Raw genomic sequence first — 222,075 nt, forward strand, 5'->3', positions numbered from 1 at the left:
ACCATGCAGTTCGACCACTACGAGCAGGTGCCGTCGAACGTCGCTCAGGAGGTCCAGGCCAAATACGCTTGAGCGTAGAGGCCTGAACCCCACCTCACCCTTTCGGATCCCGCCAGCGAGACCCAACGGAGAGTCCCATGGCCAAAGAGAAGTTCAACCGCTCGAAGCCGCACTGCAACATCGGCACGATCGGTCACGTTGATCACGGCAAGACGTCGCTGACGGCAGCGATCACGAAGATCCTTGCGGAGTCTGGCGGCGCGACGTTCACGGCGTACGACCAGATCGACAAGGCGCCGGAAGAGAAGGCGCGCGGCATCACGATCTCGACCGCTCACGTTGAGTACGAGACCAACAACCGCCACTACGCGCACGTCGACTGCCCCGGGCACGCCGACTATGTGAAGAACATGATCACCGGCGCGGCGCAGATGGACGGCGCGATCCTGGTGGTTTCGGCCGCCGACGGCCCGATGCCGCAGACCCGCGAGCACATTCTGCTCGCCCGTCAGGTCGGCGTTCCGGCGCTGGTGGTGTTCCTGAACAAGTGCGACATGGTCGACGATCCGGAGCTCCTGGAGCTCGTGGAGATGGAGGTGCGCGAGCTCCTCTCGAAGTACGACTTCCCCGGCGATGATATCCCGATCATCCGCGGCTCGGCGCTGGTTGCGCTGGAGAACGGCGATCCGGAGCTGGGCAAGAACGCGGTGCTGAAGCTGATGGAGGCGGTCGACGCCTACATCCCGCAGCCCGAGCGTCCCATCGACCTGCCGTTCCTGATGCCCATCGAGGACGTGTTCTCGATCTCCGGCCGCGGCACCGTGGTGACCGGCCGTGTCGAGCGCGGCATCATCAAGGTCGGCGAGGAAGTCGAGATCGTCGGCATCCGCCCGACCGTGAAGACGACCGTGACCGGCGTCGAGATGTTCCGCAAGCTGCTCGACCAGGGCCAGGCTGGCGACAACGTCGGCATCCTGCTGCGCGGCACCAAGCGCGAGGACGTGGAGCGTGGCCAGGTCGTGTGCAAGCCGGGTTCGGTGAAGCCGCACACCAAGTTCAAGGCCGAGGCCTACATCCTGACGAAGGAAGAGGGTGGTCGTCACACCCCTTTCTTCACCAACTACCGCCCGCAGTTCTACTTCCGCACGACGGACGTGACCGGCGTGTGCACGCTGCCCGAAGGCACCGAGATGGTGATGCCGGGCGACAACGTGTCGATGGACGTGCACCTGATCGTTCCGATCGCCATGGAGGAGAAGCTGCGCTTCGCCATCCGTGAAGGCGGCCGCACCGTCGGCGCCGGCGTCGTCGCTGCCATCATCGAGTGATCAACAAGAACGAAACGCGCTGCGCACCGGCGTGCGCGTTTCCTCTTCCTGGAGCCAATTGAGCCATGAACGGCCAGAACATTCGAATTCGCCTGAAGGCGTTCGATCACCGCATCCTCGATGCGTCGACGCGCGAGATCGTCGCCACGGCCAAGCGCACGGGCGCGCAGGTGCGCGGCCCGATCCCGCTGCCCACGCGGATCGAGAAGTTCACCGTCAACCGTTCGCCTCACATCGACAAGAAGTCGCGTGAGCAGTTCGAGATGCGCACCCACAAGCGCCTGCTCGATATCGTCGATCCGACGCCCCAGACGGTGGACGCGCTGATGAAGCTCGACCTCGCCGCCGGCGTTGACGTCGAAATCAAGCTCTGACGTGGTGCGAGGAGACACGACCATGCGGTCAGGCGTCATCGCACAGAAGGTCGGCATGACCCGCATCTTCACCGATGCTGGCGAGCACGTGCCGGTCACTGTGCTGAAGGTTGAGAGCTGCCAGGTGGTTGCCCACCGCACGCTCGACAAGAATGGCTACGTTGCGGTCCAGCTTGGTGCTGGCCGTCGCAAGCCTAAGAACGTGACCCGCGCCGAGCGCGGCCACTTCGCCGTGGCTCAGGTCGAGCCCAAGCGGAAGATGGCCGAGTTCCGCGTGCCGGAAGACGGGCTCATCCCCGTCGGTGCCGAGATCACCGCTGACCACTTCGTCGTGGGCCAGTATGTGGACGTCACCGGCACCACCATCGGCAAGGGTTTCGCCGGCGGCATGAAGCGCCACAACTTCGGTGGTCTTCGCGCGACGCACGGCGTCTCCATCTCGCATCGTTCGATCGGTTCGACCGGCGGCCGTCAGGACCCCGGCAAGACCTTCAAGAACAAGAAGATGCCCGGCCACATGGGTGACGTCACCGTCACCACCCAGAACCTGAAGGTCGTGATGACCGACGTCGAGCGCGGCCTCATCGCCGTCGAAGGCGCCGTTCCCGGCCACGCGGGTGGCTGGATCACCGTTCGCGACGCCGTGAAGAAGAGGTTGCCCGCCGAGGCCCCCAAGCCCGGCGCGTTCAAGCTCGGCAACGGTTCGGACGCGGCCCCCGCCGCCGAAGCCGCCAATGAGGAGGGCGCGTGATGGAACTCACCGTCAAGACGCTCGACGGCTCCGAAGCCGGCTCCGTGACCCTGTCGGACGCGATCTTCGGCCTCGAGCCGCGCGCCGACATCCTGCACCGTTGCGTCACCTGGCAGCTCTCGCGCCGCCAGGCCGGCACGCACCGCACCAAGGGTCGTTCGGAAATCAACCGCACGTCCAAGAAGCTGTACAAGCAGAAGGGCACCGGCAACGCCCGTCACGGCGCCGCGTCCGCTCCGCAGTTCCGCGGCGGCGGTCGTGCCTTCGGCCCGGTGGTGCGTTCGCACGCCATCGACCTGCCGAAGAAGGTCCGTGCCCTCGCGCTGAAGCATGCGCTCTCGTCGAAGGCGAAGGCCGAGCAGATCATCGTGCTCGACACCGCCAACCTCGCCGATCCCAAGACCAAGGCGCTCAAGGAGCGGCTTGAGAAGCTCGGCATCTCGTCCGTGCTGTTCGTGGACGGCGCCCAGGTGGAGCAGAACATCGCGCTCGCGGCGCGCAACCTGCCCTACGTGGACGTGCTGCCCATCCAGGGCATCAACGTCTATGACATCCTGCGCCGCGACACCCTGGTCCTGACCAAGGCCGCCGTGGATGCGCTGGAGGCGCGCTTCAAATGAGCTCGCGCAATATCGAACCGCGTCATTACGACGTGATCGTCTCGCCCGTCATCACCGAGAAGGCGACGACCGCGAGCGAGCAGAACAAGGTTGTCTTCAACGTCGCGAAGACTGCCACCAAGCCTTCCATCAAGGAGGCCGTGGAGAAGCTTTTCGACGTGAAGGTGAAGAGCGTGAATACGCTGGTCCGCAAGGGCAAGACGAAGATCTTCAAGGGCCGCAAGGGCGTCCAGAGCGACGTCAAGAAGGCGGTCGTGACCCTCGAAGAGGGCCAGAAGATCGACATCACCACGGGCCTCTGAGAGCCGAGGGGAACGGAATAAGACCATGGCGCTGAAGCATTTCAAGCCGGTCACGCCGAGCCTTCGCCAGCTCGTGATCGTGGACCGCTCCGGCCTCTACAAGGGCAAGCCGGTCAAGACCCTGACCGAGGGCAAGAGCTCCTCGGGCGGACGCAACAACAATGGCCGCATCACCGTCCGCTTCCGCGGCGGCGGCCACAAGCAGACCTACCGTCTGGTCGACTTCAAGCGCCTCAAGCGCGGGATGCCGGCGACGGTGGAGCGGCTGGAATACGATCCGAACCGCACCTCGTTCATCGCCCTCCTCAAGTACGAGGACGGTGAGCTGGCCTACATCCTGGCGCCGCAGCGCCTGGCCGTGGGCGATCAGGTGATCGCCGGCGACAGCGTGGACGTGAAGCCCGGCAATGCCGGCCCGCTGTCCTCGCTCCCGGTGGGCACGATCGTGCACAACGTCGAGCTGAAGATCGGCAAGGGTGGCCAGATCGCCCGCTCCGCCGGCACCTACGCGCAGATCGTGGGTCGCGACGAGGGCTACGTGATCGTGCGCCTGAACTCCGGCGAGCAGCGCCTCGTGCACGGTGCGTGCTACGCCACCGTGGGCGCGGTCTCCAACCCGGACCACATGAACATCTCGCTGGGCAAGGCGGGTCGCAGCCGCTGGCTCGGGCGGATGCCGCATAACCGCGGTGTCGTCATGAACCCGGTCGATCACCCGCACGGCGGCGGCGAAGGCCGTACCTCGGGCGGCCGTCATCCGGTCACGCCCTGGGGTATCCCGACCAAGGGCAAGAAGACCCGCAGCAACAAGGCGACGGACAAGTTCATCGTGTCCAGCCGCCACAAGCGCAAGAAGTGAGGGCCTGAGCTATGTCTCGCTCTGTCTGGAAGGGCCCGTTCGTCGACGGCTACATGCTGAAGAAGGCGGAAGCTGCCGCGGGCTCGGGCCGCCGCGATGTGATCAAGATCTGGAGCCGGCGCTCCACCATTCTGCCCCAGTTCGTGGGCTTAACCTTCGGCGTCTACAACGGTCACAAGCACGTGCCCGTGAATGTCACCGAGGACATGATCGGCCAGAAGTTCGGCGAGTTCGCTCCGACGCGGACTTACTACGGGCACGCGGCCGACAAGAAGTCGAAGCGGCGGTGATCGGTCATGGGTAAGCAGGCAAAGCCCCGCGCGCTCGCGGACAACGAAGCCAAGGCGGTGGCGCGCAACCTGCGCGTCTCGCCCCAGAAGCTCAACCTGGTCGCGGGCCTGATCCGCGGCAAGAAGGTGGCGACGGCGCTCGCCGATCTCGAGTTCTCTCACAAGCGGATCGCCCGCGACGTGAAGAAGTGCCTCGAGAGCGCGATCGCCAACGCCGAGAACAACCACGAGCTGGATGTCGACGATCTCATCGTCGCCGAGGCCCACGTGGGCAAGGGACTGGTCATGAAGCGGTTCTCGCCGCGGGCGCGCGGTCGCGCCTCGCGCATCGAGAAGCCCTTTGCCCACATCACCATCGTGGTGCGGGAAGTCGAGGAGCGGGCCTGATGGGTCAAAAGGTCAATCCGGTCGGGCTCCGGCTCGGCATCAACCGCACGTGGGACAGCCGCTGGTTCGCCAACAAGGGCGAATACGGCAAGCTGCTCCACGAGGACATCAAGATCCGCGAGATGCTGATGAAGCAGCTCAAGCAGGCGGCGGTGTCCAAGGTGGTGATCGAGCGCCCGCACAAGAAGTGCCGCGTGACCATCTACTCGGGTCGTCCGGGCGTGGTCATCGGCAAGAAGGGCGCGGACATCGACAAGCTGCGCAAGAAGGTCTCCGAGATGACCAACTCGGAAGTCTTCATCAACATCGTCGAGATCCGGAAGCCGGAAATCGACGCGCGCCTTGTCGCCGAGTCCATCGCCCAGCAGCTGGAGCGCCGCGTGGCCTTCCGGCGCGCCATGAAGCGCGCCGTGCAGTCCGCCATGCGCCTCGGCGCGGAGGGCATCCGCATCAATTGCTCGGGCCGTCTCGGCGGCGCTGAGATCGCGCGCCTCGAATGGTACCGCGAAGGCCGCGTTCCGCTGCACACCCTGCGTGCGGACGTGGACTACGGCACCGCCACCGCCTTCACCACCTACGGCACCTGCGGTGTCAAGGTGTGGGTGTTCAAGGGCGAGATCCTCGAGCACGACCCCATGGCGCAGGACAAGCGCCAGGCCGAACAGGAAGCTGGTCCGTCGTCGCGTCCCCAGCGTCGCGAGCGCGGTGACCGCGATCGTGGCGACCGCGGCGACCGCGGCTCCCGGGCTTGACGGCCGGCTAGAGAGAAGGCGATCAAGCCATGCTGCAACCCAAGCGCACCAAGTTCCGCAAGCAGTTCAAGGGACGCATTCACGGCGTTGCCAAGGGCGGCACGGAATTGAACTTCGGCGAGTTCGGCCTCAAGGCCGTCGAGCCGGAGCGCGTGACTGCCCGCCAGATCGAGGCGGCCCGCCGCGCGCTCACCCGCCACATGAAGCGCGCCGGACGCGTCTGGATCCGGGTGTTCCCCGACGTCCCGGTGTCGGCCAAGCCCACGGAAGTCCGTATGGGCAAGGGCAAGGGCGCGCCCGAGTATTGGGCGGCCCGCGTCAAGCCGGGCCGTATCATGTTCGAGATCGATGGGGTAAGCGTCGAGCTCGCTCGCGAGGCGCTGACCCTCGCGGCGGCCAAGCTGCCCATCAAGACGCGCTTCATCCAGCGCATCGCCGAGTGAGGAGAGGCTCATGAAAGCCGAGGACGTTCGGGCCCTCAGCCCCGATCAGCTCGCTGATGAGCTGCTGAAGCTGAAGAAGGAGCAGTTCAACCTGCGCTTCCAGAAGGCGACAGGCCAGCTCGAGAATACCGCGCGGTCCAAGCAGATCCGCCGCGACATCGCGCGGATCAAGACCGTGCAGACCGACAAGCGCACCGGTTCGCCGGTGCAGAAGGCGAAGTGAGGAAGCGATGCCGAAGCGCGTGCTCCAGGGCGTCGTGGTGAGCGACAAGACTGACAAGACCGTGGTGGTCCGGGTGGAGCGGCGCTTCACCCACCCGCTGCTCAAGAAGACCGTGCGGCGGTCCAAGAAGTATCATGCCCACGATGAGGCCAATAACTGGCACGTGGGCGATACGGTGTGGATCGAGGAGCACCGTCCGATCTCGAAGCTGAAGAACTGGATCGTGATCCAGGGCGAAAAGCGCGCCGAGGTCTGATAAGAGAGTTTCCCGTCCGGATGGATCGTCCGGCCGGGAGGGCTCCGGTGCCGGGTCCGTCGATCGTCCCAAGGGGGGATCGAGTGGAGACCGCACCGCGGCAACACCGTGTTCCGATGAGCGGGCACGGCGAACAAGGGTTGAGGCAATGCCGGTGCGCCGGCGGCGCTGGATGACGAGAACAGGTGCGTCATGATCCAGATGCAGACCAATCTCGACGTGGCGGACAATTCCGGCGCCCGTCGCGTCATGTGCATCAAGGTACTTGGCGGCTCGAAGCGGAAGTATGCCCACGTCGGCGACATCATCGTGGTGTCCGTCAAGGAGGCGATCCCGCGCGGCCGCGTGAAGAAGGGCGACGTGATGAAGGCCGTGGTGGTTCGCACCGCCAAGGACATCCGTCGCGTGGACGGCTCGGTCATCCGCTTCGACAAGAACGCGGCCGTGCTGATCAACAACAACAAGGAGCCGGTGGGCACCCGCATCTTCGGACCGGTTCCGCGCGAGCTGCGCTCCAAGAACCACATGAAGATCATCTCGCTGGCGCCGGAGGTGCTGTGATGGCCGCGAAGATCAAGAAGGGCGACAAGGTCGTCGTCCTCGCCGGCCGCGACAAGGGCCGCACCGGCGAGGTCATTCAGGTGATGCCGAAGGACGAGAAGGCTCTCGTGCGCGGCGTGAATATCGTGAAGCGTCACCAGCGCCAGTCGGCGAACCAGGAAGGCGGGATCATCTCCAAGGAGGCTCCCATCCACCTGTCGAACGTCGCCATTGCCGACCCCAAGGACGGCAAGCCGACCCGCGTCGGCTTCGAGGTGCTGGATGACGGACGCAAGGTCCGCGTGGCCAAGCGTTCCGGGGAGAGGATCGATGGCTGAGGCGACCTACAACGCGCGGCTGCGCACCTTCTATGAAGAGGTGGTGCGGCCGAAGATGATCGAGCAGTTCGGCTACAAGAACCCCATGGAAGTGCCGGTCATCGACAAGATCGTCATCAACATGGGCGTGGGCGAAGCCACCGCCGACACCAAGAAGGTGACGACCGCCGCTGCGGACCTCGCCCAGATCGCCGGCCAGAAGCCGGTCATCACCCGGGCCCGCAAGGCGATCTCGAACTTCAAGCTGCGCGAGAACCAGCCGGTCGGCGCGAAGGTCACCCTTCGCAAGACCCGCATGTACGAGTTCATGGACCGCCTCGTGACCGTGGCTCTGCCCCGCGTCCGCGACTTCCGCGGCCTGAACCCGAAGAGCTTCGACGGCCGCGGCAACTATGCCATGGGCGTGAAGGAGCACATCGTGTTCCCCGAGATCAACTACGACCGCGTCGAGCAGATCTGGGGCATGGACATCATCGTGTGCACCACGGCGAAGACCGATGAGGAAGCCCGCGCGCTTCTGAAGGCCTTCAACTTCCCCTTCCGCCAGTGAGCGGGTATGAGAGGCGCTTCGCTCGAAGCGCCTCTTCGGTTCCGGCTCATGGCCGGGGCCGGACGACGAGACGAGTGAGGATGTGATTTTCCGGCCGTGAGGGGCTCAGGTCGAGCTGCTCAGACGCGGAGAACAGGAGCTTAAGATGGCGAAGAAAAGCGCGATCGAGACGAACGAGCGCCGCCGCAAGCTGGCCACTGGCCAGGCGGCGAAGCGCGCGCGTCTGAAGGCGATCGTGAATGACAAGACCCTGCCGATCGAGGAGCGCTTCCAGGCGACCCTCAAGCTGGCGGAAATGCCGCGCAACGGCGCGAAGATCCGGATCCGCAACCGCTGCGAGGTGACTGGCCGTCCGCGTGCCTTCTACCGCAAGCTCAAGATGAGCCGTATCGCGCTGCGCGAGCTGGGTAACCAGGGCATGGTTCCTGGCCTCGTGAAGTCGAGCTGGTGAGGAGGGAACGATGGCTGTAACTGATCCCATCGGCGATCTGATCACCCGCATCCGCAACGCCCAGATGCGCCGCAAGGACAAGACCTCGACCCCCGGCTCGCGTCTGCGCGCCTCGGTCCTCGATGTCCTGCGCGACGAGGGCTACATCCGCGGCTACACCTCGACCGATCACGGCAATGGCCGGACCGAGTTCGAGATCGAGCTGAAGTATTTCGACGGAACGCCGGTGATCCGCGAGATCTCCCGCGTGTCGAAGCCCGGCCGTCGCGTCTATGCGGCGGTCAAGAACCTTCCCCGCGTCGCCAACGGTCTCGGCATCGCCGTCGTCTCCACGCCCCAGGGCGTGATGGCCGACCACGAAGCCCGCGACAAGAACGTCGGCGGCGAAGTGCTCTTCACCGTGTTCTGACGACGGAGGACAAGATGTCGAAGATCGGCAAGCTGCCCGTCGCCATTCCGGCCGGCGTCACCGCCAGCCTGGACGGACAGACGGTGAAGGTAAAGGGCCCCAAGGGCGCCCTGGAAGTGATCCTGGTGGAAGAGATCGCCGCCAAGATCGAGGGCTCGGAAATCAAGCTCTCGATGAACGGCGAGACCTCCCGTCACAAGGCCATGTGGGGCATGTCCCGCACGCTGGTCTCCAACCTGGTCGAAGGCGTGACCAAGGGCTTCGAGAAGAAGCTCGAGATCACCGGCGTCGGCTACAAGGCGGCGGTGCAGGGCAAGAACCTGAACCTCTCGCTCGGCTACAGCCACGACGTGATCTACGCGATCCCCGAGGGCATCCAGATCGTCACCCCCAAGCCCACCGAAGTGGTGGTCACGGGCATCGACCGCCAGAAGGTCGGCCAGGTGGCGGCGGAGATCCGCGAGTTCCGTGGCCCCGAGCCCTACAAGGGCAAGGGCGTCAAGTATGCCGGCGAATTCATCTTCCGCAAGGAAGGCAAGAAGAAGTGACGGAGGCGAACCATGGCTAAGGATTTGGAGGCGCAGGCGCGCCGCAAGGCCAAGGTGCGCCGTGCGATCCGCGTTGCTGCGAACGGGCGTCCGCGCCTGTCGGTGCACCGGACCTCGCAGCACATCTATGCGCAGGTCATCGACGATGCGAAAGGCGAGACTCTCGCCGCCGCGTCGAGCCTTGAGAAGGACCTGCGCGGGTCGCTGAAGACCGGTGCGGACACCGAGGCCGCCAAGACGATCGGCAAGCTTGTTGCCGAGCGGGCGATGGCCAAGGGCGTGACTGCGGTCGTCTTCGATCGTGGCGCATACATCTATCATGGGCGCGTCAAGGCGCTCGCTGAGGGCGCCCGCGAAGGCGGCCTTCAGTTCTGACGCAAGGACGAGCGAACATGGCCCGTGAACGGGAACAGCGCCACGAGCGCGAGGACCGCGACAATACGTTCGTGGACAAGCTGGTCCACATCAACCGCGTCGCCAAGGTGGTGAAGGGCGGCCGTCGTTTCGGCTTCGCTGCCCTGGTGGTGGTGGGTGACCAGAAGGGCCGCGTCGGCTTCGGCCACGGCAAGGCCCGTGAGGTGCCGGAGGCGATCCGCAAGGCCACCGAGAGCGCCAAGCGCGCTCTCATCCGCGTGCCGCTGCGCGAAGGCCGGACCCTGCATCACGACGTGCATGGTCACCACGGCGCCGGCAAGGTGGTGCTTCGCGCCGCCCCGGCGGGTACCGGCATCATCGCCGGCGGCCCGATGCGCGCGGTGTTCGAAACCCTCGGCATGCACGATGTGGTGGCGAAGTCCTTCGGGTCTTCCAACCCCTACAACATGGTGCGCGCCACCTTCGACGCCCTGAAGAACCAGGACTCGCCGCGCTCCGTCGCTGCGCGTCGCGGCATCAAGGTCTCCCAGCTCCAGTCCCGCCGCCGCGTCGAAGACGCGGAAGCGACCGACTGAGCGGCGCAGGCCGAAGGATAGGATTGCGCCATGAGCGACAAGACCATCACCGTGGAGCAGATCGGCTCGCCGATCCGCCGCCCGTTCGACCAGGAGGCCACTCTCGTCGGTCTCGGGCTGAACAAGCGGCACCGCCGCTCCACTCTCAAGGATACCCCGGCCGTCCGCGGCATGATCGCCAAGGTCGCCCACCTCGTCCGTGTGGTCGAGTGAGGAGCGGGACATGAAGCTCGACGAAATCAGGGACAATCCCGGCGCCCGCAAGAAGCGGATGCGCGTGGGCCGGGGCATCGGCTCCGGCAAGGGCAAGACCGCAGGTCGCGGCGTGAAGGGCCAGAAGGCCCGGACCGGCGTCGCCATCAAGGGCTTCGAGGGCGGCCAGATGCCGCTGCATCGTCGCCTGCCGAAGCGCGGCTTCCACAACATCTTCCGTCTGGACTACAACGAGGTCTCCCTCGCCAAGATCCAGGCTGCGGTCGATGCCGGCCGTCTCGACGCGGGCCAGCCCGTGACCGAGGCCGCCCTCGTCACCGCCGGCGTGCTGCGCCGGGTGAAGGATGGTGTGCGCGTGCTCGGCACCGGTGAGCTCTCCGCCAAGGTGACGCTGGAGGTGGCCTACGCCACCAAGTCCGCCGTCGCCGCCGTGGAGAAGGCCGGTGGCTCGGTGAGCATGCTCGCGGCGGCCGTCGAGGCCGAGTGAGCCGAGGCTGATCCGGAACAGGGGACGGCGCGGGGCTTCATGCCGCCGCGCCGAACCCATGTTCGGACCAACCTCTTGCGGATGCCCGGCACAAGGCCGGGTCTTCGCGTCTCGGGCGTCCGTTCTGGCGCTCGGGTTCAGGTGACGCTCCGGTGCCGCCGAAGGTGTGACGGGCGCGATGGCCCTCTTGGCCTCAAGCGCCCGAGTCGGGATCGCTCCCGCGCGCCCGGGTGGCGCGCCACCGGGCGGAACCGGCTTTCCTGCCGGCCTGCGGCCTTCCGTCGCGCCGGCCCCAGTTTGCCCCAACGCTCCGTTCCGGACCTTCCGTCCAGGACGCGCCCGGGCAGCGGCCCATGGCACTCCCGCCAAGGGTCCAGCGCCTCGGCAAGGGAGCCTGGTACCGGACCGTCGGCGGGGAGCCCTTGTCCCTCCGCCTGGCCCCTCTGCCTTGGCACCCGAGCGTTGCGCCCTCATATAAGGGCCGCCCACCAGGGTGGCGTCCATCGGAGCAAGGCATGGTCTCGGCGGCGGAACAACTCGCGGCGAACCTCAATTTCGGTGCCCTCGGCAAGGCCGAGGAGCTGAAGAAGCGCATCTGGTTCACCCTCGGCGCGCTTCTCGTCTATCGGCTCGGCACCTACATCCCCATGCCCGGCATCAATCCGGACGCGCTGGCGGACGTCTTCAAGAACGCCCAGCAGGGAATCATCGGCCTCTTCAACATGTTCTCGGGCGGCGCCGTGCAGCGCATGGCCATCTTCGCCCTGAACATCATGCCGTACATCTCCGCCTCCATCATCATCCAGCTCCTCACCAGCGTCTCGCCGACGCTGGAGGCGCTGAAGAAGGAAGGCGAGGCGGGCCGCAAGCAGCTTAACCAGTACACCCGCTACCTCACCGTCGTGCTGGCCCTGTTCCAGGCCTACGGCATCGCCGTCGGCCTCGAGGGTTCGGGCAGCGTGGTGGCGGAGCCCGGCTGGTTCTTCCGCATCTCCACGGTCCTGACGCTCACCGGCGGCACCATGTTCCTGATGTGGCTGGGTGAGCAGATCACCTCGCGCGGCATCGGCAACGGCACCTCGCTCATCATCTTCGCCGGCATCGTCGCCGAGCTGCCAGGCGCGTTCGTGCGCACGCTGGAACTCGGCCGCGAGGGCGCCATCTCCACGGTGGTGATTCTCGGCATGCTGGTGATGGCCGTGGTCGTCATCGCCTTCATCGTGTTCATGGAGCGCGCCCAGCGCCGGCTGCTGATCCAGTATCCCAAGCGCCAGGTGGGCAACCGCATCTACGAGGGCCAGTCCTCGCATCTGCCGCTGAAGCTGAACACGTCGGGCGTCATCCCGCCGATCTTCGCCTCCTCGCTGCTGCTCATTCCCACCACCATCGCCAGCTTCATGCAGGGCTCGGGGCCGGAGTGGCTGCAGACCGTCACGACCTACATCGGCCACGGGCGCCCGCTCTACATGGTGCTGTATGTGGCGCTGATCGTGTTCTTCTGCTTCTTCTACACCGCGATCGTGTTCAATCCGGTGGAGACGGCGGACAATCTGAAGAAGCACGGCGGCTTCATTCCGGGCATCCGTCCGGGCGAGCGCACGGCCGAATACATCGACTATGTGCTCACCCGCATCACCGTCGTGGGCGCCGCCTACATTGCGGCGGTTTGCCTCTTCCCCGAACTGCTGATTTCCTACGCCTCTCTTCCGTTCTATTTCGGAGGAACGTCGCTTCTGATCGTGGTCAGCGTGACCATGGACACCGTGTCCCAGATCCAGGGACATCTGTTGGCCCACCAGTACGAAGGACTGGTCAAGAAGGCCAAGCTGCGCGGGGGGAGGAGGAAGTAATATGAGGCTGGTGCTGTTGGGCCCGCCCGGGGCAGGCAAGGGAACTCAGGCACAGCGGCTGGTGGCCCGTCACGGCATCGTCCAGCTTTCCACCGGAGACATGCTGCGCGCGGCGGTTGCCGCGGGTACGCCGGTGGGGCTGAAGGCGAAGGCGGTGATGGATGCCGGCGGGCTGGTCTCCGACGAGATCGTCATCGGCATCATCGCCGAGCGCATCGGCGAGGCGGACGCGAAGAATGGTTTCATCCTCGACGGCTTCCCGCGCACGGTGGCGCAGGCCGAGGCGCTGGACCATCTGCTCACCGAGAAGGGCCTCAAGCTCGACGCGGTGATCGAGCTGGTGGTGGACCAGGAAAAGCTGGTCAACCGCATCCTCAACCGTGCCGCAGAGGCCGCCGCCAAGGGCGAGCCGGTGCGCAAGGATGATGATCCGGTGGTCTTCAAGACCCGCCTGGAAGCCTACAATCGCGACACCGCTGTCGTGGCGCCCTACTACAAGGCGCGCGGCCAGCTGAAGCAGATCGACGGCATGGCGCCCATCGATCAGGTCACCGCCGCCATCGACGGGGTGCTCGCCGAGGCGGTGTGAGGGCAGGGGGGTCCTGCCCTCGTGTCATGGATCAAGCTGTCATGGATCAGGGCCCCTTCCGCCGGACGGCGGGAGGGGCCTTTCCGTTTGGCGGGCTTGTCGGGGCAAGGGCGAAGGGGCACCTTGCCTGCCGGCGCGAGGGTATGGTTATGGACGGCGTGAAAGCCGTGATGGGCTCGATCCGGCAGATCCTGATCGAAGTTTGGGACCCGATCGGCGTGCGAGGCATCCCGCAGGCGCGCGACGAATACGACGGCTATGTCGGCGTGGTCGCCCGGGCGTGGACGGAAGGGGCGGACGTGGCCGCCCTGCGGGCGCTGCTCGAGGGCATCACCGAACGCGAGATCGGGCTTCCGGCCGGTTCCGGCGATGCGCAAGGGGCGGCCGAGCAAATCGCGGCTCTCTGACTCGGCAGGTCCTCACGGACTTGGCAGGGCTGGAGCGGGGCCGAAGCGCCTTACGCCCTTGACCCATCGTGGAATCTCCGCTATGGGCACTCCCTCGCTTCGGAACAGGTGCCGTTCGGTCCACCCGGAAGGGTCGGACAGGGCGGTAGCTTTGTCGTATCCGGGGCAGCTTTCGTCAATATCCCGCATGGGCCGGCCTCCACCGGACGCGGGGACAACAACCGGCCGGCGGTCTTCGGGCTCCGGCGCACATGGAGAGCGCAGTGGCTCGTATTGCAGGCGTCAACATCCCGACCAACAAGCGCGTCGTCATCGCGCTCCAGTACATCCACGGCATCGGCCCCAAGAAGGCTGAAGAGATCGTCGAGAAGGTGGGCATTCCCGCCGAGCGTCGCGTGAACCAGCTGACCGACCAGGAAGTGCTGCAGATCCGCGAGACCATCGACCGCGACTACATCGTGGAAGGCGACCTGCGCCGCGAAGTGGCGATGAACATCAAGCGCCTCATGGACCTCGGCTGCTACCGCGGCCTGCGTCATCGCCGCGGCCTGCCCGTGCGCGGCCAGCGCACCCACACCAACGCCCGCACCCGCAAGGGTCCGGCGAAGCCGATCGCCGGCAAGAAGAAGTGATCGGCCGCAAGGCTTGAGAATTGGGGAGGCCGGCCAAGCCGGCCTTTCCCCGTTGACCGGCCCGTCAAGGGCCATCCCGAGCGCCTGGAGTTACGGGCGCGCCTGAAGGATCTGAGAGACAGATGGCTAAAGAAGCAACACGCGTGAAGCGCCGCGAGCGCAAGAACATCGCCTCCGGCGTGGCGCATGTGAACGCCTCGTTCAACAACACCATGATCACCATCACCGACGCCCAGGGCAACACCATCTCCTGGTCCTCGGCCGGCGCCATGGGCTTCAAGGGCTCGCGCAAGTCCACCCCGTACGCCGCGCAGGTCGCGGCCGAGGATGCGGCCCGCAAGGCGGCCGAGCACGGCATGCGCACCCTGGAAGTGGAAGTCTGCGGTCCGGGTTCCGGCCGTGAGTCCGCTCTTCGCGCGCTGCAGGCGGCAGGCTTCCTCGTCACCTCCATCCGCGACGTGACGCCGATCCCGCACAACGGCTGCCGTCCGCGCAAGCGCCGTCGCGTCTGATCCGCTCTTCGTTCCTCCGCGGACCCCGGTCCGCGGGGATCAAGCCCGGTTTCTCCTCCCCCGAGCGGGACGGGCCAGGCTTCTGGTGGACGGCCTCCGGTTGAGGCTCACCACCCCGGCAGCTGCCGTGGCCCGGCGAGAAAGCAAGGTGAAGCAAGTGATTCAGAAGAACTGGCAAGAGCTGATCAAGCCCGAGAAGCTGCAGGTCAATCCGGGCCACGATCCCAAGCGCCTGGCGACCGTCGTCGCCGAGCCGCTGGAGCGTGGCTTCGGCATGACCCTCGGCAACGCCCTGCGCCGCATCCTCCTGTCGTCGCTGCAGGGCGCGGCGGTGACCTCGATCCACATCGACGGCGTGCTGCACGAGTTCTCGTCGATCCCCGGCGTGCGTGAGGACGTGACGGACATCATCCTCAACGTGAAGGATGTGGCCATCAAGATGCAGGGCGATGGCCCGAAGCGCATGGTGGCCAAGAAGACCGGCCCCGGCGTGCTGGTGGCCGGCGACATCCAGACCGTCGGCGACGTGCAGATCCTGAACCCGCATCTGCCCATCTGCACCCTCGACGAGGGCGCGGAGCTGCGCATCGAGTTCACGGTCGATACCGGCAAGGGCTACGTGGCCGCCGACCGCAACCGTCCCGAGGACGCTCCGATCGGCCTGATCCCGATCGACAGCCTCTACTCGCCAGTGCGCAAAGTCTCCTACAAGGTCGAGAACACCCGTGAGGGCCAGATTCTCGACTATGACAAGCTGACGCTCCAGATCGAAACCAACGGCTCGATCACGGCCGAGGACGCGCTGGCCTATGCCGCCCGCATCCTGCAGGACCAGCTGGAGATCTTCGTCAACTTCGAGGAGCCCAAGCGCGAGAGCGAGGCGACCGCGATCCAGACGCTGCCGTTCTCTCCGGCGCTGCTGAAGAAGGTGGACGAGCTCGAGCTCTCCGTCCGTTCGGCCAACTGCCTGAAGAACGACAACATCGTCTACATCGGCGACCTGATCCAGAAGAGCGAGACGGAGATGCTCCGCACGCCGAATTTCGGCCGGAAGTCGCTCAACGAGATCAAGGAGGTGCTCGCCTCCCTCGGCCTGCACCTCGGCATGGAAGTGCCCGGCTGGCCGCCCGAGAACATCGAAGAGCTGGCCAAGCGCTTCGAGGAGCACTACTGATCCGCAATCCGGGGCGGCCCGCTGCCCCGACCCCTTTCGAGCGGCCCGAGCCGCGCAACCCATCGACCGGCTCGTCCGTCGCCATCTTCAGGAGTTCGCCGTCATGCGTCACGGCAAGGTACACCGCAAGTTCAACCGCACCTGGGAGCACCGCAAGGCGATGTTCTCCAACCTCGCGGGCGCCCTCATCACCCACGAGCAGATCGTGACCACCCTGCCCAAGGCGAAGGACCTTCGCCCGGTGGTGGAGAAGCTCGTGACCCTCGCCCGTCGCGGCGACCTGCACGCCCGCCGTCAGGCCATCGCCGAGCTGAAGGACCAGGCCGTGGTCAAGAAGCTGTTCGACGTGCTGGCGCCCCGCTATGCGGCCCGCCCGGGTGGCTACACCCGCATCGTCAAGGCCGGCTTCCGCTATGGCGACAACACCGCCGTCGCGGTGATCGAGTTCGTGGATCGTGACGTGGACGCCAAGGGCGCCGCCGACCACGCCCGCACCGCCGCTGCCGCGGAAGCTGCGTGAGCTTCAGCTGATTTGAGGCTATGAAAAAGGGCGGTCCTCGGACCGCCCTTTTTTCGTTCGAAGCACCCTACCCGAGGGAGAGCCGCACACCTATCGGCCAGTGGGGCTGGACGTGCTCGTGGCCCACAATTCAGAGGCCTTTGCGCGACAGCCGGTGTTCTGGTGGCCGGACCTTCCGCGCCTTGGGGCGTGGAGGATAAATTTTGCGCGGGGTCGGATTGGAAGAGGCATTGGGCAGGGCCCAGGCCTGCGATCGCGTAGCTTTCGGCGGGACGCTCGACTTGGTGTCGAGATAGAGGTGGGCAACGTCGATGTGGCCCGCTAGTGCCGCTGGTCTGTAGGGCTCGATCCGATCGTAAATTGGAACGCCAGCGGCGTCGAAGCGGTCGTATACCGAGGGATGGAGGATGGCAGCGGGGGGTGGATCGCGTCGTCCGAGTGGGTATGTGAAGCCAAGCTTGCGCGTGACCCACGGAAACCCGTCCTTGCGAGCGTCGTGTTGATAGCCGTGCGGGTCGGGATAGGTGCGGAGGAGGCCTGGGTCGCACTTCAATCCATTCGGAATGTCCGTGGCACAATCCACCATCCACTTCAGTGCGATGTCGGAGAGGCGGGATTCTTGCTCCTCATAGCTGCCACCGATGTCGGAATGGACGCCGCTGAACCAAATCTGCTCGAATCGGATCCGGCCCTGATCGTCTCTTTCGCCGTGGACGGGCTGCTCGCTCGGATCCCACTTGACCCGGGCGAAGGGCTTGCGATTCTCGTCAATTGAAAGGGCGTGCTTGGCATAGGCGACATGGGAATCGAGCGACTTGTCGTCGAAGGTAAGGAAGAGGTCGGTGAAGTGGATGGTCCTGAGACTGTCCTTGCAATCGTACCCCGGGACCCGGAAGTCGAACTTCAAATGGGTGTACACGAGAGCGATGAAGGCGATCGCGGTACCGATGAGGCTCGCTACCAGCAGAGCAAGTGTCCATGACAGGGCGAACAACCAGACGCCGGCTCCTGCGGCAGCCACTATGGCGATTATGACGGCCGGTATGAACAGTGCGAACTTGGCTGGATCGATCAGCGAGGCCACGGTGTCGAAGACGCCGATGAAGTAGGGCGCGACGTTGGGGCGGTCGGGCAACTCCAGATGTTGCGAACCGTGCTCCGCACGGAAGCGAGCTGCGATGGCCGAGCGTGTATCCAGCAGGAACTTCTGGCGCTCGTCCGCTCGCTCCTTAGTCCTCGATGTGGTGAACTGGTAGACGTGCTTGACGGCATAAGTGGCCAGTTCGCGGGTGGAATAACCGTCGAGCGGGACGGGTGAGCCGTCCGGCATGCGGGTTGGGATTCCGCACTGTCGGATGACGCCAGACAGGCAGCGAACGGTGTACGCGCCGCGGCTGAAGCCAAAGAGGAAGATGCGATCACCCGGGCGCCAGAGGCGGATGAGTGCTGCGTAGCAATCGATGATATTGGCGGTGATGCCGAAGCCGGTCGCTTGGCTCACAAATTTGTAGAGCCATCTCATCGGGCCGCCATAATGGCTCGCACCATCCAGTTCGGAGCCAAGCCCCGGATCGTAGAACGCAGCCTGATCGTTCGGATCGACCGAAGTGTCGGGCCCGCAGCGCATGGCTCGGTACATCTTGTAGATATTGGATCGGCGCTCGTCGAAATGGACGCCGCTACCTTGGCCAGTGCCGTCGGAAAAAATGATGATGTTCCGGCCCATCGCCCGCCCCCGACGTGATCCCGCGCCCAATGCGCAGGTTCAGTTTACAGGGGATAGTTTTGAGTTCAATTCAGGGTTGTCGATTTTGAATTTCAAAGCTCCTGCGAGCCTGTCGCTTGGTCATGCTGGCCATCACGTGAGCTATGACTATGTAGGTAAGGCGCCAGATTGTCGCCCGGTTCGGAATGCCATCTATTCACGGTGCAAACGGATGATCGCTTCTTCCCACTTCCGCGTCTGGACAATCGCGCTCAAGGGCACGATGCGCAGGGGTGTTCCGGTAGTCGGCCTCGTAAGCCTCGTCCTCCTCACCCCCCCCGCCTTCGCCCAGCCGGCGGCGCAACAGCCGCGTGTTCCGGCGTCGCAGGCGGAGGTGACGCTCACCTTCGCGCCTGTGGTGGCGAAGACGGCGCCGGCGGTGGTGAACGTCTATGCGCTGAAGACGGCGCAGCAGCGCGTGAACCCGATCTTCGACGATCCCTTCTTCCGCCGCTTCTTCGGCATGCCCGGCCCCGGGGGGCCCGGTGGCCCCGGCGAAGGGCCGGGGCTGCGCGCGCCGGAGCGGGTGCAGCGCTCGCTCGGATCGGGAGTCATCGTTGATCCCTCGGGGCTGGTGCTCACCAACTACCATGTCATCGAGGGGGCGGACGAAATCCGCATCGCTCTCAACGACCGGCGCGAATACGAGGCGGAGGTGCTGCTGCGCGACCAGCGCACGGACCTCGCCGTGCTGCGCATCAAGACCGAGGCGAAGGAGCGCTTCCCCTTCCTGGAGCTGGGCGATTCGGACAGCCTCGCCGTGGGCGACCTCGTGCTCGCCATCGGCGATCCCTTCGGCGTCGGCCAGACGGTGACGCAGGGCATCGTCTCGGCGCTGGCCCGCACGCAGGTGGGCGTCTCCGACTATCAGTTCTTCATCCAGACCGATGCGGCCATCAATCCCGGCAATTCGGGCGGGCCGCTGGTGGATATGGCTGGGCGCGTGGTGGGCATCAATTCCGCCATCTATTCGCGCTCGGGCGGCTCCCACGGCATCGGCTTCGCCATTCCCGCCAACATGGGCCGGGTAGTGGTGGAGCAGGCCAAGAGCGGGTCCAAGTCCGTGCGCCGGCCCTGGCTCGGCGCCCGGCTGCAACGGGTGACGCCGGACATCGCCGAAAGCCTCGGCCTGCCGCGTCCCACCGGCGTTCTGGTGCAGAGCGTCACCGCCGGGAGCCCCGCCGCCAAGGCCGGGCTCAAGACCGGCGACCTCGTGGTGTCGGTGGAAGGGCAGGGGATCGATGATCCCGAATCCCTCAACTACCGCCTCGCCACCCGCCCCATCGGCGGCAAGGCGGCGCTGCTGGTGAACCGCTCCGGCAAGGAGCAGACCCTCGTGGTGGTGCTGGAAGTGGCACCGGAGACGGTGCCGCGCGAGGAACTGCTGCTGCGCGGCCGCTCGCCCTTCGCCGGGGCGACCATCGTGAATCTCTCTCCCGCCGTGGCGGAGGAGCTGAAGGTGGACGCCAACGCCACCGGCGTCGTGGTCTATGACGTTCAGGACAATTCCCCCGCCGCTGCGGCGGGCTTCCGCCCCGGCGACGTGATCGTCGAGGTGAACAACGAGAAGGTGGGACGCACCGGCGATCTCGGCCAGCTTTCCGCCGTGCCCCAGCGCGGCTGGCGGGTGACGGTCCTGCGCGGCGGGCGCAGCATCACCGCTGTCCTGCGCGGCTGAGGGCTCCGATGGGCGATCTGTTCGAGGTAGCGGGACTGGGAGAGGGAGTGGCACGGCCGCTCGCCGACCGGCTGCGCCCGTCGCGCCTCTCCGAGGTGGTGGGGCAGGACCATCTGGTGGGGCCGGATGGCGTTCTCTCGCGCATGCTGGAGACGCGCTCCCTCGGCTCGCTGATCCTGTGGGGGCCGCCCGGCACCGGCAAGACCACCGTGGCACGCCTGCTGGCCTCGGCGACCGACCTGCATTTCGAGCAGATCTCCGCCATCTTCTCCGGCGTCGCGGACCTCAAGAAGGTGTTCGAGCAGGCCCGCGGCCGCCGCCTCTCGGGCACCGCGACGCTCCTGTTCGTGGACGAGATCCACCGCTTCAACCGCGCCCAGCAGGATAGCTTCCTGCCCGTCATGGAGGACGGCACGGTGACGCTGGTGGGCGCCACCACGGAAAACCCCTCCTTCGAGCTGAATGCGGCGCTTCTCTCCCGCGCGCGGGTGCTGGTGTTCCGCTCCCTCGACGCCGAGGCTGTCGCCAAGCTGCTCGCCCGCGCCGAGGAGGTGGAGGGCCGGGAGCTGCCGCTCACCGAGGACGCGCGCGTGGCGCTGGTGAACATGGCGGACGGCGACGGCCGCGCCTCCCTCACGCTCGCGGAAGAGGTGTGGCGCGCAGCGCGGCCGGGCGAGGTGTTCGACGTCGCCGGCCTGAGCGAGGTGGTGCAGCGCCGCGCGCCCATCTACGACAAGAGCGAGGACGGCCACTACAATCTCATCTCCGCGCTGCACAAGGCGGTGCGCGGCTCCGACCCGGACGCCGCGCTCTATTATCTCGCGCGCATGCTGGACGCCGGGGAAAGCCCGCTGTTCCTCGCCCGGCGCATCGTGCGCATGGCCATCGAGGACATCGGCAATGCCGATCCGCAGGCCCTCGTCGTGGCGAATGCGGCGAAGGAGGCCTACGACTTCCTCGGCTCACCCGAGGGCGAGCTGGCGCTGGCGCAGGCGGTCGTCTATGTGGCCACCGCCCCGAAATCGAATGCCGTCTACACCGCCTTCAAGGCCGCCATGCGCGTCGCCAAGGAGGGCGGCTCGCTGGTGCCGCCCAAGGTCATCCTCAACGCGCCGACCAAGCTGATGAAGGCCGAGGGCTACGGCACCGGCTATCGCTACGACCATGACGAGCCGGACGCCTTCTCCGGCCAGAACTATTTCCCCGAGGCGCTGGGCCGCCAGAGCTTCTACCATCCGGTGGAGCGGGGCTTCGAGCGCGAGATCAGGAAGCGCCTGGATTACTGGGCGCGCCTGCGGGCCGAGCGGGGCGGGAAATAGCGGGCCCAAATAGCGAGGGCTTGGGCCATCGTGTATGATTGGCCAACAGGCTGGCACCGACGAAGACCACCATGACCCGGCTGATGCGCGAACTCATCGAGAAGCTCGAAGCCCTGCCCGAGGCGGAGCAGGACGCGCTCGCCCGCGAATTTCTCCACGTGATCGAGGCGGGCGCAGCGGACGGCGACCTCTACGTCCTCACCCCCGAGCAGGAGGAAGAGGTCCGCCGGGCGCTGGAGGATGGGGAGCCGAACGCTTCTCCCGAGGAAGTCGAAGCCTTTTTTGCCCGCTATCGGTGATGAAGGTCACCTTCCGTGCCCGGGCCCTCGGGCATCTGCGGCAGATCGAGCGCTACGTTGCCGCCGACAGCCCTGCGGCTGCCGGCCGCCTTATTGCTCGCATCGAGCGCGCGATCCTTAATCTCGTGGACCACCCGCTATCCGCTCCGGTGGGCGTCGTGCCGGGCACGCGGCAACTCGCCATCGCTGATACGCCCTACCTTGTCATCTATCGTGTGGATGGAGATGGCATCACCATCCTCGCCCTTCTCCACGCCGCGAGGCGCTTGCGCTCCTGATCCCGTTCCGGAACCTGCCCAATGACCCTGCCCCCCGCCCTCATCGTCTTCCTCGGCGCCGGTCTCGGCGGCACCATCCGGCATTTCGTGAATCTGGCCGTGCCGCGGCTCTTGGGCACGGGCTTTCCCTTCGCCACCTTCCTCATCAACATTTCCGGCAGCCTCATCATGGGGCTCATGGCGGGCTATCTCGCCTTCAAGGATGGTGAGGGGTGGACGCAGCCGGTGCGGCTGTTCCTCACCACCGGGGTGCTCGGCGGCTACACCACCTTCTCCACCTTCTCGCTGGATTTCCTCTATCTCGCCGAGCGGGGTGAGCTGGGGATGGCGCTGGCCTATGCCCTCGGCTCGGTGCTGCTCGGCTTCGGCGGCGTCTGGGCCGGCATCATGCTGGTGCGCAGCCTGACGTGATCCGTGCGCCTTAGCTGGCCGAGCCTTCCAGCGCCTCGCGCGTCGCGGCATCGGCTTCACCCGTGAGGGGCAGGCCCTTGCGGCGCTGAAACTCCAGCACGGCGGCGCGGGTCTGCGCGCCGAATATGCCGTCGGTATCGAGATCGAACGCGAGCGCGAGGTTCAGCGCCACCTGCAACTCCTCGATCGCCTTCCCCCGGTCGCCGAAGGTCAGGGTGGCACCGAGCGAGGGGATGCGGCCCGCCGCCTTGCCGAAGGCGCCATCCTTGGCCCATTGGCGCATCAGCTCGTCGGACGCCTCGAAATGCATGGAGTCCTCGGTGGGGAAAGCGGCGCCCCAGAAGAAGCCATGGGCATTGAAGATGGAGTAGATCTCCAGCAGCCCTGCCTGGGTCTTTCCATCGCCGCGCGTGTCCAACTTGCCCTCAAGTGTGAGGTCGATGGCCGTGCCCCATGAGTGATTGCTGATGGCGCTCCGGCTGCCGCGCACGAACCGCGCGCACAGCATGCCCTCGTGGCCGAGCACCGCATGGATCTGGGGAACCGACGACTTGATCTCGTTGAGGATCTTCTCCAGCGCGTCGACCGCTGGCCGAAGACCGGTGACGTTTTCGAGCGGCCCGAGGGTCGTGCGCCGGACGAGCAACTCCGTGATGCGCGGGTTGTTGGGCCATTGGCATTCGTCGCTGTAACTCCCGCGCGGATTGCCGAGCAGGGACAGCATGGTGGCGTTGCGCGCGCCGGACAGGTTCGGTCCGTTGATCGCGTAGCGGCTGGTGGGGAAGGGGACGGGAGTGGAGAGCCTGGACATGCATCGCCTCCAATGGCCACAGCTTGGCCTTGTAGAAAGCAATCACATGAACCTAAAGTTGTAAATGGTCATCGACGCTCTTTAAGGTCGTGCGCGGGTGACGTTGCCTTCAGCTTCCATTATGTGTCTGGCCTCAACGCGAAACCCGAGAGGCTCTGCGACCATGGCTGTCGTGACCAGAACCGTGGCCGAGGACGAGGCGGGCATGCGCCTCGACCGCTGGTTCAAGGTGCATTATCCGGACCTCTCCTTCGGGCACCTGCAGAAGCTGGTGCGCACCGGGCAGGTGCGGGTGGACGGCGGCCGGGTGAAGACCTCTTCCCGCGTCGAGCCCGGCCAGAGCGTGCGCATTCCTCCGCTCGGCATGGAAGAGCCCGAGGCGGCGCACGCCCCCGCGAAGGGGGCGCGCGGCGAGGCCGGCAAGGAGGGCGCCCGCACGGCCTCCGTCGAGCCAGGCGCCAATCCGTCGGCCAGTCCGCCGGCAAAGCCCCGCGCGTCGAAAGACCCTGCGGTACGCAAGCTGGAGGAGGACCGGGCCTTCATCAAATCCATCACCCTGTTCGAGGACAAGGACGTGATGGTGCTGAACAAGCCCTTCGGCCTTGCTGTGCAGGGCGGCTCCGGCACCTATCGCCATGTGGACGGGCTCCTGGAGGCACTGAAGGACAGGGACGGGCAGAAGCCGCGCCTCGTCCACCGCATCGACAAGGACACCTCCGGCTGCCTGCTCATCGCCAAGTCGCGGCTTGCCGCCTCGGTGCTGGCCAAGAGCTTCCGCTCGCGCGAGGCGCGCAAGGTCTATTGGGCCGTGGTGCCCGGCGTGCCGAAGCCCCGGCAGGGGCGCATCTCCACCTATCTCGCCCGCGACGAGGACGAGGAGAAGATGCGCGTCGCCCGCCATGGCGAGGACGAGGCGAGCCACGCCATCACCTATTATGCGGTGGTGGACCAGGCCGCGCAGAAGATGAGCTGGCTGTCGCTGAAGCCGGTCACGGGCCGCACCCACCAGCTGCGCGCCCATCTCGCCCACATCCACCACCCCATCCTCGGCGACCCCAAGTATTTCGACATCGAGAACTGGGAACTGCCCGGCGGCCTGCAGAATCGCCTGCACCTGCTGGCGCGGCGGCTCGTCATTCCACATCCGCGCGGGCAGGGGGTGATCGACGTGTCCGCGCCGCTGCCGCAGCACATGGCGCAGACTTTCGCCGTGCTCGGCTTCGACGCCTCCCAGTACGATCCGATCCTGGAAGCGCCCGAGGGATGAGGCGCACCGCCCTGCTGTGGCTTGTTGCGGCGGCATTGGCCGTCGCGCCGGCGGCGGCGGGCGGTACAGGGGCCGGGCGGGACGGCGTGCTCTACTGGTTCCGTGATCTCCAGATCGCCCAGGCGACCGGCTTTCCCGACTATGAGATCAGCGGGGAGGGCGTCGGCGCCACGGCCTCGGGCGGCCGCCTTTACGGGCCGCGGGCGCGGGTGACGCTCACCCTTGATGTTCCGCACGGATATCTGCGCATCGACGACCGGGGCGATGGCGACGGGGCGGCGCACTTCGTCACCGAAGTCGCCGTGTGGTTCGACCGGGAGGGGTTTCCGCTGCTCGGCCTCAGCGAGCGCGCGCTGCGTGGCGGCGTGCCGTTCGGCGGGCGGGTGCGCTTCTATTCCCATGCGTCCGGGCGGTGGAATCTGGTCACGGACGCGGTGATGCCGTCGCAGGACCAAAGCCTCTGCCGCACTGAGCCGCAGGAGGTGGAGGAGAGCACGGCCGCGTTCGAGGGCCTCGGCCGCGCCATCACCCTGCTGCCACGCCAGGGCACCGACCTTGCGGTGTGGTGCGTGGCGCCCAGCCCCGTCGCGGGAACCGGCCGGGTGCTGGAATGGGATCAGGCCACGGCCCGCTTCACGCAAGGGCAGCTTTTGCCCGGTCCGCCGCCCTGGCCGGATGCGCCCACGCCGCGCTGAAGCCGGCGTCTTCGACTTTGGTCTGAGCCTTGCCGCATTCGGCAGTCTGGTAACCGCCTCCGGCTTGAAGTCACGTCATCTTCCCCTATGGTGCGCGCCAAGGCCTGAAGGCCAAAGAAGAAGCAATCCGGAGCCATCTCCGGCCGCGCCCGAGGGAATTGATCTCGATGACAGCCCTTCTCGCCCTCTCGCGGGGGATCGATGCCGTCAACACCCGCATCGGCAAGGCCGCCGCGTGGCTGATCCTCCTGTCCATCCTTGTGTCGGCGCTCAATGCGATCATCCGCAAGCTGTTCGACATGAGCTCCAATTCGTGGCTGGAGCTGCAATGGGTGCTGTTCGCCGCGGTGTTCCTGCTGTGCGCGTCCTGGACGCTCATCGACAACGAGCACATCCGCATCGACATCGTGAATTCCCGGCTGCCCAAGCGTACCCGCGACGGCATCGACATCTTCGGCCACATCTTCTTCCTGCTGCCGTTCTCGATCCTGTTGCTGTGGACCTCGTGGCCCTTCTTCCTCGCCTCCTTCGAGATCAACGAGCAGTCGCTGAACGCCGGCGGCCTGCCCCAGTGGCCGGCGAAGCTGCTGGTGCCGGTGGGCTTCTTCTTCCTGACGCTCCAGGGCATCTCGGAGCTCATCAAGCGCGTCGCCATCTTCACCGGAAAGATGGAGGACCCCCACGAGGGCGCGGGCGGCAGCCACGCGGCGCTGGCGGCCGAGGCCGAGCGCCTGCTGGCCGAGGCCGAACTTCCCGATGGGGCGCCCGGCGTCTCCGCGGTCAAGAAGTAGGAGCGCGTTCATGTCCTTCGTCCGCACGCTCCTGAAGCGCCGCCCCCTCGCCGCGCTCGCCGTCGCGCTCCTTGCCGTCCTGCTCATCGCCCTGCCCGACGTGGCGATGGCGGCGGAGCCCGGCTTCCGCGGCTGGTTCATCCACAACATGGCGCCGATCATGTTCGGCGCGCTGGTGCTGTTCCTGCTGCTCGGCTACCCGGTGGCCTTCTCGCTGGCGGCCAACGGCCTGATCTTCGGCCTCATCGGCATCTGGCTCGGCCTGTTCGAGCCCAAGTTCCTGCAGGCGCTGCCCGAGCGCGTGTACGGCACCATGAATAACGAAGTGCTCCTCGCGGTGCCCTTCTTCACCTTCATGGGCCTCATCCTCGAGCGCTCCGGAATGGCCGAGGACCTGCTCGACACCATCGGCCAGGTGTTCGGCTCTATCCGCGGCGGCCTCGCCTATGCGGTGATCTTCGTGGGCGCGCTGCTCGCGGCGACCACCGGCGTGGTGGCGGCCTCGGTGATCTCCATGGGTCTCATCTCGCTGCCCATCATGCTGCGCTACGGCTACGACCGGCGGGTCGCCTCCGGCGTCATCGCGGCGTCGGGCACGCTGGCTCAGATCATCCCGCCGTCCCTCGTGCTCATCGTCATGGCCGACCAGCTGAACCGCTCGGTGGGCGACATGTACGAGGGCGCATTCGTGCCCGGCCTGCTGCTCGCCGGCCTCTACGCGGTCTACATCTTCATCGTCTCGTCGATCTTCCCGAGCGCCGCGCCCGGCCTGCCGCTGGAGGCGCAGACCCTGCGCGACCCCGAGCAGAAGATGATGCCCTCGCGCATTCTCGGCGCGGTGGCGGCGGCGGGCTTCGCCTATCTCATCGCCACCGGCTCCCTGCCGGGCCTCACGGCCGGAGCCATTCCCGGCGTCGCCAACGTGGCGGTGTGGGGCATCGTGGCGTTCGTGCTGCTCTATTTCGTCATGTCGGGCACGGCGAAGCTGCTGACGCCGTCCCTCTTCATCGCGCTCGCCTTCTCCATCGCCGGCGGCATCGTGCTGATGGAGCGCAGCCATGTGAAGTTCGGCGCGGACTATGTGGTGCTCACCATGTCGGCCACGGTGGGCATTGCCTTCGTGGTGGCGGTCATCAACCGCCTGTTCCGGCTGAAGCTGATGTCCAAGCTCGCCGAGCAGGTGGTGTTCGTGATGGTGCCGCCGCTGGCGCTTATCTTCCTCGTGCTCGGCACCATCTTCATCGGCGTCGCGACGCCGACCGAGGGCGGCGCCATGGGCTCGCTGGGCGCGGTCATCCTCGCCTTCGCCCGCGGCCGGCTGAAGTTCGACCTGCTGCGGCAGGCGACCTATTCCACCGCCAAGCTTTCCGCCTTCGTGCTGTTCATCCTGCTCGGCGCCCGCGTGTTCTCGCTCACCTTCTACGGTGTGGACGGGCACAAGTGGGTGGAGGAGCTGCTGGTGTCGCTGCCCGGCGGGCAGACCGGCTTCCTCATCGCGGTGAACGCGCTGGTGTTCGTGCTGGCCTTCTTCCTCGATTATTTCGAGCTGGCCTTCATCATCATCCCGCTGCTGGGGCCTGCGGCGGACAAGATGGGCATCGACCTCATCTGGTTCGGCGTGATGCTGGCGGTGAACATGCAGACCTCGTTCATGCATCCGCCGTTCGGCTTCGCCCTGTTCTTCCTGCGCTCGGTGGCGGCCAAGGTGCCCTATGTGGACCGGGTGACGGGCAAGATGATGCAGCCCGTGACCACGGGCCAGATCTACTGGGGCGCGGTGCCGTTCGTGTTCATCCAGCTCATCATGGTGGCGCTCATCCTGATCTTCCCGGGCATGGTGACCCACTACAAGAGCGGCGGCATCCAGCTGGACCAGAAGCAGATCCAGCAGCAGTTCGAGAACCTTTCGCCGGGCCTCGATGCCGCGCCGCCGCCGCCCCTCGACCTCGGCTTCGGGAAATAGCGGACGCCGCCGGGCTGGCCTTGCCCTCCTAAGGGCGCATTCGGAATGGAGATGACGGGGTGGAGGGCTTCAGTTCCTCCGCCCCGTCGTGCATTCGTGGTGACGGGGGAGGCCTTGCGATTCGCGGCGCGCCGCGGGACCCAGGGCCCATCGATCGATCAAGGTGCTGGACCGGCCGGGGCGACCGCCAGCGTGGCGCAGCCAGGCGACCGAAACGGACTCGGCCGAGCGTGCGGAGGTGATTGCGATGAACCCGAGGCCCGACTTCTGTCCCGGCTGCGGGGCGCAGGTCTATCCCGAGGAGGCCCATTGCCCCTTCTGCGGCCGCAAGCTCCATTCGAGCTATGTGATGCCCTTCCTCGTGGGTCTGGGCGGCACCGTGGTGGCGCTGATCTCGGGCGGCCTCGTCTGGTGGGTCATGTCGGCCGAGCCGGGCGAGACGCCCGATGCCCAGCCGCAGGTTCAGGCCACGGCTCCCGCCCCCGCGACCCCCGCCCCGCAACAGCCCGCGCCCGCGCAGCCAGCCCCCGCCCAGCCTCCGGCGCAGGCCGCTGCACCGAGCCCGACCGAGCCGCCCGCGGCCGCGCCGGGACAGGAAGCTTCCCTGCCGCTGCCCACGGTGAACGCCCCCGTCGCGGCTCCGGCGGCGGATGCCGCCGCGCGCCGGGCCTTCGCCAAGAGCAAGCAGGACAGCTTCGCCCAGAACGGCCTCGATCTCACGGTGACGGCCGGCGGCAACGACGCGACGCTCCTCACCATCAAGTTCAACTTCCCGGCAAAGGAGGCGGCCGAGCTGATCGTCGGCGGCCCCTTCCCCAAGCAGTGCGAGCAGCGCGGTTTCCGGCAGGTGTTTTTCGTCGATCCGTCCGGCACCACATGGGTTTATGATATCGCCACCCAGCAGATGACGCAGAAATGAGCGCAGCAGGCGACACCGATCCTTCCCCCGCCGCCGGCCTGAAGCTGGTGCTGTTCGATTGCGACGGCACGCTGGTGGACAGCCAGCACCTGATCGTCTCGGCCATGAACGATGTTCACGCCGCCTACGGCGTGCCGGTGCCCGACCGGGAGAAGCTGCTCTCGGTGGTGGGGCTCTCGCTGCCGCAGGCGTTCGCCGTGCTGTCGCAGGGGGATGCGTCCTATCCCATTCAGGCGATGGTCGATGCCTACAAGGTCGCCTTCAACCGCATGCTGAATGCCGATGCCCCCGAGCCCATGTTCGACGGCGCCCGCGAGGTGCTGGAGGGGCTGCGCCAGCGCGAGGACGTGGTGCTCGGCATCGTCACCGGCAAGTCGCGGCGGGGGGTGAACCGCATCCTCGCCGTGCAGGGCATGGAGAGCTGGTTCTCCACCATCCAGACTGCGGACGATGCGCCGTCCAAGCCCCATCCGGCCATGGTGTTCCAGGCCATGGGCGAGGTTGGTGCGCGGCCGGAGGACACGGTGGTGATCGGCGATACCACCTACGACATCTCCATGGCCCTGAAGGCCGGGGCCTCGGCGCTCGGCGTCGCCTGGGGCTATCATGAGACGCCGGCACTGGAGCGGGCCGGCGCGGACCGCATCGTCCAGCATTTCCGCGAGGTGCCCGACGCCATCGCCGAGCTTCTGGCCCGCCGCCGCGTCGTGATCTGAGGACAGCTCGAGATGCGTGAGTTCCTGGAAGATGTGGAGAGCGGCGATCCGGGCGATCCCGTCGCCCGCGCCCGCGCCGCCCAGAAGGCGCCTCTGCCCAAGCGCTTCTACAAGGAAGTCAGCGTGGGCGAGGGGGAGGGCGGTTTCACCATCCTCCTCGACGGCCGCCCGGTGCGCACCCCGGCCCGTGGCCTGCTGAAGGCGCCGACCCGCGCGCTGGCGGAAGCCATGGCGGCCGAATGGGCGGCTCAGCAGACCGAGATCGACCCCTTCAGCATGCCGCTCACCCGGCTCGTCAACGTCGCCCTCGACCGGGTGACGCCGGAGGCGCAGGCGGTGGCGGACGAGGTGGTGAACTACGCCGGCACCGACATGTTGTTCTATCGCGCCGACGGCCCGCAGAAGCTGCTGGACCGGCAGGCGAAGCACTGGGATGCCGTGCTGGACTGGATGGGCGCCACCCACGGCGCGCGCTTCTTCCTCGCCGAGGGCATCACCCATGTGAAGCAGCCGGAGGAGGCGCTGGCGAAGGTGCGGGCGCTGGTGCCGGCCGATCCGCTGCGCCTCGCGGCCGTGCATTCCATCACCACGCTCACCGGCTCGGCCCTCCTCGCCCTTGCGGTGGCCGAGGGCGCGCTCTCCGCCGACGCGGCGTGGACGGCGGCCCATGTGGACGAGGATTTCAACCGCGAGCAATGGGGCGAGGACGAACTCGCCACCGCCCGCCGCGCCGCCCGCCGCACCGAGATGGACGCGGCGGCACAGGTGCTGGCGCTGGGCTGAGCCGCCCTTCAAGCCCGCGCGGCGTTTGAGCGAAGCAACGCGGGACTCCCGCGCGGCGTCTGAGCGGAGCGACGGGCAAAGCCCGCGCGGCGCCTGAGCGAAGCAACGCGGGAGTCCCGCGCGGCGTTTGAGCGGAGCAACGGGGAGGGGGAATGGACGAGGACGCGATTGCCGATCTCTTCGCTGCCTTCGGCCCGGTGGCCGTCAGGCGCATGTTCGGCGGGGCCGGGCTCTATGCGGACGGGCTGATGTTCGCCTTGTGGGCGGGTGAGGCCTTCTACCTCAAGGCCGATGCGGCGCTCGCCGAGGATCTGAAGGGGCGGGGCTCGGTCCCCTTCAGCTACGAGGCCAAGGGCGTCGTGCGCACCATGGGCGGCTACTGGTCGGTGCCCGAGGCGGCACTCGACGATGCCGACGACCTCGCGGCCCTCGCCCGCCGTGCCCTCTTCGTGGCGCACGCGGCCAGCGAGGCCAAAGCCAAAGCCCGGCCGGCAGGCCGGGCGTCTGCGAAAAATTCGAAGCCGGCAGGCCGGGCGTCTGCGAACAAAGCGAAGCCGACAGGCGGAGCGCCTGCGAAAATGCCGAAGCCGGCAGGCGGAGCGGCCGGGAAGACGCCCGCCGCCAAAAAGAAAAGCGCGCCGGCCCAAGATTGAGCGGCGCGCTGATCCATCAGAACATTTGACAGGATGCGCCGGCCCGGAGGTCGGCGCAGACTTCAGCCTGCCATCACGCGCCGGCCTTCACACGCACGGGGCGCAGAAGGAAGGCGGGGAGGTGGGACATGTCCGCCGGCTCGTTGGCGGGCGCCCGCTCGCGGCGCGGGGGACGCGCCTCGGCAGCATCCTCGCGGGCGGGACGGCGGTTGCGCTCGGGGCGGTCGCCACGCTCGGCACTCCGTTCCGGACGCGCGGCGCGTTCCCGCTCCTGACGCTCGGGACGTTCGGTGCGCTCGGGACGCTCCGTGCGCTCGGGACGATCGGCGCGTTCGGGACGCTCCGCCCGTTCAGCCCGCGGCTGACGCTCGGCACGCTCCGCGCCTTCGGCCCGGGGCTCGCGCTCACGGCGCGGCTCGCGCTCGCCGCGATTTTCGCGATCACCACGGCCCTCGCGGGGCTCCTTGTCCATGCGGCGCTTGCCGCGCAGACGGCCATCCTCGCGCCCACGGCGCTCAGAGGCCGGCGGGGCGTCGCCCAGGGGCGCGCCATGCCAGGGGATCGGATTGCCGATCAGCTTCTCGATGGCCGAGAGGGACTTGGCATCGAGGTGCGTGACCATGGTGTAGGCCGTGCCGGCGCGGCCGGCGCGGCCGGTGCGGCCGATGCGGTGGACGTAATCCTCGGCGTGGTGGGGCACGTCATAGTTGAAGACGTGGCTCACCGCCGGAATGTCGAGGCCGCGTGCGGCCACGTCGGAGGCAACCAGCAGTGTCGCCTCGCCGTTGCGGAACTCGTCCAGCGCCTTGATGCGGGCGTGCTGGTCCATATCGCCGTGCAGGGCGACGGCATTGAAGCCGTGCTTCTGCAGCGAGCGGTGGAGCACCGCCACGTCGCGCTTGCGGTTGCAGAAGATGATGCCGTTCTGCAAATTCTCGCAGCCTCGGATCAGCTCCCGCAGGACGTCGCGCTTCTCGTAGTCCTCGCGGCCGGAGGCGACCAGTTCCTGCGTCACCGTTGTGGCGGTGGACGCGGGCTTGGAGACCTCCACCCGAACCGGGTTGGAGAGAAACTGCGAGACGAGGCGCTGGATCTCCGGCGGCATGGTGGCCGAGAAGAACAGCGTCTGGCGGGTGAAGGGCACGAGCTTGCAGATGCGCTCGATGTCCGGGATGAAGCCCATGTCCAGCATACGGTCGGCTTCGTCGATGACGAGCACTTCGATGCCGGAGAGGAGCAGGCGGCCGCGCTCCACATGGTCGAGCAGGCGGCCGGGGGTGGCGATCAGCACGTCCACGCCGCGAACGAGCTTGGTGTCCTGGTCGCCGAAGGAAACGCCGCCAATGAGCAGGGCGACGTTGAGCTTGCTGTACTTGCCGTAGCGCGTGAAATTCTCTTCCACCTGGGCCGCGAGCTCGCGGGTGGGTTCCAGGATGAGAGTGCGCGGCATGCGGGCACGGGCGCGGCCCTGCTCCAGCAGCGTCAGCATGGGGAGCGTGAAGGCGGCGGTCTTGCCGGTACCTGTCTGCGCGAGGCCGAGAACATCCCGGCGCGCGAGAACATGGGGGATGGCCTGGGCCTGGATGGGGGTCGGGGTCGTGTAGCCAGTATCGGCGACAGCCGCGAGAACCTTATCGCTCAGGCCGAGCTCGGAAAATGACATTGCATCTTTTGGATGCGGCGGCGCGCCGCTGATCGAACGTCCCGTGCCGTACGGGGTCAGACGAGTGGTCGTCGGTCGGCGCGCTTGGATTCGACATATCTCGGACGACGCATAGCAACATAAGAAAATGATGCGCCGTGTCAATGTTTTCCGCCCGGTCTCGCCGATTCGGCGGGCATAAAGCGCCGATCTTCCGGCGTTGGCGCGGAAATGCACGCTTTGCGGGCAGTCGCCATGCGCGCGGCGAATGAGTGTGCGCTGCACCCATGCGGTCTCGTCGGGTTGACCCGATCCGGCCGACGCCGCACGGATGGCGTTCCTGTCGCCGTTCCGGATCCCATGCCTTTCCTTCTCGTCCTCGGCCTCGCGGCGTTCGCGAGCGCGTTTTCCATGCGCGTCGTCGATCCCATGCTGAACATCCTGGCGAGCGAGCTTCAGGTGACGTTGCAGCAGGTGGCGATGCTCGCCAGCGCCTTCACCTTTCCCTATGCGCTGATGCAGCTGGTGTTCGGCCCCATCGGCGATGCGGTGGGCAAGGTGCGGCTCATCCGCGTGAACCTCGCCATGCTCTCCATCGGCCTCGTGGTCTCGGCGACCGCCACCAGCCACGAGATGCTGCTCGCCTCCCGCGTCTTCTGCGGCGCCTTCGCCGGCGGCATCATTCCGGTGGTGCTGGCGACGGTGGGCGACCGGGTGCCGTTCGAGCGCCGGCCGCTGGCCCTCAGCCGGGTGCTGCTCGCTTTGGTGCTGGGCCAGCTCTCCGGTTCGGCGCTGGCCGGCTTCATCGCCGAGCTGGTGGGGTGGCGCGAGGTGTTCTGGTGCGCCCTCGCCGTCGCGGCGCTGGCGGCGCTCGCCACCACCTTCGGCCTGACGGAGGAGGGCGAGCGCAAGCCGTTGTCCTTCGCCGCCTCCATCGCCCGCTATGGGCTGGTGCTGCGCAACCCGCTGTCCATCAAGGTCTACGGCGTGGTCGCGATCGAGGGAGCGCTGAGCTTCGGCGTGTTTCCGCTGGTGGCGCCGCTGATGGTCCATCAGGGCATCGGCAATGCCAAGGAGGCCGGCATCGCGCTCGCGGCCTTCGCCATCGGCGGCGCCGTCTATACCTTCGCCGTGCCGCTGCTGGTGCGCTATCTCGGCCTCAGCGGCATGGTGCGCTGGGGCGCGGCGGGGGTGGGCGTGCTGCTCATTCTCGCCACCCGCGCCCATGGGCTGGTGCTCATGGCGGCGATCTTCGCCGGGGCGGGCTTCGCCTTCTACATGATCCACAACGTGCTGCAGATCCTCGCCACGGAACTGGCTCCCGAGGCGCGCGGATCGGCGCTGGCGCTGTTCGCCTCCTCCTTCTTCATCGGCCAGGCGTTGGGCGCGCTGGGGCTGACGCAGGCGGCGGGTTTTGCCGGGGTGGTGGCCATGTTCATCGCCGCCGGCATCGGCATGCTGCTGCTCGCCGGCCCCGCCGGGCTGCTCCAGCCGAGGCGGGGCCAGATCTCACCCCCCGAGACGCTTTGAGATGCGGACTTCGTGAGGGCGGCGGCTCCCGTCAGATGTTGATCTTCACCGACGCGCCCTGCTTGGCGCAGCGGGCGGTGACGCCGTTGCGGTGGACCTGCGGCGCCCTGGACATGGATTGCGCCGACTGGCCCATGCACCATTTGGTGTGGCGCATGGGGTCGATCAATTCGTTGGCGCGCCTCCAGTCGCAGCCCTGGCTCGCCGCCAGATAGATGACGGAGACCGCCCAGTAGCCGTAATAGACGCAGGACTGCTCGTCATTGCCGAACGACTGCGCCCGCGACGCCCCCGGCAGCAGGGTTGCAAGCGCAAGGCCAGTAGCCAGAGTCATCCGCACGCCGTGCCCCGCGCGCGGTACTGTCTTCCCGTCCCCCATGATCTTCCCCCTCCGGTACCGCGATGGCGGCGTTAATCGCCCGGCGCCCCCGCGCCGGCTCAGATGTCCAGCATCTCCTCGCCGGCGAAGGCGGCGCGCTCGGAGATGAAGGCGAAGCGGGCTTCGGGCTTGTTGCCCATGAGGCGTTCCACGAGATCCACGGTGGCGGCGCGCTCGGCGTCCTCCACGGAGACGCGCTGCAGGGTGCGCGTCCTCGGGTCCATGGTGGTTTCCTTGAGCTGCGCCGGCATCATCTCGCCGAGGCCCTTGAAGCGGCCCACGTCCACTTTGCCCTTGCCGTTGAATTCCTTCTTCAGCAGCCGCTCGCGGTGGGCGTCGTCGCGCGCATAGAGGGTCTTGGCGCCCTGCGTGATGCGGTAGAGCGGCGGCACGGCGAGGAAGAGGTGGCCCTCCTCGATCAGCTTCGGCATCTGGCGGAAGAAATAGGTGACGAGGAGGGAAGCGATGTGCGCCCCGTCCACGTCGGCGTCCGTCATGATGATGACCTTCTCGTAGCGAAGGTCGGTCTCGCGGTAGTGGGTGAGCGTGCCGCAGCCCAGCGCCTGGCCGAGGTCGGCGAGCTGCTGGTTGGCGGCGAGCTTGTCGCGGGTGGCGTTGGCGACGTTGAGGATCTTGCCGCGGAGCGGCAGCACCGCCTGCGTCTTGCGATCCCGCGCCTGCTTGGCCGAGCCGCCGGCCGAGTCGCCCTCGACGATGAAGATCTCCGAGCCGGCCGCCTCGGTGTTGGAGCAGTCGGCGAGCTTGCCGGGCAGGCGCAGCTTGCGCACGGCGGTCTTGCGGGAGACCTCCTTCTCCTGCTTGCGGCGCAGCCGCTCCTCGGCGCGGTCGATCACATGGTCGAGCAGGCGGCTCGCCTGCACCGGATTGGCCGCGAGCCAGTGGTCGAACGGGTCGCGCAGCGCCTGCTCGACGATGCGGGCGGCCTCGGCGGTGGCGAGGCGGTCCTTGGTCTGGCCCTGGAATTCCGGCTCGCGCACGAACACGGAGAGCATGGCGGCGCAGCCGGTGATCACGTCGTCGCCGGTGATGACGGAGCCGCGCTTGCCCTGTCCGGCGCGCTCCGAATAGTCCTTCAGGCCCTTGAGCAGAACCGCCTTGAGGCCGTTCTCATGGGTGCCGCCATCGGGGGTGGGGATGGTGTTGCAGTAAGAGGAGATGCTGCCGTCGGCATCCGCCACCCACGCCACCGCCCATTCCACCGAGCCGTGCCCGCCGGTCTTCTGGATGCGGCCGGCGAAGATGTCGGGATGGACCAGCGTGTTGCCTTCGAGGTCCGCCGCCAGATAGTCCTTCAGGCCGCCGGGGAAGCGGAAGACCGTCTTCTCCGGGATGTTCTCGCCGGCCTTCAGCAGCTCGGGGTCGCACGACCAGCGGATTTCCACGCCGCCGAACAGGTACGCCTTGGAGCGGGCCATGCGGAACACGCGGGCCGGCTCAAAATGCGCGCCGGCGCCGAAGATTTCCGGATCGGGATGGAAGCGCACGCGGGTGCCGCGCCGGTTGGTGATGCGGCCGATTTCCTTGAGCGGCCCCTGCGGCACGCCCTTGGAGAAGCTCTGGCGATAGAGGGTCTGGTTGCGCGCGATCTCCACCTCCAGATCGTCGGAGAGCGCGTTGACCACCGAGACGCCGACGCCGTGCAGGCCGCCGGAGGTCTCGTAGACCTTGCTGTCGAACTTACCGCCGGCGTGCAGCGTGGTCATGATGACCTCCAGCGCCGACTTGCCGGGAAACTTGGGGTGCTCCTCCACCGGGATGCCGCGGCCATTGTCCGAGACGGTGAGGTAGCCGTCGGCACCGAGCTGCACCTCGATGAAGGTGGCGTGGCCGGCCACGGCCTCGTCCATCGAATTGTCCACCACCTCGGCGAAGAGGTGGTGCAGCGCCTTGGAATCGGTGCCGCCGATATACATGCCCGGGCGGCGCCGCACCGGCTCCAGCCCTTCCAGCACCTCGATATGGGCGGCGGTATAATCGCCCGCCATGGCGGGCACGACGGCGGCCTTGCCGCGCGCGCTCTCCCTGCCGGTCGATTCCCGCGCAGGCGACTTGCTGGCACCGCGCGGGCGGGCGGCGAAGAGATCGTCGGAATTATCGCTGTCGGACATGGGTCTCTGAGGTCGGAGGTTTGGGCGCCAGATAGCAGAACGGCAGGGCCGGCGCGAATCGGGACGGCGCCGCGGCCCCTGATTTCCCCATAGTGACAGAGCCGGAGGGCGAGGGGAACAGAATGGCAACAATTGAGCCATGCCCGGCCCGTGCTCGACGCCGCGCCTCTCCTCTGGCTTCATGCGCGCGTGAACATCGCCGTGCCGAATCGCCTCTTCCTCGACGTCGCCCGCTCCGCCACCGGCCGCACCTGGCGGGAACGGCTGGACGTGCGCGGGGGGCAGACGGCGCTCGCCATGGCCCAGCGCTTCGGCATCAGCGAGCTTCTGGCCCGCGTACTCGCCGCCCGCAACGTGCAGCTGGACGAGGTGGAGCGCTATCTCGACCCCTCCATCCGCACCCTTCTGCCCGATCCCGACACGCTCACCGACATGCCCGCCGCCGTGGCGCGCCTCGCCCGCGCGGTGACGACCGGCGAGCAGGTGGCGGTGTTCGGCGACTATGACGTGGACGGCGCCTGCTCCACCGCCCTCATGGTGGGTGTGCTCCAGGCCGGCGGGCTCGATCCCTTCTTCCACATTCCCGACCGCATCTTCGAGGGCTATGGGCCGAACGTGCCGGCCATCGAGCAGCTCGCCGCGCGCGGCGTGACCCTGCTGGTGACGGTGGATTGCGGCACGACCTCCCTCGAACCGCTGGAGGCCGCGAAAAGGCTCGGCATGGATGTGGTGGTCATCGACCACCATCAGGCGGGGGAGACCCTGCCGCCTGCCACCGCCATCGTGAACCCGAACCGGGAGGACGACCTCTCCGGCCTCGGCCATGTCTGCGCGGCCGGGCTCGCCTTCGTGGTGGCGGTGGGCCTCGTGCGGGCGCTGCGCCAGAGCGGGCATTTCAATGCCGAGCGGCCGGCGCCGGACCTGCTGGAAGCCCTCGACATCGTGGCGCTGGCGACGGTGGCGGATGTGGTGCCGCTCATCGGCCTCAACCGCGCCTTCGTGGCGAAGGGGCTCCTCGCCATGCGCCGGCGCACCCGCATCGGCCTCACGGCGCTGATGGACGCGGCGCGGCTCGACGGGCCGCCGCGGCCGTTCCATCTCGGCTTTCTCATCGGCCCGCGCATCAATGCCGGCGGGCGCATCGGCGAGGCGACGTTGGGCGCGCGCCTGCTGCTGACGCAGGATCCCGCCGAGGCGCGCGGCATCGCCGCCGAGCTGGACCGTCTCAACGCCGAGCGGCAGGAGGTGGAACGCGCCATCCTCGCCGCCGCCGAGGCCGAGGCGCAGGCGGCGCTCGGCATCTCGGAGGAGGGCGCCGTGGTGGTGGTGAGCGGCGAGGGCTGGCACCCCGGCGTCGTCGGCCTGGTCGCGGCGCGGCTGAAGGAGCGCTTTCAGCGCCCGGCCTTCGCCATCGCCTTCAATGGTGAGACCGGCACCGGCTCCGGCCGCTCCATTCCCGGCGTGGACATCGGCCGCGCGGTGCGCGGGGCGGTGGAGAGCGGGCTCCTTGTGAAGGGCGGCGGCCATGCCATGGCGGCCGGCCTCACGGTGGAGCGCCGCCAGCTCGGGGCGCTACGCGCGGAACTGGAGCAGCGCCTCGCGCCGGACGTGGAGCGCGCCCGCGCCGAGGGCACCCTTTCCATCGACGGAGCGATGACCGCGCGCGGGGCAACGGTGGACATGGTGGAGACCGTTTCCCGCGCCGGCCCGTTCGGCGCCGGCAATCCCGAGCCGGTGTTCGCCTTTCCCGGCCACCGCATCAGCTATGTCGAGAGCTTCGGCGCCGGCCATGTGCGCGCCCGCATCTCCTCGCCGGACGGCACGACATTGAAGGCCACCGCCTTCCGCTGCGCCGAGGAGCCGCTGGGCCGGGCGCTCTTGGCCGGGCGCGGGCGCAATCTGCATGTGGCCGGGTGCCTCGACATCGACACCTGGCAGGGCGAGACGCGCGTCGCGCTGCGCATCCGCGACGTGGCCGAGGCTGGATGAGGTCGCCGCTGTGAAGGTCCTGCTCGCTGTCCTCCTCTGCTTCAACGCTGGCTTCGTGGATGCGGCGGGCTTCGTCGCGCTCGGTGGGCTGTTCGCGGCCCATGTCACCGGCAATTTCGTCACCATCGCCGCCTCGCTGGCCCATGGCGACACGCCCTCGCTGACGAAGGTCCTGGCGCTGCCGGTGTTCGCCATCGTGGTGCTGTGCGCGCGGGAGCTGAGCCTGTTTCTCGCCCGGCGGGGGCGGGACGATTTCCGCATCCTGATGGCGGCGAAGCTGGTGCTGCTCGCCCATGCGGCGCTGGTGGCTGTGCAGAACGGGCCGTTCTACGACCACGACTCTCCTGCCGCCGTGATGATGGGCATGACCTTGGTGGCGGCCATGGCGCTGCAGAACGCGCTCCACCGCACCCACCTCACTGACTCGCCGCCCTCCACCGTGATGACCGGCACCTTCACGCAGGTGCTGGTGGACATCGCCAATCTCTTGCGACCGCTGAAAGGCACCAACATTCCCGCCACCCGCGCCCGTCTCGGCCGGATGAGCGCGTACCTCGCCGCCTTCCTCTTCGGCTGCCTTGCGGCCGCGCTGCTCTATCGCGCGGTGGGCATGTGGTGCCTGTTCGTGCCCACCTTCGTGGCGGTGGCGGAGATCTTCACGCTGGGGCCGGACCCGACGCCGCAGAAGGACAAGGCGTAAACCTGCGCCTCAGCGCTCTTCCGATACCCGCAGCGCCGTCCGCCCGGTGATCTTGCGCTTGCGCGGCGCGGGTTTCCCATCGGCCGGCGCGGTCTCTACGGGGGTGGCGGGCGCCGGAGCCGGCGCCTTGCGCGAAGACGCCTTCTTCGCCGGCTTGGCGGCTGGCGCGCGGCTGCCGTCGGCCAAGGCAAGGAGCGCCTTCACCCGGTCGCCGGGCTGGGCGAGGGCAGGGGCGTGCGGATCGACGCGGGTGAGCAGCGCCTTGGTCTTGGGCGCCGGCACACCATCCAGCGCCTCGGCGAAGGCGTCGGGACCGAGCAAGGCGCGGATGGCGCGCAGGGCCTCAAGGTCCGTCCCCTCCGCCCCCAGCTGGGCGCGGACGATCTCGTTCACCGCCTTGCGCGCGAGATTGCCGCCGGCCGGGAACAGGCCGGCCTTGCCGCCGATGGCCGCGAGCAGAGCGAAGAAATCCGAAGCCTCAGCCATGGAGCCGCCTCCGCGTCTCGTTCACCAGATCGCGCACAGCATCCACCGCGTTGTACCATTTCTGCTCGAAGGAGGGCGCGTAGGGAAAGTTTTCCGGGTCCATGGCCCGCTCGATGGCGGCCTGATTGCGGACTTCGGTGTCGAACATCTCATAGACCGCATCGGCGTCCTCCGCCTCGTCCCGGAGGCTGATGAGCGTATCGCGGTGCTGGATCTTCTGCGCATGCACCCGGCTCGCCAGCACCAGCGGCCGGCGCTTCGGCTGGGGCAAGGCGGAGCGCGTGACGTGGGCGTTCTCCCACACCGAGGCGCGGAAGGCGTCGAAGCCGAGGGTGGAGAGATAGTCCGGGATGGTCGGCACGATCACCATGTCGGCGAGGCGGATGGCCACCTCGGTGAAGGCGGAGATGCCCGGCGCGCAGTCGAACAGCACCACGTCATAATGCGCGCGCAGGTAGCCGAGCGCCTCGTCGAGCACCTTCAGGGACTGGCCCTCCAGCGAGCGCAGCCCGTAATTCTTCTCTGCCAGCCGCAGGACGATCTCGCGCTCCAGCAGGCGCAGGCGGGGGCTCGCCACCACCATGTCGATGGCCAGTTCCTCGCCCGCCTTCATCACATGGCAGATGCTCGGCGAGATGTACTGGGCGATGGAAGTGCGGTCGCCATAGAGCAGCCGGTCGGCGAGGAAGGACGTCACCGACTGGCGGCGGTCGAGGATCGCGCGCAGCTCGTCGTCATGGGCGAAGCAGTAGGAGGCGTTGGCCTGGGCGTCGAGATCGACCACCACCACCCGCGCGCCCTGCTCCGCAAAGCCTTCCGCCAGCATCACCACGGTGGTGGTCTTGCCCACGCCGCCCTTCATGTTGGCGACAGCGATCACCCGCCCCCCGGCGTCGGCCTCCCCCACTTCGGCCATGTCCGCACCACCCCTCGCAGCCCATGTTGCGCCGCAACCTAAAGGCGATGCTGCACCTGCTCAATAGAGGCCGGTCAAATAATAGAAGCCGATCACGACGAAGGCGGCGGTGGTCTTGATGATGGTGACGGCGAAAATGTCGCCGTAGGACTGACGATGCGTCAGCCCCGTCACGGTGAGGAGGGTGATGACCGCGCCGTTGTGCGGCAGCGTGTCCATGCCACCGGCGGCCATGGAGGCGACGCGGTGCATCACCTCCAGCGGGATGCCATAGGCCTGCGCCTCGGCGATGAATTGCTGCGCCATGGCCCCGAGCGCGATGGAGAGGCCGCCCGAGGCCGAGCCGGTGATGCCGGCCAAGGTCGTCACCGTGATCGCCTCGTTGATGAGGGGATTGGGGATGGAGGTCAGCGCCGCCTTGATGACGAGGAAGCCCGGCAGCGCCGCGATCACCGCGCCGAAGCCGTATTCCGTCGCGGTGTTCAGCCCGGCGAGCAGCGCGCCGCCCACCGCTTCCTTCGAGCCGCCGGCGAAATGGCCGGCGATGGCCCGGTAGCCGAACGCCACCACCGTAAGGATGCCGAGCAGCAGGGCGGCCTCTACCGCCCAGATGCCGGCCCAGACGTGGGTCTCAACGCTCACCGCCGTGCCGCCCTCCACAAGCGTCGCGCTCGCCTGCGGTCCGAACCAGCCGGGGATGTGCCAGGCGAAGAACAGATTGGCGAGGCCCACCACAACCAGCGGCAGCACCGCGAGCAGCGGCGGCACGGGCGGGACGCTGTCGTCGGGCAGGCTCTCATTGAGGTGGCCGGTGCCGTAGCCCTCGCCGGCGCGGTGGGCCTGCATCCGGCGGAATTCCAGATAGGAGATGCCCACCACGAAGATGAAGATGGAGCCGACGATGCCGAGGATGGGCGCCGCATAGGCTGTGGTGCCGAAGAAGGCGGTGGGGATGATGTTCTGCAGCTGCGGCGTGCCGGGCAGCGTATCCGCCGTGAAGGAGAAGGCGCCGAGCGCAATCACCGCCGGCAGCAGGCGCTTGGGGATGCCCACCTGCCGGAACATCTCCGCGCCGAAGGGATAGAGCGCGAACACCACCACGAACAGCGAGACGCCGCCATAGGTGAGCACCGCGCCCACCAGCACGATGGAGACGATGGCCCGCCGCGGCCCCAGCAGGTTCACCACCGCCGAGACGATGGAGCGCGAGAAGCCGGCCAGTTCGATGAGCTTGCCGAAGATGGCGCCCAGCAGGAACACCGGGAAGTAGAGCTTGATGAAGCCCACCATCTTTTCCATGAACAGGCCGGAAAAGATCACCGGCACCGCCGCCGGATCGGTCAGCAGCACCGCGCCGATGGCGGCGACGGGGGCGAACAGGATGACGCTGAAGCCGCGATAGGCCACGAGCATCAGGAAGAAGAGCGCGGCGAGGCAGACGACGAAGCTCATGGCTGTCAATCCGGCGCAGGTAGGGGGAGTCCTCAAGCGGGACAGTAATGCGCCCTACGGCCGAGCACCAGCTTCGGAATTCATAAGAATTGTTGCACTGCAATGGCTTGACGCCGCTCCGGCATCCGCCGGGTCGGCGTCATTCCCTGCCAGCCCCCGTAGCGCCGCGATCTGTGCGCGACGCTGCACCCGCTCAATAGAGTCCGGTGAGATAGTAAAATCCGATCACGAAGAACACCGCGGCGGTCTTCACCAGCGTGATGGCGAAGATGTCGCCATAGGCCTGCCGGTGGCTCAGGCCGGTCACGGCGAGCAGGGTGATGACGGCGCCGTTGTGGGGCAGCGTGTCCATGCCGCCGGAGGCCATGGAGGCGACGCGGTGCAGCACCTCCATGGGGATGCCGGCGGCATTGGCCTGGGCGATGAACTGCTCCGACATGGCCGCGAGCGCGATGGACAGGCCGCCCGAGGCCGAGCCGGTGATGCCGGCCAGCGTGGTCACGGTGATGGCCTCGTTGACCAGCGGATTGGGGATGGCCGACAGCGCCGACTTGATCAGAAGGAAGCCGGGCAGCGCCGCGATGACCGCGCCGAAGCCGTACTCGGTGGCGGTGTTGAGCCCCGCGAGCAGCGCGCCCGACACGGCATCCTTGGAGCCGGTGGAGAACTTGCCGGCGATGGATTTGAAGCCGAACACCGCGACCGTGAAAATGCCGAGAAGCAGCGCGGCTTCGACGGCCCAGATCGCTGCCCAGGTGCTGGTCGGCACGCTGACGGGGGCCGCGCCCGGAACCAGCGTGGCGGTCGCGGTGGCGCCGAACCACTGCGGGATGAGGCGGGCGAAGATCAGGTTGGCGATGCCCACCACGACCAGCGGCAGCAAGGCGAGAATCGGGGAGACGAGCGGCACGGTCTCGTCCACCACCACCTCGTTGAGGTGGCCGGTGCCGTAGCCCTCGCCGGCCTTCGCCGCCTGGCGGCGGCGGAACTCGAGGTAGGACAGCCCCACCGCGAGGATGAAGGCGGTTCCCACCAGGCCCAGGATGGGCGCGGCGTAGGCTGTGGTGTGGAAGAAGGTGGTGGGAATGATGTTCTGGATCTGCGGCGTGCCGGGCAGCGTGTCCATAGTGAAGGAGAACGCCCCGAGCGCCACGACCGCCGGCAGGAGCCGCTTGGGAATGCCCACCTGACGGAACATTTCCGCGCCGAAGGGGTAGACGGCGAACACCACCACGAACAGCGAGACGCCGCCATAGGTCAGCAGGGCGCCCACCAGGACGATGGAGAGGATGGCGCGGCCCGGCCCCAGAAGCTTAACCACCGAAGCGACGATGGAGCGGGAAAAGCCCGACAGCTCGATGAGCTTGCCGAAGACGGCGCCCAGCAGGAACACCGGGAAGTAGAGCTTGATGAAGCCCACCATCTTTTCCATGAAAAGTCCGGAAAAGACGACCGGCACCGCGGCCGGATCGGTCAGCAGCACCGCGCCGATGGCGGCGACGGGGGCGAACAGGATGACGCTGAAGCCCCGATAGGCCACGAGCATCAGGAAGAAGAGTGCCGCAAGGCAGACGACAAAGCTCATGGGACGAATCCGGTGGAGGTAAGAATGCGATCGGGCCGGACACTAGTGCGGCCCGCGACCGGACACAGCTTGTCCATTGGTATGGGGGACCTGACGGACCTTGCGGTAACCGGCAGAAGGCGCACGATGAAGCACGGGCCGAGTCGAAAAGGCCCTGGGTACCTCTTGACTTTAACACTTCAACGATTGATAGAGTGTTCACATGAGTTTCGACGCGCAGCGTTCGCTCACGGGCCGGCAGGTGGATGAGGCGGCGGGGATGTTCTCCGCGTTGGCCGACCCCCAGCGCCTGCGGCTGCTGATCCTGCTGGCCGGTCGCGAGGCTTCGGTGACGGAGCTGGCGGAGGCCCAGGGGGAGAAGCTATCGACGGTGTCGGTGCGGCTGAAGGTGCTTCACGCCGCGCGCCTCGTCGGGCGGCGGCGCGAGGGCAAGTCGATCCTCTATCACCTGGCGGACGACCATGTGCTCGCCCTCGTGGCGAGCGCGGTGGAGCACGCCTGCGAGAATCATTGAAGCCGAGAACCGTTGAAGCGAGGAGCAAGCCATGTCCGGGACCTGCAAGATCCACCCGAACCACGACCACCAGCACGGCCCCGGCTGCGGCCACACCGCCATCCGCCACGACGGGCACGTGGACTATCTCCACGACGGCCACCTGCACCACATGCACGGCGACCATGTGGATGAGCACGTGATCGCGGTGAGCGAGACCAATCCCGACCGCTGCACCCCCAACCACACCTGCGCGGGCCACGAGCCCGGCCATGTCCACGGCCCCGGCTGCGGCCATGAGGCGGTGCCCCACGGCGACCATGTCGACTATCTGGTGGACGGCCACCTGCACCACCCGCACGGCGGCCATTGCGACGACCATGGCCCGGTCGAGGTGGTCCGCGGCTGATCCGCGAGATCAGGATCGCAGATACAAAAAGGCCGCGCCTGATGAGGGCGCGGCCTTTTCGCGTCAGGTCGGGATCACGGCATCAGCGCGATCTGCTCCAGGCCCTCGGTCTCGGGGAAGCCCATGACGAGGTTCATGTTCTGCACCGCCGAGCCGGACGCGCCCTTCACGAGGTTGTCCAGCGTGGAGATGATGACGGCCCGGCCGGGCACGCGGTCGGCCACCACGCCCAGGAACACCATGTTGGACCCGCGCACATGGCGCGACTGCGGCACCTGGCCGAACGGCAGGACGTGGACGAAGGCCGCGCCCTTGTAGAAGTCGGTCAGGATGCGGTGCAGGTCCTCGGCGGTGGCGCCGGTGGTGCGCACGTAGATGGTGGCGTAGATGCCCCGGTTCATGGGCGAGAGCACCGGCACGAACATGGGCTTCACCGGCCGGCCGGCGGCCTTGGAGAATTCCTGGTCCAGCTCGCCCATGTGGCGATGGCCGGAAACGGCATAGGCGTGGATGCCCTCCGACACCTCGGAGAACAGCATCGCCTCCTTGGCCGAGCGCCCGGCGCCGGACATGCCGGTCTTGGAATCCACGACGATGCTCTCCGGCTCCAGCGCGCCGGCTTCCAGCAGCGGCACGATGGGCAGGATGGCGGTGGAAGAATGGCAGCCGGGATTGGCGACGAGGCGCGCCTTGCGGATCTCGTCGCGATAGATCTCGGCGATGCCGTAGGCCGCCTCCTTCTGGAGGTCGAGCGCCTGGTGGGGATGGCCGTACCATTCCTCGTAGGCGCCGGGATCGGACAGGCGGAAGTCGGCGGAGAGGTCCACCACCTTCACGTTGGGCGCCGTATCGAACACCTTCTTGATGACCAATTGGGTGGTGGCGTGCGGCAGCGCGCAGAACACCACGTCCACGGCGGTGAAATCCACCTCGTCGATGGTCACGAGCTTGGGCAGCGGGAAGGGCGCGAACTGGGGGAACACGTCGGCCATGGACTGGCCGGCCTTGCGGTCCGCGGTGAGCGCGACGATCTCGACGCGCGGATGGCGCAGCAGCAGGCGCACCAGCTCGGAGCCGGTGTAGCCCGAGGCGCCCAATACCGCGATCCTTGCCTTTGCGTCAGACATCTTGCTCTCCCGAAGGGTCTCCCGCCGCCCGGCCGCAGCCGGCGAACGGGGCCAAGGTGCTTACACCCAATCACACGTCAGGGAAAAGACAGGGGCGCGGTTTCCCTCTCCCCTTGCGGGAGTGGGTGGACCGCGGCGGCGCCGCGAGACGGGTGAGGGGGCTGGTTCCGCGAATGCAGGGGCCGGGGGTTCGCGCCCGGAATACCCCTCACCCCCGGCCCCTCCGCCGCACGGGAGAGGGGAGGGAGGATAGGGAAACCCCTCTCCCCTTGCGGGAGAGGGTGGATCGCGGCGACGCCGCGAGACGGGTGAGGGGGCTGGTGCGACCGTAACGGCGGTCAAGACGGCGGAGAAAGCACCCCTCACCCCCAGCCCCTCTCCCGCAAGGGGAGAGGGGAGGAAGAAGCTCCCCCCTCACGCCAGCCGGAACTTGGAGAAGTCGCGGTGCTCGGTGGCGATGCGGCGCACGGTGCCGGTGGCGGCGCGCATCACGATGGTGTCGGTGAGGATCACGTCCCGGCCGAAGCGCACGCCCTTCAGCAGCGCGCCGTCCGTGACGCCGGTGGCGGCGAACAGGCAGTCGCCGCGCACCATCTCGTCCAGCTTGTAGACCTTGGAGAAGTCGGTGATGCCCAGCGCCTTGGCCTGGGCGCGCTTCTTCTCGGTGTCGAGCACGAGCCGGCCTTCCATCTGTCCGCCGATGCAGCGCAGCGCGGCGGCGGCCAGCACGCCCTCGGCTGCGCCGCCGAGGCCGAGATAGATGTCAATGCCGCTCTCATGCGGGTTGGCGGTGTGCACCACGCCCGCCACGTCGCCGTCGGTGATGAGCTTGATGGCGGCGCCGGTCTTGCGCACGGCGTCGATCAGCGGGCCATGGCGGGGCCGGTCGAGGATGAGCGCGGTGACGTCGGAGGGCGGCACGCCCTTGGCCTCGGCCAAAGCGCGGATGTTGTCCTGCGGGCTCTGGGACAGGGAGACGATGCCTTCCGGATAGCCCGGCCCGATGGCGATCTTCTCCATGTAGCAGGGCGGCATCTTCAGCAGCGTGTCATGCTCGGCGAGCACGAGCACGCAGAGCGAGCCTTCCATGTTCTTGGCGCAGAGCGTGGTGCCTTCCAGCGCGTCCACCGCGAGGTCCACCTCGGCCCCGCCTCGCCCCAGCTTCTCGCCGACGAACAGCTGGTCGCAATCGCCCTCGATGCCTTCGCCGATCACCAGGGTGCCGGAGACCGGAATCTCGTTCACCTCGCGGTGGCAGACGGTCATGGCGGCGATGTCGGCGGCCTGCTCGTCGCCGTGGCCGCGCAGGCGGGCGGCGGCGACGGCGCAGCGTTCCATGGCCTGGGCCATGTCGAGGGCAAGGCGGCGGTCGAGCACCTGCTCGGCTCGCTGGGCAGACTTCTCAGGCGTCCTCTGGGTCCGGGCACCGCTCATGACGTCGGTCCTTCTGGTTCTGTTGCCGCGCTCCGGATCAGTCCTTCTCGATCCGGATGACCTGGGGCAGGGAGGCGACCACGCCGTCCGCCTCGATGGCGGCGATGGCGCGGCGCACGGCGGCCTCGGTCGTGGCATAGGTGATGAGAATCACATGCGCCGTATCGGACGGCATCGCGCCGCCCGGCTGCCGCTGGACGATGGATTCCAGCGAGATCTGCTCGTCCGCCATGCGGCGGGTGATGGTGGCGGCGGTGCCCGGCTTGTTCACCACGGCGAGGCGGATGTAGTAGCCGCCCTCGTGGCGCTGCATGGCGGCGCGCTCCGCCTTGGCGAGGCGGTCCACGGGCAGGCCGAAGGCATAGCCCCTGGCGCCGCGGGCCACGTCGAACAGGTCGCCCACCACTGCCGAGGCGGTGGCATCGCCGCCGGCGCCGGGGCCGACCAGCGTCAGCGTCACCGCATCGCCGTCCACCGCCACCGCATTGGTGACGCCGGAGACCTGGGCGATGGGCCAGTGCTTCGGCACCATGGTGGGATGCACGCGCTGCTCGATGCCGGTGTCGGTCTTCACCGCCACGCCGAGCAGCTTCACCCGGTAGCCGAGATCATCCGCCGCCTCGAGGTCGGCGAGGGTGAGCTGGCGGATGCCCTCCACATAGATGGCGTCCGCATCCACCTGCGTGCCGAAGGCCAGCGAGGTGAGGATGGCGAGCTTGTGGGCGGTGTCGAAGCCGTCGATGTCGAAGGTCGGGTCCGCCTCCGCATAGCCGAGCCGCTGCGCCTCGGTGAGGCAGACGTGGAAGGAGAGCTTCTCGTCCGCCATGCGGGTGAGGATGTAGTTGCAGGTGCCGTTGAGGATGCCCGACACGCGCTCGATGGCGTTGCCGGCGAGCGCCTCGCGCAGCGTCTTCACGATGGGGATGCCGCCCGCCACCGCCGCCTCGAAATGCAGGCCCGCGCCGGAGGCCTCGGCCCGGCGGGCGAGCTCCACGCCGCACTTGGCGAGCAGCGCCTTGTTGGCGGTGACGACGGGAATTCCACGGTCCAGCGCGGCAGCCACGGCCGCCTTGGCCGGGTCGCCGTCGCCGCCCATCAGCTCCACGAACACGTCGATGTCGCCGTCGCGGGCGAGCGCCACCGGATCCTCGAACCAGGCCACGCTTGAGAGATCGAGGCCGCGGTCGCGGCTGCGGTCGCGGGCGGCCACCGCCGTCACCTTCACGGTACGGCCGGTGCGCGCCTCAAGCTCGCCGGCGCGGCGCTCGAGCATGCGGAAGACCGCGGCCCCGACGGTGCCGAGGCCGGCGAGGCCCACTTTCAAATCGCTCATCTGTCAGTCCGGTTCCTGTCCTCGGCTGGCGTCATACCACAGCCCGCCCGGCGCGAGGTTCCGGCTGTCGCCGGAACCGGTCAATGCTCGATCGCCAACCCGTTCGGCCCCGGTGTCAGAGGGGCGGGGGCGTCGGCTCAGCGCGCGGCGCTGAGCGGCACCACGTTGTGCAGCGTGGTGCCGGCCTGCTCGAAGAAGCGGCGCACGTTGCGCGCCGCCTGTCGGATGCGCTGCTCGTTCTCCACCACGGCGATGCGGACGTATTCGTCGCCATGCTCGCCGAAGCCGACGCCCGGCGACACCGCCACTTCCGCCTTCTCGATGAGGAGCTTGGCGAATTCCACCGAGCCCATGGCCCGGAAGGGCTCCGGGATGGGCGACCACGCGAACATGGTGGCGCGGGGCACGGGGATGTTCCAGCCGGCGCGGCCGAAGCTCTCCACGAGGGCGTCGCGGCGCTTCTTGTAGGTCTCGCGCATCTCCGCGATGCACTCCTGCGGGCCGTTGAGCGCCGCGGTGGCCGCCACCTGGATGGGGGTGTAGGCGCCGTAGTCGAGATACGACTTCACCCGCGAGAGCGCGGCGATGAGCCGCTCGTTGCCCACGGCGAAGCCCATGCGCCAGCCGGCCATGGAATAGGTCTTGGACATGGAGGTGAATTCCACCGCCACGTCCATGGCGCCCGGCACCTGCAGCACCGAGGGGGGCGGGTTGCCGTCGAAATAAAGCTCGGCATAAGCGAGGTCGGAGAGAACGATCAGGTCGTTCTTCTTCGCGAAGGCCACCACGTCCTTGTAGAACTCGAGATCCGCCACGCAGGCCGTGGGGTTCGAGGGATAGCACAGCACCACCGCGATGGGCTTGGGGATGGAGTGCTGGACCGCCCGCTCCATGGCGTGGAAGAACTCCGGCCCCGGCTCGGCCGGAACCGAGCGGATGACGCCGCCGGCCATCAGGAAGCCGAAGGCGTGGATGGGGTAGGAGGGATTGGGGGTCAGGATCACGTCGCCGGGGGCGGTGATGGCCTGCGCCATGTTGGCGAAGCCTTCCTTGGAGCCCAGCGTGGCGACGACCTGCCGGTCGGGGTCCAGCTTCACGCCGAATCGCCGCTCGTAATAGGCCGCCTGCGCCTTGCGCAGGCCGGGGATGCCCTTGGAGGCGGAATAGCGGTCGGTGCGCGGCTTGCCGATGGTCTCTTTCAGCTTCTCATAGACATGCGCCGGCGCGTCGAGGTCCGGGTTGCCCATGCCGAGGTCGACGATGTCCACCCCGGCATTGCGGGCGGCGGCCTTCACACGGTTCACTTGCTCGAACACGTAGGGCGGCAGCCGGCGAATGCGGTGGAAATCGGTCGTCATCTCAATGGCTCCAGAGGCCGCGCATGTTGTCTCCCGGCGCGGCAGTCGGGCTTTGTAGCACTGTTCGGTGAATGAAAAAGCCTTGATTGCGGTGGCGATGGGGCGGTGGCCGCCATATCGCACCGCACAATGACGCGAAACGCCCGCAGGCGCCGCGCGCGGCTCACTGCGCCTGCGGCACCTGCTTGGCCTGCTGCTGGCGGGCGAGGCGCTCAAGGTCGCGCTGCAGCTTCTGCTGCTGCTCGGTGGTGAGCGGGTCTCGGCGCTCGGCGGGTGGGGCGCCCAGCGTGGGGAAGTGGGTGGCGTCCACCTCGGGCACCGAGGTCTGCGGCGGCGCGAGGCCCGGAATGCCCGAGCCGGCGCAGGCGGAGAGGCTCGCGGCGAGCGCGAGGAGAAGCGCGGCGCGCAGCGTCGGGACGGCACGGCCTCGCGCCGTCGGGGAGAAAAGGTCCATTGTCCGTTCCGGATGGCTCCCGGTCCCGGCGGTGACGATACCGGGGCGAGATACCTCCTGAGGGGCCGGTGCCGTGCGGGCGTACCGCAGACTCGACCAAGGAGGTGTGTCTAAGGGCGCCTGCGGCGTGGCCGCGAGGCTCGATCCTGTCACTTTCACACTCTAGAGTATGAAGGAAGCGCAGGCAGCGATAAAGATGGGCTACGTTTCGTAACGGCCCGCGAGCAAGACCCGCGAGAGGAAACGCGCATGTCCCGTGTTGAGGAAACGCCGAACGTATCCGCCGCCCCCATGATGTCGGTGGAATCGCCGGTTGCGGCGGGTGGCCCCGCGCATCTCAGCGTCGTCCCCCCCGCGGCCCAGACCCCCCCGAATCCCGCGCCCGAATCGGCGCCCCCCGCGGCCAAGGCGGACGCGCCGAAGGCCGGCGCCGGGCCCAGGGCTGACGGCAAGAGCGATAGCAAAGGTGACGGCAAGGACGACGGCGCCCGCCCCGGCCTCAACATCGAGGCCTTCTCCCAGAATCTCGCGCAGATGGTGGACGAGGGCGGCAAGGCGCTCGCCGCCTATCTCGGCCCGCGCACCCAGGCCAAGACCGACGATCTCGCCGACGAGATCGCCGACGCCCTCAAGACCGTGGGGCAGGTCGCCGAATACTGGATGACCGATCCCCAGCGCACGCTGGAGGCGCAGACCCGCCTCATGGCCGGCTATCTCTCGGTGTGGACCAACACCCTGAAGCGCCTCGGCGGCGAACAGGTGGAGCCGGTGACGGCGCCGGACGCGCGCGACGCCCGCTTCAAGGATGAGGGCTGGCGCGAAAGCCCTATCTTCGATGCGCTCAAGCAGGCCTATCTCGTCACCACCCGCTGGGCCGAGGACATGGTGGAGGAGGCCGAGGGCCTCGACGCCCACACCAAGCACAAGGCCGGCTTCCTGGTGAAGCAGGTGACGAACGCCATCTCGCCTTCCAACTTCGTGATGACCAATCCGGAGCTGATCCGCGAGACCTTCTCCTCGTCCGGCGAGAATCTCGTGAAGGGGATGAAGAACCTCACGGAGGATCTCGTCGCCGGCAAGGGCTCCCTCAAGATCCGCCAGTCGGACCTGAGCGCGTTCGAGGTGGGGCGCAACCTCGCCACCACGCCGGGCAAGGTGATCTACGAAAACGATCTGATGCAGCTCATCCAGTACGAGGCCACGACCGGCAGCGTGAAGAAGATGCCGCTGCTCGTCGTGCCGCCGTGGATCAACAAGTTCTACATTCTCGACCTGACGGCGGAGAAGTCCTTCATCAAGTGGCTGGTGGACCAGGGCATCAGCGTCTTTGTCATCTCCTGGGTCAATCCCGATGCCCGGCTCGCCGAGAAGGGCTTCGACGATTACATGCGCGAGGGCATCATGACCGCCCTCGACAAGGTGGCCGTCGCCACCGGCGAGCGGCAGGCCCACGCCATGGGCTATTGCGTCGGCGGCACCCTGCTCGCCACCACGCTCGCCTACATGGCCGCGACGGGGGATGACCGCATCGCCTCCGCCACCTTCCTCACCACGCAGATCGACTTCACCCACGCGGGCGATCTTAAGGTGTTCGTGGACGAGGACCAGCTTGCCGCCATCGAGCGCAAGATGAAGCAGACGGGGTATCTGGAAGGCAGCAAGATGGCCTCGGCCTTCAACATGCTGCGCTCGAACGACCTGATCTGGCCCTATGTGGTGAACAACTACATGAAGGGCAAGGCGCCGTTCCCGTTCGACCTGCTGTTCTGGAACGCCGATTCCACCCGCATGCCAGCGGCGAACCACTCCTATTACCTGCGCAACTGCTACCTCACCAACAACATCGCCCGCGGCCTCGCCGAGCTGTCCGGCGTGCGCATCGACATGACCAAGGTGAACGTGCCGGTCTATTCGCTGGCGACGCGGGAAGACCACATCGCCCCGCCCAACTCGGTGTTCATCGGCGCCAACATGCTCTCCGGCCCGGTGCGCTACGTGCTCGCCGGCTCCGGCCACATCGCCGGCGTGGTCAATCCGCCGGCCAAGATGAAGTACCAGTACTGGGCGGACGGCCCCACCGGACCGAGCTACGACCTCTGGCTCCAGGGCGCGCAGGAGCACAAGGGCTCCTGGTGGCCGGACTGGCTGAACTGGTTCTCCGGCTACTACCCCGAGGACGTGCCCGCCCGCCCCATCGGCGGCGGCCACTTCACCCCCATCGAGGACGCCCCCGGCCGCTACGTGCGCGAAAAGAGCTGAGGGGAGGGGGCGCGCGCCCCGCTTCCTCACCACCGTCATGCCCGGCCTCGTGCCGGGCATCCACGTCGTGCCGACCGGACGATGGCCGACACGTATTCCCGGCCGATCCACGTGGATGGCCGCAACCCGCATTTTTGCGGGTTGCGTTCTCAAAGCCGGAAGTCGGCAACAGCCGACTTCCGGGACAAGCCCGGCCATGACGGCCTGTGGGTTCAGCCCGTGAGCTGCGTGGCCCCAATAGCAGAGGGCTCCTGACAGCCGTCACCCCGCCATCACGCCGCCATCGGCCCGCTTCCGCACACCCCTCTCCCGTCCGCCTTTCCCGCGAGCGCGCTTGCGGTTAGTTTGGCGGGAGGCCCGCTTTGGGCCTCTCAAGACCTGTCGAGGGCCCGTGCGTTACGTTTCCACCCGGGGCGAAGCTCCTGTCCTGTCGTTTTCCGATGCGCTGCTGGCCGGTCTGGCGCGCGACGGCGGCCTCTATGTGCCGGAGGCGTTCCCCACCCTGAGCGCGGACGAGATCGCCGCGCTGGCGGGAAAACCCTATCCGGCGGTGGCCAAGGCGGTGATTTCCCCCTTCGTCGGCGATGCGCTGCCCGAGCGCGTGCTCGACCTGATGATCGCCGACGCCTACGCCTCCTTCCGCCATCCGGCGGTGACGCCGCTGACGCAGATCGGCCCCAACCGCTTCCTGCTGGAGCTGTTCCACGGTCCGACCTTGGCCTTCAAGGACGTGGCGATGCAGTTGCTCGCCCGCATGATGGACCATGTGCTCGCCGCCCGCGGCGCCCGCGCCACCATCGTCGGCGCCACCTCGGGCGACACCGGCAGCGCGGCCATCGAGGCGTTCCGCCATTCGGACGCGGTGGACGTGTTCATCCTCTACCCGCACAAGCGGGTGTCCGAGGTGCAGCGCCGTCAGATGACCACCGTGAACGCGCACAACGTCCACGCCATCGCGGTGGAAGGCACGTTCGACGATTGCCAGGCCCATGTGAAGGCCATGTTCAATCACCACGCCTTCCGCGATTCCCTCGCGCTGGCCGGGGTGAACTCCATCAACTGGGCGCGCATCGTCGCGCAGGTGGTCTATTATTTCTATGCCGCCACCGCGCTCGGCGCGCCGCACCGCGAGGTGTCGTTCGTGGTGCCCACCGGCAATTTCGGCGACATCTTTGCCGGCTATGTGGCCAAGCGCATGGGCCTGCCCATCCGCGACCTCTCCATCGCCACCAACGTCAACGACATCCTGGCCCGCACGCTGGAGACGGGGCGCTATGAGGTGAAGGGGGTGTATCCCTCCTCCTCGCCGTCCATGGACATCCAGGTGTCGTCGAACTTCGAGCGCCTGCTGTTCGAGGCGGTGGACCGGGACAGCGGTGCGGTGCGCCAGCTCATGGCCTCGCTCGGCCAGTCCGGCGCCTTCACCGTGCCGCGCGAGGCGCTGGCCGCCATCTGCAGCGATTTCTCCGCCGGCCGCGCCGACGAGCCGGAGACGGCGCAGACCATCGCGCGCCTCTACCAGTCCGCCGGCTATCTGGCCGATCCGCACACCGCCGTGGCGCTGGCGGTGGCGGACAAGGTGGAGCACGCGGCCAAGGTGCCGCAGGTGGTGCTCTCCACCGCCCATCCCGCCAAATTCCCCGATGCGGTGGAAGCCGCCACCGGCCACCGGCCCGGCCTGCCGCCGCACATGGCGGACCTTCTGACCCGCAAGGAAAGCGTGAGCGTGCTGCCCAACGACCTCGTGGCCATCGAAACCTTCATCCGCACCCATGCGCGGGTCGGACGGGGCGCCGCGGCATGAGCGTGAAGATCTCGACCCTCGACAACGGCATCACCGTCATCTCCGACGAGATGAGCCACCTCGGCACCGCCTCGCTCGGCATCTGGGTGGGCGCCGGCGCGCGGCACGAGAAGGGCGACGAGCACGGCATCTCGCACCTTCTGGAGCACATGGCCTTCAAGGGCACCCGCCGCCGCTCCGCCCGCCGCATCGCCGAGGAGATCGAGCAGGTGGGCGGCGACATCAACGCCGCGACCTCGGTGGAGCAGACCACCTACAACGTCCGCGTGCTGGGCGAGGACGTGGGCCTCGGCATCGACATCCTCGCCGACATCCTCACCGAGCCGGCCTTCGCCCCCGACGAGCTGGAGCGGGAGAAGAACGTGATCGTGCAGGAGATCGGCGCGGTGATGGACACGCCCGACGACCTGGTGTTCGACCTGTTCCAGGAGCAGGCCTTCCCCGGCCAGAGCGTCGGCCGCTCCATCCTCGGCACGCCGGAGACGGTGCGCGGCTTCAGCCGCGACCAGCTCGGCGCCTATCTCGGCCGCACCTATCGCGGCCCGCGCATGGTGGTCTCCGCCGCCGGCGCGGTGGAGCACGACCGCCTCGTGGACGAGGCCGCCGCCCGCCTCTCCGGCGTCGGCAACGGCGCGGCACCGGAGCTGTCGCCCGCAACTTACGCCGGCGGCACGCGGCTGACCGCGCGCGACCTCGAGCAGGTGCACGTGCTGATGGGGCTGGAGGGCTGCTCCTACAAGGATACGGACTACCACGCCCTTCAGGTGCTCTCGAACGTGCTGGGCGGTGGCATGTCCTCCCGCCTGTTCCAGGATGTGCGGGAGGAGCGGGGGCTCTGCTACTCCATCTACGCCTTCCACTGGAGCTATCAGGACACCGGCCTGTTCGGCATCTATGCCGGCACCGACACCGGCGACGTGGAGGAGCTCTCCAACGCGGTGGTGGACCAGATCTTCGACACGGCCGAGACCGTGACCGAACTGGAGGTGGCCCGCGCCAAGGCGCAGATGAAGGTGGGGCTGCTCGCCGCGCTGGAAAGCTCCGGCGCCCGCGCCGACCAGCTCGCCCGGCAGATCCTCGGCTTCGGCCGGGTGATCCCGGTGGAGGAGATCGTCGCCCGGGTGGAGGCGGTGGATGTCGCCGCCGTGCGCGCCGCCGCGTCCCGCCTCATCGGCCGCGGCCGGCCGACGCTCAGCGTCATCGGGCCGAAGGGCGGGCTTGAACCGGCTGCACGGGTGGTGCAGCGTCTTGGGGGTCACTAACCGGCTGCGCCGGCAACGGAGTTTGGCTCGGGCGCAACGTGATGTGGCTGTCCGCACTTTTTCCCTTCCCCGCCGAGCCCCTCCCCACCATCGAGGGCAAGGGCGTCTATCTGCGCGTGCCGCAGATGAAGGACTTCGTGGCGTGGCGGACCCTGCGCGACATCAGCCGCGGCTTCCTCACGCCCTGGGAGCCCCTGTGGCCGGCCGATGACCTCACCCGCGGCGCCTTCCGCCGGCGGCTGCGGCGCTACGCCCGCGACATGGTGACGGACGAGGCCTATCCGCTGTTCATCTTCCGCCGCGCGGACGATGAACTCGTCGGCGGTCTCACCCTGTCCAACGTGCGGCGCGGCGTGTGCCAGGCGGCGAGCCTCGGCTACTGGATGGGCGCGCCCTATGCCGGGCAGGGCTACATGCGGGCGGCGGTGACGGCGCTGCTGCCGGTGGCCCACGACGTGCTCCATTTGCGCCGGGTGGAGGCGGCCTGCATGCCCCACAACCAGGCCTCCATCCGCCTGCTTGAAAGCTGCGGCTTCACCCGCGAGGGCTATTCCCGGGAATATCTGTGCATCAACGGCACGTGGGAGGACCACATCCTCTTCGCCCGCCTGAAGAGCGACCCCATCGCCCGGCTCGTGCCGCGCGGGGACACCCTGGCCACCCGCCTGAGCCGCGTGCCGCCGGCGGCACAGTAGGGGGCACGCGCGCTTCTTCGCGACGGGGACGCGATGAACCACCCTCGCGCCCCGGACGCATGCAGCGCCAGCGGAATGCGAGCCGGGGCCCAGCGCAAGAGTTCGCCGCTGGCGCTTCCTGACCCCACCGCCCTCGCATTTTGCCCCGCTGCGCGGGGACTCTTGCGCTGGACCCCGGATCCGCGCTCCGGCTGCACCGTCGCTTGTCCGGGGAACGGGGCGCTTCGCGCCCCCCCTCACTCCCCCTTGGGCAGGGCGAACACCGTGAGCTGCCCGCCCAGCGCCGTATACTGGTTCAGCGCCGCATAGGCCTCGTTGGCGCCCGAGCCGTCGCCGGGGTCGCTGAGGCCGGCGGCGAGGCCGATGCCGGCCCAGCCGCCGACGCCGGAGAGCACGGCCACATATTGCCGGCCGCCCTGCATGAAGGTGGTGACGTTGCCGACGATGCCGGAGGGCGTCTTGAAGCGGTACAGCTCCTGGCCCGTCTTCGCGTCCACCGCCTTCAGCCAACCTTCCAGCGTGCCGTAGAAGACGATGCCGCCCGCCGTCGCCAGCGCCCCCGACCAGACGGAGAACTGCTCCGGCTTCGACCACACGGCCTCGCCCTTCAGCGCATCCCAGGCGAGGAAGGCGCCGGTGCTGCCCGCGGTGCCGGGGGCGGGATGCATGGAGAGGGTGGCGCCCACATAGGGCTGGCCGGGCACGTAATCCACGTGGAACGGCTCGTAATCCATGCACATGCGGGTGACGGGCACGTAGAACAGCCGCGTCTGCGGCGAGAACGCCGCCGGCTGCTGGTTCTTGGCGCCCAGCGACGAGGGGCAGATGCCGGTGTAGGTGACATCCTCGCCCTCCCGCTCGGTGGAAAAGGCGGGGTCGCGCTTCGGGCGGCCGTAGGCGGGGCTTTTGGGGTCGAGATCGAAGCCGCTCGCCCAGTTTGCCGTGGTCTCGTATTTCCCCGCGCGGAGCAGGGCGCCGGTCTCGCGGTTCAGCGTGTAGGCGAAGCCGTTGCGGTCGAAATGGGTGAGGAGCGGGGTGGGTTTCCCGTCCACCTCCTGCTCGGTGAGGATCATCTCGTTGACGCCGTCATAGTCCCACTCGTCGTGGGGGGTCATCTGGTAGACCCAGCGGGCGACGCCGGTGTCCGCGTCGCGGGCGATGATGGTGTCGGACCAGCGGTTGTCCCCCGGCCGCTGGCTGGGGTTCCAGGTGGCCGGGTTGGCGGTGCCGTAATAGACGAGGTTGAGCTTGGGATCGTAGGCGAACCAGCCCCAGGTGGCGCCGCCGCCGATCTTCCACTGGTCGCCGGACCAGCTCTTGAGGGACGAATCCTTGCCCACGGGCTTGCCCAGCTCGGTGGTCTTCTCCGGATCGAACAGCATCTCCGCATCCGGCCCGGTGCTGTAGGCGCGCCAGACGAGGTGGCCGTCCTTGAGGTCATAGGCGGAGAGGTGCCCGCGCACGCCCGCCTCGGCGCCGGAAATGCCGACGATGAGCTTGTCCTTCACCGGCATGACCGTGGCGGTGTTGGAGGCGCCCAGCGCCGGATCGCCGTTGGCCACCGACCAGCGCTTCGCTCCCGTCTTCGCGTCGAGCGCGACGATGGTGGTGTCCGCCTGATGCAGGAAGACGAGGCCGTCCGCATAGGCGAGGCCGCGATTGACGAGATCACAGCACATCACCGCCGCCACGTCCTTCTTCTGCCGCGGCTCGTATTTCCAGAGGATGCGACCCTCGTTCTTGAGATCGAGGGCATAGACCACATTGGGGAAAGGGGTGTGGACATACATCACGTCCCCCACCACCAGCGGCGCGCCCTCGTGCCCGCGCAGCACGCCGGTGGAGAAGGTCCACGCCACCTGGAGGCGCCCCACGTTGCCGGCATCGATCTGCTTCAGCGGGGAATAGCGCGTGTTGGCGTAGTCCACCGTCTGCAACACCTGCTCCGCGCCGGTGGCGGTGCGCGCCAACACGTCGTCATTGGCGAGGGCTACGGCCGGGAGGAACGCGAGGAGGAGGGCGGGGAGGAGGCGTGTCATCGTCGAAGGCAGTCCGGGTGTCGTGACGCAAACAGGCGCGAAGGTCTCCCCCGCGCCCGCAGCATCCTCGCCGCACGCCAGCGACGCAACCGCGCCGCAGGGGCAGGCGTGGTGCGGCCTATCTCCCCTCTCCCCTTGCGGGAGAGGGGCCGGGGGTGAGGGGGGCGGGCCTGACCGCTAGTCCCAGAAGCCGGTTCTGCCGAGGGCATACCCCTCACCCCAGCCCTCTCCCGCAAGGGGAGAGGGGGCGTGCCGGCGCATTTCGAAACAACCGCGCCTCCGCCCCTCAGGGCGTCATCGCCCGGCGTGTCCGGGCGATGACGGTGGTCGGCCTCCCCTCTCCCCTTGCGGGAGAGGGGTTGGGGGTGAGGGGTGTTTCCCCATCCGTTGCGCACTGTGACGGCCGTGCCGGACCCCTCACCCGTCTCGCGGCTGCGCCGCGGTCCACCCTCTCCCGCAAGGGGAGAGGGGGCACCGCTGGTTTCGGGGAGGCTCAGCCCGGAACGACCGGGCCGATGGAGGCGTCGATCAGGCTCATGCGCCGCTCCCGCGCATTCACGAAGCGGAAGTAGATGACCTTCACGAGGTCCATCACCAGCGTCCACACCAGGCAATAGGCCCAGACCACGCCGATGAGCAGCCACGGCAGAGCCGGCATGAACCAGCCGAAGGCGCACATGAAGATGGCGAAGATCTGCGTGCCCATCACCGCCGCCAGCACGGGCAGGCTGGGATAGGGCGGGCGGAACAGCGTGCCCTGCACCCGCGAGACGAAGAACAGCAGGTGCCCGCCGGCGCACAATTGCAGGAACAGCATGGTCTGGATGTGCGACAGGTCCATGGGCAGCCGCGCCATGAGTTCCGGGCTCTTCATCCAGAACATGCCGAGCATGACGATGCCGAAGCTCTGCACCAGCGCCATGATGCCCATGATGGTCGAGAAGGAGAGGATGCGCTGCATGTTCCAGCGCACCGGTGAGTCCTGAACCTTCACATTGTCATAGGCGATGGTCATGATCGGGATGTCGTCAAGCAACGCCATGACGACGATCATGATCGCGGTGAGCGGCATGAAGTCGTAGACCAGATAAACCAGAACCACCACCAGCATGATATTCAGTGTCATGGCGATGCGGTAGTAGATGTAGCTGGTGATCCGCTCGAAGATCGCCCGCGCCTCCATGATGGCGTTGATGATGGTGGAGAGCCCCGGCGCGGTGAGGATGAGCGCCGCGGCGCTGCGGGCCGCGTCCGTGGCGCCGGAGACGGCGACGCCGCAATCGGCCTGCTTCAGGGCGGGGGCGTCGTTCACGCCGTCGCCGGTCATGGCGACGATGTGGCCGCGCTCCTGCAAGGCCTTCACGATCTGGAACTTGTGCTCGGGGAAGACGCGGCCGAAGCCGTCCGCCACCTCCACCGCGCGGGCGGCGTCGATGGCGATGTGCTCGGGGCCGGAATCCTGGCCGAACACGTCGCTCGCGACCAGCAGATGATCGCCGAGGCCGAGCTGGCGGGAAATCTCGCCGCCGATGGCCACGTCGTCGCCCGTCACCATCTTCACCGAGACGCCGAGCGCCTTGGCCCTGGCGATGGTCTCCGCCGCGTCCGGCCGGGGCGGGTCGAGCATGGGCAGGAGGCCGAGCAGCGTCCAGGTCTTGCCGTCGTCCGAGCGGGCGACGCCGAGCGCGCGGGTGCCGCTGCGGGCGAGGGTTTCCACCGCGTCGAAATAGCCCTTCGCATCGGCCTCCGAGAGGCCGCACTGGGCGGCGATGGCCTGCGGCGCGCCCTTGGCGAAATGCACGGTCTTGCCGTCCGGGCCGGTGACGCTCGCCACCGTCTTCTTGCTGACGGGATCGAAGGGCGTGAAGTCCACGCTCTTGTAGCCGTCCAGCACCTTCGGGTCCTTCACCGCGGCGATCACCGCCTTGTCGATGGCGTCGTCGCTCTGGCGCTGGGAGGCGAGTGCGGCGCCGAGGATGAGGTCGTCCGGCGCGGCCTTGCCCCACGGGATGGGCGCCTGGAGGGTGAGCTGGTTCAGTGTCAGAGTGCCGGTCTTGTCGGAGCACAGCACGTCCACGCCCGCCAGCTCCTCGATGGCCGAGAGGCGGGAGACGATGGCCTGCTGCTTGGAGAGCGCCAGCGCGCCCAGCGCCATGGTCACGGACATGACGGCCGGCGTCGCCACCGGCACCGAGGCCACCAGCAGCACCAGCACGATCTGCACGATGGCGCCGGCGTGCTGCCACTCCCAATGCCCGTCGGCGATGATGTCGCGGTGGACCTGCGCCACCACCAGCACCAGCGCCAGCGCGGCAGAGAGGATGATGAGGAAGTCACCCATCTGGATGACCGCCTTCTCCGCGTGCGACTTGGCGCCGGCCGAGGCGACGAGCTTCGCGGTGCGGCCGAAGAAGGTGGCGTTGCCGGTGGCGGTCACGAGGGCCGTCATGGTGCCCTGCCGCACGATGGAGCCGGAATAGCCGCTGTCGCCCACCGCCTTGGAGACGGGAAGCGACTCGCCGGTCAGCGCCGCCTGATCGACGGAGAGATACTTGCCCTCGATGAGGAGCAGATCGGCGGGCAGGGTCTCGCCGCCGGCGACGCTCACCACGTCGCCGGGCACGAGGGCGGCGGTGTCCACCGTCATCCACTTGTTGTCGCGCAGCACGCGGGCCTTGAGCGCGAGACCCTTCTTCAGCGCGGCCAGCGCGCTCGCGGCCTTGCTGTCCTGCCAGAAGCCGACGATGGCGTTGTAGATGAGCAGGCCCATGACCACGATGAAATCGGGCCAGTCCTGCCGGATGAGGGAGAGCAGCGCCGCCGCCTCGATCATCCAGGGGATCGGCCCCCAGAAATAGCCGACCAGCTTCTCCCACCGGCTGTCCTCATGGGCGACGATGGCGTTGGGGCCGTATTTCGCCTGCCGTTCGGCCGCCTCGGCGGCGGTGAGGCCCTTGGGCGAGGCGCCGAGTTCGGTGAACTTGGCGGCGATGGCCGCCGCATCCAGCCGGACGGCGCCGGAGGACGATCCCGCCGCCGGCTTCGCGGCGGGGGCCTCGGTGGGAGCTGCGGCGGCGAGGGCTGCGCTCTGTGCCATTGGACTTCTCCCGGTCAGGCGGAACGGGTGAGCGCCAGCGTGTGCTGGGCGATCATCAGTTCTTCGTTGGTGGGGATCACGAAGGCCGCGACGGCGCTGTCCGCCGTGGTGATGCGCGGCCCGTTGGCGGCATTGGCCGCCGGATCGAGGATGAGGCCGAAGGTGGCGAGGCGCTCCAGCACGGCGGCGCGCACCTTGGCCGAGTTCTCGCCGATGCCGGCGGTGAAGACGAGCGCATCGAGCCCGCCCAGCACCGCCGCATAGGCGCCGATGAACTTCACGAGGCTGTAGACGAAATAGTCCACGGCCAGCCTGTCGTCGGCCGCCGCGCTGTCCTGAAGCACCCGCATGTCGGCGCTGTCGCCGGAGAGGCCGAGGAGGCCGGACTGGCCGTAGAGCAGCTTTTCCAGCGCCTCGGGCGTGTAGCCGGCCGAGCGCAGCAGATAGAAGATCACGTCCGCCGGCACGTCGCCGGAGCGGGTCGCCATGGGCAGGCCGGTGAGGCCGGCGAAGGCCATGGAGGTCTCGACGCTCCTGCCGTCCAGCATGGCGCAGACCGAGGCGCCGCCGCCGAGATGGGCGGCGATGACCCGCCGCGCGCCGGGGGCGACCTTGGGCACCTGCCGGCTGATATAGTCGTAGGAGATGCCGTGATAGCCCCAGTGCCGCACGCCGGTGTCGCGCACGGCCTTGGGCAAGGCGTAGATCTGCGCCACCTCCGGCATGGTGCGGTGGAAGGAGGTGTCGAACACCGCCACCTGCGGCAGGCCGGGGAAGGCCTCGGCAATGGCCCGCGCGCCGCGCACGTTGAACGGCTGGTGCGAGGGTTCCATGGCGGACAGGCCGTCGAGATAGTCCAGCACCTCGGGCGTGATCTTCGCCGGGCCCTCAAACCGCGTGCCGCCGAGCACCACGCGGTGGCCGGCCGCCACCACCTTGATGTTGGCCTCGTGCTGCTCCAGCCACTGGACGATGTAGCCCAGCGCCTCCTTGTGGCTCAGGGCATGGCCGGAGCCCCATTCGTGGGCATCGATGGGCTTGCCGTCCGGCTCCTTGGCGATGAAGTGGGGATCGCCCGCCATGCTGTCGATGCCGCCCCGGCAGAGCAAAGGCGGGTCTTCCGCGTTCGACGTCCCATAGGCGCCGAACTTGAGGCTGGTGGAGCCGGAATTGACGACGAGAACGGCGTCGGTCATGGCAGCCTCGCTCAGTCGGCGGTGTGGGGAAGGATGGCGTCGGGCGTGCGCTTGAGCGCATCGGCGTAGATCACCGCCGCGGCGGCGGAGAAGCGCCGGGCCTCGGCGCTGTCGGCGCGGCTCGTCAGCATCACCGGCACGCGGGCGCCGACCACGAGGCCGGCGCTCTGGGCGTCGGCCATGAAGCCGAGGTTCTTGTAGACCATGTTGCCGGCCTCGATGTTGGGCACCAGCAGCACGTCCGCCGTGCCGGCGACGGGCGAGACGATGTGCTTCACCTGCGCCGCCGCGGCATCCACCGCCGCGTCCAGGTCGAGCGGGCCGTCCACGATGCCGCCGACGATCTGGCCCCGGTCGGCCATCTTGGAGAGGATGGCACCGTCGAGGGTGGCGGGCATCTTGGTGTGCACCATCTCCACCGCCGCCAGCACCGCCACCTTGGGCGTCTCGATGCCCAGCGCCTTCGCGAGGCCGATGGCGTTCTGGCAGATGTCGCGCTTCTGATCGGTGTCGGGGGCGATGTTGAGCGCCACATCCGTCACCAGCACGCGGCGGGCATAGGTGGGCACGGACATGATGGCGCAATGGCTGAGCAGCCGGCCGGTGCGCAGCCCCGCCTCCTTCGCCATCACCGCATGAAGCAGCACGTCGGTGTGAAGGCTGCCCTTCATGAGCGCCCCGACCTCGCCCGCGCCGGCCGCGGCGGCGGCCTTGGCGGCCGAGTCTTCCTCGCTCGTGGTGGAGACGATGCGGGCGCCGGAAAGATCGAGGCCGCCGGATGCGGCGATGCGGCGGATGTCCGCCTCCGGCCCGAACAGCACCGGCATGATGAGCCCGGCGGCGGCGGCATCGAGCGCGCCGGACAGGGCATCAAGGCTCAGGGGGTGGACCACGCCGGTGGGCAGGGGATCGAGCCCCTTGCAGCGCTCCAGCAGCGCCTCCAGCCGGTGCTCGGGCACGCTGACGCTGATGGCCTTCTCGGGCGCGGCCACGGTGATCTGAGCGGTGGCGACGATGGCGCCGGAGGGCGCCGTGATCGCGCCGTCGAGGCCGAGCGTGCGGTCTGCGGCGTTGGTGTCGCGCACGATGAGGGAGACGGTAAGCGGCACGTCGGCCGGCAGCGGCGCGGCGATGCGCACGCTGGAGGCGCGGATGGCCGCGCCGGGGCCGGGCAGGGCCGTGCCCACCAGGGCGGCGAACAGGGAGGCGGCAAGGCCGGCATCCGCCTGACCCGACCCGGCGCCGGCGAGCATGCCGGCATCGCCGAAGGCGGCGCCCCAGGCCCGCAGGTCCGGTGTGCGGATGATGCGGGTGGCGGACGCACTGTCGCCCGCTTTGATGTCCTCGAACAGATGATTGGCGATGGTGGGCACGAACATGCCTCCTCGGGCGCGTCACTGGGAGGGAAGGCGAGGAACAGGCGGGCCGGGGAATGGAGAAGTCCGGGCGCGGCGCGGGGGATGCGCCGCGCCCGTCTTCCCGGCTCAGACGGCTGCGGGGAGGTTCTGGCCGGGCACGGGGGCCGGCGCGGTCTTCACCGCTGCCAGCGCCACGGTCTTCGGCGCCGAGACGCCGAGGATTTCGGCCAGGCGTTCCACCAGGGCCCGCTCGCCGGAGGTGTAGGTGCCATCCGCCGTGGCGACGCCGACCACCTTGTTCACCAGATCCTGCCGCTGGCCCGGATCTGTGACCAGACGGGCGATGGCCTCCACCGCCTTCTCCCGTTCCAGGAGCAGGATGTAGAACTGGTCACGCACCAGCGTCTTGAACTCGGGCAGCGAGAGCTGCATCAGCTTCTGCCGCGTCTCATTGAGCGAGCTGGCGGCCGCCTCGTCCAGCGCGCGTGTCACCGAGAGCACGTAGAGCGAGGCGCGCACCAGCGCCTCGTTGAAGCCGCCTTCGGCCACGCGGTCGCGGAACTCGGCGATCTTGCGGTCGCGGAAGGCTTCCTTCTGCGGGCTGTTGGCCGGCAGCTCGCGGACCTTCCCGTCGAGGTTGAGCCCCAGCAGGCCGTGCAGCACCGGCGAGCCGTAGACGGCGAAGAAGGACTGCTCCACCGCCCGGTCGCGCATATCCCGCCAGCCGTCGAGGGCGGCGTTGATCTGGTCGGACCAGAAGTTCTGCGCCGTGACGAAGGGATTGGAGGCGTCCGCCGGCTTGCGGGCCGTGGTGACGTCGGCGGCGAGCTTCTCCACCCCCTTCATGAGCGGGTTGGTATCCGCGAACAGGGAGTAGGAGAGCCGCAACGGATTGAAGCGGAACAGCGCATCCGCGAGCTGCGGCGTCGCCATCGCCTTCACGACGGGCTGGAGGAAGGTGCGATAGAGCGAGTGGTTGATCTCCGACACCCGCCGCGCGGCGGCGAAGGCGCGATCGTCCTCCACGCTGTTGCGGCCATAGGCGCGGATGTCGTCCAGCGAGCGCAGCTCGAAGCGCGAATGCCAGGCGGGACCACCGGCCTTCACCTGCTCCTCGGAGGCCGGCTCGATGACCAGCTCGTAGAGGCCGGGGGGCAGGCAGTCGATGAGGTCCATGAGGCGCACCAGCTCCTCGTCCTCCTTCGCTCCCACCTTGGCGGAAACGAAGATGGCGAGGTGGCCCACCTTCTGGTTCATGCAGTAGACGATGGTGCGACCCTCGGCGCGGATGTCGTCCACGTCCCTGTAGAGGTCGACGATCCAGCCCAGCGTCTGCGGCGGCGGGGAGATGTTGTCGCCCTGCGAGGTGAAGACGATGACCGGCGAGGAGATGTTGCGCAGGTCGAACACCTTGCCGTCGGTGGAGCGCACCTCGTTGCGGGTGAGCTTGTCGCCGATGAAGAATTCATCGACCAGGAACTGGATCTCGTCGCCGTTCAGCTTGATGAAGTCGCCCCACCACTTCTCGAACTCGAGATAGCGCGGGCCTTCCGTATCCACCTTCGACCAGACGTCATACTGCTTGCCCCACAGCCAGTTGGCCGGGTTCAGATTGTCGAAGTTCAGGATCAGCCAGGTGCCGTCGAACTTGCCGCCGCTGAGGTCGCTGATGAGGTTGGTCAGCCACGAGCCGCCGAGCAGGCCGCCGGAATAGCGCATGGGGTTCTTGCCGTGCACGCCCTGCCAGTAGGACATGGGCGAGCCCGCCACCATGCAGGGGCCGAACAGGTCCGGCCGCAGCATCGCCACCATCAGCGTCTGGTAGCCGGCCTGGCAATTGCCGATGGCGAAGGTGGGCGGCGCCTCCGGATGCATCTGCCGGATCCGCTCGAAGAAGGAGACCTGACCTTCCACCACGTCGAGGAAGGTCTGCCCCGGCTCCGGCTCGGCGGCGAAGCCGATGAAGTAGACCGGATGCCCGGTGCCCAGCGCCTCGCCGATCTCGCTCTCGGTCTTGAACCCGCCGATGCCCGGCCCCTGCCCGGCGCGCGGGTCCACCACCACCACCGGCCGCTTCCGCGGGTCCACCACCACTCCGGCGGGGGGGACGATGCGGGACAGGGAGTAGTTGATCGGCCGCGGCAGCGCCCGCCCGCTCACCAGCACCTCATGGTCGAAGGAGAGCACCGTCGCCATGGGTCGTGAGGTCATATCGTGCTGCTCGTTCCCCCTCCGGCGGAGGAGGTCGAGGAAGAGGACCTGGCGCTGGGCGGCGTCCACGAGGTAGGCGCCGAGAGGTCCGCCCTGACTCGCACCTGAACCCATGCCGAACTGTGGGTTGAATGCCGGTGAAAGTCCCTTCTGGAATGCCGACATCGCGGCATTCGGGTCGAACCGCAGCAGGTTCTGGAAGGGGGAAAGGACAGGGGAGGGGGCAGGCGTATCGGCGGCCATGACGGGCTCCCGTCTCTCGCCGGCCCAACGATTGCGACAGGCCGGACGTTGCTTTCGCACGTGCGAATGGCCGCAGCTAAGGTCCCGTCTCTCCCTCGGGTCAATTCCGTTGATCTACGGGTGCGGGAGCATCCGTATCTATCCGGAACGCCAGCGAAATTTGATGTGGCGCAAGAATGGCGTGCATTCTGCTGCACTGCAGCCAGAATTGAGGTTGGCCGCTACCGAAAGCCGGCGTGCACCCTTGCCATTGCTGGATTGTCGAAATGGCGCCGAGAGCAAAGTTTGCCCTGCAGCGGTAGGGCGCCCCGGCGCCCTACTGGTCCTTGGGCTTCAGGAAGGACAGGAGGAAGTTCTCTTCCTTCTTGGGACCATGCTTCAGCTCGGCCACCACCACCATCTTCTTCACTTCACCGCGTTTGAAGGCGGCAAGGAACTTGTCGTAGTCCTTGACCGACACGCAGCCGTTGGAATCTCCACGCGGACCAAGGAGATAGGGGTGGGCGAGGATGCCGGCGCGGCCGTACATCCGGCCGGTTCCGATGGGATTGAGGCGCACCGCCTCGATGCCGTGGAACAGGGATTCGCGCATGGTCAGCTGGTAGGTGTTGGGCGGGGTCGGGCCCACCATGCGCTTGTTGACGGCACGCACGTCGTCGAAGGTATCGCCGTAGCCAGAATGGGCTTCCAGCCGATCCCCGTTCGGCATGTAGACGACCTTGGCCTTGATGTCGTAGATGGCATAGCCGCTGCCGGGCGTGGGCAGCGCCGGCTCATCCTCTGAGAGCGTCGGCGTCTCTGGAGCCGGGGCCTGGCTGCCGGGGACGGCAGAGGGCGTGTCCGTCAGGGAGGCGTCGGGCAGGGACGCGTAGGCGAGGCGCTGGTTCGGCATGGCCGGCTTGCGCAGGGGCAGAGGCACCGCGCCCTGGTCAAACTGTTCCAGCGCCTTGATTCCGTCCGCGGCAGCCACCTGGTTCCGGTTCAGCGGATTGGCCATGGGCAGCGGCACGACGCGGCCGGTGAGGCGCGCGGAATTGTCCGACGGTCCAGGCCCGGCGGCAAAGGACCGGCCATCAATGGCCACGTTGGTCAGGTAGATGCTGCCCGGATCGACGCCCAGCGCGCCGGAGCCGACGACGAGCGAAATCTCGGTCACGGTCGTTCCCGCGGCCGCCATGCTGAGCTCGCGGACGAGGGGGCGGTTGACGATCTGGGGCGGCGGTGCGGAGACGCCGAACGCGAACGAGCCTTGCGTGTACCAGACGGCCCCTGCGGCAACCATCAGGCCGGCAACGACGCCCGTGCCGATGCCGACGAGGGTGCCGCGGCGGGACGTGCTGCGCGGCCGGGGATCCGAGGCGTGGGGGTCGTAGTCGGAGGCATCGACCTCCTCCTCGTGGACATGCGGCGTCCAGTGCCAGTCGGCCCGGTCATGCCAGTCGGCATGGGGATCAGCGTCGTCGCGGTCCCATTCACCGTGGTCGCGCAAGCCTGCGTCATGGCCCGCGCGCGCGTCATGCTCGCTCGCGTCGTCCTGCCAAGCCGCGTATTCCTGCCGGTCCGAGTGCCTCATGGTCCCCGCTATCAGCGCTGCCGGTCGGTACCGGCTCCGTTCGTCCATCGCAGGGTCCCTCGGTCTAACGCATCGCACAAACCTTGCCCGGTTCGGATCTTCTCCGACCGACCACCGGCTCTGAACGCTGCGCCCGCGCGGCCCCGCCGCACATTCCCGCCAGCCCTGCAACCTTGCCGAAATTCGGTTTCTTTTCCCTTTACGCCCCACGCTAGACCAGATCACGACGGCGAGAACAAGGCCGTTCGCACGGAAACTTTACCAAGGGAAGGCCGTCTTGGCGAGGGGCGAACATGACGTAACGTCATATGGGCAACCCCCTCCCGAGGCCCTTCATTCTTCAGGCTCCGGCTTGCGCCAGGATGTCCTTCAGCACGGGTGCGACACCGGCGCGGAAGGCGCGAACTGCGTCGCGGACGATGGGGTCGAGATCCTCCGGCGTCGTGGTGCCGTACACGTAGCGGCGGATCGCAAGGTAGAAAATGCGCCCGTGCAGACCCCAGAACAGCTCGGCCTCGCGTTCGCTGACCGGAATTTCGCCGGGGGCCGGCAGCTTCAGCTCTGCCCTGAGCTCGGCGCAGGCGGGCAGGATGATCTGGTCGCGGACGATCATGAGGTAGCGGCTGGTGATGTCGAACGACTTGAGGCCGGAAAAGGCGAAGATTCGCACCCAGTGGTAGTCGAAAACCTGTTCGACATATTCGAGATAGAATTGCGTGAGCCGCGCCTCCAACGGCTTGGATCGGTCGGTCACGAGAGGCGCCCAGTCTGCCTTCCAGCGGCTGAGATAGACGTGCTCGTAGACCCGCTCGATGAGCGCTTCCTTGGAAGGGATGTAGCGGTAAATGGCGGAATGGGTGATTCCCATCCGCTTCGCCAGCTCGCGCGTCTGTCCCTCGAATCCGTGCTCGGCGAAGAAGCGCACGGCTTCCTCGATGATCGCCTGTTCGCGATCCGCCGCGCGCATGTGCTGGCGACGGGGGCGGGTGGGCGGCGTCGGCTTCTGGTCGGGAGTGGGCTTCAAGGCGAGTCCGTTCGGCGCATGGGCCGGGCGCCCACCGTCCTGCGATAGCGCAACCTTCCCGCGCCACCAAGGGTCTCCGAGCGCGGCGACGCCCGCTCCCACGTCGCGGCGGCAGCTCCTGTGGCGAGTGAAGTCGAGGAAAAGATGAAGGAAGGCAATAATCATATATCCGGACGGGAATAGCGTCGCGCTGCACTGCAATGATTTGCCTGCCAGCGCTTTTCCCAAGCTCTTCGCCAATGGTCGCGCAGCACTATTGACAGGCACACCGGCCTGAGATCATGTTGTGACCAAGTGGTCACTAAAATGAAGCCACGCTCGACCGGGAGGAGCCTGCCCTTGAAAGCCCGCGCTTTCGCCTATGCGCGTCCGTCGAGCCTTGCCGAGGCGCATGCCGCCTTTGCCGGGGCCGATGGGGATGCGAGCTACATCTCCGGCGGGCAGAGCCTCGTGCCGGCGCTGGCGATGCGGCTGCAGGCGCCGCAGGTGCTGATCGACCTCTGCGCGATTCCCGAGATGCGCGGCGTCCGGCTGGACGGGGAAACCCTGCGCATCGGCGCGCTCACCCGCCATGCCGAAACGCTGACCGAGCCGCTGATCCGGACCCATGCGCCGTTGCTCACGGCCGCCGCGCCTTTCGTCGCCCATCCCGCCATCCGCAATCGCGGCACGGTCGGCGGCAGCGTGGCGCTGGCCGATCCGGCGTCCGAATTCCCAGCCATGATGCTGGCGATGGGCGCCGAGATGGACATCTCCGGGGTCGACGGCATGCGCCGCGTTGCCGCCGATGACTTCTTTCAGGACCTCTACCAGACCGCCATCGAGCCCGGAGAAATCCTCGTGGCGCTGCATGTGCCCGCCGCCGGGCCGCGCCATGTCTGTGCCTTCGACGAGATGGCGCGGCGTCGCGGCGACTACGCCATGGTCGGCGGCGGCATCCTCGCGGAGCGAGACGGGGCCATTATCGACAACCCGCGCATCGCCCTCTTTTCTGTCGGCCCGACGGCGGTGCGCGCCCGCAACGCCGAGGCCGAGATCGCCGGCAAGGCGCTCGATGCCGACACCATCGCCGCCGCCCAGCGCGCGCTGGATACGGACATCGATCCGCTGGACGACGTCGAGATTCCCGCCGCCATGCGCCGCCACCTCGCGCGCGTCCTGCTCGGGCGTCTGCTGCGCAAGCTGGAGACCTGCTCATGAATATGATGGCGGGCGCAGTCCCCCTCTCCCTCACCGTCAATGGTGAACAGATCGCCCGCATGGTCGCGCCGCGGACCACGCTGGCGGATTTCCTGCGCACGGACCTCGAGCTCACCGCCACCCATGTGGGCTGCGAGATGGGGGCATGCGGCGCCTGCATCGTGCTGCTGGATGGGGTGCCAGTGCATTCCTGCCTCGTCTTCGCTGTGCAGGCGCAGGGGCAGCGCGTCGAGACGGTGGAGGGACTTGTCGCCAGCGGCGCGCTGGCGCCGCTCCAGCACGCGTTCCATGAGCGCAACGCGCTGCAATGCGGCTTCTGCACGCCGGGCATGCTGGTGAACGCCCACGCCCTGATCGCGAACGGTGGCGTGCCGGATCGCGAGGAGATTCGCGACGCCATCTCCGGCAATTACTGCCGCTGCACCGGCTACGAGGCCATCGTGGACGCCATCGAGGCCGCCGCCCGCAAGGCGAACGGGGAGGGTGCAGAATGAACGCCCCGTTCGACCGTCCGCTCGGCGCGGCGCCCCATCTTGAGCCGGGCGTTCATGTGGGCCGCCCGCTGCCGCGCCCCAATGCCAAGCGGCTGGTGGCGGGGCGGGGCAACTATGTCACCGACATGAAGCTGCCGCGCATGCTGCATGCGGCCTTCGTGCGCTCGCCCTTCGCCCATGCCCGCATCGTCAGCATCGACGTGGAGGCCGCCCGCGCGGCGCCCGGCGTTGCTCTGGTGGCGACGGGGGAGGACCTTGCGAAGCTGTGTACGCCGTGGGTGGGCACGCTCGACCATTTCAAGGGCATGAAGTCCGAGCCCCAGCTTCCGCTGCCCCTCGACCGCGTGACATGGAGCGGGCAGGCGGTGGTGGCCGTGGTGGCGGAAAGCCGTGCCGCCGCCGAGGATGCCTGCGAGCTGGTGGAGATCGAGTATGAGGACCTGCCCGTCCTCGCCGATCTCGACACGGCGCTGGCGCCCGATGCGCCCCGCCTCGTGGAGGGCTTCGCCGACAATCTGTGCTTCCGCTCGGCGCTGGAGAGCGGCGCGGTGGATGATCTGTTCGCGTCTGCCGCGCATGTGGTGGAAGCGGACCTCGCCTTCGGCCGCCACACCGGCGTGACGCTGGAGCCGCGCGCGCTCATCGCCGATTACGACGCGAGCGAACATGCGCTGACCGTCCATCACGGCACCCAGACACCGTTCCAGTTCCAGGACCTCTATTCCCGCCACTACGGCATTCCCGAAGCCCGCGTGCGGGTGGCGGCGCCGGATGTGGGCGGCTCCTTCGGCGTGAAGCTGCACGTCTATCACGAGGACATGGCGGTCATCGGCCTGTCCATGCTCGCCGGCCGGCCAGTGAAATATGTGGTCGATCGGCTGGAGGCCTTCGTCTCCGACATCCATGCCCGCGACCATCGCGTGAAGGCGAAGGCGGCAGTGGGCGCGGACGGCCGCATCCTCGCCATGGCGGTGGAGGACGAGACCGCCATCGGCGCCTTCTCCACCTATCCCCGCACCAGCGCGGTGGAGGGCAACCAGGTCATCCGCCTCATCGGCGCGCCCTACCTGCTAGAGGCCTACCGCGCCGATCTGAAGGTGGTGTTCCAGAACAAGACGCAGACGAGCCAGTATCGTGCCGTGGGCCATCCCATCGCCTGCGCCGTGACCGAGCATCTGATGGAGAAGGCCGCTGCCGCGACCGGGCTCGACCCGTTCGAGGTGCGCGCGCGTAACCTCATTCCGGACGACGCCTATCCCTGCCAGTCGCTCACCGGCTTCAAGTTCGAGCAGCTCTCCCACGAAGCCTGTCTCGCGAAGCTCAAGACGCTGATGGACTATGACCGCCTGCGCGCCGAGCAGGCGGAGCTGCGTGCCCGCGGCATCCATCGCGGCATCGGCATCGCGGCCTTCGTCGAGATCACCAATCCCACGCCCGCCTTCTACGGCATCGGCGGGGCGCGCATCTCTGCGCAGGATGGGGCGGTCATCAAGATCACCCCGTCCGGCGAGGTGCGCTGCCTGATTTCGGTGACGGAGCAGGGGCAGGGGACCGAGGCCATCATCGGCCAGATCGTCGCTGACTATCTCGGTGTCTCCCGGGACATCGTGCGCGTCATCACCGGTGACACCGAGGTGACGCCCCACGGCGGTGCCACATGGGCCTGCCGCGGTGCCGGGATCGGCGGCGAGACGGCCCTTCAGGCGGCGAAGAAGCTCAAGGCCAACGTGCTGAACGTAGCCGCCGCCATCCTCCAGGCGCAGCCGGGCGACCTTGATCTCGTCGATGCCGAGGTGGTGGACAAGGCGGGGGGCGCCGCGCGCCTTAGCCTCGCCGAGGTCGCGCGCATCGCCTATTTCCGCTCCGACACGCTGCCGCCGGGCACCGACGCGCAGCTCACGGTGGCGCACCATTATGCGCCGTCCGGCTACCCCTTCGCCTTCACCAACGGCATCCACGGCTGCCATGTGGAGGTGGATGCGGAGACGGGACTCGTCAAAATCCTCAAGCACTTCGTGGTGGAGGATTGCGGCCGCATCATCAACCCGCTCCTCGTGGAGGAGCAGGTGCGCGGCGGCGTGGTGCAGGGGCTCGGCGCCGCCTTCTTCGAAGAATGCCGCTACGACGAGGCCGGCCAGCTCGTGAACGGCTCGCTCGCCGATTATCTCGTGCCCATGTCCTGCGAGATGCCGGACATCGTGATCGCCCACATGGAAACGCCGACCCGCGATACAGAGCTTGGTGCCAAGGGCTGCGGCGAGGCGGGCACCGCAGCGTCCTCGGCCGCCGCGCTCAACGCGGTCAACGACGCCCTCGCGCCGCTGGGCGCCGAGCTGACCCAGATTCCCATGACCCCCGCGCGCATCCTGAAAGCGCTCGGCGCCTACTGACGACCGCCCACAGCCAAAAAACAAGACACACCGGGAGGATTTCATGACCAAGCGGACCGACCATCCCCTCTCCAGCGTATCCCGCCGCACCGTGCTCGCCGGCCTCGGCGCCGCGGGCGTCGGCCTCATCGCGTCGCCGGCCATTGTGCGGGCGCAGGCGGAGACCATCCGCATCGGCTTCCCCACCCCGCTCACCGGCCCCTTCGGCGCCGAGGCAAAGGACCAAGTGAAGAGCGCGGAACTCGCCGTGAAGCTCGTCAACGACAAGGGCGGCATCGCCGGCCGCAAGGTCGAGCTGCTGGTCCGCGACGACAAGCTGAATGCCGGCGAGGCAGCGACCCGCACCCTTGAGCTGATCGAGAAGGACAAGGTCCACGCGGTGGTCGGCGCGCTCTCCAGCGCCGTTCAGCTCGCGGTGAACGAAGTGACGCGCGCCCGTGGCGTCATCTACGTCTCCATCAGCCAGTCCGACACCATCAACGAGGTCAAAGACTTCTCGAAGTACACCTTCCACGAGGCGCTCAATCCGCACATGACTACGGCCGCCGTGGCGCGGGCGACCTTCAAGAAGGGCTCGAAGGTGGCGCTGCTCGGCGCCGACTACGCCTACGGCCACGAAATGATGCGCGGCTTCAAGCGCGCCGCCGGCGAACTCGGCGCCGAGATCGTCGGCGAGATCCTCCACCCCTTCGGCGCGGCGGACTATTCCACGCTGATGCCGCGCATCCGTGCCCTGAAGCCGGACATCCTCGCCATCTGCAACTTCGGTCGTGACCAGGCCAACTCCATCAAGCAGGCCAACGACTTCGGCATGAAGAAGCAGATGCAGATCGTGGTGCCGGTTCTGCTGCACAACCAGCGCATCGCCGTGGCGCCCGACGTGTTCGAGGGCATCATCGGCGGCGCCAACTATTACTGGGCGCTGGAGAGCACCATCCCCTCCGCCAAGACCTTCAACGACGCCTACAAGGCGGCGTACGGCTCGCTTCCGACCGATTACGGCGCGTACGGGTTCACCGGTGTCTCTGCGCTGCTCCTGGCCATGGCGAAGGCCGGCGGGACGGACACGGACAAGGTGATCGAGGCCCTGGAAAACCTGAAGTATGACGTGGCCAAGGGGCCGCAATACTTCCGCAAGTGCGACCACCAGTCGGTGCAATCGGTGCTGGTGCTGAAGTCCAAGGCCAAGGCCGACATGAAGAGCGAGCAGGACCTGTTCGACATCGTCGAGAACGTCCCCGGCTCCGAGCAGATGCTGCGCTCCTGCGGCGAACTGGGCTTCCCGACCTGAGACCTGATCCCTTCTCCCCTTGCGGGAGAAGGTGGATCGCGGCGCAGCCGCGAGACGGATGAGGGGAAGGCAGCAACAGCGCGATCCAACCCCTCACCCCCGGCCCCTCTCCCGCAAGGGGAGAGGGGATAAGCGCTCCGCAAGTCCGCCCCGAGAGACGCCCGATGGACCTTGAACTCATCCTCATGCAGCTGTTCTCCGGGCTTGCGCTCGGGGCGATCCTGGTGATGGTCGCCCTCGGGCTCACCATCGTGTTCGGCATGCTGGGCATCGTGAATTTCGCCCATGGCGCCCTGTTCATGGTGGGCGCCTATGCGGGGCTGTGGGTCGCCGCGCAGACCGGCAGCTTCTGGTGGGCGCTCATCGTCGCGCCCCTTGCGGTCGGCGTGCTGGGCATGCTCATCGAGCGCTTCCTGATCCGGCCGCTCTATGGCCGCACGCCGGATGATCCGCTGCTGCTCACCTTCGGCCTTGGCTATGTGCTGGTGGAGGCCGTGCGCATCACCTTCGGCACGGACGGCATTCCCTTCTCGGCGCCCGACGCGCTTCAGGGCGTGGTGGACCTCGGGGTCGGCTATTTCCCCATCTATCGCCTGTTCGTCATGGGCGTGGTGGCGGTCATCCTGCTGCTGCTCTGGGTGGCGCTGGAGAAAACCCGCTTCGGCCTCATCGTGCGGGCTGGCGCGCGCGATCCGCTCATCATGAAAGTGCTGGGGGTGGACGTGAGCCGGCTGTGGCTGCTGGTGTTCGGCCTCGGCGTCGGCCTCACCGCGCTGGGTGGCGTACTGGCCGCGCCCATGCGCAACGTGAGCCCGGAGATGGGCACGCTGGTGCTGGCGGAGGCCTTCGTCGTCACCGTCATCGGCGGCATGGGCTCGCTGCTCGGGGCCGTGGTGGCGGGGCTGCTCGTGGGCGTCGCCGTGAGCATGACCGCGCTGTTCGCTCCCGAGATGGCGACCATCGTCATGTTCGGCCTGATGGCCCTCATCCTCCTCGTCCGACCGCAGGGCCTGTTTGGCCGGCCGGCCGGCGCCTGACGGAACCCGGCGCGTGAACGGAGACGATACCATGACCACAACCGACCTCGCCGCCGGGCAGGGCGTGGCGCCGCGCACCCTGCCGAAGGCCGGCGCCGCGCTGGATCGCTGGCGCGTGCCGCTCACCATCGCCGTGCTCGCGGTGCTGCCCTTCGTGCTGCCGTCGCAAGCGCTGGCGGTGAACGTGCTGATCTACGGCCTGTTCACCGTGGGCTTCAACCTGCTGTTCGGCTACACGGGCCTTCTCTCCTTCGGCCATGCCGCCTTCTTCGGCACGGGGGCGTACCTGACAGGAATGGCCATCGCGCTTCTCGGCTTCGGCTGGTTTCCGGCCATGCTCACGGGCATCGTCGGCGCGAGCCTGCTCTCGGTGGTGATCGGCGCGCTCTCCATCCGCACGCGCGGCATCTATTTCTGCATGGTCACTTTGGCGCTCGCGCAGCTCGTCTATTACGTCGCGCTCCAGGCGTCCGGCTGGACCGGCGGCGAGAATGGCCTGCGCGGTTTCACCGTGGCGAAGGCCGACCTGATCGGCGGCTTCTCGGTGAACCTGCTGAACCCGCTGGCGAAATACTACTTCATCATGTTCTTCGCCGCGCTGGCGCTGTGGTTCGTCTCGCGGGTGCTGAACTCCCCCTTCGGCGCGGCCATCGAGGCGGTGCGCGAGAACGAAACCCGCGCCCGCGCCTGCGGCTTCGACGTGGAGCGCACCAAGCTCCTGTCTTTCGTTCTCTCCGGCGCCCTGTGCGGCCTCGCCGGCACGCTTTCCGCGCTGCATCTGTCCATCGTGCCGCTCGATGCGCTGGGCGTTCACACCTCCTCCATCGTGGTGATGATGACCATGCTGGGCGGTGCCGGCTCCTTCTTCGGGCCGTTCGTGGGAGCGCTGGTGTTCCTGCTGATCGAGGATGTCGCCTCGCTGTGGACCACCCATTGGCAGCTCATCGTCGGCATCGTCTTCATCTTGTTCGTGCTGTTCCTGCCCAAGGGCATCTGGGGCAGCCTGATCCAGATCGTGCGCCGCAGGAGGGCGTCATGAGCGCGCTGATGGAAGTGACGGACGTGGGCCGCTCCTTCGGTGGCTTCGTCGCCCTCGCGGGCATCTCGGCCAGCTTCGAGCGCAACAAGGTGACGGCAGTGATCGGCCCGAACGGCGCCGGCAAGAGCACCTTCTTCAACGTGCTTTCCGGCGTGCTCCAGCCCTCGACTGGCTCCATCCGGTTCAAGGGGCGGGAGTTGAAGGGACTGAAGCAGCACCGCTTCGCCCATCTCGGCATTGCCCGCTCCTACCAGATCACCAACCTCTTTCCCGAGCTGTCGGTGGAGGAGAACGTGCGTGTGGCGGCGCAGGCGCTGAAGACGCGCTACGACGTCTTCAGCCATCGCGATCGCTATCCCGAGCTGACGCAGAAAGCAGAGGCGGCGCTGGCCGAGGTGGGCCTCACCCATCGTCGCGCCCGCCGCGCCCGAGACCTCGCCCATGGCGAGCAGCGGGCGCTGGAGATCGCCATCGCGCTGGTGGCGAACCCCGAGCTTCTGCTGCTCGACGAGCCCACGGCCGGCATGGGGCCGGAAGAGACCAAGGAGATGGTGGCGCTCATCGAGCGCCTCGCGGCGGACCGCACCATTCTCCTGGTCGAGCACAAGATGAAGATGATCCTCGGCCTGTCGGACCGCATCCTGGTGCTGCATCACGGCCGCCTCATCGCCGACGGCGCGCCGGCGGCGGTGCAGGCCGATCCGGAAGTCCGCCGCGTCTATCTGGGGCAGAACGATGGCTATGCTTGAGGTCGAAAAGCTCAATGCCTGGTACGGGCCGAGCCACGTCGTCCACGATCTGACGTTCAGGATCGAACAGGGCGAAATCGTCGCCCTCGTCGGTCGCAACGGCGCCGGCAAGACGTCCACCCTGCGCGCCATCATGGGGCTCATGCCGCGGGCGGAAGGCCGGGTGACGTTCGACGGCAAGGACTTGCTGCCGCTCGGCGCGCACGCCCGCTTCCGCCTCGGTCTCGGCTACGTGCCGGAGGAGCGGCGCATCGTCTCCGGCCTTACGGTGCGGGAAAACCTGCAGCTCGGCCTCGTCGCCGCCGCGCGCACGGACGAGCGCGCGGCCATCGACGAGATCGCCAAGAGCTTCCCGCGCCTGAAAGAGCGGCTGGAGCAGCAGGGGACCACCATGTCCGGCGGCGAGCAGCAGATGCTCGCCATCGCCCGCGCCATCATCTCCAAGCCGAAGATGGTGCTGCTGGACGAGCCCTCCGAAGGCATCATGCCGGTGCTGGTGGAGGAGATGGGCGTGCTCTTCCGGCGGCTGCGCGACCAGGGCACGACGCTGCTTCTGGTGGAGCAGAACGTGGAATGGGCGCTCAATCTCGCGAGCCGCGCCATCATCATCGATCAGGGCGAGCTGGTGCATCAATCGAGCGCTGCTGCACTGCTCGCCGACAAGGACATCCAGGATCGCTATTGTGCGGTCTGAGCGCCATCGCCGAAGAGCGGCACGCGCGAACGAGAACAAGGGGAGGACCATCCCGTGGAACTGACCGGCGAATATCGCATCAGCGCCCCGCGCGAGACCGTGTGGAAGGCGATCCTTGATCCTGAGATGCTCAAGCGCTGCATTCCCGGCTGCAAGGAGCTGGAGCAGACGGGCGACAACGCCTATGCCGCCAAGGTGCAGGTGAAGGTGGGGCCGGTCTCGGCCACCTTCTCCGGCTCGGTGGAACTCACCGACATGGAGGCCCCTGCCGGTTGCCGCATCGTCGGGCAGGGCAATGGGGGCATCGCCGGCTTCGCCAAGGGCGAGGCCAAGGTGTCGCTGGCCGAGGATGGCGCCGACACCATCCTGACCTACGTGGCGGACGCCCAGATCGGCGGCAAGCTCGCCTCTCTTGGCGGACGCCTCGTGCAGGCGACCGCCAAGAAGCTCTCCGACCAGTTCTTCACCAGCTTTGCCGAAGCGCTGAACGCGCCGGCCGAGGTGCCTCCGGCGGCCGAGGCATCCTGACCATCACACTGGTCCCGAGGCCGGCGCAGGTCTGCTGTAGCTTACGTCGGCCTCACTTCACCCGGGTTCACTTTATCCGCGCCGCATAATCCTCCGGCTTGAAGCCGACGATCAGATCGCGCCCGTGCTCCAGCACAGGGCGCTTGATCATGGAGGGGTGCGCCAGCATCAGCGCCAGAGCCTTTGCCTCGTCGATGTCGGCCTTGTCGGCGTCAGGGAGCTTCCTGAAGGTGGTGCCGGCCCTGTTAAGCAGCTTTTCCCAGCCGACCTTCTTCGCCCAGCCCTGAAGCGTCTTCGCGTCTATGCCGGCCGACTTGTAGTCGTGAAAGGCATAGGCGACACCCTTCTCATCGAGCCAAGCGCGCGCCTTCTTCATGGTGTCGCAGGCCTTGATGCCGTAGATCGTCGTCGTCATCGCAATCCCCCGTCTGAAAGCACCGACCTTACCCAAGGGCGCGCCGCCGCGCGCGCGGCTTTCGCGTCGCAGGGCCGTTGAACGGCGCCTGCTGCTCATGTAACATATCAGTGCAATCCCAATTGGACGGGCAATAAAAGGCAGGGCAGGACGCATGAAGACCTATCGGGGAGACCGCACCATCGACGGCATCGCGGTGACGGTGGACGGCAAGCCGCTGCCGCAGCGCACCGACATCGCCAAACTGAGCAGCGACGGCTTCGAGTGGAGCTATGAGGGGCAGGCCCCCGCCCAACTCGCCCTCGCCTTGCTCGCCGACCACCTCGGCGACGACCGGCGCGCCTATTCGCTGCACGACCAGTTCATGCGCGACGTGGTCGCCAATTTCGCCAACGAGTGGGAGATGACCTCCGACGATATCGACGCCGCGCTCCACCGCGTCGCAGCCTGATCGGCATCCGCCCGAGGCTTGACGGCAGGAGACGAATCCGTCGTCTCAGAGACAAGGCAGGGGGAGCAAGCGGCATGGCGAAGGCGGGGTCCAAGGCAGGGGCCATTGCGGGCTCCGTGGCGCCGGTGCGGCGCCAGAAGCGGCAATCCGCGCTGGCCGGAGGCGAAGGCGCGCTTGATCTCCTGTTGGAGCCGCTCCGCGAAACCCGCAAGGAGCCTCGCACCCCCGCCCGTCGCGCCCGCAAGGATGAGCCGGTGACGGAAGATGCGAGCCTCACCGATCGCGCCTACCGCATCCTTGAGGAACTGATCGCGACCCTGCAACTGCCACCGGGCGCGGTGCTTTCCGAACTCACGCTTTCCGACCGGCTGAAGATCGGCCGCACGCCCATCCGCGAGGCACTGCAACGCCTTGCCCGCGACGGGCTAGTCGTGGTGCTGCCGCGGCGCGGCGTGCTGGTGTCGGATATCAACCTGCGCACCCAGCTTCGCCTGCTGGAGGTGCGGCGCGTGCTGGAGGTGCTGATGGCCGGCCTCGCCGCCGAGCGCGCCACGTCTGAGGAGCGGGACGCTTTCGCCGAGATCGCCGGCTCCATGCGGCAGGCGGCCGAGGTGGAGGACGACCTCGCTTTCATGCGCCTCGACAGGCGCTTCAACCTTTTGATGGCGCAGGCGTCGCGCAACGAGTTCGCGGTGCGCTCCATGGGCCTCATGAACGCCCTGTCGCGTCGCTTCTGGTACCAGCATTACCGGGAGGTCGCCGACCTGCCGCTCGCCGCCCGGCTCCACGCCGAGGTGGCCGAGGCGGTGGCCCGCCGCGACCGCAAAGGGGCCGAGACCGCGGCCGCCAACCTCGTGGATTATATCGAGGATTTCGCCCGCAAGACGCTGGATGCGTGAGGGGTGATGCTCCCCTCTCCCACAAGAGGAGAGGGAGCCTTGAACCCTCAGAAGATCACGACGCTGCGAATGGTCTCGCCGGCCTTCAGCGCGGCAAACCCGTCGTTAATTTCCTCCAGCGCGATCCGTCGGGAGATGAGGCCCTTGAGGTCCAGCCGTCCGGCAAGCGCGGCTCGGGCGAGGAAGGGGAAGTCGCGCGCGGGGCGGGCACCGCCATAGGAGACGCGGCGGATGCGCTTTTCCGCCATCAGCGAGCCCCAGCGGAAGGACACGTCCTTCGTCACATCGATCTTGCCGAGCCAGATCACCTCGCCGCCCGGCCGCACCGCCTCCACCGTCGCGCGGAAGGCAATCGGGCTGCCGGCCGATTCCAGCACCACGTCAGCGCCGCGGCCCTGGGTGAGCGCGCGGGCCGCCGCCACCACGTTGCCGGTGCGGGCATTCACCGTGTGGGTGGCCCCCATGGCGCGGGCGAGGGCGAGCTTGGCATCATCGAGATCGGCGGCAAGGATGGTCTCTGCGCCTGCCAGCCTCGCCCCCTGTACCGCGGCGAGGCCCACGGCGCCGCAGCCGATGACGAGGGCCGTATCGCCGGGTCTGATGTGTGCGACGTTCAGCGCGGCGCCGACGCCGGTCATGATCCCGCAGCCGATGAGGCAGGCCTCGTCGAACGGAAGTTCTTTGGGCACCGGCACAGCCTGTTGGTCCGTGACGATGCAGTATTCGCTGAAGGCGCCGAGGAACATGAGGTTCCCCAGCTCCCGCCCGTCCGCGAGCCGCGCCTTGGCGGCGCCGTCGAAGGCACGGGCCTTCGGACCTTCCGCGAGATAGCCCTCGCACAGGATGGGCAGCGCGCGGTCGCAATAGAAGCAGTGGCCGCAATGGGGGTTCCAGGAGAGCACCACATGGTCGCCCTTGCGGACGCCCTTGGCCTCCCGCCCCACGTCTTCGACGACGCCCGCCGCCTCGTGGCCGAGCACGATGGGCATGGGATAGACGAGCCCGCCCTCGATCACCTCAAGATCGGTGTGGCAAAGGCCGGCGGCCTTGATGCGGACCAGCACGTCTGAGGGGCCGAGCGGGGCCGCCTCCACCGTCTCGATGGCGAGCGGCGTCTGCGGCGCGTGGAGCACCGCGGCACGATAGGTGAGGGGCATGGGTCAGGCGTGCTCCAGCTCCACCTCGCCGGCGATGACGCGCATGACCGCCTTGTCGCGGTACGCCTCCGCCAGCGTGCCGGAGAAGATCATCTCGCCGCGCTCCAGCACGTAGAGGCGATCCACATAATCCGGGAGGTGGTGGACGTTGGATTCCGCCATCAGCACGGCCTGCCCCATGGCGCGGATGGAGGCGATGCCCTCCGAGATCACCGGGATGATGGCCGGCGACAGCCCCTCGAACGGCTCGTCAAGCAGTAGAAGGCTCGGGTCGAGGGCGAGGGCGCGGGCGACCGACACCATCTTGCGCTCGCCGCCGGAGAGCTGTGCTCCGCCCCGGTGCAGATACTGCCGGAGCTTCGGGAAGACATTCAGGGAGCGCTCTACGCGGTCCTTCTCCGACATCTTCGAGCGGCGCGTCCAGGTCGGCAGCTCCAGATTCTCGGCGACGGTAAGGTCGGCATAGACCTCCGATTCCTCCGGCGAGAAGCCCACGCCCATCTGCGCGATCTCATGCGGCGCGCGGCCGATCAGCTCCTTGCCGGCGAAGCGGATGGAGCCGGCGACAGGCTTCCGATAGCCCATGATGGAGCGGAACGTGGTGGTCTTGCCCGCGCCGTTGCGGCCGATGAGGCAGACGAGTTCGCCCGGCTCCACGGCGAGGTCGATACCGGACAGGATGCGGCTGCCGGCGATATCCACCTTGAGGCCCGAAATGCTCAGCATGGGCGGCTCTCCTGAACGGCGGCTTTCGGGGCCATTTCTCTGGGGGGCACCTTGGGCGGGCGCGTGCCCACCACGGCGGCGATGAGGGCGGGATCCTTGAAGAAGGTTTCCGGCTTCTCATCGGCGAGAACGGTACCCGCCTGGAGCGCGACGATGCGGTCCGAGTAGCGGGCCACGAGGTCCATGTCGTGCTCCACCTGGATGATGCCGCGCACGCCGGCCTTGCGGGACGCGGCCACCAGCAGCTCCATGATGGCGTGCTTGTCGCCGGTGGAAACGCCGGAGGTCGGCTCGTCGATGAGGATCAGTTCCGGCTTGAGGGCGAAGGCGCTCGCCACGTCCAGCAGTTTCTTCTCGCCCTGGGAGAGGGCGCTCGCCTGCTGGTCCAGGCGGTGGCGCAGGTTGAAGATGTCGGCCACCTCCTCCACGGCATCGCGAATCTCGCGATCCCCGCCGAGGCTGCGGAAGGGATTGCCGATGCGCCTGAGGCGTGACGCCGCGGCGACACCCAGCGTCTCCCGTACCGTGAGCTCGGGGAAGATGTTCACCAGCTGGAACCCCCGCGCCATGCCACGGCGGGAGAGTTCCACCGGCCCGATGCCGGCGATGTCCTGCCCGCGGAAATGGACGTGGCCAGACGTTGGCTTCAGCAGCCCCGTCAGCACGTTGACGAGGGTGGACTTGCCGGCGCCGTTGGGGCCGACGATGGAGATGAATTCACCATCGTCCACATGCACCGAGACGTTCCGGAGCGCATGGAAATCGCCATAGCTCTTGGAGACCTGATGGGCGGAGAGAAGGGCGCGTGAGGCCATGGGTCAGCTCCCGCGCTTGAGGCGGGCGAAGGCGTCGCCGAACAGGCCGGCGATCCCCCGCGGGAAGAAGATGACGATGAGCACCAGCACCGCGCCCATCACGAACCGCCAGTACTGGGTGGCGGACATCACCGTGTCCTGCAGCAGCACGAAGGCGAGGCCGCCCACGACGGGGCCGGCGAAGGCGCCGGAGCCGCCCAGCACTGCCATAAAGACGAGGTTGCCGGATTGCGTCCAGTAGACGATCTCCGGGTCCGCAAGGCCGATGGTGACGGCCAGGATCACCCCGCCGATGGCGCCGTAGACGCCGGAGATGACGTAGGCCGCCAGCCGCATCCGCGAGACGGTGACGCCGAGATAGGCTGCCTTCTGCGCGTTCTCCCGAATGGCCGTGAGGTGCAGCCCGAAGGGCGAGCGCACGATCCGCCACATGGCGCAGCCAAGCACGGTGAGGAGGCCGAGAGCGTAGTAGTAGAACGGCCCGGTGATGAAGGCCGTCTTGCCGCCCTCGAACGCCATGCCGAACAGCAGCGGGCGCATCACCCGCATGCCCTGGTCGCCGCCGGTGAGGCCGTAGAACTTGAAGAGGATGGAGTGGAACAGCATGCCGAAGGCCAGCGTCAGCATGCCGAAGAAGATGCGTGTGTAGCGCACGCACAGGAAGCCCACCGGCACCGCGATGACCACCGCCGCCGCCACCGCGACGAGCAGGATCAACTCCAGCGACTGGACGCCGAGCTTCGAGGTCATCACCGCCGCCGCATAGGCGCCGATGCCGAGGAACATGGCGTGGCCGAAGGAGAGCAGGCCGGTGTAGCCGAACAGCAGGTTGAAGCCGAGAAGAGCGATGGCAAAGCCGAAGAACGGCACCATCAGGGTGAGCATGTAGGTGGAGGCGACGAGCGGCAGCCCTGCCATGGCGGCGATGATGACCAGGAAGGATATGAGGCCCGAAGGTCGCCAGAGGCTGGGGGACACGGCCGGCGCCACCGTGGCCGGGGCGGAGGTCGGGGTGCTCATGCCATTGCCTTTCCGAAAAGCCCGGCCGGCCGCAGGATGAGCACGGCGATGACGACCAGATAGATGGAGAGAATTTCGGCCTCGGGCAGCACCATGATGGCCGCAGCCCGGATCAGGCCGACGATGAGCGCACCGGCGAGCGCGCCGCGCATGGAGCCCAGCCCGCCGATGACCACCACGGCGAACGCTTCCACCACCAGCTCCACCGCCATTTCAAGCGAGGAGGCCGAGGCCGGCACCACCAGCGCGCCGCCCACCGTGCCGAGCATGCAGCCGACCGTGAACACGGCCGCGAACACGCGGGAGGAATTGACGCCGAGACCCTCGCTCATGTCCCGGTTTTCCGCCGTGGCGCGGATGATGCGTCCGGTGCGGGTCTTCTGCAGGAAGGCGCCGAGCGCCACCGCGATGGCGATGGAGGCGGCGATCACGAGGAGATTGTAGGTGGGCACCCGAAGGCCCATGAACTCGGCCGTGCCGTAGGCGAGATAGGCGTTGTCCAGTGTCCGGGGCGTGGCGCCCCAGAAGAAGCGGAACACGTCCTGGAACATCAGCAGCAGGCCGAAGGTGAGGAGCAATTGATAGCTCTCGTCCCGCCGGTAGACCGTGCGCAGGATGCGTTCCACCGGCAGGCCGACGAGGCCGATCGCCAGCCCCGCGAGAATGAGCACCGGCAGCACCGTCCAGGCTGGAAAGCCGGCGGCCGAGGCGAGGCCAACGGCCGTGATGCCGAAATAGGCGCCCAGCGCGTAGAACGAGCCGCAAGCGAGGTTGATGACCTTCTGCACGCCGAACACCAGCTGGAGCCCGGCGGCCACGAGGAAGAGAATGGCGGCGTGAAACACGCCGCCGAGGAGGACGTCGAGGAAGACGGTCACGCGGCGCTCCTCACACGGGAAGCTTGGAGGTCTTGAGCCATTCCCAGAAGTCCACGCCCGGCGGCTTCTGGAGCTGATCGGCGGTGAAGCTGTCCACCGTCTTCAGCGTCGGGAAATCGTAGGAGTTCTGGTTGGTGGAAAGGCCCTGGTAGAAGGTCTGCTCAGCGATCTTGTCGGCGCGGAACTGCCCCGGCCCCCCCAGGCTCTCGATCTTCTGCTTGGGGATGGATTCGATGATCTCCGTGAGCTTTGGCCAGCGCCCCGTGGCCTTGGCCGCGGCTTCGACGCCCGCCTTGTACGCGGCCAGGGCGAAATAGGCGCGGTCGGCCTCCCAGCTCGGAGCCTCCTTGTAGCGGCCCATGTAGTCTTCCACGAACGCCTTCTGAAGCGGGGAGGCATTGGGCAGCGCGAAGTAGAGCGTGTTGTGCCCGAACACGATGTTCTCGGGCATGAACTCCTTCTTCAGCTGGTTGATCTGCCAGCCGGCGGCGGGCAAAGCGAGGTTCACGCCCTCGAACAGGCCGGCGGCGGAGCCCTGCTTCATGAAGACGGGCAGGTCGGCGAACAGCATCGACGAGAAGATGAAGTCGGGTTTGGCCGCCTTCAGCGCCGCGACGTGGGACGTGAGGTCCATGGTGCCGACCTTCGGCCACTGCTCGGCCACCACCTCCACCTCCACGCCGGCGCGCTTGAGGATCTGCTGGAAAGCCTCCCAGTTATTGCGGCCGTAGGAATAGTCCGGGTTGATGCCGGCAATGCGCTTGATCTTGCCCTTGAAGTATTTGATCGAGAGCAGGGAGGCCATTACGGCCTCGCATTCATTGTCGGTGGACCGGAAGACGTACTGCGACTTAGGCATCGCCTCCTTCACGCCGTCCTGCGTGGTGCCGTCCCACATGATGAGGAGCGCCTGCTCCTCCTCCGCCACGGGCGCGACACCCAGCGACACGCCGGTGGAGATGAGGCCCTGGACGCAATCCACCTTCTCCTGCAGCACCAGGCGGCGGAAGCGTTCGATGGTGTCCTTGGGGGAGGTTTCCTCCTCGATGACGAGCTCGATCGGGCGCCCGGCAATGCCGCCGTCCTTGTTCATGCGCTCCGTCGCCCACTGCACAGCGCGGATGCCGCATTCGCCCACCGTGCCCATGGCCCCGGAGCGCGGCGCGAGAATGCCGATGCGAACCGGCTTCGACTGGGCGATGGCGGGGGAAAAGATCCCCGGAGCGGCGGCAGCGAGACCGGCAGCACCGATCCCCCGCATCAAAGTGCGGCGAGAAATGTTCATTGGCGTCCTCCCCTAGGCGGGTCTCGTGCCCGCCTTCGTGAACTGACATATCATAGATATGCCAAAAGAATGTCTGCAAGAAGCTTTTTTGATCTGGATCATTTTTAAGGAAGATAGGTCTAAAAAATATAATTAAATCAAACTATTAGGTTGTTGAACTTTGGTCGCATTCGCGGAGCGACAGGCCATTGGCGGGGCCGGATCGGCGCCTTGCATATGATGTGTGGCTGACATATTAGTGGTGCATCCGCTGTCGCGGAGCATCCCTCCCCCGTCCGGGCGCGAGGGAGCTGGGGCGGGCGACGGCTCCAGGCACCGGCGCTTTCAGCAGCCGGGGTCTTCAGGAGCCGGCGCCTCCAGACGCGGCGCCGAGAGAATCAAGACAATGGCGCGCACCAACAGCGCGCAAGGGAGAGAGCGATGGAACTCACCTCGAGCCCCATGACGGATCGGCAGCGCAAATACCGCGCGACCTACCGCGAGCGTGTCACCGGCTGGTATAACGGATGGCTGCACATCGCCATCATCTACACGATCGGCTTCACCGCCCTCTACATCTATGTCTCGAACATGCACGCGATCCGCTGGTGGGAGTTTTTGACCATTCCCGTCGTGTTCCTGTTCTGCAATTTCTTCGAGTGGTGGCTGCACCGCTACGTGATGCACCGGCCGTCGAGCTTTCCGCTGTTCCGCGCGGTCTATAACCGCCACACGCTGATGCACCACCAGTTCTTCACCGAAGAAGAGATGCGCTTCGCCGGGCATCACGACTGGCGCGTCACCTTTTTCCCGCCTTACGCGCTGGTGACGTTCACGCTCATGTCTATTCCCGGCGCCATCGTGTTCGGGTGGCTGATCTCTCCGAACGTGGGCTGGCTGTTCATCGCCACCACCACCTCGGTTTACCTGCTCTATGAGTTCATGCACTTCACCACGCACATCGACGAAAACTGGTTCGTGCGGAACGTGCCCTTCATCAACACCAACCGCCGCCACCACGCCGCGCATCACAACCAGTCGCTCATGATGGAGCGCAACATGAACCTCACCTTCCCCATCATGGACTGGGCGTTCGGCACATCGGATCTCAACCGCGGGCTCATCGGCCATCTCTTCAACGGCTATGACACCCGCCATCTGAAGACCGACATGCGCCGCACCGCGCGTACGCCGAAAGGCAAGGCAAGCCCGGCCGGCCACGTCGCTCCGGCGGAGTGAGGCGATGGCGTCGATCGAACCCAATATCGCCGGGCTCGCGATTTTCGCGGGTCTGTGGACCGCGGCCTGCATGGGCTTTCTGGTGCTCTCCGGCATGTTCCCGGCGAGCACCCGGCCGGCGGGGGCGCGACAGGCGGGGGGGGGCGCCCTCGTCCTGGTGAACAGCCTGCTGTGGCTCGCGCTGGCGGCTGCGGCGCTGGTCTACGGCTACGCCAACCTGCGCCTCACGAGCCTGATCGTCGTCGGCGGCCTCGTGTTGCTGTTCGCCCCGGCACCGTTCGATCTGCTGCCGACATCGTTCCGCGACGGCCGGCGGGGCCTTGCCGCCCTGGTCGCTCTCCAGGGCGCGGCGATCGCCGTCTGGGCCGCGCTTCCCGGCGGCGGCGCACTCATCTGAAGGTCAGCGCCGGCGCAGTCCGGCCAGCAAGAGGGGACATCCCATGCCCACCCACATCAAGCTCATCCTCTCCCTCGTCGTCCTCGCCGTGGCTGCGGCCGGCTATGCCTTCCAGGCAGCGCTGGGGCAGGAGGGGCCCAAATATGCGGTCGCCTTCCTCGGCATCTTCATGGTCGTCGCCATGTGGGTGTTCCCCGAGGTGCAGCGCCGGCCGGGCGACAAGGTCTAGTCCGACAAGAAACAAGAAGGGGAAGAGGGGGCATGATCGCCATCATTTTCGAGGTGTGGCCGGCCGAGGGCCAGCGCGACACCTATCTCGATCTTGCCGCGCGCCTGCGCGTGGAACTGGAGAAGATGGACGGCTTCATCTCGGTAGAGCGGTTCGAGAGCCTTACCAATCCGGGCAAGATGCTCTCGCTCTCCATGTGGCGCGATGAGGAGGCGGTGAAGGCCTGGCGCAACCTCACCTCCCATCGCAAGACGCAGGCGGCGGGGCGGGCAGGGGTGTTCCGCGACTATCGCCTGCGCGTCGCTGCCGTGGTGCGCGACTATGGCATGTTCGAGCGCGACGAGGCGCCGGACGACAGCCGCGCTATGCACAAGCCGAAGGCCGCCGCGGCCGATCCCGCCTTCTGAGGCTCAGCGCAGCTCCGGCGGCCAGTCGAGGCCGGAGCGACCGGCCGGATCGGATGCCACCGCTGCGGCGGCGATCTCATCGTCGCTGAGGCCGGCCTCCCGCAGCACCTGCGCCGTGCAATCGCTGAGATCGAGCGGGTGGGCCTGCGCTGGAGTGCGCGAGAGGCGCGGGACGGCGGGCACGCGGTTCGGCCCGCTGTCCGGATGGCGCGCGGCGATGTGGGGATCGCTCCACACCTCGTCCGGCGCCAGCACAGGCGCGACGCAGGCGTCCGTGCCGGTAAACAGTGCGGTCCAGTGATCGCGCGATTGTCCCGCGAAGGTCGCTTCCAGCGTCCGTTCGATTTCCGGCCACAGGTCGCGTCGCATGTGGTCCGGCGGTTCGCCGAGATCGAGACGTCGCCACAGTGCTTCAAAGAAGCCCCGCTCCAGCGCACCCACCGCGATGAAGCCACCATCTGCGCAGCGATAGGAGCGATAGAACGGCGCGCCGCCACCCAGCAGCCCGTCGCCGCGCGCCGGCCAATGGGGCGTCTTCCAGAGCGGCCAATGCATGGCCATCAGCGACAGCGCGCCGTCCACCATGGCGGCGTCGATCTTCTGGCCCTGTCCGGTTGTCTTGGCTTCGATCACCGCAGCGAGGATGCCCAGCGCGGCGATCAGGCTGCCGCCGGCGAAATCCGCTACGAGATTGAGCGGTGCCTCGGGCGGCCCGTCCTTCGGTCCCATGGACCCGAGCACGCCGGCCAGCGCGAGATAGGTGATGTCGTGCCCCGCCTCCAGCGCGCGCGGGCCGTCCTGCCCGAAGCCGGTGAGCGAGCAGTAGACGAGGCGCGGGTTGAGCGCCGCCAGCGTGTCATAGCCCGCTCCGATGCGCTCTGCGACGCCGGGGCGGAAGCCCTCCACCAGCACATCGGCGGTCTGCACCAGCGCGTGCAAGGCAGCCCGGCCGGCGGGGGCCTTCAGGTCCAGCGAGATATGTCGCTTGCCGCGAGAGAATTCCGGGATGGCGACGCCGGCCCGTCCGCCGCCCACCACGATCACCTCTGCCCCGAAATCCGCCAGCAGCATGGTGCAGTAGGGGCCGGGGGCGAGCCGGGAGAGATCAACGACGCGGATGCCGGCGAGGGGACCGCGCGGGGCGGGGGAGGAGGCCTCCACCATCACAGTCCCCGCGAGATGACGATGCGCTGCACGTCGCTGGTGCCCTCATAGATCTGGCACACGCGCACATCGCGATAGATGCGTTCCACCGGGAAGTCCGCGAGATAGCCGTAGCCGCCGAAGGTCTGGATGGCGGCCGAGCACACCTGCTCGGCCATCTCGGACGCGAACAGCTTCGCCATGGACGCCTCGGTGAGGCAGGGCAGGCCGGCCTCGCGCAGGGCGGCGGCGTGCAGCACCATCTGGCGGGCCGCCTCGATGCGGGTTGCCATGTCGGCGAGGCGGAAGGCGACGGCCTGATGCTCCATGATGGGCTTGCCGAAGGTCACTCGCTCCTTCGCATAGGTCCGGGCCGCCTCGAACGCGGCGCGCGCCATGCCGACGCATTGCGAGGCGATGCCGATACGTCCGCCTTCCAGATTGGACAGGGCGATCTTCAGGCCCTCGCCCTCGGCCCCGAGCCGGAGGTCGGCGGGAAGGCGCATGTCGTTGAAGGCGAGCTGGCAGGTGTCGGAGGAATGCTGGCCGAGCTTTTCCTCCACCCGCACCACCTCGTAGCCGGGCGTGTCGGTGGGCACGATGAAGGCGGAGATGCCCTTCTTGCCCGCGTCCGGGTCGGTCACGGCGAACACGATGATGACATCGCCGTTCTTGCCGGAGGTGATGAACTGCTTGGCGCCGGAGAGCACATAATGGTCGCCGTCCCGCCGGGCGCGCGTGCGCAGCGCTGCGGCGTCCGATCCCGCCTGCGGCTCGGTGAGGGCAAAGCCGCCGATCCATTCGCCGCTCGCCAGCTTGGGCAGGAAGCGCTCCTTCTGCGCCTGCGTGCCGAACTTCACGATGGGCATGCAGCCGACGGAGGAATGCACGCTGACGATGGTGGAGCAGGCGCCGTCCGCCGCTGCGATCTCTTCCAGCGCGAGGGCATAGGAGACGAGATCGGTGGCGGAACCGCCATGGTCCTCGGGCACCAGCATGCCGAGGAAGCCGAGGGAGCCCAGCTCCTTCAGTTCCGCGCCGGGGAAGCGGTGCTCCCTGTCCCGCGCCGCGGCTCCGGGCGCGAGGCGTTCGGAGGCGAAGGCGCGTACCGCGTCGCGGATGGCAACCTGGGTTTCGGTGAGGATCATGGCAGGTTCCTCCGGGTCTTGTTGTTAGGTGTCCTTGGCGGTCTCTGCCTCAGCTCAGGCGTTCGATGGCGACCGCCGTCGCCTCGCCGCCGCCGATGCAGAGCGAGGCGATGCCACGCTTGAGCCCGTAGCGCTCCAGCGCCGCCAGCAGCGTCACCATCACCCGAGCGCCAGATGCCCCGATGGGGTGGCCGAGGGCGCAGGCGCCGCCGTGGACGTTCACCTTGTCCTCCGGCAGGCCGAGATCGCGCATGGCCGCCATGGGCACGACGGCGAACGCCTCGTTGATCTCGAACAGGTCCACGCCCTTCAGATCCCAGCCGGTCTTCCCGGCGAGCTTCCGCACGGCGCCGATGGGGGCGGTGGTGAAGAGGTTCGGTGCCTGGGCGTGGGTGGAGTGGCCGACGATGGCGGCGAGCGGCGTGAGGCCGCGCTTCTCCGCTTCGGAGCGGCGCATGAGCACGAGAGCCGCCGCGCCGTCGGAGATGGAAGAGGAGTTCGCCGCCGTCACCGTGCCGCTGTCGCGAAAGGCGGGCTTCAGCGTCGGGATCTTGTCCAGCTTCGCCTTGGGCGGCTGCTCGTCCGCCGCCACCACGCGCTCGGTCTTGCCGGCTTTCACGGTGACGGGGGTGATCTCCTTGTCAAAGGCGCCCCCGGCCATGGCCTTCTGCGCCTTGGTGAGGGAGGCGATGGCGAAAGCGTCCTGCGCCTCGCGGGTGAACTGGTAGGCCTCGGCGCATTCCTCGGCGAAGGTGCCCATGAGGCGGCCCTTGTCATAGGCATCCTCAAGGCCGTCGAAGAACATGTGGTCGATGACCCTGCCGTGCCCCATGCGGTAGCCGCCACGGGCACGGTCGAGCAGGTAGGGGGCGTTGGTCATGCTCTCCATGCCGCCTGCAACCGCGACGGAGGCCGAGCCGGCGGCGATGAGATCATGGGCGAACATGGCCGCCTTCATGCCGGAGCCGCACATCTTGTTGACGGTGGTGGCGCCGGTGGAGAGCGGAAGGCCCGCGCCCAGCGCGGCCTGGCGGGCCGGAGCCTGGCCGAGGCCCGCCGGCAGCACGCAGCCGAACACCACTTCCTCCACCTGATCCGGCGCGAGGCCGGCGCGGGCGAGGGCGGCGCCGATGGCTGCGGAGCCGAGCGCGGGCGCGGCCACGTCCTTAAGGTCGCCCTGGAAGCCGCCCATGGGCGTGCGGGCGGTGCCGACGATGACGATGGGGTCGGAAGCCGTCATGTTGCTTGTCTCCGGTCGCGGGAGGAAGTCGTCAGCGGTGAGGGCTCAGCGCGGCGCCATCCGCAGCGCGCCGTCGAGGCGGATGACCTCGCCGTTCAGCATGTTGTTCTCGCAGATGTGCTTGACGAGAGCGGCGTATTCGGACGGCCGTCCGAGACGCGAGGGGAAGGGCACGCTCTTGCCGAGGCTGTCCTGCACGTCCTGCGGCAGGCCGGCCATCATCGGCGTCTCGAAGATGCCGGGGGCGATGGTGACGACGCGGATGCCGAACCGCGCCAGCTCTCGCGCTACCGGCAGGGTGAGGGCTGCAACGCCGCCCTTGGAGGCGGCATAGGCGGCCTGGCCGATCTGCCCATCGAAGGCTGCGACGGAGGCGGTGTTGACGATGACGCCGCGCTCGCCCTCGGCGTCCGGCGCCTCTTTCACTATGGCGTCGGCGGCGAGCCGCAGCATGTTGAAGGTGCCGATGAGGTTGACGGTGATGCCGCGCACGAAGCTTTCGAGCCGGTGCGGGCCATCGCGGCCGACCACCTTCTCGCCGGGGGCGACGCCGGCGCAGTTCACGAGACCGTGAACATGGCCGAAGCTATCCAGAGCGAGCTGCACGGCGGCCTTGCCATCGGCCTCGTTGCTTACGTCTGCGCGCTGGAAGCGGGCGGCGTCGCCGAGTTCAGCGGCCATGGCGGCACCGGCATCGGCGTTGATGTCGACGAGGACGACCCGGCCCCCATTGTCCACCACCATTCGCGACACCGCCGCGCCCAGGCCCGAGCCGCCGCCGGTGACGAGAAAGACGCGCCCTTCAATCTTCATGGTGCCCCTCCCAGGGAGACATGCCGCCGCTTCGGCGGCCGTTGCCTCTCGTCTAGCAGAAAAGCCGAGTGACATTCGATGACGCTAGCGATCTATTCAGGTGAGCGATTTTGCCATTCGGGAGCGTGCCTTGGAACGGCGCATGATCTCCGGGACCTTCGTCGACGATGCCCTGGGCTGCCTGACGGCGCGGGGCATCGATGCCGGTCCGGTGCTGGCGCGGGCGGGGCTCGCGCTGCCGGTGACGGAGGCGGTCTCCGCGGAACAGTACGGGGCGCTGTGGACAGCCGCCGCCGAGGCGCTGGACGACGAGTTCTTCGGCCTCGCCGCCCGCCCCATGCGTTGCGGCAGCTTCACCCTGCTCTGTCATGCCCTCATGGGCGCGGGAACGCTGGAGCAGGCCCTGCGCCGGGCGCTGCGCTTTTTGCGTGTGGTGCTGGAGGACCCGAGCGGTGAACTCGTCGTCGGCGATGGTCTTGCGTCGGTGGTGCTGGTGGACAGAGGTGCGGCGCGCTCGGCCTTCGCCTATCGCACATACTGGATCATCCTCCACGGCATCATCTGCTGGCTGGTGGGCCGGCGCATCCCGCTTCGGCAGGTGGATTTCCGCTGCGGTCCGCCGGAGCATGGGGCGGACTATCGCCTGTTCTTCGGCGCTCCCGTGCGGTTTGACGCGCCGGAGAGCCGGCTCGCCTTCGACGCGGCCTTCCTGAAACTGCCGGCCCACCGCAGCGAGCGGGCGCTGCGGGACTTCCTGCGGGGTGCGCCGGCCAACATCCTCGTGCGCTACCGGCACGACGAAGGGCTTGCCGCCCGCGTCCGCGCCCGGCTCCGGGAACAGTCGGCCACGGCGTGGCCGTCCTTCGACGAACTCGCCCGACAGTTGCGCCTCCCGGCCTCCACCCTGCGTCGGCGACTGTCGGAGGAGGGGGCCACCTATCGCGACATCAAGGACGACCTGCGCCGGCTGCGGGCCGAGGATCTGCTGCGGGCCACCGACCGGCCCGTGGGCGAGATCGCGGCGGAGCTTGGCTTTTCCGAGCCAAGCGCCTTCCATCGGGCATTCCGCAAGTGGACGGATCTGAGCCCGGGTGCCTTCCGCCGCGCCGGGGCCTGAGGGAGAGCGGCGTTCCGCCATTTGACGGCGGGGCGGCGGCTGACTACCTGTGCGCAGTCTATGCCCGTGCGGCGCCATCCGGGGCGTCCTGCCGGGCGACCGTGGAGACACCTGTTGTCGATCATTGCCAGCATCCGCAAGACCCTCGTTCCGATTCATCGGGAGGGCTATCCGTTCATCGCCATCGCGGTGGTGATCGCGCTCGTGCTGTTCATTTTCTCCACCTTCTTCGGCATGATCGGCTTCGGCCTTGCCATCTGGACGGCGCTGTTCTTCCGCGACCCCGAGCGGGTGACGCCGGTGCGCGAGGGGCTGGTCATCGCGCCGGCGGACGGGCGGGTGTCGCAGGTGGGGCTGGCGCGGCCGCCGCGGGAGCTGGACCTCTCCGACGATCCGCTGCTGCGCGTCTCCATCTTCATGAACGTGTTCAACGTCCACGTGAACCGCGCGCCGGTGACGGGGCGCATCGAGCGCATCGCCTACAAGCCCGGCCTCTTCCTCAACGCCGATCTCGACAAGGCGAGCGAGGACAATGAGCGCAACGGCCTCATCATCTCCACGCCCTACTGCCGGGTGGGCTGCGTGCAGATCGCCGGCCTCGTGGCGCGCCGCATCGTCTCGTTCGTGCGGGAGGGTGAGTCCATCGGTTCCGGCGAGCGCTTTGGCCTGATCCGCTTCGGCTCTCGCGTGGACGTTTATCTGCCCGTGGGCTCGCGCGTGCTGGTCAGCGAAGGGCAGTTGACGGTGGCGGGCGAGACGGTCCTGTGCGATCTCTCCCAGCCGCAGCAGCGCGAGACCGCCTATCGGGTGAGCTGATGGAAACCCCCTTTCCCCCGTTCGATCCTGAAGGCCGGCCCCGGCCGCGTCTCGGCGGCAGCATCGGCAAGGTGCCGATCCGGGTGCTGCTGCCGAACCTGGTGACGCTCCTGGCCTTGTGCTCCGGCCTCACCGCCGTGCGGCTCGCCATTGAGGAGCGGATCGAGCTGGCGCTGGCGGCCATCGTGTTCGCCGCCATTCTCGATGGCGTGGACGGGCGGCTGGCGCGGGCGCTGAAGGGCACCTCGCGGTTCGGCGCGGAGCTGGACAGCCTCGCGGACTTCGTCAACTTCGGCTGCGTGCCGGCGCTGATGCTCTATTTCTGGGGCCTCAACGAAGCCGGCTCGTTCGGCTGGATCGCCGCGCTGGCCTATGCCATCTGCGCGGCCCTGCGCCTCGCTCGTTTCAACGTGATGCTGGACGATCCGAACAAGCCGCCCTTCGCCGGCGACTATTTCACCGGCATTCCGGCCCCGGCGGGCGCCATCACGGTGCTGCTGCCGATCTATCTGGAGCTGATCGGCCTCCCGCACGGACGGGTGAGCGCCATCATCGCCCTCGTCTATTGCCTCGCCATCGCCTTCCTCATGATCTCCACGGTTCCAGCCTGGTCCGGCAAGACGCTGGGGCGGCGGGTGCGGCGGGACATGGTGCTGCCGCTGTTCGTGGTGGTGGCGATCTATTTCGCGCTGCTGGCGAGCTATCCGCGGGTGGTGCTTTCGGTCTGCACCATGCTGTATCTGGCTCTCCTGCCTGTCTCGACCCTGCGCTACAGGCGCCAGATGAAGGCCTGGAAGGCCGAGCGTGCCGCTGCGGCGCCGACCCCCTCCGAAGTGTTGCCCTCCTGATCTCTGCGCGATGGCGGCATGGCGCCTCGCTGGGCAAGCCTTGCCGAAGCGTTGCGCATTGAATTGCATACAACGCGCATGAGATTGATTAAATTATGGTCATAGATGCGGATTGGCTCGCATGGTTGCAGGGTGCTGATTTGTTATAAATATCTGATAAATAATGAAATTACAAAAACTGTATGCAATTGGCACGCAGCTTGAATGGCATTTGGCGACCGCCACCACAGGGACGTCGCCGATGAACCGCCGCGAATTCATGAAGTCCGCCTCAGCCACTGCCGTTGCTACCGGCACGGGCGTTGCCGCCCCGGCGGTATTTTCCCCGGCGAAGGCGCAGGCCCGGAACGAAACGCTGCTGATCGTCTCCGAGAGCGGTCCCAACAATCTCGACATTCACGGTGTCGGCACCAACGTGCCCGGCTATGAGGCGAGCTGGAACACCTACGACCGGCTCATCACCCACGAGATGACCGAGAAGGACGGCGTGCGCTACTACGACCGCGACAAGCTCAAGGGCGAGCTTGCCGAGGACATGAACATCGGTGACATGTCCGTCACCTTCAAGCTGAAGAAGAACGCGACCTTCCAGGACGGCAGCCCCGTCACCGCCAAGGACGTGAAGTGGTCGCTGGATCGCGCCGTCTCCGTGGGCGGCTTCCCCACCTTCCAGATGAAGGCCGGCTCGCTGGAGAAGCCGGAGCAGTTCGTGGTGGTGGACGACCACACGGTGCGCGTGGACTTCCTGCGCAAGGATCGCCTCACCATCCCCGACCTCGCCGTCATCGTGCCGTGCGTCATCAATTCCGAGCTGGTGAAGAAGAACGCCACCGAGAAGGACCCCTGGGGCCTCGAATACACCAAGCAGAACACGGCCGGCTCCGGCGCCTATCGCGTCACCAAGTGGACGCCCGGCACCGAGGTCATCTTCGAGCGTTTCGACGACTGGAAGGGCGGCCCGCTGCCCAAGATCAAGCGCGTGATCTGGCGCATGGTGCCTTCCGCCGGCAACCGCCGGGCGCTCCTGGAGCGCGGCGACGCGGACATCTCCTATGATCTGCCCAACAAGGATTTCGTTGAGCTGAAGCAGGCCGGCAAGCTCAACATTACGTCGGTGCCGTACTCCAACGGCGTGCAGTACATCGGCATGAACGTGAAGAACCCGCCCTTCGACAATCCGAAGGTGCGCGAGGCTGTCGCCTACGCCATCCCCTACGAGAAGATCATGGAGGCCGTGCTCTACGGCCTCGGCAAGCCCATGTTCGGCGCGCCGGCCGATGCCGTCACAAAGGTCGCCTGGCCGCAGCCCACCAAGTTCAAGACCGACCTCGCCAAGGCCAAGCAGCTGATGGCTGAGGCGGGCTACGCCGGCGGCATCGACACCACGCTCTCCTTCGACCTCGGCTTCGCCGGCGTCAACGAGCCCATCTGCGTGCTGCTTCAGGAAAATCTGGCGCAGATCGGCATCAAGACCACCATCAACAAGATCCCCGGCGCCAACTGGCGCACGGAGCTGAACAAGAAGGTGCTGCCGCTCTACACCAACGTGTTCTCGGGCTGGCTCGACTATCCGGAATACTTCTTTTTCTGGTGCTACCACGGCTCCAATTCGGTCTTCAACACCATGAGCTATCAGTCGGCGGCCATGGATACCTTCATCGACGGCGCCCGCGCAGCGGCGGCGAGCGGCGACAAGGCGGCCTATGATACGGATGTGAAGGGCATGGTGGACCTCGCCTTCGCCGACGTGCCGCGCATTCCGCTCTACCAGCCGTTCGTCAACGTCGCGATGCAGAAGAACATCACCGGCTACGAATACTGGTTCCACCGTCGGCTCGACTATCGCGCCTTCCAGAAGGGCTGAGGCATCCCTCTTCCTCTTCAGGGAGGAAGAGACGTGAGGGGTGGCGCCGGGGGCGGAAGCCGGCGCCTGGGTTCGCCCGGGTGCCGGCATCGGTGCCGCCCCTCACACCACACGCCGGCGCCCCGCCGGAAACGAGAAAAACTGCGGCGCCCGATGGCCCCGCAGCGCGGTTCGCACACAGGGATATCGCCATGCTGAAGCTCCTAGGCAGTCGTCTCGCCACAGCCGTGCCCAGCCTGATCGGCGTGGTGATCGTGACCTTCCTGCTCACCCGCGTGCTGCCCGGCGACACGGCAGCCTATTTCGCAGGCCCTGCCGCGACGCCGCAGGCCATCGCCGAGATCCGCACCAAGCTGGGCCTCGACAAGCCCTTGCCGGTTCAGTTCGCCGATTACGTCTCGGCGCTGGCGAAGGGCGACCTCGGCTCCTCGCTTTCCACCGGCCAGCCGGTCGCCACCGAGATCGCGGCCCGCCTGCCGGCCTCGGCCGAACTGACGCTGGCGGGGCTGGTGCTGGCGCTGCTGATCGCGGTGCCCTTCGGCATCATGGCGGCGGTGCGACAGGGATCGTGGATCGACCATGCCTGCCGCATCATCACCACGGCGGGCGTGTCGCTGCCGGTGTTCTTCACCGGGCTTTTGCTGGTCTATGTCTTCTACTTCAAGCTGGGATGGGCGCCGGCGCCGCTGGGGCGGCTCGACGTGTTCTTCTCGGCGCCAGAGACGGTGACGGGCTTCTACCTCATCGACAGCCTGATCGCGCGCGACTTCGAGACCTTCCGCGCCGCGCTGGCGCAACTGGCGGTGCCTGCCATCACGCTGGCCATCTTCGCCCTCGCGCCCATCGCCCGCATGACCCGCGCCTCCATGCTGGCGGTTCTCTCCTCCGAGTTCGTGCGCACGGCGAAGGCGGCGGGCCTGACCGACTACACGGTCATCATCACCTACGCCTTCCGCAATGCCATGCTGCCGGTGGTGACGACGCTGGGCATGGTGTTCTCCTTCCTGCTGGGCGCCAACGTGCTGGTGGAGAAGGTGTTCGCCTGGCCGGGCATCGGCTCTTATGCGGTCGAGGCGCTGATTACCTCGGACTACGCGCCGGTGCAGGGCTTCGTGCTCGCCATGGCGATCCTCTACGTCATCCTCAACCTCCTGATCGACCTTGCCTACGGCATCATCGATCCCCGCGCGCGGAGCGAAGCATGACCCTCGCCACGGCCGACACCCAGAAGGCCCCGGGCGGCCTTGCCGCCACGCTCGCCCACGCCCGCTACGTGATCTCGGATAACCCGGTCACGGGCATCGCCTTCGGCATGTTCCTGGTGCTGGTGGTGTGCGCAGCGCTCGGGCCGTTCATCGTGCCCTACGATCCGCTCGCCTCCGACACGGCCGCCGCGTTGCAGCCGCCCTCGGCCGCGCACTGGTTCGGCACCGACAACCTCGGCCGGGATATTTTCTCCCGCGTGGTGGTAGCGAGCCGGCTGGACATGGCCATCGCCATCTTCTCGGTGGCGCTGGTGTTCGCGGTGGGCGGCATCGCCGGCATCGCTTCCGGCTTCTTCGGCGGCTGGACGGACCGGATCATTGGCCGCATCTCCGACACCATCATGGCCTTCCCGCTGTTCGTGCTGGCCATGGGCATCGTTGCGGCGCTGGGCAACACGGTGACGAACATCGTCATCGCCACCGCCATCATCAACTTCCCGCTCTATGTGCGCGTGGCGAAATCCGAAGCCGCCATCCGCCGCAATGCCGGCTACGTGCAGGCGGCGCGGCTCACCGGCAATTCGGAATGGCGCATCCTGCTGACGACGATCCTGCCCAACATCCTGCCCATCATGATGGTGCAGATGTCGCTCACCATGGGCTACGCCATTCTCAACGCCGCCGGCCTCTCCTTCATCGGCCTTGGCGTGCGCCCGCCGACGCCGGAGTGGGGCATCATGGTGGCCGAAGGCTCGGCCTACATCGTCTCCGGCGAATGGTGGATCGCGCTGTTCCCCGGCCTTGCGCTCATGTTCGCGGTCTTCTGCTTCAACCTCCTGGGCGACGGTCTGCGCGACATCGTCGATCCCCAGCGCCGCACCTGATGGAGGCCGCCATGCATGGAGTTGTGGACGTGAAGGACCACGCCGCCAAGTCCTCCGAAACGCCGAGCGGCCCGCTGCTTCAGGTACGCGATCTCACCGTCGAGTTCGCCACCCGCCGCGGCATCGTCACGGCGGTGAGCAAGGTGGATCTCACCCTCGGCAAGGGCGAGACGCTCGGCATCGTGGGGGAATCGGGCTCGGGCAAGTCCGTCACCTCCTACACGGTGATGCGCATCCTCGACCGCGCCGGCCGCATCGCGGAAGGCTCCATCACCTTCTCCGGCATCGACGTCGCCCATGCGCCCGAGAGCGAGATGCGCGACCTGCGCGGCCGCGAAATGTCGATGATCTTCCAGAACCCGCGGGCGGCGCTGAACCCGATCCGCACCGTGGGCGCGCAGATCGGCGACGTGCTGCTCCAGCATGTGCAGGCCGACCCGCGGAACGTGAAGCACAAGGTCATCGACATCCTCAAGCAGGTGCGCATCGCCCGCCCCGAGGATCGCTACCACGCCTATCCGTTCGAGCTGTCCGGCGGCATGTGCCAGCGCATCGTCATCGCGCTGGCACTCGCCTGCCGGCCGCAGCTGATGATCGCGGACGAGCCCACCACGGGCCTCGACGTGACCACCCAGAAGGCGGTGATGGACCTCGTGACGGAGCTGACGCGCGAGCGCGGCATGTCCACCATCCTCATCACCCACGACCTCGGCCTCGCCGCCGCCTATTGCGATACGGTGATGGTGATGGAGAAGGGCAAGGTGGTGGAGACGGCGCCCGCCGAGCGCATCTTCCGCGATCCCCAGCACCCCTACACCCGCAAGCTCATGCGTGCGACGCCCCGCCCGGGCATCACGCTGAAGGACCTTCTCCCGGAAGGCGAGGCGACGGCCGCCGCGTCGACGGTGTCGCCCCCCGTGGCCTCGGCCGGCGATCCCCTGCTCACCGTCGAGAACCTCGTCCGCGAATATCCCCGCCAAGGCGCCCCCTCGGCCTTCCTCGCCAAGCTCAAGGGCAAGCCCCTGACGCCGGAAGAGACCATCTTCCGTGCCGTGGACGGCATCTCCTTCGAGGTGAAGCGCGGCGAAAGCGTCGGCCTCGTGGGCGAGAGCGGCTGCGGCAAGTCCACCACCTCCACCATGGTGATGCGCCTCATCGATCCCACGGCGGGCAAGATCACCTTCGCCGGCGAGGACATCGGCGCCATCCCGGCCAAGGACTTCGCCCACCACCCCATGCGCAAGCGCATCCAGATGGTGTTCCAGGACCCGACCGAGAGCCTCAATCCCCGCTACACGGCCTCCCGGGCCATTGCCGATCCGCTGCTGCGCATGGGCGGTTATTCCGGCGGCGCGAAGCTCAATGCCCGCGTGACGGAACTCGCCGAGATGGTGGGCCTGCCGCAGAACCTGCTGGAGCGTTTCCCGCACCAGCTCTCCGGCGGCCAGAAGGCGCGCATCGGCATCGCACGTGCCATCGCCCTCGATCCCGATCTCGTCATCCTCGACGAGCCGACGGCGGCGCTGGACGTGTCGGTGCAGGCCGTGGTCCTGAACCTTCTGGAGGAGCTGAAGCAGCGGCTCGGCATGAGCTATCTCTTCGTCTCCCACGACCTCCATGTGGTGGGCCTTCTGTGCGACCGGGTGATCGTGATGCGGCAAGGCCGGATCGTGGAGGAGGGCACCGCGCAGGCGGTTCTGGAAGCACCGAAGGACGCCTATACCCGCGAACTCATCGCCGCCATTCCCCATCCCCCGGTCTGAGGCAAACCATGGCCAGCGAAACCACCTTGCCCAAGGTCGAGGATGCCGCCCTCGCGCAACTTCTCGACGGGGCGCTCTCCGCCCACGGCATCACCGCGCGCCCCGAATGGCGCACGGAGGCGCTTGCCTATCTGCGCAGCATCGCCGATGCAGCGACCCTAGTCCGGAGCCTGGACCTCGGCGACGCCGAGGAGCCGGCCCCCGTGTATCGTCCGTGAGGTGGTCATGAACGCGCCCGTCCCCGTTCCCGACGCCACCCGCCTCGCCGGCGCGACCGCCGCCGAGATCGCAGCCGCCGTTGCTTCCGGCACCGTCACCGCCCGCGCCGTCATCGAGGCGACGCTGGCCCGCATTGCGGCGCTTGATCCGGCCATCAACGCCTTCACCGATCTCACGGCGGAGCGCGCCCGCGCCCAGGCGGACGGGATCGACGCCGCCCGCGCCGCCGGCAAACCGCTGGGGCCGCTCGCCGGCGTGCCGTTCGCGGTGAAGAACCTGTTCGACATCGCCGGCCTGCCCACCCGCGCCGGCTCCAAGATCAACCGGGAGCGTGCCCCGTCCCCCCAGGATGCCTTTCTGGTGGAGAAACTGGAGGCGGCCGGCGCCATCCTCGTCGGTGGGCTCAACATGGGCGAATACGCCTATGACTTCACCGGCGAGAACGTCCATGACGGCGCCTCGCGCAACCCGCACGACCTCACCCGCATGTCGGGGGGCTCCTCCGGTGGCTCCGGGGCGGCGGTGGCCGCGGCCATGGTGCCGCTCGCGCTCGGCTCCGACACCAACGGTTCCATTCGCGTGCCGTCGTCCCTGTGCGGCACGTTCGGGCTGAAGCCCACCTATGGCCGGCTGGGGCGGGGCGGCAGCTTTCCCTTCGTGACGGCTCTGGACCACCTCGGGCCGCTCGCCCGCTCCATCGCCGATCTCGCGCTCTCCTATGACGCCATGCAGGGCGAGGACACCCGCGATCCCGGCCAGACGTCGCGCCCCTTCGAGCCTGTGTCCGGGGTGATCGGGGAGGGGATCGGCGGGCTGCGCATCGCCATCGCCGGGGGCTGGTTCCGCGCCAAGGCGCATCCGGAAGCGTTCGCCGCCGTGGATGCGGTCGCCGCCGCGCTCGGTGCACAAGACACGGTCGACATTCCCGACGCCGCCCGTGCCCGGGCCTCCGCCTACATCATCACCGCGGCCGAAGGGGCGAGCCTCCACGCCCGGCGCCTCGCCGTGCGGGCGGAGGATTTTGATCCCGCCGTGCGCGACCGGTTGCTGGCCGGCCTCGCCATTCCCGCCTCGTGGGTCGATGCCGCCCAGCGCTTCCGCCGGCACTTCCGGGGTGAGATGCTGAAGCTGTTCGAGACTCACGACGTGCTCCTTGCCCCCGCCACGCCCTGCCGGGCGCCGAAGCTGGGGCAGAAGACCTTCGTGCTCGATGGCGAGGAGATGCTGGTGCGGCCGAATCTCGGCCTGTTCACCCAGCCCATTTCTTTCATCGGCCTGCCCGTGGTGGCCGTGCCGGTGCGGGTGGATGTGGGTGACACACCCGAATTGCCCGTCGCCGTGCAGGTTATCGCGCCGCCGTGGCGGGAAGACATGGCACTGCGCGTGGCCGCGGAGCTGGAGCGGCAGGGAGTCGCCGCCGCACCCGCGGCAGCATTTTGAAGGAGGACCCGTTGGAGATCGACATTCCCGAGGTGAAGGCCGAGGTCGAAGAGGCGTTCGCGGCTTACGAGGCCGCCCTCGTCGGCAACGATGTGGAGACGCTGGAGGCCCTGTTTCAGGACGATCAGCGCACCATCCGCTTTGGCGGCGGCGAGAACCTCTACGGCATGGACGCCATCCGCGCCTTCCGCCGTGCCCGCTCGCCGGTGGGCCTCGCGCGCAACCTGGCGCAGACGGTCATCACCACGTACGGCCGGGACTTTGCCGTGGCATCCACCCTGTTCTACCGCGACAACGCGCCGGGCAAGGTGGGGCGCCAGCAGCAGACCTGGGTGCGGACCCCGCAAGGCTGGCGTGTGGTGGCCGCCCACGTCTCCATGATCGACGAGCCGACGGCATGACGTGCCGGAGCGTGACTTGCCGGCGTATGACTTGCCATCCACTTGCGACGTTTCACGGATTTCGCCGCAGGCGGGAATCCCGGTAAAATCCTGCACATGACCCTGTTCGCGCCACCCACCATGAAGACGTCGGCCCCGACCCCGCGCGTGCGCAAGCGCCGGACGGTCGGTCGCCCCGTGACGCGCACCGAGGAACTGCGTCTGCAAATCGCCGACGACATCGTGCGTGGCCGCCTCGCCCCCGGCACGGCGCTGGAAGAGGTTGATATCGCAAAGCGTTACGGCGTTTCCCGCACGCCGGTACGGGAGGCGTTGCGCGACCTTGCCGCGTCCGGCCTCGTGGAGGCGCGCCCCCATCGCAGCGCTTTGGTGGCCCAGCCGTCCCTCGATCGTCTGCGCGGCATGTTCGACGTGATGGCGGAGCTGGAAGCCCTGTGCGCCGGCCTGTGCGCGGTGAACATGACGCCGGCCGAACGGGCAGGGCTCGAATCCATCCATGCCGAGCTGGCCGATCTCACCCGGCGGGGTGACGAGGGCAGTTACACGGTGCTCAACGAACGGTTCCACACAACGCTCTATGCCGGCAGCCACAACGACTACCTCACCGAACTGACGCTCGCCACCCGCGCCCGGCTGCAGCCGTTCCGCCGCGCCCAGTTCCGCACCCTCGGCCGCCTGGCCCGCTCCTATGAGGAGCACGACCGGGTGGTGACGGCCATCCTGCGGGGCGACAAGGCGGAGGCGGCGCAGGCCATGCGCTCGCATATCCTCACGGTCGAGGACGCCTACGAGCGCTACGCCGAAACGGTGTGACGGGCCGCGCCGACCTACTCCGCCGCGTCCACTTCGGTGAGGTTGTCGAGACCCTGCACGATGTGCTGGGCGAGCGCATCGGCCAGCGGGGGGGGCTCATGGCGATTGCGCAAAAGTCCGATATCGCAAGGGGGTAGGGGAGGGTAGCCCTCCGCCGCGCCGAGCACGCGCATGCCGGTGCGCAGCGCCGATTCCGGCAGCACGGACACCGCGAGACCGGAGAGAACCGCCGCGACCACGGCGCCGCAATTGGGGCTGGTGTAGAGGATGCGGTGCCCGCGTCCGGCGCCCGCCAGCCGCGAGACGGCGATCTCCCGCCACTGGCAGGTGGGCCGCCCCAAAGCCAGCGGCACCGGGGTTTCCAGATGCGCCGCATGGCGGGCGGAGGAGACCCACAGCAGGCGTTCCCGGCGGATCACATGGGCGTTGCGCGAGGTGATCTCGGTGGCGGTGATGATGGCAAGATCGATGGTGCCGGAGGCGATGTACTGCACCAGCTCGGCGGTCGGCTCGCAGATCACCGTGAGCTCGACGGATGGATGCGTGCGCGAAAATCGCGCCATGATATCAGGCAGATAGCGGTCCGCGTAATCGTCCGGAACGCCCAGGCACACCCGCCCCGAAAGCTCGGCGTCGGCGAAGCTGGAGACGGCCTCCATGTTGAGCTTCACGATGCGCCGGGCGTAGTCGAGGAGGCGTTCGCCGTCTTCGGTGAGGCGGGAGGCGCGGCCGTCGCGGACGAAGATGGGGCGGTCGACCCGCTCTTCCAGCCGCTTCATCTGCATGGAGACCGCCGACTGGGTCTTGTGGACCACCTCCGCCGCCTTGGTGAAACTGCCGGTTTCGGCAATGGCCACAAAGGTTCTCAGCTGGTCGGGGTCGAGCATGGCCGTCATCGTCGCGCTCCTGTGGGGCAGCCCTGCGCCAGCCGCATGGGCCGGCCGCCCCGTCGCCGCATTCATCACACAAAACGATACGAGAGATGAAAAACATTCGCTAGCGTGATTTGTGCGAAGCATCCAGAAAGGTCCTGCCGATTGGATGCGGCGCGAAATCGGGTGGTTTCACCGGGGTGTCAGGGCCAGTTTCAGGCCCGTTCAGTACATGCCGGGTGTGTTCAGACCATCACGGCCCCGGAAAGGAGGGTCGGCGGAGCGCATCCAGGCAACGGAGATGATGATGACGTACCATGGTGAAACCCGCAGGACCCCCTTCGCCCCCGCGGGCGAGCTGGTCGCCGCCTTGTGCCTCTCGGCCGTCGGCGCTGCCGTCAAGGGCCTGCATCAGGTGAAGACCATCGGCCGCGTCTTGGAGCGACGGCAGGTGATGGCCGAAATCGCCCATCTCGATGACCACATGCTGCGCGACATCGGGGTGACGCGGGCGGATGTGCGCGATGCCGTCTCCGCGCCGCTGTTCGAAGATCCCACCCAGCTTCTGGTGGTCCGCGCCAAGGAGCGCCGGGCTGCGGCGCGGCTCGCCGCCTGGCGCGGCTACCCGGCTGACTGAATACAGGAATCCGGCGGAAGCGCCCCTCGACTCCGCCGTGCCTCGACCCGCGCCGTCCGCAACCGGCGCGGGTCGATTTTTATCTGGCCGTCAATTCATTGGGCTCGATCACTTGCCGCCGGAGAAGCGGTCCGCCGCGGGCTTGTCGCCATCGGCGCGGCCGAGGCGGGGGCGGTCGGGGGGCAGGGTCTCGGCTTCCTGCACAGTCTGCCCATTCTGGGTGACCGCATTCATGCTCTGGGTGGCGGCCGCCATGGACGCTGCGGCCGAGCGCATGATGTTGAGCCAGAATTCCGGCACTGCATAAGCCTGCCGGCTCGCATCGGGCGCGCCGGGCTGGGCCGGCGGCGGGAAGGGCGGCGGGAAGCCCTGGGCGAACATCTGCGCGAAGAAGTTCTGGAACGGCAGCAGCGGCGCGGGCGGGGGCTCCGGCGGCTTCTCGCGGGTCGGCGGCACGCCGGCCTGCATCATGGTCTTGGACATGGCGTTCACCACGTCCTGCCACGCGTTGGCCGGATTGCGCTGGGGCGCAGGGGGCGGGGCGGCGCGCTGGAACATCATCTGGGCATAGGCATCCGCCCACGGATTGCCCGTGCTGTAGGACCGGCCGCCCTGCTCGGTGGCGGTGCTGGTGAAGGCCAGGAAGGCGTCGATCCAGGGATTGCCCGAGGAAATGGGCGCGATCTTCTGCTCGGTCTGCCCCGGCATCCGGCTGAGCATGGCGGCCAGCATCTGCTGCAACGCGCCGGAGGCGGCGAGCGACTTGGCGAGGCCACCCACCACCAGGGTGGCGTAGGTGGGCATCACCTGCTTCACCATGGCCATGCCGAGGCCGGTGGAGGAGGCGACGTGGGCGGCCACGGCGCGGCTGACCTCGGACGAGCCGAACACGGTATCAAGCGCCTCGGAGCCGGCGCGGGTCAGCTCGGCGGGGGGCGCGGGCTGTGAATAGAAGGCGCCGTAGGGGCCGCTCGTCATCAGCGTCATCAACGCGGCAAGGGATTCGGGAGATTGCGAGGCCTGCTTGAACGCCTCCCCGAAGGCGGGCATCACCGCCTCGGCCACCTGCTGGGCCTGCTGCGCGGAAAGGCCGTACATGCGGCCGATATTCTCCATCGCCTGCCCGCCCTGGGCCGCGCGCAGCATCTCCACGAACTGATCCATACGCGAACTCCGTCGGATCGCGGGCGTGCGAGGGGAGAAGGCGTCCCGCTCCGGCTTCTGCCCGAAATCTTGGCAGCAAGCTTACGCCATCGTCCTGCCGAAATCACGAAATGGTTCGGTTCCGTTACGGGAATTGACAGGGGATGGTGGAAGCGATGCTTCCAGCTCGGATGACGGTACCGGGCGCCGGTCCCCCGGACAAGCGACGGCTTCAGCCGGAGCTAGGTTCCCCGGACAAGCGACACCGAAGGTGGAGCGCCGATCCGGGGGCCAGCGCAAGATTCCCGCGCAGCGGGCAATGCCTGAGAGCGGCGGGATTATGAAGCGCCTTCGGCAGTCTTTTGGGCTGGGCGCCAGCTCGCAGTCCGCTGCGCTGCATGCGTCCGGGGCGCGAGATGGCTCGCCGCGCCCGCCGGCCGCGCTTGGAGCCAAGGGCGTCCCCGTGCTTGAACAGGTGTTCCCTCTGCTCACCACTGTCATGCCCGGGCTTGTCCCGGGTATCCACGTCGGGCCGCAGGCGCGATGTCTGGACGGGTGTTCCCGGCCCACCCACGTGGATGGCCGGGACAAGCCCGGCCATGACGGCGGTGCTGGTCCGGACACACTGCCCCGACGCCTCTTTACCCGGACAAGCGGCGGGACCCCCGCCCGATCACCCCGAGAATTCGGTCTCGTGGGTGAGGATGTCCTGCGCCTCGGGGTTGAGCGGACGGGCGCGGTGTTCGGGTTCGGTGAGGGGCTCGGGCTCCACCTTGGGACGCGTGAAGGGATCGGCGCCGGCGAACAGGCCGTCCTGCATCTGCCGCTCCAGCCGGGCGCGGTCGCGCTCGCGCACGTCGGCGATGCGGGCTTCGGCGGCGCTCTCGCTCACGCCCAGCGCCTCAAGGGTGCGGGCGCCGAAGGAGAGAGCCGATTCGAGGGTCTCGCGCAGTTCGAAATCCACGCCGAGGCGCACCAGCTCCATGGAATGCACGCGATCGAAGCTGCGCACGAACAGGCGCGGCCCCTGGATAGAGGTGCGCACGATCTCGACGATGCGGTTGGCGTCTTCCTTGTTGTCCACGCAGATGCAGATCACTTCCATCGTCTCCGCGCCAGCGGCGCGAAGAACGTCAAGTCTGGTGCCGTCGCCATAATAGATGTGCACGCCGAACCGGCCGGCGCTCTGGATCATCTCCACGTCCTTGTCGATGATCGTCACGCTCACGTCCTGCGCCAGAAGGCACTGGGACACGATCTGCCCGAACCGGCCGAAGCCGATGACCAGCACGGAGCCGTCGGCATCAGTGAAGTCGTCGGCGGGGGGCTCCGGCGCCGGCGGGGTGAAGCGCGGCAGGAAGCGCGAGACGCCGGCGAAGAGCAGGGGCCCGAGCACCATGGTGAGCGCCGCGAGGGCGATGAGCAGGTCCGTCTGCTCGGTGCGCAGGATGTTGTTGGCGAGGCCGAGCGGGAACAGCACGAAGGCGAATTCGCCCGCCGCCATCAGCGCCACCGAGGCGCGCAGGGAATCGCCGGGGGCGATGTTGTCGGCCCGGAACACCAGATAGACCACCACCGACTTGATGACCGCCACCGCCAGCGCGCCCACCACGAGGCGCGGGATGTGGTGGAGGATCACGTCGATGTTCAGCGTCATGCCGATGCTCATGAAGAAGATGGCGAGCAGCAGGCCGCGGAAGGCATCCACATTGGCTTCGAGTTCGTGCCGGAAGGTGCTTTCCGAGAGCAGGAGGCCGGCGAGGAACGCGCCCATGGCCGCCGACATGCCGGCGATCTCCATCAGGCCGGCGGCGCCGAGCACCACCATCAGCGCCGCTGCCGTCATCGCTTCGCGCGCGCCGGAACGGGCCAGCACCCGGAACAGGGGATTGAGCAGATAGCGGCCGGCCACCACGATGACGGCGATGGCGCCCACCGCCATGCCCGCCTGCATCAGCGTGGCCTTCGGATCGTGGATCTCGGTCTCGCTGCCGGGGGCGAGCAGCGGCACCAGCGCCAGCAGCGGCACCACCGCGATGTCCTGGAACAGGAGAATGGAGAAGGTGCGCTGCCCGTAGGGACTGCCGAGGTCGCCGCGCTCGCCCACGAGCTGCAGCGCGATGGCGGTACCCGACACCGACAGCGCGAGGCCGGAGACCACAGCCGCCGCCACGCCGAAGCCGAGGCCGAAATAGGCCAGCAGCGCGAACGCCAGCGAGGTGAGCACCAGCTGCGCCGTGCCCAGCCCGAAGATGTAGTGACCCATGGAGAGGAGGTGGGACGGCTTCAGCTCCAGTCCGACGAGGAACAGGAGCATGACCACGCCCAGCTCGGCGACGGTGTGCACCACCGAGGGGTCGGCCACATTGAGGCCGATGGGGCCGATGGCGATGCCGACCAGGAGGTAGCCGACGATGGGGGAGAAACCGATGCGCTTGGCGACGAGGACCGCGATGACGGCGGCGCACATGAAGGCCAGCGCCCCACCGAACAAGGCGTGTTCATCGACTGGCATGCGCGACGTCCTCCCCCGGTCCCGATCCCTGACGGATCAGAACGCCTTCCGCAAGGGCTGCTTCCAAGCAACTTCGGCGCCACCCATCCCCAGTGGCTCCTGCTCTTCGCTCATGACGGGCGAGCGTGTCGAAACCATGCCGTCGACGCGGCGTGGTGGTGGCCGTCCGCCGAAGCGTGACGACCATCGACGACCTTACTTCAGGGCATCAAATCCCGGACCGAATCCGTTGAGGCTGAGCGGCACGCCGATGCCTTCTTCGGGGGTCTGGAAGATGATGAAGGTGGCGGTCTTGCCGGACTTGAGGCGGCCGACGAGGGTCTCGTCCATCACCACCTCGGCGACGCAGCCATTGGGCAGGCAGCGCACGAATCCGGCGCGGCCGATGTCCTGGTCGTCGATCTTGAGGCCGAGGCCGGCGGGCAGCAGCACGCCGAGCGGCGCCAGCACGCGCAGCAGGCGGCTTTTCTGGTCCGAGGTCTTCAGCACGATGACGGTGAGGCCGACATTGGGCCGGTCCTCCGCCTGCACCGACTGGAGCAGCACGCACTGCTCGCTCTGCGCGCCGGGCGGGGTGTCGCAGCGAATCTGCCATTCGCCAAACACCGACTTCACCACGCCCTGCGCCGCCGCCGGGGCCGCCGCCGAGAGCAGTGCGGCCACGAAGGCCCCGAGGAACAGCGCCAGCGCGCGCCCCCCGGCGCGAGGCGTCCCCGTGCCGGGCGTTTCGGCGCGATCGGTCTCAATGGCGGGAAAAGGTCGGAACGACAGGACCATCGCAAGCTCCGGCAGGGTCCGGCGGGGGAGGCCGGGCGATCCTGCCTTATCTGATTTCGTGAACCAATGCCTTAATGCCCAAGGCATCGCGTCAACAATGGGGCAGGACCCACTTTCCCCCGTCGGCATTCCGACCCGGCGCCCTTGCGTAAACCACGGACGGGGTGCGCGGTATTTTGTCTCTTGCGCCCCGTTTCAAACCCCGTGCGACTCGTTCAAGGAGGTGTGCGGGGCTGGCTAAAGTGGAGTTAGAACAATTGGTTACTAAAACGATCGGCGCGCCCTCCGGCGCCGGCCGGAGCGGGCTTGGACGTTTTGTCCAATTGGGCAAACCCCGGGCGATTGCAAGGCGCCCCCAATTGTGTTTGATGAATCTTAGGGAGAGTGCCTGCCCAAAAACAACGCAGTTGCATGCGGCTGCAGAACGCGGTCTCGCACTCGAATAAGGGCCCCGTGGCGCGCCCCTTCGGCGCACCGGCGGCAGGGAAATTTCCGGCGGGTCTCCGCCGGCCAGGGAGATGGGTAGAAGATGATGTCGCTCATTCGCACCGCGACCCGTATGCGCGATGCTGCCCTCGCCGCCGGCGCTTTCGCCGCGGTGATGTTCGCGAGCGCGGCGGCCCATGCCCAGATGGGCCAGCCGGCCCCGTGGCAGATCAATCTGCAGGACGCCGCCACCCCGGTGATGGAGAATATCCACACCTTCAACGTCCTGCTCATCAGCATCATCACCGCCATCGTGCTGTTCGTGCTGGTGCTGCTGGTGATCGTGGTGGTGCGGTTCAACGAGCGCGCCAATCCGGTGCCCTCCAAGACCAGCCACAACACCATGATCGAAGTGGCCTGGACGGTGGTGCCGGTGCTGATCCTGGTGGCCATCGCCATCCCCTCGTTCCGGCTCCTGCACCTGGAGCTGAACATCCCCAAGCCCGACCTCACCGTGAAGGTGACCGGCCACCAGTGGTACTGGTCCTACGAATATCCGGACAATGGCGGCTTCGGCTTTGACTCCTACCTCGTCGCCGAGAAGGACCTGAAGCCCGGCCAGCCCCGCCTGCTCGCGGTGGACAACGAAGTCGTTGTTCCGATCAACAAGAACATCCGTATCCAGGTGACGGCGGCGGACGTGATCCACTCCTTCGCGGTGCCCTCCTTCGGCGTGAAGATCGACGCCATGCCGGGCCGCCTGAACGAGAGCTGGTTCAAGATCACCCGCGAGGGCGTCTATTACGGCCAGTGCTCCGAGCTGTGCGGCCGCGACCATGCCTTCATGCCCATCGCCGTGCGCGCCGTGAGCGAAGCCGACTTCAACGCCTGGGTCGCCCAGGCCAAGGCCAAGTTCGCTTCCGCCAGGGATGCCGAGGGCAAGTTCGCCGACGCCAGCACCCTCGAAGGTGCCGCGACCGCGCGCTGACGGTTTCGGGCCCGCTCTGGCGGGTCCTTGAGGTTTCCCCGCGCGGCGGACGGCCGGGCGGTTTCCAGGGTAGATGCGGCGCGGCGGGACGGGGCCGGCGCCGGGAACACGAGGAAAGCGGGAATGGCCACCGAGGCAGTCACCCACAGCCATCACGACGATCACGACACCCACGATGCGCACATCCCCACGGGCTGGAAGCGCTGGGTGTTCTCGACCAACCACAAGGACATCGGCGTGATGTACCTGATCTTCGCCATCGTGGCGGGGATCGTGGGCGGCGCCCTCTCCATCGCGATCCGCATGGAGCTGCAGCAGCCGGGTCTCCAGATCTTCAAGGATCCGCAGACCTTCAACGTCTTCACCACCGGCCACGGCCTCATCATGATCTTCTTCATGGTGATGCCCGCGCTCATCGGCGGTTACGGCAACTACTTCGCCCCGCTGATGATCGGCGCGCCGGACACCGCGTTCCCGCGCATCAACAACATCGCCTTCTGGCTGCTGCCGCCCGCGTTCATCCTCGCGCTCTCCTCGCTGTTCGTGGAAGGCGCGCCGGGCACCAACGGCTTCGGCGGCGGCTGGACCATCTATCCCCCGCTCTCGTCCAAGCTCGGTCATCCCGGCCCGGCCATGGATCTGCTGATCTTCTCGCTGCACCTTGCCGGCGCGTCGTCGCTGCTCGGTGCTATCAACCTCATCACCACCATCTTCAACATGCGCGCCCCGGGCATGACGCTGCACAAGATGCCGCTGTTCGCCTGGTCGCAGCTCATCACCGGCTTCCTGCTGCTGCTGTCGCTGCCCGTTCTGGCCGGCGCCATCACCATGCTGCTGACGGACCGCAACTTCGGCACCACCTTCTTCGACCCGGCCGGCGGCGGTGATCCGATCCTGTTCCAGCACCTCTTCTGGTTCTTCGGCCATCCCGAGGTGTACATCCTGATCCTGCCCGGCTTCGGGCTGATCTCCCACATCATCTCCACCTTCTCGCGCAAGCCCGTGTTCGGCTATCTCGGCATGGCCTACGCGATGGTCGCCATCGGCGTGGTGGGCTTCGTGGTGTGGGCGCACCACATGTACACGGTGGGCCTGTCCTCCAGCACCCAGTCCTACTTCGTCGCCGCGACCATGATCATCGCGGTGCCCACGGGCGTGAAGATCTTCTCGTGGATCGCCACCATGTGGGGCGGCTCCATCCAGTTCCGCACGCCCATGCTGTGGGCCATCGGCTTCATCTTCCTGTTCACCGTGGGCGGCGTCACCGGCGTGGTGCTCTCCAACGCCGGCATCGACCGCTCGCTGCACGACACCTATTACGTGGTGGCGCACTTCCACTACGTGCTGTCGCTCGGCGCCGTGTTCGCCATCTTCGCGGGCTGGTACTACTGGTTCCCGAAGATGTTCGGCTACATGATCCCGGAATTCTGGGGCAAGCTGCACTTCTGGGTCACCTTCGTCGGCGTGAACCTGGTGTTCTTCCCGCAGCACTTCCTGGGTCTCGCCGGCATGCCGCGCCGCTATGCGGACTATCCGGACGCGTTCGCCCACTGGAACTTCGTCTCCTCGATCGGTTCCTACATCTCGGGCGTCGCGGTGCTGATCTTCATCACCGGCACCACGCTCGCCTTCCTGCGCAAGGAGAAGGCGGGGGACAATCCGTGGGGCGAGGGTGCGACCACCCTGGAGTGGACCCTGCCGTCCCCGCCGCCCTACCACCAGTTCGAGGTCCTGCCCCGCATCAAGTGAGGCCGGAACCCAGGCTCCGGGGCCGCGGGCGACCGCGGCTCCCGCCGCCCTCCGGGGCGGGTGTTTCCGAAATGAAGTCTCGAACGTCGCGTTCAAGGATGTCCGGAGTTTGGAAATGAGTGACGAGCGTGCCAGCCTGACCGGACCCGACCCGTACGCCATGGCGTCGGGCGGCGTTATGGCGGGCGGGGCTGCGTCGGCCGGCGTCGCCGCTGTGGGCGAAGGCCATGCCGCGCCGCGCGACTATTTCGAGCTCCTGAAGCCCCGCGTCATGTCGCTGGTGATCTTTACCGCGCTGGTCGGCCTCGTGCGTGCGCCGGGCGACGTGCACCCCGTCATCGCCTTCACCGCCTTGCTGTGCATCGCCGTGGGCGCGGGCGCCTCGGGCGCGCTCAACATGTGGTGGGACGCCGACATCGATGCCGTGATGACCCGCACGCGGGGCCGTCCGGTCCCCTCCGGCCGCGTCACCGGCCGCGAGGCGCTGGCCTTCGGCCTCACCCTTTCGGCCTTCTCGGTGGTGGTGCTCGGCCTTCTGGTCAATGCGCTCGCCGGCGCCCTGCTCGCCTTCACCATCTTCTTCTACGTGGTGATCTACACCATGTGGCTGAAGCGCTCGACCTCGCAGAACATCGTCATCGGCGGTGCCGCCGGCGCCTTCCCGCCGCTGGTCGCCTGGGCCGCCGCCTCCGGCACCGTGTCGCTGGAGCCGGTGCTGCTGTTCGCCATCATCTTCTTCTGGACGCCGCCCCACTTCTGGGCGCTGGCGCTCTACCGGGCCGACGACTACGCCCGCGCCGGCGTGCCCATGCTGCCGGTGACGGCGGGGCCGGACGAAACCCGCCTCCAGATTCTCCTCTACACCCTGTTCCTGGTGCCGCTTGCCGCCAGCCCCGCCTTCCTCGGCTATGCCGGCCTCGCCTATGGCGCGGTCTCGGTGCTGGCCGGGGCCTGGATGATCGTCCTTGCGGTGCGCGTCTTCCGCGTCCGCGAGGGCGAGGCGGCGGTGAAGGCAGCCAAGGGCCTGTTTGGATTTTCCATCGTGTATCTGTTTGCATTGTTCGCGACGCTGCTCGGCGAGGCGGTCATTGGTGGCCTGCTGCGATGAGCGGTGAGAAGAAGGAAAAGCCGCGTCCTCCGCAGGAGGACGGTGTCGTGCTGACGCCCGAGCAGCTCAAGCGGCAGCGCGCGCGCAGCATCGCCATCGCCTCCGTGCTGGGGTTCCTGGCGCTATTGTTCTACGTGGTGACGATCGTGAAGCTCGGTCCCAACGTGCTCAACCGCCCACTCTAGGGCAGGGCAGGGGATCGGCGGAACGGGCAGGATCAGACGGAAGAGGGTCCGGGGGGCTCCGGACGCGAGGACGAGGAATGGCCGAGGCGAACGACAAGATGGCTGAGAGCGCTCCCCGCGCCGCCCGACACTGGGTGGTGGCGGCCGCGTGTGTCGGCTTCATCGCCGCCATGGTGGGCGTCACCTACGCCTCCGTGCCGCTCTACGCCATGTTCTGCTCGCTCACCGGCTTCGGCGGCGCCACCCGCGTCGGCTCGACGCCCACCGCCGCGCCGCTCGAACGCGAGATCACCATCCGCTTCGACGCCAACGTCTCGCCCGGCCTGCCGTGGGCCTTTGCGCCCGTGCAGCGGGAAATGACGGTGAAGATCGGCGCCACCAGCCTTGCCCATTACACAGCGCAGAACCGCTCCGCCGACGACACCCGCGCCAACGCCACCTACAACGTGTCGCCGCCCCAGGCCGGCGCCTATTTCGTGAAGCTGCAGTGCTTCTGCTTCGAGGAGCAGACGCTGGCCGGCCGCGAGAAGATGGACATGCCGGTGGTGTTCTACGTCGATCCGTCCATTGCCGACGACCCGGACCTGAAGACGCTGAAGGACATCACGTTGTCCTACACCTTCTTCCCGGCGAAGGCGGACAAGCCGCAGGTCCGCGCCAACGCGGACACGCTGGACAAGGTCCGCGCCGACGCGGAGGGCGCGCGAAAGCCGCTCTAGGCACAACGATCACCGCCCCGACCGGGGCATGACATTCGGGCGGCATCGCCGTCCAGAACGCAAACGGCCCCCCGGCGTGAAGCCGGGTGGGCTCGACGAGACTGGGAAAAGGGGAGGCCGGTTCGCCATGGCCGACATACACGTCAAGCACGATTACCACGTCGTCGACCCGAGCCCGTGGCCGATCATCGGCTCGGTCGCGGCGCTGATCCTCACCTCGGGCGCCGTGGTGTGGATGCACGGCGGCACCTCGCTCGTCATGATCGTCGGCTTCCTCGGCGTGCTCTACACCATGTTCGGATGGTGGCGGGACGTGATCCGCGAGAGCCGCGCCGGCTTCCATACCCGCGTGGTGGTGCTCGGCCTGCGCTACGGCATGATCCTGTTCATCGCCTCCGAGGTGATGTTCTTCGTCGCCTGGTTCTGGGCGTTCTTCGATGCCTCCCTGTTCTCGGGTGAGGCCATCAACTTCATGCGCATGGACTTCACCGGCGGCGTGTGGCCGCCCAAGGGCATCGAGAGCCTCGATCCCTGGCACCTGCCGCTGCTCAACACGCTGATCCTGCTCACCTCGGGCACGACGGTGACCTGGGCGCACCATGCGCTGGTGCACGGCGACCGTCAGGGCCTCAAGTGGGGCCTGTGGTGCACGGTGGTGCTCGGCGTCCTGTTCTCCATGTGCCAGGCGTACGAGTACATCCACGCGCACTTCCACTTCGCCGGCAACATCTACGGCGCGACCTTCTTCATGGCGACCGGCTTCCACGGCTTCCATGTGATCGTCGGCACCATCTTCCTCGCGGTGTGCCTGATGCGCACCTACATGGGCGACTTCACCCCCCAGAAGCACTTCGGCTTCGAGGCGGCCGCCTGGTACTGGCACTTCGTGGACGTGGTGTGGCTGTTCCTGTTCACCTTCATCTATGTGTGGGCGCAGGGCGGACACGCCTGATCCGCGCGGGTTCCACCGCGCCAGAGACAAGCCTCAGGCCGGCGCACCCACGCGCCGGCCTTCTCATTTCGGCACCGGAGGTGCCCCGTGTCGCTCGATCCCTATCACGCCCCGGTCTCTCCCTTCTCGGCGGGCCTCTCCTGCCGCTGCCCGCGCTGCGGCCGCGGCCCGCTGTTCAAGGGCTTCCTCGACCTTGCGCCCAAGTGCACCTCCTGCGACCTCGACTATGATTTCGCCGATGCGGGCGACGGCCCGGCGGTGTTCGTCATCCTGTTCGCCGGCTTCATCGTGGTCGCGCTCGCCTTCTGGGTGGAGGCGAAGTTCGAGCCGCCCATGTGGGTGCACGCGCTGCTGTGGATCCCGGCCATCCTCATCGTCACCCTCGGCCTGTTGCGGCCGCTGAAGGCGCTGATGGTGGCGCTGCAGTATCGCAACAAGGCCTCCGAGGGCCGGCTGGACGGCCAGTGACCGGCAAAGCGCCGTCCCCGGTGCCGCCGTCCTCGGTGTCGCCTGCCACCGCGCCGTCTCCCGCGCGGCGCGGCCGCGGGCTTCTCCTGCTCGTCCTCGCCTGCGCGGCGTTCGCGGTGCTGATCGGCCTCGGGACGTGGCAGCTCAACCGCCTCGCCTGGAAGGAGGCGCTGCTCGCCCGCGTGGAGGCGCGCGTCCACGCCGCCCCGCAGGATGTGCCGCCCCCCGCCCGCTGGCCCGCGCTGACCCGCGAGGAGGACGAATACCGCCGGGTGAAGGTGCGCGGCACCTTCGACCATGCGAAGGAAGCCCTCGTCTACACCGTGCGCGGGGACGACGCCGCCGGCCAGGTGAAGGGGCAGGGGTTCCTGGTGGTGACGCCGCTGATTCGCGCCGACGGCCCGCCCATCCTCATCAACCGCGGCTTCGTCCCGTCCGACCAGCGCGATCCCGCGACGCGGGCGGAAGGTGAGGTGAAGGGCGAGGTGGAGGTGGTCGGCCTGCTGCGCTTCCCCGAGGAGGCGAGCTGGTTCGTGCCGGCCAATGATCCCGCCCGCGGCACCTTCTACCGTATGGAGCCGGCCGAGATCGCCGCCGCCCGCGGCATTTCCGGCGCTGCGCCCTTCCTCATCGATGCCGATGCGACGCCGGTGCCGGGCGGCCTGCCCATCGGTGGCGGCACCCGCATCGCCTTTCCCAACCGGCATCTGGAATATGCGCTCACCTGGTACGGCCTCGCGGCCTCGCTGGTGGGCGTGGGGCTCGCGGTCTTCATCAGCCGGCGCCGCCGCGCCTCCTGACGCGCCCTCCTGACGCGCCTTCGTGACGCGCCTTCCTGGCCGGCCGCGCCGGACAGGCGTTGCCGATCTGCAACGCGGGGCCGGGATCGTCCCGGCGGCCTTGACCCAACGCTTGGTTAACCCTCACCTTGCACAAGCGGATTTGCCGGCTTTATTGCCGTGCACCAGCCGTGCGGTTTTGGCATTTCGTAAAGCCGCCCGGCCACAGGATGGCCGCAGGTTTTGACAGAGGTCTCCCGATGGTCGTGTTCCGCAAGCTGCGTTCCCTCCTCCTCGCCACGGTACTCGCCGGGGGAGCGTGCGGCGTCGCGCAGGCGGCCGACCTGTTCACGCCGCCGCCGCCCACCCCGGTTCCGCCCTCGGCCAACGAGGACTGGTACCTGACTATCGGCGCGTCCGTCTCGGCGGACCCGAGCTATCCCGGCGCGGACAATTATTCCTTCCGGCCCGGCCTCATCTTCTCCGTCCGCAAGGCGAGCCAGCTCAACGTCTTCCGCAGCGTGGACGACAACCCGTCCCTGGCCCTCTTCGACACCGGCAATTTCCGCATCGGCGCCGTTGGCCGTATCGACTGGGGCCGCGACTCCGGCGATTCCTATCGCCTCACCGGCCTCGGCAACATCGATCCGGCGCTGGAAGCCGGCGCCTTCGCCGAGTGGTACATCACCGACTGGCTGCGCACCCGCGCGGAACTGCGCTACGGCGTCGGCGGCTTCGAGGGCATCCGCGGCCTGCTCGGCGCGGACGTGATCCTGCCCTACGGCCAGTGGCGCTTCGCCGTCGGCCCCCGCCTCACCTATGGCGGCTCGGGCTACATGAGCACCTATTTCGGCGTCACGCCGGTCCAGGCCGTCGTCGCCAATGCGTTCGGCAATCCGCTGCCGGTCTACAACGCCTCCGCTGGCTTCGACATGGTGGGCGCCATGGCGCAGCTCACCTACAATTTCCGCAACGGCTTCGAGACCGGCGTGTTCGGCGGCTATGGCCGTCTCCTCGGCGATGCGGCCTCCTCGCCGCTCACCACCGATGCCAACCAGTTCACCGCCGGCGTTTCGCTGAGCTACACCTTCAACATCGGCAAGGCCTGGTGGTGAGAAATTTGGTGGTGAGAGATTTGGTGGTGAGGGTTTCGGGCTGAGCGTCAGCCCGTGACGCGCCGTTCCAGCTTGGCCAGCGTCTGCTGGCCGAGTTCCACCGCGCCGAAGCCCTTGGCGGTCTGAAACTCGGCCGCCGTGCTGAACACCATGCCCAGCGTGACCTTGGTCGCCCCATCCTGTTCGTCGAACGCCGCCCAGGCGTCGGCGTGCTTCGGCCCGTTTTCGCCCCAGAGCAGGGAATAGGCGATCCGCTCCTGCGGCCGCACCTCCCGGTAGAGATGGTGGTTGGGGAAGACGGTGCCGTCCGGCCCGATCATGTCGAACACCCACTCCCCGCCCTGCCGCAGATCGATGCGCGTGGTGCGGCAGGAGAAGCCGTCCGGCCCCCACCATTGCGGCAGCGACTGAGGATTCATCCACGCGCCCCAGACCACGGATCGCGGGGCCTTGATGACCCGCTCCAGCACCATGGTGCGCTCGGCCGCGCTGGCGAGATTGCCGAGCCCGGCCTCGAAGCCCTGCCGGTACCCCGCTTCCATATCCCCGACGAGCGAGGAGAGCTGGACGGTCACCACCAGCCGGCTGCGTTCGCTGTCGCCGGAGAAATCCGCCGTCACCAGCGCCGCAGACCGGGTTTCTCCTTCGCTGGAGACCACCTCATAGTTCACGCTGCGCGCGGAGGGCGTGAGCGCCAGCCAGCCGCAGTCGCACCGGATGTCGGGCGCACCCGCCACCTTGCACAGCGAGACCTCGCGGCCGCCGACGCGCGTGTCGGTCTCCTGGAAGTCCACGGTGACGGCGGGTGTGGGGGCAGCCCACACCGCGCGTGCGGCCGGGGCGGTCCAGGCCTGCCAGAGGGTCGCGAGCGGCGCGGCGACCTCGCGCGTGAAGGTGAGCGTGGCGAAATGGCCGGGGGCGTCCTGCGGTGTCATTGGTCTCCTCCCTTCATCACGTTGGTCACGAAGGCGTCCAGCCGGTCGAGCCGGGCCTCCCAGAGCGCGCGCTGTTCGTCGATCCAGGTGCGGGCGGGCTCCAGCGCCTCCGGGCGGATGGCGCAGGTGCGCACGCGCCCGTCCTTGGTCGTGGCGATCAGCCCGGCCTCCTCCAGCACGGACAGATGCCGCATCACGGTGGGCAGGCGCAGGCCCGTGGGGCCGGCGAGATCCGTCACCGCCGCCGGCCCCTCGGCGAGGCGCGTCAGGATCGACCGGCGGGTCGGATCGGCCAGCGCGTGGAAGAGCAGCGAGAGATCGGGATCATGCTTAGCCATGTAGCTAAGTATATGCGCGCAATCGATCCCCGCAAGGAAAACTTCGCAGGTTGGCTAAGTGTTGTTCGCGGGGCGACGCCGGGCGGCCCTATTCCCCGCCGCCGTCCCCGTCGCCCGAGCCGCCGCTGTCACCGGAATCGGGACCGCCGCCGCTGTGGCCCACATGGGGGGATTCGCCCCCCGCCTCGCCCGAATGGTGATGGGCCGCATAGCCCGCCGCGATGATGAGCGCGCCGCCGGCTGCCGCAGCCGCGGCGGCCCGCTGCGCATTGGCAGTGTCCGGCTCGCTGCTGGCGGCCGATGCGGCGGGGGAGGGGGAATCCTCCCGGCCGAGCCCGTAGTCCGCCGGCGGCTTCGCCCGGTTCGGCGCGGCGTCCGGCTTCGCGGCGGCAGCCTTCTCGTCCCCGCCGCCCCCCTTGCCGCTGCCGCGCAGGCTGAGGAACAGCGCCAGCGGCGCGCCGATGACGAGGAGGGCGACGAGGATCTGCGTCGCGTCCATGGATCAGCGTTGCTCCCGCCGGGCGAGGAAGGCGAGGCGCTCGAACATGTGCACGTCCTGCTCGTTCTTGAGCAGCGCGCCGGCGAGCGGGGGAATGGCCTTGCGCACGTCCTTCTCGCGCAGGGTTTCCAGCTCGATGTCCTCGGCCATCAGCAGCTTCAGCCAGTCGATCAGCTCGGAGGTGGAGGGCTTCTTCTTCAGGCCCGGCACGTCGCGCAGCTCGTAGAAGATGCGCAGGGCCTCGCCCACGAGGCGCTGCTTGATGCCGGGGAAATGCACCTCGACGATGGCCCGCATGGTCTCGGGATCGGGGAAGCGGATGTAGTGGAAGAAGCAGCGGCGCAGGAAGGCGTCCGGCAGCTCTTTCTCATTGTTGGAGGTGATGATGACGAGAGGGCGCTGCTCCGCCTTCACCTGCTCGCCGGTCTCGTAGACATGGAACTCCATGCGGTCGAGTTCCTGCAGCAGATCGTTGGGAAACTCGATGTCCGCCTTGTCCACCTCGTCGATCAGCAGCACCGGCCGCACGGGGGAGGAGAAGGCCGTCCACAACTTTCCCTTGCGGATGTAGTTGGCGATGTCGTGGACCTTGGGGTCGCCGAGCTGGCTGTCACGCAGGCGGGCCACGGCGTCATACTCGTAGAGGCCCTGCTGCGCCTTGGTGGTGGACTTCACGTGCCACTCGATCAGCGGCGCCCCGAGGGCTTCGGCAACTTCCTGTGCCAGAACGGTTTTTCCCGTTCCGGGCTCGCCCTTGATGAGCAGGGGGCGTTCGAGGACGAGGGCCGCATTGACGGCGACCTTGAGGTCGTCGGTGGCCACATAGCTCTTCGTGCCCTCGAACCGCATGAGACTTGATCCCTTCCGCCGCCTGTCGCGCCGCAGCAAGGTCGGCACCCGGCGCCCATCCGTCAAGGGGCGGCGCCCGCTGGACAAGGACATGCCGGTTGTCGGAACCCGAAGGCGTCGATATAAGCGCGGCGACCATGGGGCGTCCTCCTGGCCGAAAGGTCGGCTCCGCCGGCCCGGACGCTGGGGTGCCAGCCCTTGAGTTCCGTGACGGGGAGTTCGTTGTCGGTGCTTGGCTCCACGCAAGGCCGGATGGGCATGATCCGCCTTGCAGCGTCTTGCTTCGACGGCAGAGCGACGCATATCGAGGACCTTGCTGATGTCGATCCAAATCGACGAGGACTATCGGCCCCGTGAGGATGAGCCCTTCATGAACGACCGGCAGCGCGAGTATTTTCGCCTCAAGCTGCTGCGTTGGAAGGACGACATCCTGAAGGAGGCCCGCGAGACCCTGCAGCACCTTCAGGACGAGAACCAGAATCACCCGGACCTGGCGGATCGGGCGTCGTCCGAAACCGACCGCTCCATCGAGCTGCGCGCCCGCGATCGCCAGCGCAAGCTGATCGCCAAGATCGACGCGGCGCTGCTGCGGATCGAGGACGGCTCCTACGGCTATTGCGAGGACACCGGCGAGCCCATCTCGCTGAAGCGCCTCGAGGCCCGGCCCATCGCCACCCTCTCGGTGGAGGCGCAGGAGCGCCACGAGCGGCGCGAGCGGGTCTACCGCGACGACTGAGCCGCTGTTTCCGGCTGCCAATTTCGGCAGAGCGATTTCAGATGTGAAGAAGGCCGGCGGAGCCATCGCCCCGCCGGCCTTCTTGCGTCCGGGACCGGCCGAAGCCGGCGGAAGGGTCAGCGGCTGCGCGCGTTGGTGCGGCCGAGCAGGTTCGCCATTTCGGCGTCGAAATCGTCCAGCGGATCGCGCGGCGCCTCCGGCTCGACGGCGGGAGCCTCCTCGGCGTGGGGCACGCTCGGGGGAGCAGCCACCGGCGGCGCCGCGTAAGGCGAGGCGTGAGGCGCTGATTGGGTCGGCGCCGGGGCATGGATCACCGGAGCGGCGACCTCCGCGGCCGCCGGCGGCGTCACCGTCGGGGACGGGGCGCGCAGCAGCGGGCTCGCCGTCTCGGGCCGCAGGGAGGCGTCTTCGCGGGTCACGTTGCGCAAGGCGAGGGGCTCGCGGCGCGGCTGCTCCGGCGTCGGCAGCGGACGGTTTTCCCCGGCCGGGCGGAAGGCGAACTCGCGCGGGCGCAGAGGCGCCTCGATGCGGGGGCTCTCGGTGCGCGGCGTGACGTCGGGGCGGGGGCGCACCTCGGCCGGGCGCGCTTCCGCCGAGCGAGCTTCGGTCGAGCGGTTGCGCGACTGGGACAGGAAGCGCGTCAGCGGGCCTTCGCTGCGCGGCGGCGGGGGCTCGATCACCGGTTCGGGTCGGGCGGCGGTCGGCGGGGCCGGGGCCGGCTCGGCGGGCGCCGCGGGCTCTTCGCCGAGGAGATCGGAAAGGCTGATCTGCGGCGCTGCGGCGGCCGGCTGCGGGTGGACGAGGGCGGCGTCGAGACGGTGGGTGAGATCCTCCAGCTCCGCAGCGACCTCGCTGACGGCGGGGGGCGCGTCCTCGGGCTCGGTCCTCGATGCCTCCACCTTGGGGGCCTCGATCCGCGGCGCGTCCATCTTCACGGCCTCGGCGCGGGCCGGCTCGGTGCGCGGGGCGTCGATCTTGGGCGCATCGATCTTGGGCGCGTCGATTTTGGGCGTGCTGGCGGCGAATTCGGCCTTCAGGGCGTCGAGCCGGGCCTGGTCGGGGCGCGGCGCCTCAACCCGAACGGCGTCCCGCGCCGGCTCCTTGGCCGGTTCCCTGGGGGCGGCGGGCTCGGGCGCGGCGTCCGCCCCGCGCGTCGCGGGACGGCCGGAGAGGGTGCCGTCGCCGCGCATCAGCGGCCGGCGCGCCAGAGCGGAGCGGCGATCTTCGCGGGTTTCGGCCGCCGGCGCTTCCGCGGCGACGGGCTCGGGCGCCGGAAGGCTGGCGGCAGCGGTCTCGGCGGCCAGCACCGGCGCGGCGGGGGTAGCGGAAAGGGAACGGCGCGGCGTGGGCCGCTGCAGGGTCGGTGCCTCGCGCGGCGGCGGGACGGCGGCGGGTGCGGTCTCCACCGCCTCGGCCGCGCCGATGTTCTGCTCGATGACGAGGTCGCTGTTGCCGCCGACCAGCAGCAGGTGTTCCACCTCGTCCCGGCGCACGAGCACGAGGCGGCGGCGCTGATCCACGGACACGCTGTCGAGAACGGACAGGCGGGGACCCGCCCGGCCGCGGCGGTCGCCTCCGGCGGCGCGGCCGGCGAGGCGGCGCATCACCAGCACCGTCAAGCCCAGCAGCGCGGCGATCACGATGGCGGCGATGGCCACCCGAATCGGAAACGCGAGCTGGGTACCGAACAACTGCTGTAGCATCATGCCTCCGCTTTACTCGAACCGGGTGCCTCCCCGGGCCATGGCCCGTAGGCTGCCTCCCTCCGGCATCCACATCCGGAACGCGCGATGCCCTTTGGACCTTCACGCCGTCAATATCACGAAATGCCTAGACGCCCGCTCGCGCCAATAGCCGCGCCGGTCGCGCATCGTGAGCCTCAGGGCCTAAGGTTTTGTTGATAATCGTGGCAGGATTTAAGTCACCGGCGATTCTCTCCCTTAAATCCGTGCGAATGGTGCACGCATCAGGGCGGCAGATCGCCTGAACGGATCGCCGGAATGGTAAAAGAGCGCATGCGGGGTCGCCAGACGAAGGACCAGGGAACCGCCGTCCGGCGCAGGAAAAGCCGTGGGGCGGGGCCGCTGGGCACCCGGCTTTTCATCGTCGTCTTCGCGCTGGCCGGTGGCTTCGTGGGCGCGACCATCCTCGGGCGGGACGGGGGCGGCGTGCCCTCGGCCATCATCGCGGCGCTGGCCGTGGTGGGGGTGGTGGAACTGTTCCTGGCCGCCCGCCGCGCCTTCAAGGGCGTCGAGCCGGAGGACCCGCTGGGCGCGATTGCCCTTGCGGCATCCGGCGACGCCATGGCCGTGGTCGAGGATGGCGAGCGCATCGTCGAGACCAACGCCGCCTATCTGCGCATGTGCCGCAGCGGCACCGCCGAGCCGCCGCTGCCCGAGCGCTTCCTCTCCCGCATTCCCGGCAGCCAGACGACCGTGGGCGAGCTGCTCAACGCCGTTGCCGGATCGACGGCCCACCTGAGCACCATGCCCTTCGGGAGCGGAGCGCGCGGGCGGCAGCTCGAGGTCTCGGTGCACCCCGTGGGCGGTCCCCGGCGCGTGCTGTGGACGCTGCGCATGGTCGATACCGCCGAGGCGGAGGCGGCGCCGGCCTTCGCTCCCGCGCCGGGGCCCGCTCCCGCGCCGCATCCGGTCGCGCCTCTGCCTGCCGCGCCTCTCCCTGTCACGCCGGTCGTGGCGAAGCCGCTGCCGGCCGCGCCCGCCGTGCGTCCGCCCGATCCGGTGGTGGTGGCGCCCGCGCCGGCCGTCGCCGCTCCGGTTCCCGTTGCCGCGCCCGTTCCCGTGTCCGAAGCCCGGGCGCCTGCACCGTCGCCGACGGCCCCCGAGGGCTATGCCGGGCCGGACCTCGTGGCATCGTGGGAAGAACTGCCGGCCGGCCTGCTGCGCATCGTCGGCGGGCGGGTGGTGGACCCCAACCTCACCTTCTGCCGCATGCTCGGCTACGCCCTCGCCGACTGGGGGCCGGACGGCATGCCGCTCAGCCGCATCGTCGCCCCGGAAAGCATGCCGGCGCTGGCCGCGGCGCAGGCCAATGGCGGCCGCGCCTCGCTGGTCGCCTCGCTCAAGCGCAAGGACGGCGCGGCGCTTCCCGTCCTGCTGCGCATCGCCGCCGCTCCGGATGGCACCGGCGCCGTTGCCTTGCCGCTCGATGCGGTGGAAGGCGCCCTCGGCGCCTCTGCCCGGACTACGGCCCCCCAGGCCCCGCAGAGCGACAGCACCGAGGTTCTCGGCGACCTGTTCTTCCGCCGGGCACCGCTGGCCATGGCGCTGGTGGATCGTTCCGGCGGGGTGCGCGCCGCCAATGCGGCATTCGAGCGCCTGTTCGGCCGCGATGCGGCCGGCCGCCCGCTGACCGCGCTGGTGGCGGACGCCTCCGGCACCGAGGCGCTGCTCGCCGCCGCTGCCGGCGCCAGCGAGCCGCCCGCGCCCTGCGACGTGACGCTGGCCGGCGGCAGCGCCCGCTCCGTCCGCTTCTATGCGGCGCCCCTCGACGTGAGCGGCGACATCGCGCTCTGCGCCATCGACATGACCGAGCAGCGGGCGCTGGAGGTGCAGTTCGCCCAGTCGCAGAAATTGCAGGCGGTCGGGCACCTCGCCGGCGGTGTGGCGCACGACTTCAACAACGTGCTCACCGCCATCATCGGCTATTGCGACCTGCTGCTGGCCAAGCACCGGCCGAGCGACCCGTCCTTCCCGGACATCATGCAGATCAAGCAGAATGCGAACCGCGCCGCCGGTCTTGTGCGGCAGCTGCTCGCCTTCTCCCGCCGCCAGACCCTGCGTCCGCAGGTGATCGAGCTCGGCGACGTGATCTCGGATGCCGCCGCCTTGCTGCGCCGCCTCATCGGCGAGCGCATCACCCTCGACGTGGAGCACGCCCGCGACCTGTGGCCGGTGAAGGTGGACGTGAACCAGTTCGAGCAGGTGATCGTGAACCTCGCGGTCAATGCCCGCGACGCCATGCCCGACGGCGGCACCCTCACCATCCGCACCGGCAACGTGCCGGCCGCTGGCTGCGCCGCCTACGGGCAGGGCCTGCCGGAGGGCGATTACGTGATGGTGGAGGTGGCGGACACCGGCACCGGCATCCCGCCCGACATCATGGACAAGATCTTCGAGCCCTTCTTCTCCACCAAGGAGGTGGGCAAGGGCACCGGGCTCGGCCTCTCCACCGTCTACGGCATCGTGCAGCAGACCGGCGGCACCATCCTCGCTGACAGCGAGATGGGCCACGGCACTACCTTCCGCGTGTTCCTGCCCCGCCATCTCGCGGGCATCGAGCCGGAGGAGGCCCCGAGGCCCGCCGAGCCGGAGCCGAAGGCCGGCGACACCACGGGGCAGGGCCGTCGCGTGCTGCTGGTGGAGGACGAGGACGCGGTGCGCGCCTTCGCCAGCCGGGCGCTCGCCAATCGCGGCTACGAGGTGCTGGCCGCCGCCAGCGGCGTCGAGGCGCTGGAACTGATCGAGCGCGAGGGCAAGGTCGATCTCGTCATCTCCGACGTGGTGATGCCGGAGATGGACGGCCCGACCCTGCTGCGGGAATTGCGCAGCCGCGAGCCGGGGCTGAAGGTGATCTTCATTTCCGGCTATGCCGAGGAGGCCTTTGCCCGCAACCTGCCGCCGAGCGAGCACTTCTCCTTCCTGCCCAAGCCCTTCTCGCTGAAGCAGCTGGTGGCCGCCGTGAGCGAGACCCTGCGCGCCTGAACCCGCCCGCCGGGCGCGGCCTTTCTCTAACGTAATGAGAGAGAAGGGATATCACCCCTCGCGGTGGCGCTTCATCAGGCGCGGCGCGCTCTAGACGGGCGGGCCGCGTTTGCGCATTGTCAAGGCGCGGCCCGCCCGGCGGTCGCCAGATCAGGCCACCGCGCCCGATCTGCGGTCGGGCTGGCCGGCGAGGGGGAGGACCCTGACTTGACACCAAGACGCACGAACATGCGGCGCCGGGAGCTGGCGGGCTGGTCCCGCATCGCCGTGGCGCTGGCCTTCGGCTGGACCACGAGCCTCTATCCGGCCTTCGCCCAGCAAAGCCCGCCCGACACCGGCGCGGCAGCAACGCAGGCGCCGGTCCCGCCACCCACGACGCCGCCCGCGGCCGCGCCGCAAGTGGCGCCCGAGGCGGCGCCGCCTGTTGCGCCTCCTGCGGCTCCGCCCGCCACCACGGCCGTCGCGCCGCCACCGGCCGCGCCCGCACCTGTCGCGCCTGCTGGCGTTGCTCCTGCTGGCGTTGCTCCTGCGGGCGTCGCGCCCGCGCCGGTCGTTCCGGCCGGGGCGCCCCCCGCCGATGCGCCGCCGGCGTCCGCGCTCTACGCCCTCGCCGAGCTGGAAACCCTGCTCGCGCCCTATGCGCTCTATCCCGACACGCTGCTCGCGCAGATGCTGCCGGCCACCGCCTATCCGCTGGAACTGGTGCAGGCCCAGCGCTGGCTGGACTCCCACAAGAGCGCGGTGAAGAAGGGCGATTTCTCCGGCGCCGATGCCCAGAAGTGGGACCCCTCGGTGAAGGCGCTGACGCGCTTCCCCACCGTGATCGCCAAGCTGAACGAAAACCTCGATGCCACCCAGTCCATCGGCTACGCCTTCGTCAGCCAGCCGGAGGACGTGTCGGTCGCCATCCAGGCCCTGCGCGCCAAGGCCGAGGCGGCCGGCTCGCTGAAGACCAACGACAAGCAGGTCGTGACCACCCGGCAGGAGGACGGCCGGAACGTGGTCTACATCACCTCGGCCGACCCGACGATGGTCTATGTGCCGACCTACGATTCCTCCACCATCTACACTGCGGCCGGCGTCGGCCTGCTGGCCTTCGGCGCCGGCGTGCTCGTGGGCAGTGCCTGGAGCAACCCGTGGAACTGGGGCCGCGGCTGGGTCTATCCGCCGCCGTGGCCGGGCTATCCCGGCTGGCGCCCGCCGCCGCCCCGCCCGCCGGGCGGCTGGCCCGGTGGTCCGGGCCATCCCGGCTGGCCGCCGCCTCCTGGCTATCCCGGAGGCCCGGGTTATCCCGGCTACCCGGGCAAGCCCGGCGGTCCCGGCTATCCCGGCAAGCCGGGTGGCCCCGGTTATCCCGGTGGCCCCGGCGGCCCGGTTGGTCCGTGGAAGCCGAATCCCGCCAAGCCTCTTCCCGGCAAGCCCGGCTATCCCGGCGGCCCCGGCGGCGTGGGTGGCCCGGGTTATCCCGGGGGCCCTGGTGGCCCCGGCAAGCCCGGCGGACCGGGTTATCCCGGTGGTCCCGGTGGTCCCGGTGGTCCTGGCGGCCCGGGCAAGCCGGGTGGACCGGGCACTCCGGGAGGCCCCGGTGGTCCCGGCGCTCCCGGCAAGCCGGGTACTCCCGGTGCTCCCGGACAGCCCGGTGGGGCCGGCGGTGCCGGCAAGCCGGGCAGTGCGGGCAAGCCGGGCGCCGCGGCCACCACGGCAAAGCCGGTCAAGCCCTCCGGCGGGTCGCAGCAGCTCAAGAAGGGCGGCGGCGGCAAGTCGAGCGTGAAACCCGCCGGCCGGCCGGCCGGGCCGCCGAAGCAGTACCGCAGCGGTGGTGGCGGTGGTGCCAAGCTCCAGGGGGGCGGCGGACGCGTCGGCGGCGGCGGTGGCCGCGCGGGCGGCGCACGTCCCCATCGCTGAACCGGTGCCGGGCACGCCCCGGCACCGACCTCACGCAGAATCGCCGTGGCGGATTCGCCCCGGCACTGCGGTCGCTCCCGGTGCGACTCGCTCGCGCCGGGCGGCTGGCTGATGGATTGGCTGGGGCTGCGGCCGGGGCCTTCGCCGCTCCGCGGGGCCGGGGAAGGCTGGAAGATGCACACGGCATTGTGTCGCACGGATGCAACAGTCGCCCGCAACTGCATCTTGCACAGAATTGAGGCCCTCCCGATCTACCTCCCGTGAGAGAGCCGCAAGCCGGCTCCGGCCCAGCTTTCGCGGCGCTGCGAAAGGGGCGGCGCGGCGGTCGCGGACGGGCTGCACCGGGCACACCCGCGATCCGCTACCAAAGGCATGACACCTTGGCCGATCCGCGCACTTGCCTCCCTTCTGGCGCTGCGATAAGGCTCTCGCGTCGTTTCGAACTTCTCTAGCCGGACGGCGCGGTAACGCTTCAGGCGATCAGCCGTTTCAAGCTCCTTTTGACCCTGATGGGTGAGCCAAGCGCGCTGCCCACGGCACCGACCGAGCGCTCCGAGGTGCGAGCAAGATGAACGCGTTGCTCATGGACTATCTGCCGGTGGTGATCTTCATCGGCGTTTCCGCGGTGATCGGCCTGGCCCTGCTGGTGTCGCCCTTCATCGTCGCCTACCAGAATCCGGACCCGGAGAAGCTGTCCGCGTACGAGTGCGGCTTCAACGCATTCGACGACGCGCGCATGACGTTCGACGTGCGCTTCTATCTGGTGTCCATCCTCTTCATCATCTTCGACCTCGAGGTCGCCTTCCTTTTCCCGTGGGCGATCAGCTTCGGTGGCCTCGGCGACCTCGGCTTCTGGTCGATGATGATCTTCCTCGGCGTGCTCACCGTCGGGTTCATCTACGAATGGCGCAAGGGAGCTCTGGAATGGGACTGACCCCTTCGGCCACCAAGCCCGAGATCGCACGCGCCTCCACCGGCATCGTCGATCCCTCCACCGGCCGTCCCGTCGGCGCTGATGATCCCTTCTTCAAGGAGATCAACAACGAGCTGGCGGACAAGGGCTTCCTCCTCACCACCGCCGACGACCTCATCACCTGGGCGCGCACCGGCTCGCTCATGTGGATGACCTTCGGTCTCGCATGCTGCGCGGTGGAGATGATGCAGGCCTCCATGCCGCGCTACGACGTGGAGCGCTTCGGCTTCGCGCCGCGCGCCTCGCCGCGCCAGTCGGACGTGATGATCGTCGCCGGCACGCTGACCAACAAGATGGCCCCGGCCCTGCGCAAGGTCTACGACCAGATGCCGGAGCCGCGCTACGTCATCTCCATGGGCTCCTGCGCCAATGGCGGCGGCTACTACCACTTCTCCTATTCGGTGGTGCGCGGCTGTGATCGCATCGTGCCGGTGGACATCTACGTGCCGGGCTGCCCGCCCACCGCGGAGGCGCTGCTCTACGGCATCCTGCTGCTGCAGAAGAAAATCCGCCGCATCGGCACCATCGAGCGCTGATCGGGAGCCGGTGTGATGGACGAGACCCTCAACGACCTCGCCGCCCACGTATCGGGCGCCCTGCCGGGCGTGGTGACCGGCACCGAGATCGCCTATGGCGAGCTGGCGCTCTTCATCGAGCCGTCGCAGATCGTCAAGGCGGTGACTTTCCTGCGGGATGACCCGGCCTGCCAGTTCACCTGCATCGTGGACGTGTGCGGCGTGGACTATCCGGCCCGCGAGAAGCGGTTCGACGTGGTCTACCACCTGCTCTCCGTGAAACAGAACGCCCGCATCCGCCTCAAGGTCGCCACCGACGAGGACACCCCGGTGCCTTCCATCACCGGTGTCTTCCCCGGGGCCAACTGGTTCGAGCGGGAGGCCTACGACATGTACGGCATCCTGTTCACCGGCCACCCGGAGCTGCGCCGCCTGCTGACGGACTACGGCTTCGACGGCCACCCCCTGCGCAAAGACTTCCCGACCACGGGCTTCGTGGAGGTGCGCTACGACGACGCCCAGAAGCGCGTGGTCTACGAGCCGGTTCGCCTGCCCCAGGAGTTCCGGAACTTCGACTTCCTCTCGCCGTGGGAGGGCGTCGAATACGTCCTGCCCGGTGACGAGAAGGCCTCGGGCCAGCCGCCCGCGCCGCCCAAGGCCGGGTGAGGGAGCGTCTCATGGTTGATGTCGCCGACGAGATGAAGCCCGCGGACAAGGTCCGCAACTTCCAGATCAATTTCGGCCCGCAGCATCCTGCGGCGCACGGCGTGCTGCGCCTTGTGCTGGAGCTGGACGGCGAGGTGGTGGAGCGGGTGGACCCGCACATCGGCCTCCTGCACCGCGGCACCGAGAAGCTGATCGAGGCCAAGACCTATCTTCAGGCCGTGCCCTATTTCGACCGGCTCGACTATTGCGCGCCGATGAACCAGGAGCACGCCTACTGCCTCGCGGTGGAGAAGCTGCTGGGCATCGAGGTGCCCAAGCGCGGCCAGCTCATCCGCGTGCTCTATTCCGAGATCGGGCGTCTGCTCTCCCACCTCCTCAACGTGACCACGTTCGCCATGGACGTGGGCGCGCTGACCCCGCCTTTGTGGGGCTTCGAGGAGCGCGAGAAGCTCATGATCTTCTATGAGCGTGCCTCCGGCAGCCGTATGCACGCGGCCTTCTTCCGGCCCGGCGGCGTCCATCAGGACCTGCCCCGCGCGCTGGTGGAAGACATCGGCGCCTTCTGCGATCCGTTCCTGAAGCTGGTGGCGGACCTCGACGCCCTCGTCACCAACAACCGCATCTTCAAGCAGCGCACCGTGGACATCGGCATCGTGTCGGTGGACGAGGCGCTGTCCTGGGGCTTCTCCGGCCCGGTGCTGCGCGGCTCCGGCGCGGCGTGGGACCTGCGCCGCGCGCAGCCCTACGAGTGCTATTCGGAACTCGATTTCGACATTCCGGTGGGCAAGCACGGCGACTGCTACGACCGCTATCTCGTCCGCATGGAGGAGATGCGCCAGTCCACCGCCATCATGAAGCAGTGCGTCGAGCGCCTGCTGAAGGAGAGTGGCCCGGTCCACACCCAGGACCACAAGGTCGCGCCGCCGAAGCGGGCCGAGATGAAGCGCTCCATGGAAGCGCTCATCCACCACTTCAAGCTCTACACCGAGGGTTTCCACGTGCCGGAAGGCGACGTGTATGCCGCGGTGGAAGCGCCCAAGGGCGAGTTCGGCGTCTATCTCGTCTCGGACGGCACCAATAAGCCGTACCGCTGCAAGATCCGCGCTCCGGGCTTCGCGCACCTTCAGGCGATGGACTTCCTCAATCGCGGCCACATGCTGGCCGACGTCTCCGCGGTGCTCGGCTCGCTCGACATCGTGTTCGGGGAGGTGGACCGCTGATGGCCCGCCTTCCTCTCGCCCTTTGCCCGATGCTCGCGCGCGGCCTGCGCGCGGCTTCTTCCGGGATCTGAACCATGTCCGTCCGCCGCCTCGCCGCCGAGCAGCCCGAGAGCTTCAGCTTCACGCCGGAGCTGGAGGCCATCGCGCAGAAGCTGATCGCCAAATATCCGGAAGGCCGGCAGGCCAGCGCCGTGGTGCCCTTGCTGTGGGAAACCCAGAAGGCCGCCGGCGGCTGGCTGCCCGAGCCTGCCATCCGCGCGGTCGCCGAGCGCCTCGGCATGGCGAACATCCGCGTGCTGGAGATCGCCACCTTCTACACCATGTTCAACCTTGAGCCGGTGGGGAAGTATTTCGTCCAGCTGTGCGGTACCACGCCCTGCATGCTGCGCGGCGCGGAAGCCATCAGGCACGTCTGCGAGAAGAAGATCGGCCACGAGCGGCATGTCTCCGCCGACGGCACCTTCTCCTGGCTTGAGGTGGAGTGCCTCGGCGCCTGCACCAATGCGCCCATGGTGCAGATCAACGACGATTATTACGAAGACCTGACCCCCGAGAACTTCGAGAAGCTGCTCGACGATCTCGCCGCCGGCCGTCCGGTGAAGGTGGGTCCGCAGAATTCGCGCAAGGGCTCGGAGCCCGAGGGCGGCCCGCGTGTGCTGCTCGATCCCGCGCTGTATGCGCACGACGTGAAGATCGGCCAGGAAGCGGCACCCGCGGACGAGGCCCCCACATCCGGCGCGCCCGCGCCGACTTCCGGGGAGTGACGCCCATGCTCGCCGACAAGGACCGCATCTTCACCAATCTCTACGGCTTCCACGACTTCGGTCTTGAGGGCGCCCTCAAGCGCGGCAACTGGGACGGCACCAAGGCCATCCTGGAGAAGGGCCGCGACTGGATCATCAACGAGATGAAGGCGTCGGGCCTGCGCGGCCGTGGCGGCGCCGGCTTCTCCACCGGCATGAAGTGGTCCTTCATGCCCAAGCAGTCCGATGGCCGCCCCCACTATCTGGTGGTGAACGCCGACGAATCCGAGCCCGGCACCTGCAAGGACCGGGAGATCATGCGCAACGATCCGCATACGCTGATCGAGGGCTGCCTGATCGCCTCCTTCGCCATGGGCGCCCATGCGGCCTACATCTACATCCGCGGCGAATACATCTTCGAGCGCGAGCGCCTGCAGGCGGCGGTGGACCAGGCCTATGAGGCGCGTCTCATCGGCAAGGACAACGTCCACGGTTATCCCTTCGACCTCCATGTCCACCACGGTGCCGGCGCCTATATCTGCGGCGAGGAAACCGCGCTGCTGGAGAGCCTCGAGGGCAAGAAGGGCATGCCGCGCCTGAAGCCCCCATTCCCCGCGAACATGGGCCTCTATGGCTGCCCCACCACGGTGAATAACGTGGAGAGCATCGCGGTCGCGCCCACCATCCTGCGGCGCGGCGCGGCCTGGTTCTCCTCCATCGGCCGCCCCAACAACGTGGGCACCAAGCTGTTCTCCCTCGCCGGCCACGTGAACACGCCCTGCGTGATCGAGGAGGCCATGAGCATCCCCTTCAAGGAGCTCGTGGAGAAGCACGGCGGCGGCATCCGCGGCGGCTGGGACAACCTGCTCGGCATCATCCCCGGCGGCGCGTCCTGCCCGGTGATCCCCGGCGAGCAGTGCGAAGACCTCATCATGGACTTCGACGGCACCCGCGCGGTGAAGTCGTCCTTCGGTACGGCCGGCGTGCTGGTGATGGACAAGTCCACCGACATCATCAAGGCCATCGCCCGCATCTCGGCCTTCTTCAAGCACGAGAGCTGCGGCCAGTGCACGCCGTGCCGCGAGGGCACGGGCTGGATGTGGCGCGTGGTGAACCGCATGGCCGAGGGCCGCGCCCAGAAGCGCGAGATCGACCTGCTGCTGGAAGTCACCACCCAGATCGAGGGCCACACCATCTGCGCGCTCGGCGATGCCGCCGCGTGGCCGGTGCAGGGCCTCATCCGGCACTATCGTCATGTGATCGAGGCGCGCATCGACCAGTATGCCGCCAACCCGCATCCGGAACCGGTGGTTCCGGTGGCGGCGGAGTGAAGAGCACCCCGCCGGGCGCGCCGACGCGACGGGCGGGGAGGGGAGTTGTCTCAAGGAGCGGGCGCCGTGCGTCCGGCTCCGGCCGCGCCCGGCGCGGTTCAAGGTGAGGTGGAAGTGATGGCGAAGATCGTCGTCGACGGAACCGAGGTCGATGTACCTGCCGAATACACGCTGCTTCAGGCGTGCGAGGCGGCGGGCGTCGAGATTCCGCGCTTCTGCTTCCATGAGCGGCTGTCCATCGCCGGCAATTGCCGCATGTGCCTTGTGGAAGTGAAGGGCGGTCCGCCCAAGCCCACGGCGTCCTGCGCCATGGCGGTGAAGGACCTGCGCCCCGGCCCCAACGGCGAGCCGCCCGTGGTGCTCACCAAGAGCCCCATGGTGAAGAAGGCCCGTGAAGGGGTGATGGAGTTCCTGCTCATCAACCACCCGCTGGATTGCCCGATCTGCGATCAGGGTGGCGAGTGCGACCTGCAGGACCAGGCCATGGCTTATGGCGCGGATACCTCGCGCTTCGCCGAGAACAAGCGCGCCGTGGAAGACAAGTACATCGGCCCGCTGGTCAAGACCTCCATGAACCGGTGCATCCAGTGCACCCGCTGCGTGCGCTTCTCGACGGAAGTCGCCGGCGTGCCGGACCTCGGCGCCATCGGCCGCGGCGAGGACATGGAGATCACCACCTATCTCGAGCACGCCATGCGCTCCGAGATGCAGGGTAACGTGGCGGATCTCTGCCCGGTGGGCGCGCTCACCCACAAGCCCTACCAGTTCCACGCCCGGCCGTGGGAGCTGATCAAGACCGAGTCCATCGACGTGATGGATGCAGTTGGCTCCAACATCCGCATCGACACCCGTGGCCGCGAGGTCATGCGCTTCCTGCCGCGCAACAACGACGCGGTGAACGAGGAGTGGATCTCCGACAAGTCCCGCTATGTCTGGGACGGCCTGAAGGTCCAGCGCCTTGATCGCCCCTATGTGCGCAAGGACGGCCGGCTCGTGCCCGCCACCTGGAGCGAGGCGTTCGCCGCCATCGCCGCCAAGGTGAAGGGCACCGCCCCCGCGAAGGTCGGCGCGCTCATCGGCGATCTCGCGAGCGTGGAAGAGGTGTTCGCCCTCAAGACGCTGATCGGCAAGCTCGGCTCCGCCAATATCGACGCCCGCCAGGACGGCGCCAAGCTCGATCCGGCGCTCGGCCGCGCGTCCTACGTGTTCAATCCCACCATCGCCGGCATCGAGCAGGCCGACGCCATCCTCCTCGTGGGCACCGACCCGCGGCATGAGGCGTCCGTCATCAATGCGCGCATCCGCAAGCGCTGGCGCCAGGGCGGGCTGAAGGTCGGCCTCATCGGCGCCAAGGTGGACCTCACCTACGCCTATGATTATCTCGGCGCCGGCCCCGACAGCCTCGCCGACCTCGCCGGCTCCTCCGCGTTTGGGGACATCCTGCGCAAGGCTGAGCGGCCGCTGGTCATCGTCGGCCAGGGCGCGCTGGCGCGGCCGGACGGCGCGGCGGTGCTCTCGCTGGCCGCTCGAGTGGCGGTGGCGGTGGGCGCGGTGAAGGACGGCTGGAACGGCTTCGGCGTGCTGCACACGGCGGCGGCCCGCGTCGGAGCCCTCGATGTGGGCGCGGTGCCCGGCCCCGGCGGGCTGGACGTGGCTGGAATGACCGCTCCCGGTGCGCTCGACGTCGCCTTCCTGATGGGCGCGGACGAGGTTGAAGTCGCCCCCGGCGCCTTCGTCGTCTATCTCGGCACCCATGGCGATCGCGGCGCCCACCGGGCGGATGTGATCCTGCCCGGCGCGGCCTATCCCGAGAAGAGCGGCATCTATGTGAACACGGAAGGCCGGGTGCAGTTCGCCAACCGCGCCGCCTTCCCGCCCGGCGAGGCGCGTGAGGACTGGGCGATCCTGCGGGCGCTCTCCGAGGTGCTGGGCCAGACGCTGCCCTTCGACAACATGCAGGCGCTGCGCGCCCAGCTCGTCTCCGCCTATCCCCACCTCGGCCATATCGACGAGGCGGCGGTGGCGGACGCGGGCGCCGTGTCGACCCTCGCGGGTGTCGGCGGCAGCGTGGACAAAGCGGCGTTCGCGCCGGTGATCGAGGACTTCTTCCTCACCAACCCCATCGCGCGGGCTTCCGCCGTGATGGCCGAATGCTCCGCGCTGCGCCTTGCGGCGGCGGCGGAAGCGGCGGAGTAGGCGATGGGCACGGTGAACCGGACGGCTGCGAGCTTCACGGAAACGCGGACATGAACTGGCAGGACACCCTCATCCAGGTGCTCATCATCCTCGGGCAGAGCCTTGCTCTGCTCGTGGCGCTGTTGATCTTCATCGCCTTCATCCTGCTGGCGGACCGCAAGATCTGGGCGGCGGTGCAATTGCGCCGCGGCCCCAACGTGGTGGGGCCGTTCGGCCTCTTCCAGTCCTTCGCCGACCTTCTGAAGTTCGTGCTGAAGGAGCCGACGATCCCGTCGGGCTCCAACAAGGCGATCTTCCTGCTCGCGCCGCTGGTCACCTGCGTGCTCGCGCTCGCCGCCTGGGCGGTGGTACCCATCGCGCAGGGCTGGGTCATCGCCGATCTCAACGTCGGCGTGCTCTACATCTTCGCCATCTCGTCGCTCGGCGTGTACGGCATCATCATGGGCGGCTGGGCTTCGAACTCGAAGTATCCCTTCCTCGCCGCGCTCCGCTCGGCGGCGCAGATGGTGTCCTACGAAGTCTCCATCGGCTTCGTCATCATCACCGTGCTGATGTGCGCGGGCTCGCTGAACCTGTCCGAGATCGTCGAGGCGCAGAACGGCCGCTTCGGCATCCTCGGCTGGTACTGGCTGCCGCTGCTGCCCATGTTCGTCATCTTCTTCGTGTCGGCGCTGGCCGAGACGAACCGGCCGCCCTTCGACCTCGTGGAAGCGGAGTCGGAGCTGGTGGCGGGCTTCATGACCGAATACGGCTCGACGCCCTACCTGCTGTTCATGCTCGGCGAGTACGTGGCGATCATGACCATGTGCGCCATGGGGACCATCCTGTTCCTCGGCGGCTGGCTCTCGCCCATCCCGTTCGCGCCCTTCACCTGGGTGCCGGGGCTGGTGTGGTTCGTCATCAAGCTCTGCTTCATGTTCTTCCTGTTCGCGATGGCCAAGGCCATGGTGCCCCGCTATCGCTACGACCAGCTCATGCGGCTCGGCTGGAAGGTGTTCCTGCCGATCTCCCTCGTCGCCGTCGTGGTGGTCGCGGGCGTGCTGCACTTCACCGGGACGGCGCCGCAATGACCGTTCCTTCCGCCCTTTCGCACAGCCTTCGGGGAGAGCGCCTGTGAAGCTCGATCAGGCCGCGCGCGCCATCTTTCTCACCGAGCTCGTCTCGGGCTTCTTCCTCGCCATGCGCTACTTCTTCAAGCCCAAGGCGACGCTGAACTATCCCTTCGAGAAGGGCCCGCTCTCGCCGCGCTTCCGCGGCGAGCATGCCCTGCGTCGCTATCCCAACGGGGAAGAGCGCTGCATCGCCTGCAAGCTGTGCGAGGCCATCTGCCCGGCGCAGGCCATCACCATCGAGGCCGGCCCGCGCCGCAACGACGGCACGCGCCGCACGACGCGTTACGACATCGACATGGTGAAGTGCATCTATTGCGGCTTCTGCCAGGAGGCGTGCCCGGTGGATGCCATCGTCGAGGGACCGAACTTCGAGTTCGCCACCGAGACGCGCGAAGAACTCTACTACGACAAGGAAAAGCTGCTCGCGAACGGCGACCGGTGGGAGCGCGAGATCGCGCGGTCCATCGCGCTCGATGCGCCGTACCGCTGAGGGGCGTGAGACATCGGCCGGCATCCTGCCGGCCTTCTGAAACGGGACCGGCGACGCGCCATGCGCGCGGCGCCATAGATCGGACTTTCGGGATGCGTCGGGTTTTCGGGATGCGTCAGGACATCAGAGGGGCCGGCCGCCTTGCGGGGCCGGACATGACCGGCGCGGACGCGCCGCGGGCAGGGGGGCTACGCGCATGAGCGTCGCGGCAGCGTTTTTCTATCTCTTCGCCTTCGTGCTGGTGGCGTCCGCCTTCATGGTGATCTCCTCCCGCAACCCGGTGCAGTCGGTTCTGTTCCTCATCCTCGCGTTCGTGAACGCGGCGGGCCTCTTCATCCTCATCGGCGCCGAGTTCCTCGCGCTGATCCTGGTGGTGGTCTATGTGGGCGCGGTGGCGGTGCTCTTCCTCTTCGTCGTGATGATGCTCGACGTGGACTTCGTGGAGCTGCGCCAGGGCTTCCTGCAATACCTGCCGGTGGGCGTGGTGGTCGGCATGATCTTCCTCGCCGAGCTGGTGCTGGTGGTCGGCGCATGGGCGACCGGCCCCGGGGTCGCCTCCGCGGTGCAGTCCGCGCCGGGAGGCATCGCCACCGAGAGCAACGTGCGCGCCATCGCGGCCGTGCTCTACACGGACTACATCTACTTCTTCCAGGCCGCCGGCTTCGTGCTGCTCGTCGCCATGATCGGCGCCATCGTGCTCACGCTGCGCCACAAGGTGAACGTGCGCCGGCAGAACATCACGGCTCAGGTGACGCGCTCCTCCACCATCGAGGTGGTGAAGGTGCGTCCCGGCCAGGGCCTTTGAGGGGGATGGGCATGGACATCGGTCTCTCCCACTATCTGACCGTCGCGGCGATCCTGTTCACGCTCGGGACGCTCGGCATCTTCCTCAACCGGAAGAACGTCATCGTCATCCTCATGTCGGTGGAGCTGATCCTGCTCGCCGTGAACATCAACCTCGTCTCGTTCTCCGCCTTCCTCGGGAACCTGACGGGACAGGTGTTCGCGCTGCTCGTGCTCACCGTCGCCGCAGCCGAGGCGGCCATCGGCCTCGCCATCCTCGTGGTGTTCTACCGCAACCGCGGTTCGATCGCCGTCGAGGACATCAACGCCATGAAGGGCTGAGGCCATGTATCAGGCGATCGTCTTCCTCCCCCTTCTCGGCTTCCTCATCGCCGGCCTGTTCGGCAAGAAGATCGGTGACCGCGCAAGCGAGGTGGTGACCACCTCGTTCCTGTTCGTCGCGTGCCTGCTCGCCTGGATCGCGTTCTTCTCGGTCGGCTTCGGCGACCACGACACGCGCGTGCAGGTGATGAAGTGGATCTACGTGGGCGACCTCAAGGTCGACTGGGCGTTCCGCATCGACACCATGACGGTGATCATGCTGATCGTCGTCACCACCGTGTCCTCGCTCGTCCATCTCTATTCCATCGGCTACATGCACGAGGACCCGAGCCGGCCGCGCTTCTTCGCCTATCTCTCGCTGTTCACCTTCGCCATGCTCATGCTGGTGACGGCGGACAATCTGCTCCAGCTGTTCTTCGGCTGGGAGGGCGTGGGCCTCGCCTCCTACCTGCTCATCGGCTTCTGGTACGAGAAGCCTTCGGCGAACGCGGCGGCCATGAAGGCCTTCGTGGTGAACCGCGTGGGCGATTTCGGCTTCATGCTGGGCATCTTCGCCCTCTTCGTGATGACCAACTCGGTCAGCTTCGAGCAGGTGTTCGCGGCCGCACCGGGCCTCGCCGGCAAGACCATTCCCTTCCTCGGCCACCACTGGGACGCGCCGACCGTGATCGCCCTGCTGCTGTTCGTCGGCGCGTGCGGAAAGTCGGCCCAGTTCCTGCTGCACACCTGGCTGCCGGACGCGATGGAAGGCCCGACCCCGGTCTCGGCCCTCATCCACGCCGCCACCATGGTGACCGCCGGCGTGTTCATGGTGGCGCGCATGTCGCCCATCTTCGAGCTGTCGCAGACCGCGCTCAACGTGGTGATGCTGGTGGGCGCAACCACCGCCTTCTTCGCCGCCACCGTCGGCCTGGTGCAGAACGACATCAAGAAGGTGATCGCCTACTCCACCTGTTCCCAGCTCGGCTACATGTTCGTGGCCATGGGCGCGGGCGCCTATTCCATCGGCATGTTCCACCTGCTCACGCACGCCTTCTTCAAGGCTCTGCTGTTCCTCGGTGCCGGCTCGGTCATCCACGCCATGCATCACGAGCAGGACATGCGGCACATGGGCGGCCTTCGGAAGAAGATCCCCTACACCTACTGGACCATGGTGATCGGCACGCTGGCCATCACCGGCTTCCCGTTCCTCGCCGGCTATTACTCGAAGGACGCCATCATCGAGGCGGCCTATGCGAGCCACAACTACTTCCGCACCTACGGCTACTGGATGACCGTGATCGCCGCGGCGCTCACCGCCTTCTATTCCTGGCGCCTGATCTTCCTCACCTTCTGGGGTCACCCGCACGACCATCACCACTATGAGGCCGCGCACGAAAGCCCGCTGGTGATGACCATCCCCCTCGGCGTGCTGTCCCTCGGCGCGATCTTTGCCGGCTGGGCCTTCCACGGCATCTTCGTGGGCGAGGGCGTGCACGACTTCTTCCGCCATTCCATCTTCATGGGTGCGGAGAACCACATTCTCCACGCCATGCATGACATCCCCGGCTGGGCGGCCTTCGCCCCCACGGTGATGATGGTGGTGGGATCGCTGATCGCCATCTGGTTCTATCTCGTGAACCCGAAGATCCCGCCGGCGCTCGCGAAGTCGCAGGACGCGCTGTACCAGTTCCTCCTGAACAAGTGGTACTTCGACGAGATCTACAACTTCCTCTTTGTGCGCCCGGCCCTTTGGCTCGGCCGCACCCTGTGGAAGCGCGGTGACGGCACCATCATCGATGGGCTGGGACCGGATGGTGTCTCCGCCCGCGTGCTCGACATCACCCGCGGGGTGGTGCGGCTGCAGACCGGCTACCTCTACCACTACGCCTTCGTGATGCTGATCGGCGTCGCGGCCCTCATCACCTGGTTCATGTTCGCCGGAGTGTGACGATGACCGACTGGCCCATCCTCTCCGTCGTCACCTTCCTGCCGCTGGTCGGGGCGCTCTTCATCCTCGTGGTGCGGGGCGACGACGACGTCTCCGCGCGCAACGCCCGCTGGGTGGCGCTGTGGACCACGCTCGTCACCTTCCTGGTGTCGCTGTTGCTGCTGCCGGGCTTCGATGCCTCGGCTCCCGGCTTCCAGTTCGTGGAAAAGAAGGCGTGGCTCGGCGATCTCGCCTCCTACCACATGGGCGTGGACGGCATCTCGCTGCCCTTCGTCATCCTCACCACCTTCCTCATGCCCTTCTGCATCCTCGCCTCCTGGGAGAGCGTGCATAAGCGGGTGAAGGAATACATGATCGCCTTCCTGGTGCTCGAGACCATGATGCTCGGCACCTTCACGGCCCTCGACCTCGTCCTCTTCTACTTCTTCTTCGAGGGCGGCCTCATCCCGATGTTCCTCATCATCGGCGTGTGGGGCGGGCCGCGCCGCATCTACGCGGCCTTCAAGTTCTTCCTCTACACGCTGGCCGGTTCCGTGCTGATGATGCTCGCCATCATGGCCATGTACTGGAAGGCCGGCACCACCGACGTGCCCACCCTGATGCAGTTCGGCTTCCCGTCGGGCATGCAGTACTGGCTCTGGTTGGCCTTCTTCGCCTCCTTCGCGGTGAAGATGCCCATGTGGCCGGTGCACACCTGGCTGCCCGACGCGCACGTGGAGGCACCCACCGCCGGCTCCGTCATCCTGGCCGGCGTGCTCCTGAAGATGGGCGGCTACGGCTTCCTGCGCTTCTCGCTGCCCATGTTCCCGGAGGCGAGCCACTATTTCGCGCCTCTGGTGTTCACCCTCTCGGTGGTGGCCATCATCTACACCTCGCTCGTCGCGCTGGTGCAGGAGGACATCAAGAAGCTGATCGCCTATTCGTCCATCGCCCACATGGGCTTCGTGACCATGGGCATCTTCGCGATGAACGAGGCGGGCCTGCAGGGCGCCATGTTCCTCATGATCTCCCACGGCTTCGTCTCGGCCGCGCTGTTCCTGTGTGTCGGCGTGATCTACGACCGGCTGCACACCCGCGAGATCGCCGCCTATGGCGGCCTCGTGAAGCGCATGCCGCTCTACGCGACGGTGCTGATGGTGTTCACCATGGCGAATGTGGGCCTGCCGGGCACGTCGGGCTTCATCGGCGAGTTCCTCACCATGCTCGCCGCCTTCGAGCGCAACACCTGGGTCGCCTTCTTCGCGGCCACCGGTGTCATCCTCTCCGCGGCCTACGCTTTGTGGCTCTACTGGCGCGTGGTGTTCGGCCCGCTGGAGAAGGAGAAGCTGAAGTCCATGATGGATCTCTCGCCCCGCGAGATCGCCATCATGGTCCCGCTGGTGATCCTCACCATCCTGTTCGGCGTGTGGCCCGCGCCCATCCTCAACATGACATCCCATGCGGTGAACGCGGTCGTCGCGCGCACCGATTCCGTGGCCGGCGCGGTGAAGACCGCCCTGCTGCTGAGCTTCTGATTTTCGAGGACGCCTCATGTCGCAGCTCCTGCCTCCCCTCGGCGCGGTCCTGCCGGAACTGGTGCTCGCCGTCTCGGCCATCGTGCTGATCCTCATCGGCGCGTTCCGCGGGGAGGGCTCGGCCAATCTGGTCACTGGCCTTGCCATCGCGGTGCTCGCCGCGGCGGGCGTGCTGGTGCTGCTTCAGCCGGGCACCGAAGTCTCCGCCTTCAACGGCTCGCTGGTCATCGACCCCTTCGGCCGCTTCATGAAGGTGCTGGTCTCCATCGGCGCGCTGGTCTCCCTCATCATGTCGGTGGACTGGCAGGCGCGGGAGAAGCAGGCGAAGTTCGAATATGCGGTGCTGGTGGTGATCGCCACGCTCGGCATGTTCATGCTGGTGTCGGCCGGCGACCTCATCGCCCTCTATCTCGGCCTCGAGCTGATGAGCCTCTCGCTCTATGTGGTGGCCGCCATCAACCGCGACTCGGTGCGCTCCACCGAGGCGGGCCTGAAGTATTTCGTCCTCGGCGCGCTCTCCTCGGGCATGCTGCTTTACGGGGCCTCGCTGATCTACGGCTTCACCGGCTCGGTGAATTTCCTGCAGATCGCGTCGATCGCGAAGGAGCCGAGCATCGGCCTCATCTTCGGCCTCGTCTTCCTGGTGGCGGGCCTGTGCTTCAAGGTGTCGGCGGTGCCCTTCCACATGTGGACGCCGGACGTCTATGAAGGTGCGCCCACCCCGGTCACCGCCTTCTTCGCCTCCGCCCCGAAGGTCGCCGGCATGGCCATCTTCGTGCGGGTGCTGATCGAGGCGTTCCCCCACGTCTCGCACCAGTGGCAGCAGATCGTCGCCTTCGTGTCGCTCGCCTCCATGGTGCTCGGCGCCTTCGCCGCCATCGGCCAGCGCAACATCAAGCGACTGCTCGCCTACTCCTCCATCGGCCACATGGGCTTCGCCCTCGTCGGCCTCGCCGCCGGCACCGCCGAGGGCGTGCGCGGCGTGCTGTTGTACATGGCCATCTACCTGATGATGACGCTCGGCACCTTCGCCTGCGTCCTCACCATGCGCCGCAAGGGCCAGGCGGTGGAGACGGTGGATGATCTCGCCGGCCTCGCCCGCCGCAATCCGCTGATGGCGCTGATGCTGGGCGCGCTCATGTTCTCGCTGGCCGGCATCCCGCCGCTCGCGGGCTTCCTCGCCAAGTACTACGTCTTCGTCGCCGCCATCCAGGCGGGCCTCTATGGCCTCTCCGTGGTGGGCGTGCTCGCCTCGGTGGTGGGCGCCTTCTATTACCTGCGCGTCGTCAAGATCATGTATTTCGACGAGCCGGTGGACGCCTTCGACCCCATGCCGACCGAGCTGAAGGCGGTGCTGGCGGTGAGCGGGCTTTTCACCATCTTCTATTTCGTCTATCCCGCTCCTCTCATTGAGGCAGCGAGTGTCGCCGCCCGTTCGCTTTTCTGAACGATGGCTCATTACGAATTCCAGGGTTCCACGGTTCCCATCGTCCGCTTCACCCAGATCGGCTCCACCAACGCCGAGGGGATGGCGCGCCTGCAGCGGGGCGAGACCTTCCCGGTGTGGCTGGTCGCCGACATCCAGACGGCCGGGCGGGGACGCCGTGGCCGTCCGTGGACGTCTGAGCTCGGCAATCTCTTTGCCACCCTCGTGCTGCCCAATCCGGCGCCTGTGGCGAACCTTGCACAGCTCTGCTTCGTCGCCGGCCTTGCGCTGCGGGACGCGGTGATCTCCGCCGCGCCGCAGATCGCGACGGACAACATGAAGCTCAAGTGGCCGAACGACCTCCTGATCGACGGCGGCAAGGTGGCCGGCATCCTGGTGGAGGGTGGCACCGATCCGCACGGCCGCCCCGCCGCGGTCATCGGCTTCGGCGTCAACTGCCTGCACCATCCCGAGGACCTGCCCTACAAGGCGACCAGCCTTGAGGCGCTGGGCGCGCCCACCGCGCCCGACCGGATGCTGGAAGCGCTGGACCTCGCCATGGCGGTTCGCCTCAACCAGTGGAACGCCGGCGCCGGCTTTCCCGCCATCCGCTCCGACTGGATGCGCCATGCCCTGGGCATGGGCGATCAGGTGAGCGTCAAGATCGGCGAGCGCGAGGTGGTGGGCCGCTTCGAGAATATCGACACCCGCGGCGCCATGATGCTGCGGCGTCGCGACGGCGTGGCCGAGATCATCACCGCGGGCGATGTCTCCCTCGGCAAGCCGGACTGACTTGCCCGCACACGTGCGTATCGTCGCGCGCGCGTGCTGAAGGCTTGCATTGCGGCGGCGCGCCTCCATCATGCGGCCGCCCGCCTTTTCATGAGCCCCGCGCCGTGGGGCTGTTTGTGTTTGGCGCGCCACGCGCTGTCGGTGCGTCCCGGGGCAGACGCGCTCCGGGGCAGCCGGCATTGCGGGCGCCGCGTTTGGAAGTGACCCTTTGATGGCACCCTCGGAAGAACTGGTCTTCGCGCCTCTCGGCGGCGTGGGCGAGATCGGAATGAACCTCGGCCTCTACGGCTTCGGCCCGAAGAAGGCGCGGGAATGGCTTATTGTCGACCTCGGCATGAGCTTCGCCGGGGATGAGGCGCCCGGCGTCGACCTTGTGCTGCCCGACATCCGCTTCCTGGAATCCGAGCGCAAGAAGATCGCCGGCCTCGTGCTGACCCATGGTCACGAGGACCATATCGGCGCGGTGCTGGACCTCTGGCCGCGCCTCAAGTGCCCCATCTACACCACCCGCTTCACCGCCGGCCTCCTGGAAGCGAAGCGGGCAGGGGAGCCGGGCGCCCCCTCCGAACTGCCCATCGAGGTGGTGCGCGCGCGCCAGCCGGTGCAGATCGGCCCGTTCAGCGTCGAATTCGTGCCGGTGTCGCACTCCATCCCCGACAGCCATGCACTCGCCATCCGCACCAGGGCCGGGCTGGTGGTTCATACCGGCGACTGGAAGCTCGACCCGACGCCCCTCGTGGGCGAGGCCACCGACATCGCGCGGCTGAAGGCGCTGGGCGATGAGGGCGTGCGCGCCATCATCTGCGATTCCACCAATGCCATCCGCGACGGCATCTCCCCGTCCGAGGCGGACGTGGGGGCCTCGCTGAAGGCCATCGTTGCCAAGGCGAAACACCGCATCGCCTTCACCACCTTCTCCTCCAACGTGGCCCGCATCCGCGGCATCGCCGAGGCGGCCTATGCCAATGGCCGCGAGGTGGTGCTGGTGGGCCGGGCGCTGGAGCGCGTCATCGGCGTCGCCCGCGAGCAGGGGCTGCTGGACGGCATTCCCGCCTTCCGCGGCGCCGACGCCTATGGGTATCTGCCGCGCGAGCGGGTGGTGGCCATCCTCACCGGCAGCCAGGGCGAGCCGCGCGCCGCGCTGCGCCGCATCGCCGATGACGACCATCCCGAGATCGCCCTGTCGCCCGGCGATCAGGTGGTGTTCTCCTCGCGCACCATTCCCGGCAACGAGAAGGTGGTGAACCACATCGTCAACGCGCTCATCAAGCGCGGGGTGGAGGTCATCACCGATCGCACCGCCCTCGTCCACGTCTCCGGCCATCCCCGCCGCGGCGAGCTGGAGGAGATGTACCGCATGATCCGCCCGCAGGTGGCGATCCCGGTGCATGGCGAGGCGCTGCACCTGCACGAGCACGCTCTGCTTGCCCGCCGGCTTGGCGTGCCGGAGGTGCTGAACTGCTACGACGGCAACGTCATCCGCCTCGCGCCCGGCCCGGCCGAGCGGGTGGACGACGTGCCCTTCGGCCGCCTCTACAAGGACGGACGCCTGCTGCTGGCCGAAGGTGCGCGCGCCATTCCCGAGCGGCGCAAGCTGAGCTTCGTGGGCGCCATCTCCATCGCCGTCGCGGTGAACAAGCAGGGCGGCCTTGCCGGCGATCCCTCCGTCGAGATCACCGGCGTGCCGGAGCGCGGGGAAGGGGGCTTGGACATGCTCGACCACGTGCTCGACACGGTGGTCGCCACCCTCGACAATCTGCCCAAGGCCCGCCGCCGCGACCCGGAAGCGCTGGCGGAGAGCCTGGAGCGGGCCGTGCGTTCGGCGGTGAACGCGGTGTGGGGCAAAAAGCCGGTCTGCCACGTCCACGTGCTGGAGGTGTGAGTTCTCTCCACCTTCTCTCCTGCGGAGGTCGTGTTTCTCGACCCGCCCCGTTGCGCTATGGATCGGTGACGAACCGGAGGGAAACATGATCGGACGGCTCAACCACGTGGCCATCGCGGTGCGCGACATCGCGGCCGCCTCGGCGCTCTATCGCGATACGCTCGGCGCGGAGGTCTCCGCCGCCGTGCCCCAGGTGGAGCACGGCGTGACCACGGTGTTCGTGACCCTGCCCAACACCAAGATCGAGTTCCTGGAGCCGCTCGGCGCGGATTCGCCCATCGCCAAGTTCCTGGAGCGCAATCCGGACGGCGGCATCCACCATCTGTGCTACGAGGTGGACGACATCATCGTCGCCCGCGACCAGCTCAAGGCCAAGGGCGCGCGCGTGCTCGGCTCCGGCGAGCCGAAGATCGGCGCCCACGGCAAGCCGGTGCTGTTCCTTCACCCGAAGGACTTCAACGGCACGCTGGTCGAGCTGGAGCAGGCCTGATCCCCCCTCGCGGCGCCGGGACCCCGGCGCCGCCAGTCAAGGAAGACGCCGTGTCGGTCGGTGCCGTCGTCGCCATCTATTTCATCGTGTGGTGGACCAGCCTGTTCGCCGTGCTGCCATGGGGCGTGCGCTCCCAGGCCGAGAGCGCGGACGTAACGCCGGGCACCGATCCCGGCGCGCCGGTGCGGCCGCTGATGCTTTACAAGGTGATCGCCACCAGCCTCATCGCGCTCGTGGTCACCGCCGGCATCGTCTACATCATGACCAGCGGCATCATCGCGCTGGAAGACATTCCGCTGCCCTTCAAGACCGCGGAATAGGCCCACCTACCGGCATCAGTGCAGGGAGGTGCTGCCGATCAGGCCCGCGCCGCGCGGCGCGCCCGGGGCAGGCCCCGGCGCCAGAGGGCCACTCAGCGCAAGGCGCAGCAGGCGGTCGCCCGTGACCGCGCGGCTGAACAGGTGGCCCTGGCCGAAGTCGCAGCCCCGCGCCTTCAGGAAGTCGTGCTGCCGCGGGTCCTCGATCCCCTCCGCCACCACCGAGAAGCCCAGCGCGCGGGCGATGGAGATGATCGCCGTGGCGATCTCCGCGTCGGCGGCGCGCGGCAGGTCGCGCACGAAGCTCCGGTCGATCTTCAGCTTGGAGATGGGGAAGCGCTTGAGATAGGCGAGCGAGGAATAGCCGGTGCCGAAATCGTCCAGGGCGATGCGCACGCCGGTGTCCTTCAGCTGGCGCAGCTTGCGCTCGGCCGCCGCGCGGGCGTCGAACAGCAGGCTCTCGGTGATCTCCACCTCCAGCTTGTGCGCCGGCAGGCCGGTGCGGCGCAGAACGTCGTCCACGAACTCGCACAGGGCGCCGCGCTGGAACTGGCGCGGCGACAGGTTCACCGCGATGAAGTCGAGGTCGGCACCCTTGTCGAGCCATTCGGCCATCTGCCGGCAGGCGGCTTCCATCACCCAATTGCCCAATGGCTCGATGAGACCGGTCTCTTCGGCGAGCGGGATGAAGCGGTTGGGGGTGACGAGGCCGTGGGTCGGGCTCTGCCAGCGCACCAGCGCCTCGGTGCCGGTGATGCGGCCGGTGGCGAGGTTCACCACCGGCTGGAAGTTGAGGATGAACTCGTCACGGGCGAGGGCGCGCCGCAGGTCCGCTTCCATCTCCATCCGCACGCGGGCGCCGCGGGTGAGCGCCTGGGTATAGAAGGCGTAGCCGCCACGGCCGTGGGACTTCGCCTCCGCCAGCGCTGAATCCGCGTGCTGGAGCAGGCTCGCCGGCGTCTCGGCATCCTCCGGGAACAGGCTGATGCCGACGCTGGCGCCAAGGTAGATTTCCCCGCCTCCGGGCATGGAGAAGGGGCGCCCCATCTCCTGGATGACGTGGTTGGCGAGGGTGGCGGCATCCTCCGGCCCGGAGATGCCCTCGAGGATGATGACGAACTCGTCGCCGCCATGACGCCCAAGCGTGGCGCCTGCCTCCAGCTCATCCTGAATGCGGCGGGCGGCCATCTGCAGCACGGCGTCGCCGGCCATGTGGCCGAGGCTGTCATTGACGGTCTTGAAGCGGTCGAGGTCCACGAACAGCACCGCGCAGCGCGATCCGGGCCGGCTCAGCGCGAGGTCGAGGAGCGAGGCGAGGAGCGTGCGGTTCGGCAGATCGGTGAGCGGGTCGTAGTGGGCGATACGGTCCAGCTCGAACTCGGAATGCTTGGCCTGGGTGATGTCCTGGAAGGCGCCGACGAAATTCTGGGCCGCGCCGCTGTCGTCATACACCGTGGTGATGTTGAGCTGCTGGAGGAAAATCTCGCCGTTCTTGCGGCGGTTCCAGATCTCGCCCTGCCAGGAGCCGGCGGTGGTCAGCTCGCTCCACAGGCTGCGGTAGAAGTCGCGGTCGTGCCGGCCGGAATGAAGGAGGCGCATGTTCTGGCCGAGGATTTCCTCCTCGCTGTAGCCGGTGATCCGCGAGAAGGCCGGATTGACGGCGGACACCTCGGACTTGAGATTCGTCACCACCAGCCCGTCATAGGAATTGGCGAACACGGCCGCGGCGAGCCGCAGGTGGCGCTCGGTGTGCTTCGATCTGGTGATGTCGGCGAGGAGGCCGACGGCGCGGCTGAGGGCGCCGGCGGCGTCGCGGGCGGCGAGGCCGTGCCAGCGGAAGTCGTGATAGCTGCCGTCCGGCCGGCGCAGGCGGATGTCCAGCTCCAGCGTGGGTGCCCCGCCGCGCAGGAAGGCCTTCCACGCCGCCGCCACCTTGCGGCGGTCGTCCGGGTGGAGCAATTCGTGCCACGGCCGCCTGATGTCCACGGCCTCGTCGGCGCCCACGCCGAGCATCTCCCGTGCCCGCTGCGAGAGATAGAGGCTGCCGGTGCGGATGTTGAGATCCCACACGCCCTGGTCCGAGCCCTTCACCGCGAGGCCGAAGCGCTCCTCGCTCTCGCGCAGCGCGGCCTCGGCGGCGCGACGGGCGGAGATGTCCTGCGCCACCAGCAGGAGGTGGTCAGCTGCGCCATCCGCGTTGCGCACCAGAGAGAACGTGAAGGCCAGCCAGACGGCCGAGCCGTCCGGGCGCACGAGGCTTTCCTCCGTCTCGATCTCGGCCGACCGGCCGTCGAGGAGCGGGCCGATCACATCGGCGCCGCCGGAGGCGGGGTCCGGCTCCCGCAAGTGCCACATGCGCTCGCCGATCAGCGCGCTCGCCGGCCGGCCGAGCATGCGGCAGGCCTTGCCGTTGGCCCGCAGGATGGTGCCGTCGAGGTCGAGGTGGAGGATGCCGGTCGCGGCCTGGTCGAAGGCGGCGCGGAAGCGCGCTTCGGCCTCGCCCACCGCGCGGGCGGCCGAAAGCTCGCGCGCCGCCTCGCGCATCCGCGACTTCTGCAGCAGGCCACGCCCCACCGCCACTGCGAGCAGCAGTAGCACGCAGGCGAGCGCCGCGGAGAAGAAGGCGGAGGTGCGAGCGCCGCCCAGAACCTCGTCGCGGTCCACCTTCAGCACGAGGGAGGACTGGTCGCCGGGGATGGGCGCGCGCACCGCCAGAACGGCGCGGCCGGAGGGATCGGCCCCGGCGCCGGTCGCGCCGGGGCTGTCGGTGCCGGCGGCGAAGGGATAGGGGTCGGCCACGAAGGTCCGTGGCAGCGGGGCGGCCTGATCGCGCGAGACCGCCGAGGTGACGCGCACGCCGCCGCGCGGGTCCGGCGCCACCAGCAGCGCCTCGGCGCTGCGGGCGGTGCGGAACACGGCCGAGAGCATGGGATGGGCTTCCGGCCGCACCGCCGACTGCAGGAACAGGACGCAGCAGGGATCATGCTCGGCCCCGCGCACCGGCACGTTGACGAGGAAGGCGAAGCCCCCTGTGCGCGTGGTGTCGCGCGGCGGCGGGGCTTCCGCCATCTGGCCAGTGGCCGCGACCTCCCGCACCATCTCCGCCATGTCGGGCCGGCCCGGCTCCGGCCCGGAGGACAAGATGAAAGCGCCGTTGTTGGCCCACAGCTCGGCGCCGGTGAAGCCGAAGGCGCGCGCGCTCTCGCCCAGCAGCAGGCGCAGGCGCGCGCGGCGCTCGGAGGAGGGCTCGGCGTGCCAGCCGGCCACGTCGTCGGCGAGGAAGCGGCTCGATCCCAGCGCCAGTGCGCCCGTCTCCAGCCGCTGGCGCTCCTGGGCGAGGTTGCGCACCTGCACTTCCGCAAGGGTGCCGAGGAGCCGCCGCGTGTCGGAGATCGCCGACTGCACGCTCGCCTGATAGACGAGCACCGTCACCACGAGAAGGATGGCGCCGAGGCCCAGCAGCAGGAGCACGGCGCGCATGGCGCCGATGGAGTTCGGCACAGTGGAGGCCACACCGACCGTGCCGGTCCTGCGCGGGGTGGGAGCCACGTCGGTGGTGGTCCGGGCCATCGCCGCGGCCGCCGCCCGGCGCCGGGCGACGAGGAGCGTCGCCATGAACGCTGCGGTGCCGATCACGGCTGCGGCGACGAGGGCGATGAGGGTGGTCTTGAGGGTCGGCGCGCCGCCGAAGCCGCCGGTGGCGAGGGAGGGCTGCGCTTCGGCCGCACGGCTCCACAGCGCTGCCACCGCCGTGAGCACGGTCGCCGCGCGGAACCGCCCTCTGGCCGGTTGCGCCCTCATGATGCCTCGTCCTGCTGCCCTCGATCCGGCAGTCAAGCCGCCGCCGCTTCGAGACCTATATCTTGGCCGTTGGTGGGAAAAAGCGAAATCGCGGAATTTCCCTTCGATAAGGTTGTAAAATACCTGCCAAATGCCGGCAAAGCCACTGCCCGGCGGCCAGGGCCTTCCGCCGATACCTTATCGCGAGACTCGATCCTGAGACTTGCTCCTGCCGCGATCATCCACCATTTGTAGGGAGCTGGCCCGCCGACCTTGAATCGGCCGGGTCTGGAGGTCTGCCATGAGTGTCGCTGAAACACCCCCCGTGCGCCCCGCCCGGCGCAGCCCACCGCCGGTCATCCGCATCACCGACATCGCCGCCGAGCGCCTGCGCGAGATTCTCGCCGATGCCGAGCCGGGCACCGCGGTTCGGGTGGGCATCGAGAACGGCGGTTGCGCCGGCATGTCCTACAAGCTCGATTTCACCACCGATGTGGCCCCGCTCGACTCCGTGGTCGAAGACAAGGGCGTGAAGGTCGTGGTGGATTCCAAGGCGGTGCTCTTCCTCATCGGCACCGAGATGGATTTCAAGACGGACAAGGTCTCGTCCCAGTTCGTCTTCAACAATCCCAATCAGACATCTTCCTGCGGCTGCGGCGAATCCGTCGCCATCACGCCGGCGGCTGCCGACGCGTCCTGAGCGGCGCTTCGGCGCCGAACGGGGCAGGGCGGTTCAGCCGCCGTTCAGTTTGGCCGCGGCAAGAGTGGCACATCGTGCGGATGCCGGCTCCGGCCGGCGGTCGCGCGCCGCCATAACTGCCCATAGGTGCCATCTTGACCCCTCGTCCCATCGCCGCCCTCCTGTCGAGCCCCGCATTCGGCATCGTCGCCCGTGCCCTGCTCACCTTCATCTTCTGGGGCGCGGGCCTGGACAAGCTGTTCAACTTCGGCGAGGCGCTGGCGCTGTTCGACTTCTTCGGCGTGAAACCCGCGCTGTTCTTCGTGCCGCTGGCCATCGTCGTGCTGCTCGGCGGCTCGGCCATGGTCATTGCCAACCGAATGGCCTGGCTCGGCTTCGGGATGCTGGCGGTGTTCACCGCCCTGACCATCCCCATCGCTCACCCCTTCTGGACCATGCAGGGCGAGCAGCGCCTGTTCGAGTTCCATGTGGTGGTGGAGCACATCAGCCTGATCGGCGGCCTGATGATCGGCGCCATCCTGTGCTGGCGCCTGGAGCGCGAAGCGCGACCCCGCGCCTGACGGCACGAGCCCATCGGTACGTGCCCATCGGCCCGTGCCGGGTCACGGTGGAAGCCGGGGCGTCAGGAGGTACACTCCCGCCGCGAAACATGCTCTAAGACACGTCCGCCGGGCCCCCGCGCCCGGCATAGCGGACGTGGCGAAACCGGTAGACGCACGAGACTTAAAATCTTGCGCCGCAAGGCGTGCGGGTTCGAGTCCCGCCGTCCGCACCAGCCGTAGAGTCTCGCACCAGTCGTTCCGTTCCCGCATGGCCGGCGCCGGCGCCCTGCGGCGGGATCACTCCCCGGCTTCGGGCGAAGCTGCTATTTGGAGGCATTCGCCTGCTACGGGCGACCCGTGCGCCCATCTGCCCCTCGCCCCGGATCCTCCCTCGTGAACGCCCCGCCTTCCCTTCACCATGCGCATCATGCGCCACCGGTGTATTTCCTCCAGGGCATGCGCAAGGCCGTGTCGGTGCCCGCGCTGGTGCTGTTCGCGAGCTATCTGGGCTTCGGCGCAGTGCTGCATGGGGTGGGTTTTCCCCTCGGGGCCGGTATCGCCTCGACCTTGCTCGTGTGGGCCCTGCCGGCACAATTGATCCTCATCGGCGGCCTCGCGGCGGGCACAGCGTTGCCGGCCATCGCACTCGCTGTCGGGCTCTCCTCCATGCGCCTCCTGCCCATGGTGGTCTCGGTGGCACCCTACATGCGCGGGCCGCGCCGCAGTCTCTTCTGGGAGCTGGTCTGTGCCCATTTCGTCGCGATGACGGTCTGGCTCGAAGGGCTCCGCATGCTGCCGCACCTGCCCGGTGAGGCGCGCGTGCCCTTCACCCTCGGGCTCGGCCTCTCGCTGATCGGCGTGAGCTGCCTCGGCACGGTGACGGGCTACACCATGGCCGGCGAGGTGCCGGGCTGGATCGCGGCCGGGCTGCTGCTGCTCACGCCCCTGTCCTTCACCGTGCTGATGGTGCGCAACGCCGTGTCCGCCACCGATTGGCTGGCGCTCGCCGCCGGCCTCATCCTGATGCCGCTGACGCTGAACCTTGGGGGCGGGCTCGATCTGATGATCTCCGGCATCGGCGGCGGTACGCTCGCCTTCATCGCCGGCCGCCTGCTGGAGCGACGCCGATGATCGCCCCGATGAGCGAGGGCACCGCCCTGCTGCTGGTGATTCTCCTCGGCTTCCTGCCGACGGAGGTGTGGCGCACCCTCGCGGTCATTGCCGGTCGCCGCGTGGAGGAGGGCAGCACCGTCTTTCACTGGGTGCGGGCGGTGGCCACCGCCCTCCTGGCCGCCGTGATCGCGCGGCTCCTGTTCGCGCCGGCCGGCGTCCTCGCCGAGGTTCCGCTGGCGCTGCGCCTCGGGGCCGTGCTCGCGGGGGTGGCGGGCTTCCTCGTGGTGCGCCGCTCCGTGTTCGCCGGGGTGGTGGTGGGCGAGATCGTGCTCATGGGCGGCGCTTATTTTCTCCACGGCTGAAGCGTGGCGATCTCCGCACTGCACCTTGCGGGGCAAGGCTTTGATGCGGGGCGAGTGGTATCGCGAGGCATGCGTCGTCCACAGGGCAGGGGGGCGGGACCACAAATTATCGCCCGTGCCCTTTCCATCGGGGGCGGGGGTTGCTACATACGCCTCGCCGAACACCGGTTCGCCGGCAAACTCTCGGTTCTGACGCGGGGTGGAGCAGCCCGGTAGCTCGTCAGGCTCATAACCTGAAGGTCGCAGGTTCAAATCCTGCCCCCGCAACCAAAACCTTGGTTTCAAGGTCTCAAAAGGGTCGCCGCAAGGCGGCCCTTTTGCGTTTTGGCCGCTGAGGGCGGGAGCCGGGTAGGCACACGGTTACGCATCAATCCGGAGACGGCGCAGGACACCCCTAGCTCGCGTTCAAGGTCGCGTCGTGCTACTTTGAGGCGAATAAATGCCCGATTTCGCTTGGCCTAAGCTGCTGACGAAAGGGGGAAAAGGGATGAAGTGCCCTCCAATACCTCCGCACGAGAAAGATCGTCTCGCGGCGCTTGATAGCTATGTCCTGGCCGGCCAGGGGTCCGTCGCCGACCTCACGCCATTGGTCGAGATAGCCCTGCGCATCTTCAACGTGCCGATGGCGGCCGTGAACATGATCGGCACCGACAGCGTGTTCTTCGCGGCGAGCGCTGGGTTCGGCGATGATGTTGACAAGCGCCGGGAGGTCTCCTTCTGCGCCCACACCATCCTACAGGGCGCCACCATGGTCGTGCCGGACGCGACCCACGACGAGCGCTTCCACGACAATCCGCTGGTTTCCGGCGCCACCAACATCCGCTTCTATGCCGGCGCACCGCTGCTCTCGGCGGACGGCCACGCCATCGGCGTGCTCTGCATCCTCGATACGGTGCCCTATGACGGCTTCGGCGCCGAGGATCGTGTCCGCCTGAGCGATCTGGCCCACATGGTGATGGATCGGCTGGAGATCCGCCGCCTCGCCATGGCCGCGTCGGCGGGCCGAACGGCGGTGCCCAAGCGGGTGGTGGGGCCGGAGCATCTCGCACACCTCGCCCAGATCGACGCCTTGACCGGTCTGCCCAATCGCCGCCAGTTCTACCGGGCGGTCGAGGCGGCGCTTCTCACCGGCCGGGCCTGCGGACTGCTGATGGTGGACGTGGACGGCTTCAAGGACATCAACAACATCCTCGGCCCTGCCGCGGGCGACGATGTGTTGAGAGCGATCGGCCAGCTTCTGGTCGCCGAGGCATCGACCGGCACCGCCGTCGCGCGCATCGGCGGAGACGAGTTCGCCATGCGGGTCTGCGGGCTGACGGCCGAGGCGGCCAAGCCCTTCGCCCGCCAACTCCTCGCCAAGATATCCGAGCTCGCCCCCATGGGGCACGAAGACATGCGGATCAGTGCAAGCTGCGGCATCGCGCTGTTCCCTCGTGACGCGCAGGAACCGGTGGAGCTGATCGGCGATGCCGACCTCGCGCTCCACGCCGCCAAGGCCGAGGCGACGGCGAACGTCGCGCTCTATTCTCCGGCGCTGCGCAATGATGCGCTGGACCGTCGCCTCTCCAGCATCGATTTGCACCGGGCAGTGGCGAACGGGGAGTTCGTGCTTTTCTATCAGCCGCAGGTGCGCCTGTCGGACGGGGCGCTGGTCGGCGCGGAAGCGCTCATCCGATGGATGCATCCCAGCCGCGGCCTGCTGTCTCCGGCCGCCTTTCTGCCGGCGCTGGAGGGGAGCGCGCTGGCGCCCCAGGTCGGGCGTTGGGTCATCGAGGAGGGGTGCGCCCAGGCGGCCCGTTGGCGACGGCAGGGCGCCGCCGATTTCCGCATGGCCGTCAATCTCTTCGCCTCGCAGTTTCGCACCGGCGATCTGCCCCGCGAGGTGGAGGAGTCGCTGGCGCGGCACGGGTTGCCGCCGGAGGCGCTGGAGCTCGAGATCACCGAGAATATCGTGCTCTCGGACCATTCCACCTCCATCGACGCGTTGACGCGGCTGCGGCAGATGGGTGTCCACATCGCCTTCGACGATTTCGGCACCGGCTATGCGTCGCTCAGCCTGCTGACCCGGTTTCCGGTGAGCTGCATCAAGCTCGATCGCAGCTTCGTTCAGGCCATGCTGCAGGCGCCGCGCGAGGCGGCGGTCATCGCTGCCATTCTCGAGATGGGGCGGGCTCTCGACATGGATGTGATCGCCGAGGGTATCGAGACCGAGGCCGAGCGTGCCTACCTCGCCGCGCGCCATTGTCCGGAAGGGCAGGGCTATCTGTTCGGCCGGCCGATGCCTGCGGAGGAGTTCGAGGCGCGCCTTGGCCAGGCGGCAGCCTTCGTGCCGCAGGGGGCGGCAGAACGGGACGCCGGCCCGCGGGCCTGCTGAGCGGGGCCTATCCCTCAGTGACCGCCGAAGCACGCAGGCGGTGGCTGCGCACCTTGCTGCGGTTGCCGCAGGCGGCCATGGAGCACCAGCGCCGGGTGCCGTTGCGGGCGGTGTCGTAGAAAACGAGGCTGCACTCGGGATTGGCGCAGCGCCGGAGCCGCGCCGGCTCGTGGCGGGCGGCGAAATCGGCAAAATCTGCGGCGATGGTGGGGAGGGGACCAGCGCTTTCGGGCGGGTGCTCCTCCACCACAAGCGCGCCGCCCCGCCACGCAAGGTGCGGCTGGGGTGCGCCCGCCGCCAGCAGGGCGTTGACCAAATCAAGGTCGGCCGGCTTGGGCTTGCTGCCGGTCCTGAGGCATTCGAACAGGCGTGAGAGCGCCTCACGCAATGCGAGGGCCTGCGGCCGCAATGCGGGAGCGGCGTCGGCACCAAGCCCCGCCGCCTTGAGCCAGCGTTGCCAGCCATCCTCGGTGGCCAGGAAATCCCCCAGCGCAGCGGGGGCGGAATTGACGAGATCGATCCACAGGCGACTGCCGAGGAAGGGCATCCCGTCGCGGAAGTCGCTCTCCTGCGGTGTGTTCACACGAACCTCTTCTCTGTCTGCCGCCTGATCCTGCCCGCTGCCGGCGCTGCGTCGGCCAGCGTGTAACCGGAAAGATAGGCGATTACCGGGTGGACACAAGCGCGCACCGCCGACGTAACCTCTTAAAATGATATTGACAGGTTATTTGTGGCATGTAACCCCATAAATGGCTTTAAGCCAGTTACGTGGAGACATCCCATGCATGCCGTCAACACCGCCGCGCGCCCCGGCGCCGGGACCGAGGTCGCCTATCACCGTGCCGCCATCCGGGGGCTCGACATCTTCTACCGGGAGGCCGGCCCGGCCGACGCGCCGGTGGTCGTGCTGCTGCACGGCTTTCCCTCCTCCTCGCACATGTTCCGCAACCTCATTCCCGCGCTCGCCGACCGCTACCGGGTGATCGCCCCCGACTATCCCGGCTTCGGCCAGTCCAGCGCGCCGGCGCCGGAGGCGTTCGCCTACAGCTTCGACACGCTCGCCGACGTGGTTGAGGCGCTGCTCGAAGGGCTCGGCATCCGCCGCTATGCGCTCTACATGCAGGATTACGGCGGTCCGGTGGGCTTCCGGCTCGCGGCTCGGCAGCCCGAGCGGGTGACGGGGCTCATCGTGCAGAATGCGGTGGCGAACCTCGAAGGCTTCCACGCCAATGCCGCCGCCGCCTTCGGCCCCTACTGGACCGACCGCAACGCGGAGACGGAAAAGCCGGTCCGCAGCTTCCTGGCCGCCGAGACCACGCGCTTCCAGTACGAGCATGGCTCGTCCACCCGCGCCGACCGCCTCTCGCCCGATACGTGGACCCACGACCAGGCGCTGCTCGACCGCCCCGGCAACGACCGCATCCAGCTGGAACTGCTCTATCGCTACCAAGACAACGTGGGCGCCTATCCCGCCTTCCAGGCCTATCTGAAGGACCGCCAGCCCAACATTCTGGTGGTGTGGGGCGACAACGACCCCTTCTTCACCGCCGAGGGCCGCGACCTGTTCAAGGCGCTGGTGCCCGCGACCGAGGTGCATGCCTACGACGCCGGCCATTTCGCGCTGGAAACCCACCTGCCGGAGATCTCCGGCGCCATCCGCGGCTTCCTCGCCCGCGTCGCCTGACATCGTTCCCGACAGCGCCGCGCCGGACCATCCGGCGCGGCCGCCCTCCAATGGAGCCAGCCTCGTGCCCCTGACGCTTTCCCCAACTTCGGTGTCGGGACGGATTTCGCTCGCCGCGATGGCCGTCCTCGTCGCCCTGTCGCTGCCGACCCCCACCTCTGCTGCTTCGCCGCCCGCGCCCGCCGCCACGGCGACGGTGCCGGCCGCCCTCTCGCCCACGGTCCATTACCGCTCGAAGAGCATCGCCGGCGTCGAGATCTTCTATCGCGAGGCCGGGCCGGTGGATGCGCCGGTTCTCCTGCTGCTGCACGGCTTTCCCTCGTCCTCGCACATGTTCCGAAACCTCATCCCGCTGCTCGCCGACCGCTACCACGTGATCGCGCCGGACTATCCCGGCTTCGGCCACAGCGGCGTGCCGGACCGCGCGCAGTTCACCTATGGGTTCGCCGCCTTCGCCGATCTCGTGGACAGCCTCATGGGCACCCTCGGGGCCGAGCGCTATGCGCTCTACGTGATGGATTACGGCGCGCCTGTGGGCTACCGGCTGGCGCTCAAGCACCCCGAGCGGGTGACGGCCCTGGTGGTGCAGAACGGCAATGCCTATGAGGATGGCCTGAGCCCCTTCTGGTCGCCGCTCAAGGCCTATTGGGCGGACGGCTCACAGGCCAACCGCGAGGCGCTGCGCGCGGGCCTGACTCCTGAGGCGACCCGCTCGCAATATGTGAACGGCGTCGCCGACGTCTCGCGGATCGATCCCGACACCTGGCTGGTGGATCAGGCGCTGCTCGACCGGCCCGGCGTGGACGAGATCATGCTCGATCTGTTCAAGGATTATGCGAGCAACATCGCCCTCTACCCGCAGTTCCACGCCTTCTTCCGGGAGAAGAAGCCGCCGACGCTCATCGTCTGGGGCGCCAATGACGAGATCTTCCCGGCCGCCGGCGCGCGGGCCTATCTCAGGGATCTGCCGAAGGCGGAGCTTCACCTGCTGAACAGCGGCCACTTCGCCCTGGAAGACAAGGGCGCCGAGATCGCCGTCCTGATGCGCGACTTCCTCGCCCGCTCGCTCCCCGCCACCGCGCCCGGCAAGCCTGCCGCGCGTTGAGGAGAACATGACCCGGCCGCCGTCCGCCTTTTTCGCGCGGGCAGCGGCCGGGTCCGGGCTCACCACTTGAGAAAACGCGGTCCCGTCAGCCAGCCGAAGCCGGTGACGATGGCGAGGCCGGCCGCGTACCAGATGCCCACATAGACCGGCGCATCGTTCACGCAGAAGGACGCATAGGCGAGGGCGCCGATGCCGCCGGCCACGAGGCCGAGCAGCGCCCCGCAATAGTGCAGGTCCGTCGGCGCCGTCTCGCGCAGCACCAGCGTGAGCACCACGAGCGGAATGACCGACAGGAGCGGGATGGCGAGCACGCAGACGAACCAGTCGTTGAACATGGTCGCCATGCCGCTGGTCGCCGGTGTGGCGACGATCTGCATCACCGCGGCGAACCACACCAGCGCCAGCGGAAGGAGGGCGAGGCGGAGCAGCTTGCCGCTCGCCCGTCCGGCCCGCGCCGCCCGGCGCAGCCCGTGCGCGGCGATGGCGACCATCGCGGCGAGGAAGCCGACCTTCAGCACGAAATCGAATGTGCCCATCGCCCGCAACAGGTCCGGCCGCACCCCCAGCGCGAAGATACAGGCGAGAGCCGCAAGGCAGAGCGAGCCGGCCATGGCGAGCGTCAGCAGGCGATCCTGCCGGCCCGGGTCCACCGCCTCGACGCGGGTGGCGAGGAAATCGATGAGGTCGTCGGTGTTCATGGGCGTGCCTCCGACAAAAGGGCAGCAAGCTTCTTCATGCCGCGATGGATTCCGATTTTCACCGCGGCATCGGTCATGCCGATGCGGGCCGCGGCCTCGGCGATGCTGAGGCCCTCGATTTTCACGTATTCGATGGGCAGCCGGAAATGCCGGGGTAGCGTATCCAGCGCCCGGTGCAGTTCCCGCGATGTATCCTCCGCTTCATATCTGTCCACGTCGGCGAGATCGTCCATCTCGTCGATCTGCACGTTGCGTAGCGCCCGCGCGTTGAGGCGCAGGTGGTCGATGAGCTTGTAGCGGGCGATGCCGTAGGTCCAGGCGAGGACGGGCGAGGAGCCATCATAGGTGTGGCGCTTGGTGTGCAGCACCAGAAGGGTGTCCTGCACTAGATCCTCCGCATCGTCCGTCCCGGCACCGCTGCGGCGCAGGCGGTTGCGGAAATAGCTGCGCAGTCGCACGGACACATGCTGCAGAAGCGCCCGGTGCGCCTCGGCATCGCCGGACTGGCTCGCGCGCATCAGCGCTTCCAGGTCGGGTTCTCGGCTCATGAAATTCCCCCTCATGAGCCCGAATTCGCGGGGCGGTGCTGAAAGGTTACACGCGGCGCGATCACGAGGATGCGAGGGTGCCGGGACGTGCCGCGGAGACCTTGGTCCCGACAGTGTTTCGGCAGCGTTGCGTGGAGGATTATCGTGATCTCAAAATCTGTTGAACAGGTCTTTCGAACTGATTGTAACCTGAGAGGTTCGACTTGCGGAATATCCAGCATCAACGCTTCGATACTGGAGAAAATACATGCGTAAGTCGATCCTCTCCCTCGCCGTCCTCGCCTCTGCTCTGGCCCTGGGCACTGCCGCCTTCGCGGACGAGACCGAGACCGCCGTGAACCGCGAGAGCGTGCGCGTCGCCGCCGGCATCACCCACACCGATCCCGCGCCGCTCGGTTATGGTGCGGATACCGGGGTGCACCACGGCTTTGCCGGGGCGCAGAAGCCCGAGCACACCCTTTCCGATGCCGACCGCGCGCTGTTCAAGCTCGGTGATCGCGGCCTCGGCAACAGCTGATCGGGCCTCACAAAAGCCGGCCGCGGTGGTTCTCCATCGCGGCCGGCTTTTCGCGTTTCAGAGGGATCAGCGGGCGACCGTGCTCGCCACATAGATGCGCCACCGCCCGTCCTCTTCCTCTGCCAGCCGATAGAGCGGGCTCAAGGCGAAAGGATCGGCACTCCAGGCGCCATCCTGCGCGGTGACGACGATGGCGCCGCAGCCCAAGGTCCGGCGCAAGGTTGCCACGTCCTCCGCCGTTCCGGTGCCGGCAAAAACCCGGTCGAAGAGCATTGCCGCGTCCACACGCTCGGATGCGGAGAGCGGCGCAAAGGCGAGCGCCATCTCTTGCCCGCCGAAGCAGGAGCGGCGGCGCGACAGGAGCGCCCATGACAGGTTGATGGGCCAGGGCGTCAGCTTCTCCAGCCGCGCCGGATTGCTGGCGATCCGCACCTCCGGCCCAACCGCCCGCCGCACCGCCCGCCACAGCGCCGGATCACCGGCGAAGACGCGGCCGTCCGCGCTCGGTTCACCCGTGATGTTGCGGTGGCCGAGGGCGATTGTGTCCGGCAGTCCGAGGGCGACAAGAGCGAGGCCCGCGGCGAGAAGGACACGGCCCTCCCGAGCGCGCCGTGTCTGCATGGCCCAGAGCAGCGCCATCGACAGCGCCTCCGCGAGAGCAGCGCCCGCGAAGGCCGCCAGCACCAGAACGGCGGGCAGCACCGCGCGCCAGCCCAGATCGTTGTTCTCCCCTGCCGTGCTTTGTAGGGTGGCGCTCACCGCCAGAGCCGCGACGGCCAGCGCCGCCAGCGGGTGCGCGATCTGCCGGGCCGCCCGACCGCCCATGCGCCCGGCGAACACCAGCGCAAGCCCCGCGACGCCAGCGAAGACAATGCCCGGAAACTCCACCGGCAGCAGCACCAGCCAGTAGGCGAGCGGATCGAGCACCGCGCGTGCCGCATCCGGCCATCCCGGCCCCAACACGGGCAGCGGCGTGAGCTGGACGGGAGTTCCACCGCCCCGCGTTGCCGCCGCATGGATTTGCGCCATCAGCAGTGGCGCGACGAGCGCCAGCGCCACCAGCGCCGCACCAGCCAGCGTCGCGAGGAAGCGCAGGCGGCCCTTTGTCGGCCCGGAGAAGGCCACAACCAGCGCCGCCGCCGTCCCAGCCAGCGCGAAGGTGACGCCTCCCACCCACAGGGAGCTGCCGAAGGCCGCTGCTGCGGTGAGCCCGATCATCGCCGCCAGCACTGCCCCTTGCCCGGCACCGGACCCCGCGCGCAACCGCGCCATCAGCAGGACCGCGATCACGCAGGCCGTGGCCGAGGCGACGTGATGCGGGCTCCAGCTCGTCTGGTAGAGGAGCCCGGCGAGGCCCGATGCGGGTTCGAGCGCAAGATCCACCCGCGCCCCGCCGAAGAGCGCCGCCAATACCGGCCGCAGCGAGCCCGCCGATGCGGCGAGGAGCGAGAGGAACGGGGCGGATGAACCGGGGCGCAGGCGGAAGGCGAGCCCAGCGACGAGCGCGAGCGCCGCGAAGCCGGTGAACCAGGTGGCGGCTGCATCTGCCGCCCAGCCGTGTGCGCCGGACAGGAGGGCGAGTTCCGCTGCGCCGAAGTGCCAGAGATAATAATAGGCCACCGTCCCCGCCGCGCCGCCCGCCCCGAACACCGGATTGGCGGGCGGGACGGTGCCGTTCTGCGCGATCTCGTCGATGAGGATGATCTTGGCGTGGTCGTAGATGGGGGAGGCGAGCGCGATGGCGCCATCCGGCATCATCTTCGGCAGCACACCCAGCATCGGCACCAGCGCCAGCAGCCCGGCGACCACGAGCGCGAGGAGCGGAAAGCGCCCACCGGCCGACGCGCGGGGAAGGGCGAGCGCGCACAGGCTCAGCAGCGCCGTCGATCCGATGATGACGACCGGAGAGAGGCCGAACAGATGGGCCACGGCGAGGGCAGCCGGTGTCTGCGTGGCCCATCCGAGCGCAGGCGCCAACGCCAGCGCCGCCGTCCGGCCTTGCCCCAGTCCGCGCGCCAGAAACCAGCCGGGTATTCCCCACAGGACAAGCGCCAGCGGGATGCATAAGAGAAGGCTCGGGAGGGACACCATCAGCGGGCGGCGCCGGCCGTCACAGGCCGGCGAACCAGTTGAAGCCCTGCTTCTCCCAGAAGCCGAGGGGATAGGTGTTGGTGACTTCTATGGCGCGGATCCATTTGGGATTCTTGAAGCCGAGCTTCACCGCCGTGCGCAGCCGCATGGGTGCGCCGAACGGGTCCGTGATGGGCTCGCCGGCATAGTGCGTGGCAAGGATCGTCTGCGGGTGGAGCGCCGAGGCCATGTCGATGCTCTCCATGTAATCGTCATTGCCGTAGAAGGCGATGTACTTCGCCGTGAGGTCCGCGCCGATGCGGGTGAGAAAGTCCCTGAGGTTCGGGCCGGACCACTGGCCGATATAGTCCCAGCCTTCCACGCAGATGTGGCGGATGATCACTTCCTGCTGCGGTAGCGCATTGACGCGGTCCAGCGTCCACGGCCGCTTGTCCTTGACGAGGCCGGAGAGTTCCAGTTGCCAGGTGGAGAGGTCCACCGGCTTCACCTCGTCGATCTCGTAATAGGCGTTGAAGCGCGGCGGCTTCACCACGAGGTCGCGGGAATAGGTGGGGGCGAGCCGCTTCGGGTCGAACAGGGCCGCCTGCACGCCGTCGTTGAAGTCGGAGACGGTTCGAAGAACCCCTTGAACCTCCTCGCGATTGGAGATGTCGCAGCCGGCGAGGAGCGACATCGCGCCCAGACTCAGCGAACCGCGCAGCAGCTTGCGGCGGTCGATGCGCTCGAGGAGGGCGCGGTTCTCCACGAGGAGGCTCTGGTCGGGTCGCGTGATGGAGGCCCGGTTCGGCCGGAAGAAGGAGCGGAGGGACATGGGCTTGCCTCAGGTCAGCGCGAGGGATCGGGCGCGGACGCGCCATCGGCAGGGAGGGTGTCGGGATCGGCAAGACGCGGGCCGCCGGTGAACATGGCGACGAGCGTCTTCGGCACTAGCAATGCGAGGGCCACGTGCACCACCATGAACAGCACGATGGCCGCCATGCCGAGGAAGTGGATCAGCCGCGCCGACTGGAAGCCGCCGAACATCGAGACGAGCCCGGAAAACTGCACCGGCTTCCAGATGGCGAGGCCGGAGGCCACCTGCACCACGATGATGGTGATGACCCCCACATAGAGCAGCTTCTGCACCGCGTTGTAGTGGGTGAGATCCTGGTGCTTCAGGCGAAAGGTCAGGGCGGCGACAGCCTCGGCGATCACCTCGCGGGGGCGGATGGGGAAGAACAGGCGGGCAAAACGGCCCGTCGCGATGCCGTAGGCGAGATAGGCGAGGCCGTTCAGCACCAGCACCCACATGCCGAAGAAGTGCCATTGCAAGGCGTGCTGCGCCCACACGCCGAGCACGATCGCCTGCGGGAAGTGCAGGAAGCCGAAGATCACCTCGTCATTGTAGATCTTCCAGCCGCTGCCGATCATGACGATCATGGCGATGGCGTTGGTCCAGTGCATGATCCGCAAGGCAAGCGGATGCATGCGTCTTGATGTGTGTTCTTTCATGTGCATCGCTTTCGTTCCGGATTTTGCGTATTTATTTTTGTATCTTGTAATAAATATTGACCGAGATTCGTATATGACGATGTATATCGTCAGATAAAAACTCTTGGAGTCTTTGCATGAACCCCATTCGTCCTGTTCTGGCGCTCGCCCTCGTCCTCGGTGCGACCGGCATCGGCGCGCCGGCCTTCGCGGGCGGTCCGCCCCACGCCAACACCCAGACCGCGCCGGGGGACGATGACCTCACCCCCGCCGAGCGGATGGCCGAGCGCTTTCCCCAGAAGGTGCGGGTGGGCGATCTCGTGGGCCTGCCGCTGCTCGATTTCGACGACCGCACGCTGGGCTTCGTCACCGAGGTGGCGCGCACGCCGGAGGGCGGCATCGTGCTCGTGGTGCCGGTGGGCGGCTGGTTCGGCCACGGCGGCCGGCCAGTGCCGGTGCCCCTCGAGACGGTGGCGATCCTCGGCCGGCAGATCGCGCTTCTGGACATCCCGCGCGACGACCTGCCGAAGCTCGCCTCCTGGACGCCCGCTGCCGGCCAGAGCGTGCCGCCGGACGACATCATCCGCATCGCCATCACCCGGCGCTGATTGGGAAGGGGCGCGGTCATGGCCGCGCCCTTTGCGTTTCCGCCAGCAGGTTCGCCGCCTCGATGGACGGGATCTGCCGCCGGTTCAGCGCCAGGTGCCGGCCGAAGGCGAGGGTGCGGCGTTCCAGCCGCCCGCGCAGGCCGATGTCCGCGATCGTCTCGAACTCGGCAATATGGGCAAGGCCCAGAATACGGCGGCTGATCTCCATGCCGGCGAAGCCAAGAGCATCCTGCCACACGGAAGCCAGATGGGTCGCAAGCGCCACCTTCGTGCCGGCCTCGTCCCCCTGAGCATCGAACAGGTCGGAGCCGCCGAGGATGCCGGTGCGCTCGTGCGCCCAGAGGCGAGAGAATTCCGCCTCGAAGGTCCGCCACAGGATGCCGGCGGTGGCCAGCAGGAATTCGCAATAGGCGCCCGCCGCCCGCGCATCGGCGCGGTGGCCCTCCTGCGCGAAGGCGGCCATCCAGAGGTTGGCCAGGCACACGCCCACATCGAAGCCCATGGGGCCGTAGAGGGCGAACTCGGCGTCGATCACCCGCGTGTCGGTGGGCGTCGCCATCACCGATCCGGTGTGCAGGTCGCCGTGCAGCAGTGTCTCGGCGCAGGTCGCAAAGCGCGCCTTCATCTCCACAGCCGCGAGCTTCAACGGGCGGTCGGCGCGGAAGGCGCTCGCGATGTCGTCGAGCCCCGGCGTGTGCCGGTTGAGGGGGGCGGCTTTGAACGGGTCGGAGAAGACCAGTTCCTCGGTAATGCCGGCGAGTTCCGCATTGCCCGCGAACAGGGCGAGGTCGGCCTTGCGCGCCGTCGTGGGCATGGACCAGTCCGAGCCCCGGAAGAGCGTGCGGGCGAGGTAGAGCCCGAGGTGGGTGCCGAGCAGGGGCAGTTCCTCCCCCGCCATGAAGGCGCGGCGGGCCACCTTGTGCGGGGTCAGGTGCTCCATGGCGAGCATCGCCTGGGCGGGATCGAAGAAGAGGAGCTCCGGCGTCCGGCCGGGATCGCGCGCGCCGAGACGCGACAGCGCCTCGTGCTCGAAGAAGGCGCGGTCGAGGGACATGGGCCAGCTCTCGCCCACCACGCGGGCATAGGGCAGCGCCTGCTTCACCACGACGGAGCCCTTCGGCCCCTCGACGATGAAGACGAGGTTCAGGTTGCCGTCCCCCACTTCCCGCACCTGCCAGGCCTCGGCCGGGCCGAGCCGGTCCAGAAGCTCCGGCCGTCCGCCGAGGCGGCGCGGCAGGCTCGATGCGTCGAGGGCGAGATAGGCGGTGCGGTCGAGCATCGGGGCCGGCCTCTCAGCGGGGGTGAACGGTTTGGGCGCAGTGCGCCATCCAGGCGGTGGCGAAGCCGGCGGCGAGGGCGATGGAGCGGGAGGCGCCGTTGTGGTCGCCCTTCTCGAAGTCGCCATGTACCCGGCCGAGCTGGTTGGTGACGTGGGCGAGGCACAGCACCGGCTTTCCTTGCGCGTGGGCGAAGGCGTAGAGCGCGGCCGCCTCCATCTCCACCGCCAGCAGGCCCTCGGCCTTGCGGCGGGCGATGGCCGTCTCGGTCTCGCGGAAGGGGGCGTCGGTGGTCCAGGTGGCGCCGGTCAGCACCGGTCCTACCGCCTCGCTGCAGGCGGCGCGGGCGATGGTGATCACCTCCGGGTTCGCCGGGGCGAAGGGGGCGGGCGGCAGATAGTGGTAGCTCGTGCCCTCGTCGCGCAGGGCCCGGTCGATGATGATGTGGTAGGAGGGCGGCGCGTGCTCGGCGATCTGCCCGGCGGAGGCCACCGAGATCAAAAGCTCGCAGCCGCAGACGAAGGCCTGCTCCGCCACCAGCACGGAGAAGGACGCCCCCACCGCATAGCCGACGATGCCGAAGGAGAGGCCCTCCGCCTCCCACGTCCACATGTCCGTGTGGTAGCAGGCCCAGTAGGGCGAGCGGACGGCGCCGAAATGTGCGCGCACATAGTCCACCATGTCGCCGTCGGGATCGAGCAGCACCACGCGCGGCACCGGGCCAGCGTCGAGCCCTTTCTGGCGGCGGGCCTCGCGCATCATGTTCTCGGGCCGGAACACCGATGGCGCGCGATGGTCCGCCCGCTCGATCAGTGGCAGGAAACCGGAAGGCAGGAAACCGGAGGGTACAGGCACGGCGCGCATGCGCGAGATGTCGTCGGCTTCGTCGAGAGGCTGCAGCAGCATGGCGATCACTCACATCTTGTTCGGCGCGACGGCGGGCGCGGCGCTCTGGGTCGCGACCCGCAGGAAGGTGGAGACGATGCGGGTGCCGGCGGTCAGGGTGGTGGAGAGGTTGCCGGCGACCTTGGAGACGCCGCCTCTGCGGCGGCGATAGGCGACGGGAATCTCGACGATGGCGAGCCCGGCGCGGGCGGCGCGCATCTGCATCTCGATGTTCCAGCCATAGGTCAGTTCGCGCATGCCGAGCCCGACCAGCGCCTCGCGGCGGATGGCGCGGAAGGTGCACATGTCCGAATAGGCGACGCCGTAGAGCGCGCGGATGCCGAAGCCCGCCGCGCGCCCCGCCGCCACCTGGTGCCAGGCCATGGCGCCGGGCTCGCGCACGCCGCGGGTGCGGGACGCGATGGCGAAGTCGGCCTTGCCCTCGGCGAGCGGCCTGAGCAGCGCCGGCAGGAAAGCCGGATCATCCGCGCCGTCCGCATCCATGAAGGCGATGATGTCGGCGTCGCGGGCCTCGCACACGCCTTCAAGGCAGGCGCGGCCGAAGCCGCGGCCTGAGGCGAGCACGGTGGCCCCCGCCGCCGCCGCGATTTCCTGCGTGCCGTCGGTGGAGCCGCCATCGGCGACCACCACGAGATCAACAACGCCGGTGGGAATCTCCGCGAGCGTCGCGGCGATGGCCTCGGCCTCGTTCAGCGTCGGGATGACGAGGGCGACCCTCGGAGCGCCTGCGCGGGCCATCTACAGGCTCCAGCGCAGGCCGCAATTGGCACAGGCGGCCGGCGGCGTTTCGGAGAGGAGGCCGGCGCGGAACGCCTTGTAGGCATCGCCGTGCCAGATGTCGGAGAGGGACTGGGTCGTCGCGTCGCCCAGCGTGTAATTCTCGTAGCCGCGCTGGGAGAAGGGCGCGATGCAGCAGGGCAGGGCCCGTCCGTTGGCGGTGAAGTACATCACCGTCCAGGGCCGCCGGCACATGGACCAGGGCGAGCCCTCCTCCGGCCGTTTCAGGCTCATGCCCGGCTCGGAGGCCGCGCCGGAGGCGGAGAAGACCATCCCCAGCTCCGCCGCCACCCGCGCCGCCTCGGCGATATAGGCGGCTTCATCGGTGTTGATCTGCTCGTAGAGCGCCTGATCCGGGCGGGCGCGGCCGATGGCTTCCTGTTCGAAGAAGACGAGGCGTTGGAGATAGACTTCCCGCACCCCCAGCTCCGCCGCCACGCGGACGAAGTCCGGTAGTTCGGAGATGGTCTCCTTGAGGCCCGTCAGCCAGGCGGAGACGCGGGGATTGGTGTGGCCCTCGCGCTCCTGAAGGTCGCGGAAGGCGCGGACGTTCTTCAGGATGCGGTCGAAATAGTTCTTGCCGCGGATGGCGCGGTAGGAATGGGCGTTGGCGGCATCGAGGGAAACGCGCAGTTCGTCGAGGCCGGCGGCGATCATGGCGCGGCCGTTCTTCTCGGTCAGCACCGTGCCGTTGGTGTTGAACAGCACATAGGTGCCGCGATCCTTGAGGTAGCGGACCATGCGGTCGAGGTCGGGCACCAGCATGGGCTCGCCGACGCCGTGCAGCACGCAGCGTTCGAGATCGGGGATCTGGTCCACGATGGAGGTGAACAGCTCCCAGCTCATGTCCGCCGGCGGCTCAAGCTCCTCATAGGTGCGCGGGCAGGTGGTGCAGAGCAGGTTGCAGCGGTTCGTGGTCTCCAGATAGAGGCACACCGGCTTTCGGACCGGCACGCTGGTGCGGTCCGTTTCCGCCCGCTCGAAATAGCGGCGGGAGACGGCGGGCGCGCCGGGGGTGAGAGCGTTCATCGTCAAGATCCGTTGCTGGAAGGGGGAGGCGGCCGCGATCAGGACGCGCGGCGGCAGGGAGGATCGATGTCGGCCACGGGCAGGCCGAGCCGTTCCGCGAGGTGTTCGTGGCTGAGAAGGCGCCGGAGCAGCTCCGCGCTGTTGCGCGCCGCGCCGCGGGCGAGGGGCACATTGCCGAAGGGCACGCCGGCGATCAGTTCGCCATGGAGCAGGCGCAGCGCGTGGGCATCGTCCACGTCATACCAGGGCGGCAGTACATGGACGGGAAGGTCGATCTCGGCGGCGCGCGCCAGCGTCTGCTCGAAGACGCGCTCGGTACTCCAGTCGATGTCCGCGAACAGGTGCCAGTGCGGCGCCTTCAGGCCGAGCACGTAATAGCCGCCGTCCGTGGACGGGCCGAGCACGGCGCGGTCGCCGGGCTGGGCGAGCACGTCGGCAAGTTCCGCGAGAAGGGCAGGGGGCAGCGTCGGGCTGTCAGCATTCAACACCGCTGCCGCCGGATGTCCGAGGGCGAAGAGGTGGGCGAGGGTCATCGTGAGGCAGGCGCCGAAGCCGGGGGCTACCGCCTCCATCCGCCCGACGCCCGGCGGCAGCACGGCATCAAAGAAATGCGCGGCTCCTGCGGGCCCATAGGCGACATAGGCCGAGACCGGCGCCATTCGTCCGGCGGCGAGGATGTTGCCCACGATGTCCTGGATGAAGGCGGTGTTGAACGCCGCCGCCTCCGTGGGATCGAGCGGCGGGCAGAGCCGCGTCTTGGTGCGTCCGGGCGCCGACGCCTTCGCCATCACGGCGATGGCGCACAGGTCTCCAGACCCCGGGGCGCGTGTGCGCACGCCCTCGCGCAGGTCGATCATGGCTCGTCCCCGTTCCGGTTTTGCTTGTCTGTGAGTGAATTCGCGGCGGAAGCGGCCCCCGTTACGCCGTTCACGAACGAGTGAACGGGGGATTTGCTTCACACGCCTGCGGCGTCGCCCGCGCCGACAAGGCCGCGCAGGCGCGTGACCTCCATCTCCAGCGCGGCGATGCGCGCCTCACGCTCCTGCAGGGCGGCTGCGACGAGCGCGGCGTCGATCTTCTGCGGGATGTGCTGCGGGCAGTTGATGTCCCACGCGGTTACGTGGAACAGCAGGGCGCGCTCGGGAATGGCGCCGTAGTCCTCCGGCATCAGGCGCGCCACGAGGTCCGCATCTCCCTCCACCATGGAGAGTTCGCCCCACACCTTGATGCGGCGGCGGTGGGTGTAATCCATCAGGAACAGGAAGGCCTTCGGGTTTTCCGAGACATTGCCGACCGTGATGTACTGCCGGTTGCCGCTGAAATCCGCCATGCCGAGGGTGCGCGCGTCCAGCACGCGGATGAAGCCCTTCGGCCCGCCGCGATGCTGCACATAGGGCTGGCCGGCCGCGTTCGCGGTGGCGAGGAAGGCGGTGTCGATGCCGCCGAGGAACTGCACGAAATCCGGCGTCAGCTCTGTGCGGAAGCCGCCGCGCGCCTCGACGCGGGCATAGGCCTGGCGCGAGCCGCGCGCCTGCTGCGCCGCCTTCACCGCCGCCGTGAAGGCGACATCGCTGGAGGGCGTGATTGCAAGGGGTTCGGACATGGCAGCCTCCTTCGGAAAACACGAGGTGCCGGGCCCCCGGAGGGGCCCGGCTGTGAGGCTTCGGCTGGCACTCGCCTGTGCTCCGCCGTTTGAGGGGCGGTTCGTCCGGCGGAGCGCGTTCGGATGCCGGCCGCAGGCCTCAGGCGGCCCGCGGCGTGCCGGAGCGCACCACGGGAAAGTCGATCTCGGTGCCGGCGACGTTGTTGAGGTAGTTGGTGAAGATGTTCACGGCGACATGCGCCACCACTTCCACCAGCGCGCCGTCGTCGAGGCCGGCAGCGCGGGCGGCGGCAAGGTCCGCATCGCTCACCTGGCCGCGCTTGGCGACCACCGCGCGGGCGAAGGCGAGGGCGCCTTCCGCCTTGCTGTCCGCCGCGCGACCGGCGCGGGCGAGGGTGATATCGGCGTCGGAGAGGCCGGCGCCCTTGCCGATGAGGCTGTGGGCGGAGAGGCAATAGTCGCAGCCGTTCACCTCGGCGACAGCGATGGCGAGGCTTTCGCGCGTCTTCGCCGGCAGTGCGCCAGAGCCCAGCGCGCCGGACAGGCCGATGAGGCCTTCCAGAGCGGCGGGGGCGTTGGCGGCGACCTTGAACAGGTTCGGCGTGGCGCCGAACTTCGCCTGGACGGCGGAGAGCAGGTCCTTCGCCTTGCCGGTGGTGGTGGCGGGGTCGAGGGCCGGGATGCGGCTGGAAGAGTGGTTCACGGGGGCGCCTTTCGCGTTTCGCTTCGGGCCGGCGTTTGTTCGCGGCTCGGTGAGGAATAGCTAGGGCTTCCCGCTCTTGTGCAGAATGGCTATAATCTGAAAGCTATTGTTTCACTTTCTGAAATTGAGTGATGGACCGCATCGACGCCATGACCGCCTTCGTCGCCGCGCTGGACGAAGGGAGCCTTGCCGGCGCGGCGCGGCGGCTCGGGCGCTCGCCGGCGGCCATCACGCGGGCAGTGGCGCTGCTAGAGGAACGGCTGGGCACGCGCCTCCTCCACCGCACCACGCGCGCGCTGCACCTCACCAAGGCGGGCGAACGCTATCTCGCCGCCTGCCGCGCCATTCTCGCCGAACTCGCCGAGGCGGATCAGCTCGCAGCGGGGGAACGGACCGATCCGCGCGGCCTCCTCTCCATCACAGCGCCCGTCACCTTCGGCCGGCTGCATGTGGCGCCGCTGGTGGAGGACCTCCTGGAGGCAAACCCGAAGCTGGAAGCGCGCCTGCTGCTGGTGGATCGCGTGGTGAGCCTCATTGACGAAGGCCACGACGCGGCGGTGCGCATCGGCCATCTGCCGGATTCCAGCCTCGTCGCGACACGGGTGGGGGAGGTGCGCCGCGTGGTCTGCGCCAGCCCCGCCTATCTCGCCGCCCATGGCGTGCCGCTCGTACCGGCGGACCTCGCCGGCCACCGGATCGTCTCCTTCTCCCAGATCACCGACAATTCCATCTGGAGCTTCGCGCCCGGTCCCGGCGGCGGCTCGCGCAAGCAGGTGACGGTACGCCCGCATTATGTGGTCAACGGCGCCGAGGCGGCCATTGATGCCGCCGTGCGCGGCCGTGGCATCACGCGGGTGCTCTCCTATCAGGTGGAGGAGGCGGTGGCGGCCGGGCGCCTCGCATTACTGCTGGAGGAGTATGAAGGCCCACCCTTGCCGGTGGCGATCGTCTATCCCGAGGCGCGCCTGCCGGCGGCGAAGCTGCGGGCCTTCGTGACGTTCACCGTGCCCCGCCTGCGAAGCCGGCTCGCCGCTTTGCCGGTGTCATCCGCCGCAAAAAATCTCTCCGGTCGGGAATAAACCGGCGCGCTCCCCGGTCTTGGCCCATGTGGGACGCCCTGAGGCGACGCCCACGCCTCGGCCGGCGCCGCCCCTAACGGGCGCGCGGTCGCAGCGCCGGCAGCACCCGGCGCCATGCGGAGAGATCCATGAGCAGACACGAACGGCCGTCGTCCGAGACCGCCCCCCGCCCTGACGCCGACGGCATTGACCGGCGCGGCTTCCTTGAGTGCATGACCTGGGCCGGCACCGGCATTCTGTGGTCCATGTCCGGCGGCGTCGCGAGCGGCGTCGGTCTCGGGCGCGCGCTCGCGGCCGAGCCGGTGAAGACGCTGACCTTCCTGCAGATTTCCGACAGCCATGTGGGCTTCGACAAGGCCGCCAATCCGGACGCGCTGGGCACGCTGCGGGAGGCGGTGGCCCGCATCCGCACACTGAAGGAGAAGCCCGCCTTCATGATCCACACCGGCGACATCAGCCACCTGTCCAAGGACAAGGAATTCGACGACGCCGACCAGATCATCAAGGAGGCCGGCATCCCCGTCTTCTACGTGCCGGGCGAGCACGACCTGCTCGATGACGGCCAGGGCAAGGCCTATCTCGACCGCTACGGCAAGGGCGCGAAGGGCGCTGGCTGGTACAGCTACGACCATGCCGGCGTGCATTTCATCGCGCTCGTGAACGTGGTGAACCTGAAGGCTGGCGGCCTCGGCAATCTCGGCACCGAGCAGCTGGAATGGCTGGAGAATGACATCGCCGGCCTGCCGTCCTCGATGCCCCTCGTGGTGTTCGCCCACATTCCGCTCTGGACCGTCTATCCCGAATGGGGCTGGGGCACCGCCGATGGGCTGGAGGCCCTGTCCTATCTGAAAAGGTTCGGCTCCGTGACGGTGCTCAACGGGCACATCCATCAGGTGATGCGGAAGGTGGAGGGCAACGTCTCCTTCCACACCGCACGGTCCACGGCCTTCCCGCAGCCCGCCCCCGGCACCGCGCCTTCGCCTGGGCCGCTGAAGCTGCCGGCGGGCGAGCTGAAGAAAAATCTCGGTATCGCGACGGTCAACTTCGTCCGCGGCTCCGAGCCGCTCGCCATCATCGACACGCCGCTCGAAGGCTGAGCCGCCCCCGTCGCCCTTCATCCGTCATGGCCGGCTGCGGCCGGCGTCATCCGCCAGGAGCTTCATCCGTGAAACGACCGCGTCTTCCCCTTCCGCCGCAGGTTGCGGCGCTCGCCATCTGTCTTGCCCTCGGTGCCCTCGCGACGCCGGCCGCTGCCGAGGAGGTCACAGTCAGCATCGACAATTTTACCTTCACGCCGGCCGAAGTCACCGTCACGCCGGGCACCACTGTGACCTGGATCAACAACGACGATATTCCCCACACGGTGGTGGATAAAAAGCAGGCCTTCCGGTCGAAGGCTCTCGATACGGAAGGCAAATTCTCCTTCACCTTCACGAATGCGGGAGATTACTCGTATTTCTGTTCCCTTCACCCGCACATGGTCGGAAAGGTCATCGTGAAAGCGGGCGGCTGATGCCCGGTCCGGGGCGGCTGCGGCCGCCCCCTCCATCCGGAACGGACATGGAATGATCTCGATTGCGACCTTCCCGCTTGCAGGCGGGTGGCGGGGCGCCGGCGCGGGCGGCAGGCGCGGCGTCATCGCCGCTGTCGCCGACGCTGTGCGCGCGCTCTTCGCCGTGGCTGCGGCATCGGTGGAGGGCGCCGCCGGGCGCACCGAGGAGGCGCGGCCCGGTCGTCCGCTGACCGCGACGGAGGCGGCGCACTTCCGCGCCAGCATGCTGCCGCATCTCGACGCCGCCTATACGCTGGCCCGCTATCTCACCCGCGATGCGGATGCCGCGCAGGATATCGTGCAGGACGCCTATCTGCGCGCCTATCGCGCTTTCGCCGATTTCAAGGGCGGCAGCGCCCGGGCCTGGCTGCTCGCCATCGTGCGCAACTGCCACCTCACCTGGCGCGACCACCGACGCCGCGAGATGCAGCGCCGCGCGCCGGACGCGGTGGCCACAGAAGACGGCGGCGACGCGGACGACGCGCTCGATCTGCTGGTGGACGGCGAGACGCCGGAAACCATCCTGCTGCGCCGTTCGCAGGCGGATCGGGTGCGCGGCACGCTCGAACTGTTGCCCGAGCCCCTGCGCGAGGTGCTGGTGCTGCGCGAGCTGGATGAACTCTCCTATCGCGAGATCGCCGACGTCGCGGGCGTGCCGGTGGGCACCGTCATGTCGCGCCTGTCCCGCGCGCGGCGCCATTTCGCCGATCTGTGGGAGCGCGTCGCCGCCGGGCCGGAGGCGCTACGATGAGCGAAGGTCCGGATCGCACACCGGAGCCCTGCGCCGACTGGGACACGCGGCTCAATTCCTACCTCGACGGAGAACTCGACGCCGTCCACGTCCTGGAGGTGGAGCGGCATCTTGCATCCTGTCTGGCCTGCGCCGCGCACCTGCGGGGGCTGGAAAACACGCACACGCTCCTCGCCTCCGGGCAGGCCCGCTGGCCGGTGCCGGAGGGGCTGCGCGAGAGCGTGGTCGCTGCCCTCGCGGGGGAGGCGGCCCATGCCGCGCCGGCGGCGGGCTGGAGCCCGGCGGCGCTGTGGCGCCGCCTGTGGGGCGATGCGGGGCGCACCGTGATACGCGAACGGGTCGCGCGGTGGAGCCTCGTGCCCTCCCTCGCGGTGCTGGCCGTGGCTCTCGTCATCGCCGTGCTGCCACCGCGCGGGGGCGCCCTGGAGGACGAACTGGTCGCTGGCCATGTCCGATCCCTGCTCGCCGATCATCTCACTGACGTGGCCTCGTCCAACCAGCACACGGTGAAGCCGTGGTTCGGCGGCCGCATCGATTTCTCCCCACCGGTGGTGGACCTTGCTGCGCGTGGGTTTCCGCTGGTGGGTGGGCGGCTCGATTATGTGGGGGGACGGGTGGTCGCGGCGCTCGTCTATCGCCGCAATGGCCATGTCATCAACGTCTTCGTCTGGCCGGGCGCATCCGGCGCACACACGGTGAAGGGCCGCGACGGCTACACGCTCATGGGCTGGAGCGAGGCGGGGCTGTCCTATTGGGCGGTGTCTGACCTTAATCCGGTGGAGCTGAAGGAGTTTCAGGAGGACTTCACCGAGGCGCTGCCGAAATAGCGCGCGCGTCCTCACGGATCGAGGGCTGCAAGAGCCGGCTTCACCACCCCTTCCAGCAGCTCACGACCGGGCTGCAGGCGCGCCAGCACCCGGAGACCAAGGTGGACGCCGAGGAGCATCCGCGCCAGTTCCTGCGCGGTCTCCCGGCTCTGGATCGTGCCGTCCGTGCGGCCGGCCTCGATGCGGCGGGTGAGGAAGGCCTCCACCTCGCCGAGGGAGGCGAGCGCGGCGGCGCGCAGTTCGGGGTCGTGCGGCCCCATCTCCACCGCCGCGTTCACCACGAAACAGCCCTTCATCTCGGGATCGTCCAAGGCGCGCTCCAGCGTCTCCCGGAAGAAGGTGGCGATGGCGTCGCGCGGGGCCATGTCGGGCGCCTCCAGCCGGCGGATGCGTTCCGCCATGCTGTGGCTGGCGTAGCGCTCCAGCGCCTTCTCATAGAGCGTACGCTTGTCGCCAAAGGCGTTGTAGAGGCTGGCGCCGGTGAGGCCCATGGAGGAGGCGAGATCGCGCACGGAGGTGGCCTCGTAGCCGCGGGTCCAGAAACAGCGCAGCGCCGCGTCCAATACCTCGCCCTCGTTGAACGCCCTCGGCCGCGCCATGATACGTTGTCTTTCCCGCGTCTTTCCGCGACGCCCGGCACAGCGTAACCCGCGCCGGGCGTTGCGTCATCCGGCCTGCCGTGCGGTCTGGCCAAAGAGGATCTTCTTGCCTTCCTCGGTCACCGTCGGTCGCTTGGTGAAGGGCTCGCCCTTCGCGTAGGCCGCGATGGTCGCCGGGCGCGCCGCCACCGCCTCGAACCAGCGCTTCAGGTGCGGGAAGGTGTCGAGGTCCTGCTGCTGGCGCTGGTGCGGCACGATCCAGGGGTAGATGGCCATGTCGGCGATGGAATATTCCTCGCCCGCCACGTTCGCGCTCTTGCCGAGGCGCGTGTTGAGCACGCCGTAGAGACGGTTCGTCTCCTTCACGTAGCGCTCCATGGCGTAGGGAATGCGCTCCGGCGCGTATTGGACGAAATGGTGGTTCTGCCCGGCCATGGGACCGAGCCCGCCCACCTGCCAGAACAGCCATTCCAGCACGCTCTTGCGCCCGCGCACGTCGGCGGGAATGAAGCGGCCGGTCTTGTCCGCGAGATAGAGCAGGATGGCGCCGGATTCGAACACCGGGATGGGCGCGCCACCATCGGCAGGGGCATGATCGACGATCGCAGGCATGCGGTTGTTGGGGGCAATGGCCAGAAAATCCGGCTTGAACTGGTCGCCTGCGCTGATGTCCACGGGAATGATGGTGTAGTCGATGCCCACTTCTTCGAGAAACATCGTGATCTTGTGACCGTTCGGGGTCGGCCAATAATGCAGGTCGATCATTCGGGATCATCCATGACATGTCGTGCCGCCGCCGAGATCTGGCATGCAGCAGTAATTTGCGATGCGGACAGCTTGCGCAGGTGTCCGATGCGTGCATTCTATATCAGTCGTTCTAAAACGCAAACGTGCCCGCTTCGGCGGCTGCCAGCGAAGGGTGATCCCGTTGATCCGCTTCTATTTCCATCCGACGCCTAACCCGGCCAAGGTCGCGCTCTTCCTGGAAGAGACGGGCCTTCCCTACGAGATTGTCCCGGTGGACACCGCCAAGGGCGAGCAGCACCTGCCGGCGTTCCGCGCCATCAATCCCAACGGCAAGGTGCCAGCCATCGTCGATACGGACGGGCCGGGCGGCGGCGAGACGCGGGTGTTCGATTCCACCGCGATCCTCATTTATCTCGCGGAGAAGACCGGCCGCTTCGGCGGTGATCCCAAGGACCGGCCGGAGTTGCTCTCCTGGCTGCTGTTTCTCGCCAGCGGCCTTGGGCCGTTCTCCGGTCAGGCGGTGCATTTCCAGCACGCCGCGCCCGAGGGGCTCGGCTATGCCGTGAACCGGTACCGTCGCGAGGCGGAGCGGCACTATCAGGTGCTCGACGACCTGCTCGCCACCCGCCCCTACATCACCGGCAAGGACTACACCATCGCCGACATGTCGGCCTGGGGGTGGATCCTTCGCGCGTCCCGGGTGCTGAAGGGCGAGGACGATCCCCTGGCGCGCTTCCCGCACATCAAGCGCTGGTTCGCCGAGATCGACGCCCGCCCCGCCGCCGCCCGCGCCCGCGCGGTGGGCACCGATCACGCCTTCAAGCCCATGGGCGATGAGGAATCCCGCAAGGCGCTCTTCCCCTCCAACTATCCGCCGGCAGCGGAGTGAAGGGGCAGGCAACGCCATGAAGATCAAGGGAAAGCGAATCCTCCTCACCGGCGGATCGAGCGGCATCGGCCGCGCCATCGCCACCGCTTTGGCAGCGGAAGGCGCGCGCCTCGTGCTCACCAGCCGCCGGCCTGACGCTCTGGCGGAGGCGGTCGGCGCGCTCAAGGCGTCCGGCGCCGAGGTCCACGGCATCCCCGGCGACGTGACCGATCCTGCGGACCGTACGACGATGCTGGACGGCGCGGTGGCGGCGCTGGGCGGCCTCGACATCCTCATCAACAATGCCGGCGGCGTACGCGCCGGCCGGCTGGAGGAGACGAGCGAGGCCGACATCCGCGCCATGATCGAGGTGGACCTGATCGCGCCCATCCTCGTCACCCGCGCCGCGCTGCCGGCGCTGCGGGCGAGCGGGGAGGGACTGATCGTGGACATCACCTCCGCCATCGCGCTCATCGGTATGCCGTTCTACGCCACCTATGCGGCGGCGAAGGCTGGCCTCGCGCGCTTCGATGAGGCGCTCAGGCGGGAGCTGGCAGGAGAAGGCGTGCGCGTCCTCACCGTCTATCCCGGTGCCACCGACACGCCGATGATGCGCAGCAGCCGCGCCGGACCGGAGGTCGGCTTCAGCCGCGAGCCGGCCGAGGCGGTGGCGGAGGCCGTCGTTGCCGGCATCGCGGCCGATGCGTTCGAGGTGGTGCGCGGCGGGGAGGCGCGGGCACAGATGATCGCGCTCAACCGCACCGACCCGCTCGCCCTCGATGCCCGCTTCGCCACCCTCAAGGATGCCCTCGGCGAAGCCGTGCGCGACCACGCCGCCCTCTAGGCGCTCACGCCTCCACGACAATGCCCCCGTCGCCCTGCCGGTCGATCACCGACAGGGCGGCGGCGGTGCCGACCCGCTCCGGTTGTGAGCGTGTCGAGGTCGTTCAGCGCCCGGCGTCAGCGACATTTATTCCGGAATCCTGTTGGTGCTCCAGCGACAAAGAGCGATCGCGCCTCCACCACACGCTGAGTGCCAAATAGAACATATTGCGAACTGAGAACAAAAAGGGTACAAGCACAACGTTCTTAATTCCCCCTTGCACCCGCACCGGAGCGCGGCGATGACTCAGGCGACACTCCGACTCGTCGAAGGTTCTTCCATGGACAAGACCAAGGCGCTGGATGCCGCGCTCTCGCAGATCGAGCGGCATTTCGGCAAGGGCTCCATCATGCGGCTCGGCAAGGGCGGGAAAGCCCTTGAGATTGAGAGCATTCCCACCGGTTCGCTGGGGCTCGACATCGCACTGGGCATCGGCGGCCTGCCCAAGGGACGCGTCGTGGAGATTTACGGACCCGAATCCTCGGGCAAGACCACGCTCGCGCTTCACACGATCGCCGAATCGCAGAAGCGCGGGGGCACCTGCGCCTTCATCGACGCCGAGCACGCGCTGGACCCGATCTATGCCCGCAAGCTGGGCGTGAACCTCGACGACCTGCTTATCTCCCAGCCCGACGCCGGCGAGCAGGCGCTGGAGATCGCCGACACGCTGGTGCGCTCCGGTGCCGTCGACGTGCTGGTGGTCGATTCGGTGGCGGCCCTCACCCCCCGGGCCGAACTCGACGGCGAGATGGGCGACAACCAGCCGGGCCTTCAGGCTCGCCTCATGAGCCAGGCGCTGCGCAAGCTCACGGCCTCCATCTCCAAGTCCAACACCATGGTCATCTTCATCAACCAGATCCGGATGAAGATCGGCGTGATGTACGGCTCGCCGGAGACCACCACGGGTGGCAACGCGCTGAAGTTCTATGCCTCGATCCGCCTCGACATCCGCCGCATCGGCGCCATCAAGGAACGCGACGAGGTGGTGGGCAACCAGACCCGTGTGAAGGTGGTGAAGAACAAGCTGGCGCCGCCGTTCAAGCAGGTCGAGTTCGACATCATGTATGGCGAGGGTGTCTCCAAGACGGGCGAATTGCTCGATCTCGGTGTCAAGGCCGGCGTGGTGGAGAAGTCCGGTGCCTGGTTCTCCCACGACAGCCAGCGCCTGGGGCAGGGTCGCGAGAACGCCAAGACCTTCCTGAAGCAGAACCAGGAGATCGCCGGGCGCATCGAGGCCGCTATCCGCCAGAATGCCGGCCTCATCGCCGAGAAGATCCTCGCCGGCGATCCGGAGGAGGACGCCGAAGGCTCCGCCGCCGACGCCTGATGCGCCGGGCGCGGACGTCGCCTTGACGGATTTCGGTGCGGGCGGGGGCCGGATGGTCTCCGCCCGTTTCGTCTTGCGCCCTCGCGTTTCTGGACAAGCGGCGGGCCCATCGTTAAACGAACCCGGTTCCGCCGGCCGCATCGGTCGAGGGAACCGCGCGACACCCGAGGGATGGCCCCAAGCTCGGCCCGAGGCGCTGGCGCGCGCAGCGATCACCAGAGCCGGCCGCCGCAAGGCCCGGCCTCCGAGGGACAGTGCCGGCACATGAGCGGCGTCAACGAGATCCGGTCGAGCTTCATCGACTACTTCGTCAAGGAGGGCCACGAGGCCGTCGCCTCGTCGCCCCTCGTGCCGCATAACGACCCCACGCTCATGTTCACCAATGCGGGCATGGTGCAGTTCAAGAACGTCTTCACCGGCGTCGAGAAGCGGCCCTATTCGCGGGCTGCGACGTCGCAGAAGTGCGTCAGGGCCGGCGGCAAGCACAACGACCTCGACAATGTGGGCTACACCGCGCGGCACCACACCTTCTTCGAGATGCTCGGCAACTTTTCGTTCGGCGACTATTTCAAGGATCGCGCGATCGAGCTCGCCTGGAACCTCGTGACCCGCACCTTCGATTTGCCGAAGGACCGCCTGCTCGTCACCGTCTACAGCGAGGACGAGGAAGCCTACGGCCTGTGGAAGAAGATCGCCGGCCTGTCCGACGACCGCATTATCCGCATCGCGTCCTCGGACAATTTCTGGTCCATGGGCGACACCGGCCCGTGCGGCCCCTGCTCGGAAATCTTCTTCGACCACGGCCCGCACATCTTCGGTGGCCCGCCCGGCTCGGCGGACCAGGACGGCGACCGCTTCATCGAGATCTGGAATCTCGTGTTCATGCAGTACGAGCAGCTGCCGGGCGGCGAGCGCGTCGGCCTGCCGCGGCCGTCCATCGACACCGGCATGGGCCTCGAGCGCATCTCGGCCGTGCTGCAGGGCACGCATGACAATTACGAGACCGACCTCATGCGCGCCCTCATCGCCGAGGTCGCGGAATTCACCGGCGTCGATCCCGAAGGGCCGCAGAAGGCCAGCCACCGGGTGATCGCCGATCACCTGCGCGCGTCGGTCTTCCTCACCGCCGACGGCGTGCTGCCCTCCAACGAGGGGCGCGGCTACGTCCTGCGCCGCATCATGCGCCGCGCCATGCGCCACGCGCAGCTGCTCGGCGCCAAGGACCCGCTGATGCACCGCCTCGTGCCCATCCTGGTGCGCGAGATGGGCCGGGCCTATCCCGAGATCGTGCGCGCCGAGCCGCTGGCGGAAGAGACGCTGCTGCTCGAGGAGACGCGCTTCCGCCGCACGCTGGAGCGCGGCCTCTCCATCCTCGAGGAGGAGAGCCAGGGCCTCGTTTCCGGCGCGAACTTCCCGGGTGAGGTAGCGTTCAAGCTCTACGACACCTACGGCTTCCCGCTCGATCTGACCCAGGACGCCCTGCGCGCCCGCGGCATCAGCGTCGACACCGACGCGTTCGACGCCGCCATGGCCCGTCAGAAGGCGGAAGCCCGTGCCAACTGGGCCGGCTCCGGCGAGGCGGCGACCGACACGCTGTGGTTCTCTGTTCGTGACAAGGTGGGCGCCACAGACTTCCTCGGCTACGACACCGAGAAGGCCGAAGGCGTTGTCACCGCCCTCGTGCGCGACGGCGCTGAGGTTGCGGCCCTCAATGCCGGCGAGACCGGCCTCGTGGTGCTGAACCAGACGCCCTTCTATGCCGAATCCGGCGGCCAGGTGGGCGACACCGGCCGCATGACCGGCGAGGGCGGCATCGTCGTGGAGGTCCGGGCGACCCAGAAGAAGCTGGGCGACCTGTTCCTGCACGATGTGAAGGTCGACACCGGCACGCTCAAGCCCGGCACCGCTCTCGTGCTGGAGGTCAATCACGACCGCCGCGCCGCGGTGCGCGCCAACCATTCCGCCACCCATCTCCTGCACGAGGCGCTCCGCCGGGTGCTCGGCGAGCATGTGGCGCAGAAGGGGTCGCTGGTCGCCCCCGACCGCCTGCGCTTCGATTTCTCCCACCCCAAGCCCCTCAGCGAGGCCGAGGTGGCGGAAGTGGAGGAGATCGCCAACCGCTTCGTGCTGCGCAACGAGCCGGTGGAGACCCGCATCCTCGCGGTGGACGACGCCATCAAGTCCGGCGCCCGCGCGCTGTTCGGCGAGAAGTATGGCGATGAGGTGCGTGTCGTCTCCATGGGTACCGACGACGGCAACGGCGCGCCCTATTCGGTGGAGCTGTGCGGCGGCACCCATGTGAAGCGCACCGGCGACATCGGCCTCATCTCGGTGGTTTCCGAGGGCGCGGTGGCGTCCGGCGTCCGCCGCATCGAGGCGCTCACAGCCCGCTCGGCCCGCAAGCATCTCAACGGCGCCAACGCCGCGCTCATCGCCACCGCCTCCGCGCTCAAGGCGCCGGTGGCGGAGGTTGAGGCGCGTGTCGCCGCGCTGGTGGAGGAGCGGCGCAAGCTGGAGCGCGAGCTGGCCGAGACCCGCAAGAAGCTCGCCATGGGCGGCAACCAGGGCGCGGCCGACGCCGTGCGCACGGTCGGCGACATCAAGCTCCTGGCGCGGCAGGTGGAAGGCATCGAGATCAAGGATCTCAAGGGCCTCGTGGACGAGGGCAAGAAGCAGATCGGCTCGGGCGTGGTGGCCATCGTCGGCGTCACGTCCGATGGCAAGGCCGGCATCGTGGTGGGCGTCACCGCCGACCTCACCGCCCGCGTGGATGCCGTTGCGCTGGTGCGGCGGGGTGCCGAGGCGCTGGGCGGCAAGGGCGGCGGTGGCCGTCCCGACATGGCCCAGGCCGGCGGCCCCGACGGCGACAAGGCGGAGGCTGCCCTCTCCGCCATCGAGGCGGCCCTCGCGGGCTGAACGGCCGGGCGGTTCGCCGCTCCGCCGTACCGCGGCATCGGAGGACACAGCCGCCGATGGGCCGAGCCTGGTCCGGCAAGGGCAAGGTTCGGAGACATTCTCCGACGTATTGGGGGCTGATTTGATCCAGGCCCCTTGCGCAGCGTCAGTCATTCTTGCCACACAGGGAAGGGGCGCGGGCGAACGGTAGCGGAGTGGTGGGGCATTGAACGACAGCTTCCTCAAGGATGCGTTCGTCTATCTCCTCGCCGCCGGGGTGCTGGTGCCGCTCTTCCACCGCGCCCGTATCGGTGCCGTGGTGGGCTTCATCGCCGTGGGTGCGCTCTTAGGCCCCCACGGGCTCGGGCACCTCGCCGATACGCTGCCGCTGGTGCGCTTCGTCACCATTTCCAGTCCCGAACGGGCGGCGCCGTTCGGCGAACTGGGCATCGTCTTCCTGCTGTTTTTGCTCGGGCTTGAATTCTCCACCGCGCGCCTGTGGGCGCTGCGGCGCGAGGTGTTCGGCGTCGGCTGCCTGCAGGTGGTGTTCTGCGGTGTCCCGCTGGCGCTGGGCGCGGTGCTCATCGGATACCCGCCGGGTGTGGCGCTGGTGCTGGGCTCGGCGCTCGCTTTGTCGTCCACGGCGGTCGTGAGCCAGCTGCTCATCGATCAGCATCGCGCCCTTGCCCCGCTCGGCCAGCTCGTCATCGCCGTCCTGCTGTTTCAGGACCTGATGGTGGTGCCCATCCTCCTGGCGGCCGAGCTTCTCACGGGCAATGCGCCGGACGTGCTGACGTTGGCCGCCCTTGCGCTTGTCAAGGCGGTGGGCGCCGTCGCGCTGATTTTGGTGGCAGGGCGCTTCGTGCTGGCGCCGCTGGTCGCGGCGGCGGCCTCCACGCGGTCGCGCGATCTCATCATGGCGATCACGCTGGTGGTGGTGGTGGGTTCGGCGGCGATCACCCATCGGGCGGGCCTGTCCAGCGCGCTCGGGGCGTTCCTCGCCGGGATGCTGCTGTCGGAAACGGCCTACCGGCACCAGATCGAGGTGGACCTCGAGCCGTTCAAGGGCCTGCTCATCGGCGTGTTCTTCGTCACCGTGGGCATGAGCATTGATTTCGCCGTGGTGCTGCCGCGGCTCGGCTGGGTGCTGGGCGGTGTCGCCTGCATCCTCGCCGTGAAGATCGTCTTCACCTATGCCGCCGGCCGCCTGATGAAAGTCGCGCCACCGGCTGCGGCGGAGGCGGCCGTGCTGCTGGCGCAGACGGGGGAATTCGCCCTCGTGGTGCTGGCGCTCCTGGCGGCGAACGGGGCGCTGCCGCGGGCCGATGCCGGCGTCCTCATCGCCATGGTCGGCCTCAGCCTCGCGGCAACGCCGTTCCTCGCACGGCTGGGCCGGCGGCTGGGGCGGACGCTGGATGCCCGCCTCAACGACAATCTCGCCGCGCCTGCGCAGAGCAGCGCCGAGGGCCACGTGGTCATTGGTGGCTTCGGGCGGGTGGGCCGCATGGTAGCGGACGCGCTGGAGGAAGAGGGCGTCGCCTATGTGGCGCTCGACAACGATCCCCGCCGGGTGGCCGAGGCGCGGGGCGCCGGCCTGCCGGTCTATTTCGGCGATGCCGGGCGCGCGGAGATGCTGGCGCGCCTGGGCGCCGAGCGCGCGACCGTGTTCGTGGTGACACTCGATGCGCCCAATGCGGCCGAACGCATGGCGGGTGCCGTGCGCCAGCACTGGCCGTCGGCCGCGATCATCGCCCGTGCGAAGGATACCGAGCATGCCCACCGGCTCTCGGCGCTCGGGGTGGCGGGCGTGATACCGGAGGCGCAGGAAGCAAGCCTGCAACTCGCCGCCCGCCTCTTGACGCAGCTCGGTCTGCCGGACGAGGTGGTGGTGGCGCGCACCGAGCGCGCCCGGGCCCGCATCGAGACAGCGCTCGGTCGCGCGCGACGCCAAGGCGGGCAGGGGATTTGAGGACGAGATGAAGGAGCAATCGGCCCGGCGACGTGTGTTCGACATCCTGGAGCGAGACCTTCCCGGCGACCGGACGGCGGATTTCGTCCATTATTTCCTGATCGGAACGGTGCTGCTGTCGGTGACGGGCGCGGTGCTGGCAACCGTGCAATCCCTGGAAATTCGCGATGCGTGGTGGTTCAGGGTCGGCGAGTTCTGCGGGCTGCTGATCTTCACGGTGGAATACGGGTTCCGGCTGTGGGTGGCACCGGAACACCCGCTCCGGCGCGGCATGTCGAATACGCGCGCGCGGCTCAGCTACATGCTGACCGTGCCGGCGCTGATCGACCTCATCGCCATCCTGCCGTGGTTCGTGGCGCTGGCCACCGATTTTGATCCCCACGCCCTGCTGGTGCTGCGCCTCGTGCGCTTCCTCAAGCTGGCGCGCTATTCCTCCGGCTTCAACGCGCTCTATCTCGCCATCAGGCGCGAGCGCTACGCGCTGCTCTCCTGCCTCATCATCCTGTGCTCGGGCGTGCTGATGTCGGCGACCGCCATGTACCTGACTGAGCGGAATGTGCAGCCGGACAAGTTCGGGTCCATCCCGCTGGCCATGTGGTGGTCCATCACCACCCTCACCACGGTGGGGTATGGCGACGTGGTGCCGGTGACCAATCTCGGCCGTGTCATCGGCGGCCTCACCATGATCTCCGGCCTGATGATGCTGGCGCTGCCCATCGCCATCATCGCCGGCTCCTTTGCCGAGGTGATCTCGAAGCACAATTTCGTCGTCACCTTCTCCATGATCGCGCGGCTGCCGCCCTTTTCCGATCTCGATGCGCCCGTGCTGGGCGACATCCTCCCCGTTCTGCATTCCCGCAGCTACGACCGCGGCCACCATGTGGTGCGGCGCGGCGAGGAGGCGGCCCACCTGTTCGTGGTGCTGGAGGGCAGGGTGGAGATGGAAAGCCCCGACGGTATCCGCTCGCTGGGGCCGGGCGAGGTGTTCGGGCTCCTGCCCGGTCACACGAAGCCAGATCCGGCGACGGTGCGGGCGGTGGCGAAGACCAAGATCCTCTCCATCGAAGAAAACGAGCTGTACATGCTCGCCTTGCGCCATCCCGATGTGATCGGCCGGCTTTCGGAACTGCATCCGGACGTGAAGCCCGAGACCGACGTCCCCGCCGCCTGACGCCTCCCGCCAAAACAAAAAGGGGCCGCGCGTGGCGACCCCTTCGGGATTGCGGCGGCAGCCTGGGCTGCCGCCAAATGTCGTCTGCCTCAGGCCGCCATGGCCTTGGTGAGGTTCTCCGACACCTTGTCGAGGAAGCCGGTGGTGGAGAGCCACTTCTGGTCGGCACCGACGAGGAGCGCGAGGTCCTTGGTCATGTCGCCGGCCTCGACCGTGTCCACGCACACCTTCTCCAGCGTCGCGGCGAACTTGGCGAGGTCCTCGTTGCCGTCGAGCTTGGCGCGATGGGCAAGGCCGCGGGTCCAGGCGAAGATGGAGGCGATGGAGTTGGTGGAGGTCTCCTTGCCCTTCTGGTGCTCGCGATAGTGGCGGGTGACGGTGCCGTGGGCGGCTTCCGCCTCCACCGTCTTGCCATCGGGCGTCATCAGCACGGAGGTCATCAGGCCGAGCGAGCCGAAGCCCTGGGCCACGATGTCGGACTGCACGTCGCCGTCATAATTCTTGCAGGCCCACACATAGCCGCCGGACCACTTGAGGGCCGAGGCCACCATGTCGTCGATGAGGCGGTGCTCGTAGGTGAGGCCGCGCTTCTCGAACTCCGCCTTGAACTCGGCCTCGTAGACTTCCTGGAAGATGTCCTTGAAGCGGCCGTCATAGGCCTTGAGGATCGTGTTCTTGGTGGAGAGGTAGACGGGATAGTTGCGCAGGAGGCCGTAGTTGAGCGAGGCGCGGGCGAATTCGCGGATCGACTCATCCAGGTTGTACATGGCCATGGCCACGCCGGCGCCGGGGAAGCTGTAGACTTCCTTCTCGATCTTCGTGCCGTCCTCGCCCACGAAGGAGATGGTCAGCTTGCCCTTGCCGGGCACCTTGAAGTCGGTGGCGCGATATTGGTCGCCGAAGGCGTGACGGCCGACGACGATGGGCTGGGTCCAGCCCGGCACCAGGCGCGGCACGTTCTTGCAGATGATGGGCTCGCGGAAGATCACGCCGCCGAGGATGTTGCGGATGGTGCCGTTGGGCGACTTCCACATTTCCTTGAGGTTGAATTCCTTCACGCGGGCCTCGTCCGGCGTGATGGTGGCGCACTTCACGCCCACGCCGTGCTTCTTGATGGCCTCGGCGGCGGCGATCGTGACCTGATCGTTGGTGGCGTCGCGGTTCTCGACGGAAAGGTCGTAATACTCGAGGTCGAGGTCGAGATAGGGGTGGATCAGCTTGTCCTTGATGTACTGCCAGATGATCCGGGTCATCTCGTCGCCGTCGAGCTCGACGACCGGATTTGCCACCTTGATCTTCGCCATGGGACGGCCTTTCGCGACTGCTCAATGAGCCTTGGTAAATCGGGGGAGGCGATGGCGGCGTTGCGGCGCCACCGGCCTCCGGCACGGGCCGCTATAGCACCGGTGCAGTGCGGCGCAAGACGGAAACCCGGCTAATGCCGTGAGATCGTTTCCCACGCCCGCCCGCTCTGGCGGTCGGGCCGTCGGCATCGCCTGGCCCGTCTTTCGTCCGGGTATCGACACGTCCGGGCGCCGTATGCGACCAAGGCGCGGACAAGGAGACCACATGCCGGGTTCGGGTACCGACAGCACCAAGCCGTGGACGGCGGGGGGGCCGCTCATCATCCTGGTGGAGCCGCAACTTGGGGACAACATCGGCTCGGCGGCGCGCGCCATGGGCAATTTCGGCCTGTCGCGCCTGCGCATCGTGAACCCGCGCCAAGGCTGGCCGAACGACCGGGCGCGCACCTTCGCCGCCGGAGCCGACCGCATCCTCGACGAGGCGCAGCTCTTCCCGGACCTGCGCGCGGCGCTGCATGACGTGAAGTTCGCCTTCGCCACCACCGCCCGCGAGCGTGGCATGGCGAAGCGGGTGCTCGGAGCGGATGAAGCCGTGGCCGAGGCCCGCAGCCGCATGGCCGCCGGCGAGGAAGTGGCGCTGGTGTTCGGCCGCGAGCGCACCGGCCTCTACACGGAGGAGGTATCTTTATGTGATGCCATCCTCACCCTTCCGGTGAACCCGGCCTTCGCCTCCCTGAACCTCGCCACCTGCGTGGCGGTGGCGGGATATGAATGGTCGAAGGCGGAAAGCGGCGGCGCCCTGCCGTTCGCCCCGCCGGACCGCTCGCCGCTTGCCGACAAGGGCGATCTCTTCGCCTTCTTCGACCATCTGGAGACGGCGCTCCAGACCTCCGGCTTCTTTCGCTCGCCGGAGAAGGCGCCCTCCACCATCCGCAACCTGCGCAACATCTTCCACCGGCTGGGTCTCACCCGGCAGGACCTCGCCACCCTGCATGGCGCGGTGACGGCGCTGGAGGAGGGCAGGGAAGGGCGCGAGGCGCGCAAGGCCGAGAACAACGCCCGCGCCGCCGCCCGCAAGGCCGGTAGCGGGACCACGGGGAGCGGCGAGGCCGGCTGAGCCGGGCGACCGGCTGGCCGAGCACGCAGAGACCGCCACAAACGAAAACGGGCGCCCCGAAGGGCGCCCGTTCTGCTTTGGGAGGAAGGTCGATCAGACCGAGTAGTACATCTCGAACTCGACCGGGTGCGGCGTCATCTCGAAGCGCATCACCTCGGCCATCTTCAGGTCGATGTAGGACTCGATGAAGTCCTTCTGGAACACGTCGCCCTTCAGCAGGTACTCGTGATCCGCCTCGAGGGAGGCGAGCGCCTCGCGGAGCGAGCCGCAGACGGTCGGGATCTGCTTCAGCTCGGCCGGGGGCAGGTCGTAGAGATCCTTGTCCATGGCCTGGCCGGGGTCGATCCGGTTCAGGATGCCGTCCATGCCCGCCATGAACAGGGCCGCGAAGGCGAGGTAGGGGTTCGCGCCGGGATCGGGGAAGCGAACCTCGACGCGCTTGGCCTTCGGGTTGTTGGTGTAGGGGATGCGGCAGGACGCCGAACGGTTGCGCGCCGAATAGGCGAGCAGCACGGGGGCCTCATAGCCCGGGACCAGACGCTTGTAGGAGTTGGTCAGCGGGTTGGTGAAGGCGTTCAGCGACTTGGCGTGCTTGATGATGCCGCCGATGTACCACAGGCAGTACTCGGAGAGGTCGGCATACTTGTCGCCGGCGAAGAGGGGCTTGCCCTCCTTCCAGATCGACTGGTGCACGTGCATGCCCGAGCCGTTGTCGCCGAACACCGGCTTCGGCATGAAGGTCGCCGTCTTGCCGTAGATGTTGGCCACCTGGTGGATGCAGTACTTGTAGACCTGCAGGTGGTCGGCCATCGTCACGAGCGAGCCGAACTTGAGGCCGAGCTCGTGCTGGGCGGAAGCCACCTCGTGGTGGTGCTTCTCGACCTTGGCGCCCATCTTGGCCATGGCGGCCAGCATCTCGGAGCGCATGTCCTGCGCCGAGTCGATGGGGGGCACGGGGAAGTAGCCGCCCTTGGTCTTCACGCGGTGGCCGAGGTTGCCGCCCTCATACTCGGTGTCGCCGTTCGTCGGCAGCTCGATGGAGTCGAGCTTGAAGCCGGTGTTGTACGGGTCCGCCTTGAAGCGCACGTCGTCGAAGATGAAAAACTCGGCCTCGGGGCCGAAATACACCGCGTCGCCCACGCCGGTGGACTTGGCATAGGCCTCGGCCTTCCGGGCGATGGAGCGGGGGTCGCGGCCGTAGGGCTGGCCCGTGGTGGGCTCCAGCACGTCGCAGACGATGGAGAGCGTGGTCTCCGAGAAGAAGGGGTCGATGCAGGTGGTCGTCGGATCCGGCATGAGCAGCATGTCGGACTCGTTGATGGCCTTCCAGCCGGCGATGGACGAACCGTCGAAGGCGGTGCCTTCGGTCAGGAATTCCTCGTCGACCATGCTGATGTCGAACGTGACATGCTGCCACTTGCCGCGCGGATCGGTGAAGCGCAGGTCGACATATTTCACGTCCTCGCTCTTGATGAGGTCGAGGACGTCCTTGGCCGTCTTGGTCGTCATGGGGATTGCTACCTTTCTGCTGGCCTGCAGTTCGTTTCTTGGACGGTTTGTTTTGGACGCGTCAGATCGCGTCGAGGCCGGATTCGCCGGTCCGGATACGGATCGCCTCTTCGATGGACGACACGAAGATCTTCCCGTCTCCGATCCGCCCGGTCTGGGCCGCGCGGCGAATGGCATCGACGGCTCGATCTACCATATCGTCGGAGAGGACAACCTCGATTTTCACCTTAGGCAGGAAATCGACCACATATTCGGCACCGCGGTAGAGCTCCGTATGGCCCTTCTGGCGGCCGAATCCCTTGGCCTCCGTAACGGTAATGCCTTGCAGGCCGACGTCCTGGAGGGCTTCCTTCACCTCATCGAGCTTGAAGGGCTTGATGATTGCCTCGATCTTCTTCATCCGCTCCGTCTCCCTGACCCGATCCGCCGCCGTACGGTCGAGACGCCATTTGTAAGCATGATATGTGCCATGCCTTGCGTCATTTGCCCATGCAGAAGACAGGCAGCGTTGGTCGGATGATGTGCATAATTCTTAGTCGTTGTGATGAAATATTGGGCTTACTTGCGGGTTTTCAGTTCGCCGACGTGAGCATGATCTGAGCATCTGAGGACGGGGGCATCGGTGTACGCACTGCTTGATCCACACGAAATGGCGCGCGCGGACAAGTTCGCCGTCGAAATGGGCACGCCGTCCATGACGCTGATGGACCGCGCGGGCACCGCCGTGGCCGATGCGGTCGCGCGCTACCCCTATCCCACGCGCATCCTCGTGCTCTGCGGGCCGGGGAATAACGGCGGCGACGGATTCGTCGCCGCGCGGGTGCTGGCGCAGCGGGGCTTCAAGGTGCGCCTCGCCCTGCTGGGGGACCGCGACAAGCTCACCGGCGACGCGCGCCGCGCCGCCGAGCGCTGGCGGGGCGCGGTGGAGGAGCCGGCGGCCGTCGATCTCGACGAGGCGGGCGTCATCGTGGATGCCCTGTTCGGCGCCGGCCTCGCCCGCGACCTCGATGGCGCGGCGCGGGCGCTGGTGGAGCGCATGGCGCAGTCCGGCAAGCCCATCGTCGCCGTGGACCTGCCATCGGGCCTCGATGGCGCCACCGGCAAGGTGCGCGGCGCAGCGGCGCAGGCGGTGGAGACGGTCACCTTCTTTCGCCGCAAGCCGGGGCATCTGCTGGAGCCGGGGCGCAGCCTGTGTGGCCGGGTGCGGGTGGCGGACATCGGCATTCCCGACGAGGCGCTGGAGGCGATTCGCCCGCAGACGTTCGTCGACATGCCGGCCCTCTGGCGCGACGCCTTCCTCGTTCCCGCCGCCGGCGGGCACAAATATTCCCGCGGCCATGCCGTCGTGGTGAGCGGACCGGCCTGGACCTCCGGCGCCGCCCGCCTCTCCGCCCGTGGGGCGCTGCGGGCTGGCGCCGGGCTCGTCACCATCGCCCTGCCCCGTGATGCCCTGCCGCTGCAGGCCGCCTCCTATGCCGCCATCATGCCCCGCCCGGTGGATGGGGCAGGGGAGTTGGCGGAGCTGCTGGCCGACCGGCGCTTGAACACGGTGGTGCTCGGGCCGGGCCTCGGCGGTGGGGAGCAGACGCGAGCGAAGATCGACGTGGCTGCCCCGGGGCGGCGCCTGGTGCTCGATGCCGATGCCTTGACCAGCTACGAGGGTGTGCCCTGGGCGCTGGCAGCCGTGGCGGCGTGCAGCGACGGTCTCATCGTCACGCCGCATGAGGGGGAGTTTGCCCGCATGTTCCGTGGCGACGGGGAGGTGCTGGAGGCGCCCTCCAAGCTCGCCCGCACGCGTGCCGCCGCGCGCAGGCTTGGGGCCGTGGTGGTGCTGAAAGGCGCCGACACGGTGATCGCCCATCCCGACGGCCGTGCCGCCATCGCCGAGAATGCGCCGGCCTATCTGGCGACAGCCGGGGCAGGGGATGTGCTGGCCGGCATCGCCGGCGGCCTGCTGGCGCAGGGCATGCCGCCCTTCGAGGCGGCGTGCGCTGCCGTGTGGCTTCACGGAGAGGCCGCCCGTGAGGCGGGGCCGGGGCTCATCGCCGACGATCTGCCCGAGGGTCTGCGTGGAGTCTATAGCCGGCTATATGCCGCCATCGAAAAAGCTTGACGTCCGAAAACGAATCAGGGCGGCCATCCTTGTCTGGCCCGTGACGTCCTCGCGCCCGGCGGCCGAGCGCATGCGCCCGGCCGCCGGGTGGTCCCGGCGGGATAGATCTGTGATTCGACAGGGAAAACCGGTCAGGCCGTGACCTGATAGGTGGCCGAGGCGACCACCTCGCCATCGCCGCCCCGTTGCGCCGTGACGCTCCATGTCCCGGTCGCCTGGGCCAGAAGGGCCACCCTTACTGTCGCTTTAGCCGGCACAGGAACTGTGTCGTGCCACCACGGCTTCCAGCCATCGTCGAGGCTATCAAGCAGCCGCACCGCATGGCCGGCGACATAGACCGAAACCGGAGCGTCGAGGCTGTTGGCCAGGGTCAGAACCATTGCCTTGCCTGACTTCACGGTGCCGAGCGAGGCAGTGGCGCCACTCTTCCCCCCGATGGGCAGTTCCACACGAACGGCGTCCTTGAGGGGAATATCAGCCGGCAAATCGTTTGCCGGGAGCGGCGCGGGCGGCCCGGAGGGCATCGGGCCGGCGGGGCCGACGGGCGTGACCACCGCGAGCCGGATCGGCTCCTGGGCGGTCTCGACCTCGATGATGGTGGCATCCGCGTCGTCGATGGTGGCGGCGACATCCATTCGCCCGCCCGGCGGCATCTGGAGGCGGCCATCCTTCAATTCGAACGGCTGGGCGACCGGCTGCCCGTCGATGGCGATGGCGTAGGCCGCCGGGCCCTTCAAGCGCAGGCGCAGGAACAGGGGCGTGGCATTCACGAGCCGCAGCCGGCTGCGGCCGCTGGCCGGGCCCTGGAAGGTTGGCGAGAACTCGCCGTTCACCGGGAAGATCGGCACCCCGCTCTCGGGCGGAAACGACTGGATGAAGAGGAGATTGTCCGAAGCGTAGGCCGGGGTTCCGGGCTCGGCCACGATGAGCGCGCCGGAGAGCGCGCGGCGGGCGAGGGCCGGGGATGTCGCGTGGTACCAGAAGGTGCCGGCATCCTTGGGCGTGAGCCGGATGAGCTTGTTCTGCCCGCCCGCGACGGCAGCGGAGGCGGCGATCGCGGCTTCCGCCGGCATCCGCACGCCCTGCCACGTGAGGGCGACGCTCTCCTTGAGCGCATTGGCGAACTGGACCTGAAGCTCGCTCCCCTTCGTCACGCGAAGGACAGGACCCGGCAGAGAATCGTTGAAGAGCGCAAGGTTGCCCTGACCGGCAATCTCCGGCCGGCTGCCTTCCGCGGCCGCAAGCGCCACGGGGCTAGCGCCCTGGCCCTGCGCCAACGCCCAGTCCGGCAACAGGGCACCGGCAGCGCCGGCGAACGACAGGGCCGCAGCCCCCTTGAGAACGTTGCGACGAGAGGGAATCGACGGGCTCACGCTGCATCTCCTGGCGGGGTGGGTGGACCATGTTACGCGGCCGGAAAAAGGGCAAGCGGCTTTGCTCGCGCTCTCCCCAGCGCCGCTGCGCGGACCGCGTCGTCGGCGCCGCGTGTGCGTTGATCGTGTCTGCGAGCGGGAGCTTGGCAGCTCTCACTCTTCCGTCCGCCGGGCCATACGCTCCGCCGGCCTGCTTCGCGGGCGGAGATGCGGCGTCGTGCCGTGAGGCGAGCGCCATGGGGAGCGTGCGGTTGCGGGCGCCATTTTCTTGCTGCGCGGCCGCACGGGCATGATATAAGCCGCGACCCGAACGGCGCGTGCGGCCTCGTGCGCGAGCGGTGGAGCTGTGCCCGGAGGCGTCGTGCGCTCAAGCGCTTCGGTGCCGTTCCCGTGCCCGGCGACACCTCGCAGGCATGACGGGCCTTTGGGCGCGACGGGCCTTTGGCGAGACGGGGCCGCGGGCGTGGCGGAACTGGTAGACGCGCGGGATTTAGGTTCCCGTGACGCAAGTCGTGGGGGTTCGAAACCCTCCGCCCGCACCAATGCCGCCGCAAGCCCGCGCGTCGGTCGCCGCAAGGCGGTCCGGTCGGGGCAGGTCCACCGTGCCGCGCGGCCTCCGGCGATTGCCGCGGGATGCCGGTGACAGCGCTGAATTCAAGTTAACGCGCCTGGCGCGATGAGGATGTGAAGGCAAGACGATGCAGGTGACCGAGACCGGGGCCGAGGGCCTCAAGCGCGCTTTCCGTGTGGTGGTGTCCGCCGCCGACCTCGACGCCCGGGCCGACGCCCGGCTCAACGAGCTCAAGGGCCAGGTGAAGCTGAACGGCTTCCGCCCCGGCAAGGTGCCCGTGGCCCATCTCAAGCGCGTCTACGGCAAGTCCGTGATGTCCGAGATCATCGAGCAGACCGTCAACGAGACCAACGGCAAGATCGTCGAGGAGCACGGCTTCAAGCTCGCGCTCCAGCCCCGGATCAAGGGGCCGGAAGAGGACCCGCAGTTCCAGACCCTGCTCGACGGCGGCAAGGACCTCGCCTACGACGTGGAGCTGGAGATTCTGCCGAAGATCGAGCTCGGCAACTTCAAGGACATCTCCGTCGAGAAGCCCGTGGTCGAGGTGACCGAGGCTGAGGTGGACGAGGCGGTGCAGCGCATCGCCGACGCCAACCGCCCCTTCGCCACGAAGGAAGGCCCTGCCGCCGACGGCGACCGCCTGACCATCGACTTCACCGGCTATGTGGACGGCGAGAAGTTCCAGGGCGGCGAGGGCCAGGACATCGACGTCCTGCTCGGCTCCAAGGGCTTCATTCCCGGCTTCGAGGAGCAGCTCGTCGGCGCCTCCGCCGGTGAGAACCGCACCCTCAACGTGACCTTCCCCGAGGGCTACGCCGCCAAGGAACTCGCCGGCAAGGCCGCGACCTTCGAGGTCACCGTGAAGTCCGTCGACGCGCCCGGCGCCATCGCGCTCGATGACGCCTTCGCCGCGACCCTCGGCCAGGAGAGCCTCGAGAAGCTCCGCGAGACCGTGAAGGCCCGCATCGCGCAGGAATATGCCGGCGCCGCCCGCCAGAAGGTGAAGCGCGCTTTGCTCGACGGCCTCGACGCGACTCACAAGTTCGACGTGCCGGAAGGCCTCGTGGAGCAGGAATTCTACGGCGTGTGGAGCCGGGTGAACGAGGATCTCGCCGCCCAGAGCCGCACTTTCGCCGATGAAGGCACCACCGAGGAGGAGGCCCGCCAGGACTACCGTCGCATCGCCGAGCGTCGCGTGCGCCTCGGCCTGGTGCTTGCGGAAATCGGGGAGCGCAACAATATCCAGGTTTCCGACGACGAGGTGACGCGCGCGGTGGTCGAACGGGCCCGCCAGTTCCCCGGCCAGGAGCAGCAGGTGTGGGACTATTACCGCCGCACCCCCGAGGCTCTGGCGTCCGTGCGCGCCCCCCTGTTCGAGGAGAAGGTCGTCGACTTCCTCCTGGAGCTTGCCAACGTGACCGAGAAGACGGTCACCAAGGAAGAGCTCTTCAAGGATGACGAGGACGAGAAGGCGGCCTGAGGCTCGGGTCGCGATCCGTCCTGCGACGAATTCGCGCGGCACGCCGGCAGCGGCGTGCCTCTACCCGCGCCCTCCCTATGCGCCCCCGGGGGTCTTAAGATGCGTGATCCAGTCGATACTTATATGAATTACCTGATCCCCATGGTGGTCGAGCAGACCAACCGTGGCGAGCGGTCCTACGACATCTTTTCCCGCCTCCTGAAGGAGCGCATCCTTTTCCTTACCGGCCCGGTCGAGGACGGCATGGCCACCCTCGCGGTGGCGCAGCTGCTGTTCCTCGAGGCGGACAATCCGAAGAAGGAAATCTCGATGTACATCAACTCCCCCGGGGGAGTGGTGACGTCGGGCCTCGCCATCTACGACACCATGCAGTTCATCAAGCCGGCGGTGTCGACGCTCTGCATCGGCCAGGCGGCCTCCATGGGCTCGCTTCTGCTGACCGCGGGCGAGAAGGGGATGCGATTCGCGCTGCCGAACGCCCGAATCATGGTCCACCAGCCGTCCGGCGGCTTCCAGGGCCAGGTGACGGACATCATGCTTCACGCGCAGGAAATCCTCAGCCTCAAGAAGCGGCTGAATGAAATCTATGTGAAGCACACCGGCCAGCCCTTCGAGGCCATCGAGAACGCCCTCGAGCGCGACAACTTCATGACCTCCGAGGCCGCCAAGGAGTTCGGGCTCATCGATTCCGTGATCGACAAGCGCCCGACCGACGAGGCCGCCAAGGCCGCCTGAGGTCGAGCACGAGCTTGGCCGCAAGGCCGGGCGGGGCGATAGCGATAGTTGGGCAACACGTCCGGCGTTCTCGCATTGCCCCACTTGCGTGCGGTGCAAGATCGCGCTTGCATGTCGTTAAGCCGGCATCGGATGCCGCGTTGTCGGCCCCCGCCTGATGGTGGGGGCCTTCGCGTTTCAGGGCCATGAACCATCGGGGTCCGGAGTTCGTAATGAGTTCCGGGTTCAGATTTGCGAAAGGTCGTGGGCAGACGATCGGCGGACGGCGCGACCCCAGGGTCGGCGGCGGTGCATCCCTTGGTCTGGGGAATGTCGCCAGCCTGCCTTGATCGCGTCGCCTCAGGGTGATTGGCTTTTGCAAAGTCGATCACCACATTCGGGTTTGGCGAGGTTTTTGCTTCGTGCAAAACCCATAAGAGGCCCTGACGGGACGGCCGGTCCAAATGTCCGGTTCGTGAGGGCGTTAGGAGACGTGAGATGAGCAAGACCGGCGGCAGCGACAGCAAGAACACGCTTTATTGCTCGTTCTGCGGCAAAAGCCAGCATGAGGTCAGGAAGCTCATCGCCGGACCCACCGTGTTCATCTGCGACGAATGCGTCGAGTTGTGCATGGACATCATCCGGGAAGAGTCGAAGTCCTCTCTGGTGAAGTCGCGGGATGGCATCCCGACCCCGAAGGAGATCCGCAAGGTCCTTGATGACTATGTCATCGGCCAGGACCACGCGAAGAAGGTCCTCTCCGTCGCGGTGCACAACCACTACAAGCGTCTCAACCACGCCACCAAGCACGGCGACGTGGAACTCGCGAAGTCCAACATCCTGCTGATCGGGCCCACCGGCTCCGGCAAGACGCTGCTCGCGCAGACGCTGGCGCGCATCCTCGACGTGCCCTTCACCATGGCCGACGCCACCACGCTGACTGAAGCCGGCTACGTGGGCGAGGACGTGGAGAACATCATTCTCAAGCTGCTCCAGGCGGCCGACTACAATGTCGAGCGGGCGCAGCGCGGCATCGTCTACATCGACGAGATCGACAAGATCAGTCGCAAATCCGACAATCCGTCCATCACCCGCGATGTCTCGGGCGAGGGCGTGCAGCAGGCCCTGCTGAAGATCATGGAAGGCACGGTCGCGTCCGTTCCTCCCCAGGGCGGCCGCAAGCATCCCCAGCAGGAATTCCTGCAGGTGGACACCACCAACATCCTCTTCATCTGCGGCGGCGCCTTCGCCGGCCTCGACAAGATCATCTCGTCCCGCTCCAAGGGCTCCACCTCCATCGGCTTCCAGGCCAAGGTGGCGCCGCCCGAGGATCGTCGGCCCGGCGAGGTGTTCCGCGAGGTCGAGCCCGAGGATCTGCTGAAGTACGGCCTTATCCCCGAGTTCATCGGCCGCCTGCCCGTGCTGGCGACGCTGGGTGATCTCGACGAGGAGGCGCTGAAGAAGATCCTCTCCGAGCCGAAGAACGCCCTGGTCAAGCAGTACCAGCGGCTGTTCGAGATGGAGAGTGTCGACCTCACCATCCATGAGGAGGCCCTCGGCGCCATCGCCCGCAAGGCGATCGAGCGCAAGACCGGCGCCCGTGGCCTCAGGTCCATCATGGAAGGCATCCTGCTGGACACCATGTTCGATCTCCCCGGTCTGGAGGGGGTCGAGGAAGTGGTGATCAGCCGGGAAGTCGTCGAGCAGAATGCGCGCCCGCTCTACATCTACGCCGATCGCGTCGGCGATGCAGGCGCCAGTGCGTGACGTGTCGGGCCCCGCGCCTCTCCCCAGACCTTGCGGTTTCGGGAGAGGGCGGGACGCGACCGGAGTTCAACCGGCCCGGACCCTTTCCGGCCGGCGGATGGTCCCGGTTCGGGTCAGGGCCCGGGGCATGAGGCGGGAGATGACGGCCGGGGCCGTGGCGCCGGTCCGCCCTCTTCTCGGGGCGTTTGCCCGGAAGGGCCAATCCTCCAAAGAGGTCAATGGTGTGCCCTTGAAACGGGCAGGTTGCGTGTCCATCTACTTTTCGAAAGTTCCGGTCTCGGGGGTCGGACCTCGTGCCTCCTGCGGCGAAAGCCGCTTCAGCATTGAAAATCCACACCCGTCTCCGGCCGCGTGCACGCGCGGCAACGCAGTTCTGCGCCCAAATCCAGCGCGTGCACTTCTTGAAAGGATTGCGTCATGACGAGCCAGAAGCCGCGCCCGCCGCTCGTTGCCGGAGTGTCCCAGACCTTCCCGGTCCTCCCGCTTCGCGACATCGTGGTGTTTCCCCACATGATCGTCCCCCTGTTCGTGGGTCGCGAGAAGTCCATTCGCGCCCTCGAAGAGGTCATGCGCGGCGATACCTATATCCTGCTCGCCACCCAGGAAAATGCGTCGGATGACGATCCGGCCCCCGAGGCCATTTTCCCGGTGGGCACGCTCGCGACCGTGCTGCAGCTGCTGAAGCTGCCCGACGGCACCGTGAAGGTGCTGGTCGAGGGCGTCAGCCGCGCCCAGGTTACCCGCTACACCGAGCGGACCGACCTCTACGAGGCCGAGGCCATCACGCTCGACGACGAGGTCGGCGACCGCGTCGAAGGCGAGGCGCTCGCGCGCTCGGTGGTCACCGAGTTCGAGAACTATGTGAAGCTCAACAAGAAGGTGTCGCCCGAGGTGGTCGGCGTCGTCAGCCAGATCGACGACCATTCCAAGCTCGCCGACACGGTGGCCTCGCATCTCGCGGTGAAGATTCCCGAGAAGCAGGGCGTGCTCGAAACCCTGAAGGTTCCCGATCGCCTCGAGAAGGTGCTCGGCCTGATGGAGAGCGAGATCTCCGTGCTCCAGGTGGAGAAGCGCATCCGGACCCGCGTGAAGCGGCAGATGGAGAAGACCCAGCGCGAGTACTACCTGAACGAGCAGATGAAGGCGATCCAGAAGGAGCTGGGCGACGAGGACGGCAAGGACGACCTGCAGGAGCTGGAGGACCGCATCAAGCGGACCAAGCTCACCAAGGAAGCCCGCGAGAAGGCGACGCACGAGCTGAAGAAGCTCCGCCAGATGTCGCCCATGTCGGCCGAAGCCACCGTCGTGCGCAACTATCTGGACTGGCTGCTCTCCATCCCGTGGGGCGTGAAGAGCAAGGTCAAGAAGGATCTGAACTACGCCCAGGAGATCCTCGACAGCGATCACCACGGCCTCGACAAGGTCAAGGAGCGCATCGTCGAGTACCTGGCGGTCCAAAGCCGCGCTAACAAGCTCACGGGGCCCATCCTGTGCCTTGTCGGCCCTCCGGGCGTCGGCAAGACCTCGCTCGGCAAGTCCATCGCCAAGGCGACGGGCCGTGAGTTCGTGCGCGTGGCCCTTGGCGGCGTGCGCGACGAGGCGGAGATCCGTGGCCACCGGCGGACCTACATCGGGTCCATGCCGGGCAAGATCATCCAGTCCATGCGCAAGGCCAAGAAGTCCAACCCGCTGTTCCTGCTGGACGAGATCGACAAGATGGGCGCCGACTTCCGCGGCGATCCGTCCTCGGCCCTGCTCGAGGTTCTCGACCCCGAGCAGAACCACACCTTCAACGACCACTATCTTGAGGTGGATTACGACCTCTCGAACGTCATGTTCGTGACCACGGCGAACACGCTGAACATCCCGCCGGCCCTTCTGGACCGCATGGAGGTGATCCGCATCGCCGGCTACACGGAAGACGAGAAGGTGGAGATCGCGCGCAAGCACCTGATCCCCAACTCGCTCCAGAAGCACGGCATGACCGAGAAGGAGTGGACCATCGACAACGAGGCCCTGCTCCTGCTCATCCGCCGCTACACGCGGGAAGCGGGCGTGCGCAACCTCGAGCGTGAGATCTCCACCCTCGCCCGCAAGGCGGTGAAGGAGCTCATGCTCTCCAAGAAGAAGTCGGTGAAGGTCACGGGCAAGAATCTCGAGGACTTCATCGGCGCCCCGCGCTTCCGCTACGGCGAGGTGGAGAGCGAGGACCAGGTGGGTGTCGTCACCGGCCTCGCCTGGACCGAGGTGGGCGGCGAGCTGCTGACCATCGAGGGCCTCATGATGCCCGGCAAGGGCAAGATGACGGTCACGGGCAACCTGCGTGACGTGATGAAGGAGAGCATCTCCGCGGCGGCGTCCTACGTCCGCTCGCGGGCGGTGGACTTCGGCATCGAGCCGCCCCTGTTCGAGCGGCGCGACATCCACGTCCACGTTCCCGAGGGGGCGACCCCGAAGGACGGTCCGTCCGCCGGCGTTGCGATGGCCACGGCCATCGTGTCGGTCATCACCGGCATCCCCGTCCGTCGCGACGTGGCGATGACCGGCGAGATCACCCTGCGCGGCCGGGTGCTGCCCATCGGCGGTCTCAAGGAGAAGCTCCTTGCGGCGCTCCGCGGCGGCATCAAGAAGGTGCTGATCCCCGAGGAGAACGCCAAGGATCTGGCGGATATCCCGGCCAACGTGAAGAACGCGCTGGAGATCGTGCCGGTGTCGCGCATGGACGAGGTACTGGCCAACGCGCTGGTTCGCCCGCCCGAGCCCATCACCTGGGAAGAGCGTCCGGTGAACAACCCGCCGGTCGCTGACGAGGACAACGCGGGCGTGGTCGCCCACTGACGCGAAAAACAGGCCGGATTGTCCGCAACCCGGCCTGTTTCAACAGTTTCTGAAACTTTTTCAGAGGGCGTGTCGCCGCCATCCCCGGACGTTCGGGGAGCGCGGGGCACGCCCTCAGTCTTTTCAATGACTTAAACGGGATTCCGGCGTGTCGCCGCGTGTGGCCTGCGCCCAGGCTCTTCGCAGGCGCACAGCGCAAAATCGTGCATTGGTGCGGGTTTGGCGCCAATCGCGCTTGCAAAAGCCTTATTTTCCGTGATGCTCGCGCCGTTCGTCAGGGCTAGCCCTGCACGATTCGCGTTCTGACAACGGAAGGAAAGGTCAGATGACCACCAAGAACGAACTGATCGCCGCCGTGGCCGAAGAGGCGAAGCTGACGAAGACCGCTGCGGCTGCGGCTGTGGACGCGACCTTCGACATCATCGCCAAGGCGCTCAAGGATGGCGAGGAAGTCAAGCTGATCGGTTTCGGCAGCTTCTCCGTGGTGACGCGCGCTGCCCGTGAAGGCCGCAACCCGCGCACCGGCAAGCCGGTGAAGATCAAGGCTTCCAAGGCGCCGAAGTTCACCCCCGGCAAGGGTCTCAAGGAAGCCGTCAACGACTGATCCGGCTCTCGGCCCGGGCGCACGCTGCGCCGGCCGTGATGCCGTTGCATGTGCCTCTCCGGATCGATGTCCGGGGGGCTATCCGGACGCTCCCGGCCCGGCCGTACCGGGCGGAGCGTCCCCGATCCGACGAGCCCCAGCCTCGCGGATTCAGGGCGCACGAAGCGCCTGCGCGCCAGGCGCGAGATCCGGCCATCGCGCCCACGTTTCCCAAAACCATTTTTCCCGAAGGCGTCCGGCGGACGGGCACGCGCGCCATGCCGGCGCGCAGCCGCTGTTCCACGCCCCAGCCGCATTCCCGCCCTTGCCGCTGCGGCCTGGGCGGATTATAGCGCCGGAAGGTCCTGCGACGACCGGGCGGTTAGCTCAGTTGGTAGAGCATCTCGTTTACACCGAGAGGGTCGGCGGTTCGAGCCCGTCACCGCCCACCATGTCCAGCTCCATCCTCTCCCCACGTCGGCATCCGCGATTCCACCCATGCGGACGTGGGCCGTTCGCGCCTCCGCGCGCGCTGCGAATCCCCGCAAACATCGGTCAGAACCCGCAATGCCGGCAGTGCCGCAAAGCGTTGCCAGCGCTCAATCTTAAGGGGGCTGTGGACAACTTCCCGGCAAAAAATGCGCGGCTTGCTTGACTTGGGCGGAGGGGTGCCGTACCACGCCGCTCTCCTCGGCGGTCGGCAAGACCTTCCGCCGGTCCGGGGGTGTAGCTCAGTTGGTTAGAGCGCCGGCCTGTCACGCCGGAGGTCGCGGGTTCGAGCCCCGTCACTCCCGCCATTTATCATCCCAAAACAATCGGTTCTTTGCCCCGCTCACAATGTGAGTGCGAGGGTGGTTGCCGTCTCGAAGCCTCGACTGGGCAGACGTCTTCTGGCCCGTCGTCGTCGGCCGCCTGTGATCGGCCTGCGCAGCCCGCCCTCGGACTTTATCTGATCAAGCATGGAACTGGCCCACGAGCCCCTAACGGGCGCCTCTGAGGCGGGGAATGCGTTTCCCGTGGCTCTCGCGGGGCCGCCTTCCGCCCGGCCGCCTACGCGCGGTTTGTGTTGGCTGCGGGACAGCGAGGCCAGAGTTGCCTCGCCCGTCTTTCCCGTCTTTCCCGCCTCAGCCGTGCTGCGCCGCGCCGCGGAGATAGGCGGCGAAGGCATCGGCGGGCAGGGGGCGGGAAAACAGGAAGCCCTGGCCGAGCCGGCAACCCGCCGTGACCAGCAGTGCGCACTGGTCTTCGGTCTCGATGCCCTCGGCGACCACTTCGATGCCGAGCTTCTGCGCCATCACGATGATGGCCTCGCACAAGGCGAGATCGTCGGAGCCGCGCTCGACGCCCTGCACGAAGGCGCGGTCGATCTTGAGGAAATCGACGTCGAACTTCCTGAGATAGGCGAGGGATGAGTACCCGGTGCCGAAATCGTCGAGGGAGAGGGCGATCCCCATTCCCTGCAGCCGCTCGAACTGGTCGCGTACCGTGTCGCTCAGTTCCACCAGCAGCCCCTCGGTGATCTCCACCAGGATGCGCCGGCCGGACAGTCCATGCTCCGCGAGGCGCTCGGCCCAGGCGTCCAGCACGTCAGCGGACTGGCGGAACTCCACCGGGGAGCGGTTGACGCCGATGCGGATGGGCGGCAGGCCGGCGGCGTCCCAGGCGGTGATCTGGCGCAGCACGTCCTCGAACACCCACTGGCCGATGGCGATGATCTCGCCGGTCTGCTCGGCCACCGGGATGAACTCTGCGGGGCTGACGAGCCCCATCTGCGGATGCTGCCAGCGCAGCAGCGCCTCCGCCTTCACCACCTCGCCCGTCCCAAGGTCGATGATGGGCTGGTAGAACAGGCGGAACTGGTCGCCGGCGATGGCGCCGCGCAATTCGTTGGCGATGCGGCCGCGCCGTGTCGCCTCCTCTTGCAGCGCGCTGCGGAAGAAGCGGCAGCGGTTGCGGCCCAGCCCCTTGGCCTCGTACATGGCCTGGTCGGCATGGCGGACCAGCGCTTCGGCGTTCTCGCCATCCTGCGGGAACACGGCGATGCCGATGCTGACCGAGGAATAGGCGAGGTCTGCCCCCAGACGGTAGGGGGCACCGAGTGCCTGCCTCAGGTCGTCCGCCAGTTCGCGCAGCCGCCGGATGTCGTCTTCGGCGGCGACGATCATGAATTCGTCCCCGTTCAGCCGGCCGACCGTATCGCCCGCGCTCAGGCGCTCTGCGAGGCGCCGCGCGGCTTCCTTCAACAGCATGTCGCCCTTGTCGTGGCCGAAGGCGTCGTTGATCTCCTTGAAGCGGTCGAAGTCGATGAACAGCAGCGCCATGCGCCGGCCGGTCCCGCGCGCCCGCGCGATCTCCTCCTCCAGCCGCTGGTAGACCAGGCGCCGATTGGGGAGCGCGGTGATGTCGTCGAAATTGGCATGATACCAGACCGCCTCCTGCGCCTTCTTCTGGGCGGAGATGTCCTCGACGATGGACCAGATGTAGGACCCGCCGTCGCTGGCATGGAGCCGCACGCCGGTGAGGCGCAGCGGCACGAGACTGCCATCCTTGCGGATGTATTCCTTCTCGTAAGGGCCGTAATGGCCTTGGGTCAGCAGGGCATCGAGCTGCTCGCGCTCCTGCGAGGCGTATTTCGTCGGCGTCAGTGCCCAATAGTCCAGCCGCCGCAGCTCGTCCGGGCTGTAGCCGCAGATGGCGCAGAATGCGGAATTGAACTCGAGGTAGCTGCCGTCCATTCCGTTCAGCACGATGCCGAGGGGGGAAAGTTCGAACAGGCCGCGCAGCTTCTCCTCACTGTCGCGCAGGGCAGGCTCGGTACGCCTGATGTCGGTGATGTCGACGGACACGCCCACGAGGGAACACGTCCGCCCGACCTGATCACGGATGGCGCGCCGCAGCGTGTGCAGGGTGCGATCCTGGCCGAGGGCGACGTTGCGCATCACCTCGTCGCACGCGACGGCAGAGCCCTCCAGCGCGCGGCGATCGTTCTCCATGAGGCGCATCACCTGTTCTGGCGGGAAGATGCCTTCCCCCGTGCCGCCCACCACCTCGGTGCGCGGGATGCCCCACTGTTCCTCGCAACGCCGGTTGATGAGGATGAACCGGCTGTCCGGGTCCTTGACGAACACTGGCACGGGGATGGCGTCGAGCACCGCCGGCATTCCCTTTTCGAGCCAGTCGAAAATCCCGGACATGCCGCTTCCCGCCCCCACTCGCGACGCTCAAGGTCAAGCTATCATGGACCGGGTCCGTGAACAGGAGGTACCGGGGCGGCCAAAAGTAGCCCCCGCAGTCCTATCGCGTCGAGGGATCGCCGAGATAGCCATGCCCGGTCGCGAGCACCGCCAGCGCGACCATCGTGCCGGCGTGGCGGATTTCCACCGTTTCCAGCCGTTCGACGCTCTGGAAGCGCCGGCGCATGGCGTTCATCTGGGCTTCCGATCCGGCGACATCGAGCACGAGCACTGCGTCGGCGCCTTGGCGGCCGTGCTGGATGTCGCTCATGAGGAAGCCGCGGCAGTCGTCGCCCATGCAGGCGACCGGCCAGGACGGGCCGAGGGCGTAGCCCACCTTTCCGCCCATATGCCAGACGGGCGTCGCCACGAAGGCATAGGGGCCGGGTGTCAGGCCGTGGCGCCGCACGGCGGCGTCGAGGTCGCTCCAGGTCGCGAGTTCCCGCAGCGGGTCGCCCCCGGTGCCGGAGACCGCCGTGCCGAGGGAGGGCACCATGGAGACCGTGGCGATCACGGCCACGCCCGCTGCCGTGAAACCCGCGGACCAGACCGTCCAGCCCCGGATCGCGGCGTTGACGGCCCAGCGCTGCGCGGTGGCCCGGCCGAGCAGGGGGAAGAGCATGAGATAGCCCGGCGCGGCCCAGTGGAAGAAGGGCTTGGCGCCCGACCAGGCCGCCACCATCGGAAACACCAGCACCGGCCCGGCCGCGAGGCACAGGAGCAGGAGGGCGCGCGGGTTGACGGGCCGGGCCCTGAGCGCACGCACCGCCGCCGCCACGAGGCCGACCCAGATCCACGGCGTCAGGAACAGGGCGATGCCGCCCACCACCATCAACGCCATCAGCGGGTGGAAGCCCGCCGCCGACGCCCGCGCGCTCTGGAAGGCGAGGGAGGCAAAGCCGTTGCCGACGTTCCAGGCAATCACCGGCGAGAACAGGACGAGGGCGACCACGCCGCCCGCATAGGGCCACACGGTGCCGAGCCATTTCCGCTGCCGCGGGCACAGCAGCAGGAACAGGAGGGTTCCGGCGAACAGGAAGACGCCGTGATACTTGGAGAGCAGCGCCAGCCCACCCAGGGCTCCGGCCAGAAGCCACAGGGCAGGGTGGGCCCGCTCGTCGAACAGAACGTGGGCGATCGCCAGCGTTCCCGCGAGCAGGAAGGCGATGAGCGGTCCGTCCGGCAGTACCCAGGTGGCGCTGGTCAGGCCCAGCACGGGCGCGCACGCCATCAGCAGCGCCGCCCACACCCCGGCCCAGCGGCCGAACAGCCGGGCCGTGAGCAGATACATGAGCACGGTCGAGAGGGTGGAGAGCAGCAGGAACGGCGCGCGCACCGCGAGCGGCGCCTCCGAGCCGAAGAGAACGGCGGAATAATGCGCCAGCCACCATGCCATGGGCGGATGGTCGAAATAGCTCAGCGCCGGGATGCGGCTGGTGACGACGGTGTAGGATTCATCGTTGCCGAGGCCGGTGGTGGCGGCGAACAGGAGACGCACGGCCAGTGCGAAAACGAGCACGGCGGCAAGGGCCGAGGCGGGGGAAATCCGGTCCTGCAGCGTCTTGAGGCCTGCAGGCCGGTCGCCGACGCCAGGCCTTGCGAGACCTGGCATGGAGACGCTCACTTGGACGGTCCCCAGACGAACAGGGAGGTCATGGCGAAGTTCCAGACCGCGCCGATCACGGAGCCCGCAACGCCCGCGAGCCACCAGCGCCATCCGCCCTCGAACACCCAGCTGGCGACGCCCACATTGGCCACCGCGCCGGCGCCGCAGATCAGGTAGAACTTGAGCAGGGCCGGCAGCATGGCGAGGCCGCTCACCCGCCGGTCGCGATAGGTGAAGACGTTGTTCATGGCGAAGTTCGACGTCATGGCGCCGATGGTCGCGATGGACTGGGCCACGGCGAAGCCGAGCCCGACGAGCAGTCCGCCCTTCAGCATCAGCAGGTGCAGCACCAGCCCTGCGCCGCCCACGGCCGAGAACCAGACGAAACGGGGCGAGATGGTGCCGCCGCTGACCTTGAAGATCAGGAGGGTGACGAAATCGAGCATCGTGCGGCTGTCGAGCTTGCTGTCACCCTCGTCACGGGCGGCGAAGGCCATGGGCACTTCCACGACCCGCATTGGTTCCTTGCTTGCTGTCATGATGTCCAGGAGGATCTTGAAGCCGTTGGGCGAGAGGGCGGGCGCGAGGCGTTCCACCAGCGCACGGCGGATGAGGAAGCAGCCGCTCATGGGGTCGGACGTCTTGATGCCGAGGATGCGGCGCGCCATGCCGGTGGCCGTGCGGCTCATGGCGCCGCGGCGGCGGTTCAGCCCGTCGGCGCTGCCGCCATCCACATAGCGGCTGGCAACCACGAGGTCTGCATCGGGGGACCGATCGAGCATGGTCCGCAGCACGTTCACATCGTGCTGGAGATCACCGTCGATGACGGCGACGAGTGGCGCCTGGGCAGCCAGCATCCCCTCGATGCAGGCGCCGGCGAGGCCGCGCCGGCCGATCCTGCGGATGCAGCGGACGCGGGGATCCCGCTCGCCGATCTGCCGCACGGTGTCTGCCGTACCGTCAGGCGAATCGTCGTCGACGAAGATCACCTCGTAGGGGACGCCCTTCAGCGCGCCGTCGATGCCGACGAGCATCCGCTCGACGTTGCCGCGTTCATTGAAGGTGGGGACGATGACGGACAGCCGCGGCACCGCGGGCAGCGCGCCGGCGGTCACGCCGTCCGTCGCATCGGATTCGGGCTCGGCGCTGCTCGGCCGGATGGCGCCGGGGCCGCGGGGAGACGAGGAACCGAAGGGAGCAGGCGCGGAATCCGGCATTCTTTGTGCGTTATCCTACGGCCTTGCGAAACGATGGGTCGAAGGTACGGTCGCGCTGGGGCAGCCGGCGCAGATCCTTCCGGGAACGTGGGGGAGAGTGCCGCAAGCCTCCCCCATGTCGAATGTCACTACCTGTCCGGCTGACCAGCCAGCCCAAGGATGTCAGGCAGCCTCTCCCGTAAGCGATGGGGGCGCGCACCGCAAGCCTCCCCCTCGTTTGGCAAGGACACTAGGAAGCCAAGCTTACAGCCGGCTTACGGCTTTGAGGCGCGTTCCGCCGCAGTCTTTCCGGGGAATGCGGGGCTCGCTCCCCGGCTACCCCCTTGCGCGCAGCTCGCGGCGGAGAATCTTGCCGGTGGCGGTCATGGGCAGGGCATCGGTGAAGGAGACGAGGCGAGGATATTCGTGGGCGGAGAGGCGGGTCTTCACGAAGTCCTGGATGTCCTTCGCCAGCGCCTCGGAGGGAGCAACGCCCGGCTTCAGCACGATCCACGCCTTCACCGCCTCCGTGCGGAGCGCATCAGGAACGCCCACCACCGCCACCAGCGCCACCGCCGGGTGCTTGAGGATGCAGTCCTCGATCTCTCCGGGGCCGATGCGGTATCCGGCTGAGGTAATCACGTCATCGGCGCGGCCGACATACCAGAGATAGCCCTCCTCATCCTGCCGGCCCATGTCGCCGGTCAGGAGGAAATCGCCGGCATATTTCTGCGCGGTGGCCTCGGGATTCTTCCAGTATTCCAGCATCATCACCGGATCGCCGCGACGGATGCCGATGTGGCCTTCCGTTCCGCAGGGAAGCTCGTGGCCCGCGTCATCCACGATGCGCACGTCATGGCCAGGGATGGCCTTGCCCATGGAGCCGGGGCGGATGGGGAAAAAGCTGGAGTTGGAGCCGACCACGAGATTGCATTCAGTCTGCCCGTAGATCTCCCGCGCCTCGACACCCAGCCGCTCCTCGACGAAGGCGCCCAGCTCGGCCCCCAGCGTCTCGCCGCCGGTGAGGAGGGAGCGCAGCTTCAGGCCGCTGTGCTTCACGTCCGCCTGCCGCAGCAGCTTTAGCGCGGTGGGGGGCAGGAAGACGTTGCGCACATGATGGTCCGCCATCAGCGCCATGGCCGCGTCGGGATCGAACTTCTTGGCCCGGTGGGCGAGCACCGGCACGCCGAAATAGAGCGAGGGGAAGAGCACGTCGAACAGCCCGCCGATCCACGCCCAGTCGGCCGGCGTCCAGTGCAGATCGCCCGGCTGCGGCATGTATTGGTGGACGAACTCGATGCAGGGCAGGTGCCCCAGCAGCACCCGATGGCCGTGCAGCGCTCCCTTCGGGTTTCCAGTGGTGCCAGAGGTGAAGATGATGATGCCGGGATCGTCCGGCCCCGTATCCACCGGCGTGAACCGGTCCGAGCCCTGCGCCAGCGCCGCGTCGAAGGAGAGGGCGCCGCCACTGTCGGGGCCGATGACGAAGACATAGGCGAGGTCGGGCAGGTGGTCCCGCACCCGCATCAGCTTGGCGAGGCCGCCCAGATCCGTCACCAGCACCTTCGCGCCCGAGGCGGCGAGCCGGAATTCCAGCGCCTCGTCGCCGAACAGGGTGAACAGCGGCACCGAGATCATTCCCGCCTTGAAGGCGGCGATGTGGGCGATGGCCGTCTCCGGCGCCTGCGGCAGGAACACCGCCACGCGGTCGCCACGCTGGAGGCCCTTGGCGACGAGGACGTTGGCGAAACGGTTGGTGAGGGCTGTCAGCTCGTCGAAGCTGTAGGAGCGGACCGCGCCCGTCTCCTCCACGAAGATCAGCGCCGGCTTGCCTGATCCGTCCGCATGGGCATCGGCACAGGCGACACCCATGTTGAAGCGGGCCGGCACCTGCCAGGAAAAGGCGCGCTTGAGCCCCGCATAGTCATCGGCCGGAACGAGCATCGTCACCTCCCTCGGCGCCGCTCTGCCGGCGGCTGCGCTTTAAGGAAACGATCGAACGTTTTTTTCCGGGGGAGGTCAAGGCTCTCCCGCGCGCCACAGGCGCGCGGGACGCACGCGTCAGTAGTAGGAGGCGATGGCTTCCACTTCGGCCTTCGAGCCGAACACCAGCGGGATGCGCTGGTGGATGTGGTGGGGCTGGATGTCGAGGATGCGCGTCGTGCCGTCGGTGGCGGCGCCCTTGGCCTGCTCCACCAGGAAGGCGAGGGGGAAGGCCTCGTAGATCAGGCGCAGGCGGCCGTTGTCGTAGCCCTTGCGCTTGTCGCGCGGGTACACGTAGACGCCGCCGCGGGTGAAGATGCGGAAGGCATCGGCCACCATGGAGCCGACCCAGCGCATGTTGAAGTCCTTGCCCCGCGGGCCTTCCTTGCCGGCGAGGCAATCGGCGAGATAGCGCTGCATGGGCGCGTCCCAGTGCCGGACGTTGGACTGGTTGATCCCGTATTCCTTGGTCTCGGCGGGGATTTCCACATCGGTGCGCGCCAGCAGGAACTCGCCGGTGCGGCGGTCGTGCACGAACACCTGCGTGCCTTCGCCGAACGTGGCGACGAGGATGGTCGCCGGGCCATAGGCGAGGAAGCCGGCCGCCACCTGCGCCGAGCCCGGCCGCATCACCGCGTCCTCGGGCTTCGAAAATGCCGAAGCGTCATAGGGCATGATGGAATAGATGGTGCCCACGGACACGTTGGTGTCGATGTTGGACGAGCCGTCCAGCGGGTCCACCGCCACCACGAGGCGGCCTTCGGGATTGAGCGGGATCAGCTCCTCGCTCTCCTCGGAGGCGAGGAAGGCGGTAGGGGTGGGCAGGAGCTTCTCGCGGATCAGCTCCTCGGCCACCACGTCGAGTTCCTTCTGGGCGTCGCCGCCGGCGTTGGGATCGACGCCACGGATGTTGGCGAGCCCCTCCTCCAGCGGGCCGCGGGCCACGAGGTCGGCGATGCCGAGCCCGGCCTCGGCGATGGCGGTCACGGTGGCGGCCACGGCCTGCCGCGACGCGTCGCTCCCTGCCCAGTCCGTGAGATAGGTCTTGAGGCTCACAGCAACGCTCACCTTGTGCTCTCCTTCGATCCGCCGGCTGGGCCGACGGCAGTCCGATCGGGTTTCGTCTTGCCCCGCCTCAGCGGGTGCGGACGATCTCTATACCGACATCGCCAAACACGCCGGTGACAGGCGCGCCCGGCTTGTGCACCACCACACGCACCTGCTCGACCATCTCGAAATGGTCCAGAAGGCGCGTGGAGATGCGCTCCGCCAGCGTCTCGATAAGGTGGACGGGATCGTCCCCCACCACCGCGGCGACCTGCTCATAGATGCCCTGGTAGGACACCGTGAGGGCCGCATCATCCGCCCAGGCGGCGGGGCGTGTATCGAACCAGCAGTCCACGTCGATGATGAAGCGCTGACCCAGCTCCCGCTCCGCGTCGTACACGCCGTGACGCGCATAGAAGGGCAGTTGCCGCAGGAACAGCCGGTCGGTGTTGTGGGGCCGGGTACGGGGCGCGGGGTTCGCGTCGGCCTGCGTGTCCGCAAGGGCGGTGGGATCTTCGGAGGTCATCTCATCCTCGCGCGGAGGCGCCGCCATGGGCGCGCTCCCTGCCTCAAACTCGATGCCTTCCTATTGGTTTCGCCGCCTGCTTTCAACGGATCTTCACCTCGACCGGAGTCGGACGCGGCAGCCGCGGCATGGAGGGCGGCACGCCCTCGCGGATCAGTTCGGGCACGAAGGCGAGCGGATTGACGCCGAGTGCCGCGTGCAGTCCGGCATAGGACGCGGTGACGCGCGGGTTCACCTCCGCCACGACAGGGCCTTCCGGCGTCAGGATCACGTCGATGCAGACGATGCCCGAGAGGCCGGGAATGGCTTCCACCACCCGTCTCGCCGTCTCGGCAAGGCGTCCGTCCTCATCCGCGATGCCGCCGACCTGCACGCCCTCGAAGGCGAACACGCCCACAAGGTGGCTGATGCTGAGGCGGTTCGCCGCGAGCAATGTCACCCCGTCCGGCCGCACCAGCACGCTGAGGCTGGCGAGGTTGCCGTTGAGGAAGGGCTGGACGACGAGGCCACCGGCGCGGGGCAGGGCAGCCCTGTTCGGCCAGGCGCGGGCGGCGGACCAGCCCGTGCCGTCCTCAGGCCGTGTCACCAGATCGCCGTCGAGCCCGGAGGGCAGGGCATCGAGCGGGTAGGTCGGGACGTGCGGAATGCCGTACTCCGCGAGGCGGCGGGCCAATGCCAGCCGGTTCGAGGTGAGGATGACGGCCTCGCCGGAACTCGCGAGCGTGCGGGCCCCGCCCTCGCGCATCAGGCGGGCAAGGCGCGCCAGTAGGCCGCCGGCCTCGGGGGCGATGGGCCACACCACGTCGGCATCCTGGGCGAGGCCGGACCAGATGATCCAGGGATCGTCGCCCTTGCGCACCGGCACCGCCTCCTCGTTGGGCGGCGGCAGGCGGTCGTCATAGGCCAGCACCACGTTGATGCCGACAAGTTCCTGGAGATCGGTGACGATGGCGTCGCGGATCAGGCGCCCCTCCGCCAGGGCCGCCTCGGGCAGGGGCTTGTCGCGCATGCCGCCGGATGTCACGTACTCGCAGATGAAGACGCGCATGGGGCTCCTCTCGCCAACGCTCAGCCGGACCTCGACATGCAGCTTATCCCCGTCGTTGACCTGAAGGGAGGGGTGGTCGTGCGTGCCCACAGGGGCGAGCGCGAGGCCTATCGTCCCATCGTCACGCCGCTTTCCCCCTCGGCCCGGCCGCGGGACGTGGTGGCGGGGCTGCTCTCGCTCGCCCCGTTCCGCACCCTCTATGTGGCTGATATCGATGCCATAACCGGGGCAGGCCGCAACGATGACGCGATCGCGGAACTCGTCCGCGACTTCCCCGGCCTCGACCTGTGGGTGGATGCCGGGGAGTGCGATCCGGCCCAGATCGTCGCCCGCGCCAGATCCCGGCTCGGCACCAGCATCGTCGGAACCGAAGTCCTCGGCGAGGCCGACGTGGAGGCTGCGCTCGCCGTGGACGGAGTGATTCTCTCCCTGGACCACGATGCCGCTGGACCGCGCGGGCCGGCGCGTGCGCACCGCGATGCGCGCCTCTGGCCGGCCCGCGTGATCGTCATGACGCTCGCCCGCGTCGGCAGCGGCGAGGGGCCGGACATGGCCGCGCTGGAGCGCACCGGCCGGCTGGCCGAGGGGCAGGGGGCGGCGCCCGCGCTCTATGCCGCCGGCGGCGTGCGGGGGCCAGCGGATCTCGAAGCCCTCGCTCGGGCCGGCGTTGCTGGTGCGCTGGTGGCGAGCGCCCTCCACGACGGGCGGATCGATGCGGAATCCGCACGCCGGTGGGCCTGAGGCGCAGGCCGCCATTGGGCTTGCCTGCCGGGGCATCTGCTTAGCCTTGAGCCCGGTTCACTGTTACCTTCTCGCCACACTTGCAAATGGAGATGCCGCAAGGGTGCCCCGTGTCACGGAACTGTAGCACGGCCCCCCTAGGCAGGGCTGAGCCTCACGATCCTCGCGCCCGGAATTGCCCTCCATGATGATCCGTCTGCCGCTGCTCCATTCGTCCGCGAGCCGCATCGTCCTGGCCCTCGTCTGCACCGGCTCTGCGGTGCCCGCCCTTGCCGGATCGTTCACCGTGCCGCCAGCCACGGGCCAGCAGACCGTCTCCGGCAGCGACACCGGCAAGATCGACGCCGATGCGATCATGAATACGGGCTCGTCCGCCTCCATCGTGTGGAACGGCAACGCCACCGCCTCCCCGGGCGTGGTCATCACCAATTCCGGCACCATCACCTCCACCAACCGGACCATCGACACCACGGGCGCCTTCACCGGGACCTTCACGCTCGACAACAAGGCCGGCGGCAAGGTCACGTCGAAGGATGATGCCTTCCGCATCAACGGGCCGCTCGCCAACGGCACGGTGGTCGTCAACAACGCCGGCGTCATCACCTCGCAGACCGGGCAGGCGCTGGACTTCGACAAGGCGACCGCGGCTACGGCCACCATCACCATCGGCAACACCGGCACCATCTCCTCGGCCGGCTCGGACGCCATCCGCCTGGGCGGCGGCACCATCGGCATCACCAATTCCGGGACGATCGCGACCACCTCGTCCGGCAAGCGCGCCATCAAGTTCGACACGGCCTCGAACTTCGACACGCTGAAGAGCCTCACCATCACCAACGAGGCGGGCGGCGTCATCACCGGCACCGACGATGCCATCAAGATCTCGTCCACCACCAGCAGCACCGCGGCTCCGGTGATCTCCATCACCAATGCGGGGACGATCCAGTCGAAGTCGGGTGGTCAGGGCATCGACCTCGGCGACATCTATTCCACCAACGCCACGATCACGATCACCAACCAGAAGACCGGCCTGATTACCGCCGCCGACAATGACGGCATCCAGGGCACCAACGGCGTCACCATCAACAATTACGGGACCATCTCGTCCTATTACGCGGCCGGCACCGCCGACACGCAGAACAATTCCGCCGTCAAGGTGAGCGGCGACGACCAGGGCCACGCCATCACCCTCAAGGTGAACAATTATGCCGGCGCCCTCATCACCGGCGCCTATCACGGCATCAAGGCCACCGGCACCGACGACAACCTGATCGTCACCAACAACGGCACCATCGAGGGCCGCAACGGCTCGGGCGTGAATTCCAACGGCACCGGCACGCTGACCAATTACGGCACGATCTCCGGCACCTTCGATGCGGCGGCGAGCTTCGGCGATGGCGACGGCGTGGACTTCGACCACGCCGGCACGGTCCTGAACTACGGCACCATCCAGGGCCTCGGCTCCAAGGGTATCAAGCCGGGCGAGACCAAGCCGAGCACCTCCGAGGGCATCGCCATCGGCGGCGGCCTGATGGTCAACGGCGACGCGGCCCACACCTCGGCGCTGATCTCCGGCGCCAACAACGGCATCCTCATCGACGACAGCAACAGCGGCGATGCCTACGCCGCCGCGACCGTCACGAACTACGGCACCATCCGCGGTCTCGACGGCTACGGCATCCGCTACGTGAACTCTGGCGTCGATCCCACCAAGTCGCTGACCGTCACCAATTACGGCACCATCTCCGGCACCACCTACGCGGTGCAGATGGGCAACGGCAACGACCTGTTCGTGGTCGGCGCGGGCAGCAAGGTGGTCGGCATCGTGGATGCGGAGGGCGGCTACGACACGCTTTCGCTCAAGACCATGAGCGGGGCGCTCGACTTCGATCTCGGCCAAGTGGGGAACGCCGCGACCTATCGCCATTTCGAGGAAGTGGTCACCGACGGGTCGGTCTACCTCTCCGGCACCAGCACCTTCTCCGGCACCTTGAACATGGGCAAGAGCGGGAGCTTCGGTCTGAATGACCTTTATGCCCCCGACGCCCATTTCAAGAGCGAGGCCGGCTCCACCGGGCCGCGCGGAATCTGGGGCCATGGCACCATCGGCAGCCTCGATGCGGTGGACATCATCATCGACCCGTCAAGTGGCCCGTCCAACGCGACGGGCACCATCGCCGTGAAGGGCGATGTTTCCCTGACCAACACCAGTTACTGGGCCAACATCAATCCCGATGGCTCCTCCGACCTGATCAAGGTCGATGGAAAGACGACCCTCAACGGGGCGGACAATCGGGTCTTCGTCGCTGGTCAACTCGAGTGGGGCGCGCGCTACACCCTCCTGTCGTCCGCAGGCGGGATCAGCGGGACGTTCGGAACACTCGACACCTACGGCCCCACGTATCTCTTCATCGCTCCGGAACTGAGCTACGACGCGACCCACGTCTATCTGGAACTGGAGCGCAACGGCATCGCCTTCGCCACCTACGCCACGACCCCGAACCAGCGTTCGGTGGCCGGCGCGCTGGAGCGTGCGGGCATCGGGCCGACGAAGACGTCCGCGCTCTACACTGCGTTCGTCACCCAGTCGCTGGGCGACAGCCCCCACCTCGCCCTCTCCCAGCTCTCCGGCGACCTCTACGCCACGCTGCCCGGCCAGTTGGCCAACGAGAACATGATGGTCAACGACCTCATCCTCGGCCGCCTGCGGCAGGCGGGCTACAGCAGCGCCAAGGGGGCGGAAGCCGCGCTCGGCGCGGGCGGGCCGGCCCGCGCCTATGCCGACCCGGCGACGCCGGGTGCGCAGGCCTTCAAGGCCATCAAGGCGCCCGAGCCGGGTCCGGTTTGGACCACCTGGGCGCAGGGCTACGGCCAGTGGCTCTCCACCTCGGCCAACGGCAATGCCGCGGCGGCTGACACCAATCTGGGCGGCCTGCTGATCGGTGCGGACGTTTCGGCCAGCAACTGGGTGATGGGCCTCGCCGCCGGCTATTCCTCCGCCTCCACCAGCGCGGACGCGGCGTCGGCGAACACCGAGACCTGGCGCATCGCCGCCTACGGTGGCGCCACCTTCGACGCGATCAAGCTCCGCGCCGGCGCCAGCTACGGCTGGAGCAGCATCGACCAGAGCCGCTTCGTCGCCCTCACCGGCGAAAGCCCGAAGGCGAGCTACACCGGCACCGCCGGCAACCTGTTCGCCGAAGCCGGCTACACCTTCGCGTTCAGCGGCGTGGCGCTGGAGCCCTTCGCCGGTATCGGCTGGACCAGCGTGGATCTCGGCAGCTTCATCGAGAACAACGCGCCTGTCGCCGGCCTGTCCTCCACCGGCACGTCGTTCGACACCGCCTATTCCACCCTCGGCCTGCGCATCGCCACCAGCTTCAACGCCTCCGGCATCGTCGTGACGCCCCACGCCTCGGCCGGCTGGCGCCACGCCTTCGGCGATGTGACGCCCCAGACGGTGCTGAGCTTCATCAACACCGGCACGGCCTTCGGCATCGATGGCCTCGCCATCGCCGAGGACAGCATCGTCGGCTCGGTGGGAATCGACTTCGCCTTCGCCACCGGCGCCACCTTCTCGCTGGGCTACGAGGGCATGGCCGGTGACGGCACCAGCTACAACGCCGGCAAGGCAACGCTGGCGGTGAAGTTCTGAGGAGATCTGGCGCGCGGGCAGGGCTGAGCGCCCCCGCATCGCGCGCCCGTCTCGTCGGCCACGGGGAGCAAGGGACGCGCCTGAGGCCTCAGCCCCTGGCCTGCTGCTCGATCAGCGCGGCGAAGATGCTCGCCACGGTCAGGTCGGCGCTGGTGCCCGGGTTGAGGCCGCGGGCCTTCAGGCTCGTGTCGAAGGCGAGAAGCGCGTCGTGACGTTCGCCCGGTGATAGGCCGGAGAGCCCGCCACGCAGCGCCATTGCCTCCTGCCGCACCACCTCCGCGTGCTCCGCCCCGAACTTGCGGGCGATGTGGCTGTCCGGAAGCGTCGCCAGGAAGGCGAGGTAGGCGTCCTCGATGCGCCGCCGCTCCAGCGGCCCGCCGGCAAGCGCGGGAACGCCGAGCGCGAAGAGGTCGGCGTATCCGGTCACATACTGGCGGGCGATGGCGTCCCGATCGGCGGCGAGCGCCATGGCTTCCCGAAGCGTGATACTGGCCGGGGCGCGCACATCCGCTTCGGCCGATGCGCCGAGGCCGCCTGGCGAAGCGGCGGCGATGGCGTGGAAGGCGTTTCCGGCGTCGGCGAGATTCAGCCCGTCGAGCACCCGTACCAGCTGATCCCGGAGCGGCCCGCCGCCCTCGGCCGTCACCGCCAGAGGTGCGCAGAGCAGGATGATGCCGAGATTGGTGTTGCAGCCCGCGACTGCAAGCGAGGCTTCCACCGCGGCCAGCACCCGCGCGCCGACGGAAGCGCCGGCGCGGGCGATGGCAGGGGCCGCGGCAGCGGCCGCCGCCTCGAACTGAGTGGTTTCCATGCCGTGCCCGGCGGCGAAGACATGGACGTTGCCGGGTTTCAGCGCGGACAGTTCGGCAAGGCAGGCGGCGCTGAAGGCTTCCGCCACCTCGGCCGGCGCAAAAGCCCTCATGCGGTGACGCAGGCGGTGCTCACGGGGCCGGTTCCATCACCGCGCCGAGGCCGAAGTCGCGCAGCAGGGCCTGCGTGCGCTCGCGCATGCGCGCCTCGGCGACTTCCGGCGTGGGGCCGGTGGCGCGCACGGTGCAGAGCGGGGCACCCTTCAGCACCGAGGCACCCGCGGGCGGTCGGTCGGCCACGAATTCGGGCCATGCATCCTGCGGCACCACCATGTCGTGCGCGGCATAGATGACGCCGGCGGCGTGCGCCTGCGCGGGCACGGGCAGCACTTCCGGCAGCCTGCCGCCGCAGGCCGCCAGATGCAGGCCGAGCAGGGGGGGCAGGGGATCGGTGTCGAAGATGTCGAGGGTGGCGCCGGGACGGGGGTTCACCTCCACCAGGCACCAGCCGTCATCGTTCACCACGAAGTCGAGCGAAACCAGCCCCACCAGCCCGCAGGCGAGCGTGACGCTGAGCGCGCCCTTCAGCATCTCCCCGGCGAACGCTTCCGGCAGGGCGACAGGCCCCGCGGCGCCGCCATAACGGAAGGGATGTTCCGCGTCCTGCGCGTGCCATTGCCGCGAGGCGCCGATGACCCGGGCGGCGCTGCCATTGGACAGGAGAAGCAGAGAGAGGGACTGCCCGTCGACCTCGCGCTGGAGATAGTGGCCCGGCGCGGGCGGGGAGAGGTCGCCGGGCGCGCGCCGCCGGATGTGGGCACCGCCCGCCCCGCCGATCTTCTTCTCCAGCACCGGAGCGTCGCCGAAGGTCTCGGCGGTGGGCGCTTCGAGCGAAACGGCGGGGAAGGGAATGCCGAGATGGGCCGCGAGGGCGGCAAGCGCGATGGGGTCCTTCAGCACGCGCACGATGGCCGGCGCGTTGCCAAGGATGGGGTTGCGCTCGGCGATGCGGGTCATGAGGGCGGTGTCGTCCTCCAGCCCGCCACCCAGCACCACCGGCAGCCCGGTGGGCGCGAGGGAGTGGAGCGCCTGGATCAGGTCGTCGCCATCGAAGGCGCAGCCGTTCTTCTTGTGCACGCGCACGCAGCGCGCGGTGTGAGCACAGGTATCGAGATCAGCGAACAGGTCGAACGAGAGCGCGGCGAAGCCGGCACGGGCGGCGCTGGCCGCCAGCGGCCGGGCGGAAATGGCGATCAGAGCAATATCCATATGGATCCCAGCCTGTTGGTTCGGAGCCCACTTTCGGGGCCTTTTGTGCGGCGCGGCCCTTTGGGGCGCGCCTCCTCCCGTCCTGTCCGGTGCCGCGCCGGAGGTACTCAGAGAGCGATGACGTCCGCGCCCTGATTGTTTCCTCGCACGCAATCGAATGACAGGTTTGTGAACGATGCGAAGCGGTCGCGCAAGGTGGCGGCCAGTCGCGTCGCCGCCTCCTCGCCATCGACGATGGCGAATCCGGTCGGCCCCCAGGAGCTTTGGCCGACGCCGGGGATGCCCTCGGCCTCGATTGCGGCGATGGCTTCCGCAACCTGCGGGCTCAGGAAGCGCCCGCCGCCCTGAGCTGCGGCATAGTGGTCGCCAAGCACGCGCTGCCAGTGGCCGATGACCCGGCCGAAGCCGTCCGCATCCGCGGCCGCGAGCGCCGGCAGCGCCTGAAGCAGCATCATGTGGCAGAGCTCGGCCGCCTGCTCCGCCGGGAAGGGCGGAAGGGTGGCCATGGCCGCCGTCTCCTGCGGCCCGCTCAGTCCTTCGCGGGCGGTATCGAAGACGAGGAGGATGCGCCAGCTCTCCGGAACCTTGAAGCGCGCAAGCAGGGGCGGGGGCGCGCTGGCCACAGGGCCGGCGAGCGCCTTGCCGCCGTCGAGGATTACGCCACCGGCCGCAAACGCCTCCATGCCGATGGCCGAGCGTCGGCCACGCCCGAGCACGGTGGCGACTTCGCGGGGCGACAAATCATGCCCGGAGAGGCGCGCCACCGCGACTCCCACCGCCAGCGCCAGTTGGGTGCCGGAGCCGAGCCCGCCATGGGCCGGCAAGGCGGCGTCCACGTCGATGGCGAAACGCTCTTCAATGCCGAGCTTGTCGCGCACCAGATCCCGCGCGCGGGCGGCGCGGTCGCTGTCCGGTCCTTCGGCGGCATCCGTGGTGCTGCGGCGGACGCTCACCTCGGTGGCCGGCCGTTCCAGCGCGATGCCGAGCGAGCCGAAGCGGCGGCCGAGCGAGCCGCCGAGATCGAGAAAGCCGAGATGCAGCCGCGCCGGCGCGCGCACCTTCACCCCGGCCGCGTTGCGCAGATCCACGCGGCGGCTCAGCCGGCGAGGGCGGCGCGCAGCCGCTCCGCATGGGCGGCGAGCACGTCGGGCTTCTCCATCTCGCTCGCCGGCGGCTTCATGGGCACACCCGAATGGCGCGGGATGACGTGGACGTGGAGGTGGAACACCACCTGCCCGCCGGCCTCCTCGTTGAACTGCTGGATGGTGATTCCGTCCGCCGCGAAGGCCTTCATGCCGGCGATGGCCACCTTCTTGGCGATGGTCGCCACATAGGCGAGGTCCTCGGGCGTGATGTCGAGGATGTTGCGGGCCGGTGCCTTGGGGATCACCAGCGTATGGCCGGGGCAGCGCGGCATGATGTCGAGGAAGGCGAGGGCCTTGTCGTCCTCATAGACCTTGTGCGCCGGCAGCTCGCCGCGAAGGATGCGGGCGAAGATGTTCTGCGGATCGTAAGCCGGCGTTGCGGTCATGCACGTGTCTCCCTGTTGGGGGAGGAGATTGCAGGGCGCGGGCGGGGGGTCAAGCCCGCACCGGTGCGGCGCGGACGACCTCAGCCGAACCGGCCGGTGACGTAATCCTGCGTCCGCCGGTCCCGCGGGTGAGTGAAGAGGTCCTGCGTGGGGCCGAACTCCACCATCTCGCCGAGATACATGAAGCCGGTGAAATCGGAGATGCGCGCCGCCTGCTGGAGATTGTGGGTGACGATCGCGAAGGTGTAGTGCGCCTTCAGTTCCTCGATGGTCTCCTCAATACGTGCCGTGGTGATGGGGTCGAGGGCCGAGCAGGGCTCATCGAGCAGGATCACCTCCGGCTTGAGGGCGATGGTGCGGGCGATGCACAGGCGCTGCTGCTGGCCGCCGGAGAGGCTGAGGCCGCTCTGGGGCAGGATGTCCTTCACCTCGTCCCACAGGGCCGCCTTGCGCAGCGCCTCCTCGACGCGCAGGTCGAGATCGGCCGGCTTCAGGTCTTCGTTGATGCGCAGGCCGATGGCCACGTTGTCGTAGATCGACATGGGGAACGGCGTCGGCTTCTGGAACACCATGCCGATGCGGGCCCTGACGCTGGCAGGGTCCATGGCGTCACCGAGAATGCTCACGCCGTCGAGCAGCACGTCGCCCTCCACCCTCTGGTCCGGGTAAAGCTCGTACATGCGGTTGAAGATGCGCAGCAGCGTCGATTTTCCGCAGCCCGACGGGCCGATGAAGGCGGTGACGCAGTTGGCCCGCAGGTCGACCGAGATGTTCCTGAGGGCGATGGCGTCGCCGTAATAGAAGCTCAGGTTTCGGACGGAGAGCTTGACCGGAGGCAGGGTCGCCTGCCGGCTGGCGAAGACCGTCGGCGCGGGCAGGCCGGCATGGGCCGAGCCGTCCGGGGGCAGCGACGACGGGGTGTGGATGGACATGGCGACCGATCCTCGGCAGGAGCTGATGTATCCTGCCTAGATCGTCTGCGGCGGGGCGTCCTTGCGCCAGCTCATGCGGCGCACGCGGAATGGGAAAAATCGAGCGACGGCGCCACTTTTCCGGGGCGCCGGGCAGGACCGCTTCCTGCGCCGGCTCAGCGTCCCTCCGCTCAGTTCTGGCCCTGGCTCTGGGCCTGCGCCAGCTTCTGCGGCGCGCGGCCGTCGAGGGCGCTGATGCGCTCCTCCACGTCGAGGCCGGTGCTGCGCAGCGCCTGCACGCCCACGGAATCGAGACCCACGGCGAGGCGGACATAGTTCTCCGTGCCGCAGATGTTGCGGCCGGCGTCGAACGAGACCCAGCCGATCTTGGGCACATGGGCCTCGGCCCAGTGCCGTGCCTCGCCCTCACCCTCCTCGCCCTCCTCGGGCACGACATAGCCGGAGATGTGGCGCGCCGGCAGGCCGAGGTGCCGGGCGGCGGCGGTGAAGACATGGGCGATGCTGCCGGCGCAGGCGGTGCCTGCCTTCACGGCCTCGGCCGCGCTCAGGGGATCAGCGAGGGTCGGCCCCTCCTGCTCCTTCACGGTCTCGTGGACCTTGACCATGAGGGCGTGGAGCTGGGCCAGCGGGTCGTCGGCCGGCGCCTCGATGTCCGCCGCGAGGGCGGCGAGGGCGGCGTCGACTTCGGTGAGGTCGGTCTGGCGCAGGAACAGGGACGGCGGGAAGCGCTCCACCGTGCCGCGCACGATGCCGGTGGTGTCCTGCGTCTCGACCTCGCCCTCGGCGCAGACGGTGAGGTGATCGGCCGGCCCGTCCACGGAGAAGGTGTGGCAGAGGTTGCCGAAGGCATCCTCCTGGGGGTGCAGGCGGCAGTCGGAATTGAGGTCCAGCGCCCAGCGCAGGATGAACTGGCCCTCGTGGGCGCGCGGGGTCATGCGCACGGTCACGGCCATGTTGCGGGTGCCGGGCTCGAAGCGCTGGGTGATCTCGTGGCGGATGCGGATGCGCATTGCGGGCGTCCCTGGTGACGATGCGGCGCGCGCGCCGCGACTGACATTCCCCCGGCGCGAGCCAGCCGCGCCGACGGGGAAGCTGATGGGGCCGCGAACGGCCCCGGGGTC

213 protein-coding genes and 5 tRNA genes (2 of these 218 running past the window's edge) are annotated in these 222,075 nt (G+C 68.1%); 143 read left to right on the forward strand and 75 right to left on the reverse strand.

What is annotated here, in order from left to right; genetic code table 11:
* The 30 genes from fusA to rplQ form a co-directional block, all read left to right on the forward strand.
* Positions 1 to 72, forward strand: the final stretch of a protein-coding gene (gene fusA, locus V5F74_RS12380) for an elongation factor G (RefSeq protein ID WP_024278438.1). Its footprint begins 2,004 nt before the window's first position; 72 of the gene's 2,076 nt are visible here — the last part of the coding sequence; its start codon lies beyond the left edge, outside the window; its stop codon occupies positions 70 to 72.
* 65 nt (positions 73 to 137) lie between these two features.
* Entirely contained in the window at positions 138 to 1,328 is a 1,191-nt protein-coding gene (tuf, locus tag V5F74_RS12385) for an elongation factor Tu (RefSeq protein ID WP_029557786.1), read from the forward strand.
* 65 nt (positions 1,329 to 1,393) lie between these two features.
* Positions 1,394 to 1,702 carry a 30S ribosomal protein S10 gene (gene rpsJ / locus V5F74_RS12390; protein WP_012113701.1) on the forward strand — a complete coding sequence of 103 codons (309 nt, stop codon included), beginning with the start codon at positions 1,394 to 1,396 and terminating at the stop codon, positions 1,700 to 1,702.
* 22 nt (positions 1,703 to 1,724) lie between these two features.
* Positions 1,725 to 2,453: a 50S ribosomal protein L3 gene (gene rplC, locus V5F74_RS12395; RefSeq protein WP_024278440.1), complete on the forward strand. Its 729-nt coding sequence runs from the start codon at positions 1,725 to 1,727 to the stop codon at positions 2,451 to 2,453.
* Positions 2,453 to 3,073: a 50S ribosomal protein L4 gene (gene rplD / locus V5F74_RS12400; protein ID WP_024278441.1), complete on the forward strand. Its 621-nt coding sequence runs from the start codon at positions 2,453 to 2,455 to the stop codon at positions 3,071 to 3,073. The genes rplC and rplD overlap by 1 nt, the downstream gene beginning before the upstream one ends.
* Entirely contained in the window at positions 3,070 to 3,375 is a 306-nt protein-coding gene (locus V5F74_RS12405) for a 50S ribosomal protein L23 (RefSeq protein ID WP_024278442.1), read from the forward strand. Before rplD ends, V5F74_RS12405 begins: the two co-directional genes overlap by 4 nt.
* A gap of 25 nt (positions 3,376 to 3,400) precedes the next feature.
* Positions 3,401 to 4,234 carry a 50S ribosomal protein L2 gene (gene rplB, locus V5F74_RS12410; RefSeq protein ID WP_029558960.1) on the forward strand — a complete coding sequence of 278 codons (834 nt, stop codon included), beginning with the start codon at positions 3,401 to 3,403 and terminating at the stop codon, positions 4,232 to 4,234.
* A gap of 11 nt (positions 4,235 to 4,245) precedes the next feature.
* Positions 4,246 to 4,524 carry a 30S ribosomal protein S19 gene (gene rpsS / locus V5F74_RS12415; protein ID WP_024278444.1) on the forward strand — a complete coding sequence of 93 codons (279 nt, stop codon included), beginning with the start codon at positions 4,246 to 4,248 and terminating at the stop codon, positions 4,522 to 4,524.
* 6 nt (positions 4,525 to 4,530) lie between these two features.
* Complete coding sequence (gene rplV / locus V5F74_RS12420) at positions 4,531 to 4,911, forward strand: 50S ribosomal protein L22 (RefSeq protein ID WP_038193664.1); 381 nt, start codon at positions 4,531 to 4,533, stop codon at positions 4,909 to 4,911.
* Positions 4,911 to 5,663 (forward strand): 30S ribosomal protein S3, encoded by a 753-nt coding sequence (gene rpsC, locus V5F74_RS12425; protein ID WP_024278446.1) that lies wholly within the window; start codon positions 4,911 to 4,913, stop codon positions 5,661 to 5,663. Before rplV ends, rpsC begins: the two co-directional genes overlap by 1 nt.
* A 29-nt stretch (positions 5,664 to 5,692) precedes the next feature.
* Positions 5,693 to 6,106: a 50S ribosomal protein L16 gene (gene rplP, locus V5F74_RS12430; protein WP_024278447.1), complete on the forward strand. Its 414-nt coding sequence runs from the start codon at positions 5,693 to 5,695 to the stop codon at positions 6,104 to 6,106.
* Between the two features lie 10 nt (positions 6,107 to 6,116).
* On the forward strand, positions 6,117 to 6,329 hold the full coding sequence (rpmC, locus tag V5F74_RS12435; RefSeq protein ID WP_024278448.1) for a 50S ribosomal protein L29: 213 nt from the start codon (positions 6,117 to 6,119) through the stop codon (positions 6,327 to 6,329).
* A gap of 7 nt (positions 6,330 to 6,336) precedes the next feature.
* On the forward strand, positions 6,337 to 6,585 hold the full coding sequence (gene rpsQ, locus V5F74_RS12440; RefSeq protein ID WP_024278449.1) for a 30S ribosomal protein S17: 249 nt from the start codon (positions 6,337 to 6,339) through the stop codon (positions 6,583 to 6,585).
* A 192-nt stretch (positions 6,586 to 6,777) separates the two neighbouring features.
* Positions 6,778 to 7,146: a 50S ribosomal protein L14 gene (rplN, locus tag V5F74_RS12445; RefSeq protein WP_024278450.1), complete on the forward strand. Its 369-nt coding sequence runs from the start codon at positions 6,778 to 6,780 to the stop codon at positions 7,144 to 7,146.
* Positions 7,146 to 7,463: a 50S ribosomal protein L24 gene (gene rplX, locus V5F74_RS12450; protein ID WP_029558958.1), complete on the forward strand. Its 318-nt coding sequence runs from the start codon at positions 7,146 to 7,148 to the stop codon at positions 7,461 to 7,463. Before rplN ends, rplX begins: the two co-directional genes overlap by 1 nt.
* On the forward strand, positions 7,456 to 8,013 hold the full coding sequence (gene rplE, locus V5F74_RS12455) for a 50S ribosomal protein L5 (RefSeq protein ID WP_029558957.1): 558 nt from the start codon (positions 7,456 to 7,458) through the stop codon (positions 8,011 to 8,013). Before rplX ends, rplE begins: the two co-directional genes overlap by 8 nt.
* Positions 8,014 to 8,158: 145 nt before the next feature.
* A complete protein-coding gene (gene rpsN, locus V5F74_RS12460; protein ID WP_024278453.1) occupies positions 8,159 to 8,464 on the forward strand; it encodes a 30S ribosomal protein S14 in 306 nt (101 codons plus the stop codon).
* 10 nt (positions 8,465 to 8,474) lie between these two features.
* Complete coding sequence (rpsH, locus tag V5F74_RS12465) at positions 8,475 to 8,873, forward strand: 30S ribosomal protein S8 (protein ID WP_024278454.1); 399 nt, start codon at positions 8,475 to 8,477, stop codon at positions 8,871 to 8,873.
* Positions 8,874 to 8,887: 14 nt separating this feature from the next.
* A complete protein-coding gene (gene rplF / locus V5F74_RS12470) occupies positions 8,888 to 9,421 on the forward strand; it encodes a 50S ribosomal protein L6 (RefSeq protein WP_024278455.1) in 534 nt (177 codons plus the stop codon).
* A gap of 12 nt (positions 9,422 to 9,433) precedes the next feature.
* Complete coding sequence (rplR, locus tag V5F74_RS12475; protein WP_024278456.1) at positions 9,434 to 9,796, forward strand: 50S ribosomal protein L18; 363 nt, start codon at positions 9,434 to 9,436, stop codon at positions 9,794 to 9,796.
* 17 nt (positions 9,797 to 9,813) lie between these two features.
* Entirely contained in the window at positions 9,814 to 10,371 is a 558-nt protein-coding gene (gene rpsE, locus V5F74_RS12480; RefSeq protein WP_024278457.1) for a 30S ribosomal protein S5, read from the forward strand.
* 30 nt (positions 10,372 to 10,401) lie between these two features.
* A complete protein-coding gene (rpmD, locus tag V5F74_RS12485; RefSeq protein WP_024278458.1) occupies positions 10,402 to 10,584 on the forward strand; it encodes a 50S ribosomal protein L30 in 183 nt (60 codons plus the stop codon).
* A gap of 10 nt (positions 10,585 to 10,594) precedes the next feature.
* On the forward strand, positions 10,595 to 11,071 hold the full coding sequence (rplO, locus tag V5F74_RS12490) for a 50S ribosomal protein L15 (RefSeq protein WP_029558956.1): 477 nt from the start codon (positions 10,595 to 10,597) through the stop codon (positions 11,069 to 11,071).
* A 515-nt stretch (positions 11,072 to 11,586) separates the two neighbouring features.
* On the forward strand, positions 11,587 to 12,921 hold the full coding sequence (secY, locus tag V5F74_RS12495; RefSeq protein WP_029558955.1) for a preprotein translocase subunit SecY: 1,335 nt from the start codon (positions 11,587 to 11,589) through the stop codon (positions 12,919 to 12,921).
* A gap of 1 nt (position 12,922) precedes the next feature.
* Positions 12,923 to 13,510: an adenylate kinase gene (locus tag V5F74_RS12500; protein WP_024278461.1), complete on the forward strand. Its 588-nt coding sequence runs from the start codon at positions 12,923 to 12,925 to the stop codon at positions 13,508 to 13,510.
* A 149-nt stretch (positions 13,511 to 13,659) separates the two neighbouring features.
* The gene (locus tag V5F74_RS12505; RefSeq protein WP_051679305.1) at positions 13,660 to 13,917 is read left to right on the forward strand and encodes a hypothetical protein; all 258 of its coding nucleotides are present in this window, start codon (positions 13,660 to 13,662) and stop codon (positions 13,915 to 13,917) included.
* A 263-nt stretch (positions 13,918 to 14,180) separates the two neighbouring features.
* Positions 14,181 to 14,549: a 30S ribosomal protein S13 gene (rpsM, locus tag V5F74_RS12510; protein WP_024278462.1), complete on the forward strand. Its 369-nt coding sequence runs from the start codon at positions 14,181 to 14,183 to the stop codon at positions 14,547 to 14,549.
* Between the two features lie 122 nt (positions 14,550 to 14,671).
* Positions 14,672 to 15,061 (forward strand): 30S ribosomal protein S11, encoded by a 390-nt coding sequence (gene rpsK, locus V5F74_RS12515; RefSeq protein WP_024278463.1) that lies wholly within the window; start codon positions 14,672 to 14,674, stop codon positions 15,059 to 15,061.
* Between the two features lie 157 nt (positions 15,062 to 15,218).
* Positions 15,219 to 16,235 (forward strand): DNA-directed RNA polymerase subunit alpha, encoded by a 1,017-nt coding sequence (locus V5F74_RS12520; protein WP_024278464.1) that lies wholly within the window; start codon positions 15,219 to 15,221, stop codon positions 16,233 to 16,235.
* Between the two features lie 103 nt (positions 16,236 to 16,338).
* Positions 16,339 to 16,755, forward strand: coding sequence for a 50S ribosomal protein L17 (rplQ, locus tag V5F74_RS12525; RefSeq protein ID WP_024278465.1), 417 nt, complete (start codon positions 16,339 to 16,341; stop codon positions 16,753 to 16,755).
* Between the two features lie 130 nt (positions 16,756 to 16,885).
* Here rplQ and V5F74_RS12530 read toward each other — a convergent pair whose 3' ends face one another.
* Complete coding sequence (locus V5F74_RS12530; protein WP_051679304.1) at positions 16,886 to 18,481, reverse strand: DUF2235 domain-containing protein; 1,596 nt, start codon at positions 18,479 to 18,481, stop codon at positions 16,886 to 16,888.
* A gap of 262 nt (positions 18,482 to 18,743) precedes the next feature.
* On the opposite strand from V5F74_RS12530, the gene V5F74_RS12535 reads away from it, so the two are divergent.
* From V5F74_RS12535 to crcB, 5 genes are all read left to right on the forward strand, one after another.
* Positions 18,744 to 20,198, forward strand: a complete 1,455-nt coding sequence (locus V5F74_RS12535) for a DegQ family serine endoprotease (RefSeq protein WP_394008906.1) — start codon at positions 18,744 to 18,746, stop codon at positions 20,196 to 20,198.
* 8 nt (positions 20,199 to 20,206) lie between these two features.
* Positions 20,207 to 21,517 carry a replication-associated recombination protein A gene (locus V5F74_RS12540; RefSeq protein WP_394008354.1) on the forward strand — a complete coding sequence of 437 codons (1,311 nt, stop codon included), beginning with the start codon at positions 20,207 to 20,209 and terminating at the stop codon, positions 21,515 to 21,517.
* A 71-nt stretch (positions 21,518 to 21,588) separates the two neighbouring features.
* Positions 21,589 to 21,816 (forward strand): hypothetical protein, encoded by a 228-nt coding sequence (locus V5F74_RS12545; protein ID WP_394008356.1) that lies wholly within the window; start codon positions 21,589 to 21,591, stop codon positions 21,814 to 21,816.
* Positions 21,816 to 22,094 carry a type II toxin-antitoxin system RelE/ParE family toxin gene (locus V5F74_RS12550; RefSeq protein ID WP_394008358.1) on the forward strand — a complete coding sequence of 93 codons (279 nt, stop codon included), beginning with the start codon at positions 21,816 to 21,818 and terminating at the stop codon, positions 22,092 to 22,094. The genes V5F74_RS12545 and V5F74_RS12550 overlap by 1 nt, the downstream gene beginning before the upstream one ends.
* 21 nt (positions 22,095 to 22,115) lie before the next feature.
* Positions 22,116 to 22,505: a fluoride efflux transporter CrcB gene (gene crcB, locus V5F74_RS12555; protein ID WP_394008360.1), complete on the forward strand. Its 390-nt coding sequence runs from the start codon at positions 22,116 to 22,118 to the stop codon at positions 22,503 to 22,505.
* A gap of 10 nt (positions 22,506 to 22,515) precedes the next feature.
* Here the strand turns inward: crcB and V5F74_RS12560 are convergent, their stop codons facing one another.
* Positions 22,516 to 23,316 (reverse strand): peptidoglycan-binding protein, encoded by an 801-nt coding sequence (locus tag V5F74_RS12560; protein WP_051679303.1) that lies wholly within the window; start codon positions 23,314 to 23,316, stop codon positions 22,516 to 22,518.
* Between the two features lie 163 nt (positions 23,317 to 23,479).
* On the opposite strand from V5F74_RS12560, the gene V5F74_RS12565 reads away from it, so the two are divergent.
* The 8 genes from V5F74_RS12565 (at position 23,480) to V5F74_RS12600 (ending at position 31,103) form a co-directional block, all read left to right on the forward strand.
* Positions 23,480 to 24,583 carry an RluA family pseudouridine synthase gene (locus V5F74_RS12565; protein ID WP_029558946.1) on the forward strand — a complete coding sequence of 368 codons (1,104 nt, stop codon included), beginning with the start codon at positions 23,480 to 23,482 and terminating at the stop codon, positions 24,581 to 24,583.
* Positions 24,580 to 25,278, forward strand: a complete 699-nt coding sequence (locus V5F74_RS12570) for a hypothetical protein (RefSeq protein ID WP_029558945.1) — start codon at positions 24,580 to 24,582, stop codon at positions 25,276 to 25,278. Before V5F74_RS12565 ends, V5F74_RS12570 begins: the two co-directional genes overlap by 4 nt.
* A gap of 167 nt (positions 25,279 to 25,445) precedes the next feature.
* Positions 25,446 to 26,069: a TRAP transporter small permease subunit gene (locus tag V5F74_RS12575; protein ID WP_029558944.1), complete on the forward strand. Its 624-nt coding sequence runs from the start codon at positions 25,446 to 25,448 to the stop codon at positions 26,067 to 26,069.
* 106 nt (positions 26,070 to 26,175) lie between these two features.
* Complete coding sequence (locus V5F74_RS12580) at positions 26,176 to 28,032, forward strand: TRAP transporter large permease (protein WP_029558943.1); 1,857 nt, start codon at positions 26,176 to 26,178, stop codon at positions 28,030 to 28,032.
* Between the two features lie 247 nt (positions 28,033 to 28,279).
* Positions 28,280 to 28,951, forward strand: coding sequence for a hypothetical protein (locus V5F74_RS12585; RefSeq protein WP_394008363.1), 672 nt, complete (start codon positions 28,280 to 28,282; stop codon positions 28,949 to 28,951).
* Entirely contained in the window at positions 28,948 to 29,667 is a 720-nt protein-coding gene (locus tag V5F74_RS12590; RefSeq protein WP_394008365.1) for an HAD-IA family hydrolase, read from the forward strand. The genes V5F74_RS12585 and V5F74_RS12590 overlap by 4 nt, the downstream gene beginning before the upstream one ends.
* 12 nt (positions 29,668 to 29,679) lie before the next feature.
* Positions 29,680 to 30,450: an ATP12 family chaperone protein gene (locus V5F74_RS12595; protein WP_250165579.1), complete on the forward strand. Its 771-nt coding sequence runs from the start codon at positions 29,680 to 29,682 to the stop codon at positions 30,448 to 30,450.
* A 152-nt stretch (positions 30,451 to 30,602) separates the two neighbouring features.
* Positions 30,603 to 31,103, forward strand: a complete 501-nt coding sequence (locus V5F74_RS12600) for a TfoX/Sxy family protein (RefSeq protein ID WP_394008368.1) — start codon at positions 30,603 to 30,605, stop codon at positions 31,101 to 31,103.
* 73 nt (positions 31,104 to 31,176) lie between these two features.
* On the opposite strand, the gene V5F74_RS12605 is transcribed toward V5F74_RS12600, so the two are convergent.
* Positions 31,177 to 32,766: a DEAD/DEAH box helicase gene (locus V5F74_RS12605; RefSeq protein WP_394008370.1), complete on the reverse strand. Its 1,590-nt coding sequence runs from the start codon at positions 32,764 to 32,766 to the stop codon at positions 31,177 to 31,179.
* Positions 32,767 to 33,105: 339 nt separating this feature from the next.
* Here V5F74_RS12605 and V5F74_RS12610 point away from each other — a divergent pair, with 339 nt between their 5' ends.
* The gene (locus tag V5F74_RS12610) at positions 33,106 to 34,275 is read left to right on the forward strand and encodes an MFS transporter (RefSeq protein ID WP_394008372.1); all 1,170 of its coding nucleotides are present in this window, start codon (positions 33,106 to 33,108) and stop codon (positions 34,273 to 34,275) included.
* A 31-nt stretch (positions 34,276 to 34,306) separates the two neighbouring features.
* Here the strand turns inward: V5F74_RS12610 and V5F74_RS12615 are convergent, their stop codons facing one another.
* Positions 34,307 to 34,609, reverse strand: coding sequence for a hypothetical protein (locus tag V5F74_RS12615; RefSeq protein ID WP_394008374.1), 303 nt, complete (start codon positions 34,607 to 34,609; stop codon positions 34,307 to 34,309).
* 104 nt (positions 34,610 to 34,713) lie between these two features.
* Positions 34,714 to 36,783, reverse strand: coding sequence for a DNA topoisomerase IV subunit B (gene parE / locus V5F74_RS12620; RefSeq protein WP_394008376.1), 2,070 nt, complete (start codon positions 36,781 to 36,783; stop codon positions 34,714 to 34,716).
* Positions 36,784 to 36,972: 189 nt separating this feature from the next.
* On the opposite strand from parE, the gene recJ reads away from it, so the two are divergent.
* Both recJ and V5F74_RS12630 read left to right on the forward strand, forming a co-directional pair.
* Positions 36,973 to 38,772: a single-stranded-DNA-specific exonuclease RecJ gene (gene recJ / locus V5F74_RS12625; protein ID WP_394008908.1), complete on the forward strand. Its 1,800-nt coding sequence runs from the start codon at positions 36,973 to 36,975 to the stop codon at positions 38,770 to 38,772.
* Positions 38,773 to 38,782: 10 nt separating this feature from the next.
* Positions 38,783 to 39,472 carry a YoaK family protein gene (locus V5F74_RS12630; RefSeq protein WP_394008378.1) on the forward strand — a complete coding sequence of 230 codons (690 nt, stop codon included), beginning with the start codon at positions 38,783 to 38,785 and terminating at the stop codon, positions 39,470 to 39,472.
* A gap of 9 nt (positions 39,473 to 39,481) precedes the next feature.
* Here the strand turns inward: V5F74_RS12630 and V5F74_RS12635 are convergent, their stop codons facing one another.
* From V5F74_RS12635 to V5F74_RS12650, 4 genes are all read right to left on the reverse strand, one after another.
* Positions 39,482 to 39,958, reverse strand: coding sequence for a hypothetical protein (locus V5F74_RS12635; RefSeq protein ID WP_394008380.1), 477 nt, complete (start codon positions 39,956 to 39,958; stop codon positions 39,482 to 39,484).
* Positions 39,951 to 40,874: a ParA family protein gene (locus V5F74_RS12640; protein ID WP_394008382.1), complete on the reverse strand. Its 924-nt coding sequence runs from the start codon at positions 40,872 to 40,874 to the stop codon at positions 39,951 to 39,953. Before V5F74_RS12640 ends, V5F74_RS12635 begins: the two co-directional genes overlap by 8 nt.
* A gap of 60 nt (positions 40,875 to 40,934) precedes the next feature.
* Positions 40,935 to 42,326 (reverse strand): GntP family permease, encoded by a 1,392-nt coding sequence (locus tag V5F74_RS12645; RefSeq protein WP_394008384.1) that lies wholly within the window; start codon positions 42,324 to 42,326, stop codon positions 40,935 to 40,937.
* 193 nt (positions 42,327 to 42,519) lie between these two features.
* Positions 42,520 to 43,911 carry a GntP family permease gene (locus V5F74_RS12650; protein ID WP_029558929.1) on the reverse strand — a complete coding sequence of 464 codons (1,392 nt, stop codon included), beginning with the start codon at positions 43,909 to 43,911 and terminating at the stop codon, positions 42,520 to 42,522.
* A 202-nt stretch (positions 43,912 to 44,113) separates the two neighbouring features.
* Between V5F74_RS12650 and V5F74_RS12655 the strand changes: the two genes are divergently transcribed.
* On the forward strand, positions 44,114 to 44,425 hold the full coding sequence (locus V5F74_RS12655; protein ID WP_169124321.1) for an ArsR/SmtB family transcription factor: 312 nt from the start codon (positions 44,114 to 44,116) through the stop codon (positions 44,423 to 44,425).
* Between the two features lie 31 nt (positions 44,426 to 44,456).
* Positions 44,457 to 44,813, forward strand: a complete 357-nt coding sequence (locus V5F74_RS12660) for a hypothetical protein (protein ID WP_394008386.1) — start codon at positions 44,457 to 44,459, stop codon at positions 44,811 to 44,813.
* 74 nt (positions 44,814 to 44,887) lie between these two features.
* On the opposite strand, the gene argC is transcribed toward V5F74_RS12660, so the two are convergent.
* The 5 genes from argC to V5F74_RS12685 all read right to left on the reverse strand — a co-directional run bounded on the left by argC (position 44,888) and on the right by V5F74_RS12685 (position 50,519).
* Positions 44,888 to 45,940: an N-acetyl-gamma-glutamyl-phosphate reductase gene (argC, locus tag V5F74_RS12665; RefSeq protein WP_394008388.1), complete on the reverse strand. Its 1,053-nt coding sequence runs from the start codon at positions 45,938 to 45,940 to the stop codon at positions 44,888 to 44,890.
* 414 nt (positions 45,941 to 46,354) lie between these two features.
* Positions 46,355 to 47,374: a class II fructose-bisphosphatase gene (gene glpX / locus V5F74_RS12670; RefSeq protein ID WP_051679301.1), complete on the reverse strand. Its 1,020-nt coding sequence runs from the start codon at positions 47,372 to 47,374 to the stop codon at positions 46,355 to 46,357.
* Between the two features lie 37 nt (positions 47,375 to 47,411).
* Positions 47,412 to 48,707 (reverse strand): homoserine dehydrogenase, encoded by a 1,296-nt coding sequence (locus V5F74_RS12675; RefSeq protein ID WP_029558925.1) that lies wholly within the window; start codon positions 48,705 to 48,707, stop codon positions 47,412 to 47,414.
* A 137-nt stretch (positions 48,708 to 48,844) separates the two neighbouring features.
* Positions 48,845 to 50,065 carry an LL-diaminopimelate aminotransferase gene (locus V5F74_RS12680; RefSeq protein ID WP_024278493.1) on the reverse strand — a complete coding sequence of 407 codons (1,221 nt, stop codon included), beginning with the start codon at positions 50,063 to 50,065 and terminating at the stop codon, positions 48,845 to 48,847.
* Positions 50,066 to 50,228: 163 nt separating this feature from the next.
* Complete coding sequence (locus V5F74_RS12685) at positions 50,229 to 50,519, reverse strand: hypothetical protein (protein ID WP_250165590.1); 291 nt, start codon at positions 50,517 to 50,519, stop codon at positions 50,229 to 50,231.
* 249 nt (positions 50,520 to 50,768) lie between these two features.
* Between V5F74_RS12685 and phaC the strand changes: the two genes are divergently transcribed.
* From phaC to V5F74_RS12705, 4 genes are all read left to right on the forward strand, one after another.
* Positions 50,769 to 52,778: a class I poly(R)-hydroxyalkanoic acid synthase gene (phaC, locus tag V5F74_RS12690; RefSeq protein ID WP_394008391.1), complete on the forward strand. Its 2,010-nt coding sequence runs from the start codon at positions 50,769 to 50,771 to the stop codon at positions 52,776 to 52,778.
* Between the two features lie 391 nt (positions 52,779 to 53,169).
* A complete protein-coding gene (gene thrC / locus V5F74_RS12695; RefSeq protein ID WP_394008393.1) occupies positions 53,170 to 54,582 on the forward strand; it encodes a threonine synthase in 1,413 nt (470 codons plus the stop codon).
* Positions 54,579 to 55,844, forward strand: a complete 1,266-nt coding sequence (locus V5F74_RS12700) for a M16 family metallopeptidase (protein WP_394008395.1) — start codon at positions 54,579 to 54,581, stop codon at positions 55,842 to 55,844. Before thrC ends, V5F74_RS12700 begins: the two co-directional genes overlap by 4 nt.
* A gap of 41 nt (positions 55,845 to 55,885) precedes the next feature.
* Entirely contained in the window at positions 55,886 to 56,539 is a 654-nt protein-coding gene (locus tag V5F74_RS12705; protein ID WP_029558920.1) for a GNAT family N-acetyltransferase, read from the forward strand.
* A 236-nt stretch (positions 56,540 to 56,775) separates the two neighbouring features.
* On the opposite strand, the gene V5F74_RS12710 is transcribed toward V5F74_RS12705, so the two are convergent.
* The 7 genes from V5F74_RS12710 to V5F74_RS12740 form a co-directional block, all read right to left on the reverse strand.
* Complete coding sequence (locus V5F74_RS12710) at positions 56,776 to 58,578, reverse strand: methanol/ethanol family PQQ-dependent dehydrogenase (protein ID WP_394008397.1); 1,803 nt, start codon at positions 58,576 to 58,578, stop codon at positions 56,776 to 56,778.
* A gap of 493 nt (positions 58,579 to 59,071) precedes the next feature.
* Positions 59,072 to 61,675, reverse strand: coding sequence for a plasma-membrane proton-efflux P-type ATPase (locus V5F74_RS12715; RefSeq protein ID WP_394008399.1), 2,604 nt, complete (start codon positions 61,673 to 61,675; stop codon positions 59,072 to 59,074).
* A 14-nt stretch (positions 61,676 to 61,689) separates the two neighbouring features.
* On the reverse strand, positions 61,690 to 62,871 hold the full coding sequence (locus tag V5F74_RS12720) for an acetate/propionate family kinase (RefSeq protein ID WP_394008401.1): 1,182 nt from the start codon (positions 62,869 to 62,871) through the stop codon (positions 61,690 to 61,692).
* Between the two features lie 11 nt (positions 62,872 to 62,882).
* Positions 62,883 to 64,250: a bifunctional enoyl-CoA hydratase/phosphate acetyltransferase gene (locus tag V5F74_RS12725; RefSeq protein ID WP_394008403.1), complete on the reverse strand. Its 1,368-nt coding sequence runs from the start codon at positions 64,248 to 64,250 to the stop codon at positions 62,883 to 62,885.
* Positions 64,251 to 64,355: 105 nt separating this feature from the next.
* On the reverse strand, positions 64,356 to 66,683 hold the full coding sequence (locus tag V5F74_RS12730) for a DUF3141 domain-containing protein (RefSeq protein WP_394008405.1): 2,328 nt from the start codon (positions 66,681 to 66,683) through the stop codon (positions 64,356 to 64,358).
* A gap of 316 nt (positions 66,684 to 66,999) precedes the next feature.
* Positions 67,000 to 68,256: a DUF2778 domain-containing protein gene (locus tag V5F74_RS12735; RefSeq protein WP_051679299.1), complete on the reverse strand. Its 1,257-nt coding sequence runs from the start codon at positions 68,254 to 68,256 to the stop codon at positions 67,000 to 67,002.
* 340 nt (positions 68,257 to 68,596) lie between these two features.
* Entirely contained in the window at positions 68,597 to 69,223 is a 627-nt protein-coding gene (locus V5F74_RS12740; RefSeq protein ID WP_394008910.1) for a TetR/AcrR family transcriptional regulator, read from the reverse strand.
* 396 nt (positions 69,224 to 69,619) lie between these two features.
* Between V5F74_RS12740 and V5F74_RS12745 the strand changes: the two genes are divergently transcribed.
* The 9 genes from V5F74_RS12745 to V5F74_RS12785 all read left to right on the forward strand — a co-directional run bounded on the left by V5F74_RS12745 (position 69,620) and on the right by V5F74_RS12785 (position 78,702).
* Entirely contained in the window at positions 69,620 to 70,480 is an 861-nt protein-coding gene (locus tag V5F74_RS12745) for an FAD binding domain-containing protein (protein ID WP_394008407.1), read from the forward strand.
* Positions 70,477 to 70,974 (forward strand): (2Fe-2S)-binding protein, encoded by a 498-nt coding sequence (locus V5F74_RS12750; protein ID WP_394008409.1) that lies wholly within the window; start codon positions 70,477 to 70,479, stop codon positions 70,972 to 70,974. Before V5F74_RS12745 ends, V5F74_RS12750 begins: the two co-directional genes overlap by 4 nt.
* Complete coding sequence (locus V5F74_RS12755) at positions 70,971 to 73,364, forward strand: xanthine dehydrogenase family protein molybdopterin-binding subunit (RefSeq protein ID WP_394008411.1); 2,394 nt, start codon at positions 70,971 to 70,973, stop codon at positions 73,362 to 73,364. The genes V5F74_RS12750 and V5F74_RS12755 overlap by 4 nt, the downstream gene beginning before the upstream one ends.
* A gap of 43 nt (positions 73,365 to 73,407) precedes the next feature.
* A complete protein-coding gene (locus V5F74_RS12760) occupies positions 73,408 to 74,655 on the forward strand; it encodes an ABC transporter substrate-binding protein (RefSeq protein ID WP_394008413.1) in 1,248 nt (415 codons plus the stop codon).
* A 164-nt stretch (positions 74,656 to 74,819) separates the two neighbouring features.
* Positions 74,820 to 75,692, forward strand: coding sequence for a branched-chain amino acid ABC transporter permease (locus V5F74_RS12765; protein WP_024278510.1), 873 nt, complete (start codon positions 74,820 to 74,822; stop codon positions 75,690 to 75,692).
* Between the two features lie 31 nt (positions 75,693 to 75,723).
* Positions 75,724 to 76,731, forward strand: a complete 1,008-nt coding sequence (locus V5F74_RS12770) for a branched-chain amino acid ABC transporter permease (protein ID WP_394008415.1) — start codon at positions 75,724 to 75,726, stop codon at positions 76,729 to 76,731.
* Complete coding sequence (locus V5F74_RS12775) at positions 76,728 to 77,480, forward strand: ABC transporter ATP-binding protein (protein WP_394008417.1); 753 nt, start codon at positions 76,728 to 76,730, stop codon at positions 77,478 to 77,480. Before V5F74_RS12770 ends, V5F74_RS12775 begins: the two co-directional genes overlap by 4 nt.
* Positions 77,473 to 78,174: an ABC transporter ATP-binding protein gene (locus V5F74_RS12780; protein ID WP_029558905.1), complete on the forward strand. Its 702-nt coding sequence runs from the start codon at positions 77,473 to 77,475 to the stop codon at positions 78,172 to 78,174. Before V5F74_RS12775 ends, V5F74_RS12780 begins: the two co-directional genes overlap by 8 nt.
* Positions 78,175 to 78,228: 54 nt before the next feature.
* Positions 78,229 to 78,702 carry a CoxG family protein gene (locus V5F74_RS12785; RefSeq protein WP_169124300.1) on the forward strand — a complete coding sequence of 158 codons (474 nt, stop codon included), beginning with the start codon at positions 78,229 to 78,231 and terminating at the stop codon, positions 78,700 to 78,702.
* Positions 78,703 to 78,769: 67 nt separating this feature from the next.
* Here the strand turns inward: V5F74_RS12785 and V5F74_RS12790 are convergent, their stop codons facing one another.
* Positions 78,770 to 79,117 (reverse strand): ArsC family reductase, encoded by a 348-nt coding sequence (locus V5F74_RS12790; protein ID WP_374251359.1) that lies wholly within the window; start codon positions 79,115 to 79,117, stop codon positions 78,770 to 78,772.
* Positions 79,118 to 79,271: 154 nt separating this feature from the next.
* Between V5F74_RS12790 and V5F74_RS12795 the strand changes: the two genes are divergently transcribed.
* Together V5F74_RS12795 and V5F74_RS12800 are read left to right on the forward strand one after the other, a co-directional pair.
* Complete coding sequence (locus tag V5F74_RS12795) at positions 79,272 to 79,568, forward strand: DUF6166 domain-containing protein (RefSeq protein ID WP_024278516.1); 297 nt, start codon at positions 79,272 to 79,274, stop codon at positions 79,566 to 79,568.
* 74 nt (positions 79,569 to 79,642) lie between these two features.
* Positions 79,643 to 80,467, forward strand: coding sequence for a GntR family transcriptional regulator (locus V5F74_RS12800; protein ID WP_024278517.1), 825 nt, complete (start codon positions 79,643 to 79,645; stop codon positions 80,465 to 80,467).
* Positions 80,468 to 80,514: 47 nt separating this feature from the next.
* On the opposite strand, the gene V5F74_RS12805 is transcribed toward V5F74_RS12800, so the two are convergent.
* The 6 genes from V5F74_RS12805 to V5F74_RS12830 are packed head-to-tail and all read right to left on the reverse strand — an operon-like array spanning position 80,515 to position 86,348.
* Positions 80,515 to 81,624 (reverse strand): Zn-dependent alcohol dehydrogenase, encoded by a 1,110-nt coding sequence (locus tag V5F74_RS12805; protein ID WP_394008420.1) that lies wholly within the window; start codon positions 81,622 to 81,624, stop codon positions 80,515 to 80,517.
* A 3-nt stretch (positions 81,625 to 81,627) separates the two neighbouring features.
* Positions 81,628 to 82,350, reverse strand: coding sequence for an ABC transporter ATP-binding protein (locus V5F74_RS12810; RefSeq protein WP_029558900.1), 723 nt, complete (start codon positions 82,348 to 82,350; stop codon positions 81,628 to 81,630).
* The gene (locus tag V5F74_RS12815) at positions 82,344 to 83,165 is read right to left on the reverse strand and encodes an ABC transporter ATP-binding protein (protein WP_394008423.1); all 822 of its coding nucleotides are present in this window, start codon (positions 83,163 to 83,165) and stop codon (positions 82,344 to 82,346) included. The genes V5F74_RS12810 and V5F74_RS12815 overlap by 7 nt, the downstream gene beginning before the upstream one ends.
* A 3-nt stretch (positions 83,166 to 83,168) precedes the next feature.
* On the reverse strand, positions 83,169 to 84,185 hold the full coding sequence (locus V5F74_RS12820) for a branched-chain amino acid ABC transporter permease (protein ID WP_394008425.1): 1,017 nt from the start codon (positions 84,183 to 84,185) through the stop codon (positions 83,169 to 83,171).
* The gene (locus tag V5F74_RS12825; RefSeq protein WP_024278522.1) at positions 84,182 to 85,063 is read right to left on the reverse strand and encodes a branched-chain amino acid ABC transporter permease; all 882 of its coding nucleotides are present in this window, start codon (positions 85,061 to 85,063) and stop codon (positions 84,182 to 84,184) included. The genes V5F74_RS12820 and V5F74_RS12825 overlap by 4 nt, the downstream gene beginning before the upstream one ends.
* Before the next feature lie 10 nt (positions 85,064 to 85,073).
* Positions 85,074 to 86,348, reverse strand: coding sequence for an ABC transporter substrate-binding protein (locus tag V5F74_RS12830; protein WP_029558897.1), 1,275 nt, complete (start codon positions 86,346 to 86,348; stop codon positions 85,074 to 85,076).
* A gap of 420 nt (positions 86,349 to 86,768) precedes the next feature.
* On the opposite strand from V5F74_RS12830, the gene V5F74_RS12835 reads away from it, so the two are divergent.
* From V5F74_RS12835 to V5F74_RS12850, 4 genes are read left to right on the forward strand one after another with little or no spacing between them, the layout of a single operon-like run.
* Positions 86,769 to 87,566, forward strand: coding sequence for a sterol desaturase family protein (locus V5F74_RS12835; protein WP_250165609.1), 798 nt, complete (start codon positions 86,769 to 86,771; stop codon positions 87,564 to 87,566).
* Between the two features lie 4 nt (positions 87,567 to 87,570).
* The gene (locus V5F74_RS12840) at positions 87,571 to 87,963 is read left to right on the forward strand and encodes a hypothetical protein (RefSeq protein WP_394008428.1); all 393 of its coding nucleotides are present in this window, start codon (positions 87,571 to 87,573) and stop codon (positions 87,961 to 87,963) included.
* 43 nt (positions 87,964 to 88,006) lie between these two features.
* On the forward strand, positions 88,007 to 88,192 hold the full coding sequence (locus tag V5F74_RS12845; RefSeq protein WP_374251354.1) for a hypothetical protein: 186 nt from the start codon (positions 88,007 to 88,009) through the stop codon (positions 88,190 to 88,192).
* Between the two features lie 32 nt (positions 88,193 to 88,224).
* Positions 88,225 to 88,599, forward strand: a complete 375-nt coding sequence (locus V5F74_RS12850) for an antibiotic biosynthesis monooxygenase family protein (RefSeq protein ID WP_029558893.1) — start codon at positions 88,225 to 88,227, stop codon at positions 88,597 to 88,599.
* A gap of 3 nt (positions 88,600 to 88,602) precedes the next feature.
* Here V5F74_RS12850 and V5F74_RS12855 read toward each other — a convergent pair whose 3' ends face one another.
* From V5F74_RS12855 to V5F74_RS12870, 4 genes are read right to left on the reverse strand one after another with little or no spacing between them, the layout of a single operon-like run.
* The gene (locus V5F74_RS12855; protein ID WP_394008430.1) at positions 88,603 to 89,763 is read right to left on the reverse strand and encodes a CaiB/BaiF CoA transferase family protein; all 1,161 of its coding nucleotides are present in this window, start codon (positions 89,761 to 89,763) and stop codon (positions 88,603 to 88,605) included.
* The gene (locus V5F74_RS12860) at positions 89,763 to 90,890 is read right to left on the reverse strand and encodes an acyl-CoA dehydrogenase family protein (RefSeq protein ID WP_394008431.1); all 1,128 of its coding nucleotides are present in this window, start codon (positions 90,888 to 90,890) and stop codon (positions 89,763 to 89,765) included. Before V5F74_RS12860 ends, V5F74_RS12855 begins: the two co-directional genes overlap by 1 nt.
* Positions 90,891 to 90,939: 49 nt before the next feature.
* Positions 90,940 to 92,130, reverse strand: a complete 1,191-nt coding sequence (locus V5F74_RS12865; RefSeq protein ID WP_394008433.1) for an acetyl-CoA C-acyltransferase — start codon at positions 92,128 to 92,130, stop codon at positions 90,940 to 90,942.
* Positions 92,131 to 92,175: 45 nt separating this feature from the next.
* On the reverse strand, positions 92,176 to 92,943 hold the full coding sequence (locus V5F74_RS12870) for a 3-hydroxyacyl-CoA dehydrogenase (protein WP_394008435.1): 768 nt from the start codon (positions 92,941 to 92,943) through the stop codon (positions 92,176 to 92,178).
* 130 nt (positions 92,944 to 93,073) lie between these two features.
* Between V5F74_RS12870 and V5F74_RS12875 the strand changes: the two genes are divergently transcribed.
* From V5F74_RS12875 to V5F74_RS12925, 11 genes are all read left to right on the forward strand, one after another.
* Complete coding sequence (locus V5F74_RS12875) at positions 93,074 to 94,060, forward strand: AraC family transcriptional regulator (RefSeq protein WP_394008437.1); 987 nt, start codon at positions 93,074 to 93,076, stop codon at positions 94,058 to 94,060.
* 114 nt (positions 94,061 to 94,174) lie between these two features.
* On the forward strand, positions 94,175 to 94,876 hold the full coding sequence (locus tag V5F74_RS12880; RefSeq protein ID WP_394008439.1) for a phosphatidylserine decarboxylase: 702 nt from the start codon (positions 94,175 to 94,177) through the stop codon (positions 94,874 to 94,876).
* Entirely contained in the window at positions 94,876 to 95,724 is an 849-nt protein-coding gene (gene pssA / locus V5F74_RS12885; protein ID WP_394008441.1) for a CDP-diacylglycerol--serine O-phosphatidyltransferase, read from the forward strand. The genes V5F74_RS12880 and pssA overlap by 1 nt, the downstream gene beginning before the upstream one ends.
* A 241-nt stretch (positions 95,725 to 95,965) precedes the next feature.
* A complete protein-coding gene (locus V5F74_RS12890) occupies positions 95,966 to 97,588 on the forward strand; it encodes an ABC transporter substrate-binding protein (protein ID WP_029558885.1) in 1,623 nt (540 codons plus the stop codon).
* Positions 97,589 to 97,779: 191 nt separating this feature from the next.
* Positions 97,780 to 98,793 (forward strand): ABC transporter permease, encoded by a 1,014-nt coding sequence (locus tag V5F74_RS12895; RefSeq protein WP_250165616.1) that lies wholly within the window; start codon positions 97,780 to 97,782, stop codon positions 98,791 to 98,793.
* Positions 98,790 to 99,677, forward strand: coding sequence for an ABC transporter permease (locus V5F74_RS12900; RefSeq protein ID WP_029558883.1), 888 nt, complete (start codon positions 98,790 to 98,792; stop codon positions 99,675 to 99,677). The genes V5F74_RS12895 and V5F74_RS12900 overlap by 4 nt, the downstream gene beginning before the upstream one ends.
* Before the next feature lie 11 nt (positions 99,678 to 99,688).
* Positions 99,689 to 101,440 carry a dipeptide ABC transporter ATP-binding protein gene (locus tag V5F74_RS12905; RefSeq protein ID WP_394008443.1) on the forward strand — a complete coding sequence of 584 codons (1,752 nt, stop codon included), beginning with the start codon at positions 99,689 to 99,691 and terminating at the stop codon, positions 101,438 to 101,440.
* Positions 101,441 to 101,448: 8 nt separating this feature from the next.
* A complete protein-coding gene (locus tag V5F74_RS12910; RefSeq protein WP_374251348.1) occupies positions 101,449 to 101,658 on the forward strand; it encodes an AtzG-like protein in 210 nt (69 codons plus the stop codon).
* Between the two features lie 7 nt (positions 101,659 to 101,665).
* Positions 101,666 to 103,099, forward strand: coding sequence for an AtzE family amidohydrolase (locus V5F74_RS12915; protein WP_394008445.1), 1,434 nt, complete (start codon positions 101,666 to 101,668; stop codon positions 103,097 to 103,099).
* Between the two features lie 11 nt (positions 103,100 to 103,110).
* On the forward strand, positions 103,111 to 103,500 hold the full coding sequence (hpxZ, locus tag V5F74_RS12920; protein WP_394008447.1) for an oxalurate catabolism protein HpxZ: 390 nt from the start codon (positions 103,111 to 103,113) through the stop codon (positions 103,498 to 103,500).
* A gap of 120 nt (positions 103,501 to 103,620) precedes the next feature.
* On the forward strand, positions 103,621 to 104,313 hold the full coding sequence (locus V5F74_RS12925; RefSeq protein ID WP_250165845.1) for a GntR family transcriptional regulator: 693 nt from the start codon (positions 103,621 to 103,623) through the stop codon (positions 104,311 to 104,313).
* 14 nt (positions 104,314 to 104,327) lie between these two features.
* Here the strand turns inward: V5F74_RS12925 and V5F74_RS12930 are convergent, their stop codons facing one another.
* On the reverse strand, positions 104,328 to 105,209 hold the full coding sequence (locus tag V5F74_RS12930) for a LysR substrate-binding domain-containing protein (protein ID WP_394008449.1): 882 nt from the start codon (positions 105,207 to 105,209) through the stop codon (positions 104,328 to 104,330).
* 283 nt (positions 105,210 to 105,492) lie between these two features.
* Between V5F74_RS12930 and V5F74_RS12935 the strand changes: the two genes are divergently transcribed.
* The gene (locus tag V5F74_RS12935) at positions 105,493 to 105,822 is read left to right on the forward strand and encodes a DUF1127 domain-containing protein (RefSeq protein ID WP_394008451.1); all 330 of its coding nucleotides are present in this window, start codon (positions 105,493 to 105,495) and stop codon (positions 105,820 to 105,822) included.
* Positions 105,823 to 105,930: 108 nt separating this feature from the next.
* Here V5F74_RS12935 and V5F74_RS12940 read toward each other — a convergent pair whose 3' ends face one another.
* From V5F74_RS12940 to V5F74_RS12950, 3 genes are all read right to left on the reverse strand, one after another.
* Entirely contained in the window at positions 105,931 to 106,986 is a 1,056-nt protein-coding gene (locus V5F74_RS12940) for a DUF937 domain-containing protein (RefSeq protein ID WP_394008453.1), read from the reverse strand.
* Positions 106,987 to 107,638: 652 nt separating this feature from the next.
* Positions 107,639 to 109,480 carry a monovalent cation:proton antiporter-2 (CPA2) family protein gene (locus V5F74_RS12945; RefSeq protein WP_029558875.1) on the reverse strand — a complete coding sequence of 614 codons (1,842 nt, stop codon included), beginning with the start codon at positions 109,478 to 109,480 and terminating at the stop codon, positions 107,639 to 107,641.
* A gap of 195 nt (positions 109,481 to 109,675) precedes the next feature.
* The gene (locus V5F74_RS12950) at positions 109,676 to 110,257 is read right to left on the reverse strand and encodes an invasion associated locus B family protein (protein ID WP_374251342.1); all 582 of its coding nucleotides are present in this window, start codon (positions 110,255 to 110,257) and stop codon (positions 109,676 to 109,678) included.
* A gap of 559 nt (positions 110,258 to 110,816) precedes the next feature.
* Here V5F74_RS12950 and coxB point away from each other — a divergent pair.
* The 9 genes from coxB (at position 110,817) to V5F74_RS12995 (ending at position 118,746) form a co-directional block, all read left to right on the forward strand.
* Positions 110,817 to 111,671: a cytochrome c oxidase subunit II gene (coxB, locus tag V5F74_RS12955; RefSeq protein WP_394008912.1), complete on the forward strand. Its 855-nt coding sequence runs from the start codon at positions 110,817 to 110,819 to the stop codon at positions 111,669 to 111,671.
* Positions 111,672 to 111,794: 123 nt separating this feature from the next.
* Positions 111,795 to 113,420: a cytochrome c oxidase subunit I gene (ctaD, locus tag V5F74_RS12960; RefSeq protein WP_024278549.1), complete on the forward strand. Its 1,626-nt coding sequence runs from the start codon at positions 111,795 to 111,797 to the stop codon at positions 113,418 to 113,420.
* Between the two features lie 178 nt (positions 113,421 to 113,598).
* Positions 113,599 to 114,528 carry a heme o synthase gene (locus V5F74_RS12965; protein ID WP_394008914.1) on the forward strand — a complete coding sequence of 310 codons (930 nt, stop codon included), beginning with the start codon at positions 113,599 to 113,601 and terminating at the stop codon, positions 114,526 to 114,528.
* Entirely contained in the window at positions 114,525 to 114,713 is a 189-nt protein-coding gene (locus V5F74_RS12970) for a hypothetical protein (RefSeq protein WP_024278551.1), read from the forward strand. The genes V5F74_RS12965 and V5F74_RS12970 overlap by 4 nt, the downstream gene beginning before the upstream one ends.
* A gap of 77 nt (positions 114,714 to 114,790) precedes the next feature.
* Positions 114,791 to 115,432 (forward strand): cytochrome c oxidase assembly protein, encoded by a 642-nt coding sequence (locus tag V5F74_RS12975; protein ID WP_394008456.1) that lies wholly within the window; start codon positions 114,791 to 114,793, stop codon positions 115,430 to 115,432.
* 127 nt (positions 115,433 to 115,559) lie between these two features.
* Complete coding sequence (locus V5F74_RS12980) at positions 115,560 to 116,384, forward strand: cytochrome c oxidase subunit 3 (RefSeq protein ID WP_024278553.1); 825 nt, start codon at positions 115,560 to 115,562, stop codon at positions 116,382 to 116,384.
* An 87-nt stretch (positions 116,385 to 116,471) separates the two neighbouring features.
* A complete protein-coding gene (locus V5F74_RS12985) occupies positions 116,472 to 116,852 on the forward strand; it encodes a DUF983 domain-containing protein (protein WP_394008458.1) in 381 nt (126 codons plus the stop codon).
* Positions 116,849 to 117,652 carry an SURF1 family protein gene (locus V5F74_RS12990; RefSeq protein WP_394008460.1) on the forward strand — a complete coding sequence of 268 codons (804 nt, stop codon included), beginning with the start codon at positions 116,849 to 116,851 and terminating at the stop codon, positions 117,650 to 117,652. Before V5F74_RS12985 ends, V5F74_RS12990 begins: the two co-directional genes overlap by 4 nt.
* 239 nt (positions 117,653 to 117,891) lie before the next feature.
* Complete coding sequence (locus V5F74_RS12995) at positions 117,892 to 118,746, forward strand: MipA/OmpV family protein (protein ID WP_029558868.1); 855 nt, start codon at positions 117,892 to 117,894, stop codon at positions 118,744 to 118,746.
* Positions 118,747 to 118,793: 47 nt separating this feature from the next.
* Here the strand turns inward: V5F74_RS12995 and V5F74_RS13000 are convergent, their stop codons facing one another.
* From V5F74_RS13000 to V5F74_RS13015, 4 genes are all read right to left on the reverse strand, one after another.
* Positions 118,794 to 119,681 carry an SRPBCC family protein gene (locus V5F74_RS13000; RefSeq protein ID WP_394008462.1) on the reverse strand — a complete coding sequence of 296 codons (888 nt, stop codon included), beginning with the start codon at positions 119,679 to 119,681 and terminating at the stop codon, positions 118,794 to 118,796.
* Positions 119,678 to 120,019 carry an ArsR/SmtB family transcription factor gene (locus V5F74_RS13005; protein ID WP_374251338.1) on the reverse strand — a complete coding sequence of 114 codons (342 nt, stop codon included), beginning with the start codon at positions 120,017 to 120,019 and terminating at the stop codon, positions 119,678 to 119,680. The genes V5F74_RS13000 and V5F74_RS13005 overlap by 4 nt, the downstream gene beginning before the upstream one ends.
* A gap of 88 nt (positions 120,020 to 120,107) precedes the next feature.
* Complete coding sequence (locus tag V5F74_RS13010; protein ID WP_394008464.1) at positions 120,108 to 120,518, reverse strand: hypothetical protein; 411 nt, start codon at positions 120,516 to 120,518, stop codon at positions 120,108 to 120,110.
* Between the two features lie 3 nt (positions 120,519 to 120,521).
* The gene (locus V5F74_RS13015) at positions 120,522 to 121,367 is read right to left on the reverse strand and encodes an AAA family ATPase (RefSeq protein ID WP_029558866.1); all 846 of its coding nucleotides are present in this window, start codon (positions 121,365 to 121,367) and stop codon (positions 120,522 to 120,524) included.
* Positions 121,368 to 121,686: 319 nt separating this feature from the next.
* Here V5F74_RS13015 and dksA point away from each other — a divergent pair, with 319 nt between their 5' ends.
* Positions 121,687 to 122,103: an RNA polymerase-binding protein DksA gene (dksA, locus tag V5F74_RS13020; RefSeq protein ID WP_024278561.1), complete on the forward strand. Its 417-nt coding sequence runs from the start codon at positions 121,687 to 121,689 to the stop codon at positions 122,101 to 122,103.
* A gap of 116 nt (positions 122,104 to 122,219) precedes the next feature.
* Here the strand turns inward: dksA and V5F74_RS13025 are convergent, their stop codons facing one another.
* Positions 122,220 to 123,806 carry a flagellar biosynthetic protein FliO gene (locus tag V5F74_RS13025; protein WP_394008467.1) on the reverse strand — a complete coding sequence of 529 codons (1,587 nt, stop codon included), beginning with the start codon at positions 123,804 to 123,806 and terminating at the stop codon, positions 122,220 to 122,222.
* Positions 123,807 to 124,103: 297 nt separating this feature from the next.
* Here V5F74_RS13025 and V5F74_RS13030 point away from each other — a divergent pair, with 297 nt between their 5' ends.
* The 20 genes from V5F74_RS13030 to V5F74_RS13125 all read left to right on the forward strand — a co-directional run bounded on the left by V5F74_RS13030 (position 124,104) and on the right by V5F74_RS13125 (position 147,457).
* Positions 124,104 to 126,827 (forward strand): response regulator, encoded by a 2,724-nt coding sequence (locus V5F74_RS13030; protein ID WP_394008469.1) that lies wholly within the window; start codon positions 124,104 to 124,106, stop codon positions 126,825 to 126,827.
* 228 nt (positions 126,828 to 127,055) lie between these two features.
* On the forward strand, positions 127,056 to 128,732 hold the full coding sequence (locus V5F74_RS13035; RefSeq protein WP_394008471.1) for a DUF3300 domain-containing protein: 1,677 nt from the start codon (positions 127,056 to 127,058) through the stop codon (positions 128,730 to 128,732).
* A gap of 568 nt (positions 128,733 to 129,300) precedes the next feature.
* Positions 129,301 to 129,666, forward strand: a complete 366-nt coding sequence (locus tag V5F74_RS13040) for an NADH-quinone oxidoreductase subunit A (RefSeq protein ID WP_024278565.1) — start codon at positions 129,301 to 129,303, stop codon at positions 129,664 to 129,666.
* A complete protein-coding gene (locus tag V5F74_RS13045) occupies positions 129,657 to 130,241 on the forward strand; it encodes a NuoB/complex I 20 kDa subunit family protein (RefSeq protein ID WP_024278566.1) in 585 nt (194 codons plus the stop codon). The genes V5F74_RS13040 and V5F74_RS13045 overlap by 10 nt, the downstream gene beginning before the upstream one ends.
* Before the next feature lie 15 nt (positions 130,242 to 130,256).
* Positions 130,257 to 130,886: an NADH-quinone oxidoreductase subunit C gene (locus V5F74_RS13050; RefSeq protein WP_024278567.1), complete on the forward strand. Its 630-nt coding sequence runs from the start codon at positions 130,257 to 130,259 to the stop codon at positions 130,884 to 130,886.
* 32 nt (positions 130,887 to 130,918) lie between these two features.
* Positions 130,919 to 132,106 carry an NADH-quinone oxidoreductase subunit D gene (locus tag V5F74_RS13055; protein WP_029558862.1) on the forward strand — a complete coding sequence of 396 codons (1,188 nt, stop codon included), beginning with the start codon at positions 130,919 to 130,921 and terminating at the stop codon, positions 132,104 to 132,106.
* A 74-nt stretch (positions 132,107 to 132,180) separates the two neighbouring features.
* Positions 132,181 to 132,870, forward strand: coding sequence for an NADH-quinone oxidoreductase subunit NuoE (gene nuoE / locus V5F74_RS13060; protein ID WP_024278569.1), 690 nt, complete (start codon positions 132,181 to 132,183; stop codon positions 132,868 to 132,870).
* 5 nt (positions 132,871 to 132,875) lie between these two features.
* Positions 132,876 to 134,180, forward strand: a complete 1,305-nt coding sequence (gene nuoF, locus V5F74_RS13065; protein ID WP_394008474.1) for an NADH-quinone oxidoreductase subunit NuoF — start codon at positions 132,876 to 132,878, stop codon at positions 134,178 to 134,180.
* A 117-nt stretch (positions 134,181 to 134,297) separates the two neighbouring features.
* Positions 134,298 to 136,376, forward strand: coding sequence for an NADH-quinone oxidoreductase subunit NuoG (gene nuoG / locus V5F74_RS13070; RefSeq protein ID WP_394008916.1), 2,079 nt, complete (start codon positions 134,298 to 134,300; stop codon positions 136,374 to 136,376).
* Between the two features lie 50 nt (positions 136,377 to 136,426).
* On the forward strand, positions 136,427 to 137,446 hold the full coding sequence (nuoH, locus tag V5F74_RS13075; RefSeq protein WP_374251406.1) for an NADH-quinone oxidoreductase subunit NuoH: 1,020 nt from the start codon (positions 136,427 to 136,429) through the stop codon (positions 137,444 to 137,446).
* A 43-nt stretch (positions 137,447 to 137,489) separates the two neighbouring features.
* On the forward strand, positions 137,490 to 137,978 hold the full coding sequence (gene nuoI, locus V5F74_RS13080) for an NADH-quinone oxidoreductase subunit NuoI (protein ID WP_024278573.1): 489 nt from the start codon (positions 137,490 to 137,492) through the stop codon (positions 137,976 to 137,978).
* A 196-nt stretch (positions 137,979 to 138,174) separates the two neighbouring features.
* Positions 138,175 to 138,783 (forward strand): NADH-quinone oxidoreductase subunit J, encoded by a 609-nt coding sequence (locus tag V5F74_RS13085; protein ID WP_029558857.1) that lies wholly within the window; start codon positions 138,175 to 138,177, stop codon positions 138,781 to 138,783.
* Between the two features lie 11 nt (positions 138,784 to 138,794).
* Complete coding sequence (gene nuoK, locus V5F74_RS13090) at positions 138,795 to 139,103, forward strand: NADH-quinone oxidoreductase subunit NuoK (protein WP_024278575.1); 309 nt, start codon at positions 138,795 to 138,797, stop codon at positions 139,101 to 139,103.
* 4 nt (positions 139,104 to 139,107) lie between these two features.
* Positions 139,108 to 141,033 carry an NADH-quinone oxidoreductase subunit L gene (gene nuoL / locus V5F74_RS13095; protein ID WP_029558856.1) on the forward strand — a complete coding sequence of 642 codons (1,926 nt, stop codon included), beginning with the start codon at positions 139,108 to 139,110 and terminating at the stop codon, positions 141,031 to 141,033.
* Between the two features lie 2 nt (positions 141,034 to 141,035).
* Positions 141,036 to 142,547: an NADH-quinone oxidoreductase subunit M gene (locus V5F74_RS13100; protein WP_029558855.1), complete on the forward strand. Its 1,512-nt coding sequence runs from the start codon at positions 141,036 to 141,038 to the stop codon at positions 142,545 to 142,547.
* Between the two features lie 16 nt (positions 142,548 to 142,563).
* The gene (gene nuoN / locus V5F74_RS13105; protein WP_394008478.1) at positions 142,564 to 143,994 is read left to right on the forward strand and encodes an NADH-quinone oxidoreductase subunit NuoN; all 1,431 of its coding nucleotides are present in this window, start codon (positions 142,564 to 142,566) and stop codon (positions 143,992 to 143,994) included.
* Positions 143,995 to 143,997: 3 nt separating this feature from the next.
* Positions 143,998 to 144,765, forward strand: coding sequence for a biotin--[acetyl-CoA-carboxylase] ligase (locus V5F74_RS13110; protein ID WP_168458145.1), 768 nt, complete (start codon positions 143,998 to 144,000; stop codon positions 144,763 to 144,765).
* 211 nt (positions 144,766 to 144,976) lie between these two features.
* Complete coding sequence (locus V5F74_RS13115; protein WP_029558852.1) at positions 144,977 to 146,647, forward strand: ribonuclease J; 1,671 nt, start codon at positions 144,977 to 144,979, stop codon at positions 146,645 to 146,647.
* An 85-nt stretch (positions 146,648 to 146,732) separates the two neighbouring features.
* A complete protein-coding gene (mce, locus tag V5F74_RS13120) occupies positions 146,733 to 147,137 on the forward strand; it encodes a methylmalonyl-CoA epimerase (protein WP_029558851.1) in 405 nt (134 codons plus the stop codon).
* Between the two features lie 50 nt (positions 147,138 to 147,187).
* Entirely contained in the window at positions 147,188 to 147,457 is a 270-nt protein-coding gene (locus V5F74_RS13125; protein ID WP_029558850.1) for a DUF1467 family protein, read from the forward strand.
* A 15-nt stretch (positions 147,458 to 147,472) separates the two neighbouring features.
* On the opposite strand, the gene V5F74_RS13130 is transcribed toward V5F74_RS13125, so the two are convergent.
* Positions 147,473 to 151,255 (reverse strand): bifunctional diguanylate cyclase/phosphodiesterase, encoded by a 3,783-nt coding sequence (locus V5F74_RS13130; RefSeq protein ID WP_156026412.1) that lies wholly within the window; start codon positions 151,253 to 151,255, stop codon positions 147,473 to 147,475.
* A gap of 280 nt (positions 151,256 to 151,535) precedes the next feature.
* On the opposite strand from V5F74_RS13130, the gene V5F74_RS13135 reads away from it, so the two are divergent.
* The 7 genes from V5F74_RS13135 (at position 151,536) to V5F74_RS13165 (ending at position 156,325) form a co-directional block, all read left to right on the forward strand.
* Entirely contained in the window at positions 151,536 to 151,934 is a 399-nt protein-coding gene (locus tag V5F74_RS13135) for a HesB/IscA family protein (RefSeq protein WP_024278584.1), read from the forward strand.
* 134 nt (positions 151,935 to 152,068) lie between these two features.
* On the forward strand, positions 152,069 to 152,494 hold the full coding sequence (locus V5F74_RS13140) for a DoxX family protein (RefSeq protein ID WP_029558848.1): 426 nt from the start codon (positions 152,069 to 152,071) through the stop codon (positions 152,492 to 152,494).
* A gap of 130 nt (positions 152,495 to 152,624) precedes the next feature.
* Positions 152,625 to 152,709 (forward strand) — tRNA-Leu (locus V5F74_RS13145).
* Positions 152,710 to 152,869: 160 nt separating this feature from the next.
* Entirely contained in the window at positions 152,870 to 153,607 is a 738-nt protein-coding gene (locus V5F74_RS13150; protein ID WP_245272239.1) for an AzlC family ABC transporter permease, read from the forward strand.
* The gene (locus V5F74_RS13155) at positions 153,604 to 153,951 is read left to right on the forward strand and encodes an AzlD domain-containing protein (protein ID WP_024278587.1); all 348 of its coding nucleotides are present in this window, start codon (positions 153,604 to 153,606) and stop codon (positions 153,949 to 153,951) included. Before V5F74_RS13150 ends, V5F74_RS13155 begins: the two co-directional genes overlap by 4 nt.
* A 193-nt stretch (positions 153,952 to 154,144) precedes the next feature.
* Positions 154,145 to 154,221 (forward strand) — tRNA-Met (locus V5F74_RS13160).
* A 217-nt stretch (positions 154,222 to 154,438) separates the two neighbouring features.
* Positions 154,439 to 156,325: a putative bifunctional diguanylate cyclase/phosphodiesterase gene (locus V5F74_RS13165; protein WP_394008482.1), complete on the forward strand. Its 1,887-nt coding sequence runs from the start codon at positions 154,439 to 154,441 to the stop codon at positions 156,323 to 156,325.
* Between the two features lie 7 nt (positions 156,326 to 156,332).
* Here the strand turns inward: V5F74_RS13165 and V5F74_RS13170 are convergent, their stop codons facing one another.
* Positions 156,333 to 156,908 carry a CGNR zinc finger domain-containing protein gene (locus V5F74_RS13170; RefSeq protein WP_394008484.1) on the reverse strand — a complete coding sequence of 192 codons (576 nt, stop codon included), beginning with the start codon at positions 156,906 to 156,908 and terminating at the stop codon, positions 156,333 to 156,335.
* A 198-nt stretch (positions 156,909 to 157,106) separates the two neighbouring features.
* On the opposite strand from V5F74_RS13170, the gene V5F74_RS13175 reads away from it, so the two are divergent.
* The gene (locus tag V5F74_RS13175; protein ID WP_394008486.1) at positions 157,107 to 158,009 is read left to right on the forward strand and encodes an alpha/beta fold hydrolase; all 903 of its coding nucleotides are present in this window, start codon (positions 157,107 to 157,109) and stop codon (positions 158,007 to 158,009) included.
* Between the two features lie 118 nt (positions 158,010 to 158,127).
* Positions 158,128 to 159,114 (forward strand): alpha/beta fold hydrolase, encoded by a 987-nt coding sequence (locus tag V5F74_RS13180; RefSeq protein WP_394008918.1) that lies wholly within the window; start codon positions 158,128 to 158,130, stop codon positions 159,112 to 159,114.
* Between the two features lie 59 nt (positions 159,115 to 159,173).
* Here V5F74_RS13180 and V5F74_RS13185 read toward each other — a convergent pair whose 3' ends face one another.
* Together V5F74_RS13185 and V5F74_RS13190 are read right to left on the reverse strand one after the other, a co-directional pair.
* On the reverse strand, positions 159,174 to 159,812 hold the full coding sequence (locus V5F74_RS13185) for an NrsF family protein (RefSeq protein WP_250165645.1): 639 nt from the start codon (positions 159,810 to 159,812) through the stop codon (positions 159,174 to 159,176).
* On the reverse strand, positions 159,809 to 160,360 hold the full coding sequence (locus V5F74_RS13190) for a sigma-70 family RNA polymerase sigma factor (protein WP_394008488.1): 552 nt from the start codon (positions 160,358 to 160,360) through the stop codon (positions 159,809 to 159,811). The genes V5F74_RS13185 and V5F74_RS13190 overlap by 4 nt, the downstream gene beginning before the upstream one ends.
* A 247-nt stretch (positions 160,361 to 160,607) precedes the next feature.
* Between V5F74_RS13190 and V5F74_RS13195 the strand changes: the two genes are divergently transcribed.
* Positions 160,608 to 160,877 carry a hypothetical protein gene (locus tag V5F74_RS13195; protein ID WP_029558842.1) on the forward strand — a complete coding sequence of 90 codons (270 nt, stop codon included), beginning with the start codon at positions 160,608 to 160,610 and terminating at the stop codon, positions 160,875 to 160,877.
* Positions 160,878 to 160,943: 66 nt separating this feature from the next.
* Here V5F74_RS13195 and V5F74_RS13200 read toward each other — a convergent pair whose 3' ends face one another.
* The 3 genes from V5F74_RS13200 to V5F74_RS13210 are packed head-to-tail and all read right to left on the reverse strand — an operon-like array spanning position 160,944 to position 164,435.
* Positions 160,944 to 162,968, reverse strand: a complete 2,025-nt coding sequence (locus V5F74_RS13200; protein ID WP_394008490.1) for a hypothetical protein — start codon at positions 162,966 to 162,968, stop codon at positions 160,944 to 160,946.
* 19 nt (positions 162,969 to 162,987) lie between these two features.
* Positions 162,988 to 163,779: a molybdopterin-dependent oxidoreductase gene (locus V5F74_RS13205; RefSeq protein ID WP_029558839.1), complete on the reverse strand. Its 792-nt coding sequence runs from the start codon at positions 163,777 to 163,779 to the stop codon at positions 162,988 to 162,990.
* A gap of 14 nt (positions 163,780 to 163,793) precedes the next feature.
* On the reverse strand, positions 163,794 to 164,435 hold the full coding sequence (locus V5F74_RS13210) for a cytochrome b/b6 domain-containing protein (RefSeq protein WP_245279412.1): 642 nt from the start codon (positions 164,433 to 164,435) through the stop codon (positions 163,794 to 163,796).
* A 140-nt stretch (positions 164,436 to 164,575) separates the two neighbouring features.
* Between V5F74_RS13210 and V5F74_RS13215 the strand changes: the two genes are divergently transcribed.
* Positions 164,576 to 165,046: a PRC-barrel domain-containing protein gene (locus V5F74_RS13215; protein ID WP_029558836.1), complete on the forward strand. Its 471-nt coding sequence runs from the start codon at positions 164,576 to 164,578 to the stop codon at positions 165,044 to 165,046.
* Positions 165,047 to 165,062: 16 nt separating this feature from the next.
* Here the strand turns inward: V5F74_RS13215 and mtnK are convergent, their stop codons facing one another.
* From mtnK to V5F74_RS13250, 7 genes are all read right to left on the reverse strand, one after another.
* Positions 165,063 to 166,325: an S-methyl-5-thioribose kinase gene (gene mtnK, locus V5F74_RS13220; RefSeq protein ID WP_038193635.1), complete on the reverse strand. Its 1,263-nt coding sequence runs from the start codon at positions 166,323 to 166,325 to the stop codon at positions 165,063 to 165,065.
* A 13-nt stretch (positions 166,326 to 166,338) separates the two neighbouring features.
* The gene (locus V5F74_RS13225) at positions 166,339 to 167,229 is read right to left on the reverse strand and encodes a nucleoside phosphorylase (RefSeq protein ID WP_029558834.1); all 891 of its coding nucleotides are present in this window, start codon (positions 167,227 to 167,229) and stop codon (positions 166,339 to 166,341) included.
* Between the two features lie 9 nt (positions 167,230 to 167,238).
* Positions 167,239 to 167,967 carry a glycosyltransferase family 2 protein gene (locus tag V5F74_RS13230; protein ID WP_029558833.1) on the reverse strand — a complete coding sequence of 243 codons (729 nt, stop codon included), beginning with the start codon at positions 167,965 to 167,967 and terminating at the stop codon, positions 167,239 to 167,241.
* Positions 167,968 to 169,035: a radical SAM protein gene (locus V5F74_RS13235; RefSeq protein ID WP_169124229.1), complete on the reverse strand. Its 1,068-nt coding sequence runs from the start codon at positions 169,033 to 169,035 to the stop codon at positions 167,968 to 167,970.
* A gap of 38 nt (positions 169,036 to 169,073) precedes the next feature.
* Positions 169,074 to 169,892, reverse strand: a complete 819-nt coding sequence (locus tag V5F74_RS13240; protein WP_250165655.1) for a TIGR04282 family arsenosugar biosynthesis glycosyltransferase — start codon at positions 169,890 to 169,892, stop codon at positions 169,074 to 169,076.
* A gap of 98 nt (positions 169,893 to 169,990) precedes the next feature.
* Positions 169,991 to 170,638 carry a pyridoxamine 5'-phosphate oxidase family protein gene (locus tag V5F74_RS13245; protein WP_250165656.1) on the reverse strand — a complete coding sequence of 216 codons (648 nt, stop codon included), beginning with the start codon at positions 170,636 to 170,638 and terminating at the stop codon, positions 169,991 to 169,993.
* A gap of 139 nt (positions 170,639 to 170,777) precedes the next feature.
* Entirely contained in the window at positions 170,778 to 171,341 is a 564-nt protein-coding gene (locus V5F74_RS13250) for a carboxymuconolactone decarboxylase family protein (RefSeq protein WP_024278699.1), read from the reverse strand.
* Between the two features lie 131 nt (positions 171,342 to 171,472).
* Here V5F74_RS13250 and V5F74_RS13255 point away from each other — a divergent pair, with 131 nt between their 5' ends.
* The 5 genes from V5F74_RS13255 (at position 171,473) to V5F74_RS13275 (ending at position 175,550) form a co-directional block, all read left to right on the forward strand.
* Positions 171,473 to 172,420, forward strand: a complete 948-nt coding sequence (locus V5F74_RS13255; protein ID WP_394008495.1) for a LysR family transcriptional regulator — start codon at positions 171,473 to 171,475, stop codon at positions 172,418 to 172,420.
* A gap of 128 nt (positions 172,421 to 172,548) precedes the next feature.
* Entirely contained in the window at positions 172,549 to 173,517 is a 969-nt protein-coding gene (locus tag V5F74_RS13260; RefSeq protein ID WP_394008497.1) for a metallophosphoesterase family protein, read from the forward strand.
* Positions 173,518 to 173,585: 68 nt separating this feature from the next.
* Positions 173,586 to 173,933, forward strand: coding sequence for a cupredoxin domain-containing protein (locus V5F74_RS13265; RefSeq protein WP_038193634.1), 348 nt, complete (start codon positions 173,586 to 173,588; stop codon positions 173,931 to 173,933).
* Positions 173,934 to 173,985: 52 nt separating this feature from the next.
* Complete coding sequence (locus V5F74_RS13270) at positions 173,986 to 174,723, forward strand: sigma-70 family RNA polymerase sigma factor (RefSeq protein WP_038193632.1); 738 nt, start codon at positions 173,986 to 173,988, stop codon at positions 174,721 to 174,723.
* Positions 174,720 to 175,550: an anti-sigma factor family protein gene (locus V5F74_RS13275; protein WP_029558823.1), complete on the forward strand. Its 831-nt coding sequence runs from the start codon at positions 174,720 to 174,722 to the stop codon at positions 175,548 to 175,550. Before V5F74_RS13270 ends, V5F74_RS13275 begins: the two co-directional genes overlap by 4 nt.
* Before the next feature lie 11 nt (positions 175,551 to 175,561).
* Here V5F74_RS13275 and V5F74_RS13280 read toward each other — a convergent pair whose 3' ends face one another.
* Together V5F74_RS13280 and V5F74_RS13285 are read right to left on the reverse strand one after the other, a co-directional pair.
* Positions 175,562 to 176,149 carry a TetR/AcrR family transcriptional regulator gene (locus V5F74_RS13280; protein ID WP_394008500.1) on the reverse strand — a complete coding sequence of 196 codons (588 nt, stop codon included), beginning with the start codon at positions 176,147 to 176,149 and terminating at the stop codon, positions 175,562 to 175,564.
* Positions 176,150 to 176,215: 66 nt separating this feature from the next.
* Positions 176,216 to 176,914 (reverse strand): glutathione binding-like protein, encoded by a 699-nt coding sequence (locus V5F74_RS13285; RefSeq protein WP_394008502.1) that lies wholly within the window; start codon positions 176,912 to 176,914, stop codon positions 176,216 to 176,218.
* A gap of 163 nt (positions 176,915 to 177,077) precedes the next feature.
* Between V5F74_RS13285 and V5F74_RS13290 the strand changes: the two genes are divergently transcribed.
* From V5F74_RS13290 to V5F74_RS13315, 6 genes are all read left to right on the forward strand, one after another.
* The gene (locus V5F74_RS13290) at positions 177,078 to 177,785 is read left to right on the forward strand and encodes a glutathione S-transferase family protein (RefSeq protein ID WP_394008920.1); all 708 of its coding nucleotides are present in this window, start codon (positions 177,078 to 177,080) and stop codon (positions 177,783 to 177,785) included.
* A 16-nt stretch (positions 177,786 to 177,801) separates the two neighbouring features.
* Positions 177,802 to 178,608, forward strand: a complete 807-nt coding sequence (locus tag V5F74_RS13295) for an SDR family NAD(P)-dependent oxidoreductase (RefSeq protein ID WP_394008504.1) — start codon at positions 177,802 to 177,804, stop codon at positions 178,606 to 178,608.
* 280 nt (positions 178,609 to 178,888) lie between these two features.
* Complete coding sequence (gene recA, locus V5F74_RS13300; protein WP_029558818.1) at positions 178,889 to 179,974, forward strand: recombinase RecA; 1,086 nt, start codon at positions 178,889 to 178,891, stop codon at positions 179,972 to 179,974.
* 264 nt (positions 179,975 to 180,238) lie between these two features.
* Positions 180,239 to 182,890 carry an alanine--tRNA ligase gene (gene alaS / locus V5F74_RS13305; protein ID WP_029558817.1) on the forward strand — a complete coding sequence of 884 codons (2,652 nt, stop codon included), beginning with the start codon at positions 180,239 to 180,241 and terminating at the stop codon, positions 182,888 to 182,890.
* A 205-nt stretch (positions 182,891 to 183,095) separates the two neighbouring features.
* The gene (locus V5F74_RS13310; protein WP_394008507.1) at positions 183,096 to 184,838 is read left to right on the forward strand and encodes a cation:proton antiporter domain-containing protein; all 1,743 of its coding nucleotides are present in this window, start codon (positions 183,096 to 183,098) and stop codon (positions 184,836 to 184,838) included.
* Between the two features lie 7 nt (positions 184,839 to 184,845).
* A complete protein-coding gene (locus V5F74_RS13315) occupies positions 184,846 to 186,009 on the forward strand; it encodes a cyclic nucleotide-gated ion channel (protein ID WP_394008509.1) in 1,164 nt (387 codons plus the stop codon).
* An 89-nt stretch (positions 186,010 to 186,098) separates the two neighbouring features.
* Here the strand turns inward: V5F74_RS13315 and V5F74_RS13320 are convergent, their stop codons facing one another.
* Positions 186,099 to 187,313, reverse strand: coding sequence for an NADP-dependent isocitrate dehydrogenase (locus V5F74_RS13320; RefSeq protein WP_029558814.1), 1,215 nt, complete (start codon positions 187,311 to 187,313; stop codon positions 186,099 to 186,101).
* 265 nt (positions 187,314 to 187,578) lie between these two features.
* Here V5F74_RS13320 and V5F74_RS13325 point away from each other — a divergent pair, with 265 nt between their 5' ends.
* Entirely contained in the window at positions 187,579 to 188,430 is an 852-nt protein-coding gene (locus V5F74_RS13325) for an RNA methyltransferase (protein ID WP_394008511.1), read from the forward strand.
* A gap of 93 nt (positions 188,431 to 188,523) precedes the next feature.
* Here the strand turns inward: V5F74_RS13325 and glnA are convergent, their stop codons facing one another.
* On the reverse strand, positions 188,524 to 189,939 hold the full coding sequence (glnA, locus tag V5F74_RS13330; RefSeq protein WP_024278715.1) for a type I glutamate--ammonia ligase: 1,416 nt from the start codon (positions 189,937 to 189,939) through the stop codon (positions 188,524 to 188,526).
* A gap of 61 nt (positions 189,940 to 190,000) precedes the next feature.
* Positions 190,001 to 190,339 carry a P-II family nitrogen regulator gene (locus V5F74_RS13335; protein ID WP_012115561.1) on the reverse strand — a complete coding sequence of 113 codons (339 nt, stop codon included), beginning with the start codon at positions 190,337 to 190,339 and terminating at the stop codon, positions 190,001 to 190,003.
* Positions 190,340 to 190,588: 249 nt separating this feature from the next.
* Here V5F74_RS13335 and V5F74_RS13340 point away from each other — a divergent pair, with 249 nt between their 5' ends.
* Positions 190,589 to 192,052 carry an NAD(P)H-hydrate dehydratase gene (locus V5F74_RS13340; RefSeq protein ID WP_394008514.1) on the forward strand — a complete coding sequence of 488 codons (1,464 nt, stop codon included), beginning with the start codon at positions 190,589 to 190,591 and terminating at the stop codon, positions 192,050 to 192,052.
* Positions 192,053 to 192,183: 131 nt separating this feature from the next.
* On the opposite strand, the gene V5F74_RS13345 is transcribed toward V5F74_RS13340, so the two are convergent.
* Positions 192,184 to 193,425 (reverse strand): multicopper oxidase family protein, encoded by a 1,242-nt coding sequence (locus V5F74_RS13345; protein ID WP_394008516.1) that lies wholly within the window; start codon positions 193,423 to 193,425, stop codon positions 192,184 to 192,186.
* A 457-nt stretch (positions 193,426 to 193,882) separates the two neighbouring features.
* Here V5F74_RS13345 and V5F74_RS13350 point away from each other — a divergent pair.
* From V5F74_RS13350 to V5F74_RS13385, 8 genes are all read left to right on the forward strand, one after another.
* Positions 193,883 to 193,967 (forward strand) — tRNA-Leu (locus V5F74_RS13350).
* A 156-nt stretch (positions 193,968 to 194,123) separates the two neighbouring features.
* Complete coding sequence (gene tig, locus V5F74_RS13355; protein WP_394008518.1) at positions 194,124 to 195,476, forward strand: trigger factor; 1,353 nt, start codon at positions 194,124 to 194,126, stop codon at positions 195,474 to 195,476.
* Between the two features lie 99 nt (positions 195,477 to 195,575).
* A complete protein-coding gene (gene clpP / locus V5F74_RS13360; RefSeq protein WP_024278719.1) occupies positions 195,576 to 196,211 on the forward strand; it encodes an ATP-dependent Clp endopeptidase proteolytic subunit ClpP in 636 nt (211 codons plus the stop codon).
* Positions 196,212 to 196,688: 477 nt separating this feature from the next.
* Entirely contained in the window at positions 196,689 to 197,957 is a 1,269-nt protein-coding gene (clpX, locus tag V5F74_RS13365; protein WP_024278720.1) for an ATP-dependent Clp protease ATP-binding subunit ClpX, read from the forward strand.
* Positions 197,958 to 198,374: 417 nt separating this feature from the next.
* The gene (gene lon / locus V5F74_RS13370; protein WP_024278721.1) at positions 198,375 to 200,795 is read left to right on the forward strand and encodes an endopeptidase La; all 2,421 of its coding nucleotides are present in this window, start codon (positions 198,375 to 198,377) and stop codon (positions 200,793 to 200,795) included.
* A gap of 325 nt (positions 200,796 to 201,120) precedes the next feature.
* On the forward strand, positions 201,121 to 201,399 hold the full coding sequence (locus V5F74_RS13375; RefSeq protein ID WP_024278722.1) for an HU family DNA-binding protein: 279 nt from the start codon (positions 201,121 to 201,123) through the stop codon (positions 201,397 to 201,399).
* 355 nt (positions 201,400 to 201,754) lie between these two features.
* A tRNA-Val gene (locus tag V5F74_RS13380) sits at positions 201,755 to 201,830 on the forward strand.
* A gap of 268 nt (positions 201,831 to 202,098) precedes the next feature.
* Positions 202,099 to 202,175, forward strand: a tRNA-Asp gene (locus tag V5F74_RS13385).
* Positions 202,176 to 202,502: 327 nt separating this feature from the next.
* On the opposite strand, the gene V5F74_RS13390 is transcribed toward V5F74_RS13385, so the two are convergent.
* The 7 genes from V5F74_RS13390 to V5F74_RS13420 all read right to left on the reverse strand — a co-directional run bounded on the left by V5F74_RS13390 (position 202,503) and on the right by V5F74_RS13420 (position 212,017).
* Positions 202,503 to 204,572, reverse strand: coding sequence for a putative bifunctional diguanylate cyclase/phosphodiesterase (locus V5F74_RS13390; RefSeq protein WP_394008522.1), 2,070 nt, complete (start codon positions 204,570 to 204,572; stop codon positions 202,503 to 202,505).
* 100 nt (positions 204,573 to 204,672) lie between these two features.
* Positions 204,673 to 206,223: a glycosyltransferase family 39 protein gene (locus tag V5F74_RS13395; RefSeq protein ID WP_029558807.1), complete on the reverse strand. Its 1,551-nt coding sequence runs from the start codon at positions 206,221 to 206,223 to the stop codon at positions 204,673 to 204,675.
* Between the two features lie 8 nt (positions 206,224 to 206,231).
* On the reverse strand, positions 206,232 to 207,434 hold the full coding sequence (locus V5F74_RS13400) for a glycosyltransferase (RefSeq protein WP_081837743.1): 1,203 nt from the start codon (positions 207,432 to 207,434) through the stop codon (positions 206,232 to 206,234).
* A gap of 315 nt (positions 207,435 to 207,749) precedes the next feature.
* Positions 207,750 to 209,357, reverse strand: coding sequence for an acyl-CoA synthetase (locus V5F74_RS13405; protein ID WP_029558805.1), 1,608 nt, complete (start codon positions 209,355 to 209,357; stop codon positions 207,750 to 207,752).
* 117 nt (positions 209,358 to 209,474) lie between these two features.
* On the reverse strand, positions 209,475 to 210,464 hold the full coding sequence (locus V5F74_RS13410; protein ID WP_394008525.1) for a class 1 fructose-bisphosphatase: 990 nt from the start codon (positions 210,462 to 210,464) through the stop codon (positions 209,475 to 209,477).
* A 67-nt stretch (positions 210,465 to 210,531) separates the two neighbouring features.
* Positions 210,532 to 210,996, reverse strand: a complete 465-nt coding sequence (gene folB, locus V5F74_RS13415; RefSeq protein ID WP_245279410.1) for a dihydroneopterin aldolase — start codon at positions 210,994 to 210,996, stop codon at positions 210,532 to 210,534.
* Positions 210,997 to 211,051: 55 nt separating this feature from the next.
* The gene (locus tag V5F74_RS13420) at positions 211,052 to 212,017 is read right to left on the reverse strand and encodes an ATP-grasp domain-containing protein (RefSeq protein WP_029558801.1); all 966 of its coding nucleotides are present in this window, start codon (positions 212,015 to 212,017) and stop codon (positions 211,052 to 211,054) included.
* Between the two features lie 36 nt (positions 212,018 to 212,053).
* On the opposite strand from V5F74_RS13420, the gene V5F74_RS13425 reads away from it, so the two are divergent.
* Both V5F74_RS13425 and V5F74_RS13430 read left to right on the forward strand, forming a co-directional pair.
* Positions 212,054 to 212,758, forward strand: a complete 705-nt coding sequence (locus tag V5F74_RS13425; protein WP_029558799.1) for a HisA/HisF-related TIM barrel protein — start codon at positions 212,054 to 212,056, stop codon at positions 212,756 to 212,758.
* Positions 212,759 to 212,942: 184 nt separating this feature from the next.
* Positions 212,943 to 216,413 (forward strand): autotransporter domain-containing protein, encoded by a 3,471-nt coding sequence (locus tag V5F74_RS13430; RefSeq protein WP_394008527.1) that lies wholly within the window; start codon positions 212,943 to 212,945, stop codon positions 216,411 to 216,413.
* An 88-nt stretch (positions 216,414 to 216,501) separates the two neighbouring features.
* Here the strand turns inward: V5F74_RS13430 and V5F74_RS13435 are convergent, their stop codons facing one another.
* The 7 genes from V5F74_RS13435 to V5F74_RS13465 all read right to left on the reverse strand — a co-directional run.
* The gene (locus V5F74_RS13435) at positions 216,502 to 217,335 is read right to left on the reverse strand and encodes a triphosphoribosyl-dephospho-CoA synthase (RefSeq protein WP_394008529.1); all 834 of its coding nucleotides are present in this window, start codon (positions 217,333 to 217,335) and stop codon (positions 216,502 to 216,504) included.
* A gap of 19 nt (positions 217,336 to 217,354) precedes the next feature.
* Complete coding sequence (locus V5F74_RS13440; RefSeq protein WP_394008531.1) at positions 217,355 to 218,491, reverse strand: ATP-grasp domain-containing protein; 1,137 nt, start codon at positions 218,489 to 218,491, stop codon at positions 217,355 to 217,357.
* 107 nt (positions 218,492 to 218,598) lie between these two features.
* The gene (locus tag V5F74_RS13445) at positions 218,599 to 219,579 is read right to left on the reverse strand and encodes a beta-ribofuranosylaminobenzene 5'-phosphate synthase family protein (protein WP_394008533.1); all 981 of its coding nucleotides are present in this window, start codon (positions 219,577 to 219,579) and stop codon (positions 218,599 to 218,601) included.
* A gap of 8 nt (positions 219,580 to 219,587) precedes the next feature.
* Positions 219,588 to 220,022 (reverse strand): HIT family protein, encoded by a 435-nt coding sequence (locus tag V5F74_RS13450; protein ID WP_024278735.1) that lies wholly within the window; start codon positions 220,020 to 220,022, stop codon positions 219,588 to 219,590.
* A gap of 80 nt (positions 220,023 to 220,102) precedes the next feature.
* Positions 220,103 to 220,954 carry a phosphate ABC transporter ATP-binding protein PstB gene (pstB, locus tag V5F74_RS13455; RefSeq protein WP_081837742.1) on the reverse strand — a complete coding sequence of 284 codons (852 nt, stop codon included), beginning with the start codon at positions 220,952 to 220,954 and terminating at the stop codon, positions 220,103 to 220,105.
* 170 nt (positions 220,955 to 221,124) lie between these two features.
* Positions 221,125 to 221,964, reverse strand: coding sequence for a transglutaminase N-terminal domain-containing protein (locus V5F74_RS13460; protein ID WP_394008536.1), 840 nt, complete (start codon positions 221,962 to 221,964; stop codon positions 221,125 to 221,127).
* Between the two features lie 109 nt (positions 221,965 to 222,073).
* Positions 222,074 to 222,075, reverse strand: a 2-nt sliver of a protein-coding gene (locus tag V5F74_RS13465) for an alpha-E domain-containing protein (protein ID WP_024278738.1). The gene runs 949 nt beyond the window's last position; only 2 of the gene's 951 nt are visible here; its start codon lies off the right edge, out of view — the gene reads right to left on this strand; its stop codon straddles the right edge of the window (only 2 of its three bases are visible, at positions 222,074 to 222,075).

The organism is Xanthobacter aminoxidans, assembly GCF_043193615.1.
Taxonomy (GTDB): Bacteria; Pseudomonadota; Alphaproteobacteria; order Rhizobiales; family Xanthobacteraceae; genus Xanthobacter; species Xanthobacter aminoxidans.

What these genes read in the sequence shown, in the direction of transcription:
- rplE (WP_029558957.1), top strand. Translation starts at nt 7,456, where the DNA reads ATGGCTGAGGCGACCTACAACGCGCGGCTGCGCACCTTCTATGAAGAG.
- V5F74_RS13055 (WP_029558862.1), top strand. Translation starts at nt 130,919, where the DNA reads ATGAAGCCCGCGGACAAGGTCCGCAACTTCCAGATCAATTTCGGCCCG.
- V5F74_RS12975 (WP_394008456.1), top strand. Translation starts at nt 114,791, where the DNA reads ATGGCCGAGGCGAACGACAAGATGGCTGAGAGCGCTCCCCGCGCCGCC.
- V5F74_RS12810 (WP_029558900.1), bottom strand. Translation starts at nt 82,350, where the DNA reads ATGCTGAGCATTTCGGGCCTCAAGGTGGATATCGCCGGCAGCCGCATC.
- nuoK (WP_024278575.1), top strand. Translation starts at nt 138,795, where the DNA reads ATGGACATCGGTCTCTCCCACTATCTGACCGTCGCGGCGATCCTGTTC.
- V5F74_RS12710 (WP_394008397.1), bottom strand. Translation starts at nt 58,578, where the DNA reads ATGACACGCCTCCTCCCCGCCCTCCTCCTCGCGTTCCTCCCGGCCGTA.
- rpsC (WP_024278446.1), top strand. Translation starts at nt 4,911, where the DNA reads ATGGGTCAAAAGGTCAATCCGGTCGGGCTCCGGCTCGGCATCAACCGC.
- V5F74_RS12595 (WP_250165579.1), top strand. Translation starts at nt 29,680, where the DNA reads ATGCGTGAGTTCCTGGAAGATGTGGAGAGCGGCGATCCGGGCGATCCC.
- rplB (WP_029558960.1), top strand. Translation starts at nt 3,401, where the DNA reads ATGGCGCTGAAGCATTTCAAGCCGGTCACGCCGAGCCTTCGCCAGCTC.
- V5F74_RS12610 (WP_394008372.1), top strand. Translation starts at nt 33,106, where the DNA reads ATGCCTTTCCTTCTCGTCCTCGGCCTCGCGGCGTTCGCGAGCGCGTTT.
- rplP (WP_024278447.1), top strand. Translation starts at nt 5,693, where the DNA reads ATGCTGCAACCCAAGCGCACCAAGTTCCGCAAGCAGTTCAAGGGACGC.
- V5F74_RS12680 (WP_024278493.1), bottom strand. Translation starts at nt 50,065, where the DNA reads ATGACGACCGATTTCCACCGCATTCGCCGGCTGCCGCCCTACGTGTTC.
- V5F74_RS13085 (WP_029558857.1), top strand. Translation starts at nt 138,175, where the DNA reads ATGAGCGTCGCGGCAGCGTTTTTCTATCTCTTCGCCTTCGTGCTGGTG.
- secY (WP_029558955.1), top strand. Translation starts at nt 11,587, where the DNA reads ATGGTCTCGGCGGCGGAACAACTCGCGGCGAACCTCAATTTCGGTGCC.
- V5F74_RS12835 (WP_250165609.1), top strand. Translation starts at nt 86,769, where the DNA reads ATGGAACTCACCTCGAGCCCCATGACGGATCGGCAGCGCAAATACCGC.
- rpsE (WP_024278457.1), top strand. Translation starts at nt 9,814, where the DNA reads ATGGCCCGTGAACGGGAACAGCGCCACGAGCGCGAGGACCGCGACAAT.
- V5F74_RS12895 (WP_250165616.1), top strand. Translation starts at nt 97,780, where the DNA reads ATGCTGAAGCTCCTAGGCAGTCGTCTCGCCACAGCCGTGCCCAGCCTG.
- V5F74_RS13100 (WP_029558855.1), top strand. Translation starts at nt 141,036, where the DNA reads ATGACCGACTGGCCCATCCTCTCCGTCGTCACCTTCCTGCCGCTGGTC.
- V5F74_RS13395 (WP_029558807.1), bottom strand. Translation starts at nt 206,223, where the DNA reads ATGCCAGGTCTCGCAAGGCCTGGCGTCGGCGACCGGCCTGCAGGCCTC.
- V5F74_RS12660 (WP_394008386.1), top strand. Translation starts at nt 44,457, where the DNA reads ATGTCCGGGACCTGCAAGATCCACCCGAACCACGACCACCAGCACGGC.
- tuf (WP_029557786.1), top strand. Translation starts at nt 138, where the DNA reads ATGGCCAAAGAGAAGTTCAACCGCTCGAAGCCGCACTGCAACATCGGC.
- V5F74_RS12845 (WP_374251354.1), top strand. Translation starts at nt 88,007, where the DNA reads ATGCCCACCCACATCAAGCTCATCCTCTCCCTCGTCGTCCTCGCCGTG.
- pssA (WP_394008441.1), top strand. Translation starts at nt 94,876, where the DNA reads ATGGAAACCCCCTTTCCCCCGTTCGATCCTGAAGGCCGGCCCCGGCCG.
- V5F74_RS12855 (WP_394008430.1), bottom strand. Translation starts at nt 89,763, where the DNA reads ATGGTGGAGGCCTCCTCCCCCGCCCCGCGCGGTCCCCTCGCCGGCATC.
- rpsQ (WP_024278449.1), top strand. Translation starts at nt 6,337, where the DNA reads ATGCCGAAGCGCGTGCTCCAGGGCGTCGTGGTGAGCGACAAGACTGAC.
- parE (WP_394008376.1), bottom strand. Translation starts at nt 36,783, where the DNA reads ATGTCCGACAGCGATAATTCCGACGATCTCTTCGCCGCCCGCCCGCGC.
- V5F74_RS13435 (WP_394008529.1), bottom strand. Translation starts at nt 217,335, where the DNA reads ATGAGGGCTTTTGCGCCGGCCGAGGTGGCGGAAGCCTTCAGCGCCGCC.
- V5F74_RS12775 (WP_394008417.1), top strand. Translation starts at nt 76,728, where the DNA reads ATGAGCGCGCTGATGGAAGTGACGGACGTGGGCCGCTCCTTCGGTGGC.
- nuoH (WP_374251406.1), top strand. Translation starts at nt 136,427, where the DNA reads ATGAACTGGCAGGACACCCTCATCCAGGTGCTCATCATCCTCGGGCAG.
- V5F74_RS12545 (WP_394008356.1), top strand. Translation starts at nt 21,589, where the DNA reads ATGACCCGGCTGATGCGCGAACTCATCGAGAAGCTCGAAGCCCTGCCC.
- V5F74_RS13430 (WP_394008527.1), top strand. Translation starts at nt 212,943, where the DNA reads ATGATGATCCGTCTGCCGCTGCTCCATTCGTCCGCGAGCCGCATCGTC.
- V5F74_RS12905 (WP_394008443.1), top strand. Translation starts at nt 99,689, where the DNA reads ATGCATGGAGTTGTGGACGTGAAGGACCACGCCGCCAAGTCCTCCGAA.
- V5F74_RS12640 (WP_394008382.1), bottom strand. Translation starts at nt 40,874, where the DNA reads ATGGCCGAAGTGGGGGAGGCCGACGCCGGGGGGCGGGTGATCGCTGTC.
- V5F74_RS12535 (WP_394008906.1), top strand. Translation starts at nt 18,744, where the DNA reads ATGCGCAGGGGTGTTCCGGTAGTCGGCCTCGTAAGCCTCGTCCTCCTC.
- rplO (WP_029558956.1), top strand. Translation starts at nt 10,595, where the DNA reads ATGAAGCTCGACGAAATCAGGGACAATCCCGGCGCCCGCAAGAAGCGG.
- V5F74_RS12600 (WP_394008368.1), top strand. Translation starts at nt 30,603, where the DNA reads ATGGACGAGGACGCGATTGCCGATCTCTTCGCTGCCTTCGGCCCGGTG.
- V5F74_RS13420 (WP_029558801.1), bottom strand. Translation starts at nt 212,017, where the DNA reads ATGCGCGTCTTCATCTGCGAGTACGTGACATCCGGCGGCATGCGCGAC.
- V5F74_RS12730 (WP_394008405.1), bottom strand. Translation starts at nt 66,683, where the DNA reads ATGGCCGCCGATACGCCTGCCCCCTCCCCTGTCCTTTCCCCCTTCCAG.
- V5F74_RS12580 (WP_029558943.1), top strand. Translation starts at nt 26,176, where the DNA reads ATGGCGGCGGAGCCCGGCTTCCGCGGCTGGTTCATCCACAACATGGCG.
- V5F74_RS13375 (WP_024278722.1), top strand. Translation starts at nt 201,121, where the DNA reads ATGACCACCAAGAACGAACTGATCGCCGCCGTGGCCGAAGAGGCGAAG.
- recA (WP_029558818.1), top strand. Translation starts at nt 178,889, where the DNA reads ATGACTCAGGCGACACTCCGACTCGTCGAAGGTTCTTCCATGGACAAG.
- V5F74_RS12915 (WP_394008445.1), top strand. Translation starts at nt 101,666, where the DNA reads ATGAACGCGCCCGTCCCCGTTCCCGACGCCACCCGCCTCGCCGGCGCG.
- rpsN (WP_024278453.1), top strand. Translation starts at nt 8,159, where the DNA reads ATGGCGAAGAAAAGCGCGATCGAGACGAACGAGCGCCGCCGCAAGCTG.
- V5F74_RS13165 (WP_394008482.1), top strand. Translation starts at nt 154,439, where the DNA reads ATGAAGTGCCCTCCAATACCTCCGCACGAGAAAGATCGTCTCGCGGCG.
- V5F74_RS13175 (WP_394008486.1), top strand. Translation starts at nt 157,107, where the DNA reads ATGCATGCCGTCAACACCGCCGCGCGCCCCGGCGCCGGGACCGAGGTC.
- V5F74_RS12965 (WP_394008914.1), top strand. Translation starts at nt 113,599, where the DNA reads ATGGCGGGCGGGGCTGCGTCGGCCGGCGTCGCCGCTGTGGGCGAAGGC.
- nuoE (WP_024278569.1), top strand. Translation starts at nt 132,181, where the DNA reads ATGTCCGTCCGCCGCCTCGCCGCCGAGCAGCCCGAGAGCTTCAGCTTC.
- V5F74_RS13320 (WP_029558814.1), bottom strand. Translation starts at nt 187,313, where the DNA reads ATGGCGAAGATCAAGGTGGCAAATCCGGTCGTCGAGCTCGACGGCGAC.
- V5F74_RS13205 (WP_029558839.1), bottom strand. Translation starts at nt 163,779, where the DNA reads ATGTCCCTCCGCTCCTTCTTCCGGCCGAACCGGGCCTCCATCACGCGA.
- V5F74_RS12805 (WP_394008420.1), bottom strand. Translation starts at nt 81,624, where the DNA reads ATGCCCCTCACCTATCGTGCCGCGGTGCTCCACGCGCCGCAGACGCCG.
- V5F74_RS12755 (WP_394008411.1), top strand. Translation starts at nt 70,971, where the DNA reads ATGAACGCCCCGTTCGACCGTCCGCTCGGCGCGGCGCCCCATCTTGAG.
- V5F74_RS12850 (WP_029558893.1), top strand. Translation starts at nt 88,225, where the DNA reads ATGATCGCCATCATTTTCGAGGTGTGGCCGGCCGAGGGCCAGCGCGAC.
- V5F74_RS13245 (WP_250165656.1), bottom strand. Translation starts at nt 170,638, where the DNA reads ATGTCCGAACCCCTTGCAATCACGCCCTCCAGCGATGTCGCCTTCACG.
- rpmD (WP_024278458.1), top strand. Translation starts at nt 10,402, where the DNA reads ATGAGCGACAAGACCATCACCGTGGAGCAGATCGGCTCGCCGATCCGC.
- V5F74_RS13400 (WP_081837743.1), bottom strand. Translation starts at nt 207,434, where the DNA reads ATGCCGGATTCCGCGCCTGCTCCCTTCGGTTCCTCGTCTCCCCGCGGC.
- V5F74_RS12935 (WP_394008451.1), top strand. Translation starts at nt 105,493, where the DNA reads ATGACGTACCATGGTGAAACCCGCAGGACCCCCTTCGCCCCCGCGGGC.
- V5F74_RS12995 (WP_029558868.1), top strand. Translation starts at nt 117,892, where the DNA reads ATGGTCGTGTTCCGCAAGCTGCGTTCCCTCCTCCTCGCCACGGTACTC.
- V5F74_RS13255 (WP_394008495.1), top strand. Translation starts at nt 171,473, where the DNA reads ATGGACCGCATCGACGCCATGACCGCCTTCGTCGCCGCGCTGGACGAA.
- V5F74_RS13450 (WP_024278735.1), bottom strand. Translation starts at nt 220,022, where the DNA reads ATGACCGCAACGCCGGCTTACGATCCGCAGAACATCTTCGCCCGCATC.
- V5F74_RS13200 (WP_394008490.1), bottom strand. Translation starts at nt 162,968, where the DNA reads ATGGTGTCCCTCCCGAGCCTTCTCTTATGCATCCCGCTGGCGCTTGTC.
- V5F74_RS12700 (WP_394008395.1), top strand. Translation starts at nt 54,579, where the DNA reads ATGAGCGTGAAGATCTCGACCCTCGACAACGGCATCACCGTCATCTCC.
- V5F74_RS13335 (WP_012115561.1), bottom strand. Translation starts at nt 190,339, where the DNA reads ATGAAGAAGATCGAGGCAATCATCAAGCCCTTCAAGCTCGATGAGGTG.
- V5F74_RS13295 (WP_394008504.1), top strand. Translation starts at nt 177,802, where the DNA reads ATGAAGATCAAGGGAAAGCGAATCCTCCTCACCGGCGGATCGAGCGGC.
- V5F74_RS13325 (WP_394008511.1), top strand. Translation starts at nt 187,579, where the DNA reads ATGCCGGGTTCGGGTACCGACAGCACCAAGCCGTGGACGGCGGGGGGG.
- V5F74_RS12830 (WP_029558897.1), bottom strand. Translation starts at nt 86,348, where the DNA reads ATGAACATTTCTCGCCGCACTTTGATGCGGGGGATCGGTGCTGCCGGT.
- V5F74_RS12725 (WP_394008403.1), bottom strand. Translation starts at nt 64,250, where the DNA reads ATGTTCGTGCCCACCATCGCCAATCATCTGTTCGAGGACATCAAAGCG.
- V5F74_RS12815 (WP_394008423.1), bottom strand. Translation starts at nt 83,165, where the DNA reads ATGGCCTCACGCGCCCTTCTCTCCGCCCATCAGGTCTCCAAGAGCTAT.
- V5F74_RS12925 (WP_250165845.1), top strand. Translation starts at nt 103,621, where the DNA reads ATGAAGACGTCGGCCCCGACCCCGCGCGTGCGCAAGCGCCGGACGGTC.
- V5F74_RS13225 (WP_029558834.1), bottom strand. Translation starts at nt 167,229, where the DNA reads ATGCTGCTGCAGCCTCTCGACGAAGCCGACGACATCTCGCGCATGCGC.
- ctaD (WP_024278549.1), top strand. Translation starts at nt 111,795, where the DNA reads ATGGCCACCGAGGCAGTCACCCACAGCCATCACGACGATCACGACACC.
- V5F74_RS13235 (WP_169124229.1), bottom strand. Translation starts at nt 169,035, where the DNA reads ATGAACGCTCTCACCCCCGGCGCGCCCGCCGTCTCCCGCCGCTATTTC.
- rplN (WP_024278450.1), top strand. Translation starts at nt 6,778, where the DNA reads ATGATCCAGATGCAGACCAATCTCGACGTGGCGGACAATTCCGGCGCC.
- V5F74_RS13440 (WP_394008531.1), bottom strand. Translation starts at nt 218,491, where the DNA reads ATGGATATTGCTCTGATCGCCATTTCCGCCCGGCCGCTGGCGGCCAGC.
- V5F74_RS12820 (WP_394008425.1), bottom strand. Translation starts at nt 84,185, where the DNA reads ATGAGCACCCCGACCTCCGCCCCGGCCACGGTGGCGCCGGCCGTGTCC.
- V5F74_RS12685 (WP_250165590.1), bottom strand. Translation starts at nt 50,519, where the DNA reads ATGGACCTTTTCTCCCCGACGGCGCGAGGCCGTGCCGTCCCGACGCTG.
- V5F74_RS13260 (WP_394008497.1), top strand. Translation starts at nt 172,549, where the DNA reads ATGAGCAGACACGAACGGCCGTCGTCCGAGACCGCCCCCCGCCCTGAC.
- argC (WP_394008388.1), bottom strand. Translation starts at nt 45,940, where the DNA reads ATGTCTGACGCAAAGGCAAGGATCGCGGTATTGGGCGCCTCGGGCTAC.
- V5F74_RS12970 (WP_024278551.1), top strand. Translation starts at nt 114,525, where the DNA reads ATGAGCGGTGAGAAGAAGGAAAAGCCGCGTCCTCCGCAGGAGGACGGT.
- rpsJ (WP_012113701.1), top strand. Translation starts at nt 1,394, where the DNA reads ATGAACGGCCAGAACATTCGAATTCGCCTGAAGGCGTTCGATCACCGC.
- glpX (WP_051679301.1), bottom strand. Translation starts at nt 47,374, where the DNA reads ATGAGCGGTGCCCGGACCCAGAGGACGCCTGAGAAGTCTGCCCAGCGA.
- rplX (WP_029558958.1), top strand. Translation starts at nt 7,146, where the DNA reads ATGGCCGCGAAGATCAAGAAGGGCGACAAGGTCGTCGTCCTCGCCGGC.
- V5F74_RS12635 (WP_394008380.1), bottom strand. Translation starts at nt 39,958, where the DNA reads ATGGCTGAGGCTTCGGATTTCTTCGCTCTGCTCGCGGCCATCGGCGGC.
- V5F74_RS13195 (WP_029558842.1), top strand. Translation starts at nt 160,608, where the DNA reads ATGCGTAAGTCGATCCTCTCCCTCGCCGTCCTCGCCTCTGCTCTGGCC.
- V5F74_RS13190 (WP_394008488.1), bottom strand. Translation starts at nt 160,360, where the DNA reads ATGAGCCGAGAACCCGACCTGGAAGCGCTGATGCGCGCGAGCCAGTCC.
- rplR (WP_024278456.1), top strand. Translation starts at nt 9,434, where the DNA reads ATGGCTAAGGATTTGGAGGCGCAGGCGCGCCGCAAGGCCAAGGTGCGC.
- V5F74_RS12645 (WP_394008384.1), bottom strand. Translation starts at nt 42,326, where the DNA reads ATGAGCTTCGTCGTCTGCCTCGCCGCGCTCTTCTTCCTGATGCTCGTG.
- V5F74_RS13340 (WP_394008514.1), top strand. Translation starts at nt 190,589, where the DNA reads ATGGCGCGCGCGGACAAGTTCGCCGTCGAAATGGGCACGCCGTCCATG.
- V5F74_RS12530 (WP_051679304.1), bottom strand. Translation starts at nt 18,481, where the DNA reads ATGGGCCGGAACATCATCATTTTTTCCGACGGCACTGGCCAAGGTAGC.
- mce (WP_029558851.1), top strand. Translation starts at nt 146,733, where the DNA reads ATGATCGGACGGCTCAACCACGTGGCCATCGCGGTGCGCGACATCGCG.
- coxB (WP_394008912.1), top strand. Translation starts at nt 110,817, where the DNA reads ATGCGCGATGCTGCCCTCGCCGCCGGCGCTTTCGCCGCGGTGATGTTC.
- V5F74_RS13425 (WP_029558799.1), top strand. Translation starts at nt 212,054, where the DNA reads ATGCAGCTTATCCCCGTCGTTGACCTGAAGGGAGGGGTGGTCGTGCGT.
- rpsH (WP_024278454.1), top strand. Translation starts at nt 8,475, where the DNA reads ATGGCTGTAACTGATCCCATCGGCGATCTGATCACCCGCATCCGCAAC.
- tig (WP_394008518.1), top strand. Translation starts at nt 194,124, where the DNA reads ATGCAGGTGACCGAGACCGGGGCCGAGGGCCTCAAGCGCGCTTTCCGT.
- V5F74_RS12980 (WP_024278553.1), top strand. Translation starts at nt 115,560, where the DNA reads ATGGCCGACATACACGTCAAGCACGATTACCACGTCGTCGACCCGAGC.
- V5F74_RS12930 (WP_394008449.1), bottom strand. Translation starts at nt 105,209, where the DNA reads ATGACGGCCATGCTCGACCCCGACCAGCTGAGAACCTTTGTGGCCATT.
- V5F74_RS12705 (WP_029558920.1), top strand. Translation starts at nt 55,886, where the DNA reads ATGTGGCTGTCCGCACTTTTTCCCTTCCCCGCCGAGCCCCTCCCCACC.
- V5F74_RS12760 (WP_394008413.1), top strand. Translation starts at nt 73,408, where the DNA reads ATGACCAAGCGGACCGACCATCCCCTCTCCAGCGTATCCCGCCGCACC.
- V5F74_RS12900 (WP_029558883.1), top strand. Translation starts at nt 98,790, where the DNA reads ATGACCCTCGCCACGGCCGACACCCAGAAGGCCCCGGGCGGCCTTGCC.
- glnA (WP_024278715.1), bottom strand. Translation starts at nt 189,939, where the DNA reads ATGACGACCAAGACGGCCAAGGACGTCCTCGACCTCATCAAGAGCGAG.
- V5F74_RS12605 (WP_394008370.1), bottom strand. Translation starts at nt 32,766, where the DNA reads ATGTCATTTTCCGAGCTCGGCCTGAGCGATAAGGTTCTCGCGGCTGTC.
- V5F74_RS12865 (WP_394008433.1), bottom strand. Translation starts at nt 92,130, where the DNA reads ATGACGGCTTCCGACCCCATCGTCATCGTCGGCACCGCCCGCACGCCC.
- rplD (WP_024278441.1), top strand. Translation starts at nt 2,453, where the DNA reads ATGGAACTCACCGTCAAGACGCTCGACGGCTCCGAAGCCGGCTCCGTG.
- rpsS (WP_024278444.1), top strand. Translation starts at nt 4,246, where the DNA reads ATGTCTCGCTCTGTCTGGAAGGGCCCGTTCGTCGACGGCTACATGCTG.
- V5F74_RS13155 (WP_024278587.1), top strand. Translation starts at nt 153,604, where the DNA reads ATGATCGCCCCGATGAGCGAGGGCACCGCCCTGCTGCTGGTGATTCTC.
- V5F74_RS13390 (WP_394008522.1), bottom strand. Translation starts at nt 204,572, where the DNA reads ATGTCCGGGATTTTCGACTGGCTCGAAAAGGGAATGCCGGCGGTGCTC.
- V5F74_RS13130 (WP_156026412.1), bottom strand. Translation starts at nt 151,255, where the DNA reads ATGAGGGCGCAACCGGCCAGAGGGCGGTTCCGCGCGGCGACCGTGCTC.
- V5F74_RS13405 (WP_029558805.1), bottom strand. Translation starts at nt 209,357, where the DNA reads ATGCTCGTTCCGGCCGATGACTATGCGGGGCTCAAGCGCGCCTTTTCC.
- V5F74_RS13000 (WP_394008462.1), bottom strand. Translation starts at nt 119,681, where the DNA reads ATGACACCGCAGGACGCCCCCGGCCATTTCGCCACGCTCACCTTCACG.
- rplQ (WP_024278465.1), top strand. Translation starts at nt 16,339, where the DNA reads ATGCGTCACGGCAAGGTACACCGCAAGTTCAACCGCACCTGGGAGCAC.
- V5F74_RS12910 (WP_374251348.1), top strand. Translation starts at nt 101,449, where the DNA reads ATGGCCAGCGAAACCACCTTGCCCAAGGTCGAGGATGCCGCCCTCGCG.
- V5F74_RS13015 (WP_029558866.1), bottom strand. Translation starts at nt 121,367, where the DNA reads ATGCGGTTCGAGGGCACGAAGAGCTATGTGGCCACCGACGACCTCAAG.
- V5F74_RS13040 (WP_024278565.1), top strand. Translation starts at nt 129,301, where the DNA reads ATGAACGCGTTGCTCATGGACTATCTGCCGGTGGTGATCTTCATCGGC.
- V5F74_RS13210 (WP_245279412.1), bottom strand. Translation starts at nt 164,435, where the DNA reads ATGCATCCGCTTGCCTTGCGGATCATGCACTGGACCAACGCCATCGCC.
- V5F74_RS12565 (WP_029558946.1), top strand. Translation starts at nt 23,480, where the DNA reads ATGGCTGTCGTGACCAGAACCGTGGCCGAGGACGAGGCGGGCATGCGC.
- pstB (WP_081837742.1), bottom strand. Translation starts at nt 220,954, where the DNA reads ATGTCCATCCACACCCCGTCGTCGCTGCCCCCGGACGGCTCGGCCCAT.
- rplV (WP_038193664.1), top strand. Translation starts at nt 4,531, where the DNA reads ATGGGTAAGCAGGCAAAGCCCCGCGCGCTCGCGGACAACGAAGCCAAG.
- V5F74_RS12585 (WP_394008363.1), top strand. Translation starts at nt 28,280, where the DNA reads ATGAACCCGAGGCCCGACTTCTGTCCCGGCTGCGGGGCGCAGGTCTAT.
- V5F74_RS12405 (WP_024278442.1), top strand. Translation starts at nt 3,070, where the DNA reads ATGAGCTCGCGCAATATCGAACCGCGTCATTACGACGTGATCGTCTCG.
- V5F74_RS13035 (WP_394008471.1), top strand. Translation starts at nt 127,056, where the DNA reads ATGCGGCGCCGGGAGCTGGCGGGCTGGTCCCGCATCGCCGTGGCGCTG.
- V5F74_RS13280 (WP_394008500.1), bottom strand. Translation starts at nt 176,149, where the DNA reads ATGGCGCGGCCGAGGGCGTTCAACGAGGGCGAGGTATTGGACGCGGCG.
- V5F74_RS13270 (WP_038193632.1), top strand. Translation starts at nt 173,986, where the DNA reads ATGATCTCGATTGCGACCTTCCCGCTTGCAGGCGGGTGGCGGGGCGCC.
- V5F74_RS12615 (WP_394008374.1), bottom strand. Translation starts at nt 34,609, where the DNA reads ATGACTCTGGCTACTGGCCTTGCGCTTGCAACCCTGCTGCCGGGGGCG.
- V5F74_RS12765 (WP_024278510.1), top strand. Translation starts at nt 74,820, where the DNA reads ATGGACCTTGAACTCATCCTCATGCAGCTGTTCTCCGGGCTTGCGCTC.
- V5F74_RS12590 (WP_394008365.1), top strand. Translation starts at nt 28,948, where the DNA reads ATGAGCGCAGCAGGCGACACCGATCCTTCCCCCGCCGCCGGCCTGAAG.
- V5F74_RS13215 (WP_029558836.1), top strand. Translation starts at nt 164,576, where the DNA reads ATGAACCCCATTCGTCCTGTTCTGGCGCTCGCCCTCGTCCTCGGTGCG.
- crcB (WP_394008360.1), top strand. Translation starts at nt 22,116, where the DNA reads ATGACCCTGCCCCCCGCCCTCATCGTCTTCCTCGGCGCCGGTCTCGGC.
- V5F74_RS12795 (WP_024278516.1), top strand. Translation starts at nt 79,272, where the DNA reads ATGAAGACCTATCGGGGAGACCGCACCATCGACGGCATCGCGGTGACG.
- phaC (WP_394008391.1), top strand. Translation starts at nt 50,769, where the DNA reads ATGTCCCGTGTTGAGGAAACGCCGAACGTATCCGCCGCCCCCATGATG.
- V5F74_RS12675 (WP_029558925.1), bottom strand. Translation starts at nt 48,707, where the DNA reads ATGAGCGATTTGAAAGTGGGCCTCGCCGGCCTCGGCACCGTCGGGGCC.
- V5F74_RS13050 (WP_024278567.1), top strand. Translation starts at nt 130,257, where the DNA reads ATGGACGAGACCCTCAACGACCTCGCCGCCCACGTATCGGGCGCCCTG.
- V5F74_RS12790 (WP_374251359.1), bottom strand. Translation starts at nt 79,117, where the DNA reads ATGACGACGACGATCTACGGCATCAAGGCCTGCGACACCATGAAGAAG.
- clpP (WP_024278719.1), top strand. Translation starts at nt 195,576, where the DNA reads ATGCGTGATCCAGTCGATACTTATATGAATTACCTGATCCCCATGGTG.
- V5F74_RS12650 (WP_029558929.1), bottom strand. Translation starts at nt 43,911, where the DNA reads ATGAGCTTTGTCGTCTGCCTTGCGGCACTCTTCTTCCTGATGCTCGTG.
- alaS (WP_029558817.1), top strand. Translation starts at nt 180,239, where the DNA reads ATGAGCGGCGTCAACGAGATCCGGTCGAGCTTCATCGACTACTTCGTC.
- V5F74_RS13185 (WP_250165645.1), bottom strand. Translation starts at nt 159,812, where the DNA reads ATGAACACCGACGACCTCATCGATTTCCTCGCCACCCGCGTCGAGGCG.
- V5F74_RS12735 (WP_051679299.1), bottom strand. Translation starts at nt 68,256, where the DNA reads ATGAGGCACTCGGACCGGCAGGAATACGCGGCTTGGCAGGACGACGCG.
- rplC (WP_024278440.1), top strand. Translation starts at nt 1,725, where the DNA reads ATGCGGTCAGGCGTCATCGCACAGAAGGTCGGCATGACCCGCATCTTC.
- rpmC (WP_024278448.1), top strand. Translation starts at nt 6,117, where the DNA reads ATGAAAGCCGAGGACGTTCGGGCCCTCAGCCCCGATCAGCTCGCTGAT.
- V5F74_RS13025 (WP_394008467.1), bottom strand. Translation starts at nt 123,806, where the DNA reads ATGCTACAGCAGTTGTTCGGTACCCAGCTCGCGTTTCCGATTCGGGTG.
- V5F74_RS12800 (WP_024278517.1), top strand. Translation starts at nt 79,643, where the DNA reads ATGGCGAAGGCGGGGTCCAAGGCAGGGGCCATTGCGGGCTCCGTGGCG.
- V5F74_RS12945 (WP_029558875.1), bottom strand. Translation starts at nt 109,480, where the DNA reads ATGCCAGTCGATGAACACGCCTTGTTCGGTGGGGCGCTGGCCTTCATG.
- V5F74_RS12750 (WP_394008409.1), top strand. Translation starts at nt 70,477, where the DNA reads ATGAATATGATGGCGGGCGCAGTCCCCCTCTCCCTCACCGTCAATGGT.
- lon (WP_024278721.1), top strand. Translation starts at nt 198,375, where the DNA reads ATGACGAGCCAGAAGCCGCGCCCGCCGCTCGTTGCCGGAGTGTCCCAG.
- V5F74_RS12950 (WP_374251342.1), bottom strand. Translation starts at nt 110,257, where the DNA reads ATGGTCCTGTCGTTCCGACCTTTTCCCGCCATTGAGACCGATCGCGCC.
- nuoN (WP_394008478.1), top strand. Translation starts at nt 142,564, where the DNA reads ATGTCGCAGCTCCTGCCTCCCCTCGGCGCGGTCCTGCCGGAACTGGTG.
- V5F74_RS13115 (WP_029558852.1), top strand. Translation starts at nt 144,977, where the DNA reads ATGGCACCCTCGGAAGAACTGGTCTTCGCGCCTCTCGGCGGCGTGGGC.
- mtnK (WP_038193635.1), bottom strand. Translation starts at nt 166,325, where the DNA reads ATGCTCGACCGCACCGCCTATCTCGCCCTCGACGCATCGAGCCTGCCG.
- nuoF (WP_394008474.1), top strand. Translation starts at nt 132,876, where the DNA reads ATGCTCGCCGACAAGGACCGCATCTTCACCAATCTCTACGGCTTCCAC.
- V5F74_RS13030 (WP_394008469.1), top strand. Translation starts at nt 124,104, where the DNA reads ATGGTAAAAGAGCGCATGCGGGGTCGCCAGACGAAGGACCAGGGAACC.
- V5F74_RS12840 (WP_394008428.1), top strand. Translation starts at nt 87,571, where the DNA reads ATGGCGTCGATCGAACCCAATATCGCCGGGCTCGCGATTTTCGCGGGT.
- V5F74_RS12890 (WP_029558885.1), top strand. Translation starts at nt 95,966, where the DNA reads ATGAACCGCCGCGAATTCATGAAGTCCGCCTCAGCCACTGCCGTTGCT.
- V5F74_RS13180 (WP_394008918.1), top strand. Translation starts at nt 158,128, where the DNA reads ATGGCCGTCCTCGTCGCCCTGTCGCTGCCGACCCCCACCTCTGCTGCT.
- V5F74_RS12655 (WP_169124321.1), top strand. Translation starts at nt 44,114, where the DNA reads ATGAGTTTCGACGCGCAGCGTTCGCTCACGGGCCGGCAGGTGGATGAG.
- V5F74_RS13230 (WP_029558833.1), bottom strand. Translation starts at nt 167,967, where the DNA reads ATGGCCCGCGCAGGCGCTCCGAGGGTCGCCCTCGTCATCCCGACGCTG.
- V5F74_RS12550 (WP_394008358.1), top strand. Translation starts at nt 21,816, where the DNA reads ATGAAGGTCACCTTCCGTGCCCGGGCCCTCGGGCATCTGCGGCAGATC.
- V5F74_RS12770 (WP_394008415.1), top strand. Translation starts at nt 75,724, where the DNA reads ATGACCACAACCGACCTCGCCGCCGGGCAGGGCGTGGCGCCGCGCACC.
- V5F74_RS12505 (WP_051679305.1), top strand. Translation starts at nt 13,660, where the DNA reads ATGGACGGCGTGAAAGCCGTGATGGGCTCGATCCGGCAGATCCTGATC.
- rplF (WP_024278455.1), top strand. Translation starts at nt 8,888, where the DNA reads ATGTCGAAGATCGGCAAGCTGCCCGTCGCCATTCCGGCCGGCGTCACC.
- V5F74_RS12720 (WP_394008401.1), bottom strand. Translation starts at nt 62,871, where the DNA reads ATGACCGACGCCGTTCTCGTCGTCAATTCCGGCTCCACCAGCCTCAAG.
- V5F74_RS13240 (WP_250165655.1), bottom strand. Translation starts at nt 169,892, where the DNA reads ATGATCGACCTGCGCGAGGGCGTGCGCACACGCGCCCCGGGGTCTGGA.
- V5F74_RS13275 (WP_029558823.1), top strand. Translation starts at nt 174,720, where the DNA reads ATGAGCGAAGGTCCGGATCGCACACCGGAGCCCTGCGCCGACTGGGAC.
- V5F74_RS13010 (WP_394008464.1), bottom strand. Translation starts at nt 120,518, where the DNA reads ATGGACGCGACGCAGATCCTCGTCGCCCTCCTCGTCATCGGCGCGCCG.
- V5F74_RS12740 (WP_394008910.1), bottom strand. Translation starts at nt 69,223, where the DNA reads ATGCGCGCGGCGGATCGCGAACAGGCGATCATCGAGGAAGCCGTGCGC.
- V5F74_RS12560 (WP_051679303.1), bottom strand. Translation starts at nt 23,316, where the DNA reads ATGTCCAGGCTCTCCACTCCCGTCCCCTTCCCCACCAGCCGCTACGCG.
- nuoG (WP_394008916.1), top strand. Translation starts at nt 134,298, where the DNA reads ATGGCGAAGATCGTCGTCGACGGAACCGAGGTCGATGTACCTGCCGAA.
- dksA (WP_024278561.1), top strand. Translation starts at nt 121,687, where the DNA reads ATGTCGATCCAAATCGACGAGGACTATCGGCCCCGTGAGGATGAGCCC.
- V5F74_RS13135 (WP_024278584.1), top strand. Translation starts at nt 151,536, where the DNA reads ATGAGTGTCGCTGAAACACCCCCCGTGCGCCCCGCCCGGCGCAGCCCA.
- clpX (WP_024278720.1), top strand. Translation starts at nt 196,689, where the DNA reads ATGAGCAAGACCGGCGGCAGCGACAGCAAGAACACGCTTTATTGCTCG.
- folB (WP_245279410.1), bottom strand. Translation starts at nt 210,996, where the DNA reads ATGGCGGCGCCTCCGCGCGAGGATGAGATGACCTCCGAAGATCCCACC.
- V5F74_RS12570 (WP_029558945.1), top strand. Translation starts at nt 24,580, where the DNA reads ATGAGGCGCACCGCCCTGCTGTGGCTTGTTGCGGCGGCATTGGCCGTC.
- V5F74_RS12540 (WP_394008354.1), top strand. Translation starts at nt 20,207, where the DNA reads ATGGGCGATCTGTTCGAGGTAGCGGGACTGGGAGAGGGAGTGGCACGG.
- V5F74_RS12860 (WP_394008431.1), bottom strand. Translation starts at nt 90,890, where the DNA reads ATGATCCTCACCGAAACCCAGGTTGCCATCCGCGACGCGGTACGCGCC.
- nuoL (WP_029558856.1), top strand. Translation starts at nt 139,108, where the DNA reads ATGTATCAGGCGATCGTCTTCCTCCCCCTTCTCGGCTTCCTCATCGCC.
- V5F74_RS12715 (WP_394008399.1), bottom strand. Translation starts at nt 61,675, where the DNA reads ATGGCACAGAGCGCAGCCCTCGCCGCCGCAGCTCCCACCGAGGCCCCC.
- V5F74_RS13045 (WP_024278566.1), top strand. Translation starts at nt 129,657, where the DNA reads ATGGGACTGACCCCTTCGGCCACCAAGCCCGAGATCGCACGCGCCTCC.
- V5F74_RS12500 (WP_024278461.1), top strand. Translation starts at nt 12,923, where the DNA reads ATGAGGCTGGTGCTGTTGGGCCCGCCCGGGGCAGGCAAGGGAACTCAG.
- V5F74_RS12575 (WP_029558944.1), top strand. Translation starts at nt 25,446, where the DNA reads ATGACAGCCCTTCTCGCCCTCTCGCGGGGGATCGATGCCGTCAACACC.
- V5F74_RS12870 (WP_394008435.1), bottom strand. Translation starts at nt 92,943, where the DNA reads ATGAAGATTGAAGGGCGCGTCTTTCTCGTCACCGGCGGCGGCTCGGGC.
- V5F74_RS13110 (WP_168458145.1), top strand. Translation starts at nt 143,998, where the DNA reads ATGGCTCATTACGAATTCCAGGGTTCCACGGTTCCCATCGTCCGCTTC.
- V5F74_RS12780 (WP_029558905.1), top strand. Translation starts at nt 77,473, where the DNA reads ATGCTTGAGGTCGAAAAGCTCAATGCCTGGTACGGGCCGAGCCACGTC.
- V5F74_RS13005 (WP_374251338.1), bottom strand. Translation starts at nt 120,019, where the DNA reads ATGGCTAAGCATGATCCCGATCTCTCGCTGCTCTTCCACGCGCTGGCC.
- V5F74_RS13460 (WP_394008536.1), bottom strand. Translation starts at nt 221,964, where the DNA reads ATGCGCATCCGCATCCGCCACGAGATCACCCAGCGCTTCGAGCCCGGC.
- rpsK (WP_024278463.1), top strand. Translation starts at nt 14,672, where the DNA reads ATGGCTAAAGAAGCAACACGCGTGAAGCGCCGCGAGCGCAAGAACATC.
- V5F74_RS13315 (WP_394008509.1), top strand. Translation starts at nt 184,846, where the DNA reads ATGAAGGAGCAATCGGCCCGGCGACGTGTGTTCGACATCCTGGAGCGA.
- V5F74_RS13285 (WP_394008502.1), bottom strand. Translation starts at nt 176,914, where the DNA reads ATGATCGACCTGCATTATTGGCCGACCCCGAACGGTCACAAGATCACG.
- V5F74_RS12940 (WP_394008453.1), bottom strand. Translation starts at nt 106,986, where the DNA reads ATGGATCAGTTCGTGGAGATGCTGCGCGCGGCCCAGGGCGGGCAGGCG.